The organism is Janthinobacterium lividum (assembly GCF_011601275.1).
Lineage (GTDB): Bacteria > Pseudomonadota > Gammaproteobacteria > Burkholderiales > Burkholderiaceae_D > Janthinobacterium > Janthinobacterium lividum_E.
On sequence record NZ_JAAOLY010000004.1, the window covers coordinates 112,989 to 334,764 of the forward strand.

Annotated in this window: 224 protein-coding genes, 1 tRNA gene and 2 pseudogenes (2 of these 227 only partly in view); 110 read left to right on the top strand and 117 right to left on the bottom strand. The window is 62.0% G+C overall.

Features of this window, described 5'->3' with window-relative positions; all coding sequences use genetic code 11:
- From GYK42_RS07705 to GYK42_RS07720, 4 genes are all read left to right on the top strand, one after another.
- Positions 1–437 carry the 3' portion of a response regulator transcription factor gene (locus GYK42_RS07705; protein WP_166447012.1) on the top strand. 193 nt of this gene lie to the left of the window's left edge, so the window shows 437 of its 630 coding nt (coding positions 194–630); the start codon falls outside the window, past its left edge; its stop codon occupies positions 435–437.
- Between the two features lie 264 nt (positions 438–701).
- Complete coding sequence (locus tag GYK42_RS07710) at positions 702–1,826, top strand: EAL and HDOD domain-containing protein (protein ID WP_346768070.1); 1,125 nt, start codon at positions 702–704, stop codon at positions 1,824–1,826.
- Between the two features lies 1 nt (position 1,827).
- Complete coding sequence (locus tag GYK42_RS07715) at positions 1,828–3,873, top strand: putative bifunctional diguanylate cyclase/phosphodiesterase (protein ID WP_166447014.1); 2,046 nt, start codon at positions 1,828–1,830, stop codon at positions 3,871–3,873.
- Between the two features lie 84 nt (positions 3,874–3,957).
- Positions 3,958–4,047, top strand: a tRNA-Ser gene (locus GYK42_RS07720).
- 130 nt (positions 4,048–4,177) lie between these two features.
- Here the strand turns inward: GYK42_RS07720 and GYK42_RS07725 are convergent.
- The 12 genes from GYK42_RS07725 to GYK42_RS07780 all read right to left on the bottom strand — a co-directional run bounded on the left by GYK42_RS07725 (position 4,178) and on the right by GYK42_RS07780 (position 10,054).
- On the bottom strand, positions 4,178–5,236 hold the full coding sequence (locus tag GYK42_RS07725; protein ID WP_166447015.1) for a tyrosine-type recombinase/integrase: 1,059 nt from the start codon (positions 5,234–5,236) through the stop codon (positions 4,178–4,180).
- A gap of 13 nt (positions 5,237–5,249) precedes the next feature.
- Positions 5,250–5,501 (bottom strand): DUF4224 domain-containing protein, encoded by a 252-nt coding sequence (locus GYK42_RS07730; RefSeq protein WP_166447016.1) that lies wholly within the window; start codon positions 5,499–5,501, stop codon positions 5,250–5,252.
- A 165-nt stretch (positions 5,502–5,666) separates the two neighbouring features.
- Positions 5,667–5,906, bottom strand: coding sequence for a hypothetical protein (locus tag GYK42_RS07735; protein ID WP_166447017.1), 240 nt, complete (start codon positions 5,904–5,906; stop codon positions 5,667–5,669).
- On the bottom strand, positions 5,900–6,202 hold the full coding sequence (locus GYK42_RS07740; RefSeq protein WP_166447018.1) for a hypothetical protein: 303 nt from the start codon (positions 6,200–6,202) through the stop codon (positions 5,900–5,902). The genes GYK42_RS07735 and GYK42_RS07740 overlap by 7 nt, the downstream gene beginning before the upstream one ends.
- On the bottom strand, positions 6,196–6,348 hold the full coding sequence (locus tag GYK42_RS07745; protein ID WP_166447019.1) for a hypothetical protein: 153 nt from the start codon (positions 6,346–6,348) through the stop codon (positions 6,196–6,198). The genes GYK42_RS07740 and GYK42_RS07745 overlap by 7 nt, the downstream gene beginning before the upstream one ends.
- The gene (locus GYK42_RS07750; protein WP_166447020.1) at positions 6,345–8,183 is read right to left on the bottom strand and encodes a replication endonuclease; all 1,839 of its coding nucleotides are present in this window, start codon (positions 8,181–8,183) and stop codon (positions 6,345–6,347) included. The genes GYK42_RS07745 and GYK42_RS07750 overlap by 4 nt, the downstream gene beginning before the upstream one ends.
- Complete coding sequence (locus GYK42_RS29220; protein ID WP_034745810.1) at positions 8,173–8,526, bottom strand: hypothetical protein; 354 nt, start codon at positions 8,524–8,526, stop codon at positions 8,173–8,175. The genes GYK42_RS07750 and GYK42_RS29220 overlap by 11 nt, the downstream gene beginning before the upstream one ends.
- A 101-nt stretch (positions 8,527–8,627) precedes the next feature.
- Entirely contained in the window at positions 8,628–9,029 is a 402-nt protein-coding gene (locus GYK42_RS07760; protein ID WP_166447021.1) for a hypothetical protein, read from the bottom strand.
- A 121-nt stretch (positions 9,030–9,150) separates the two neighbouring features.
- Positions 9,151–9,501 (bottom strand): ogr/Delta-like zinc finger family protein, encoded by a 351-nt coding sequence (locus GYK42_RS07765; protein WP_346768071.1) that lies wholly within the window; start codon positions 9,499–9,501, stop codon positions 9,151–9,153.
- Positions 9,411–9,599 (bottom strand): hypothetical protein, encoded by a 189-nt coding sequence (locus GYK42_RS07770; RefSeq protein ID WP_035825591.1) that lies wholly within the window; start codon positions 9,597–9,599, stop codon positions 9,411–9,413. Before GYK42_RS07770 ends, GYK42_RS07765 begins: the two co-directional genes overlap by 91 nt.
- Before the next feature lie 37 nt (positions 9,600–9,636).
- The gene (locus GYK42_RS07775; protein ID WP_035820909.1) at positions 9,637–9,840 is read right to left on the bottom strand and encodes a hypothetical protein; all 204 of its coding nucleotides are present in this window, start codon (positions 9,838–9,840) and stop codon (positions 9,637–9,639) included.
- Positions 9,841–9,850: 10 nt separating this feature from the next.
- On the bottom strand, positions 9,851–10,054 hold the full coding sequence (locus tag GYK42_RS07780; RefSeq protein ID WP_166447023.1) for a ribbon-helix-helix protein, CopG family: 204 nt from the start codon (positions 10,052–10,054) through the stop codon (positions 9,851–9,853).
- Positions 10,055–10,127: 73 nt separating this feature from the next.
- Here GYK42_RS07780 and GYK42_RS07785 point away from each other — a divergent pair, with 73 nt between their 5' ends.
- The 3 genes from GYK42_RS07785 to GYK42_RS07795 all read left to right on the top strand — a co-directional run bounded on the left by GYK42_RS07785 (position 10,128) and on the right by GYK42_RS07795 (position 12,696).
- Complete coding sequence (locus GYK42_RS07785) at positions 10,128–10,580, top strand: helix-turn-helix domain-containing protein (RefSeq protein ID WP_166447024.1); 453 nt, start codon at positions 10,128–10,130, stop codon at positions 10,578–10,580.
- Positions 10,581–11,238: 658 nt separating this feature from the next.
- On the top strand, positions 11,239–12,228 hold the full coding sequence (locus GYK42_RS07790; RefSeq protein ID WP_166447025.1) for an endonuclease/exonuclease/phosphatase family protein: 990 nt from the start codon (positions 11,239–11,241) through the stop codon (positions 12,226–12,228).
- 9 nt (positions 12,229–12,237) lie between these two features.
- On the top strand, positions 12,238–12,696 hold the full coding sequence (locus GYK42_RS07795) for a hypothetical protein (protein WP_166447026.1): 459 nt from the start codon (positions 12,238–12,240) through the stop codon (positions 12,694–12,696).
- Positions 12,697–13,047: 351 nt separating this feature from the next.
- Here the strand turns inward: GYK42_RS07795 and GYK42_RS07800 are convergent, their stop codons facing one another.
- The 24 genes from GYK42_RS07800 to GYK42_RS07915 form a co-directional block, all read right to left on the bottom strand.
- Positions 13,048–14,319 carry a phage late control D family protein gene (locus GYK42_RS07800; RefSeq protein WP_166447027.1) on the bottom strand — a complete coding sequence of 424 codons (1,272 nt, stop codon included), beginning with the start codon at positions 14,317–14,319 and terminating at the stop codon, positions 13,048–13,050.
- Complete coding sequence (locus GYK42_RS07805; protein WP_166447028.1) at positions 14,316–14,924, bottom strand: phage tail protein; 609 nt, start codon at positions 14,922–14,924, stop codon at positions 14,316–14,318. The genes GYK42_RS07800 and GYK42_RS07805 overlap by 4 nt, the downstream gene beginning before the upstream one ends.
- A 12-nt stretch (positions 14,925–14,936) precedes the next feature.
- The gene (locus tag GYK42_RS07810) at positions 14,937–18,023 is read right to left on the bottom strand and encodes a phage tail tape measure protein (RefSeq protein WP_431190156.1); all 3,087 of its coding nucleotides are present in this window, start codon (positions 18,021–18,023) and stop codon (positions 14,937–14,939) included.
- A complete protein-coding gene (locus GYK42_RS07815; protein WP_071650277.1) occupies positions 18,024–18,137 on the bottom strand; it encodes a GpE family phage tail protein in 114 nt (37 codons plus the stop codon). It lies immediately after the preceding gene.
- Positions 18,138–18,145: 8 nt separating this feature from the next.
- Positions 18,146–18,454: a phage tail assembly protein gene (locus GYK42_RS07820; RefSeq protein WP_133992904.1), complete on the bottom strand. Its 309-nt coding sequence runs from the start codon at positions 18,452–18,454 to the stop codon at positions 18,146–18,148.
- Positions 18,455–18,491: 37 nt separating this feature from the next.
- The gene (locus GYK42_RS07825) at positions 18,492–19,001 is read right to left on the bottom strand and encodes a phage major tail tube protein (protein ID WP_139090361.1); all 510 of its coding nucleotides are present in this window, start codon (positions 18,999–19,001) and stop codon (positions 18,492–18,494) included.
- Positions 19,002–19,057: 56 nt separating this feature from the next.
- On the bottom strand, positions 19,058–20,233 hold the full coding sequence (locus GYK42_RS07830) for a phage tail sheath protein (protein WP_166447030.1): 1,176 nt from the start codon (positions 20,231–20,233) through the stop codon (positions 19,058–19,060).
- A gap of 31 nt (positions 20,234–20,264) precedes the next feature.
- Positions 20,265–20,750 (bottom strand): hypothetical protein, encoded by a 486-nt coding sequence (locus GYK42_RS07835; protein WP_166447031.1) that lies wholly within the window; start codon positions 20,748–20,750, stop codon positions 20,265–20,267.
- A 1-nt stretch (position 20,751) separates the two neighbouring features.
- Positions 20,752–22,410, bottom strand: a complete 1,659-nt coding sequence (locus GYK42_RS07840; RefSeq protein ID WP_166447032.1) for a phage tail protein — start codon at positions 22,408–22,410, stop codon at positions 20,752–20,754.
- Positions 22,407–23,027, bottom strand: coding sequence for a phage tail protein I (locus GYK42_RS07845; protein WP_205711318.1), 621 nt, complete (start codon positions 23,025–23,027; stop codon positions 22,407–22,409). Before GYK42_RS07845 ends, GYK42_RS07840 begins: the two co-directional genes overlap by 4 nt.
- On the bottom strand, positions 23,020–23,931 hold the full coding sequence (locus GYK42_RS07850) for a baseplate assembly protein (RefSeq protein WP_166447033.1): 912 nt from the start codon (positions 23,929–23,931) through the stop codon (positions 23,020–23,022). Before GYK42_RS07850 ends, GYK42_RS07845 begins: the two co-directional genes overlap by 8 nt.
- Positions 23,928–24,269: a GPW/gp25 family protein gene (locus GYK42_RS07855; protein ID WP_166447034.1), complete on the bottom strand. Its 342-nt coding sequence runs from the start codon at positions 24,267–24,269 to the stop codon at positions 23,928–23,930. The genes GYK42_RS07850 and GYK42_RS07855 overlap by 4 nt, the downstream gene beginning before the upstream one ends.
- Positions 24,266–24,937 carry a phage baseplate assembly protein V gene (locus tag GYK42_RS07860; RefSeq protein ID WP_240943508.1) on the bottom strand — a complete coding sequence of 224 codons (672 nt, stop codon included), beginning with the start codon at positions 24,935–24,937 and terminating at the stop codon, positions 24,266–24,268. Before GYK42_RS07860 ends, GYK42_RS07855 begins: the two co-directional genes overlap by 4 nt.
- Positions 24,938–25,454: 517 nt before the next feature.
- Entirely contained in the window at positions 25,455–29,594 is a 4,140-nt protein-coding gene (locus GYK42_RS29665) for an RHS repeat-associated core domain-containing protein (RefSeq protein ID WP_166447035.1), read from the bottom strand.
- Between the two features lie 114 nt (positions 29,595–29,708).
- A complete protein-coding gene (locus GYK42_RS07870; RefSeq protein WP_166447036.1) occupies positions 29,709–30,176 on the bottom strand; it encodes a phage virion morphogenesis protein in 468 nt (155 codons plus the stop codon).
- A complete protein-coding gene (locus tag GYK42_RS07875) occupies positions 30,173–30,661 on the bottom strand; it encodes a phage tail protein (RefSeq protein ID WP_166447037.1) in 489 nt (162 codons plus the stop codon). The genes GYK42_RS07870 and GYK42_RS07875 overlap by 4 nt, the downstream gene beginning before the upstream one ends.
- Positions 30,645–31,169, bottom strand: coding sequence for a lysis system i-spanin subunit Rz (locus tag GYK42_RS07880; RefSeq protein WP_166447038.1), 525 nt, complete (start codon positions 31,167–31,169; stop codon positions 30,645–30,647). Before GYK42_RS07880 ends, GYK42_RS07875 begins: the two co-directional genes overlap by 17 nt.
- The gene (locus GYK42_RS07885) at positions 31,166–31,726 is read right to left on the bottom strand and encodes a glycoside hydrolase family 108 protein (RefSeq protein WP_166447039.1); all 561 of its coding nucleotides are present in this window, start codon (positions 31,724–31,726) and stop codon (positions 31,166–31,168) included. The genes GYK42_RS07880 and GYK42_RS07885 overlap by 4 nt, the downstream gene beginning before the upstream one ends.
- A complete protein-coding gene (locus tag GYK42_RS07890; RefSeq protein WP_086138193.1) occupies positions 31,726–32,097 on the bottom strand; it encodes a hypothetical protein in 372 nt (123 codons plus the stop codon). The genes GYK42_RS07885 and GYK42_RS07890 overlap by 1 nt, the downstream gene beginning before the upstream one ends.
- A 46-nt stretch (positions 32,098–32,143) precedes the next feature.
- A complete protein-coding gene (locus GYK42_RS07895) occupies positions 32,144–32,353 on the bottom strand; it encodes a tail protein X (protein ID WP_166447040.1) in 210 nt (69 codons plus the stop codon).
- Positions 32,353–32,859, bottom strand: a complete 507-nt coding sequence (locus GYK42_RS07900; protein WP_166447041.1) for a head completion/stabilization protein — start codon at positions 32,857–32,859, stop codon at positions 32,353–32,355. The genes GYK42_RS07895 and GYK42_RS07900 overlap by 1 nt, the downstream gene beginning before the upstream one ends.
- Positions 32,860–32,961: 102 nt before the next feature.
- A complete protein-coding gene (gene gpM / locus GYK42_RS07905; RefSeq protein ID WP_166447042.1) occupies positions 32,962–33,678 on the bottom strand; it encodes a phage terminase small subunit in 717 nt (238 codons plus the stop codon).
- Between the two features lie 3 nt (positions 33,679–33,681).
- Positions 33,682–34,698, bottom strand: coding sequence for a phage major capsid protein, P2 family (locus tag GYK42_RS07910; protein ID WP_166447043.1), 1,017 nt, complete (start codon positions 34,696–34,698; stop codon positions 33,682–33,684).
- Between the two features lie 48 nt (positions 34,699–34,746).
- On the bottom strand, positions 34,747–35,553 hold the full coding sequence (locus GYK42_RS07915; RefSeq protein WP_166447044.1) for a GPO family capsid scaffolding protein: 807 nt from the start codon (positions 35,551–35,553) through the stop codon (positions 34,747–34,749).
- A gap of 136 nt (positions 35,554–35,689) precedes the next feature.
- Here GYK42_RS07915 and GYK42_RS07920 point away from each other — a divergent pair, with 136 nt between their 5' ends.
- From GYK42_RS07920 to GYK42_RS07930, 3 genes are read left to right on the top strand one after another with little or no spacing between them, the layout of a single operon-like run.
- Positions 35,690–37,489, top strand: coding sequence for a terminase ATPase subunit family protein (locus GYK42_RS07920; RefSeq protein ID WP_166447195.1), 1,800 nt, complete (start codon positions 35,690–35,692; stop codon positions 37,487–37,489).
- A complete protein-coding gene (locus tag GYK42_RS07925) occupies positions 37,486–38,550 on the top strand; it encodes a phage portal protein (protein WP_240943509.1) in 1,065 nt (354 codons plus the stop codon). The genes GYK42_RS07920 and GYK42_RS07925 overlap by 4 nt, the downstream gene beginning before the upstream one ends.
- On the top strand, positions 38,547–38,762 hold the full coding sequence (locus GYK42_RS07930) for a hypothetical protein (protein WP_166447046.1): 216 nt from the start codon (positions 38,547–38,549) through the stop codon (positions 38,760–38,762). Before GYK42_RS07925 ends, GYK42_RS07930 begins: the two co-directional genes overlap by 4 nt.
- Before the next feature lie 367 nt (positions 38,763–39,129).
- Here GYK42_RS07930 and GYK42_RS07935 read toward each other — a convergent pair whose 3' ends face one another.
- Entirely contained in the window at positions 39,130–39,909 is a 780-nt protein-coding gene (locus tag GYK42_RS07935; RefSeq protein WP_166447047.1) for a hypothetical protein, read from the bottom strand.
- 541 nt (positions 39,910–40,450) lie between these two features.
- Between GYK42_RS07935 and GYK42_RS07940 the strand changes: the two genes are divergently transcribed.
- Positions 40,451–40,915, top strand: a complete 465-nt coding sequence (locus GYK42_RS07940) for an SOS response-associated peptidase (RefSeq protein WP_346768072.1) — start codon at positions 40,451–40,453, stop codon at positions 40,913–40,915.
- Positions 40,916–41,153: 238 nt separating this feature from the next.
- On the opposite strand, the gene GYK42_RS07945 is transcribed toward GYK42_RS07940, so the two are convergent.
- Together GYK42_RS07945 and GYK42_RS29235 are read right to left on the bottom strand one after the other, a co-directional pair.
- A complete protein-coding gene (locus GYK42_RS07945; protein ID WP_166447048.1) occupies positions 41,154–41,501 on the bottom strand; it encodes a hypothetical protein in 348 nt (115 codons plus the stop codon).
- A gap of 132 nt (positions 41,502–41,633) precedes the next feature.
- A pseudogene (locus GYK42_RS29235) lies at positions 41,634–41,765 on the bottom strand (integrase core domain-containing protein); the annotation flags it as partial.
- Between GYK42_RS29235 and GYK42_RS29725 the strand changes: the two are divergent.
- Positions 41,760–42,044: a hypothetical protein gene (locus GYK42_RS29725; RefSeq protein WP_431190157.1), complete on the top strand. Its 285-nt coding sequence runs from the start codon at positions 41,760–41,762 to the stop codon at positions 42,042–42,044. The pseudogene GYK42_RS29235 and the gene GYK42_RS29725 sit on opposite strands and share 6 nt — an antisense overlap.
- A gap of 14 nt (positions 42,045–42,058) precedes the next feature.
- Here GYK42_RS29725 and GYK42_RS07955 read toward each other — a convergent pair whose 3' ends face one another.
- A complete protein-coding gene (locus tag GYK42_RS07955) occupies positions 42,059–42,742 on the bottom strand; it encodes a hypothetical protein (protein WP_166447050.1) in 684 nt (227 codons plus the stop codon).
- A gap of 653 nt (positions 42,743–43,395) precedes the next feature.
- On the opposite strand from GYK42_RS07955, the gene GYK42_RS07960 reads away from it, so the two are divergent.
- From GYK42_RS07960 to GYK42_RS07970, 3 genes are all read left to right on the top strand, one after another.
- Positions 43,396–43,914, top strand: a complete 519-nt coding sequence (locus tag GYK42_RS07960; protein ID WP_166447051.1) for an Arm DNA-binding domain-containing protein — start codon at positions 43,396–43,398, stop codon at positions 43,912–43,914.
- Complete coding sequence (locus GYK42_RS07965; RefSeq protein ID WP_431190158.1) at positions 43,799–44,332, top strand: tyrosine-type recombinase/integrase; 534 nt, start codon at positions 43,799–43,801, stop codon at positions 44,330–44,332. Before GYK42_RS07960 ends, GYK42_RS07965 begins: the two co-directional genes overlap by 116 nt.
- A gap of 430 nt (positions 44,333–44,762) precedes the next feature.
- Positions 44,763–45,110, top strand: a complete 348-nt coding sequence (locus GYK42_RS07970) for a hypothetical protein (protein ID WP_166447053.1) — start codon at positions 44,763–44,765, stop codon at positions 45,108–45,110.
- Between the two features lie 185 nt (positions 45,111–45,295).
- Here the strand turns inward: GYK42_RS07970 and GYK42_RS07975 are convergent, their stop codons facing one another.
- Positions 45,296–45,484 carry a helix-turn-helix transcriptional regulator gene (locus tag GYK42_RS07975; protein WP_152254257.1) on the bottom strand — a complete coding sequence of 63 codons (189 nt, stop codon included), beginning with the start codon at positions 45,482–45,484 and terminating at the stop codon, positions 45,296–45,298.
- Positions 45,481–45,693 carry a hypothetical protein gene (locus GYK42_RS07980; RefSeq protein WP_166447054.1) on the bottom strand — a complete coding sequence of 71 codons (213 nt, stop codon included), beginning with the start codon at positions 45,691–45,693 and terminating at the stop codon, positions 45,481–45,483. The genes GYK42_RS07975 and GYK42_RS07980 overlap by 4 nt, the downstream gene beginning before the upstream one ends.
- Positions 45,694–45,821: 128 nt before the next feature.
- Between GYK42_RS07980 and GYK42_RS07985 the strand changes: the two are divergent.
- From GYK42_RS07985 to GYK42_RS08005, 5 genes and pseudogenes are all read left to right on the top strand, one after another.
- Positions 45,822–46,040, top strand: a pseudogene (locus GYK42_RS07985) (transposase); the annotation flags it as partial.
- 489 nt (positions 46,041–46,529) lie between these two features.
- Positions 46,530–46,886, top strand: coding sequence for a hypothetical protein (locus GYK42_RS07990; protein ID WP_166447055.1), 357 nt, complete (start codon positions 46,530–46,532; stop codon positions 46,884–46,886).
- Positions 46,887–47,076: 190 nt separating this feature from the next.
- Positions 47,077–48,225, top strand: a complete 1,149-nt coding sequence (locus GYK42_RS07995; protein WP_166447056.1) for an IS5 family transposase — start codon at positions 47,077–47,079, stop codon at positions 48,223–48,225.
- Between the two features lie 104 nt (positions 48,226–48,329).
- Positions 48,330–49,131 (top strand): IS5 family transposase gene (locus GYK42_RS08000; protein ID WP_431190159.1). Its coding sequence is split into 2 segments (ribosomal slippage): positions 48,330–48,668 and positions 48,670–49,131, totalling 801 coding nucleotides; the frame shifts between segments, so codons are not numbered across the junction.
- Between the two features lie 157 nt (positions 49,132–49,288).
- Positions 49,289–49,573: a hypothetical protein gene (locus GYK42_RS08005; RefSeq protein ID WP_166447058.1), complete on the top strand. Its 285-nt coding sequence runs from the start codon at positions 49,289–49,291 to the stop codon at positions 49,571–49,573.
- A 99-nt stretch (positions 49,574–49,672) separates the two neighbouring features.
- Here the strand turns inward: GYK42_RS08005 and GYK42_RS08010 are convergent, their stop codons facing one another.
- Complete coding sequence (locus GYK42_RS08010; RefSeq protein WP_166447059.1) at positions 49,673–50,833, bottom strand: IS30 family transposase; 1,161 nt, start codon at positions 50,831–50,833, stop codon at positions 49,673–49,675.
- Positions 50,834–51,025: 192 nt separating this feature from the next.
- Here GYK42_RS08010 and GYK42_RS08015 point away from each other — a divergent pair, with 192 nt between their 5' ends.
- The 3 genes from GYK42_RS08015 (at position 51,026) to GYK42_RS29055 (ending at position 52,080) form a co-directional block, all read left to right on the top strand.
- Complete coding sequence (locus tag GYK42_RS08015; protein WP_166447060.1) at positions 51,026–51,394, top strand: hypothetical protein; 369 nt, start codon at positions 51,026–51,028, stop codon at positions 51,392–51,394.
- Positions 51,395–51,519: 125 nt separating this feature from the next.
- On the top strand, positions 51,520–51,732 hold the full coding sequence (locus tag GYK42_RS08020) for a DUF6434 domain-containing protein (RefSeq protein ID WP_166447061.1): 213 nt from the start codon (positions 51,520–51,522) through the stop codon (positions 51,730–51,732).
- A 60-nt stretch (positions 51,733–51,792) separates the two neighbouring features.
- A complete protein-coding gene (locus GYK42_RS29055) occupies positions 51,793–52,080 on the top strand; it encodes a hypothetical protein (RefSeq protein WP_205711320.1) in 288 nt (95 codons plus the stop codon).
- A 204-nt stretch (positions 52,081–52,284) separates the two neighbouring features.
- Here GYK42_RS29055 and GYK42_RS08030 read toward each other — a convergent pair whose 3' ends face one another.
- Together GYK42_RS08030 and GYK42_RS08035 are read right to left on the bottom strand one after the other, a co-directional pair.
- Positions 52,285–52,665: a hypothetical protein gene (locus GYK42_RS08030; RefSeq protein WP_205711321.1), complete on the bottom strand. Its 381-nt coding sequence runs from the start codon at positions 52,663–52,665 to the stop codon at positions 52,285–52,287.
- 47 nt (positions 52,666–52,712) lie between these two features.
- Positions 52,713–53,450, bottom strand: a complete 738-nt coding sequence (locus GYK42_RS08035) for a hypothetical protein (protein WP_166447062.1) — start codon at positions 53,448–53,450, stop codon at positions 52,713–52,715.
- Positions 53,451–53,738: 288 nt separating this feature from the next.
- On the opposite strand from GYK42_RS08035, the gene GYK42_RS08040 reads away from it, so the two are divergent.
- From GYK42_RS08040 to GYK42_RS08055, 4 genes are all read left to right on the top strand, one after another.
- A complete protein-coding gene (locus GYK42_RS08040; RefSeq protein WP_166447063.1) occupies positions 53,739–54,146 on the top strand; it encodes a GNAT family N-acetyltransferase in 408 nt (135 codons plus the stop codon).
- A gap of 30 nt (positions 54,147–54,176) precedes the next feature.
- Complete coding sequence (locus GYK42_RS08045) at positions 54,177–54,647, top strand: hypothetical protein (protein ID WP_166447064.1); 471 nt, start codon at positions 54,177–54,179, stop codon at positions 54,645–54,647.
- 90 nt (positions 54,648–54,737) lie between these two features.
- The gene (locus GYK42_RS08050; RefSeq protein WP_034759072.1) at positions 54,738–54,941 is read left to right on the top strand and encodes a DUF3079 domain-containing protein; all 204 of its coding nucleotides are present in this window, start codon (positions 54,738–54,740) and stop codon (positions 54,939–54,941) included.
- A 65-nt stretch (positions 54,942–55,006) separates the two neighbouring features.
- On the top strand, positions 55,007–55,501 hold the full coding sequence (locus GYK42_RS08055; RefSeq protein ID WP_166447065.1) for a prolyl-tRNA synthetase associated domain-containing protein: 495 nt from the start codon (positions 55,007–55,009) through the stop codon (positions 55,499–55,501).
- Positions 55,502–55,511: 10 nt separating this feature from the next.
- Here the strand turns inward: GYK42_RS08055 and GYK42_RS08060 are convergent, their stop codons facing one another.
- Positions 55,512–56,657 carry an MFS transporter gene (locus GYK42_RS08060; protein ID WP_205711329.1) on the bottom strand — a complete coding sequence of 382 codons (1,146 nt, stop codon included), beginning with the start codon at positions 56,655–56,657 and terminating at the stop codon, positions 55,512–55,514.
- A 303-nt stretch (positions 56,658–56,960) separates the two neighbouring features.
- Here GYK42_RS08060 and GYK42_RS08065 point away from each other — a divergent pair, with 303 nt between their 5' ends.
- Entirely contained in the window at positions 56,961–57,521 is a 561-nt protein-coding gene (locus GYK42_RS08065) for a TetR/AcrR family transcriptional regulator (protein WP_240943510.1), read from the top strand.
- On the opposite strand, the gene GYK42_RS08070 is transcribed toward GYK42_RS08065, so the two are convergent.
- A complete protein-coding gene (locus GYK42_RS08070; protein WP_166447068.1) occupies positions 57,518–57,988 on the bottom strand; it encodes a GNAT family N-acetyltransferase in 471 nt (156 codons plus the stop codon). The two genes, GYK42_RS08065 and GYK42_RS08070, sit on opposite strands and share 4 nt — an antisense overlap.
- A 33-nt stretch (positions 57,989–58,021) precedes the next feature.
- Positions 58,022–58,681 carry an XAC2610-related protein gene (locus GYK42_RS08075; RefSeq protein WP_166447069.1) on the bottom strand — a complete coding sequence of 220 codons (660 nt, stop codon included), beginning with the start codon at positions 58,679–58,681 and terminating at the stop codon, positions 58,022–58,024.
- A 165-nt stretch (positions 58,682–58,846) separates the two neighbouring features.
- Here GYK42_RS08075 and GYK42_RS08080 point away from each other — a divergent pair, with 165 nt between their 5' ends.
- Positions 58,847–59,503 (top strand): tetratricopeptide repeat protein, encoded by a 657-nt coding sequence (locus GYK42_RS08080; protein WP_166447070.1) that lies wholly within the window; start codon positions 58,847–58,849, stop codon positions 59,501–59,503.
- On the opposite strand, the gene GYK42_RS08085 is transcribed toward GYK42_RS08080, so the two are convergent.
- The 6 genes from GYK42_RS08085 to GYK42_RS08110 are packed head-to-tail and all read right to left on the bottom strand — an operon-like array spanning position 59,490 to position 67,017.
- Positions 59,490–60,467, bottom strand: coding sequence for a ribonuclease Z (locus tag GYK42_RS08085; RefSeq protein WP_166447071.1), 978 nt, complete (start codon positions 60,465–60,467; stop codon positions 59,490–59,492). The genes GYK42_RS08080 and GYK42_RS08085 overlap by 14 nt on opposite strands.
- A 7-nt stretch (positions 60,468–60,474) precedes the next feature.
- Positions 60,475–61,338, bottom strand: a complete 864-nt coding sequence (gene fdhD, locus GYK42_RS08090; protein ID WP_431190160.1) for a formate dehydrogenase accessory sulfurtransferase FdhD — start codon at positions 61,336–61,338, stop codon at positions 60,475–60,477.
- Positions 61,339–61,352: 14 nt separating this feature from the next.
- Entirely contained in the window at positions 61,353–62,273 is a 921-nt protein-coding gene (locus tag GYK42_RS08095) for a bestrophin family protein (RefSeq protein ID WP_166447072.1), read from the bottom strand.
- Positions 62,274–62,300: 27 nt separating this feature from the next.
- Positions 62,301–63,281 carry a cytochrome d ubiquinol oxidase subunit II gene (locus GYK42_RS08100; protein WP_166447073.1) on the bottom strand — a complete coding sequence of 327 codons (981 nt, stop codon included), beginning with the start codon at positions 63,279–63,281 and terminating at the stop codon, positions 62,301–62,303.
- A gap of 30 nt (positions 63,282–63,311) precedes the next feature.
- Positions 63,312–64,691, bottom strand: coding sequence for a cytochrome ubiquinol oxidase subunit I (locus tag GYK42_RS08105; RefSeq protein WP_166447074.1), 1,380 nt, complete (start codon positions 64,689–64,691; stop codon positions 63,312–63,314).
- 13 nt (positions 64,692–64,704) lie between these two features.
- Positions 64,705–67,017: an FdhF/YdeP family oxidoreductase gene (locus GYK42_RS08110; protein WP_166447075.1), complete on the bottom strand. Its 2,313-nt coding sequence runs from the start codon at positions 67,015–67,017 to the stop codon at positions 64,705–64,707.
- Positions 67,018–67,128: 111 nt separating this feature from the next.
- Here GYK42_RS08110 and GYK42_RS08115 point away from each other — a divergent pair, with 111 nt between their 5' ends.
- Positions 67,129–67,464, top strand: a complete 336-nt coding sequence (locus GYK42_RS08115; protein ID WP_346768073.1) for a helix-turn-helix domain-containing protein — start codon at positions 67,129–67,131, stop codon at positions 67,462–67,464.
- A 103-nt stretch (positions 67,465–67,567) separates the two neighbouring features.
- A complete protein-coding gene (moaA, locus tag GYK42_RS08120; RefSeq protein ID WP_166447076.1) occupies positions 67,568–68,635 on the top strand; it encodes a GTP 3',8-cyclase MoaA in 1,068 nt (355 codons plus the stop codon).
- Positions 68,636–68,640: 5 nt separating this feature from the next.
- Here moaA and GYK42_RS08125 read toward each other — a convergent pair whose 3' ends face one another.
- Entirely contained in the window at positions 68,641–70,062 is a 1,422-nt protein-coding gene (locus tag GYK42_RS08125) for a PLP-dependent aminotransferase family protein (protein WP_166447077.1), read from the bottom strand.
- 160 nt (positions 70,063–70,222) lie between these two features.
- On the opposite strand from GYK42_RS08125, the gene GYK42_RS08130 reads away from it, so the two are divergent.
- The 5 genes from GYK42_RS08130 (at position 70,223) to GYK42_RS08150 (ending at position 75,425) form a co-directional block, all read left to right on the top strand.
- The gene (locus GYK42_RS08130; protein WP_166447078.1) at positions 70,223–71,185 is read left to right on the top strand and encodes a Dyp-type peroxidase; all 963 of its coding nucleotides are present in this window, start codon (positions 70,223–70,225) and stop codon (positions 71,183–71,185) included.
- Positions 71,186–71,231: 46 nt separating this feature from the next.
- Positions 71,232–71,615, top strand: coding sequence for a hypothetical protein (locus GYK42_RS08135; RefSeq protein ID WP_166447079.1), 384 nt, complete (start codon positions 71,232–71,234; stop codon positions 71,613–71,615).
- Between the two features lie 108 nt (positions 71,616–71,723).
- Complete coding sequence (gene msbA, locus GYK42_RS08140; RefSeq protein WP_166447080.1) at positions 71,724–73,559, top strand: lipid A export permease/ATP-binding protein MsbA; 1,836 nt, start codon at positions 71,724–71,726, stop codon at positions 73,557–73,559.
- 159 nt (positions 73,560–73,718) lie between these two features.
- A complete protein-coding gene (locus GYK42_RS08145; RefSeq protein WP_166447081.1) occupies positions 73,719–74,840 on the top strand; it encodes a toxin-antitoxin system YwqK family antitoxin in 1,122 nt (373 codons plus the stop codon).
- 135 nt (positions 74,841–74,975) lie between these two features.
- Positions 74,976–75,425 (top strand): MarR family winged helix-turn-helix transcriptional regulator, encoded by a 450-nt coding sequence (locus tag GYK42_RS08150; protein WP_240943511.1) that lies wholly within the window; start codon positions 74,976–74,978, stop codon positions 75,423–75,425.
- Here GYK42_RS08150 and GYK42_RS08155 read toward each other — a convergent pair.
- Together GYK42_RS08155 and nhaR are read right to left on the bottom strand one after the other, a co-directional pair.
- The gene (locus tag GYK42_RS08155; RefSeq protein WP_166447083.1) at positions 75,415–76,755 is read right to left on the bottom strand and encodes a chloride channel protein; all 1,341 of its coding nucleotides are present in this window, start codon (positions 76,753–76,755) and stop codon (positions 75,415–75,417) included. The genes GYK42_RS08150 and GYK42_RS08155 overlap by 11 nt on opposite strands.
- 112 nt (positions 76,756–76,867) lie before the next feature.
- Entirely contained in the window at positions 76,868–77,767 is a 900-nt protein-coding gene (nhaR, locus tag GYK42_RS08160) for a transcriptional activator NhaR (RefSeq protein ID WP_166447084.1), read from the bottom strand.
- Positions 77,768–77,926: 159 nt separating this feature from the next.
- Between nhaR and GYK42_RS08165 the strand changes: the two genes are divergently transcribed.
- Positions 77,927–78,889, top strand: coding sequence for a TerC family protein (locus GYK42_RS08165; RefSeq protein ID WP_166447085.1), 963 nt, complete (start codon positions 77,927–77,929; stop codon positions 78,887–78,889).
- Positions 78,890–78,952: 63 nt separating this feature from the next.
- Positions 78,953–79,354, top strand: coding sequence for a TerB family tellurite resistance protein (locus GYK42_RS08170; RefSeq protein WP_240943512.1), 402 nt, complete (start codon positions 78,953–78,955; stop codon positions 79,352–79,354).
- Here the strand turns inward: GYK42_RS08170 and GYK42_RS08175 are convergent, their stop codons facing one another.
- Both GYK42_RS08175 and GYK42_RS08180 read right to left on the bottom strand, forming a co-directional pair.
- Complete coding sequence (locus GYK42_RS08175) at positions 79,355–79,708, bottom strand: YnfA family protein (RefSeq protein ID WP_166447086.1); 354 nt, start codon at positions 79,706–79,708, stop codon at positions 79,355–79,357.
- A gap of 45 nt (positions 79,709–79,753) precedes the next feature.
- Positions 79,754–80,917, bottom strand: coding sequence for a sugar diacid recognition domain-containing protein (locus GYK42_RS08180; RefSeq protein ID WP_166447087.1), 1,164 nt, complete (start codon positions 80,915–80,917; stop codon positions 79,754–79,756).
- Between the two features lie 141 nt (positions 80,918–81,058).
- Here GYK42_RS08180 and GYK42_RS08185 point away from each other — a divergent pair, with 141 nt between their 5' ends.
- Entirely contained in the window at positions 81,059–82,390 is a 1,332-nt protein-coding gene (locus tag GYK42_RS08185; RefSeq protein ID WP_166447088.1) for an MFS transporter, read from the top strand.
- Positions 82,391–82,410: 20 nt separating this feature from the next.
- Entirely contained in the window at positions 82,411–83,688 is a 1,278-nt protein-coding gene (locus tag GYK42_RS08190) for a glycerate kinase type-2 family protein (protein WP_166447089.1), read from the top strand.
- Here GYK42_RS08190 and GYK42_RS08195 read toward each other — a convergent pair whose 3' ends face one another.
- A complete protein-coding gene (locus tag GYK42_RS08195) occupies positions 83,689–84,705 on the bottom strand; it encodes a zinc-binding alcohol dehydrogenase family protein (protein ID WP_166447090.1) in 1,017 nt (338 codons plus the stop codon).
- Positions 84,706–84,878: 173 nt separating this feature from the next.
- On the opposite strand from GYK42_RS08195, the gene GYK42_RS08200 reads away from it, so the two are divergent.
- The 4 genes from GYK42_RS08200 to GYK42_RS08215 all read left to right on the top strand — a co-directional run bounded on the left by GYK42_RS08200 (position 84,879) and on the right by GYK42_RS08215 (position 89,834).
- Complete coding sequence (locus GYK42_RS08200; protein WP_166447091.1) at positions 84,879–85,778, top strand: LysR family transcriptional regulator; 900 nt, start codon at positions 84,879–84,881, stop codon at positions 85,776–85,778.
- A 102-nt stretch (positions 85,779–85,880) separates the two neighbouring features.
- Positions 85,881–87,428 carry a DUF1800 domain-containing protein gene (locus tag GYK42_RS08205; RefSeq protein ID WP_166447092.1) on the top strand — a complete coding sequence of 516 codons (1,548 nt, stop codon included), beginning with the start codon at positions 85,881–85,883 and terminating at the stop codon, positions 87,426–87,428.
- A 21-nt stretch (positions 87,429–87,449) separates the two neighbouring features.
- Positions 87,450–88,640, top strand: a complete 1,191-nt coding sequence (locus GYK42_RS08210; protein ID WP_166447093.1) for a DUF1501 domain-containing protein — start codon at positions 87,450–87,452, stop codon at positions 88,638–88,640.
- Positions 88,641–88,733: 93 nt separating this feature from the next.
- Complete coding sequence (locus tag GYK42_RS08215; protein ID WP_166447094.1) at positions 88,734–89,834, top strand: AI-2E family transporter; 1,101 nt, start codon at positions 88,734–88,736, stop codon at positions 89,832–89,834.
- A gap of 107 nt (positions 89,835–89,941) precedes the next feature.
- On the opposite strand, the gene GYK42_RS08220 is transcribed toward GYK42_RS08215, so the two are convergent.
- Positions 89,942–90,166, bottom strand: coding sequence for a hypothetical protein (locus GYK42_RS08220; protein ID WP_010396348.1), 225 nt, complete (start codon positions 90,164–90,166; stop codon positions 89,942–89,944).
- A 146-nt stretch (positions 90,167–90,312) separates the two neighbouring features.
- On the opposite strand from GYK42_RS08220, the gene GYK42_RS08225 reads away from it, so the two are divergent.
- From GYK42_RS08225 to GYK42_RS08235, 3 genes are read left to right on the top strand one after another with little or no spacing between them, the layout of a single operon-like run.
- Positions 90,313–91,065, top strand: a complete 753-nt coding sequence (locus tag GYK42_RS08225) for a phosphatase PAP2 family protein (RefSeq protein WP_346768074.1) — start codon at positions 90,313–90,315, stop codon at positions 91,063–91,065.
- 12 nt (positions 91,066–91,077) lie between these two features.
- Complete coding sequence (locus GYK42_RS08230) at positions 91,078–91,986, top strand: diacylglycerol/lipid kinase family protein (protein WP_166447201.1); 909 nt, start codon at positions 91,078–91,080, stop codon at positions 91,984–91,986.
- A 4-nt stretch (positions 91,987–91,990) separates the two neighbouring features.
- Positions 91,991–92,809, top strand: a complete 819-nt coding sequence (locus GYK42_RS08235; protein ID WP_046682414.1) for a metallophosphoesterase family protein — start codon at positions 91,991–91,993, stop codon at positions 92,807–92,809.
- A 106-nt stretch (positions 92,810–92,915) separates the two neighbouring features.
- Here GYK42_RS08235 and cls read toward each other — a convergent pair whose 3' ends face one another.
- Together cls and GYK42_RS08245 are read right to left on the bottom strand one after the other, a co-directional pair.
- A complete protein-coding gene (gene cls, locus GYK42_RS08240; protein ID WP_431190161.1) occupies positions 92,916–94,292 on the bottom strand; it encodes a cardiolipin synthase in 1,377 nt (458 codons plus the stop codon).
- Positions 94,293–94,303: 11 nt separating this feature from the next.
- Positions 94,304–96,415, bottom strand: a complete 2,112-nt coding sequence (locus GYK42_RS08245) for a site-specific recombinase (protein WP_058048985.1) — start codon at positions 96,413–96,415, stop codon at positions 94,304–94,306.
- 319 nt (positions 96,416–96,734) lie between these two features.
- On the opposite strand from GYK42_RS08245, the gene GYK42_RS08250 reads away from it, so the two are divergent.
- The gene (locus tag GYK42_RS08250; RefSeq protein ID WP_166447096.1) at positions 96,735–97,844 is read left to right on the top strand and encodes a porin; all 1,110 of its coding nucleotides are present in this window, start codon (positions 96,735–96,737) and stop codon (positions 97,842–97,844) included.
- Here the strand turns inward: GYK42_RS08250 and GYK42_RS08255 are convergent.
- The 3 genes from GYK42_RS08255 to GYK42_RS08265 form a co-directional block, all read right to left on the bottom strand.
- Complete coding sequence (locus GYK42_RS08255) at positions 97,832–98,410, bottom strand: DUF3617 domain-containing protein (RefSeq protein ID WP_166447097.1); 579 nt, start codon at positions 98,408–98,410, stop codon at positions 97,832–97,834. The two genes, GYK42_RS08250 and GYK42_RS08255, sit on opposite strands and share 13 nt — an antisense overlap.
- A gap of 67 nt (positions 98,411–98,477) precedes the next feature.
- Positions 98,478–100,025, bottom strand: a complete 1,548-nt coding sequence (locus tag GYK42_RS08260) for a TerC family protein (protein WP_046682418.1) — start codon at positions 100,023–100,025, stop codon at positions 98,478–98,480.
- Positions 100,026–100,108: 83 nt separating this feature from the next.
- A complete protein-coding gene (locus GYK42_RS08265) occupies positions 100,109–100,378 on the bottom strand; it encodes a hypothetical protein (protein ID WP_166447098.1) in 270 nt (89 codons plus the stop codon).
- 294 nt (positions 100,379–100,672) lie between these two features.
- Between GYK42_RS08265 and GYK42_RS08270 the strand changes: the two genes are divergently transcribed.
- On the top strand, positions 100,673–103,519 hold the full coding sequence (locus GYK42_RS08270) for a M16 family metallopeptidase (protein ID WP_166447099.1): 2,847 nt from the start codon (positions 100,673–100,675) through the stop codon (positions 103,517–103,519).
- Between the two features lie 70 nt (positions 103,520–103,589).
- On the opposite strand, the gene GYK42_RS08275 is transcribed toward GYK42_RS08270, so the two are convergent.
- From GYK42_RS08275 to GYK42_RS08290, 4 genes are all read right to left on the bottom strand, one after another.
- The gene (locus GYK42_RS08275) at positions 103,590–104,225 is read right to left on the bottom strand and encodes an OmpA family protein (protein ID WP_166447203.1); all 636 of its coding nucleotides are present in this window, start codon (positions 104,223–104,225) and stop codon (positions 103,590–103,592) included.
- Positions 104,226–104,438: 213 nt separating this feature from the next.
- Positions 104,439–104,585 carry a lmo0937 family membrane protein gene (locus tag GYK42_RS08280; RefSeq protein ID WP_010396376.1) on the bottom strand — a complete coding sequence of 49 codons (147 nt, stop codon included), beginning with the start codon at positions 104,583–104,585 and terminating at the stop codon, positions 104,439–104,441.
- A gap of 194 nt (positions 104,586–104,779) precedes the next feature.
- Complete coding sequence (locus GYK42_RS08285; RefSeq protein ID WP_166447100.1) at positions 104,780–105,034, bottom strand: hypothetical protein; 255 nt, start codon at positions 105,032–105,034, stop codon at positions 104,780–104,782.
- A 165-nt stretch (positions 105,035–105,199) separates the two neighbouring features.
- Positions 105,200–105,868, bottom strand: a complete 669-nt coding sequence (locus GYK42_RS08290) for a glycine zipper 2TM domain-containing protein (protein WP_166447101.1) — start codon at positions 105,866–105,868, stop codon at positions 105,200–105,202.
- 177 nt (positions 105,869–106,045) lie between these two features.
- On the opposite strand from GYK42_RS08290, the gene GYK42_RS08295 reads away from it, so the two are divergent.
- On the top strand, positions 106,046–106,822 hold the full coding sequence (locus tag GYK42_RS08295) for a Crp/Fnr family transcriptional regulator (protein ID WP_166447102.1): 777 nt from the start codon (positions 106,046–106,048) through the stop codon (positions 106,820–106,822).
- Between the two features lie 103 nt (positions 106,823–106,925).
- On the opposite strand, the gene GYK42_RS08300 is transcribed toward GYK42_RS08295, so the two are convergent.
- Entirely contained in the window at positions 106,926–107,144 is a 219-nt protein-coding gene (locus GYK42_RS08300) for a glycine zipper 2TM domain-containing protein (protein ID WP_076570450.1), read from the bottom strand.
- A 169-nt stretch (positions 107,145–107,313) separates the two neighbouring features.
- On the bottom strand, positions 107,314–109,350 hold the full coding sequence (locus GYK42_RS08305; RefSeq protein WP_166447103.1) for an AsmA family protein: 2,037 nt from the start codon (positions 109,348–109,350) through the stop codon (positions 107,314–107,316).
- Positions 109,351–109,628: 278 nt separating this feature from the next.
- Here GYK42_RS08305 and GYK42_RS08310 point away from each other — a divergent pair, with 278 nt between their 5' ends.
- From GYK42_RS08310 to GYK42_RS08340, 7 genes are all read left to right on the top strand, one after another.
- The gene (locus tag GYK42_RS08310; RefSeq protein ID WP_034758948.1) at positions 109,629–110,012 is read left to right on the top strand and encodes a DUF4398 domain-containing protein; all 384 of its coding nucleotides are present in this window, start codon (positions 109,629–109,631) and stop codon (positions 110,010–110,012) included.
- 25 nt (positions 110,013–110,037) lie between these two features.
- Positions 110,038–110,937 carry an OmpA family protein gene (locus GYK42_RS08315; protein WP_046682425.1) on the top strand — a complete coding sequence of 300 codons (900 nt, stop codon included), beginning with the start codon at positions 110,038–110,040 and terminating at the stop codon, positions 110,935–110,937.
- A 60-nt stretch (positions 110,938–110,997) separates the two neighbouring features.
- Positions 110,998–111,558, top strand: a complete 561-nt coding sequence (locus tag GYK42_RS08320; protein ID WP_373917172.1) for a ferritin-like domain-containing protein — start codon at positions 110,998–111,000, stop codon at positions 111,556–111,558.
- Between the two features lie 58 nt (positions 111,559–111,616).
- On the top strand, positions 111,617–111,919 hold the full coding sequence (locus GYK42_RS08325) for a DUF883 family protein (protein WP_034758939.1): 303 nt from the start codon (positions 111,617–111,619) through the stop codon (positions 111,917–111,919).
- An 18-nt stretch (positions 111,920–111,937) separates the two neighbouring features.
- Positions 111,938–112,324, top strand: coding sequence for a phage holin family protein (locus GYK42_RS08330; RefSeq protein ID WP_070224915.1), 387 nt, complete (start codon positions 111,938–111,940; stop codon positions 112,322–112,324).
- 20 nt (positions 112,325–112,344) lie between these two features.
- A complete protein-coding gene (locus GYK42_RS08335; RefSeq protein ID WP_035826249.1) occupies positions 112,345–112,683 on the top strand; it encodes a hypothetical protein in 339 nt (112 codons plus the stop codon).
- 137 nt (positions 112,684–112,820) lie between these two features.
- Positions 112,821–113,975: a patatin-like phospholipase family protein gene (locus GYK42_RS08340; protein WP_166447204.1), complete on the top strand. Its 1,155-nt coding sequence runs from the start codon at positions 112,821–112,823 to the stop codon at positions 113,973–113,975.
- 171 nt (positions 113,976–114,146) lie between these two features.
- Here the strand turns inward: GYK42_RS08340 and GYK42_RS08345 are convergent, their stop codons facing one another.
- Genes GYK42_RS08345 through GYK42_RS08355 form a run of 3 tightly spaced genes read right to left on the bottom strand, consistent with a single transcriptional unit; the run spans position 114,147 to position 115,152 of the window.
- The gene (locus GYK42_RS08345) at positions 114,147–114,449 is read right to left on the bottom strand and encodes a hypothetical protein (protein ID WP_046682429.1); all 303 of its coding nucleotides are present in this window, start codon (positions 114,447–114,449) and stop codon (positions 114,147–114,149) included.
- Between the two features lie 44 nt (positions 114,450–114,493).
- Positions 114,494–114,646, bottom strand: a complete 153-nt coding sequence (locus tag GYK42_RS08350) for a DUF3309 family protein (RefSeq protein WP_010396415.1) — start codon at positions 114,644–114,646, stop codon at positions 114,494–114,496.
- 59 nt (positions 114,647–114,705) lie between these two features.
- Positions 114,706–115,152 (bottom strand): glycine zipper 2TM domain-containing protein, encoded by a 447-nt coding sequence (locus GYK42_RS08355; RefSeq protein ID WP_046682430.1) that lies wholly within the window; start codon positions 115,150–115,152, stop codon positions 114,706–114,708.
- 268 nt (positions 115,153–115,420) lie between these two features.
- On the opposite strand from GYK42_RS08355, the gene GYK42_RS08360 reads away from it, so the two are divergent.
- From GYK42_RS08360 to GYK42_RS08370, 3 genes are all read left to right on the top strand, one after another.
- A complete protein-coding gene (locus GYK42_RS08360; protein WP_034786326.1) occupies positions 115,421–115,975 on the top strand; it encodes a hypothetical protein in 555 nt (184 codons plus the stop codon).
- 82 nt (positions 115,976–116,057) lie between these two features.
- Entirely contained in the window at positions 116,058–116,369 is a 312-nt protein-coding gene (locus GYK42_RS08365; RefSeq protein WP_046682432.1) for a BON domain-containing protein, read from the top strand.
- A 71-nt stretch (positions 116,370–116,440) separates the two neighbouring features.
- On the top strand, positions 116,441–117,640 hold the full coding sequence (locus GYK42_RS08370; protein WP_431190162.1) for an AI-2E family transporter: 1,200 nt from the start codon (positions 116,441–116,443) through the stop codon (positions 117,638–117,640).
- A 57-nt stretch (positions 117,641–117,697) separates the two neighbouring features.
- Here GYK42_RS08370 and GYK42_RS08375 read toward each other — a convergent pair whose 3' ends face one another.
- A complete protein-coding gene (locus GYK42_RS08375) occupies positions 117,698–118,645 on the bottom strand; it encodes a YihY/virulence factor BrkB family protein (protein ID WP_046682434.1) in 948 nt (315 codons plus the stop codon).
- A 71-nt stretch (positions 118,646–118,716) separates the two neighbouring features.
- On the bottom strand, positions 118,717–119,691 hold the full coding sequence (locus tag GYK42_RS08380) for an OmpA family protein (protein WP_166447104.1): 975 nt from the start codon (positions 119,689–119,691) through the stop codon (positions 118,717–118,719).
- Positions 119,692–120,162: 471 nt separating this feature from the next.
- On the opposite strand from GYK42_RS08380, the gene GYK42_RS08385 reads away from it, so the two are divergent.
- Together GYK42_RS08385 and pbpC are read left to right on the top strand one after the other, a co-directional pair.
- On the top strand, positions 120,163–125,907 hold the full coding sequence (locus tag GYK42_RS08385) for an alpha-2-macroglobulin family protein (protein WP_346768075.1): 5,745 nt from the start codon (positions 120,163–120,165) through the stop codon (positions 125,905–125,907).
- Between the two features lie 17 nt (positions 125,908–125,924).
- Positions 125,925–128,015: a penicillin-binding protein 1C gene (gene pbpC, locus GYK42_RS08390; protein WP_166447207.1), complete on the top strand. Its 2,091-nt coding sequence runs from the start codon at positions 125,925–125,927 to the stop codon at positions 128,013–128,015.
- Positions 128,016–128,017: 2 nt separating this feature from the next.
- On the opposite strand, the gene GYK42_RS08395 is transcribed toward pbpC, so the two are convergent.
- From GYK42_RS08395 to GYK42_RS08450, 12 genes are all read right to left on the bottom strand, one after another.
- Positions 128,018–129,757, bottom strand: coding sequence for a type VI lipase adapter Tla3 domain-containing protein (locus GYK42_RS08395; RefSeq protein WP_166447105.1), 1,740 nt, complete (start codon positions 129,755–129,757; stop codon positions 128,018–128,020).
- Complete coding sequence (locus GYK42_RS08400) at positions 129,754–132,072, bottom strand: T6SS effector phospholipase Tle3 domain-containing protein (RefSeq protein WP_166447106.1); 2,319 nt, start codon at positions 132,070–132,072, stop codon at positions 129,754–129,756. Before GYK42_RS08400 ends, GYK42_RS08395 begins: the two co-directional genes overlap by 4 nt.
- Before the next feature lie 92 nt (positions 132,073–132,164).
- Entirely contained in the window at positions 132,165–132,845 is a 681-nt protein-coding gene (locus GYK42_RS08405) for a hypothetical protein (RefSeq protein WP_166447107.1), read from the bottom strand.
- Positions 132,846–132,914: 69 nt separating this feature from the next.
- On the bottom strand, positions 132,915–133,244 hold the full coding sequence (locus GYK42_RS08410) for a hypothetical protein (RefSeq protein ID WP_166447108.1): 330 nt from the start codon (positions 133,242–133,244) through the stop codon (positions 132,915–132,917).
- Positions 133,245–133,359: 115 nt separating this feature from the next.
- On the bottom strand, positions 133,360–133,872 hold the full coding sequence (locus tag GYK42_RS08415; RefSeq protein WP_166447109.1) for a hypothetical protein: 513 nt from the start codon (positions 133,870–133,872) through the stop codon (positions 133,360–133,362).
- Between the two features lie 27 nt (positions 133,873–133,899).
- Positions 133,900–134,409, bottom strand: a complete 510-nt coding sequence (locus GYK42_RS08420) for a hypothetical protein (RefSeq protein ID WP_166447110.1) — start codon at positions 134,407–134,409, stop codon at positions 133,900–133,902.
- A gap of 116 nt (positions 134,410–134,525) precedes the next feature.
- Entirely contained in the window at positions 134,526–135,872 is a 1,347-nt protein-coding gene (locus GYK42_RS08425) for a sigma-54-dependent transcriptional regulator (RefSeq protein WP_166447111.1), read from the bottom strand.
- 3 nt (positions 135,873–135,875) lie between these two features.
- The gene (locus GYK42_RS08430) at positions 135,876–137,765 is read right to left on the bottom strand and encodes a sensor histidine kinase (RefSeq protein WP_166447112.1); all 1,890 of its coding nucleotides are present in this window, start codon (positions 137,763–137,765) and stop codon (positions 135,876–135,878) included.
- A 101-nt stretch (positions 137,766–137,866) separates the two neighbouring features.
- Positions 137,867–138,658 (bottom strand): ABC transporter ATP-binding protein, encoded by a 792-nt coding sequence (locus tag GYK42_RS08435; RefSeq protein ID WP_034786306.1) that lies wholly within the window; start codon positions 138,656–138,658, stop codon positions 137,867–137,869.
- An 11-nt stretch (positions 138,659–138,669) separates the two neighbouring features.
- Positions 138,670–139,479 (bottom strand): ABC transporter permease, encoded by an 810-nt coding sequence (locus tag GYK42_RS08440; protein WP_370385376.1) that lies wholly within the window; start codon positions 139,477–139,479, stop codon positions 138,670–138,672.
- Positions 139,480–139,506: 27 nt separating this feature from the next.
- Positions 139,507–140,508 (bottom strand): ABC transporter substrate-binding protein, encoded by a 1,002-nt coding sequence (locus GYK42_RS08445; protein ID WP_046682445.1) that lies wholly within the window; start codon positions 140,506–140,508, stop codon positions 139,507–139,509.
- A gap of 399 nt (positions 140,509–140,907) precedes the next feature.
- Positions 140,908–141,144, bottom strand: a complete 237-nt coding sequence (locus GYK42_RS08450; protein WP_166447113.1) for a hypothetical protein — start codon at positions 141,142–141,144, stop codon at positions 140,908–140,910.
- 466 nt (positions 141,145–141,610) lie between these two features.
- Between GYK42_RS08450 and GYK42_RS08455 the strand changes: the two genes are divergently transcribed.
- The gene (locus tag GYK42_RS08455; protein WP_223278908.1) at positions 141,611–142,111 is read left to right on the top strand and encodes a winged helix-turn-helix domain-containing protein; all 501 of its coding nucleotides are present in this window, start codon (positions 141,611–141,613) and stop codon (positions 142,109–142,111) included.
- A gap of 265 nt (positions 142,112–142,376) precedes the next feature.
- Complete coding sequence (locus tag GYK42_RS08460; RefSeq protein ID WP_166447114.1) at positions 142,377–143,249, top strand: zinc-dependent peptidase; 873 nt, start codon at positions 142,377–142,379, stop codon at positions 143,247–143,249.
- A 4-nt stretch (positions 143,250–143,253) separates the two neighbouring features.
- Here GYK42_RS08460 and GYK42_RS08465 read toward each other — a convergent pair whose 3' ends face one another.
- Positions 143,254–143,943 (bottom strand): LytR/AlgR family response regulator transcription factor, encoded by a 690-nt coding sequence (locus tag GYK42_RS08465; RefSeq protein WP_166447115.1) that lies wholly within the window; start codon positions 143,941–143,943, stop codon positions 143,254–143,256.
- Positions 143,940–145,601, bottom strand: coding sequence for a histidine kinase (locus GYK42_RS08470; RefSeq protein ID WP_166447116.1), 1,662 nt, complete (start codon positions 145,599–145,601; stop codon positions 143,940–143,942). The genes GYK42_RS08465 and GYK42_RS08470 overlap by 4 nt, the downstream gene beginning before the upstream one ends.
- Before the next feature lie 175 nt (positions 145,602–145,776).
- On the opposite strand from GYK42_RS08470, the gene GYK42_RS08475 reads away from it, so the two are divergent.
- From GYK42_RS08475 to GYK42_RS08505, 7 genes are all read left to right on the top strand, one after another.
- Positions 145,777–147,891 (top strand): serine hydrolase domain-containing protein, encoded by a 2,115-nt coding sequence (locus GYK42_RS08475; RefSeq protein WP_166447117.1) that lies wholly within the window; start codon positions 145,777–145,779, stop codon positions 147,889–147,891.
- 231 nt (positions 147,892–148,122) lie between these two features.
- Positions 148,123–148,953, top strand: coding sequence for a transporter substrate-binding domain-containing protein (locus GYK42_RS08480; RefSeq protein WP_166447118.1), 831 nt, complete (start codon positions 148,123–148,125; stop codon positions 148,951–148,953).
- 20 nt (positions 148,954–148,973) lie between these two features.
- A complete protein-coding gene (locus GYK42_RS08485; RefSeq protein WP_166447119.1) occupies positions 148,974–149,651 on the top strand; it encodes an amino acid ABC transporter permease in 678 nt (225 codons plus the stop codon).
- Positions 149,651–150,343, top strand: coding sequence for an amino acid ABC transporter permease (locus GYK42_RS08490; RefSeq protein ID WP_166447120.1), 693 nt, complete (start codon positions 149,651–149,653; stop codon positions 150,341–150,343). The genes GYK42_RS08485 and GYK42_RS08490 overlap by 1 nt, the downstream gene beginning before the upstream one ends.
- Positions 150,340–151,083, top strand: a complete 744-nt coding sequence (locus tag GYK42_RS08495; RefSeq protein WP_166447121.1) for an amino acid ABC transporter ATP-binding protein — start codon at positions 150,340–150,342, stop codon at positions 151,081–151,083. The genes GYK42_RS08490 and GYK42_RS08495 overlap by 4 nt, the downstream gene beginning before the upstream one ends.
- Positions 151,084–151,188: 105 nt before the next feature.
- Entirely contained in the window at positions 151,189–151,755 is a 567-nt protein-coding gene (locus GYK42_RS08500; protein ID WP_166447122.1) for a glycine zipper domain-containing protein, read from the top strand.
- Positions 151,756–151,951: 196 nt separating this feature from the next.
- Positions 151,952–152,305 (top strand): hypothetical protein, encoded by a 354-nt coding sequence (locus GYK42_RS08505; RefSeq protein WP_046682456.1) that lies wholly within the window; start codon positions 151,952–151,954, stop codon positions 152,303–152,305.
- A 20-nt stretch (positions 152,306–152,325) separates the two neighbouring features.
- Here the strand turns inward: GYK42_RS08505 and GYK42_RS08510 are convergent, their stop codons facing one another.
- On the bottom strand, positions 152,326–153,192 hold the full coding sequence (locus GYK42_RS08510; RefSeq protein WP_166447123.1) for a universal stress protein: 867 nt from the start codon (positions 153,190–153,192) through the stop codon (positions 152,326–152,328).
- Between the two features lie 168 nt (positions 153,193–153,360).
- Between GYK42_RS08510 and phbB the strand changes: the two genes are divergently transcribed.
- On the top strand, positions 153,361–154,107 hold the full coding sequence (phbB, locus tag GYK42_RS08515; protein WP_166447124.1) for an acetoacetyl-CoA reductase: 747 nt from the start codon (positions 153,361–153,363) through the stop codon (positions 154,105–154,107).
- A 177-nt stretch (positions 154,108–154,284) separates the two neighbouring features.
- Here phbB and GYK42_RS08520 read toward each other — a convergent pair whose 3' ends face one another.
- The 6 genes from GYK42_RS08520 to GYK42_RS08545 form a co-directional block, all read right to left on the bottom strand.
- Positions 154,285–154,656: a TraR/DksA family transcriptional regulator gene (locus GYK42_RS08520; RefSeq protein ID WP_240943514.1), complete on the bottom strand. Its 372-nt coding sequence runs from the start codon at positions 154,654–154,656 to the stop codon at positions 154,285–154,287.
- Between the two features lie 110 nt (positions 154,657–154,766).
- On the bottom strand, positions 154,767–155,186 hold the full coding sequence (locus GYK42_RS08525) for a VOC family protein (protein ID WP_166447125.1): 420 nt from the start codon (positions 155,184–155,186) through the stop codon (positions 154,767–154,769).
- 83 nt (positions 155,187–155,269) lie between these two features.
- Complete coding sequence (locus GYK42_RS08530; protein ID WP_052755523.1) at positions 155,270–155,743, bottom strand: hypothetical protein; 474 nt, start codon at positions 155,741–155,743, stop codon at positions 155,270–155,272.
- Entirely contained in the window at positions 155,728–156,546 is an 819-nt protein-coding gene (locus tag GYK42_RS08535) for a hypothetical protein (protein ID WP_166447126.1), read from the bottom strand. Before GYK42_RS08535 ends, GYK42_RS08530 begins: the two co-directional genes overlap by 16 nt.
- An 88-nt stretch (positions 156,547–156,634) precedes the next feature.
- On the bottom strand, positions 156,635–157,417 hold the full coding sequence (gene otnI / locus GYK42_RS08540; protein WP_166447127.1) for a 2-oxo-tetronate isomerase: 783 nt from the start codon (positions 157,415–157,417) through the stop codon (positions 156,635–156,637).
- Between the two features lie 133 nt (positions 157,418–157,550).
- Positions 157,551–158,921 carry a DEAD/DEAH box helicase gene (locus GYK42_RS08545; RefSeq protein ID WP_046682460.1) on the bottom strand — a complete coding sequence of 457 codons (1,371 nt, stop codon included), beginning with the start codon at positions 158,919–158,921 and terminating at the stop codon, positions 157,551–157,553.
- Positions 158,922–159,208: 287 nt separating this feature from the next.
- Between GYK42_RS08545 and GYK42_RS08550 the strand changes: the two genes are divergently transcribed.
- Positions 159,209–160,930 carry a methyl-accepting chemotaxis protein gene (locus GYK42_RS08550; protein ID WP_166447128.1) on the top strand — a complete coding sequence of 574 codons (1,722 nt, stop codon included), beginning with the start codon at positions 159,209–159,211 and terminating at the stop codon, positions 160,928–160,930.
- Between the two features lie 16 nt (positions 160,931–160,946).
- Here the strand turns inward: GYK42_RS08550 and GYK42_RS08555 are convergent, their stop codons facing one another.
- Entirely contained in the window at positions 160,947–161,237 is a 291-nt protein-coding gene (locus GYK42_RS08555; RefSeq protein WP_166447129.1) for a hypothetical protein, read from the bottom strand.
- A gap of 171 nt (positions 161,238–161,408) precedes the next feature.
- On the opposite strand from GYK42_RS08555, the gene GYK42_RS08560 reads away from it, so the two are divergent.
- On the top strand, positions 161,409–162,062 hold the full coding sequence (locus GYK42_RS08560) for a hydrolase (protein WP_092718713.1): 654 nt from the start codon (positions 161,409–161,411) through the stop codon (positions 162,060–162,062).
- Between the two features lie 66 nt (positions 162,063–162,128).
- A complete protein-coding gene (locus tag GYK42_RS08565; protein ID WP_166447130.1) occupies positions 162,129–163,979 on the top strand; it encodes an amidohydrolase in 1,851 nt (616 codons plus the stop codon).
- Positions 163,980–163,992: 13 nt separating this feature from the next.
- Here GYK42_RS08565 and GYK42_RS08570 read toward each other — a convergent pair whose 3' ends face one another.
- Genes GYK42_RS08570 through GYK42_RS08580 form a run of 3 tightly spaced genes read right to left on the bottom strand, consistent with a single transcriptional unit; the run spans position 163,993 to position 166,426 of the window.
- Positions 163,993–165,333, bottom strand: a complete 1,341-nt coding sequence (locus GYK42_RS08570; protein ID WP_166447131.1) for a vWA domain-containing protein — start codon at positions 165,331–165,333, stop codon at positions 163,993–163,995.
- Positions 165,333–165,938 (bottom strand): TadE/TadG family type IV pilus assembly protein, encoded by a 606-nt coding sequence (locus GYK42_RS08575; RefSeq protein WP_166447132.1) that lies wholly within the window; start codon positions 165,936–165,938, stop codon positions 165,333–165,335. The genes GYK42_RS08570 and GYK42_RS08575 overlap by 1 nt, the downstream gene beginning before the upstream one ends.
- Positions 165,938–166,426: a TadE/TadG family type IV pilus assembly protein gene (locus GYK42_RS08580; protein ID WP_166447133.1), complete on the bottom strand. Its 489-nt coding sequence runs from the start codon at positions 166,424–166,426 to the stop codon at positions 165,938–165,940. The genes GYK42_RS08575 and GYK42_RS08580 overlap by 1 nt, the downstream gene beginning before the upstream one ends.
- A 559-nt stretch (positions 166,427–166,985) precedes the next feature.
- On the opposite strand from GYK42_RS08580, the gene GYK42_RS08585 reads away from it, so the two are divergent.
- From GYK42_RS08585 to GYK42_RS08630, 10 genes are all read left to right on the top strand, one after another.
- Positions 166,986–167,675 carry a LuxR C-terminal-related transcriptional regulator gene (locus GYK42_RS08585; RefSeq protein WP_240943515.1) on the top strand — a complete coding sequence of 230 codons (690 nt, stop codon included), beginning with the start codon at positions 166,986–166,988 and terminating at the stop codon, positions 167,673–167,675.
- A 205-nt stretch (positions 167,676–167,880) separates the two neighbouring features.
- Positions 167,881–168,054, top strand: a complete 174-nt coding sequence (locus GYK42_RS08590; protein WP_071650303.1) for a Flp family type IVb pilin — start codon at positions 167,881–167,883, stop codon at positions 168,052–168,054.
- A 117-nt stretch (positions 168,055–168,171) separates the two neighbouring features.
- Positions 168,172–168,732, top strand: coding sequence for an A24 family peptidase (locus GYK42_RS08595; protein ID WP_166447134.1), 561 nt, complete (start codon positions 168,172–168,174; stop codon positions 168,730–168,732).
- Positions 168,733–168,774: 42 nt separating this feature from the next.
- Entirely contained in the window at positions 168,775–169,608 is an 834-nt protein-coding gene (gene cpaB, locus GYK42_RS08600) for a Flp pilus assembly protein CpaB (protein ID WP_166447135.1), read from the top strand.
- Positions 169,609–169,635: 27 nt separating this feature from the next.
- Positions 169,636–171,129 (top strand): type II and III secretion system protein family protein, encoded by a 1,494-nt coding sequence (locus tag GYK42_RS08605; RefSeq protein ID WP_166447136.1) that lies wholly within the window; start codon positions 169,636–169,638, stop codon positions 171,127–171,129.
- A 9-nt stretch (positions 171,130–171,138) separates the two neighbouring features.
- Entirely contained in the window at positions 171,139–171,411 is a 273-nt protein-coding gene (locus tag GYK42_RS08610; protein ID WP_166447137.1) for a pilus assembly protein, read from the top strand.
- 37 nt (positions 171,412–171,448) lie between these two features.
- Positions 171,449–172,609: an AAA family ATPase gene (locus GYK42_RS08615; RefSeq protein ID WP_166447138.1), complete on the top strand. Its 1,161-nt coding sequence runs from the start codon at positions 171,449–171,451 to the stop codon at positions 172,607–172,609.
- A gap of 76 nt (positions 172,610–172,685) precedes the next feature.
- Positions 172,686–174,032 carry a CpaF family protein gene (locus GYK42_RS08620; protein ID WP_166447210.1) on the top strand — a complete coding sequence of 449 codons (1,347 nt, stop codon included), beginning with the start codon at positions 172,686–172,688 and terminating at the stop codon, positions 174,030–174,032.
- A gap of 5 nt (positions 174,033–174,037) precedes the next feature.
- Positions 174,038–175,006, top strand: a complete 969-nt coding sequence (locus GYK42_RS08625) for a type II secretion system F family protein (protein ID WP_166447139.1) — start codon at positions 174,038–174,040, stop codon at positions 175,004–175,006.
- 27 nt (positions 175,007–175,033) lie between these two features.
- Positions 175,034–175,966, top strand: coding sequence for a type II secretion system F family protein (locus GYK42_RS08630; RefSeq protein WP_205711333.1), 933 nt, complete (start codon positions 175,034–175,036; stop codon positions 175,964–175,966).
- A 76-nt stretch (positions 175,967–176,042) separates the two neighbouring features.
- Here the strand turns inward: GYK42_RS08630 and GYK42_RS08635 are convergent, their stop codons facing one another.
- Positions 176,043–176,825, bottom strand: coding sequence for an inositol monophosphatase family protein (locus GYK42_RS08635; protein WP_046682466.1), 783 nt, complete (start codon positions 176,823–176,825; stop codon positions 176,043–176,045).
- Between the two features lie 195 nt (positions 176,826–177,020).
- On the opposite strand from GYK42_RS08635, the gene GYK42_RS08640 reads away from it, so the two are divergent.
- The 12 genes from GYK42_RS08640 to GYK42_RS29240 all read left to right on the top strand — a co-directional run bounded on the left by GYK42_RS08640 (position 177,021) and on the right by GYK42_RS29240 (position 191,005).
- On the top strand, positions 177,021–177,794 hold the full coding sequence (locus tag GYK42_RS08640; RefSeq protein ID WP_166447141.1) for an RNA methyltransferase: 774 nt from the start codon (positions 177,021–177,023) through the stop codon (positions 177,792–177,794).
- Positions 177,791–178,693 (top strand): LysR substrate-binding domain-containing protein, encoded by a 903-nt coding sequence (locus GYK42_RS08645; RefSeq protein WP_166447142.1) that lies wholly within the window; start codon positions 177,791–177,793, stop codon positions 178,691–178,693. The genes GYK42_RS08640 and GYK42_RS08645 overlap by 4 nt, the downstream gene beginning before the upstream one ends.
- 91 nt (positions 178,694–178,784) lie before the next feature.
- Positions 178,785–179,981: an MFS transporter gene (locus tag GYK42_RS08650; protein ID WP_240943516.1), complete on the top strand. Its 1,197-nt coding sequence runs from the start codon at positions 178,785–178,787 to the stop codon at positions 179,979–179,981.
- Positions 179,982–180,053: 72 nt separating this feature from the next.
- A complete protein-coding gene (locus tag GYK42_RS08655; RefSeq protein WP_166447143.1) occupies positions 180,054–180,581 on the top strand; it encodes a hypothetical protein in 528 nt (175 codons plus the stop codon).
- Between the two features lie 7 nt (positions 180,582–180,588).
- Positions 180,589–182,229 (top strand): GMC family oxidoreductase, encoded by a 1,641-nt coding sequence (locus GYK42_RS08660; protein WP_166447144.1) that lies wholly within the window; start codon positions 180,589–180,591, stop codon positions 182,227–182,229.
- The gene (locus tag GYK42_RS08665; protein WP_166447145.1) at positions 182,226–183,182 is read left to right on the top strand and encodes an esterase/lipase family protein; all 957 of its coding nucleotides are present in this window, start codon (positions 182,226–182,228) and stop codon (positions 183,180–183,182) included. The genes GYK42_RS08660 and GYK42_RS08665 overlap by 4 nt, the downstream gene beginning before the upstream one ends.
- Before the next feature lie 301 nt (positions 183,183–183,483).
- Positions 183,484–187,122, top strand: coding sequence for an EAL domain-containing protein (locus GYK42_RS08670; protein ID WP_166447146.1), 3,639 nt, complete (start codon positions 183,484–183,486; stop codon positions 187,120–187,122).
- Between the two features lie 151 nt (positions 187,123–187,273).
- On the top strand, positions 187,274–187,879 hold the full coding sequence (locus GYK42_RS08675) for a phasin family protein (protein ID WP_166447147.1): 606 nt from the start codon (positions 187,274–187,276) through the stop codon (positions 187,877–187,879).
- A gap of 138 nt (positions 187,880–188,017) precedes the next feature.
- Positions 188,018–188,689 carry a TetR/AcrR family transcriptional regulator gene (locus GYK42_RS08680; RefSeq protein WP_034758777.1) on the top strand — a complete coding sequence of 224 codons (672 nt, stop codon included), beginning with the start codon at positions 188,018–188,020 and terminating at the stop codon, positions 188,687–188,689.
- A 41-nt stretch (positions 188,690–188,730) separates the two neighbouring features.
- On the top strand, positions 188,731–189,504 hold the full coding sequence (locus GYK42_RS08685; protein ID WP_166447148.1) for a hypothetical protein: 774 nt from the start codon (positions 188,731–188,733) through the stop codon (positions 189,502–189,504).
- 11 nt (positions 189,505–189,515) lie between these two features.
- Complete coding sequence (locus GYK42_RS08690) at positions 189,516–190,061, top strand: TIGR00730 family Rossman fold protein (protein ID WP_166447212.1); 546 nt, start codon at positions 189,516–189,518, stop codon at positions 190,059–190,061.
- A 347-nt stretch (positions 190,062–190,408) separates the two neighbouring features.
- Positions 190,409–191,005 carry a PEP-CTERM sorting domain-containing protein gene (locus tag GYK42_RS29240; RefSeq protein WP_052755526.1) on the top strand — a complete coding sequence of 199 codons (597 nt, stop codon included), beginning with the start codon at positions 190,409–190,411 and terminating at the stop codon, positions 191,003–191,005.
- Positions 191,006–191,204: 199 nt separating this feature from the next.
- Here GYK42_RS29240 and GYK42_RS08700 read toward each other — a convergent pair whose 3' ends face one another.
- From GYK42_RS08700 to GYK42_RS08710, 3 genes are all read right to left on the bottom strand, one after another.
- Entirely contained in the window at positions 191,205–191,717 is a 513-nt protein-coding gene (locus GYK42_RS08700; RefSeq protein ID WP_034758768.1) for a YgjP-like metallopeptidase domain-containing protein, read from the bottom strand.
- Positions 191,718–191,895: 178 nt separating this feature from the next.
- Complete coding sequence (locus tag GYK42_RS08705) at positions 191,896–192,276, bottom strand: KGG domain-containing protein (RefSeq protein ID WP_166447149.1); 381 nt, start codon at positions 192,274–192,276, stop codon at positions 191,896–191,898.
- 48 nt (positions 192,277–192,324) lie between these two features.
- A complete protein-coding gene (locus tag GYK42_RS08710) occupies positions 192,325–192,822 on the bottom strand; it encodes a phasin family protein (protein ID WP_240943517.1) in 498 nt (165 codons plus the stop codon).
- Positions 192,823–192,924: 102 nt separating this feature from the next.
- Here GYK42_RS08710 and GYK42_RS08715 point away from each other — a divergent pair, with 102 nt between their 5' ends.
- Genes GYK42_RS08715 through GYK42_RS08725 form a run of 3 tightly spaced genes read left to right on the top strand, consistent with a single transcriptional unit; the run spans position 192,925 to position 194,645 of the window.
- Positions 192,925–193,143 carry a hypothetical protein gene (locus GYK42_RS08715; RefSeq protein WP_166447151.1) on the top strand — a complete coding sequence of 73 codons (219 nt, stop codon included), beginning with the start codon at positions 192,925–192,927 and terminating at the stop codon, positions 193,141–193,143.
- Between the two features lie 38 nt (positions 193,144–193,181).
- Entirely contained in the window at positions 193,182–194,063 is an 882-nt protein-coding gene (gene purU / locus GYK42_RS08720) for a formyltetrahydrofolate deformylase (RefSeq protein WP_034786194.1), read from the top strand.
- Positions 194,064–194,102: 39 nt separating this feature from the next.
- Positions 194,103–194,645: a YaeQ family protein gene (locus GYK42_RS08725; protein ID WP_034786185.1), complete on the top strand. Its 543-nt coding sequence runs from the start codon at positions 194,103–194,105 to the stop codon at positions 194,643–194,645.
- A 59-nt stretch (positions 194,646–194,704) separates the two neighbouring features.
- On the opposite strand, the gene GYK42_RS08730 is transcribed toward GYK42_RS08725, so the two are convergent.
- Positions 194,705–195,499: a head GIN domain-containing protein gene (locus GYK42_RS08730; protein ID WP_166447152.1), complete on the bottom strand. Its 795-nt coding sequence runs from the start codon at positions 195,497–195,499 to the stop codon at positions 194,705–194,707.
- 188 nt (positions 195,500–195,687) lie between these two features.
- On the opposite strand from GYK42_RS08730, the gene GYK42_RS08735 reads away from it, so the two are divergent.
- Positions 195,688–196,323, top strand: a complete 636-nt coding sequence (locus GYK42_RS08735) for an SAM-dependent methyltransferase (protein ID WP_046682538.1) — start codon at positions 195,688–195,690, stop codon at positions 196,321–196,323.
- Between the two features lie 52 nt (positions 196,324–196,375).
- Here the strand turns inward: GYK42_RS08735 and GYK42_RS08740 are convergent, their stop codons facing one another.
- Both GYK42_RS08740 and GYK42_RS08745 read right to left on the bottom strand, forming a co-directional pair.
- On the bottom strand, positions 196,376–197,650 hold the full coding sequence (locus GYK42_RS08740) for a c-type cytochrome (RefSeq protein ID WP_166447153.1): 1,275 nt from the start codon (positions 197,648–197,650) through the stop codon (positions 196,376–196,378).
- Entirely contained in the window at positions 197,647–198,348 is a 702-nt protein-coding gene (locus GYK42_RS08745; protein WP_240943518.1) for a c-type cytochrome, read from the bottom strand. The genes GYK42_RS08740 and GYK42_RS08745 overlap by 4 nt, the downstream gene beginning before the upstream one ends.
- A 152-nt stretch (positions 198,349–198,500) precedes the next feature.
- Between GYK42_RS08745 and GYK42_RS08750 the strand changes: the two genes are divergently transcribed.
- A complete protein-coding gene (locus GYK42_RS08750; RefSeq protein WP_166447154.1) occupies positions 198,501–199,922 on the top strand; it encodes a PLP-dependent aminotransferase family protein in 1,422 nt (473 codons plus the stop codon).
- Between the two features lie 90 nt (positions 199,923–200,012).
- Positions 200,013–200,360: a DUF4870 domain-containing protein gene (locus GYK42_RS08755; protein WP_046682483.1), complete on the top strand. Its 348-nt coding sequence runs from the start codon at positions 200,013–200,015 to the stop codon at positions 200,358–200,360.
- A 21-nt stretch (positions 200,361–200,381) separates the two neighbouring features.
- On the opposite strand, the gene GYK42_RS08760 is transcribed toward GYK42_RS08755, so the two are convergent.
- Genes GYK42_RS08760 through GYK42_RS08770 form a run of 3 tightly spaced genes read right to left on the bottom strand, consistent with a single transcriptional unit; the run spans position 200,382 to position 201,994 of the window.
- Positions 200,382–200,807: an SMI1/KNR4 family protein gene (locus GYK42_RS08760; RefSeq protein WP_166447155.1), complete on the bottom strand. Its 426-nt coding sequence runs from the start codon at positions 200,805–200,807 to the stop codon at positions 200,382–200,384.
- A 20-nt stretch (positions 200,808–200,827) separates the two neighbouring features.
- Positions 200,828–201,475 carry a 3'-5' exonuclease gene (locus GYK42_RS08765; protein ID WP_046682485.1) on the bottom strand — a complete coding sequence of 216 codons (648 nt, stop codon included), beginning with the start codon at positions 201,473–201,475 and terminating at the stop codon, positions 200,828–200,830.
- A gap of 9 nt (positions 201,476–201,484) precedes the next feature.
- Complete coding sequence (locus GYK42_RS08770; RefSeq protein WP_166447156.1) at positions 201,485–201,994, bottom strand: ProQ/FINO family protein; 510 nt, start codon at positions 201,992–201,994, stop codon at positions 201,485–201,487.
- Positions 201,995–202,563: 569 nt separating this feature from the next.
- Here GYK42_RS08770 and rpoD point away from each other — a divergent pair.
- On the top strand, positions 202,564–205,122 hold the full coding sequence (gene rpoD / locus GYK42_RS08775; RefSeq protein ID WP_166447157.1) for an RNA polymerase sigma factor RpoD: 2,559 nt from the start codon (positions 202,564–202,566) through the stop codon (positions 205,120–205,122).
- 58 nt (positions 205,123–205,180) lie between these two features.
- Here the strand turns inward: rpoD and GYK42_RS08780 are convergent, their stop codons facing one another.
- From GYK42_RS08780 to ppc, 3 genes are all read right to left on the bottom strand, one after another.
- The gene (locus tag GYK42_RS08780) at positions 205,181–206,320 is read right to left on the bottom strand and encodes an HAF repeat-containing protein (RefSeq protein WP_166447158.1); all 1,140 of its coding nucleotides are present in this window, start codon (positions 206,318–206,320) and stop codon (positions 205,181–205,183) included.
- 54 nt (positions 206,321–206,374) lie between these two features.
- Positions 206,375–208,171: a PAS domain-containing sensor histidine kinase gene (locus GYK42_RS08785; protein ID WP_166447159.1), complete on the bottom strand. Its 1,797-nt coding sequence runs from the start codon at positions 208,169–208,171 to the stop codon at positions 206,375–206,377.
- 175 nt (positions 208,172–208,346) lie between these two features.
- Positions 208,347–211,196, bottom strand: coding sequence for a phosphoenolpyruvate carboxylase (ppc, locus tag GYK42_RS08790; protein WP_166447160.1), 2,850 nt, complete (start codon positions 211,194–211,196; stop codon positions 208,347–208,349).
- A gap of 243 nt (positions 211,197–211,439) precedes the next feature.
- Between ppc and hemC the strand changes: the two genes are divergently transcribed.
- Genes hemC through GYK42_RS08810 form a run of 4 tightly spaced genes read left to right on the top strand, consistent with a single transcriptional unit; the run spans position 211,440 to position 215,565 of the window.
- Positions 211,440–212,444 carry a hydroxymethylbilane synthase gene (gene hemC, locus GYK42_RS08795; protein ID WP_166447161.1) on the top strand — a complete coding sequence of 335 codons (1,005 nt, stop codon included), beginning with the start codon at positions 211,440–211,442 and terminating at the stop codon, positions 212,442–212,444.
- A complete protein-coding gene (locus tag GYK42_RS08800) occupies positions 212,437–213,219 on the top strand; it encodes a uroporphyrinogen-III synthase (RefSeq protein WP_166447162.1) in 783 nt (260 codons plus the stop codon). Before hemC ends, GYK42_RS08800 begins: the two co-directional genes overlap by 8 nt.
- Positions 213,216–214,364 carry a uroporphyrinogen-III C-methyltransferase gene (locus tag GYK42_RS08805; protein WP_166447163.1) on the top strand — a complete coding sequence of 383 codons (1,149 nt, stop codon included), beginning with the start codon at positions 213,216–213,218 and terminating at the stop codon, positions 214,362–214,364. The genes GYK42_RS08800 and GYK42_RS08805 overlap by 4 nt, the downstream gene beginning before the upstream one ends.
- Positions 214,365–214,368: 4 nt before the next feature.
- Entirely contained in the window at positions 214,369–215,565 is a 1,197-nt protein-coding gene (locus GYK42_RS08810; RefSeq protein WP_046682490.1) for a heme biosynthesis protein HemY, read from the top strand.
- Between the two features lie 89 nt (positions 215,566–215,654).
- Here GYK42_RS08810 and GYK42_RS08815 read toward each other — a convergent pair whose 3' ends face one another.
- The gene (locus tag GYK42_RS08815) at positions 215,655–218,081 is read right to left on the bottom strand and encodes a membrane-bound PQQ-dependent dehydrogenase, glucose/quinate/shikimate family (protein ID WP_166447164.1); all 2,427 of its coding nucleotides are present in this window, start codon (positions 218,079–218,081) and stop codon (positions 215,655–215,657) included.
- A gap of 612 nt (positions 218,082–218,693) precedes the next feature.
- Between GYK42_RS08815 and ppa the strand changes: the two genes are divergently transcribed.
- A complete protein-coding gene (gene ppa / locus GYK42_RS08820) occupies positions 218,694–219,236 on the top strand; it encodes an inorganic diphosphatase (protein WP_034786159.1) in 543 nt (180 codons plus the stop codon).
- A 52-nt stretch (positions 219,237–219,288) separates the two neighbouring features.
- On the opposite strand, the gene GYK42_RS08825 is transcribed toward ppa, so the two are convergent.
- Positions 219,289–220,422 carry a GNAT family N-acetyltransferase gene (locus GYK42_RS08825; protein ID WP_166447214.1) on the bottom strand — a complete coding sequence of 378 codons (1,134 nt, stop codon included), beginning with the start codon at positions 220,420–220,422 and terminating at the stop codon, positions 219,289–219,291.
- A gap of 91 nt (positions 220,423–220,513) precedes the next feature.
- On the opposite strand from GYK42_RS08825, the gene GYK42_RS08830 reads away from it, so the two are divergent.
- Positions 220,514–221,776: the 5' portion of an NAD+ synthase gene (locus GYK42_RS08830; RefSeq protein ID WP_166447165.1), read on the top strand. 354 nt of this gene lie beyond the right edge of the window; 1,263 of the gene's 1,617 nt are visible here — the first part of the coding sequence; its start codon is at positions 220,514–220,516; its stop codon lies beyond the right edge, outside the window.

The window sequence follows — 221,776 nt, forward strand, 5'->3', positions numbered from 1 at the left end:
GCATTGAAGCAACGGCGCTGTTCAAGCAGGCGTTTCCGCAGATTGCCGTGCTGATCCTGTCCATGCACGACAAGCTCGAATACGTGTCGCAAGCCATCGCCGCCGGGGCGCGCGGCTATGTGCTCAAAGATGCTCCTGGTAAAGATATTGTGTTTGCCATCGAGACGGTGATGTCCGGAGGCATTTATTACAGCGCGGCCCTGGCGCGGCAGCTATCTCGGCCGCAAGTGCACGATTCCTTCCTCACGACGCGCGAGCAGCAGGTGCTGCAGCACATCGCGGCGGGCCAGTCGAACAAGCAGATCGCCCGTGCGCTCGACCTGAGCGTGCGCACGGTGGAGACGCACCGGCTGAACATCAAGCGCAAGCTCGGTATCGAAGGGCAGGCCGAATTGATCAAATATGCGGTCGAGCACGCGCATGGCGGCAGCGCCTGAACGGCGCAGGTGTCGCGGCGGTTTTTGCCACACCCGCATGACAGGCGGGTCTCGCGGGGGAATGTTCTTTTTGAACATCTATTGCCAAAATTAAACTGTTTCATGGGTGAGATTCGGATAGAATGATTCTCGCTGTCGAGGGCATCCCTGTCGGGCCAGGGTTGCCAATGCCGGTCAGTTTATTTACTATGGCGCCCTACCCACACTGAGATACCGATGTCAGCGTCTGAATCAAACCTGTTTCCGTTGGTGGGATTACAAGCAGTGGCCAATGCTCATAATGAGTGGGTCGCTGTCACCCTGCATGGTCCGCAGGCCTGGACGGCGCCGCTGCTGGCGGCGCTGGCCGCTGCCGATGCGTATGCCTTCCTGGCGCCGCTCGACTGCATCATTCCCCTGGCCGACCCGCATGGCGTGGACGAGGCCGTGCTGGCGCAACTGGCGCCGCAACGCACCATCTTCCGTTTGCCGGCCCAGTTTGCCGGCGACAAGCAACTCCAGAAAAAATGCCGGCAATGGCGCGACGCCGGCTACCGCATCCTTCTCGATGGCGCTGATGCCAATCCCGTGGTGGCGGAGCAAGTCGACGCGCGCGCGCTGAGCTTTGACGCGGCCGGCGCACACCCGGCCCTGCATCAGCTGCTGCCCTTGCCGGGGCCGCACCTGGCCTACAACATCGCCGACGCGGGGCAGATTGCCGCATTGCAAGAACTTGGCGTCAGCTGGTTTGCCGGCGACTACGCCTTGCCGCATGCGCGCCAGCAAGGCGAGCCGGAAGACGCCACGTCGCGGCGCCGGCTGATGGCGCTGCTGGGCCTGCTGGCCCGCGATGCGGACGCGCACGAGCTGGAAGTGCCGCTCAAGCAAGACCCGTCGCTCAGCTATCATTTATTGAAGCTGGTTAATTCAGCCGCCTTCGGTTTCACGGCGCCGATTACCAGCTTCAGCCAGGCCATCACCCTGCTGGGCCGGCGCCAGCTGCAGCGCTGGCTGCAACTGCTGCTGTATGCGCGGCAACAGGACGACGGCAAGATCCACGCGCTGCTGCCGCTGGCGGCCGTGCGCGCGGCGCAGATGGAAGCGCTGTGCCAGCTGCGCGGCGGCGACCGCGACGCGCAGGACCTGGCCTTCATGGCAGGCGTGTTTTCGCTGCTCGACGTCTTGCTGGGCATGCCGATGCAAGAGATCATCGCCACCCTGAACCTGGCGCCCGAAGTGAGCGCCGCCTTGTTGGAACGCAATGGTGAGCTGGGCACCTTGCTGGCGCTGGTCGAAAGCGCCACGCCGCCGCCCGAGGGCTTGCGCCGCGCCGGCATCGATGGAGAAACCTATTGGCGCAGCCTGCTGCAGGCCTACCAATGGGCCATCCAGGTCAGCCGGAACCTCTAGCATGACCTTGTTTCCGGTGTCGGATTTCCTCGGTGACAGCGCCGCCCTGTGCGACGCCGTCGTGCGTTTGCGCGGCCCTGCGCTGGTAGCTGAGCTGGGGCGTATCGCCAGCACCGTGATGGCCAGCCCGCATGGCCAGTTCCTGCCCGCGGCCAGCACGGACGCCGCCGCGCCGGCCGCACCGTTTCCCCGCGATACGCCCGCCTTGCTGCAGGAAGTCAGTTTCGATGGCCACTGCTTCGGCCATTACAGCGTGGCCGGCCGCCCGCTGTATAACGACGCCGATCGCCGCCACCTGGCCAGCCTGGCATCGCTGACGGCCGGTGTCCTGCAAGTGCATTCGCTGGCGCAACGCTCGACCCATGCCTACGCGCAAGTCGAAGCCTTGCTGGCGCAGCAGACGCAAATCCTCGACCAGTTGCACGAATCCGTGCTGACGATGGACTTGACGGGCTACATCACCAGCTGGAACAAGGGCGCCGAGCGCCTGTTCGGCTACACCTCGGTGGAAGCCGTGGGCCGCAACATCCTGTTCCTGTACGACGAAGAAGACACGGGTTTCCACGACGCCTTCCTGGAGCAGGGAGGACGCCTGATGGAGGTGCGGCGCCGAAAGAAGTCGGGCGAGATCTTCTGGGCCAGCCTGTCCCTGTCGCCGCTGCAAGACCTGGACGACAAGCCCATCGGACTCATCGCCTACCTGACGGACATCACGGAACGCAAGCTGGCCGAAGAGCGGCTGCACCACCTGGCGTATTACGACCCGTTGACCAGCCTGCCCAACCGCACCTTGCTGGCCAAGCTGGTCGACCAGGCCCTGAGCGTGGCGCAGCGCAGCAAGATGCTCGGCTGCGTGCTGTTCATCGACCTGAACCGTTTTAAACTGATCAACGACACCCTGGGCCGGCGCATTGGCGACGAACTGCTGCGCCAGGTCTCCCTGCGTTTCCGCCAGGTATTGCGCGACCAGGATCTGGTGGCGCGCCTGGGCGGCGATGAGTTCGCCGTCGGCCTGTTCGACATCGGCCAGCATTTCGAGGCCAGCATGGTGGCGCAAAAACTGCTGTCCTCGCTGGTGGAGCCGTTCCTGATCGAAGGCCACGACCTGCGCGTGGGCGCCAGCATCGGCATCAGCGTCTATCCGCAAGACGGACAAGACGCGGAAACCCTGCTGCGCCTGGCCGACATCGCCATGTACCGCGCCAAGCAGGACAGCGGCGGCGAAGCGGAAAGCGTGGCCTTCTACAGCCAGGACATGAACCTGGGCATGCAGGCGCGCATGCGCCTGGAAACGGGCTTGCGCCAGGCCCTGTCGGAACAGCAACTGCTGCTGCACTATCAGCCGAAATACGCCTTGGCCAGTGGCCGCATCATCGGCGCCGAAGCGCTGGTGCGCTGGCACCATCCGCAGCACGGCATGATCCCGCCCGCCGAGTTTATTCCTTTGGCCGAATCGACGGGCCTGGTAGTGCAAGTGGGTGAATGGGTGCTGGAAGCGGCCTGCGCCCAGGCGCAAGCATGGAAACTGGCCGGCCTGCCGCCGATCCGCCTGGCCGTCAACGTCTCCGCCCGCGAATTCACGGCAGCCTTGCCCGCCAGGGTAGCGGCGACCCTGGTCCGCTACGGCCTGGAAGCGGCCTGGCTGGAACTGGAAATCACGGAAAGCACCCTGATGCACAACATCGACAGGGTCATTGGCATCATGGACCGCATCACGGCCTTGGGTGTGGCGCTGTCGCTGGACGACTTCGGCACCGGCTACTCAAGCCTGTCCTATTTGAAGCGCTTTCCCATTGATACCCTGAAAATCGACAGGTCTTTTACCACCGGCATCCCCACCGACGCCAGCGACTGCGCCATCGCCAGCACCATCATCAGCATCGCCCAGCAGCTGCACCATAAAGTGATCGCGGAAGGCGTGGAAACGGCCGAGCAACTGGCCTTCCTGAAGAGTTCCGGCTGCGACGAAGTGCAGGGCTATCTATTCTCGCGCCCATTGCCGGCAGGAGAGTTCGAACGGGCGCTGCGGGAAAACTGGGGCGTATAGTTCAAGCGTGCCCGCTCTTTCCTGTCAGGCAAACGGTGCTAGCCATTGGTAAGCCACCGACCTTTATGTATAATGCTGCCATCTGGAAGCGTGGCCGAGTGGTTGAAGGCACTAGTCTTGAAAACTAGCGACGGGTTACACTGTTCGTGAGTTCGAATCTCACCGCTTCCGCCAGAAATATTGAAATAAGCCCTTGATTATCAAGGGCTTATTTTTTTTGTGCGTCGTGTTGGCCATGCTGGCCCTTGGCGGCGCCAGACTCAACTTGGCGACTATTTGCGGAAACCATTTCCGCATCACCCCGTTATCGGGTGGGGCGCACGGCCTGGCCGATGCGCCGGTAGACCTTTTCCGTGATGACTTTTTCGCTATGGCCCAGCAGCGAGCTGGCGGCGCCCAGGTCGGCAATGTCGCTGGCCGAGCGCGCGCGGATGTCTCGGAACTGGAAGGCGCGCACGCGGCTGGCCAGCTCCTCGTCGCCAGCCTTCAGCGCCTGTTCGGCCGCCGCCTTGCGCGCGCTGTCGAAGCGCAGACGCAAATGCCACTTCTTGACCTGGCAACCGTTGGGCAGCGCGATGATGAAGCTGGTACGGGGCCGGTGCGGGCGCGCGTGAATGCGCTCGATGACCGTGGCCAGTTCCGACTTGATGCCGTCATGCTCCAGGACGATGCGCAACAGCTTGTTGCTCTTGCCCTGGCGAACCTGCAGGGCGCCGTCCTTCAAGTCGCTGTCGCGCATCTTGAGCACGTCCGCCGGCCGCTGCCCGGTCAGGTAGTTCAAGTCCATGGCGTCCTGCAGCTCTTCGCATCCCGCATTGCGTACCGCATCCCACACGGCCTTGTCGGCATAGAAGTCGCGCGGCACTTCCTTGTTCTTGCGCACGCCACGGCACGGGTTCTCGCGCTTCGTGTAACCCCATTCCCTTGCCATGTTGAACACGTGGGACAGCAGCGCGATTTCGCGGTTGGCGCGCACCTTGGCGCTGCGAGCGTCGCGGTAGCGGGCGATGTCCTGCGGCGTGATGGCGTCGATGGGCGCGCTGTCGAATACCGGGCGCAGCTGGCTCAACGAACTGGCGTTCTCGCGCTGCGTGCTGGGCGCCTTGCCTGGCAGGATGTCGCGGGCGTACTGCGCAAACACGTACTCCATCAGCGTGGCATCTGTTGGAACAGGCTTGCATTCATATTCGGCCCACAGGCGCTTGGCCTCGACCAAGTCCGTTCCCAGCGGGTATTCCTTCCGGTTGCCCGCGTCGTCCCGGCCGTTGTAGTAATAGCCGATCCACACATCGCCCGATTTCAGCTTGCGCACGCGGCGCAGCATGCGCGGCGGCAGTTTGTAGCCAGTGCTCTTAGGTCGCATTGTTTTCTTTCTTTTAACGTACTTTGGACAGGTCCGGCGCCCAGGCCGGCGTGCCCACCAGGCTGGCCGGATTAATACCGCTCAAGCGCAGCCTGGCGTACAGGCGCCCGATGATGGGCGCGCCGGCGCGGTTCTGGATGAAAGTCCAGCCGTTTTGCTGCAGCCATTTGATTTGGTCGACCTTGCGGCAGCAACCGGAAATGGTTTCGACTTCGTCCATGCTCAGGGTTTCGGACTGGATCGAATTGTCAAAAAGGTTATTCATTGGGTGGCGCTTTCGTTATGGCGGGTGGCCGTGCCTTGCATTTTCTTGTGGCCAGGGCAAACGCTTCGGCCTCCGTGTATTGCGGTACTTCGACGCCCGGCTTGCGGTAGTCACGCAGCCGGCAGAATTCTTTGTAATTGATGTCTGCGACTGGCCATTTCACTGTCATGGCTGGCATCCCAGGGCTACAGGCGTGCACTTCACCGCTTCGATGGCGCCCAGCGGCACTGCGCGGAACATGCCGGCCCACTGGTGATCCAGTTCGACCCAGGCATGCAGTTCGCCATTACCTACGTCCCGGCGCAAGTCGTTTACGGTGCCGGCCTGGTAGCCTTCATCGGTATCGAACGTCACGCGGTCGCCACGGACGACTTGCCGCGGCAAATTAGTCAGGGTGTTTAGCATTGCAGGCTTCCTTTCAGCTTTTGGGCGTACAGAGTGTTCAAAGTTAGGTCGATTTCATGGATGTCTGCATGTGCGGCAGATACATCAGCCTGAAACACACCAGTTTTTTGGATGCTGCACATTTGGGTAAGCATTTGCTCTATGAGTCCCTCCTTGTGCTCCTGCGCCATACGCCGCCTCTCGTGCAGAACCCGCAGCTTGTTAGCGATCTGTGCCTGGCAGGCCTCGTCGGTGTCGATCGTCACGCGGTCGCCCAGGGCGATTTGCCGCGGCGAATTGGTTGGGGTGGTCAGCATTGCGGATTTCCTTTCAGTTTGGCGGTAACGCCGCACACGCCGTAGCGGTCGATGGCAGCGTCGATCACGGCGCCGCTGGATGCGGCAACCTCAAAAAATTCAAAGCGTTCGGTTTGCGTGCGAACGATCACGGCATAGGTGCTCATGTGCCATTTCCTTCTTGGGGTGGGGTGTCGGGGACGATTAGCCGGGGCCACGGGCAGGCGCCTACCGCCGCCCAGGCGGCAATCACGGCTGTTTTTGCCTCGTTGGACAGGTCAGGCGCGGGCGCCGCCGGCGGCGTTGCCGGGGCAGGGCGGTCGGGGTGCGTACAGTTATTTACACGAGTCCGAGGAACGGCAACCCCAACAGCCAACCCGCGCCCGCCTGTGGCCTGTACCGGCGTCCACGTATGGCGCACGGACTTGAAGACCACGCCGATCAGGTCGCTGCAGCGCACGCCGTAGGGCGTGATGCGCTGGGTTTCGCCGTAGCGGCCGATGACGGTCTTTTCATTCTTGGCCAGGGTGATGACCAGTTCCTTGCGCGGCACCAGGGCACCGCCCTGGGCGCGCAGGTACTTTGCCCAGCAGGCGCGCTTTTCGCCTTCGATCTTTTGCACGGCGTCCCAGGCCAGCAGCATGGCCGCCGGCGCTTCGTTGAGCATGTTTTCTTCGATGCGGCGCAGTTCGCGCCACACGGTCACGGGTGCGCCGCCCCATTGCTGGAATTGACGTATGCCCCAGCGCGCGGCCCAGGCCTCGACGCGCGCCGAGGGCACCAGTTCGATATCGCCTTCTGTTTCCGGCGTGACCAGATAACCCTCTTTGGTCTTGTGCTCGGCCACGCCGTCGGTGTTCTTGGCCACATACTTGGCGATGTAGGCGGCGGCGCTGCCCTTAGCCCAGTCGATGCGCTGGACGTCCAGGCGGCGCTGGAAGGCGCCCGGCTCGCCACGATCCACGCGCCAGGCGTAGCGCTTCATGATGCGGATGGCGCGGCCGGCCACGTCCTGTAGGTATGGCGTCTTGTATTTTTCGGTGGGGCGCACGAACAGCAGCAGATGCCAGTGCGGGCATCCATCGTGATGCGGCTCAGCGATGCGAAAACCATACAGGCCGATGCCACGGCGCGCCAGCGCAGAGCGGCACAGGGCCGTCATCTTGCCCAGGTAGGCGTTTGCCTCGCGCGGCGTCGAACCATCGTATTTTTCGTTCGACTTACCGCTGTGGTGTGTCGAGTGAAAGCGCGACGGGCACGTCCAGGTGATGAAAATGCCTTGGTCACCGCACTCGCGGGCGATCTGTTCGAAGCCGTTCATACGCAGCATCAGCTCGCCGCGCCGGATAGCCTTGTTGGCCGTGGTTTTTTCCGCCAGCTCGGCGATGCTGAACTGCTGGCCGTGCTCGTTCTGCACCAGCGTGGCTTCCAGCGCCGCCGCGTTGCGGCGGTTCTGCGCAAGACGGGCCAGCACGGCCTCGGTGCTGGCGTAGGGTTCGCCGCGATAGTTGACGTAGCCCAGGCGGATGTTGCCAGCCTCAAAGGCACGGCCTACACGCTTGCGCAGTTGGCGGCGCCACCAGCGGGCGTCCACCAGGCGGGCGATGGTGTCGGCCGCCTCGTCAAATTCCGGCAGTTCGATTCCATACGAGGCACATTCGTCTTCCATGATCTGCAAGGCGTGGGTGTCGGAAATGGCACCCCACAGCATCTTGACGATGCCGGCCGCCGCGCGTTCGGCTGTGGCCACGATGTCATGATCGCTTTGCGACAAGTCCACGCCGGCGGGCACGTACTGTTCGGCGAACTCGCGCACAAAGCTGGTGGCAATGGACTCATAAATTTTGTACCAGGACGACCAGGCCATCTTGGCCAGGGCCGCCGTGATGACGCGGTTGCGCCACTTGAACGGGATGCGGGCCAGCTCGGGCGCGAATTGCGCGGATCGCAGGAAGGCTTCGTGACGCTGGGCGTCAGGCAGCAGGATTTGTTTAGATAGCATTCAACAGTCTTTCGTACACACGGATAGCGGCAGAGGTAGCGGCGCGCAGTTCGATGCGCTCTTCCTCGGTAAATGAGTGAATCGGCGATTCCCAGCGGTCGGCGTCCATGCCGGCGGCGATCAGCACGGAGCGGCGCGCGCCGCGCGGTGACAATCCCCAGGCCTGGGCCATGAAGGGCGCCAGGTTGCGCGGCTTGATGCTGCGTAGCTGGGCCTTTGCCTCGGCGATGGCGGCCAGTGCATGCCCGGCGCCTGGCGGTGTCGGCATATCCTTGTCGCGCGCGGCCAGAATTTCGGCGGCAGGCTGGAAGGACAGGTGATTGTCGATAAGGGACGCCGGCATGGTTTAGTCCTTGATAAAGCCAATGGCCCGCAGCACGCCGGGGGCAATGACGATCAGGAGCGACAGCAGCCAAGGGCCGCAGGCTTTGGCCAGGCGCAGCATCAGCGTGCCCCTGCCTTGGAATAATGTTCTGCCCAGTAGGGCAGCGTGTGCGATGCGCCGCTGCCGTGACGGGCACCCGCTTCGGAGGCAAAAATGTAGTTCACCTCGATGGGCAGCCTGCCGACCAGGGCGCGCTGCTTGGCCGGTGCGAAAAAGCCCGCACGTTCCAGTGCCTGCGCATCGCTGACGATGAAGGTCAGATTGGCAGCACCGTAGGCGTGATAGGTCTTGGCAATCTCATGGATTTGGACTGTCAGCGCGGCGATGTTGATGCCAGCGCCGGTTTGCAGCAGGAAGCACGTTGGCGCGACAGGAACAACATAATTTTGCGAGGCTGGGCGGGCCGTGATTGGTGCCGAAGATATGGCGGCTTGATTGGTAACATGCAGCGTGGTTTCCATCGGTTTTCCTTATTTCAGGTTGAACGAATCCCGCACGCTCAAAAGGGAGCGCTGCAGGGCACAGCAAAAGAGGGGGAGTTACGGCGGCCGGGCTACGGCGGCGCGAGGATCGGGATAGTCATCAGCAGCCCGCCGTCAGGTCCAGGGCCAGCTGGCTGGTGGCCGCCTTGCGCGCATGCTGGGACATCGGGATGCGGATATCCGGCTTGGGCATGGCGGACAGCGAGAGGGTGCGCAGCACTTCCAGGCCTGCCACGAAGGAGTGCCCGCAGTCGGGGTTCTGGCACATGTAGGTGATTTCCTTGAACATGGCTGACATCGTGCGGCTTTTGACTGCGCGGACGGTGTATTCGCAATGCGGGCAGGGCAGGCCGATGACTCTCATTTCAGCTTTCTTTCCACTTGGTACAGGGCGCGACCGCGACCTGTCATGTTTTTCGACTGTATGCGTAAGCGCGACTTGACGAGCCATTCCGCCGCCTGATCGATACTTGCCAGCCCCTGGCGCTGGCGCACGAGTTCCAGCACCGCGCGCTCTTCGTCATTCAGGTGAATTTGATGGTCTGGCATTTTCTGTAACTTTAGAGTTGCTCAAAAGTGACTCGGTTTAAACGCTGCGACGCTGTACGCTGTCGATGGTGGCGTCATCCAAGGCGATCACGGCCAGGGCTTCACGCATCACGATCTGGCGCACCAGCACCGCAAGCTCTTCGCCCTGGTAGTTGGCGATCGAGGAAACGAGCTGATGCTCATAGTCATCGAGGCGCAGCATGACGCGGTGGCTGCGGATACGTTTTGCATCGGGGTACATGACGTTGTCCTTAGTGAATGGGTTTGGAAGCGAGTTCGCGTTTGTAATCGGCGAGGCCGCGCAGGATCAGGAAACGTAGAAACCAGGCACGGGAGCGCTCAAGTTTCTCTGCGTAGCCTTCGACTTCGTCTACCTCGTCAGACGTCAGACGAACGCCAAGAGGCTTAGTCGTGACGCCCTTGGCAGTGCGCCTCGCTATGGATACGTTTTTCATAATGTTATGATGTGTAATCGCTACAGGATGGCGTAACTATAGTATGTAAAAACATACTTGTCAACGTAGATGTATGGATAAAAATATTTTTGGTGATAGATTAAGGCAGGAGCGAACACGCTTGGGTCTTACACAAGAAGCGTTCGCGGCAATTGGTGGCGTGAAGAAACTCGCACAGATTAACTATGAGCAAGGAAAGACCTTACCCGATGCCGGCTATATGGTCGCGCTGGCAGGTATTGGAGTCGACTTGTCGTATGTAATGCTTGGCGTACCGGCCAGTAACGCTTTGACTGACGATGAGAACGAGTTGTTAGCTGGGTATCGACGGCTAGATTTGCGAGGGAAGGCCCGCGTGCTTGGTGTTGTGGAAGGTATTGGAGAGCCGGTAGTTACTCCGCCCTCCAGAACAGTCGAACGCAACACACAAATGGTTTTCCATGGCAAAGTAGGTCAGCAAATTCATGGGGATATCACGGCTCCCCAAACGATCAACGTTGGGCGCAAAAAAAAATCACCTACGTAAAGCACGACGGAAAGATAGGCTATCGTTGATATGGTCAGCAGTTAGGTGGAAAGTTGCAGCTCTAGCCTCTTTGCTCTTTGCGTGTTGCTGGCCGCAATATAGATGTGAAACGATTACTTTCATGGGCAACAAGTCTGTCAAAAATTCATGTTATTTTGATGGTAAGGCATACACTGTCGGTGTTGTCATTGAGACAGCGCGAGGTATTAAATGCGAGTGTTCCTCAGCAACTTCTGATGGCCTGCCGACTTGGGTGAGTGGCCGATGGGGTTAGCTACTTGCTCGCCGATGGCAACGCCTGGCATCGGCCAGTATCAGACGTGTCGCACTGGCGTCTCTGTTACTTTGCCGCTATCAAAATATCCTTGTGACATTATGCGTATTTTTGTGTTGATCTGAATGTTATCCTCCGATTCGTAGCTTGCTGGACGTTTTGAGCCGGCAGGCGTTTTACGAAGATTGTCAAAAATTAACTTTAATATTTGCGGTAGGCTTGACGCTGTCAGTTCCTTTTCTATCAAATTCAGCGGCGAAAACTATACCTTTTTCATCTATTGAAAAGCGGCAGTGGATTAGCGTGGTGAAAGCGAATAAAGCTGCTGATGTAATGTTGTTTTTTAAAAAAAACTAGGTGCGAAGAATAAATATCGGGTTTGATGTGAATAAAAAAACACTAAATATAGTATGGTGGAATGCAAATAATTTATTTCATTTCGATTCAAAAAAAAAGGGAAAGAATCGATGGCCTGCTAACGAAGATTATTACAAAGCGAAATGTCAACGTGTTGATGATGCCATATCTGAAATAAGAAAGCAGTATCAAAAAATTGATATATTATGCCTTTGCGAGATAACAAAAAAAGCTGCTGAGGAATTGAGGGATAGATTATTTCCGGGTTTTGGTGTTATTTCATTGGATGTGAAGAGTGATGAGCCAACTTTGCAGGTTGCGATGATATTTCCACCTGACTCTGATTATGTGAAATATCAGGAGCAGTTGCCTATTGTTGTTCCTAATGTGCCCTCGGGAACTCGGCCTATGGCAGTCTTGGAAATTATGATTGGAAAACATCGTTTAAGAGTTATCGCCTGCCATTGGCAGGCGCGAATCGATGAGGACGGTTCTGATCGAGGACGCTTTCGTTCTGCCGATTTCTTGAGTACATATAGTTTTGATTTTATAAGTCAGGACCAAGATTTTCATGACATTGTGATTGTTGGGGATTTGAATGAGGAACCATATGAACCAAACTTAGGTGTTTTGAATGCTCATAGGCATCGAGGGCGCTCGCTTAAGAAATTTCATTGGACTGATCATAATGTAAAGCGCGTCCATCTATATAATTCTTCTTGGCGTCTTCTTGGAGAAAAGCATCCTATTACATCACCTGAAATTTTGCACGGTTCGGAACACTCTGCTGGCACTTATTATTGGGAAGCGAAGCATACTTGGCACCACTTTGATCACGCTATTGTGAGTGGTGGCTTATTAAGGGATAAAATTCCTTTTTTAGATGAGGGAGAGGCGTGCATTCTCTCTCTTCCTTCTTTGCTGACTGAAGGTTTTCCTATTAAATTTTCTTGTGAAAATGGGAAGTATAGTGGATTGTCGGATCACTTACCGATTTTTTTAAAAATTAATATTTGAGGAATTTTTATGATAAATTTTGATGAGCTGTTGAAGAGTAGTTTATCGGTAGTTAATGAGGGTTATCAAACAGCCTTTGATGATTTGGTTGATATTGTTGATCGGTTGAATAAGTCTATTAAATCAAATGCAGGGGATAACTTTGCTCTTGAATGGCAATGTATTAAGGATGAAGTTAAAGGATCTTTATTTAGAATTTATTTTGATACTGATGAAAATAATCCTAAGGCCGAAGCGATCACTATCTCGAGTATTTTCATTCCTTCCCTCGGCTATCCGGTGACGTACGGGGCATATTCTTTTAAGGCTAGGGTTTTCAGCGAAGGTGGTAAGTGTTCTAGTAAAGAGGAACTGGAAGAGTATTTTTCAGGTTTTTTGGCGTCTCCAGAATCACCTCTAATTCAAGCGATTGGTTTTGCAATGCGGAAAGCTGGTGACGACATTGAGGATGGCGTAGTGCCATTTTAATGTTGCGGAAAAGTATTGAAAATATGAGGTTTGCCAGATTTTAGTGATGTAATGTGTAACTTACACGTACCGCCTTACAGAGGAGGTAGAGCATATGTCTCATAATCCTTTGGTGCGCGGTTCGACTCCGCGGGGGCTTACCAATAAGGTCAAGGGCTTAGATGAAAATCTAAGTCCTTTTTTCTTGCTTTCTCGTGTAGGCACTGTATAAGTTTTTCTTTCTCACCTTCCAAGGCAAAGTGAGAATTTGTGATATTTGCGAGCAAGTTGCTATCGTAACTTGTGTGGAAGGGTTCGGCCGCTTGCAAACATTGCATGCCACAAGCCTGAGCGGACGTTAATTGCCCACGTTCATACCGATTGTGCGGCGGCTACGGCTTGCGTAGGCATCCAAGGTTTCTCGCTATTTTCACGTATGATCTCGCGCACCTCCTCAATATGCTTCCACGCATGCAGCGCCGCCCGCTTGGCGGCCTGCTTGCTCTTGTAAAGATGCTCCAGCGTCTTGAGCGTGCCAGCGGCGCCGGCTTGCTCCTGCCCCGATTTTTTCTTCTTCGCCGCCACATCCTTCCACTTGGCCACAACGCCCGTGACGCCTTCGTCCGGGTCTTTCTCTTCCTCGCGCTCGGCCTCGACCGCCTCCGTTTTCGTTTCAAACTCCACCCGTGTGGTAAAACCGTTGCCGCCCAGGCTGTGCGTGACCTTGACCGATAGCCATTCGGTGGCGTCGATCTCTGGTTTGAAGCCGCTCACCGTCACGGGCGATTGCGGGAACACGGCCGGGTTGCCCAGGGCCAGGCTCATTTCAAAGGTGGCCAGGCCACGCAAGATGCGCTGCCATTCGGCGACGGCCGCCGCGCGCGCGTCCGTTTCGTTGGCGAAGGTGGTGCGCAGGCGCTTGCTGTTGCCGGGGACGCCGGCCACGACGCTGCGGCGGCGCGCGTAGCGCTCGTCGTGCCAGAAGGCGCGCACGCCCGTGTAGGCGTCGCTTTCGGCGCTGTGGTAGCGGTGGCCGTCGCCCAGGGCACGCGTGATGGGGATGACGGGCAGCGCCTTGCCGCTGGCCGTGCGGCTGTCGTTGATGGGGATGAACAGCAGCTTGTCATTCTTGACGGTGGCCACCGCGTCGTATTTCCTGCCCAGCCGGCGCAGGAAGGCCGCATCGCTTTCGTGCGTCTGATCGATGTGCTCGATGGCGGTATCGCGCAGGCGCGCTGATACGCCTGACGCCAGCTCATTGCGAAAGGCGATGGCCTCGATGATGGCGCCCAGGGTTGTCTTGTGAAAGCTGTGTTCCTGCTGCTGCTTAAACGTGTCGATCAGGTTGGCCGACCTGGCGCGCAGGGTGATGGTGTCGGGCGCGCCGCTGTGCTCCACCTCGTCCACGGTGAACTTGCCCATGTTCACCAGGCCGGACGATTGCCAGCCCAACGCCAGTTCGATCTGCGCGCCACGCGGCGGCATGGCCAGCTTGCCGTCGCTGTCATCCAGGGCCAGGTCGAGCTGGTCGCTCTCGTCGCCGCGGCAAAGCGTCAAGGTCAGATTGATGAGGCGCGGCGAGACGATGGCGGTGATGTCCTTGTCCTCGATGGTGACGCGGAAGGCGGGGATATGCTCGCTCATTTGAACTTGTCCGCCGCGCTGCCGATGGCGCCGCTGATGCCGGCGCCGATCTTGTCTTTCATGTCGTTGACGACGCCGCCGTATTTCGACGTGATGCCGCCCACCACATTGCCCACCACGCTGCCCACGGCATTTTTGGCTGCGCCGGCCACGCTGCTGGTGATGCCGTCGATGCTGAGCATGTTTTTCAGGTCGCCGATGTCACCCAGGCCGACCATGGCCAGCACGCCGTCGTCGTCACGTTTCAGGGCAATTGAAAACTCCACGCGCTTGGCGCCGCCGCTGCCGTCCAGGATGGTGCGGCCCTCCGTCATGCTGGTGATGCGGTAGGAGCCGAGGATGCGGCCCGTGCCCTGGATCAGTATCCACGATTTGCCGGTATCGGCCATCATGCGCAGCGCATCGAGCGAATACAGGGAGCCGGTCAGTTCCGGCGCCACCCAGCCGGACAGGGTAATCGTGTCGTCGCCGGGCCCGACATACTGGTGCGCGTCGCGCAGGCCCACGCGCGCCGTGCTGGCGTGCTTCCATTCCGTTTGCCGCTGCAGCTCGTGATAGGCCAGCGTGGGCAGGCTGAAAACGAACATGCCTAAAATCATCATCATGGTGTGGTTCCTTTAATCGTGGTCGCGCAGGGAAGAGCGGATGCGCGCCGCCTTTTCGCGGTCGCGCTGTTCCATGGCCGCATACACGGCGCGCGCGATGGCCTGGGGATCGGAACCGGCTTGCGCTTGGATCGTGATTTCGATCTTGTCGCCTTGAATCGTCATGCCGGCGCCGAAGCCGCCTTGCGCCAGCGGCGCGCGCGTGTCGAAGGCGCTGGCGGGTAATGCCGTGGCCGTACCGATGGCAATGCCCGCGCCCAATTGCGTCAGGCGCTGCGCCAGGCTCGATACCTTGGCAATCGGCGCGCCCTCGCTGCGGTCCAGGCCCACGGCCAGGCCTTGCATGGTGTAGTCGCCGAGCTGGGCAAAGACGCGGCTCGGGCTGTGGATGCCCAGCTTTTCCTTGAACCAGGCAATGGTGCTGGAACCGGCATTGCTGATGGCGTCCTTGACGGCGCTCATGGAACCCGTGATGCCGTTGACCAGGCCGCGCAGGATGTTGGCACCGAACTCGGTGAACTTGGCCGGCAGCTCGATGCCGAACCATCCGAGCACACCAGCGAACGCCTGGTAAAACACGCCCAGCGGTGACCAGTTGATGACCAGGGCCGTGATGCTGCCCATGCCGCCAGCGCAGACGGTGCGCAGGCGCGCCCAGATATCGGCGAAGAAGGCGGCAATCGGCTGCCACGATGCGGTGATGCGCTGCAGGATGGTGGCGCCGAAGTCGGTGAACTTGGCCGGCAACGCGATGCCGAACCAGCCCAGCACGCCCGCAAAGGCGCGATAGAACAGAGCAAGCGGTGTCCAGTTGGCGATCAGGGCGCTGACGCCGCCAATGCCGCCGGCAAAGGCCATCTTGATCTGCGACCAGATGCCGGTAAAGAAGCCGGCCAGCGGCGCCAGGGCAGTGGCGATGCGCTCCCGGATGCCGGCAGCGAAGTCGGTGAACTTGGCCGGCAGCGCGATGCCGAACCAGCCCAGCACGCCCGCGAAGGCGCGGTAGAGCAGGCCCAGCGGCGACCAGTTGGCGATCAGGCCATTGACGCCGACGAAGCCGCTGGCAAAGGCCGCCTTGACGTCCGACCACAGGCCGGCAAAGAAAGCCTTGATCGGCTCCCAGTTTTTATAGATCAGGTAGGCGGCGCCGGCAATCAAGGTCACGGCAATGCCAATCGGGTTCATGAAGAAGGCGCGGCCCAGCCACAGCACGGCGCGGCCCATCCACATGAAGGCGCCGCCCAGGCCGCGCAGGATGGGCGTGAGTACGCCACCCGTCATGCCCATTTTGGCGAACATGACGTGCAGCATGGCGTACGGACCGATCAGGGCGGCAATGCCCAGCATCAGCGGGCCGAGCACCAGCAGGATGCCCGCCAGCACGGCAAACGCCGTAATCATGACCTTGGCCAAAGTAGGATTACGCTCCATGAAGCCGTTCAGACGCTGCACAGTACTGATGGCCAGTTCCAGCCCCTGCGCGTACAGCGGCAGGATTTTCTCGCCCATGGTGAGCTTGAGATTGGCCAGCTTGGATTGCGCTTCCAGTTCCTTGCCGGCGGCCGAGTCGCGGCCCAGCTTGTCCAGGGTGCCGATGTCGGCGGCGCCACGGTTGAGCTTTTCGTTCTTGTGGATTTGCACGCGCTGCAAGTACATCTGCGAGTACAGGTTCGACGCGGTGCGGTTGGAAAAGATGCTGCCGATGGCATCGAGCACGTGCTTTTTCTCCGTGATGCCCTTTTTGGCCAGTTGCGGCAACAGCACTTTTTCCATCCACTCGAACTGATTTTCGCGGAACAGCTCGGAACCCAGCAGGGCGCCGGGATCAAGGAAGGCAATTTGCCCCGCCTTATCGGGCGTGACTTTGCTTTTGTCGCCGATCAGGCCGAACTCATCCAGCTTTTTGACCGACCGTTTCGTCGTGCGGCCTTGGTACAAGTTCTGGTAGGCGCTCATCAGGGACGTGCCGACGCGGTTGCCGCTCATTTCCTGCACCAGCGGTTCCATCTGGTAATAAAACGCATCATCTTTCAAGCCCTTGGCGGCGATGCCGCCCGTCTTGATCATGTTCAGCCATTCATTCGGCCCGACGCGCCCGCCCGTGGCCGTGATGACCTGTTGCACGATGTTGGCCTGGGCTTCGAATTTTTCCTTGCTTTCCAGGCCGCCGCGCAGCTCGATGACCTTGAGCATGTCCATGAACTTGCGTTCGTTGTCGGCGCCTTCTTCCTCGCCAAAAAAAGCGTGGTTGGCAAACTTCATCTTGGCCAGGGTAGGGGCGACCATTTCCGCGTGGTGCACGTCGGCAAAGGCGCTCATGCCGTCGCGCATGAGCTGCAGGTTGTCGAGCTGGCTGGTGCCGTAAGTCTTCATGTTGCGCGCGAAGGCGACGGCCTCGGCCGATACCTTGTCGCCCAGGCCGAGCGCATTCACGCGGCCCACTTCCGTTTGATAGTGCTTGGCCTCGTTCAGCCCCTTCACGACGGGCGCACCCAGTACGGCGCCCGTGGCGGTGGCGCCAGCGCCGGCCATGGCCAGGTTGCCCGCCTTGTTGCGCAGTTTATCCGCATGCTGGGTGGCGTTGGTCACGCGCTGCTGCTTGCCGGCCGCGTTGGCCAGCTTCTGCTGCTGCAAGGTCATTGTTTTGTTGGTGGCCTCGATTTCCCGGCGCAAGGTGCGCTCGTGATTGGCCAGGTCTTTGGTGCCGATGCCGGCGCCGGCCAGGCGTTCGCGCATGACCTGCAGTTGCTGCGCCTGCTGCTGGCCAGCCGTTTTGAGGGCGCCGGCCGCTTTGACGGCGGCGTTAAATTCGCGCGTCATGGCGCGTGTGGGCGCCTCCGCCTGTTTCATTTTGGTGGCGAGGCTGGCCACCTTCTGCTGCGCCGCTTCCAGCTTGCTGCGTGTGGCGTCCAGGCCGCCGTGCAGCTCGCGGAATTTGCTGATGTTTTTTTGCTGTGCGTTCAGGTCGCGCAAGCGGTCGCTGGTGGCTTTCAAAGCCTTGGCCGTGTCGCTGGAGCCGCCCATGATCTTTTTCAGCGGGCCGGTGATTTTATCCAGCGCTGCAAACACTACCTGTAATTTCAAATCCCGGCCAGCCATCTATTCCGCTCCGCTTCGTTGCCGGGCGCGTTCGCGCCAGGCCATCAGTTCATCAATCGTAAAATCGTCCATCGCTGCCGGCGTCCAGTGGAAGACGCCGGCAATGTCGGCCATCGCGTCTTCTACTTCGCCGGGGATACCGAAAGGCGATCGGCTTTGCTCGCCAAAAAACCGGCAACCTCGGCGCCCACGGCCAGCAGGTCGGCCGGGTCCATGTTGGCGATGTCGTGCGCGGTCAGGGTCGGCTCCGTGATGCGCGGCAGCACGATCTGCAGGGCCGACACGTTCAGGTTGGCCAGCTCGATCAGGGAAATGCCGCGTAGGGCGCCCGCCTTGGGCTTGCGCACGGTCAGCGAGGTGATGAGGCTGTCGCCGCGCTTGATAGGTTCGTCCAGTTCGATGACGGCGCTGTTTTGGGTATCGTTGTTCATGGTGTGTTCCTTGTGGTGGTGTGATTAAAAAGTGGGATTACAGGCCGATGGCGCGGCGCACGGCGTCGTTGCGGCTGACGCCGCCCATGATTTCCGTGCCGCTCATGAAGTCCAGTTCGATGATGGTGGCGCCGTCGATCATCAGCTTGTAATAGCTGCAAGGCATGGTGTACTTGTGGGTAGTGTCGTCGCCCATCTTGGCCGTACCCATATCGACTTCCTTGTAACGGCCGCGCACGACGACCTCAACGGCGGCCACCGTACCGTCATCGTCTTCCTGGTAGGCGCCGGCAAAGCGCAGTTGTACGGCGCCGTGCGAACTGGCGCCGTAGTGCTGCAGGGCGCTGGCGATCAGGCCGCCCGCGCTCCATTCCAGCTGGATGGCTTCGTTGCCGAAGTCCACGGATACGGGGCCGCTCATGCCGCCGGCGCGGTACTCTTCCATCTTGCGGCTGAGCTTGGGCAAGGTCACTTCGGGCACCTGGCCCATGTAGGAAGTACCGTCTTGAAACAAAATAAAGTCTTTCAGCTTGCGGGGCAGGCCCATGGCGTTCTCCAATGTTCAGTTGCGCCCGCACGGGGCGGGCAGGGTGGTAAGGGCGCTTACGCCGCGATGCGGGCGGCGAAGTCGGCCAGGTAGCGGTCGGTGATGCGCTGCTGGAAACGCAGGTTTTCCAGCGGCGGCACGGGCGTGTAGTCGTAATCGATGGCCAGCTTGCCGTCTTTCAGCCCGTTCTTGTCGTTGTACTGCTCGTCATACCAGGCATGGCCATCGATGATGTAGCCCTGCCGTTTCAAATCGCGGAACTTGGCGTTGATGCTCTCCAGCAGATCGCGCACCAGGGACGGATGCAAGGGCACGTCGATGTAGGCGAAATGCGCCTCGGCGATGGTGTCGGCCAGTACCTGGGCCGTGCGCGTGTAGCTTTCAAAATAGAAGAAGCCGCCCGGTGCCTCGCAAGTGCGCGAACCCCAGAAGCGGTAGCCGCCCATGTTAATCAGGGTGGTGACTTCTTTGGCGTTGAGCACGCCGGCGTCGGTGGCCGGGTCTTGCAGGTCGAAAAACACATCCTTGGTGATGCCGGTCGGGCCGTTGATGACCACGTTGGACAGCGTCTTGTGCCAGCCCGTTTCCTCGTCGATCTTGGCGCGCAGGCCCATGGCGTAGGCGACGGCGGAAATGCTTGCCTCTGCGTCGGTGGCGGTATCCCAGTTCACAAAATCCGGCCAGATGACCATGACCTCACGCTGGCCGAACTGGCCGCGATAGGTAGTGGCCGCCGTGACGGTCGCGCAGCCATAGGCGGATGCATACACGAAGCCGCGCAGGCGCTGTGCGACGCTGGCCAGGGCGTTGGTGACGGCCTGGGTGTCCAGCCCCGGCGCGCCCAGGATGCGCGGCTTTACGCCGAGTTTACTTTGCGCGGCCAGCAGCGCCTGTGCGCCCAGGTACTTGCCGTCCGGCGACACGCCGCCCACGGCGTTGGTCGTGGTTTCCGCTTCCGTTTCGCCTTCGGCCACGCGCACCACGACGGTCAGCGGTTTGGTTTGCGCGGCGATGGCTTCCAGCGCGCGGCGCAGGGTGCCCGTCTTGCCGGCCTTGCCCATGGCGGCCAGCACGTTGGTGACGAGCACGGGCGTGTCCAGCGGGAACGCGATAGGGTCGGCATCGTCGGCCGTGGCGATCAGGCCCAGCACGGCGGTGGACACGGTGCGGATGGGGCGCGAACCCTCGTTAATTTCAATGACGCGCACGCCATGGTGGTAGTCGGTGGCCATGTGGCTCTCCTGGTGAGTGGTGAATGGGGCGTTATTGGGGGGCTGCTGTGTCGGCGTCATCGAAGGCGCGCCGCGCCTCTTCCTGTAGCGTGTCCGCGATGCGCTGGAACTCGGCGCTGACGGCCGCCTGCAGCTCGTCCAGATCGCGCGCGGCGGTGATGGTCGGGCAGACGGTGATATCCAGCAGGCAGGTGCGGGCGTTGAAGATCGCTTGCGCCGTGGCCGTGTCGCCGCTGGCCACGGCGGCAAAGCCGATGCCGGCCAGGCGGTTGAGGATGGCATCGCGTGTTTTTCTGACGCCGACCAGGAAGGTGTCGCACTGCACCAGCAGCGGCGTCGGCGTCGGCGCGATAATGACCAGCTGGCCGTTTTCAAATTGAAAGGAATGGCCAGCCGGCCGGCCCATTGCCGCCGCATAGTCTTCATCAGCCACCTCGATCAAGTCGTCAGGCAGGTGCGGGTACTCAATGTATTGGGGATAAAAATTGCCTGTCGAGTAAGAGTAGCGAATGGTCATGTCACTTGCCTATGGAAATAATGAAAACAGAAACGTTGCTGTTGACGTAGTTGTTCTGTGCCACGCCGCCATTGATAGACGTAGCCATGGCGGCGACAAACGCATTGGAATTAGATGCCGCACCGATGCCCAGAACGCTGGCGGTGCAGCCAAACACCGCTTCCTTGAACGCAACCGGAAAGGAAAAATTCTTCGTTGCCATGCCGGTGGTGGCGACGGGCACATCGACGGTTTGCCATTGCATAATGAAATCACCCGGCAGGCATTTATGGCCGCTACCCGCCAGTACGCCTGTGAAATCAGCATTGCGCCACATTTCGGCCGTCGAGTCGATGACTTGCCAAACGTTTGGGCTGGTCGCCATGAGGGTGAGAAATTGCCCAGGCTTGATCGTGATGCTCGACACACTGCCGCCATCAAATCCTATGTTTACGCCTGGCGCGGCAAGAATGGTGCCACTATTGACGAGCCCGAAGAATTTGACGCACTTGCCGGAATTGTGGGGGATGCCAAGCGATACCGGGTCGGGAATGGTGATAGCCTTGCCCGCATAAGGGAAGTACAGAGCGCAGCCAATATCGTCGGCGGTGAGCGTGCGGTTCTCGATGACGTCGGCATAGCGCACCATGTTTCCTTGCGCGCGCTGCACAAAATCAGCACTGGCCAGTTTGGTCGAGGCGTCGAACTTCGGCAGTGTGGCTACAGTCTTCATGCTGTATTGCTGGTGCGGATCGACAGCGGCCTGATGCTTGCCCAGTTGGGCGTCCGCGTAAGCCATGACAGCTGTGTCCTGTTGATCCATATGGCTGCGCTTGGCCAACAGTGGATGGGGATCGTCAGCGGCCAGATGCTTGTCCAGTAGCGCGTCTGCGTAGCCCATGACAGCCTTGTCCTGTTGATCCATATGGCTGCGCTTGGCCAACAGGGGGTGGGGATCGTCAGCGGCCAGATGCTTGTCCAGTAGCGCGTCTGCGTAGCCCATGACAGCCTTGTCCTGTTGATCCATATGGCTGCGCTTGGCCAACAGGGGGTGGGGGTCGTCAGCGGCCAGGTGCTTGGCCAGTTGCGCGTCTGCGTAGTCCATGACGGCCTTGTCCTGCAGATCCATATGGCTGCGCTTGGCCAACAATGGGTGTGGATCGTTGGCGGCCAGGTGCTTGGCCAGCTGCGCATCGCTGTAGGCGCGCACAATGATGTCCTGGTCATCGACATACTTGCGCGTGGCCAGGATGATGGACGGATCGATCTTCAGCTCGATGGCGGCCGTGCTGGCAACGATCAGCACGATGCGCACCACTTGCGTGCGGCCGCTGCCTTCGGCCATCAGGGGCTTGTAGCTGGGCGGGCAGTTGGCCACGGCGCACAGGTCGCCGGCCTCGTCGTAGATGCCGATTTCGCGTATCCACCAGCCGCCCACGTCCTCGGGCAAGACTTGCTCGACGATGATCTGGCTGGCGTTGGCCGGGTCGATGGACAGCTGGTTCAGGCCAGCGCGGCGCACCTCATGCACCAGCGCCTTTTGCGTGCGCACAGGCATGGGCAAGTTGCCGTTGCCGTCGCCCACGGCCAGGCTTTTCAGTTTCAGGGTTTGGCCCAGGGCGATGGCGTTGGCCAGCTTGGCCTCGCCCACTTCGGTCAGGATGGCAAAGTATGTGCTCATGGATAGATGGTGAGAGTGTCGATGGTATGGGATGCGCCGGCCTGCAACAGCGTGCCGCGCACTTCGATGGTTTCCGCGATCCAGGGATACACGGTCATGCTGTCGCCGTGGTAGGCGCAAGCGCTCGCATAGATGCTGCCCCGGCTTTCCAGATAAATCGCCAGGCCCGTCATGTGACGGCTGACGGGCTTGGCGTCGGCAATCAGGCGTTCCATTTCCTGAAACATGGCGTCGGTGATGCCCGAGTCCAGCACGCCGACATCGAGGCGGAAAGTGCCCGGCACGCCGGGCGGTGCGGTCTGCCACCATTCGGTAATGCGGATCAGATAGCCCAGGGACTCGACCACGCGGCGCACGGCGGCAATGGTGCCCTTGTGCTTGTGGATGAAATAGGACGCCTTGATCGTGCCGCGCTTGATCGATTCGGGCCAGGCATCGTCCCAGCGGTCCACGGAACAGGCCCAAGCCAGAAACGGCAGCAAGTTGACCGGGCAGTGGTCGGCGTTCCACAGATCGCGCAGTGGCACGGGCACGTTGACCAGCTCGGCGCAGGCTACGGCAATGGCGCGCTCCAGCGCCGTGCTGTTGGGCGGCAGTGTGGGGACAAGCTTATTCATCGAGCACCACGACGTTGAGCTGGATTGCTGTGCAGCGCGCGGCCTGGGTGGCGTTCAGTTCGATGTCCGCCGCCGGGCTGGTCAAGACGACCTTGCGCACGCCCTCGACGTGGACGGCGGCGCTGCAGGCGGAACGGTAGACGCTGTGGCCCAGCGGGCGGCGCGGTTGCGACATGCGCACGGCGTTGGCGCGCGCGGCATCGAGCAGAATCGGCACTTCCGGGCCGACGCCGATAAACAGGGTGGCCTCGATCTGGTAGTCGATGACCTGGGCGGCTTGCACCGTGAGGCGGTCGCCCAGGGGCCGCACTTCCTCGGCGTTGAGCGCGCGCGCCACGGTCCCCAAGAGTTCGGCGCCGGCAATGCCGGTGTCATTGTTGGCCAGCACCGTGACGGTGACGCTGGCCGGCGCGGGACTGGTGGCGCTTGCATCCTTGACGCGGCCGTCGCTGCTGCGGGCATGGAATTCATACGACGCTTTGGGGCCGGCCACGGACAGGCCATCCGGCGCTTCCTGGATGCGCAGCCGGTAGGCGTCATCGTCTTCCATGACAGCAGCCACGGGCGGCAGGGCGTTGGGATTGGCTGGCGTGATGGTCAGGCGCGCCACGTTGACGTTGGCGCCCAGCTGGTCCAGGTCGCCATTAAGGGCAAAGGCCAGCATGACCGCCTTGCCTGCCTCATTGACACGGTTGCGCAGGATGGTTTCCTGATACGCGTTTTCTTCCAGCAGCTTGGTGGCCGGTTCCGATTCCAGGGCCAACAGGGCCGTGACGGCCGCGCGCTGGGCTTCCGGCAGCAGGCTGACAAGGTGTTCCTTGCGCTTGGCCAGGATGGCCTCGAAGTCCAGCACTTCCACCACGCTGGGCGCCGGCAATTGGGTCAGGTCGATGGGCGTGCTCATACGGCGCCCCCTTTGACAGGCACGGCCAGGGTGATGCCCTGGCCATTCGCCGTGCCATCGAGCAGCACGGTGATGGCGCCGTCCGTGTCGCGCGTGAGCTGCACGCTGTCCAGCTGCAAACGCGGCTCCCAGCGGCGCAGGGAAAAGGCGGTGGCGGCATAGATGCGCAACTGCGTGGCGCTGTTCAGGGGCTGATCGATCAGCTCGGGCACTTCGGAACCGTAGCGGCGCCGCCGGATGCGCGTGCCCATCGGTGTGGTGAGAATATCGGCCACGGACTGGCGCAAGTGGTCCAGGCCCGTCAGGCTGCGCCCGGTGGCGGCGTGCATGCCCATCATGGCAATGGCCCATTCGATTGGTCGCCGCCAGCCTTGACGCCGCCGTGCGGATGCTTGAGCAAGCTGATGGTGCCGGCCAGCACATCCTCGCTGGCCTTGATGGTTCCTTGCACGGCCATGGCCACGCCGCCAGCGGCGCCGGCCTTGGCATTCACGCCGCCGTTCAGGGTGGTGGCGCCCTGCACGGTGGCGCTTTGCATGACGATCAGGTTTTTCATGACAGTCAGATCGCCCGTGCAGATGGTGCTGGGCGCGTCCGACGTCACCTTGTCGGCGGTGATGGTGGCGGTGCCGCCGGGGAGGGTGGCGGTGAGCGCATGGGCGTCGTGGTCGTACTGCACCACGGCACCGTCCGGGTAATGGGTGGTGTGGATGGCTTGGCTCAGTTCCGGCGCGCCAAACGCCTGCGAGAACAGGGCGGGCAGGATGGTGCCGCGCGTCAAGTCGCCGCCAGGGGAGAGCACGACGACCTGTTCGCCGACAGTCGGCGCCGACCAAGAGCGTGTGCTACCGGCGCGCGGCGTGATCCAGTTCAGCCATTCAGTGGTGAGTGTGGGGCCAAGCTGTACGCGCGCCTTGGCGCCGTCCACCTCGGCGATGGTGCCCAGGCGGATCAGGTTTTGCAGCAAGCGGAGGAGGTCGGACAGGTCGGCGTTCATGCAGTGCATGTTGCCGAAGTCCGCGTGCGGATGCACGCGGGGGCGGGTTGATATCAGACTTAATATCCACGAGCTCACTATAAGCTCACCTTGTAAGCTTATAGTGAGCTCGTGGAAAATCTGGTTAGTTACTGGTCGCTACTTACTGGTATCACTAATCTGGATTCTAATACCGTAGGTCCGGCAGTGAATAAGATAGCTCCATATACCCAGCCCAACAGTAGAGTAGGGAAAAAATAAAAGTTGCTAATTGGGTATTCTCGAATCAGAATAGATGTTCCCCTGAGCGAAAGTTCCGCAGCAAACGCTGCTGCAATCCCTCCGAGAAATCCTACAATTGCACCTAAAAGTGCTCGGTTGTACCATGGATAAGTAAAAATATATCGGTTCAATATGTATATTGATAGGGAAATAAATGTGAGTAATGTGCACGTAATTACAAAAACGTTATAGTGTCGAGCAATCAAGCAGGTCCATAAAACCTGTAAGATGGTACTTAATGCTATAAAGAAAATATTTAATTTCATTATTTTTTACCTGCGTCACGAAAAAGATTTCCTGGGAGTAGAGTTCCGCTCGTTACGTGCGGAAAATATGGCGACTGATTTAATACGTTTGAAACATTTACGGCGCATTGAGCGATACCCGGGCTTTGCATCCCTTCAATTTTTTGCAATAAACGTTGTTCCTCTTTTTTGCTTGTATCTTTGCAATTTTTCTCAATTTTCGAGTCGGCGTGGTATTTTGAAAATTTACCTATACTCGCTGTGCTTCCCTCTACGACATCACCTGTGCCGCCGCCGTTGCTTTGTGCGTACGAACCGCTAGGATCAAATAAAATCGGTTGTCCTTTTTCGCCCGCCTGTGACATGTAAAGTGCCGCATGATCTCGAAATCCCCATGAATTGGTTGTTACCAGCACGCACGTTTCGAGTCCGTTAGAATCAATAGACGAAATGGGATTTCCCCCAACATATGCATAGGTATTGATACCTCCGGCTAGTCCAATTGCATCACTTTGTAAATATCGTCCCAGCGAGGCATCATAGTAACGATTCCAGTTGTACCACAGACCTGATTCGGTATCGTAATACTGGCCTGGGAAACCGACATGCATGCCGCCGATATTGTCGACAATGACCTTGCGGTCGAATGCCGCGTTGGCTGCGCGCCAGGCGACGCCCCCGGTACTGTTGGTTAGCACTTCTGGCCGGCCCAGTTTGTCGTTGTGGCTGGCGTAGAACCAGCCGCCGCGCAAGACTCCAAGCAATTCACTACCCAGCCAGACATAGCTGGTGTTCAACATGCCTTCTTCGAGCAGTAATTGGCCGTCGGGGCCAAAGATGCTCACCACGCCGCCTGATTGGGTGTTTTTATACAGCCGCTGATTCAGCGCATTGTAGTAATAGTAGCCTATGAACGCGCCATTGGCGCTGACAGTCTCCATCCGGTTCATGGCATCATAGGTGTATGTTCGCGTGCCGTCATGACGCGTCTCGCTCGCCACATTGCCAACCGCATCGTAGCCGAAGTTGCGCCACTGGCCATTGCCGCTCCAGGACAACAGGCGGTTGCTTTGCACATCATTTACATAATTATAAATATAGCCATGCCGTCCCTGCCATGTCCGGTTACCCGCCTGATCCCATTCAAATGCTTGTAAATCACTACTACGGGTTGCTCCGGCTATGCGGTCCGACAAATCATAGTCTACAGTCTGGGACATTGCTGGATTAGCATGATCGGTCATGGCATTCATCTGACCGGTCGTGTTATAGGCATAGACGGTATTTTGGCTTCCTCCAGCGACCTGCGTAACTTGTCCATCGGCATCTAATTTGATGGTCCGTGGAACATTATTGCCGAAGCGCCAGGCATACAGGGCGCCGCCCGCCGGCTGATACAGTAGGGTGTCGGCCAAGGTGTTCCACGGGGCGCCAAGATTACTCGTCACGTTGGAGAGGCGGCCGATGCCGTCGTACTGATAATAGAGCGTCAAGCCTCTGGGGTACGCCATGCTGGTCAAGCGGCCGGCCGCATCGTAGCTCCAGTTCGTCGTGTACAAATTGCCCCACATATTATTGAACTGGCTCAGCAAATCGCCACTGGCATTGTAGGTATACCTGGTTTCACCAGTCCCATCTGTAAAGCTGGTCAGCCGGCCTATACCATACGGCCCCTCATCATAGTTAAAAGTTTCATTGATGACTCCACTGATACGTGCCCGCTTGCGGCCCAAACTATCCCAGTGATACGAAATAGTCTTGCCATCCGCCTTGACTTCAGAGCTGAGCCAGCCCGCACTATCGTAGCCAAACGTGCTTGTCCCTGTATCCGGACTGGTGATGCTGGTGACCTGGCCAAAGCCATTATAGGTATACCGTGTTTGCAGCGGGCGCGGATCGGTTACCGATGTCAGGTTGCCTTGGGCATCATAAGTCATGCTCGTCGTACCGCCGTCAGCAGCTCTGCTGCTCACAAGACGGTTCGCCGCGTCATATTGATAAGTTGTAGCGCGGCCTTGCGCATCCGTGCTGCTCGTCAAATTGCCATTGTTATCGTAGCGTTTTTCGACACGTTGGCCGTTATTGCCTAGTTGAGTATAGGGGCGGCCCAAAGAATCAAGGACGGTGGTGGCGCTAAATTCCGTCGTGCCGACGGCGACCGGCACTGTGCCATTGATGTCGGCATATTTGCGGGGCGAACTGGCGCGCACGCTATTGCCTGGTACGTCGACAGCCAAGTTTGCGAATTCACTGAGCGCGTTGCCGACAGATTCCAGCCGGCCTGCTGCATTGTATTTGTAACGCACTACGCTTCCGTCCGGCCTGCTGATCGTACTGATCTGGCGATCATGGGTGTACGAATAAACAGTGGTGCGGCCATTCGTGGTGGCTGATAGCAGATTGCCCCGTGGATCGTAGGTGTAACTGGTGGTGACGCCATTTAGATCGACATAGGTCATCGGCAAGCCGAGCCCGTTGTAATTTGCCCAGCTTTCTATTTGGTTTAGGGGGTTAGTGCGAGAAGTCAGGTTCCCCGACAAATCGTAAATTGAAGTATAGGTTGCTGCGCCGGCGGGCATCGACACGCTGACTGTGCTGCTGGCAATTGCTTCATTGCCATGGAAAGTATAAGCATATTGCGTTACACGCTGGCTACCACTGAGGACATCCGAGAACGTCGTACTTTCAAGCTTGCCTGTGGCGAGTCCAGAGTTAACGTAGCTATATTGAATGCGTGCATAGACCTGGTTGCCTGAATCGACAAACTCAGTTTGGCTTATATTGTCGCCAATCCAGCTATTGCGAGTGGTCGACGCAGCGGAGGTGCCAGTGGCTGTCGTTTTTTGTAACAGCTTTCCGTCAACACTGTAGCTAAATGATGTCACTACACCATTCCAGTCCGTTGTGGTACTTAAATATCCGTTGGTGTCATAGCTGCTGGCGGCAGCTGCGGCGCTGCAGGTAGTGCTTCCTGCCCGGGAAATGCTGGTATTTTTGAGTTCACCGTTTATGTTGGAAAAAGCATGGCGTGTCACGTCACCTTTGGCGGTAGTGATCGTGGTTCCCGATGCATCGTAAACGAATGTATCGACTTCCTCGCCACCGGACAAACCGCTTTGCTGGACCCGTTTGTCAGCGTAGTAGCTATAAGTGCTATAACGAATTCCATTGATCGAAATGCCAGTGAGCAAGGCTGGATCGGCATTTTCATAGTGGTACTGTCGAATGTCCGGCGAATTTCCTGGCGATGTTACTTTTGCCAGGAGGCCCGAAGCATTATATTCGTAGCTCCATAGGCTGCCTGCCGAGTCGCGCACCGTCGCAACCAGGCCATTACTTCCATAGGTAAATTGAATGTTTTGACCTATGTGATTGGATATCTTGCTGACGCGATTAACGCCGTTGTACTCATAAAAAATACCTACACCGACGAAATTGAAAATGCTAAGAATGCGCCCTCCCGTATCGTAGGAGTAAATGAGTTTTCCTTTAAACAGAGTCCAGCCATCCGATGTATATTGCAATTCCCCGACCGTATCGGTGCCACCTGGCGTGTAGATGTAGGTACCTTCCTCTCCGACATCACGCTTGTAACGATGCGTAAACTGTTTTCCGCTCGAGTCAATGACCGTCGCTGACTGCGGAATGCACATCGAATCCATCCTGATGCAACCCGCAGTGCTGGCTATAATCCTCGGGACATCATATTTAGACAGCCAATTTTTCCCGAAAAATGTACCGGTTGCTTGGCGGCTGCGATAGGTCCGTGCCAAGCTAAGCCCGTACTCGCCATGGGAAAAAAAATCCGTTTCTGTCTTGTGCTTTTCCCCTGTAGCTATCACAACTGGATTGTTAGTCGATTGTGGGGCGCCGGATAGGCAGTCTTTATCTATATTCGAGTTACTCTCATATGTAGGAGCTGCTTTCGGCGAGCCACCTTGACCACCGTCGCCGGGCGTGGCCCCACCAAATCCATAGTCAATTGGACTAGGCGTATATTCAGTCTTGCAAAATTGCGTGCCATCCTCTCGATAAGCCCATTTTTTTCCAGGACCACACTCATGTATCTCTACAGTGCTGTCGGCGTTGGCAGGTGAAGGTGCTATCGAGAGGAAACTGGCTATGAAAATGAGGAGACTGCTTACGGAATAATATTTCACTATTTCTCCTGAGAAATTTATATAAAATATATCATTAAAAATAATATTACCATTTTGAATTGTTTCTTGGTAACAAATTTTCTGATGTCGACTTGCACCTATTCATAGCTTTTTTCACCCTGACCTGATGTAATGTAATAGCGATTCGAGTACTAACGTCCGATCCTGTTCACTCAAGCCGAGCAGGGGGCGCTTCCGGTACTTGTAGACTGCCCCGTTCTTGGTAACCCGCTCTTGCTGACCAAACTGATGCACGCGCGCCACGCGCGCCACCCAGCCAAAGAAGCCGACCTCGATCTGGTCGCCGGTCGCCTTCACTTTCAGATGCTTAGCGGTGCGGATCTTGGCAAACATCGCTGCCTTCTGCCGCTTGATGCGTCCATTCTTCCCCTTGAATTCCTTGCGCCGCTTGCGCGCCGGATAGGCCGCGCCATCCGGCCCCTGCTGGGCCTTGATACGCTGCGCCTGGCTGCGGCGCAAGTCGATGGCCACCTTGTGATTGATGGCTCGGCGCTGGGTTGGCTGCAGCTTGGCCAGCAGGGCGCCGGCCCAGGCTTCCAGCGCGTGCAGGTCGTCACTCATGCTGTCGCCTCGGGCGTGCGCCATTCGGCCAGTAGGGTGTCGCCGTCGTACAGCTTCCAGAACTCGTCCGCGTAGGCCGGCATGTGCTGTATCTCGGCCAGGTGCTGGATATTCAGGCGGCCAGCTTCGCCGGTCTTGACGGCCACGCGCTCGGTCAGGTCCAGTTTGATGGAGATATCGACCGTTTCATGGTTATTAAAGTCCACCTCGAAGGCGATCCCGTGCTTGCGCGTTTCCTCATTGGCCATCAGGTCGAGCTGATGCACTTTCAGCCAGGCGATCAGGGCCACCATGATCGCGTCCGCGTCGCCCGCGTAATCGGTCACGATCAGGTGGAGCTTGAAGCGGTATTCGAAGGAGAAGGAGGCGGTCGCGGTGGCCACCACATTGCCTTCGTCGACAAAGACGACGAGGCGGTCAGGATCGCGCTGCAGCTCGGGGATGGCGGCGGCTAGGTGCTGGCGCAGGCTATTCGGTTTGTACATGGTAGGTGTCTCGCATTAGGTTGTAGGCGTCGATGCAGGCGTTGAGCTGGCGGGTGGCGGCGTCGCCGTCGCTGGCGATGGTGTCAAGAGCTGCCGCAGCCGCGCCGTCAAGTTCGGCACGCGCTTGGTGGCGATCGCCGCCGGCAGCGGCGGAATCTGTGGTACCGGCGCCAGTGCCGGGGCAATGGCCGGCGACGGGGATTGACAGGCGGATAGCGCCGCTGCGCACGTCAGCCATAAAGCGGTCGCGGTCAGTTTGTGCATGGTGGTTGTCCTGGTTGAGTTGATCGGTGCGTGCGGCGAGCTGGCCGGTGGCCGCGCGTTCCAGTTGCAGCACGCGGCCGGTGGCCTGGACCAGCGCGGTGGCGGCCGTTTCCTGGGCGGTGGCCGCCATGCGGCGCATGTCGCCCAGGGCCGCGTCCTTGCGCCAGCCCTGCACGCTCCAGCCCAACATGGCGCCGGCCAGCAGGCCCACGGCCAGCGCGCGCCAGGGCGGCGCCGCGATCACGGCGCCACCCGCGTGCGCAGCCAGCCGAACAGAAAGCGGCGCTGTGTCTTGTTCGCTTCCGTGATGTCCAGGTAGCGCGCCGCCTGCAAGCCGTTCAGGGCGTGCAGCATGACGGCGGCGCCTTCCTGGCCGCGCCACGCGAGGAAGGCGGCCAGCGCGCCCAGCGACTGCTTGCCCAGGTGGCCATCGATGGTGAGCACGGGATAGCGCGCGCCCGTGTCGTTGAAACCGTTCAGCCAGCGCTGCAGGAATTCGGCCGCCACGCGCGGCCCCATGTTCACGCCCGTGTCGATCAGTTCCGCGCCAATGCCGGCGTGGATGGCCAGCACCTGGTCGAATTTCGGCGCCGTGATGTAGCGGGCCGTGTAGATGGCGCGCGCCAGGGCCACGGGCAAGTCGCGCATGGCGCCCTGGTAGCCGTTGGCGCGGGCCACGGCCACGGTGATGCCGTAGTTGGTTTCGCCGCCTTTGTCGTGCGGGTCGTTCACATAGCCGCCTTCGGCGCGCAGGATTGCGTCGATGGTGCGTGCGATCAACGGGTTTTCCGTGGTGGCCATCAATGCTCCTTCGCGTCGTTGACCAGCTCGGCGATGTCCTTGTCGCTGCGGCGCTGGAACCACAGGGCCACGGCGCGCGATACCCACCAGCCGGGCGCGCCCACGATCAGATCGACGGCGGAAGCGTTGACCATGGCGCCGATGGCGGGCAGTTGCGCGCACAGCAGCTGATACGCGGTGCCGCCCAGCAGGCACGAGAACACGCCGGCGCAGGCCAGGCGGGCGACGAATTCGCCCTTGTTGAATGTGCCGTCGCTGTTCAAGGGCGGCAGCACGATGTACAGCATGGCGGCGCCGATCATGCCCAGCGCGGCCTTGAAGCCGTACAGTTTGACCAGGGCGGCAAAGCCACCAAACGATTCTGCGGACATAGCTTGTTTCTCCATGATGAGTATAAGTAGAGGTGTTGTTAAAAATTCAGTCCCATAGCTGCACGATGTTGGCCACGCTGGCCGTGCTGGCAACAGGTTCCGGCAAGGTGACGAGCAAGCCGGCCGGCAGCACGGCGCCGTGGCGCGCCAGGGCCGGATTCATTTCCAGGGTTTGCTCGACATAGCCGGCGCCGTCGCCCAGGTAGCGCCAGACCAGCGCGTCTACCGTGTCGTGCTGCTGCGTGCGCACCTGCATCAGATCAATTCCACCGTCAGGTGCGTGCGCCCGACCATATCGGCGATGGCCCATTGCGCATTCCTGCGCTGCGCGCCGGGCGCCTCGTCCAGCCATTCCATGCTTTTCTTATCGCTGGCCGACGACGCCGTGGTGTCGTAGTCGCGGTAACGCTCGATCAAGTCCGCCTTGGCCGTGCTGTAGACGGCGCGCCGGTATTGCGCCAGCAAGCGGCTTTCGCGGTTGATTTTCGATGCCGGCACGTCCGCCAGCGCGGCGATACCAGCGCCGGCATGCACGCTTTGCCAGGCGGCCAGCTCGCGGTTCACCTGCAGGATCGCGTCAACCACGGCTTGCACCAGGCGCGCGTCGGTGACAGTGCCGTCCAGGCGCATGGCGTCGCGGATTTCGGCAAGAACAACGTCGGGGAACCAGCCATCGTTTTCCACGATGCCGGGCGTTGGCGCCGGTGCTGGCGGCGTGCCGCCGGCGCTTGGTGCGCGGGGAGGAAGGGCGATAAAGGACATGGTGTTTGCTGTGGAGTGAAGGGGGAGGCGGTGGACGGGGTTCATCAGGTCGCTGTTTTGGCCAGAATCCCCCCGTGCCGCCTGTGCGCCGGGGGCTGCTCTTTAGCTGGAATCGGCCGCGCGCTTGATGCGCCGCTCCAGCCGTTCCATGTCTTTCTTGACGCCGACGGACTCGGACAAGGCCCGCGCACGCTGCAACTGGGCCATGGCGATGCCAGCTTGTTCCAGCAGGGCCGGGGCGATGTCCGTCGCGTCCTGCTGGTCCAGCACGGCCACCATGGCCAGGCCGATGGCCTTGTGCAGCTTGGCGCGTGCCTGGTCGGGCGCGTCGCTGGCGGCCGTCATCGCTTCGACGGCACCCAGCACGGCCACGGCATGCTGCGGATCGTCACCCAGCTTGCCCTGCAGGTAGGCGGCCGCGAATTCGTCCAGCATCATGGTGGGAATGTCGCGGCTGTAGCCATCCGGCAGGGTGAACTTGTGTTCCATGCAGTAGGCGGCAATCACCAGGGCGCGGTCATACTCGCCCGTGTCGATGTGCCATACCAGCAGGGTGGCCACCACGTCGTCTTGCGCACCCTTGCCGCCGGCCAGCACGCCGTCGATCCATTGCGCATAGGTCGCCAGCATGGTGGCCTTGACCTCGATCTTGCGTTCCACCGACTGGATGGATTTCAGGCGGCGCCGGTCGTCGGACAGTTTATAAAGCATCAGCTCATAGGCGCTGCCGGTGGTCACGCCCAGCGGCTCGGCGGCGCCGGCCGTGCGCTCGGCCAGCATGCGCGCGCGGTGGCGCAGGGCAGGGGAAAGGTGATGCATCGCTTACGCTTTCAGCTCGATGTGCTCGACCAGCGCGGCCAGGCCCAGGTCTTCGATGACATACGCGTCATTCGACGACTCGTAGTTCTCGATGCGGTCGCGCGATGGCTTGTCCTCGACGCGGCGGCGGCGCGCACCGTCCTGGAAGTAGATCGACAGATTGTCGAAACGGGTAATCAGGATGGCGTTGTCCGGGAAGTAGGGCACGCGCACAGCCGGCAGGCCGCCAATGCGTTTCTGGCTGATGATGATGTCGGCCGCCAGGGTTTCCGTGGGCGCCTGCTTGGTATTTACCAGCGGGAAGTATTTGTCGCTCAAGAGCTTGCGCCCGACAATGGCGACCAGGCCCGTGTCTTCCTGATACCACGGGTCCAGCAGGTTGACGGCATCGACCACGGCCGCGTCCAGGTTGGCATAGTCGGCATCCGCACCCTCGCCGATGATGACCTTGCCCGGCAAGCCTGCGCCGACGAGGCCCAGCACGCGCTCGGGTGCCTGTTCGCGCAAGTGCTGAAGCCAGCCCTTGTTCACGTCCTGCAGCAACGGATTGGCGGCCAGGTCGGTGGTGGCCATGACCTTGACGCCATTAAAACCGATGACGATGCGGTCCAGCGCCTGGCGAATGATGATGGCATTGGCCACGCGCGATTGAAAATCGGGGAACTTGGCCCAGGCGTCCAGCTTGGCATACGTCAGGTGCGTGTCGAAGTTGGTTTGTTCGCAGCGGTACTTGGTGCTGTCCAGGGTGGACAGGTCGCGCGTCTCGCGTTCCTTGTCCTTGGTGTTGGTGCGGCCGGCAATCGGGCCGGAGACGCCCAGGCCCAGCTTTTCGCCTTCCTGTTCGGCCACGCCCATGATGTTAATTTTCGACAGGAACTCGCTCGATTCCTGCATCTTCGTTTCCAGCTTCTGCTGGATGCTGGGCGCCACGCTGAAGGTTTTGGCGACGCTTTCCGTGTCGTTCAGTTGACCCAGGCGGGTTTCGTACTGGCTGTAGACCTGGCGGGTTTGCTTTTTCATCTATTTTTGCTCCGTGATTGATATGGGTAGTGGGGATGGCGTGGCCGCTTAAAACTCGGTCTGCACGGCGGCGCCGTTGCCGTTGCCGTTGCCGTTGCCGGTGGCGGACGGGCGGCGCGGCGCGTTGCCGGGCGCCTCGTCCATTTGCGTCTTGAAGGCGGCCAGCTCTTGCTGCGTCGCCGCCAGGGCCGTTTCCGCTTTGTCCAGGCGCGCCAGCGTGCTGGCGTAGTTGTCGTTGACCGTGACGACGTGGCCGGCCAGGGTTTCCACGGCTTCGCTGATGTCGGCGAACTGCGCGGCGTCGGTGCCGGATTTATTGGAGAAGCGCGACAACAGGTTTTTGACGGCATCGGCCAGCTTCACGCCTGCCGGTTCATCGAATACCAGTTCGACCTCGACGGCAGTGCTAAACAGGTTGGTGCTTTGCTGCTTGCGGTTGGCCGAGAATTTCAGGGCATCGGTGCCCAGGCTGGCGGGGCTGTCGGTGACGCCCAGGCCGACCAGGTAGGGTTGCGCCGTGTCGGCGAAGTCAGGTTGAATTTCCAGGCTGGTGTACAGCTTCTGTTTGGCCTTGTTGATGGCGACCAGTTCCGGAGTGGGTTCGATCTGCGCGAACAGCGCCAGTTTCTTGCCGTTGTCGGTGTCCACTTCTTCCGCCTTGACGGCGATCACGTCGCCGTAGGCTTTGAACTGGCTGTCGGGCAGGATGCCCCGGATGTGTTCGAGCCAGATGCGCGCGCCGTAGGTTTTCGGGTTGTAGCTGGCGGCGAGTTGCTCGATGGTGGCGCGGTCGATGTTGCGGCCGTCCGTGGTGGCGCCTTCGGTAGCGACGCGGAAAAACTGGGATTTAGGCATGGCGTTGGGTCTCGGTTGATCGGATAACGCCATGGTCAACGTCTTGGGCTGGGGATTCAATGCGGGGCGGGTTGCTATGGCCAATAGCGACTTTTGCCTTTCCCCGTTCCGCGCGCGCGCGGCCTACGCTGGCGGCATGTTAGGAATCCATCCCACCCCTGAAGAAAAAATCGCCGAACTGGCCGTGCCCGAATCCGAGCCGCGCCGTGCCGCGCGCGCCCTGTACTGGAAGGGCTGGCGCATTTCGTCCATCGCCCGACACTTAGGGATCAAGCGCAGCACGATCAACAGCTGGAAGGCGCGCGACGAGTGGGACAAGGCGCAGGCCATCGAGCACGTCGAGGCGTCGGCCGAGCTGCGCCTGGTGAAGCTGATCGAAAAAGAGGTCAAGAGCGGCAGCGACTACAAGGAAATTGATTTACTCGCCCGCACCATCGTGCAGATGGCGCGCGTGCGCAGGTACGAGCAACCCGGAGGGAATGAAGTCGATCTCAATCCCAAGCTGGCGAACCGGAATGCTGGCCCAAAGAAGAAGCCGACGCGCAACGATTTCAGCGACGAACAGCGCATCCAGCTGCTGGACGCCTTCCAGGACTCGCTCTTCGATTACCAGAAGGTCTGGTATCGCAACGGCGACCAGCGCACGCGCGCCATCCTCAAGAGCCGCCAGATTGGCGCCACTTGGTACTTCGCCCGCGAGGCGCTGGCCGACGCCATGGCCACGGGCCGCAATCAGATTTTCCTGTCCGCGTCGAAGTCGCAGGCGCACGTCTTCAAGCAATACATCGTGCAATTCGCTCGCGAGGCAGCCGGCATCGACCTGACGGGGGATCCCATCGTGCTGCCGAACGGCGCGCACCTGTACTTCCTGGGCACGAACGCGCGCACGGCGCAGGGCTACCACGGCAATTTCTACTTCGATGAATTTTTCTGGACGCAGAATTTCCAGGAGTTGAACAAGGTGGCCTCGGGCATGGCCATTCATAAGAAATGGCGCAAGACGTATTTTTCCACGCCATCCTCGACCACGCACCAGGCCTATCCATTCTGGACGGGCGAGCTGTTCAACAAGCGCCGCGCCAAGGCCGAGCAGTTCAACATCGACGTGAGCCACCAGCGCCTGGCGTCTGGTTTTACGGGCGAAGACAAGATATGGCGCCAGATCGTCACGATCCTGGATGCCGAGCGGGGCGGCTGCAACCTGTTCGACATCGATGAACTGCGCAATTTCGAATACAGCCCGGACCAGTTCGAAAACCTGTTGATGTGCAATTTCATCGACGATTCGGCCTCGGTCTTCCCCTTGAACGAGCTGCAGCGCTGCATGGTCGATTCCTGGGTGGAATGGGACGACTACAAGCCACTGCTGGGCCTGCGCCCCTTCGGCAACCGCGCCGTGTGGATCGGCTACGACCCGGCCTTGAACGGCGACAGCGCCGGCTGCGTGGTGCTGGCCCCGCCGATGACGGCCGGTGGCAAGTTCCGCGTGCTCGAGCGCCACCAGTGGCGCGGCCAGAGCTTTGAGGACCACGCCGAAGCCATCCGTCAGATGACGCAGCGCTACAACGTCGAATACATCGGCATCGACACCACGGGCATGGGCATCGGCGTGCTGCCCATCGTCAAGGGCTTCTTCCCGGCCGTCACGGCCCTGAACTACTCGCCGGAAGTCAAAACCCGCATGGTGCTCAAAGCCAAAAACATCATCAGCAAGGGCCGGCTGGAATTTGACGCCGGCTGGATCGACATCGCGCAATCGTTCATGGCGATCCGCAAGACCCTCACGCCCAGCGGGCGGCACGTCACCTACGTGGCCGGGCGCAGCGACGAAACCGGCCACGCCGACCTGGCTTGGGCCTGCATGCACGCGCTCGACCACGAACCCTTCGAAGGCAGTACCGACAACCACCAATCCATCATGGAGATTTATTCTTGAGCAAAGCACATCAGCGCGCCCGCCCGCGCTCCGCACCTGGCGCGGACACGGCCGCGTCCTCGGCGCCACAGCCCGCCACCGCCGGCATCCAGGCCTTTTCCTTCGGCGACCCCACGCCCGTATTGGAGCACGGCGATATCCTCGACTGCTTCGAATGCTGGAAGAATGGCCAGTGGTACGAGCCGCCCATCAACCTGGCTGGCCTGGCCAAGTCCTTCAATGCCGGCGTGCACCATTCCAGCGCGATCCACTTCAAGGCCAACGTGCTGGCGTCCACCTTGATGCCCAGCAAATACCTGTCGCGCGACGCCTTCAAACGCCTGGCGCTCGACTTCCTGACGTTCGGCAACTGCTATCTGGAAGACCGGCCCAGCCGCAGCGGGCGCCCGTTGACGTTCGCGCATGCGCTGGCCAAGTACATGCGGCGCGGCATCGACTGGGATACCTATTTTTTTGTCACCAATCACGGCACGGCGCACCAGTTCGAAACGGGCCGCGTGTTCCACCTGATGGAACCGGACGTGAACCAGGAGCTATACGGCGTGCCGCAGTACCTGAGCGCGCTGCAATCGGCCTGGCTCAATGAGGCGGCAACCCTGTTCCGCCGCAAGTATTACAAGAACGGATCCCATGCAGGTTTCGTGTTCTACATGACGGACGCTGCCGCTAACACCCAGGACGTGGACAACCTGCGCCAGGCCATGCGCGACAGCAAGGGGCCGGGCAATTTCAGGAACCTGTTCATGTACGCGCCGAACGGCAAGAAGGACGGCATCCAGATTTTGCCTGTGTCGGACGTGGCCGCCAAGGACGAGTTTTTCAATATCAAGAGCGTGACGCGCGATGACCAGCTGGCCGCCCACCGCGTGCCGCCGCAACTGATGGGCATCCTGCCGAACAATGCCGGCGGCTTCGGCGCCGTCGAACCGGCCGCGCGCGTCTTCGCGCGTAACGAGCTGGTACCGCTGCAGTCGCAGTTCATGGCGATTAACGAGTGGGCCGGCGTCGAAGTGGTGCAGTTCGCCCCGTATGAGCTGGCCGCACCGGAGGGAGCAGCATGAGCGACCACGTCGACAACACCGACAAGATCATCTTCGCCGAGGTGGCGCGCGGCTTGGCCGCTGTCCGCGGACGGCCCGCCCTGGTGGCGCACGGCGCCTGCCACTACTGCGACGAGGCGCTGGCGCCTGGCCTGCCGTTCTGCAACGTTGATTGCCGCGACGACTATGAGAAGGAGCAGGCGGCGAAGGCCCGTGCCGGTCGCTCAGGATAACCGCCACGCCGCGATGGCCGGCAGGGCAGGGCGTTGACAGCCCAGCCGCGCCGCAGCGCCCCAGCCACAGCACAAGCCGCCCATGAGGCGGCTTTTTCACGTCCTGACGATTGGCATTGCCATGGATGCAAGAAAAAGCCCCATTTCGGCCCGGCGCGCGCAGTTGTCCCCCCTCCACACCTGCCCGCTACATAGGGCTGTTTTGACTCAAATTTGCGCCATGGCCGAAGGGGCATGTGGACTGGCGCGGCCGGGCGAAAGGGGAACATGCGGGTTGACGCATTTTGACGCATTCTGAGTAGTTTTTCGCGCGCGCGATATTAAGGCGTGGGAAGGGTATGTAAGTAGGAAATTTTGTCAGCGCAATTCACTCCATTGGCGCATAGCGAGGGCCGCCATGCCACTCAAACGAATCATAGACCTCATAAAGAGTCGAGCGCAACCGCTCCATGGATTCGACAGAGACATCCACTTCTGCAAAATCACCATCTCCAGTAGTGCCGCCATATTTTGAACCATCTAAATTGTCAACAATAAAGAAACTACCATCCTGATTTTTAAACGGGCCGTCTGAAATTGGTTTGGTATCAATTGGTTTAAAATTTTTGTTTAATTGTCGTTCGCGCATTTCGGGATGGTGTGCTGAATCTCGAATCCCTTTCAATCCTGGAAACCTCTTGGAGAAATTATAATGTGCGGACGCCAATTTATCAGGGACTCCTTTTTCATTATTAAGGAGTTTTAAAGAGTTATTAAAGTTGTCTAAAGCATACAAAAACGCACGGGCGTGGATTCTCGGGATTGTGGAAGACATCTCTCTCGGTAATATGCCGGCATTCCATCTCTCACGTTTGTAAGTACGCTCCACATCAAAGAAGTCGGGCTTTATTTTTCCAATTTGCGGATTTTCGTAAAAGTCTCTTTCAAGTTTTTCTTTTATTTCATTCTTGCGAGCGACCTGTCGATCGATATCTTCAAGAGTCGGACGAGCGCGGATGGGGTGCGGTAGAAGAAATAAATTAAGAGCCATGTTGGCTTCAAAAAATATAGATTCTAGCGACGTTAGCCTGTCTTGCATCGCACGATTCCAGTGTATATCATCAGATTTAATCCAATGTCCAGGTACGGTAATTTCGAAAATATGCATATTATTTATCCTTTAAAATTCGCGTAAGGAAGCAGCCTAAAGTGATAGTACTCTGATTTTTAACCAAAAATGTTGTGTATTTATACATTATTCAGTGATATTGTGGTGAGAGTTTGCATTTTAATGAGGTGCGAGCGTGGCGCGTATCCGCTGATACTGTTCTCAATGTGATTTTTGGAATGCAGAGTTCAGGGACGAAAATTTTTGATGTAGGTATGGAAGTAGGTACAGGATGGAGATGTCGCCATGAAGGCCTCATGAATAATAGGTATTTGCATTACACCGCTTCCGCCAGGCAATAAAGAAACCGCCTTCGGGCGGTTTTTTATTGCCTGGCGGAAGCGAGCAGGGCGCTTGCGCGCCCTGCGTGTGAGATTCGAAGGGCTGGGCCTACCGGCCCAGCCCGCCCCGAATCCTCCAACCGCTACCGCTGCGCGGCAGCCCCGCGCGCGCCAGGCGCGCGTTCGTGGTTCTAATCAGCTTTTCGACTGAGCCAGCTTTCACAGCATCCGACGCATCAGTCCGTGTTCGAATAGCGGACGTGACCCTCGCGCCCGATATGAAGCTGGCGTGCCAGACCTACAACGCCCGCACCGAAACCGTGGCGCAGAAGCCATCCTTCTGCAATGCGTGGAAGCGCAAACAGTTCTGCATTATTCCTGCGGATAATTTCTTTGAACCTTGCTATGGGACTGAAAAGCCGGTGCGCTGGCGCATCGAGCGCGCCGATGGCATGCCGGCCGCCATCGCCGGGATATGGGAATTCCGGCCGCAAGATTTGCTGCTGTCGTTCTCGATGCTGACGATAAACGCGGATGGCCACCCGCTCATGCAGCGTTTCCACAAGCCAGATGATGAAAAACGGATGGTGATGATTCTCGACCCGGAGCAGTATCACGGCTGGCTTGATGGTTCCCTTGTGAGCGAAGAGGATTTGTTTCAGCAGTATTCAGCAGAACGCCTTGTAGCTGTAGCTGATCCGCTTCCGCCGCGTATGAAAAAATAAGCACGAACTGGCGGTTTGCGAGCGAGGGGCAGGCCTCACAATCGAACAAAAAATCAATAGCTTTGTGTTTCAAAGCAAGGTGAGTTTTACTACGCCGCTTCGATAAAGGCTGAGGCCGTGTCCAGATGTCAGACCTGACCCCTAGCCCTGTTCAACCTGACCCCGCCCCGATGCGGATAGAACCAGGGTTCACCATTTCGACATAACCTCACCATGCCGATGGGAATTCAGCTATAAGTCATCGCAACGAACCTTCTCTAAATGCATCCTCCTCATAACCCAGTTCCATAGAGAATTTACTGGTTTCAACATTTACCGTAAATTCGAAACGTGTCCATGCAGGCTGATTATTAGCAGCCATAAATTTCTGATGTGCTGCAGCCAAGTAATGGAGTTTCATCGTATCTGAATCACTGATGGAAAACTCGCTCTCATTGACTCCGTTGTTCGAATAAAATTCAAACTGACTGACATCGCCCTCCGGAGAGAACGCGGCAATCATCAAAATTATTTTTGTATCCTCTGGTGCAATGCCATACAAACATTGTCCAATCTCCTTGGATATTTCAATATCCTTCGATTCCATTTTTCATTCCTTTACATAGTTTTTAAAAAAACGCTTAAACACCTTATTTCCAACGCTATACTCCAGCATAAACGAAGTAGGTATAAATAACCCCGACAATCCCTCCATTTTAGATCGTGCTAAAAATAGAGGTTATGCGGCCATGGCAGGCTTCTGTTTTGGCGTAATACCGCCAAGTGCCATGTTGGGCCGGTCGTGATTGTAAGTTCACAACCAGCGGGTTGCAAAATCCTGAATCTCATCGAGCGTTTCAAACAGATGATGGGCCATCCGTGGGTACCGGCCAGTTCCGATCCTGGCAATAACTGGGGCGCCATCCAGCGCAACGGGCTTCAGTATGAGCATATACGCGACGTGTATCCCATCAATATTTTCAGCCTGTCTAGGCTCGACACGCTACAGCCGGAGCGTCAACAGGCATTGCGCAAGGCGATGCAGGCATATGGCAGCAGTAATACGCAAGACGGCAGGACGCACTGGATTTTAAGCGGCGAGGAACAGGCGACGGCCCGTAAGCTGGCTATCATTCGGGCTGAACCATGAGCGTACAAATCCCGCTATGGGGAAACCTCCGGTAAAGCAGAAAACAGGTCGGCTTTAACAATCTCAGCACAGCCATTCACAAACTCTTCTTTGGCAGAAGGATTATCCATGTGCACGTTCTTGAACGCATCAGACATGACTTTGATATAGTTTGTCCTACCCAAGCGGCGCGCGGAAATAAATTTGAAACATTCATTTTCGAACTGGCCAATCGACATTACGCTGATCATGCCTTGAACTTTTGGCAGGGGACAGCACAGATTACTGCCGTCGGTGCCAGTGTCCAGATTCGAGAACACTACGCTCCTGGTAACGCCGTCGGGAAAAGGGCACTGCACAGTCAACCTGCCAAATAGGTGTGCATGCGAGTGAACTTCTGCAAAGGCAAGTCCGTGCTTCATGATGTTCTGGCCGTTTTTTGGAGGGTCATACTTGAACAGATCGCTGTGGGACCAGAGGTGGTTGGCTAATTCCAAGGCGCGATAGTCTTCCGGCAGCAGCGCCTTCAATGCAAATCTCAACAGATCGATTTTTTCGGGACTTGCAACGTAAAAATTTCCCTGAACTATATCGAAGAGCAACTTTGCACGCTGTACTCCTAAAGATTTTTCCATCATTCCCGCGATGAATTCCTGTTCGTTAAGCGCCGATAACTGCAACAGTATCTCTTCGGGGGGCACGCCAGTATTAAAATCCATATTCGCCTCGCCAATCTATTCTTCAAGGAATTAAACATTTCCAATTTAACATATTGTGGCTTGGCTGTCCTGCGCGGGGCACGGGGGCAGCCTCCCCCTAGAGGCGGTGGCCAAGGGCGAGCTGCGGCCTTTGCGCAAGCCAGCCAGCGACGAGTAGGCCGGCGAACGCGGCCTTGCCCGGCCGTTCTTGTTTTTGAAATGCATCGCCACCCTGTTTGTCAGCAACCTTCTTGGCGCCGCGTCCCCGTATTCTGGATACTCATTGCTCCAGTAGTAAAAATCATTTCCGTATCAAATTTATCTTGTGGCGGAATTCAAGCGTTACAGGGTGGCCTAGGAGTTCTCGTTGCGGAATGAAGTCGAGTGTAAGTTTTTGAAATAAAAGAATTATTTTGAAGACTTGAAAACTAGCGACGGGTTAAACTGTTCGTGAGTTCGAATCTCACCGCTTCCGCCAATCATATTAAAGGTTGCCATAACGTATCGCACGGTATGATGCATAAAATTCTTGGAAATCAACGAGTTAAGTGAATTTTAGCCCATCTGAATCGCAGATTCGGCTACCTTCAAACTCACTGTCGCACATTTTCACGTAGGTTAATTTGTAGGTATGATGCGGTTTTCTCATCTACCGTACCTACAGGAACCGCGCCATGGCGATCAATACCCTTACCGACAACGATTGCCGCAAGGCGCTCCCCAACAATGGGAAGCTGCGCAAGCTGTTTGACGGTCATGGTTTATTCCTGGCTGTTTTGCCTATTGGGGGCAAGGTCTGGCGCGTGGCGTATCGCAATGCTGACGGCAAGCAGCAAACTGCGGTGATCGGCCCGTATCCACTCATTGGCTTGAAAGAGGCGCGCGACCGACGCGATGCGATCCGCTTGAAGCTACTCGACGGGGAAGATATCAAGTCAAAGCTCAAGGTGAAACCATCGATCACGCTTGATGTTGCGATCGCTGAATACTGGGCCGGCCGCACCGACATCAGCGAGGGTTACAAAGCCAATGCACTCAGGGGGCCTGGCAATGCATTTGTCGCCGAAGCTGGGAAGCATGCTGCTGCGCGATATCACACGCGAAAGCCTGATGGATGCTTTGAGGCCCATGGATGCGGCGGGCCTATCCGTGTATGTTCGACGCGTCCGCATGTGGGCCAGCCAAGTGCTTGATTGGGGCGTTCAGCACGGACACTGCGACGAGAACCCTGCATCATCGATCAATGCGAAGGTCGCGTTTTCCAGAAAGCCTCGAGAGGGGTTTGCGGCGCTGGCCATATCCGAAGTGTATCCATTTCTGGAGCGCCTCGCGCTGGAGGATGAAATTCAGTCGGTGCTTGCCTGCAAGCTGCTAGCACTCACCTGGACCCGTACCGACGAGCTGCGCCGCATGACGTGGGCAGAAGTCGAGGGCGATATCTGGCGCATACCTGGCAAGCGGATGAAGAAGAACCGCGAGCATCTTGTACCGCTATCGACGCAAGCCCAAGCGCTGTTAAAAGAAATGAAATTGCGCTCGCGCGGGAGCGTCTACGTGTTTCCGAATGATCGAACAGGCAATCGGCCCATGAGTGAAAATTCGATCCTGTAGCTCATCCACCGGATCGGGTACAAAGGCCGCATGACGGGACACGGTTGGCGCAAGGTGGGGTCAACTTGGGCGAACGAACACGAATTCAATACCGACCATATCGAGATGCAGCTCGCGCACAAGGACGGCGGAGTGCGTGATGTCTATAATTCTGCGGAGTACCTGAAGCAGCGAAGGGCGATGCTCCAGGCATTTGCGGACTGGCTTCTTAAATGTGAGGGCTCGTACTTGACCTGACATATTGGGTCCGATTTACGAATGGCCGCATCGGCCCCGAAGGGGAATCGTCTTAACGAAACTGCTATGCCACAAATACTAGGCTGTCCGTGCAGTTAGGGGAAGGTCAGCCTTTATTCTGCTAACATAGAAGTGGCAAAATCAACTACCACCACTGACCAATTGGCCGAATTCAACATGAAAGGGGCAGATAATGTCTAGACAAGATGATATCGAAAATATGGTGTACCAACAAGAGCAAGAGGCAATCGCCAACGCAAATAACAATGAATGGGAGTATGTGCGGCAGCGTTACGTTGAGCTTCACGCCCGTAATCGCTATCCCGTAAGGATCAAGGCTGGAGCTAACGTTACCCTGACTGGTCCTTTTTTCCCAGTTACTCATCGTAACAACGTGAATATCCAACCCGGTCCGAACGGCAAGGGTATCGAAGTGAAGCTTGAAGATAGTTGCAGTGGGCAAATTGGGGATTACCGCGTCGAAAGCAATGGCCTCAATGGCGTAGAAGTCACCCGCTACCACGGTCCGACACGGACATAATGATTGACGCGCATTCAACGTCGTATGAACGTTGAGTGCTTTGAATCCGCTAGCCTGCCTTTTAGGGTAATGCTTTCATGGGTTTAATTGGGTAGGCATCAATGGTGCGCTTCTGGCAGATATCGGCTCTCAGAACTCTAACTCATCTGGCAGTTCGTGTCAGGTCGAGTTAGAGTTCGCATTGTTTAAAGCAGCTTGATACCTGCTGCGTGTAGCGTTGACAGGCGCCATCCGACCGTGCGGCGGCTGATGGCGATGTCGGCCGCCGGAATCTTGCCTTCTTTGAGCCAGCGCCGTAGCGTTTCCGAGGTAACGCCGATTAGCTTGTACAGGTCCTGGCGATAGATAATGCGGTCAGTGTCGGTAGTGCTCAATTATTACTCCAAGTTGTTGTTTTATCGTCATTTTGGTTGGCCTCTGGCCGTGCTGCAGTCGGTAATGCGTACAGCATCTGGTGCATTGGACGCCTGTCGAGCATGTGGGCTGTCGCCAGGGCAAACGCTTCGGCTTCGGTGTGTTGGCAAATTTCAGCACCAGGCTTGCGGTAGTCGCGCAGCCGGAAAAATTCTTTGTATTCGTTCATTGTTGCTATGCTCCTTCTAATCCGTGCATCCACAATCGGTTAAGAGCGCCTAACAAAACGTCGTCCAGGGAAACGACCGGCCCCGATGCTGGTCGAAGCCACCTGGCATTGTTTTCGGGAGCCGCGCCATGGCCAAAGCCCTTCTTCCTGATGACCTGTGGGCGCTGATTCAGCCTTTGCTGCCAGCACATCGTCCCTCTTCCAAAGGCGGACGTCCTCGCATTGACGACCGCGCCGTCTTGAACGGCATCCTGTTCGTCCTCAAGATCGGCTTGCCTTGGGAATATCTTCCTCGTGAACTCGGTTGCGGCAGCGGCATGAGTTGCTGGTGGCGCCTACATACCTGGCCCGCTACGAACGCCGTGCCGACATCCATCAAGCATTTCTCTCGCTTGCCTGCATACTCATCTGCCGGAGATACATTCAACGGTTTTGTTAGGCGTTCTAGGCTAGGTAAATTCTAATTTGAAATTTTATTTGTTGGATGAAATAATGCTAAAATTGCGCCGGTAAAATTTCATGTCGCTAAAGGGGAAATTGAAGATTTTTTAATTTTGCTCCATGCCTTAATGGCGGAGTCTTGATTTTCATGTATTTTTTCAAATGAAAATTAATTGCGTTGAGGTTTAATTTTTTATTTGCATGGTATTTTGTTGTGGGGTTTTATTATTATTTAATTTGAGATGTCTTTTGTGGCGTTAGAGGAACATTTTTTATTTGCTTCAAAAATTTTTCATCTAATGAGCCGTGACAACGGGTGATGTCTAAGGAATGAAGTCTACGCCGTTAAGCAGGAGAGATTGTTGAATTTATGTACTTTTGAGGAGGATTGTTTCATGTTGAAAAATATTGGATTTTTTAGTGGACATGGTGTTGTATTTTTGAAATTGGCTTTATTTTTTTCACTATGCGTGGTGGCATTTTCTGCGTTTTCTCAGGCATTGTCGTTTGAGACGGCAAATAAAACTATAACCACCATAGGTGTGCACGGAGATAACTATTATTTCAGGGTGTTGGAGCCATTGGAGGCGCAATGTGCATATTCGATTATCTATATTCCTGCGAGTAAAAAGCCGCTATATGTGCAGGCTCTCGCTGCTAAATTGGCTGGAAAAAAATTAAGTAGGATTAATTACACTTTGACAAATGGGCCAAATTCCGAGTGCCATGCTTATATTGTTGAAATGGAATAGAGTCCCCGTGCCTGATTACACCGCTGCTGGAGATCAATGTGCTTCGCCCAATGACACGCTCTGAATGTGCATGCCGCGTGTTGGCCAAGAATTTTCTTGCCTGTCCGACCGTCTAACATTGGTTTAGAGGGTGTAGACAAAATCAACAACGAAGTTGTGGCATGCTATCTCGATGTGGAGGGAGCATGTCATGGCAACCAAACATTCACTCGGCAGCACTGCGCCGTCAAGCAGTGCCGGTGGCAGACCACCAGAGTTGAAGCCTGAGCATATCGCAGTTTTGCACGAGATCGTGCAGGAGCGCGCCCAGGCCAGCTTGCAGGAAATTGCCGACGAGCTGTATCACCGCTGCGCTCTGCGCGTGTGCACAGCAACGATTCGTCGTGCCCTACGCGCGTTAGGCCTCGTACGGCTCAAGCCACTGCGCCGTAAGGTCACGGTGCGAGCCGAGGGCGCCAAACGGTATGGCTATACGGCAGCTCACCGGCGCGAGGCCATCTCGCCATACAGCACGAACCTGACAGATGCCGAATGGGAGCTGGTTGCTGATTTGTTCGAGCGTACGCCGGGACAGCGAGGCACGCCCGTGCATTACAGCCGCCGCGATCTCGTCAATGCGTGCTCTTACGTGCTGCGTACAGGCTGCGCATGGCGGCTGCTACCCGAGACGTTTCCCCCCTGGCAGGCAGTCTACAAAGCGTTTTCGCGCTGGGTCGGCGCAGGTGTATTCGAACAGATGCAAGACCGGCTGCGCGAACAATGGCGGGTACGCATGGGACGCGCAAGTACGCCAAGCGCGGCAATCATTGATGCACAGTCCACCCGTATCTCGCCGCAAGGTGGCGAAAGCGGATTTGATGCAGGCAAGAAGGTTAAAGGGCGCAAGCGTCATCTCGTGGTCGATACCATGGGGCTGATCATCGCCGTGTCCGTCACCGCCGCGAGCGTACAAGACCGGGATGCGGCAGCAACCGTGGTGACGCAAGCGTGCAGTAAGAGCCCTCGCCTCGAAAGGCTCTATACCGACGGCGCCTATGGCGGGAAATGTGCGCAGGCCATCGAGCAAGCGCAGCATATCCGCGTTGAAGTGGTTCGTCATCCAGCCAATGGCACGACCGGCACGCTGCACGATCCCAAGACGCCCCCTGAAGATGCTGCGGCTGTATATGCCGGGTTCAGGGTCCTGCCGATGCGCTGGGTTGTCGAACGGACGCACGCGTGGATGGAACGCTGGCGCCGCACGGTGATGCATCACGACCGCAAACTCACTGTTTCGGCAGCCTGGGTGTGGTTGGCTGAAGCACGTATGCTACTCAACAGACTCGCTTTTAAGCGTTGATTTCGTCTACACCCTGTAAGAGCGCCTAACAAAACGTCGTCCAGGGAAACGACCGGCCCCGATGCTGGTCAAAGCCACCTGGCATTGTTTTCGGGAGCCGCGCCATGGCTAAAGCGCTTCTTCCTGACGACCTGTGGGCGCTGATTCAGCCATTGCTACCAGCATATCGTCCTTCCCCCAAAGGCGGACGCCCTCGCATTGACGACCGCGCCGCTTTGACCGGCATCCTGTTCGTCCTCAAGACAGGCTTGCCTTGGGAATATCTTCCCCGTGAACTGGGCTGCGGCAGCGGCATGAGTTGCTGGTGGCGCCTGCATGCATGGCAACAGGCCGGTGTGTGGCAACGCATCCATGACGCCATGCTGCAGCACTTGCGGGAATACGACCAGATTCAATGGGAACGCGCCAGTGTCGACTCCGCCAGCGTGCTATCCCCCCCTCGGCGGACAGCATACCGGCCCCAATCCCACCGACCGCGGCAAGCTCGGTTGCAAGCACCATCTGCTCGTCGATCAACGCGGTCTGTCTCTGGTGGCGAGCATATCAGGGGCTCAGGTACATGATTCCCGCATGCTGGTTCTGCTTGAGGCCGTTCCTTCAGTAGCAGGGCTTACCGGCCGTCCACGCAAACGTCCTGCCAAACTGCATGCCGACAAGGCCTATGCTTCGCGCGCCCATCGGGCCTGGTTGCGCAGCCGTGGCATCACTCCACGCATAGCCCGCTATGGCATCGAGTCGCGCGAACGCCTGGGTAAATGGCGCTGGGTGGTCGAACGCACGCTAGGCTGGCTGCACCGCTTTCGCCGATTACGCATCCGCTACGAGCGCCGTGCCGATATCCATCAGGCATTCCTCTCGCTTGCCTGCATACTCATCTGCTGGAGATACATTCAGCGGTTTTGTTAAGCGTTCTTATTCATTTATCGATTAACCTGCCTAGTCAATCATTAGGACGGTCCGGTTGGCAAGGTGTCGCCGGTTTTGGTAGATCCGCGAAGCATAATACTATTCGATTCCTTACGGAAAATTGCGTGTTGCTTGACGCACACTTTGAAAATAACGCATGAACGAAAAACGACTGACTTATATTGCCGTGATGAGCGCCACGCTACATGGCCTTCTTGTTGCCTTCGTGCTGGCCTATCCGAGCGTCGCGATGATGCGCTTCTTTCAGGGTTTCGATCCGCAACGTTCAAGTTACCAGGACCACACCGCTTGGTGGGTTGTCTGGATCATATTGCCGGCCGTCTTTGCACTTTTCGGCGGCATCATGACAGCGCTATCCTGCTTAGCGTACAACCTGTCCGCCAAGCTGCTTGGCGGCGTTCGTTACAAGGATCAAACATGAAACACGCGTACCTAGTTGTGAGAGCTATCATTGGATTGTAGTATAGCCATTTTCACAAATGATCCGCCCGTTTTGAGGTGGCAGCAAACGGCTGCGGATTCAATCGGTCAACGCAACACACTGTTCAAATCGTTGAGCCGGTGTTTGGTAGTGTAGCGTCTTCCTGGGGCGCTCGTTTAGTCTTCTGGCTACCGCATCGAGTTGCTCTTGCGAGTAAGTGGAAATATCCAGCCCTTTGGGGAAATACTGCCGCAACAGGCCGTTGGTATTTTCATTTGAACCGCGCTGCCACGGATTCTGTGGATCACAGAAGTAGACCTGGATGTCAGTGGCCATAGTAAAACGCTTGTGGCCAGCCATCTCTTTGCCTCTGTCCCAGGTCAGTGATTTATACAGTTCGTGGGGCAGCCTGCGGGCATTGTCGATCAGCGCATTGACAACCGTCTCGGTGTCCTTGGCGGCAACTTTCACTAGCATGACGTACCGCGTCTGGCGCTCGACCAACGTCACGATCTGGCTGTTGTGGCTACCGCATAGCAGGTCGCCCTCCCAATGCCCGGGCACCGCTCGATCCGCTGCCGTCGCGGGACGCTCGCTGATCGGCACCGCGTCGACAATTCTTCCATGGTTGTCCGTTTTTTGGGTGTGATGACGGGAGCGGCGCATGGCGCGCGTCCGGCGCAAGTGTTCCAGCAGCTCCTTCTTTAGGGCGCCTCGGGCCTGGATATAAAGGCTGCGGTAAATGGTTTCGTGCGACACGTGATACTCCTCGTGGCTCGTGAACAGTTGCTTGAGCCAGCCAGCAATCTGCTCTGGTGACCATTGCAATTGGAGCTTGCTGGCAACCATGTTGGCCAACATGCGGCTCTCCGTCAGCTTACAAGGTTTGGGGCGGCGCGCCTGATCCCAAGCATGCTGATCTGCTTGAGCGGCACGATATGCTGCGCGACCACCATTGCGCTTGAGCTCCCTGCTGATGGTCGATGGTGCTCGGCCAAGGCGCCTGGCAAGTGCGCGGAGGGATACGCCGGTAACGATTGCACGCGATACCTCCTCGCGCTCGGCCAGCGTCAGTGCCAGTCTGGAGCGGCATCGCGGCGCTGGCCGTATGCCACCAGATTCAGCCAGAATCCGCTGTATCGACGAGTGATTCCGATCAAATAGTTGGGCTATCATCTGCAGGGAGTCGCCTTGCTTCCAGCGTTCCCACATCAAGGCCTTCTGGCTCTCGGTGTAATAAATGCGTGGTTTCTGTTTCATCTTCAACACTCCTGTAACCTAGGCGTTTAGGTTAGAGTGTTGCGACCACCGATTGAATCCGCAGCCACAAGCGGTCATTCGCGACAGCGTGACAATTTGTGAGTTTTTCTGCTTAGCAATCCGCTATGCTCTGGTACCGCTACCGGCCACTACCGGACGTTCGGGACACACAAACAAGTAAACTTAGACTAAATGCAAATTCAACCGTTCCCTTGGAAGTCGCTTTTCTTGGCTCCTTTCGCTAGCGTTCCTGTCTTGACGCTTGCTGGCTTGGGAAGTTCTGATGCGGGTGCAGCATCCGACTTTGGTTGGGGAATTTTCTTTGGGCTCCTGCTGGCGGTTCCAGCTTCCTTTGTGGCTATGCTGCTTATCGGCGTCCCGGTTTTCTTGATTTTGCGGCCTCACAAGTACGCGCTGATGCTGACCACTTGTGCAGCTGGCTTTGCTATACCATTTCTCATGTTTTTCGGAGATGCTCCTTCAAGAACAACTTTGGGTGCAGTTGCTTCAGGCGTCGCAGTGGCTGCAGCAGCATATTTTTTACGGCCACGTAATGCCTAACCACTTAATCAACCGGATGGCTTACGCGCTGCGCGCTTCAGACGCCGGTTATCGCGAACGTTAAAATGTTGGCAGAACCGGCCAGGAGCAGCCGCACACGTCCTCAATATTAGGATGGATTGGACATGAATTTCGATTGGCATGGTGGAAAAATTTCGCGTATGACGGAAATCGATTCTGATTACAAGAACACGCAAAACGTTCGGCGTTTTCTTTCCCACGAGTGTGGGCCAGATTTCAAGTTCGACCGTGAACTCATGGCGTGGGTGCGCAACGGCATTGCGAAGAACATGAGCGACGTGGCGGACGAATGGATTCGTCGTGTAAAGCGCGGCTGAGTTCGGCCAGTAGCAGACATTCGGCAGAACTAAGCTTCAGCCACTATAAGATAAAGCAGAATGCGATTAGCAGCACATTACTATGTAGAGTTCGAGACCTTAGGGAAAAAGCCAACTCAATTGGAGTTCAGGTCCCTTAGCGAGGATGATGTTCTGACGTTCTCGATTGTCAATCTGAAGCCTGAATCGGGCCTTTTTGTCGCGTGCATCGGCGACGTCATCGACTATGGCGATTCATACATCGCTGCAAATGAAGCGCTCGTTCGCGAACATGCCCAGCAAGGCGGTTTCCCTGCAAACCGCGTGTCGGAAGTCATTTCAGTCATTGACCCGACTACGGCAGAGTAGTGCTGCCCAACAAAGTACGGTAGCTTCTTCCCTGGCCGAGCTTCGCTCTGATAATGCTGAACGTGGCCAGGCCGTTGCCGCCGCGCGGCAGTTCCGCGCGCCGTGGGCGCGCGTTCGTGATACTAATTGGCTTGTCAACTGAGCCAGCTTTCACAGCACCCAACGCCTCAGTCCGTCCCTTCGATTCCGACCTGATCATTTACGCTAGACCGACCCCTTATCAACCGGCACAAACACTTCCCATTGATGTTGTATCGTGGGTTTTACAGTCCTGTCGCAACTTACCGCAACATTCGGTCCAGACAGGCCATGGCTCTTCGGAACCCATTTCACCCGCAAAGGTACCAAGCATTTTGTCACCAGAATCTTCCGGTTCGGCTCCAATACCTGCCACTTTGTTCCATTTTTGGAATTCTCTGCTGCAATGAACTTGACAGCAGCATCCTTGATCTCGAACAAGCCATGTATGTCACCGCGTGTCCGATCCTCGTCAAGTGTGGCAGCGAGTGCCGATGCGGCACCGGCGACAAGAAAGCCGACAAGGGCGGTGCACACGCGTTTATTCCATCGTAACGGTTGCAACATATTTACAATCCAAATCGGCATTTCCCACCCTTACAAAATCAAGCCACTTAACCCCGTCGATACACAAATTCCTGACGGCCAATACCTTGCGTAACAAAGTCCGCATCCGGCGGTATCGTTTCCCAGAAAAACACATGTTTAAAAATGGGAATCTTGTTGAATTTTTTCGAACGGAATATCCATCTGTTTTTCGTGAAATCGCTGTAGCGGTCGCCTTTGAACTGTTTGTGAACAGATGTGAAAGGAAGCAGCTTTTCCGCGATATCAGGGAAAGAAAGACTGGGATTGTCGTCCTTGAATTTCTCAAAAATGGCGAATTGATCCCTGCAGATAACTTGAATGGCGGTTTCCGGCATGCGATAGCGCGGCGACCACAGGACGTTCCAGCCTGATTCTATTTCATTGATGAATTTCACCAGGCGCGGCGTCATGATATAGGCGTCCGACTCGATATGGATGATTTTATCCACGCCTAATTCATTTGCCACCTTGACGGAGTGGAGAAAGCTGCGCCACCAGCCAGGGTAGTCGGCCCCGCTTTGCCGTCCCAGATTATTATCAAAACGAATGATGAGGTTTTTATCGTCACTCGACGCCAACGGAGCATTATGGGAAACTGTCTTGATGATGTCGGAAGGTGGAAGAAATGGCGATCCATCATCGATCATTATTTTCTTTACAGCATTGATTGGAATATCTTCGTAGTAATCAAGCCACCGCTGATACCGGCTTTCCCATGACAGGGCATCTTTTATAAAGCTGGTGCAGAATATAATGGCTTTCATTTGTTACGCACATTCCTTGTATTTGAGAAATCCAGGTGATACATGATCTGATTATTAAAATTGTCCACTATTTTAACAGACAGGAGACGCCTAAAGAACTGAAAGCGCATACCGGCGATGTGCCCGCTGGCCTGATGGCGCCTCCCGCTCGCGACGCCAGCAGTCAAGCATCGGCGCAAGGAGCACGTTTCACTGATGCCGTATCGTCCTCATGCCTCGATCATCGCTGGTGATACTATGCCCATAGCAGAGGTTTCCCATGCGCAATCTTCTTACACCTGTGAACGAATGAAAAACACCAGCGTCGAATATCGTCATAACCTTCCCCTTGATCCGCTGGACGTTGTTCGCGTGTTCGATCACTCCGGCATCAAGCGGCCCACCAGCAACCTTCCGAGAATCGCGCGCATGTTTGCCGCGCCTTGCCTGGTGCTGTCGGCATGGGTGGATGGCGAACTTGTGGGGCTGGCCAGGTCGCTCACCGACCATGCGTATTGCTGCTATCTCTCGGACCTGGCGGTAGACAAGCAATACCAGGGCTTGGGTATCGGCAAGGAGCTAGTCAAGCGCACCCAGGCCATCATCGGCGAGGAGGTGTCCCTGATATTGCTGTCCGCCCCCGATGCCATGTCCTACTATCCGACGCTTGGTTTTGAGCCTGCCGGCAATGCTTTCGTTATTCGCCGCAACCATTGAGTGAGCGCTTCAAGCCATTCTTGCACCCCGATGAAACCCATCTACACCCTCGCCGAAGCCCTGGCAAAAGACCTCAGCCGGGTCATCAAAACCCAGTCCCTCACCCTCGACAGCACCAGGCCCCACATGGGCTTGAAAGGCAGCCACGGCCTGTTCGCCTCTGACGAGTGGTGGGAAAGCATCAAGGCCGGCCGCATCCAGACGCAAACCGTGACGGGCAGGATCGAGCGCACGTATTTCGCGGGCCAGGATAGCCGGCGCGGCGATCAAGTCAACAGTTTTACCTTGCGCCTGGACGATGGCTCGACAGTCGACGAGAGCATCTACACGCACAGCAAGCACGATATCAAGCTGTTCGTGCCTGGCGCCATGGTGACGATGGTGTATGCGCTGGACGAACTCAAGGCGCAGCCAGCCGCGGATGGCAAGGCCAATGTGGCGCGTATCGTGCTGGAAGGGTACTGCGTCTTGCCGCCACACCCGCTATCTGCACAGAGTTGACCTCGGACAAATTCTGCACTGGAATTCGTTTGACCTCCCCCCGCACCAGGCCTAGAGTCAACAAGGAGACTTCAACCGACTGCGTCCCCCATGGCCAAGCCCTTTCCCCTGAATCCCAAGAACCCCGAACGCATCTGCTGGGGTTGCGACAAATATTGCCCGCCGGATGCCATGCGCTGCGGTAATGGTTCCGAGCGCACGCAGCATCCGATCGAACTGTTTGGGGAGGGCTGGAATGACTGGGGGCTGGCGGCCGCCGACAAGGCCGACAAGGAGCAGGAGAATAAGCCGTGATGGCAACCCCCGCCACGCATTGACCCGCTACAATTTCCCATCGCATCCGCGCCGAGGAAATACTCATGCAAGAGATACTGTCCCGCTGGCTGGAAAGCAGCGCTGGCGATTGCCCATTCGTCGAACATCCCGCCGTGCACACGATCGCCGAAGCGCTCATCCATGTGGCGGCCATGCCTGGCCTGATGGTGAAGAATCTGTTCGTGCGCGACGAGAGGGGGCGCCGGCATTTTCTCGTCATCGTGCCTTTCGACAAGCGCGTTGACCTGGCGGCGCTGGGGTGCTTGTTGCCTGCCAGAAAACTGAGCATGGCTTCGTCCGAACGCCTGCTGCGGCACCTGGGCATCACGCCAGGGGCCGTCAGCCTGTTTGCGCTGATCCACGACAGCGCGCAGGCGGTGGAACTGGTGCTGGACCAGGCCGTGTGGGACGCTGATTCAGTGCAAGCCCACCCGCTGCGCAACACGGCCACGGTGGCGCTGTCGCATGCCACTTTGGTCCGTTTCCTCGCGCATACGGGCCACGTACCCCGCATTCTGGACGTGCCGGCAGCTATTTAAATAGCGTCTTTCAATGCCCGCTCACGGGCGCGCCGCCGCTGCGCCGTCCCGGCCGGAAACCGTGTTCGCGGGCAGACCAGGCGACGAGGAACCCCAGCAGCAGCAAGCTCACCATCGCCCACGGGAAAGCGTCCGCGCCCCAGGTTTCCAGCAGGGCGCCGCCCACCACGCCCGCGGCCGCAATCGCGCCATTCCACGCCACGACATTCATCGACAAGGCCACGTCGGCGCCGCTGCCGGCCGTGTCGGCCAGCGCCGTCTGCAGCAGGGTGGCCGCGCCGCCGAAGCTCAGGCCCCAGACGGCCATGCCCAGGTAGATCACGGTGGGGATGTGCGACGCGATACCCAGCACGAGGGCCGTCGCGGCGAACACGGCCAGGCTGGCCAGCACGGTGGCGCGCAGGTGGCGCTCGACCAGCTTGCCCGTGAGCCAGATGCCGGCCATGGCGGCGGTGCCGAACACGAGCAGCACCAGGTCGACTCGCTGTGTCAATCCGGCCGGCGCGACGAACGGAGCGATGTAGGTGTAGAGAATGTTGTGCGTCAGCATCCAGGCGATGACGACGGCCAGCACGGGGCGCACGCCCGGCGTCGTGAAGACGCGGCGCAGGGGCAGGCGTTCATGGACGGACTGGCCCGGGTAGTCGGGCACCTTCGCCAGCACCCAGGCAATCAGGATCAATGTCAGTGCAGAAATGATCCAGAACGCGGCGCGCCAGCCGACGAGCGAGCCGAGCAGGGTACCCAGCGGCACGCCCAGGGACAGGGCGACGGGGGCGCCCACCATGGCCAGCGCCAAGGCGCGGCCTTGCTGATGCGGCGCCACCATGCGTCGCGCGTAGCCTGCGAGCAAGCTCCACGCCAGCCCGGCCGCCATGCCGGCAAAGAAGCGGGCCGCAAGGGTCAGCCAGTAGTGCGACGACAGGGCCGTAACGGTATTGAACACGAGAAAGCCGATGATGGTCAGCAGCAGCACGTTGCGGCGGCGCCAGCCGCGCGTGGCGATGGTGAGCGGAATGGCCGCCAGCAGGGAGCCGAGCGCGTAGGCCGTGACCATTTGCCCGGCCAGCGCGGCGCTGACGCCGAGGCCCGCGCTGATCTGCGGCAGCAGGCCGGCGGGCAAGGTTTCCGTGACAATGCAGATAAAACCCGTCATGGCCAGGGCCAGCAGGCCGGCAACGGGGAGGCGGTCGGCCAGCACTGGGCTCGCTCCGGTAGTGATAGTGGCGTGATTCACGGCAAACTTCCTTGTAAAGTAATCGGGCGCAGGAAACCCACGACCGTTGTAGCGGTATATATGTATCGATCGGTATAAATATAGGCGATGGCGCGTCGCGTTGTCAACGACTTCTGTATCGAGTAGTATGTAAGTAGCGTGTAAGCAGATGAGAAGGAGCGATGGATGGCGCAAATGGGACGGCCGCGCACGTTCGACCGGCAGGCAGCGGTGGAACAGGCCATGTTTTTATTCTGGCAGCAAGGGTATGAATCGACGTCCTTGAGCCAGCTCAAGGCGAGCCTGGGCGGCGGCATTTCCGCGCCCAGCTTTTATGCGGCGTTCGGTTCGAAGGAAGCGTTGTTCCGCGAGGCGGCGCGATGCTATCTGGACACGTTTGCCCGCGTGACGGAATGCCTGTGGGACGATGGCCTGGCGCCGCGCGCGGCCATTGAGCAGGCCTTGCGCCAGTCGGCCCGCATGCAGTCCGATGCGGGACATCCGCCTGGCTGCATGGTGGCGCTCGGCTGCATGAGTGCGCCGACGGCCGAGCATGCGGCCGTGGCCGCGCCCCTCACGGCTTCGCGCGCCCGCACGCGCGCCGGCTTTGTGTACTGCGTCAAGCGGGGCATGGCCAGCGGCGAATTGCCAGCAGATACGGATGCAGTGGCGCTGGCGTCCGTCTTCGACAGCTTTTTATCGGGCGTGGCGATCCAGGCCCGCGATGGGGTAGGCTACGCCGTGTTTGACTCTGCAATTACGCAGGTGATGCGCGTGTGGGATGCCAACCGCTTGACCGCCTAGGCGGTAAAGTGAAACTCCAGCACGTCGTCGCCATACTTGTCCGTCTCGCCCGTCGCCGTCCAGCCCAGGTAGCGGTAAAAGCCGTAGGAGCGCGAGGCGGGGTCGCAGGAGCAGCCGAGGAACAGCCGTTGGTGGCCTTGTGCGCGCAACTCCGTCATCACCAGTTCCAGCAAGGTCTTGCCGATGCCTAAGCCTTCGAATTCCGGTAGCAGGGCCAGGACGATGATTTCGCCCGTGTCGCGCTCGCCAAAGCAGTAGCCGACCAGCTGGCCGTCGTGATGGCAGACTTGGCCAGGCAGGCTGCCTGAACGCATCATTTCCGCCCAGGTGTCGGCCGTGATACCCACTTCCGCCAGGCGTTCCTCGGGGATGGCGTTTTGCCGCGTCTTGCCGCGCAATGCGATGAAGGCCGGGGTATCTTCCGCCTTGGCTGCATGGAAAGTAATCGATGCTGGGTGTGTCGTCATGTGTTGTTCGATGGTGTCGGATAGTGGATAAGATTATTCCCAGGATTTGCGCATGGTTTGCGCTTGGCGCTGCCAGTCAACTACATTTTTCTTTTCGATGGCCTGCTGGCCGGGATTGCCGCTATCGATGATTTCATCCTTGACGATGATCAAATCGTTTTTTTCATTCAAGCGATATTCCCGATAGCGCTCGCAATCCTGTTCGCGCCGGGCGACGGTGATTAACTTGTTCGCCTGCCATTGATAGCTGTCTTCATAAAAACATTGCGCCGCGCAGCCGCAATTGGGGATGCCGCCTTCGATTCCTTGACCGGTGATGCTGATATCCAGATTCGGAATGGCAGATAATGGCTTGTTGAAACGGTATTGCTTCGCCGGCGCATCCCACAGCCACACATCGGAGCATCGGATGCGCCCCTGGCTATCCGTGTAGCCGGTCACCCACAGGTCGGCGTGGCCGTCGAAATTCATGTCGACCAGCAGCGCGTGCAAATTGCCCGTGCCGCTGCTGCTGCAACTGCCATGGATCCACTGCTTGCCGGCTTTCAGCTGGTAGGTCTGTTTTTCATCGTGATTCACATAACGGATATCGGCCGCTTGCCGTACTTTGCCTGTCGCGGCTTTCTCCAGATGCAAGGTGCCGCCATAAACCGTGGTGGAAATCAGGGATAAAAGCAGAGCAATCAGTTTCATGGCGATATTCTTGGGCGGGTATTGGGGAGCAATGCCCCGATTGCATCAGGCGGAGAGTGATCATACTGCATGATTTCGTTAATGCGCCACACCGTTTCCTATCGTGCATTCTGCGCGGAACAGTGCTGTGTACAATGCCAAAAAATCTCCGAACAAGGAATTCTGATGACATCCTCTCCCGAATCGTTGAATGAAGCGGGCATCCTCGCTTATAACGATAATAATCATGCCGAGGCGTTCAGGCAATTCGACGCGGCCGCGCGCACCGGCGATCCGGCCGGCCAGCATTTATTGGCCAGCCTGTATTACCAGGGCCATGGCGTGACGCAAGACTTGCCAAAAGCGGTGGAATTGTTCACGGCCGCCGCGCAAGCGGGTTTTCCGCCGTCGCTGGCCAACCTGGCCCTGATGTATGCGAGCGGCGATGGCGTCGCGCAAGATACGGCGCAAGCGCTCGCGTATGGCCGCCAGGCGGCCGAGGCGGGCGATGGCCAGTCGCAATTCAATCTGGCTCAGGCTTACCGCAAGGGCGACGGCGTGCCGCAAGACTATGCCGAGGCGGCGTTCTGGTACAAGCAGGCGGCCGAGGCCGGCTCCCTGTCGGCGCAGAATGAATACGGCTTGCTGTACGCGCAAGGGCAGGGCGTGGAACTCGATTACGTGCAGGCGTATGCGTGGATCGCCATGCCGGCCGAGGCGGGCAGTACGCAATCGATCAAGAACCGCGACCAGTTGCTGGAAATCCTTACGCCCTCACAGCAGCAGGCGGCGCGTGCGCTGGCGGCCGAGTATGCGGCGCAGTATGGCGTCAATCCCCACTAGATTTCTTTGCCGGCAGCTTGCTGAGCTCGCCGGTCGCATCGAGCTCGTAGCTGTCGAAATCGCGCGCCAGGAACAGTTTGCCTGAGTAATGCAGCCGGGCTTCCGCTTCCAGTTCGGCCATGCCGTCCGCATTGTGATAGCGGGCGCTGAAGTGGGTGAGGATCAGGTTCGGCAAGCGCGCCGTTTCGGCGAACTGCGCCACGCGCTGCACGGAACTGTGCGTGGGACCGGGGCCCACTTTCTGCAGCATTGCTTCCGTGTAGGTGGCTTCATGCACGAGCAGTTGCGCACCGGCACAGGCGTCCGCCAGCAACGACGGCGTGTCGTTGTCGCCGCCGATCACTACCGTGGCGCGCTGCGTTTCCGTCTGGCGGAAAGCGCCGGCCGCTAGTACCGTGCCATCGTCCAGGATCGCATCCTGGCCCGCCTGCAACAGTCCCCAGGCGGGGCCAGGGGGCACGCCGGCGGCCAGCAGGGCCGGTTTGTCCAGCTTCCATCTGCTCGTTTCCAGCGCAAAACGGTAGCCCACGCTTGGCGCCCGGTGCGACAGCGCATGGCGTGAAATGGTCAAGTCCGCTGCCGCATGCACGACCGGCGCGCTGTCCACATCGATGTGGATCAGCGGGTACGTCAGGAACAGTTCCGTGTGCAGCAAGGTTGCGTCGATCCATGCCTTGATGGCGGCCGGGGCGATCAGCAGCAAGGGCTTCTTGCGCCCCGTCATCGAGGCGCTGGCCAGCAAGCCCGGCAGCCCATAGCTGTGGTCGCCATGCACGTGGGTGATGCAGATGCCCACCAGGTCGTGCACGGACAGGGGAATACGCTGCAGCCGGTGCTGCGTCGCTTCGCCGCAATCGATCATCCACCAGTCGCGGTTGTGCGTCGTTTGCAGGGCCAGCGACGTGACGTTGCGGTGGCGCGTGGGCACGCCGGAAGACGTGCCGAGAAAAGTCAGTTTGAACATGGGCGCATTATGCGGCAGGGCGGCGGATTTGTGCAGTATCAAGGCAACTTGCCTGCGTCGTGTAGTCGACAAAGCCGTCGCGGCGGCAAAAGCTGGCCAGCTGCATGCCGGCCTGGCGCGCGATGCGGATGGCCAGCGAGGTGGGCGCCGAGATGGTGGCGACGAGCCCGATATGCATGCGCGCCGACTTGCGCACCAGTTCATAGCTGGCGCGGCTGGACAGGAAGACGAAGCCGTCGTGCATGGCGATGCGGTGCAGCGCCAGGTAGCCGATCAGTTTATCGAGGCCGTTATGCCGGCCCACGTCCTCGAATACTTTCACGATGGCGCCCTCGGCCGTGCACCAGGCGGCCGCGTGCACGCCGCCCGTCTTGTGCATCAGCTCCTGGTACGGCAGCAGTTCGCGCGCGGCGCGCCCGAGGATGGCGCTGCTGGTGACCAGCGGCGGCAACGGCTGCGTGATCTTTTCCGGCACCAGGTCCAGCAGGGCCAGGCTTTCGATGCCGCACACGCCGCAGCCCGTGCGTCCGGTCAGCGCGCGGCGACGGGTCTTGAGCTTGATCAAATCCGGCTGCGCGATGGTCAGCCGCACTTCCGCGCTGTCCTCGCCGCAGCACACATCGAGGTCGTAGATGTCGCGCACGCTGCCGACGATGCCTTCGGTCAAGGTAAAGCCGACGGCGAATTCCTCGAGGTCGCGCGGCGTGGCCATCATTACCGCGTGGGCGATGCCGTTGTAGACGAGGGCCACGGGGTATTCCTCGGCCACCAGGTCGTGGCCCGCCGTGGCCACGCCGGCCTGATGGCGCACCATGGGAACTTCCAGGTAACCATCGCGTTCGATGGTGGTGATGCCAATATCGCATTCCATGATTTTTCCTCCGGTTAATCGATCTGATAGCGCGGGCAGGGCCGTATCGAGGGCGGCAGCGGGTCGCCGTTCAATTCCAGCAGCGAGCGTTCCGTTTCGCGCGTCATGGCGTTCAGTGCCAGGCAGTTGGGCGCCAGGCCGAACGGTTCGGCGATCTGCTGCGCGATGGCTTCCAGCGCAAACAGGGTGTAGGCAACAAAGACGGAAATGAGGGGCGTGGCCACGCCGATGGCGTCCACCAGGCCCAACGGCAGCAAGAAACAGTACATATAGACGGTGCGGTGCACCAGCACGCCGTACGGATACGGGATCGGCGTGTTCTTGATGCGCTCGCAGCCGGCCACGGTGGCGGCCAGGTCGTTGAGCTGGGTGTCGAGCATCCACAGCAGCTGCGTCTGGGCCGGCTGGCGCTGCACGGCGTCGTACAGCATGGCGCGTACGGAATGGAGAAGGGCGACGGGCTTGAAGGCGATGCCCTGCAGGCGTTGCATTTCCTCGGCCGGCAGGTAGCGCGCCAGGTCTTGCTGCGCATCCGTCTGGCGCAGCTGGTGCTTGAGCGCATAAACGAAGGCGATCAGGCGGCGCAGCAGCAACTCGCGGTCCAGGTCGCTCGTTTCCTGCGGCAGATACGTGAGCGCCTGCGAAGCCAGGGCTCGCGCGGCGATCAGCAATTGCCCCCAGATATGCCGCGCCTCGACAAAGCGCGCATAGCTGGCGTTGTTGCGAAAGCCGAGGAAGATTGCCAGGCTGATGCCGACCATGGGAAACGGCGCCGTATCGAGCGGGATCTTGACGCCGAAGATACGGCCATCCGTCAGCAAGGCCAGCGAACTGACGACCAGCATCAGCAGCAATTGCGGAATGATGGCTTGCAGCACCGAGCCATCCCAGACGAACAGCATGCGGAACCAGTTGGTGGTGGGGCGAATGATCATGATGGAAGACGCATGCCGTGATGCCGGTTAATGTTTCCGGGGCACGACTTTGCCCTCGAAGACGTAGTATTGGAACAGGTTGTAGCCGACCATGATCGGCAACATGGAACCCATGCCGATGAGCATGAAGATCAGGGTCGGTTCATCCGAGGCGGCCGCCGCGATGCTCAGCTTGCCCGGCACGAGGTCGGGGAAAAAGCTGATGGCCAGGCCCGCGAACGAGGCCAGGAACAGCACGATGGCGCCGCGGAACGGGCCGCGCACGCCGTTCACATGCACGGCCCACAGGATGTAAATAAAAGCGCTGGCGGCGATGGCGGCCAGGGCCAGCAGCACGCCGAACACGCCCGGCTGCGCCCAGCGGTCGTGGCCGATGGCGCTGAAGACCATGGTGCCGGCCGACAGCACGATGGCGGCCGCGACCGTCGCCAGCACGCTGGCCGTCGCATAGCGGCGCGCCGCCGCTTCCAGCTGGCCGCCCGTTTTCTTGATCAGATAAGTGCTGCCCAGCAGGCAATAGCCTGCCACCACGCCCAGCGCCGTGCACGCCGTGAAGATGCCGCTCAGCCAGCCCGGCTGCAAACCCGTGATGACTTCGCCCAGCACCACGCCTTGCGCCACGGCCGCCAGCAGGCTGCCCACGCCGAAGACCAGGTCCCACTGGCGCTTCTTGCCGGCTGCATGGCGGAACTCGATCGAGGCGCCGCGCATGATCAGGCTGGCGATCAGCAGCATGATGGGGATGTACAGCTGTTCCAGCAAGGTGGCGTAGGCGCTGGGGAAGGCGCCGAACAGGGCGCCTCCCACCACCACCAGCCAGGTTTCGTTGGCGTCCCACACGTGCTCGATGGACTGGAAGATCAGGTTGCGTTCCTGCTCGCGGCGGGTAAACAGGCTGAGGATGCCCACGCCCAGGTCGAAACCGTCCGTGACCACGTAAAAGATCAGCATCAGGCCGATCAGGCCGAACCAGGCATTGCCCAGCATGGCGTGCGAATTCATCTCCATTACAAACTCCTTGATTGGTAGCGGCGCATTTCAATACCCCACGGCGTGGGCGGCGTCCGGCAGCGGCAGCGCCACGTCCGGGCCTTGTTGCAGCCATTTCTTGGCAAATACAAAGAAAGTGAGGAACAGCACGATGTAAAACACGCAGAACATCAGCATGCTGCCGGCCACGGCGTGGGCCGCCACGTCGGAGACGGCGTCGCGCGTGCGTAGCAAGCCGTACACGACCCAGGGCTGGCGGCCCACTTCGCGCACGATCCAGCCGCACTCGACGGCGATGTAGGGCAGCGGTATCGTCAGCACCCAGGCCAGCAGCAGCTTTCGGTTGCGTACGAACTCCTGCACCCGTCCGCCCGCCTTGCGCCAGGCCACGAAGGTCCAGAACGACAGCAGCACGAACCACATGCCGATGCCGGCCATGGCGCGAAACGCGTAGTACAGCAGCGGCAGCATGGGCGGCTGGTCTTCGCGGGCAATGTCGGCCAGGCCCGTGATCTTGCCCGTCGCGCTATGCGTGGCGATCACGCTGAGCATGCCGGGCACTTCGATGGACCAGTCATTCTTTTGTTCAAGCTGGTTGGGCCAGGCCAGCAGGGACCAGGCCGCGCCTTCGCCATCGCGGTTCGTGTGCCAGTGGCCTTCGATGGCCGCGCCCTTGGCGGGCTGGGTCTTGAAGACGTCGACGCCGCTCGAATCGCCGAGCCACACTTGCAACGGTGCGATGACCAGCAGCAGCATCAGCGCCAGCTTGAACGAGCGGGCGAAGAAGGCCGGTTCGCGGCGCTTGAACATATACCAGGCGGAAATGCCGGCGATGACGAACAAGCCCGTTTCCACTGCTGCCACCCACATGTGGCCCACGGCCCAGGCCATGTCGGGATTGAAGATGGCGGCCACGTAATCGGTGACAATGATCTTGCCGTCGACCACGCGTACGCCGGCCGGCGTCTGCATCCACGAATTGGCGACCATGATCCAGAACGAGGAAATGCTCGATCCCAGCGCTACCATGCCTGTGGCAAACAGGTGCACGCCTTTCGGTACGCGGCCCCAGCCGAACATCATGACGCCGATGAAGCCCGCTTCCAGCATGAAGGCCATGGCGCCTTCGAAGCCGAGGATGTTGCCGATGAACTGGCCCGAATGGTGCGAGAACGGCGCCCAGTTGGTGCCGAACTGGAATTCCAGGGGAATCCCGCTGACGACGCCGACGGCAAAGTTCAGCACCAGCAGCTTGCTCCAGAAGCGCGCGTGGCGGTAGTAGACGGGGGCGCTGGTGCGCAGCCACAGTGCCTCGACAACAAACAGGAACAGCGACAGACTGATCGTCAATATGGGCCACAGGATATGGAAGATGGCCGTCATCGCAAATTGCGCGCGCGACAGGTCCAGGGTGTCGAAACCGAACATGGCGTTCTCCTGATCAGCTGAGGGCTGCCGAAGGCGACAGCAGCACGGGGATGGATTTGAAGGTCGGCGTGCGCGAGCCTTCGCCCACGCTGTCGAGCGGCACCAGCGGATTGGTTTCCGGGTAGTAGGCGCCGATGCAGCCGCGCGGGATGTCGTACTCGACCAGCAGGAAGCGGTCGGCTCGGCGTGCTATGCCGTCATGCCAGACGCCGACCAGGTCGACCCAGTCGCCGGCCGCAAAGCCCAGCATGGCCAGGTCGTCCTTGTTGATGAAGACGACGCGGCGCTGGCCGAATACGCCGCGGTAGCGGTCGTCCATGGCGTAGATCGTCGTGTTGTACTGGTCGTGCGAACGCGTGGTCATCAGCACCATCAGGCGCTCGCCATATTGCTGGCGCGCGCGGTGGATCGGGGTGTCCAGTTCGATGGCGTTGACGAGGAATTGCGCCTTGCCGCTGTCCGTTTTCCACACCCGCTCGCGCGAGGCGATTTTCAGGTGGAAACCGCCTGGCTTGGCTATGCGCAAGTTGTAGTCGAAAAAGTCGTCGAAGACTTGCTCGATGGAGTCGCGCAGCAGCGCATAGTTGCCGGAATAGCGCAGCCAGTCGATCTTCTCGCTGCCCACGGTCGCTTGCGCCATGCCGGCCACGATGGCGATTTCCGAACGCAGGTTGGGCGAGGCGGGCTGGTTCATGCCGAACGAGATATGCACCATGCTCATCGAGTCTTCCACCGTCACGCCTTGCGCCACGCCCTGCTGCACGTCGATTTCCGTACGTCCCAGGGTAGGTAAAATCAGCGCATCCTTGCCGTGCACCAGATGGCTGCGGTTGAGCTTGGTGGCGATATGCACGGTCAGGTCGCACGAACGCAGTGCATCCCAGGTGCGCGGCGTGTCCGGCGTGGCCATCGAGAAATTGCCACCGAGCGCGACAAACACTTTGACTTTTTTCTCCAGCATGGCCGCGATGGTGCCGACGGCGTCGTAGCCGTGGTGGCGCGGCGGCTCGAAGTTGAACACCAGGCCCAGGCGGTCGAGGAATTCCTTGGTCGGCTGTTCCTCGATGCCCATGGTGCGGTCGCCCTGTACGTTCGAATGGCCGCGCACGGGACACAGGCCCGCGCCGCGCTTGCCGATATTGCCGCGCATCATCATCAAGTTCGACAGGATCTGCACGGTGGCCAGCGAATTCTTGTGCTGCGTCACGCCCATGCCCCAGGTGGCGATGACGGCCTTGCCCTTCACGTAGATCTGCGTGAGCTCTTCGATCTTGTCGCGTGCCACGCCCGATTCGGCCAGCAGCAAGTCCCAGCTTTCCGCGCGCAGGTCGGCCGCGAAGGCGTCGAAGCCCGTCGTGTGTTCGGCGATGAAATCGCAGTCGAGCACGCGCTCCTGGCCGTGGGCGACGGCCGCGTCATCGAGTTCGACGACGCGCTTGGCCATGGCCTTGATCAGCGCGAAGTCGCCGCCCAGGGTGGGACAGATGAACAGCGAGCAGATATTCGTGCTGCCGCCCGTCAGCATTTCCAGCGGATGCTGCGGGCTGGTGAAGCGTTCCAGGCCCCGTTCGTGCAGCGGGTTGATGGAAACGATGACGGCGCCGCGGCGCGACGCTTCGCGCAATTCGCCCAGCATGCGCGGGTGGTTGGTGGCCGGATTCTGGCCGAACAGCAGCAGGGTATCCGCATGCTCGAAGTCGTCGAGCAGCACCGTGCCCTTGCCGATGCCCACCGTTTCCGGCAAGCCGCGGCTGGTGGCTTCATGGCACAGGTTGGAGCAATCGGGAAAATTGTTGGTGCCGTAGGCGCGCACGAACAGTTGGTACAAAAAGGCCGCTTCGTTGCTGGCGCGGCCTGACGTGTAGAAGGCGGCCTGGTTCGGGTCGTCCAGCGCGTGCAGGTGGTGCGCCACGAGGGCGAAGGCGTCGTCCCAGGAAATGGCCTGGTATTTGTCGCTGGCGGCGTCGTACACCATGGGGTCCGTCAAGCGGCCATGTTGCTCCAGGTCATAGTCCGACTGCTCCATCAATTCCGTGACCGTGTGCTCCTGGAAAAACTCCGGACGCACGCGCTTGCTCGTCGATTCGGCGGCCACGGCCTTGACGCCGTTTTCGCAGAATTCAAACGTCGACGCGTGTTCGCGGTCGGGCCAGGCGCAGCCGGGACAGTCGAAACCGTCGGGCTGGTTTTGCTCGAACAGCGAACGGTAATTGCCCGCGCTGACTTTTTCCTTGAACAGATTGATGGCCACGTACTTGAGGGCACCCCAACCGGCCGCGGCATGGGTGTAGGGCGCAATGCGCGCGTCGGACTTTGGCTTGCTCATGATGACTCTCCTGGTGATGTGCGATGGGACAATCACATGGTAGGGGCGGCGGACTGCCCCGTAGGCGCACAGTTCCGGCTAAAAAAACAGAGTACAGATGGCAGGATGACGATGCCGGTCGCGCCGGCGCCGGCCGTGATTTATGATGTGGACAAGGAGAAGAACATGCACAAGGAAGACAAGGAAGTGGGAATCGACGCGGCGCTGATCGCGCTGCTGGCGCTGCTGTGGGAAGCACGACAGGAGGCGCCGGAGAAACCGTGGTCGCTGGCCAAGCTGGCCAAGCGGGCGGAAGTACAGATGAGCACCTTGCTGCGCCAGCTCAATGCGCTGTCCAGCGCGGGACTGGTGACAGTGGCCACGTCGGAGAGCGGCGGCGGCAGCGCTTCGCTGAGTACGGCGGGCGCCGAGCTGTGCGCCAGCGTGTTCGCGCCGCCAGGAGAGTAAAGCCGAATCTGTACTCTATCGCCTGGCGCCGGACTGTACCTCCTTGAGTGCCTGCTTTCGTCCTATGCTACATCCAGACGAACGCACATCAAGGGGAAGCACAATGAACACCATCAGGTATCCGCAGCCAGACCATAGTGAACCGTGCGTGGACATGCTGGGCCGCCCCCTGACGGACTTGCGCATTTCAGTCATCGACCAGTGCAACTTCCGCTGCACCTATTGCATGCCGGCCGAGCTGTACCCGAGCGATTATCCGTTTCTTCCCTCCAGCGAGCGCCTGTCCTTCGAGCAGATCGAGACGATGGCGCGCGCCTTCGTGCGCCTCGGCGTGGATAAAATCCGCATCACGGGCGGCGAGCCGCTGCTGCGCAAGAACCTGGAGCAGCTGATCGAGACGCTGGCGCGGCTCACCACGCCGGACGGGCGCGCCGTGAGCATCGCGCTGACGACGAATGGCAGCTTGCTGGCAGCCAAGGCGCGCTCGCTGAAGGACGCGGGCCTGGACCGGGTCACGGTCAGCCTCGACAGTCTCGACAACGGCATTTTCCAGCGCATGAATGGCGTCGACTTTCCCGTCGAGAAAGTGCTGCACGGGATTGAGGTAGCGCAAGCCGTGGGCTTGAACCCCGTGAAGGTCAACATGGTCGTGCAGAAAGGTGTCAACGACAGCCAGATCGTGCCGCTGGCGCGCCGCTTCCGCCATACGGGCGTGATCCTGCGCCTGATCGAATTCATGGACGTGGGCGGCATCGGCGCCTGGTCGCGCACGCATGTCGTCACCTCCGAGGCGGCGCGCGCGCTGATCGCCGCCGAATTTCCCCTCGTGCCGCTGGCCGAAGGCAAGCCTGTCTTGCACGAGACGGCCAGCCGCTATCGTTATCTTGATGGCGGTGGTGAAGTGGGTTTCATTTCCAGCGTGTCGCAGCCGTTCTGCGGCGACTGCAGCAGGGTGCGCGTGTCGTCGGACGGCAAGCTGTTTACCTGCCTGTTCGCTCACGAGGGCCTCGACCTGCGGCCCCAGCTGGACTCGGCGCAAGGCCTGGAAGCCCTGCTGCGCCAGCACTGGCAGCGCCGTGGCGACCGTTACTCGGAAGTGCGCGGCGCACTGGCCCAGCTTGGCGGGCGCAAGCAATATCCCACCGTGCGCATGTCGCTGGTCGGCGGGTGAGCGGTCTAGAGAAATTCGGTGATGAGTTTGCCGAGGAGGATAACGGCTTGCTCCACTTCCACGCTCCACGGATAACTGTAGTTGAGGCGGATGCAATGCCTGTAGGCCTGGCTGACGGAAAACATGCGCCCCGGACCCACCGTGATCTTGCATTCCAGCGCGCGCCGGTACAGCTCCATGGAGTCTATGTCGCCGGGCAATTCCACCCACAGCACGTAGCCGCCCTGCGGGTGCGAGATTTTTGTGCCCGCAGGGAAGAAACGCAGCACGGCGGCGGCCATGATGCGCGCCTGCTGGGCATAGGCCTTGCGGGTGCGGCGCAGATGCTGTTCGTAGCCATCGTTTTGCAGGTATTCGGCAATCGCCAGCTGCGGAAACGAGGATGTGGCCAGGGTGTTGAGGAATTTGAGTTCCTCCACCTTGCCCCGGTAGCGCCCGGCCAGGGTCCAGCCCACGCGCTGCGCGGAACTGAGACTCTTGGAAAACGAGGAGCAGTGCAGCACCATGCCCTCGCGGTCGTAGGACTTGAGCGACGATGGATGGGCGTCGCCATAATACAGTTCGTTGTAGACGCCGTTTTCGATGGCGGGCACGTCGTGCTGCTCCAGCAGCTGGACCAGGGCCCGCTTGCGCTGGTCGGACATCTGGAAGCCCAGCGGATTCTGGAAGTTCGGCATCACCATGACGGCGGCGATCGGTTGCCTGGCCATGATGTCGGCCAGCGCTTCGATGCTGATGCCGTCGTACGGATCGGTGGACACTTCCACCACCTTCATGCCCAGCCGTTCGACAGCCATCAGCATGGCATAGAAGGTGGGCGATTCGACGGCGATGGTGTCGCCCGGCTTGGCCACGGCTTGCAGGCACAGATTGATGGCTTCCGTGGCGCCCACGGTGACGATGATTTCATCGGGATCGACGGCCAGGCCGTTTTCCATGTGGCGGCGGGCGATTTCGCGGATCAGTTGCGGATTGCCCGGCGGCAGGTCGTCCGTCACGTTCCACGCGCGGTTGCGGCGCGCCACGGCACCCGCATACTGGTTGATGCGTTCCCAGGGAAACAGCGACGGATCGGGGTAGGGCGAGCCCAGCGGGATGGCGTCGTGCAAGCCGATCGAGCGCAAGGTCGACAGCACCAGGCGGCTGACGTGCACTTCCGCAGGCACGGGGCTGGGCTGGGAGGCCTGCATGCACAGGTCTGCGGTCTGCGCATCGCCGGCGCGGGCGCGCACGAAGTAGCCGGACTGGGGCCGGCTTTCGATCACGCCCATGCTTTCCAGTTTGACGTAGGCGCGCAGCACCGTGGTGATGCTCAGCTTGTGCTGCTGGCTGGTCTGGCGCACGGAGGGTATCCGTTCGCCGGGCAGGAGCACGCCCTTGGCCACCAGTTGCTCGATGTCGCCGACGAGCTTTTCATACAGTTTCATGCAATGGTATCCATTCTTTGATTCTTGCTCTACGTCATTGCATTATCGTCCAATTCATGACTACCTATAGTTACAGTTATCGCATGTTGTCTAAATGAAACTGCTCTCCGGTACTTCTGGTTTAAGATCCACCTTGAAAACGAAAAAAGGAACATTGGTCATGGCAATTCCACAAAGCATGCTGTCTGTCGTCGCGCGCGACGAAGTGCATTTGCAGTTCAATGTGAAGGCCGGCGTCGATATGCGGCAATTGTTCAAGCTGCTGGGCAAGCTGTGGGAGTCCGAAGTCACGGGCATCCTCGACCCCACCTTGAACCGCCACCATCAGTTGACGGGCGGCACGGCCAATGTGGTGCTGGGATTCAAGCCCGAGCTGTGGCGCGCCGCTTGCCCCGGCTGCGTGCCGGACAACATGGCCTCGTTCACGCAGGATCTGGTGGGCGCCAACGGCAAGACGGCGCCGGCCACCCAGCACGATTTCTGGGTCTGGATCACGCAGTCGAACGCGGCTACCTTATATGACAGCATGCGCACGACGCTCACCTTGCTGAGCCCGTTCGCCGAGCTGGCCAGCGAGCAGGTATGTTTTCCGTATCACAATAACGTGACCTTCGACGGCTTTGCCGACGGCGTCGCCAACCCGAATCCGTTCCGCGCCAATGGCGTGGCCATCATTCCGGACGGCGAGGCGGGCGCGGGCGGCTCGACCGTGCTGCTGCAGAAATGGCGCATGGACGTCGAGCGCCTGCGCGCCTTGCCCGTGCACGCGGCCGAGCAGGTATGGGGCCGTACCAAGGCCGGCAGCCATGAATTGGCGCCGCTGCCCGTCGATTCCCACGTGGGTCGTAACCAATTCATCCGTGATGGCGAGGAAGTCGACATCGTGCGCCGCAATGCCAATTACGCCAGTGCCGGCGAGGCGGGCGTCATGTTTGTCGGTTTCTGCAAGGACATCACGGTGACCATGGGCATGCTGCGGCAAATGTACGGCGTAGGCTATGATGGCGTCACCAAGACGGACAGGCTGCTGGATTTTTCCACGGCGCTGTCGTCGGCGATCTATTTCGTGCCCGGCATCGATGCCTTGCTGGCCGTGGGCATTTCGCCGGCGGATCCCGGCTAAGGGCCGCGCCAGCGGTTCCGTTTTTTACTTTTACTAGGAGTTTTCCATGCGTATTCGTCCCGCCACCTTGCTGTCCGCCCTGATCTTCGGCAGCGTCGTCTTCAGCGCTTCCGCTTCCGCCGTCGGTCTGGGTTTCCTGGCCGATACGCCGATGGCTTACCTGAACAAGAACGACAAGCCCGTCTTCGTCAAGGCCGTCACTGACGTGCTCAATGACAAGAAGGATGGCGAAGCCGTGCAATGGAGCAATGAAGGCTTGCGCAATTCCGTACGCATCGCCGCTGAAATCACGGCCAGCGACACGGAAAAGACGGATGCGCAAACGTGCCGCAAAGTGCAGGTAGCCTTGAGCGCCAAGGGCCAGGAACAGACCCTCAAGCTGAAGGTCTGCAAGGCCGGCACGGCCGCGTGGAAAGTGGCAAAGAGCTGATCGTCCGTGCATTTCCCTTGCCGGTTCCGCACCGGCAAGGTGCGACTTTCTCATAAGTAAGTGTTGCAGCGGTTAGAATCACGCTTTACCCTCACTTTTCTCACCTGCATGCAGCAAAGTCGCCTCCTGTTCTTCCGCCTGGCCGGCCAGTTTCGCCGCTATGGCGCCATCGTTGCCGTCACCTTGCTGGCTGTCGGCGTGGCGTCCGCCACCGATGTGCTGTTAATCCGTCAGTTGCAAAACGTCGTCGACGCCATGCGCGAGACGGCCAGCACGCAGGTGGCGCCCGCGTCCGGCGTGATGGGCATGTTGCAGGGCTGGGTCGACCGTTTCTTGCCGGCACAGGCGGGGCAGGTGGACTTGTGGGTGATTCCCGCCACCATCCTGGGCCTGGCCGTGCTGCGCATGGTGTCGAGCTTTGCCGGCGATTACGGTTCCGTATGGCTATCGAGCCGCGTGCAGGCCGATCTGCGCGAAAAGATGTTCGCCACCATCATGCGCCTGCCCAGCCGCTTCTTCGATACCACCACCACCAGTTTGACGCAGTCGCGCGTGGCCTTCGACGCCAGCCAGGTGTCGCAAGCGGGCTTGAACGTGCTCAACGTGATGGTGCGCGATTCCGTCGCCACCATCGGTTATTTGATCCTGCTGTTCAGCATCGACGTGAAACTGGCCCTGTTCTGCATGGCGTCGATGCCCATCGTGGCCATCGTCGTGACCCTGGCGGGCCGCCGCATGCGCCACCTGAGCAAGAGTTCGCAGCAAGCCGTGGGCGAGCTGACGTCCGTGCTCGACGAAAGCATCGCCGGCCAGCGCGTCGTGAAAATCTTCGGCGGGCAGGATTACGAGCAGGCGCGCTTCGTCGACGTGGTCAAGCGTAACCGCCAGCTGGCCGTCAAGCACGCGGCCACGTCGGCCATGAATTCCGGCTTCATCATGATGCTCGTCGGCATCACTTTGTCGTCCGTGATCTATTTCGCCATGCTGCGCGCGCAAAGCGGCGCCATCACACCGGGCGCCTTCGTCGCCTTCATGGGCGCGCTGATGGCCATGCAGTCGCCGATCAAAAATCTGACGAAGATCAATGAACCACTGCAGCGTGGCCTGGCGGCGGCCGAGTCCGTCTTCGGCCTGATCGACACGCCGCTGGAACCGGACCCGGGCGCCATCGCCCCGGCGGCAGTGCAGGGCAATCTGTCGCTGCAAAACGTCCAATTCCGCTATAACAGCGACGATCCCGATGCGCCCACGGCCTTGAGCGACATCACGCTCGACATCCGCGCCGGCGAAACGGTGGCCCTCGTGGGTGGCTCCGGCGGCGGCAAGACAACCTTGCTGGGCTTGCTGCCACGCTTCTACGACGTCAGCGGCGGCCGGATTCTGCTCGACGGCGTCGACGTGCGCGACTACGCCTTGCTGGCCCTGCGGCGCCAGTTCGCCCTCGTCAGCCAGGATGTGATTTTGTTCAACGACACGATGGCGGCGAATATCGCGTATGGTGACCCGGCGCCGGACCAGGCCCGTATCGAAGCGTCGGCGCGCGCGGCCTACGCCCACGACTTCATCATGCAACTGCCGCAAGGCTACGCCACCCAGGCGGGGCAGAACGGTTCGCGCCTGTCGGGCGGGCAGCGCCAGCGCCTGGCCATCGCCCGCGCCCTGTACAAGGACGCGCCGATTCTCTTGCTCGACGAAGCGACCAGTGCGCTGGACACGGAGTCGGAGCGCTCGGTGCAGGCGGCGCTGGAAGTGCTGATGCGCAACCGCACCACCATCGTCATCGCCCACAGGCTGTCGACCATCGAAAGCGCCGACCGCATCGTCGTCATGCAGGGCGGCCGCCTGGTGGAATCGGGCAGCCACACGGACTTGCTGCGGCAGCGCGGCGCTTACGCGCGCCTGCATGCGAGCCAGTTGTCGCCCGTCAAGGACAGCGTGGGCTGAGGTGTGGCGCGCCAGCCGCGCCAGCGCATGTCCCCGCACCGGGGCCGGACCAGCAGGTCCGGTCCCGGTTTTTTATTGCACGAGGCGCAATCGTACCCATAGCGCACGGCGCTTGCCTTTATGATGCTGGTCGCAAAGCAACATGAACAATGGAACAATATGACAAATCAACAGACGAAGCGCTGGCTGCTGGCCGCCGCCCTGGGCATGAGCGCGGCCTTGCCGCTGGCGGCACAGGAACAGCCGGCGGCGCAGGCGCCAACCTTGCAGGAGGAAGACCAGACTATGTATTTGGATCAAAATTTCATGCCAAGCAACCAGCGCCGCGCCGTGTATGCGCTGCGTACGCCGCCTGAGCGCGACGAGGCGCTGGGCGCCTGGCACGTGCGGCTGGAATTTCCCGACACGCCGGGCGTGCTGGCCTTTGAAACCTATGCCACGGACCTGGACCTGAGCGAGGTCAGGTTTGTGCGTTTTCGCAAGTCCTACTACGAAAATGGCCAGCTGCAGCGTGAAACCTACTTCAATGCCCAGGGCGAGGAGCTGCTCGGCGGCTGCGTATACTTTGAAAATGGTCAGGTCAAGCAGCGGGTGACGGCCATGCCGAACGGGCGCGACAGCATCTCGGAAACGTATCACGAGAATGGCCAGCTGATGAGCCGCATTGTGTATCACGACGACGAGATGGCCGATGGCGAGCATGTGTCGTATGGCGCGAACGGGGCCGTCAGCAGCCGCTCGTATCAACGCAATGGCAAGATGGATGGCGTGCAGGAATCTTTTTATGACGATGGCAAGCTGTTCCAACGCGGACAGTTCGTCGATGGCAAGCGCGAGGGCGAGTTTGTCACGTATGCGCAGGATGGCAAGGTGCTGGGCAAAACCGTCTGGGTGCACGACCAGCCCGACGGCTGGTCGTTTGAAAGCCATGGCAATGGCGTCGTGTCGAACAAAACGCTGTACCGGAAAGGCGCCGTGCTCAGCTTGCAAACGTGGGGGCCGAGTGGCCGGCCAGTGTTTGCCTGGCAGAAAGACGCGCAGGGGCGCGACCATGGCGACACGACGGATTGGCATGCCAACGGCGTGCGCGCCAGCGTGACCCCGTTCGTCAAAGGCCAGCGCCACGGCTTGCTGCAAACCTGGCATAGCGATGGCAGCCTGCGGCAGATCGTGCCGTATGAACATGGCAAGAAGCACGGTATCGAGCGCCAGTGGGACAAGACCGGCAAGCTGGTGCTGGAACAGGCTTGGCGTGATGGCCAGCCAGTGACAGGCAGTTAGTTCCGCGCCGCCATTGCAGGTATCATGTATGTATTCCGGCCCGCCAGCAGGCGCAGAGCCGGCAGGATCGCGGCACGATAACTGGAGGCAATGGTGGCGGAAGCGGAAGTATCGGCGATAGCCAGGGCGCAGGGCATGGCCTTGCAAAACATGCGCGTCGTCATGCGCGCGGCGCAGCGGCACTCGGCGCAGATCGAGAAGCAGTGCGGCGTATCGGGTGCGCAACTGTGGGTGATGCAGGAATTGCTGGAGCGGCCGGGCCTGCGCATGGGCGAGCTGGCCGGCAAGATGTCGATCCACCAGACGACGGCCAGCAACCTGGTCGAGGCGCTGGTGAAAAAATCCTATGTACGCAAGGCGCGCGACCAGCCCGACCAGCGCGTGGTGACCCTGACCCTGACGCTGGAAGGCCAGGCCGTGATCGCCGGCGCGCCGCAGCCGGCGCGCGGCTTGCTGCCCAGCGCGCTGAGCCAGCTCGATGCCGACAGCCTGGCGCACCTGAACCAGGGCTTGGACGCCTTGCTGGCCGTCGTCGCCCCTGATGACAGACAGGCGGGCATGCTGCCGTTTCCGTTTACGATGTAGTTTCTCTGCCCGTCGGCTGTAGCGGCAGCCGCTGCAACTGCAGCTGCGCCAGCGCGCCATACAGCGGTTCGCTGAGCACGCGCGAGACCGTGCTGGCGACGACGGCGCAGGCCATCAGGCTCAGCACCATGCCGTGGCCGTCGACCATTTCCATGACAATGATAAACGCCGTCAGCGGCGCCTGCGTGGCGGCGGCCAGGAAACCGACCATGCCCAGCGCGATCAGGGCTGGTGCGTGCGGGTAGTGCAGCAGCACGGCGACGTCGTGGCCGATACCGGCGCCGATGGCCAGGGACGGCGCGAAAATGCCGGCCGGCACGCCCGACCAGACGGTCAGCCACGTCGCCACATATTTGAAGGCAACAAAGGCGGGCGCCACATCGGACGAGCCTTCCAGCATGGCGCGCGTGGCCACGGTACCGCTGCCGAACGTGGCCCCATGGCTGGCGATGCCGATGGCCGCCACCAGCAGGCCACACACGGCGGCGAACAGCACGGGCCGGCCTTTCCGCCAGGCAGACAATTTCCCCAGCGGATTGCCCCGGGCGGAGGCCAGCAGCAGCCGCGCAAACAAGCCTCCCGCCACGCCCGCGACCAGGGTCACGAGCAAGCCCGGCAAGGCAAGGGCCAGGCCGATAGGGCCAGGATGGATGATGCCGAAGTGGGTGGCGTTGCCGTGGATCGACACGGCCATCATGCCGGCCAGCACGATGCCTGCGACGATGAGGCCGCTGTTGCGCTGCTCCGGCGAGCGCGACAGTTCCTCGATGGCAAACATGACGCCGGCCAGCGGCGTGTTGAAGGCGGCCGCGATGCCGGCCGCGCCGCCGGCCACGAGCAGGGAATGGGCGCTGACCTGCGAGTGGCGGGGCAGCCAGCGGCGCGCGGACAGCATCACGCCGGCGGCGATCTGCACGGACGGCCCTTCGCGCCCCAGCGACAGCCCGCCCAGCAAGCCGCCCGCCGTCAGGACTATCTTCGCTGCACTGAGTTTCAGCGAGACAAACAGCGAGCGCTGTTCCGGCGCCACGGCCGGGTCCAGGGTGGCCATCACTTGCGGGATGCCGGAACCGGCCGCGCCCATCGCATAGCGGCGTGTCAGCCAGACCAGCAGGGCGGCGCAGGCGGGCGTCCACAGCAGGGCAAACCACCAGGCCTTGCCATTCAAAAACAGGAACAGATCCAGTGCTTCCTCGGCCAGCCACGTAAAGCCCACGACGACGAGCCCCGCAATGGCGGCCATGCCGACGACGACGGCGCGCGACCACCACAGGCGCGGGTTGGCAAATTCATGCTTGAAGGCAGAGGGGATGTCGTGCAAATGCTTCATTGCGGCAAGTCCAGGAAGGGGCGCGCAGGGCGTCGGGGAGACTTGCCATTATATAGATGTATTTGCTCGAATGTATTTGCCTGCCCAGTTGTGGCGCTTCCATTGCGGACTTTTACACGAACAGCTCGCGCCGCGCGCTCTGGCTGATGGCCACGGTGGCCGGGTGGCGCAAGCGCCGTTCCGTGGTGATCGCGTAGACTTGCTCGACGAGGCTGTCGACCCGGCCCAGCGCCACCACGGCGTATTGCTCGCACACCTGGGGCGCGATGACGGTGGGGGCAAAGAACAGGCCGGCGCCGGACTGGCCGAACGCTTTCATCATGGCGCTGTCGTCGAACTCGCCGACGATGCGCGGGTGCAGGTTGTTATCGCCCAGCCACTGCAGCAAGCGCCCGTAGATGGCGAAGTCTTCGCCGGGCAGCAGCAGCGGCGCGCCGTCCAGGCACTGCGGGAAGCCGCCCGTCAGGGTGGCGGCCAGGGCTGGTGTGCCGAACAGGGTCATGCCGCTTTCGCCCAGCAAATGGTTAAAGCCGCGCACGCTCAAGTGGGCCGGCATGGGACGGTCCGCCATGATCAGGTCGAGCCGGTGCACGGCCAGGTCCGCCAGCAGGCTGGCCAGCCGGCCTTCGCGGCAAATGATGCGCAGCGGTTCGGCCAGTCCCAGCGCCGGCGCGACGAGGCGGCAGGCGATCAGTTTCGACACGGAATCGGCGCAGCCCACGCGAAACGTTGTCGTCGTCGTGCGCGACTGGTCACGCACGATTTCCAGCAATTCATCACCCGTGCTGAAAATGCTTTCGGCATGGCTGAGGATGCGCCTGCCCGTGTCCGTCAATTCCAGCTGGCGCCCGCTGCGGCGGAACAGTTCCACGCCCAAGGTGTCGGCAAACTCGCTGAGCTGGCCGGAGATCGATTGCGGCGTCAGATGCAGCTGCTCGGCCGCGCGGGCGATGCTGCCCGTCTTGGCCACCATCCAGAAATAGCGCAAGTGCTTGAAGTTGAGTGTCGACATGGTTTTTCCTGGCCTGTAAATGCATCGAGTTTTTCGATGTATTATTAAATTATATTCGATTTGTTCGATGTTTATATGCAGGCTATGATGGCTGCTCAATTCATGCAAGGAGAGTGTCATGGACTTCAGAATACAGACAGACAGTTGCGGAGGCCGCCGATGAACGGCCTGGAAAGCATTGCCACGGCACCCATGTGGGCCGGCTTCATCGTGTTCGTCCTGTTCATGCTGGCGCTCGACCTGTTCGTCTTCGGCGGCAACAAGGCGCACAAGGTGGGCGTCAAGGAAGCGGCGACCTGGTCGCTTGTGTGGGTCAGCCTGGCCCTGCTGTTCAACGGTGGCCTGTGGTGGTATCTGAACGGCACGGCCGGACCCGAGATCGCCAACCAGAAGGCGCTGGAGTTTTTCTCCGGCTACCTGATCGAGAAAGCCCTGTCGGTCGATAACGTGTTCGTCTTCCTGCTGATCTTCAGCGCCTTCCAGGTGCCGGTCCAGTACCAGCGCCGCGTGTTGATCTACGGCGTGCTGGGCGCGATCGTCATGCGCGCCGTGATGATCATGGCCGGCGCGTGGGTGGTGAGCGAGTTCAGCTGGGTGCTGTATCTGTTCGGCGCTTTCCTGTTGATTACCGGCATGCGCATGCTGGTGGCGGCCGATGCGGAACCGGACGTGGCGAACAACCCCGTGCTGCGCTTTGCCCGCCGCCACTTGCGGGTGGCAGACGGCGACCATGGCGAACGTTTCTTCGTGGCAAAGGGTGGCTTGCGCTATGTCACGCCCTTGTTCCTCGTGCTGATCCTGATCGAGGTGACGGATCTGGTCTTTGCGGTCGATTCGATCCCGGCGATTTTCGCCATCACGACGGACCCGTTCATCGTCTTCACGTCGAACCTGTTCGCCATCATGGGATTGCGGGCCCTGTACTTCCTGCTGGTGGATGTGGCCGACCGCTTCCACATGCTCAAGTATGGCCTGGCGATGGTGCTGGTGTTCATCGGCGCAAAGATGCTGATCATGCCGTGGTATCACGTGCCCGTCGAAGCCTCGTTGCTGGTGGTGGCGGTCCTGATCGTGTCGAGCTGCGTGGCCAGCGTGTTCATCACCCGCAGCGACAAGAAGTAAATGCCGTACCGCGCGCCCTGCAATGGCGGGGCGCGCTTTTTAACCAACAATGGAAAGTGAACTATGCGTACCTATGCAATGAACAGTCCCCAGGCAGCGGGACGTATTCTGGCCCTGATGATGGTAGTCGACGGCAACCTGGCCAGCGCCGAGCTGCAAGCCATGCACCGCAGCAAGATCCTCGAGCATATCGACCTGGCGCCGGCCGCCTTCCAGCAATTGCTGCAAGACCTGTGCGACGACATGCTGACCTCGACCGTGCATGGCGCCGTGCAGCTGGCCAATGGCATGATCGACAGCCTGCTCGATGAAATCAGCGACCCGGACCTTCGCCGCAAGCTGCTGCAAGCCATGTGGAAGATCGCCGATGCGGACGACTGGCTGGCCGATGGCGAAGCCGTGTTGCTGGCCCGCGCCAGCGCGGTGTGGTCGGCGGAAACGAACTTCCGCCGGCATGCGGCGTAATCACTGCGCCTTGTGCCCCATGGCAATGACGGCGGCGCCGGCCAGGGCCAGGCCCGCGCCCGTCACGTCCGTCCAGGCCGGTGTGACGCCGTCCACCAGCCACAGCCATCCCAACGCCGTGGCGATATAGATGGCGCCGTAGGTGGCATACACCCGGCCGCTGGCGGCCGGATGCAAGGTCAGCAGCCACACGAAGATCAACAGGCTGAGGGCGGCCGGCAACAGCAGCCAGGCGCTGCCCTTGTTGCTCAGCCACAGCATGGGCAGGTAGCAGCCCAGCAGTTCGGCCACGGCCGTGACGGTAAACAGCCCGAAAGTGCGGGCAAGGCTGGTCCATTCGATGGCGTCGTTCATGCTGTTCCTGTTGTGCGGTCAGTCGTCATTGTAGATGGGTGCGTGTCAATTCAGCTGCAGGGCGACATACAGCAGCAGGCGGTCATCCGTGTCGTCCAGGTCCAGCCCCGTCAGTTCGGCGATTTTCTGCAGCCGGTAATCGAGCGTGTTGCGGTGGATGTGCAAGGCCCTGGCCGTGGCCATCGGGTGGCTGTGGTGGCGGAACCAGGCGGCCAGCGTGCGCATCAGCGTGCCGGACTTGCGGTCGTGTGCCTGCAGGCGCGCCAGGGTCTGGCGCAACTGCTCCGCCTGCCAACCGGCTTGCAGGCCGGACAGCAGCACGGGCAGGCTCAGTTCCAGATAGGAAAAAGTGGTTTGTTCGCCATCGCGGGCGCGGCCCACGCGCGCCGTCTGCTTCGCCGATTCATACGAAGCCGTTGCGCCATCGAGGCCGGGCAAGGCCACGCCCATGGCCAGGGTGGCGCTCGGCGTGAGCGCCTGCTGCGCCACCTGGTGCAGTTCGAGCAGGCGCTGCCTGGCTTGCGCCGCGCGCGCCTGCTGCGGGCCGCTGGCGGGAAAGGCGTCGAGCAGCACCAGTTCGCCCGGCGAGACGACGGCCATCAGCAGGGATGGCCAGCGGGTGGACAGGTCGGACTGTACTTGCTGCAGCTGTGTCAGCACCTGGTCGAGCCGCTCGCCCGGACCTTCCCCCGCATCGGGTATTTCCAGCACGAACATGGCGCGTGGCACGCGCAAGTCGAGCGCCAGGCGCGCCGCCCACGCTTGCATGCTGGCGTCCGAAATGCCCGTGCGGTAGACGAGCTGGAACACGAATTCCTCGCGGTAGCGTTTTTCGTGCTGCAACTCGCTGACCAGCCGCGCCTGCTCCAGCATCATTTCCGCCATGGCCCGCACCAGTTCACCGAACTGGCGCACGGCGTCCGGCTCGCCCGTCAGGCCCAGCACGCCGCAAATCTCGCCGCGCACCGTCAGGGGCAGGTTGATGCCGGCCCGCGTGCCCGGCAGCCGGGCCATGTCGGCCGCGCCGATTTCCACGCTGGCGCGCCGGGCCAGCGCCAGTTGCGCACCCGGATGCAGGTCGCCCACGCGCTGCGGGTCTCCACTGGCCAGGATCACGCCACGCGCATCGATGACGTTCACGCTGAAGGGAATGATGTGCATGGTGCGCTGGACGATGTCCTGCGCCAGGGGGAGGTCAATGTTCGGCATGTGGTGGTCCGTCTTGTGCATATGCATGGAATCATCGTATTGGGCGCTCAATTTCTTCATGCATCCGCACGATGACTGTTTGTCTGGACGATTGTACGATGGGCTGGCCGTATCCCATAAAAAAATAGTCAGGAGACACCCATGACCACCCATCCAGGCGCCGGCCTGTCCGCCGGCGCGTCCGCGCAGGACCGCGTGCGCGAAGGCGCCTACCGCAAGGTGACCTTGCATCTGATCCCCTTTATCTTCATTTGCTACCTGTTCAATTACCTGGACCGCGTGAATGTCGGCTTTGCCAAGCTGCAAATGCTCGATGCGCTGCAATGGAGCGAAAGCGTGTACGGCCTGGGCGCCGGCATTTTCTTCATCGGCTACGTGGCCAGTGGCGTGCCCAGCAATCTGCTGCTGCACCGCCTGGGCGCGCGCAAGGTCATCGGCACCCTGATGATCGCCTGGGGCATCGCCTCGGCCTGCCTGATGTTCGTCACCACCCCGGCCGCGTTCTATTCGCTGCGCTTCATCACGGGCGTGTTCGAGGCGGGCTTCTTCCCCGGCATCGTGCTGTACTTTACGAACTGGTATCCCGCCTCGCGGCGGGGCCGCATCATGGGCCTGTTCATGTCGGCCATCCCCATTTCCGGCTTGCTGGGCAGCCCCTTGTCGGGCTGGATGATGCAGTCGTTCGCGGGCCATGGCGGCCTGGCCGGCTGGCAATGGATGTTCCTGCTGCAGGGCATCCCTACCGTGCTGCTGGGCTTTCTCGTCTATGTGCTGCTGAACGACGGCATCGCCCAGGCGAAGTGGCTGAATGCGGAAGAAAAGCAGTTGCTGCGCGCCGACCTCGACGAGGACGAACGCCAGCGCCGCAACAGCGCGAATACGGCCGACACCTTCGCCAGTGTGCTGCGCAACAAGCATGTGTGGATGCTGGGCCTCGTGTATTTCTGTATCCAGATGGGCGTGTACGCGATCAACTTCTGGCTGCCCACCATCGTCAAGTCGCTGGGTTTCGCCAGCCCCGTTGCCGTGGGCTGGGTCAGCGCCATTCCCTACCTGTGCGCCAGCATCTTCATGATCTGGGTGGGCCGTTCGGCCGACAAACACAAGGAACGCCGCTGGCATTTGAGCGGCCCCCTGCTGATGGCGCTGTGCGGCTTGCTGCTGGCGACCCAGGCGCACGGCAACGTGGTCGTCGCCCTCGTCGGCCTGTCGCTGGCGACCATGGGCGCGCTGTCCGGCCTGCCCATGTTCTGGCCTTTGCCGACGGCGTTTCTCGGCAGCGCGGCGGCCGCCGGCGGCCTGGCGCTGATCAATTCGCTGGGCCAGGTGGCGGGCTTCGTCAGCCCCTTCCTCGTCGGTTGGATCAAGGATGCGACGGGCGGCACCGACGTGGCCCTGTATATTCTTTCCGCAGTGATGCTGCTGGGCGCCATACTGGTGCTGCGCGTTCCCGCGCGCATTGTGAATCGCTGATCGAACCGGAGGAATTGAGAATGACGACCACCCCGGCGCCGCGCGCCTTGCTGCAAGCCATGTTCCAGGCCGCCATCGCCGCGGCCCAGCCGTCGCACTGCATCCCGCCCCATCTGCCGCCCGCGCCCAAGGGCCGGCTGATCGTCATCGGCGCTGGCAAGGCTTCGGCCGCCATGGCGCAAGCCGTGGAACAGCACTGGCCGGGGCCGCTGTCTGGATTGGTGGTGACGCGCTACGGCTATGCCGTGCCGTGCGAACGCATCGAAATCGTGGAAGCGTCGCATCCCGTGCCCGATGCTGCCGGCATGCAGGCGGCGCGGCGCATGCTCGAGCTGGTCGGCAACCTGCAGGCCGAAGATACGGTGCTGTGTCTGATTTCGGGCGGAGGCTCGTCCCTGCTGGCCTTGCCACTTGACGGCATCAGCCTGGAAGACAAGCAGGCCCTGAACCGCGCGCTGCTGGCGTCGGGCGCCACCATCGGTGAAATGAATTGCGTGCGCCGCCATTTGTCCGCCATCAAGGGCGGCAGGCTGGCGGCCGCCTGCCATCCGGCGCAAGTGGTGACCCTGGCGATTTCCGACGTGCCTGGCGACAAGCTGGGCGATATCGCGTCCGGCCCCACGGTGGGCGACGCGACGACGTGCGACGATGCGCTGGCCATCGTGCGCCGCTATGGCATGGACTTGCCGGACAGTATACGAAAGACCCTGGAAAGCGGGCGCGGCGAATCCGTGAAACCCGATGACCCGCGCCTGGCGCGCACGCGCACGACCCTGATCGCCACGCCGCAGATGGCGCTGGAAGCGGCCGCAGAGGTGGCGCGTGCGGCCGGCGTCACGGCGTATATCCTGGGCGACAGCCTGGAAGGCGAGGCGCGCGACGTGGGGAAAGTCATGGCCGGCATTGCGCTGCAAACGGCCGTACGGGGCCAGCCGTTTGCAGCATTTTCCGCTCCGTGCGTGCTGCTGTCGGGCGGCGAAACGACGGTCACCGTGCGCGGCAAAGGCCGCGGCGGGCGCAACGTGGAATTCCTGCTGGCGCTGGGCATTGCGCTCGATGGACACGAGGGCATCCACGCGCTGGCCGGCGACACGGATGGCGTCGACGGCCAGGAAGACATCGCCGGTGCTTATCTCGCTCCCGACACCTTGCAACGGGCCTGGACACAAGGTATCAAGCCCCGCGACAGCCTGGACAACAACGATGGCCACGGCTTCTTCCAGGCGCTGGGAGATAGTGTGGTGACTGGCCCGACCTTGACCAACGTCAATGATTTCCGGGCCATGCTGATTACGTAATTACTGGAAATTTTCCAGCACGATCTTGCCCTTGGCGGTATTGCTTTCCAGCAGGGCATGCGCGCGTTTCAGGTTTGCTGCGTTGATCGTGCCGAAGCGCTCGGCCAGGGTCGTCTTGATGACACCCGCGTCGACCAGCTGCGCCAGCTCTTCGAGCAGTTCATGCTGCTTGACCATGTCGGCTGTCTGGAACAGCGAGCGGGTAAACATCAGTTCCCAGTGCAGCGACACGCTCTTGCCCTTGAACTTGCGCACGTCGATGTGCTCGGGGTCATCGATCAGGGCGAACTTGCCTTGCGGCGCGATCAGTTCAACGATCTGTTCGAAATGCTGGTCCGTCTGGTTCAGGCTGATCACATAATCGACGGGCGGTAGACCGAGGCGCGTAATTTCCTGCGCCAGCGGCAGGCTGTGGTCGATCACGTGGTGGGCGCCCAGTTCCCTGACCCAGTCCGCCGTTTCCGCGCGCGACGCCGTGCCGATGATGGTGACACCCGTCAATTGCCGCGCCAGTTGCACCAGCACGGAACCGACGCCGCCGGCCGCGCCGATCACCAGTAGCGACTTGCCGCTGAGACTTTTGTCGCGGCTGATCTGCAGGCGGTCGAACAGCAATTCCCAGGCCGTAATGGCCGTCAAGGGCAGGGCGGCGGCCGGAGCAAAGTCCAGGCTGGCCGGCATGTGGCCGACGATGCGCTCGTCGACCAGCTGGAATTCGCTGTTGCTGCCGGGGCGGTTGATGGCGCCCGCGTACCAGACCTTGTCTCCCACGTGGAACAGGCTCACGTCGGGGCCGACGGCCGTGACGACGCCGGCCGCATCCCAGCCCAGCACTTCCGGCTGGCCGTCTTTCGGCGCGCGGTTCTTGCGCACCTTGGTGTCGACGGGGTTGACGGAAATGGCCTTGACGGCGACGAGCAGGTCGCGTCCCGTGGCGACGGGCACGGGCAGCTCGATGTCGAGCAGGGCGTTGTCATCCGTGATGGGCAGGCTGTGGTGGTAGGCGATGGCTTTCATGGGTGTTCCTTCGGTAAACAGTGATGGCGCGGCCGATGGCGGTGTCGGATTACACGGGGCTGTGCCCCGCTAATCCGACCTACGCTATACAGGCTTGATGACGTATCATGAACATTTTCTCGCCCTGGAAACAGGGGGCGCGTACCGAAACACTTTCAAAGGAATGCTGAAAATTGCTGCGACTCGATGACTTGCAGGTATTTGTGCGCACGGCCGACCGGGGCAGTTTGTCGGCGGCCGCGCGCGAGATCGGCATTTCGCCCGCGCTGGCCAGCGCCGCCGTCAAGCGCCTGGAAGGGGAATTGGGCTTGCGCCTGCTGGCCCGCACGACCCGTTCGCTAAGCTTGACGGCGGAAGGCACGCAATACCTGGAACATGCGCGCGAAGCCTTGCGCCTGCTGCGCGCAGGCCACGATGCGCTGCTGGCCGGCAAGGACAGTTTCGGCGGAACCTTGAAAATTGCCATGCCCTCGGACCTGGGCCGCAACCTGATGCTGGGCTGGCTCGACGAGTTCCAGCTGCGCCATCCGAAACTGCACTACCAGCTCAGCGCCAGTGACCGGGTGGCCGACATGGTGCGCCAGCAAGTCGACGTGGCCATCCGCTATGGGCAGCAGGACGATTCGAGCATGGTTGCCATGCCGGTCGCGCCCGCCAACGACCGGGTGCTGGTGGCATCGCCCGCCTACCTGCGCGAATACGGCCCCCTGCTGGCGCTGGAAGACTTGGCGCAGCGCAATTGCCTGTGCTTTGCGCTGGAAGACGGCTTGCATGACCGCTGGACCTTTTACCGCCTGCCTCAGCGCGAGCAAGTAACGGTGTCGGTGAGCGGCAACCGCAGCGCCGACGACGCCGACCTGGTGCGCCGCTGGGCCGTGGCGGGCTTGGGCATCGCCTACAAATCGCGGCTTGATGTGGCTGGCGACCTGGCCGCCGGCCGCCTGCAAGCACTGTTGCCCCAGGTGGCGGGCGAGGCTACGCCCTTGCACCTGGTCTGCACGCACCGGGCGCAAGTGACGCCGCTGGTGCTGCAGCTGCGCGATTTCCTGCGCGACAAGTGTGCTGAATTATAAAAATAGCATTATTGATTACAACTCGTTGCAAATGGCAATCATGCGCAGGTCAACCAGGGCGTACCCTCAGGCATTCTGGTTGAAACCGCTTGAAGGACTGCCATGACCCCTCACCGAATATTGCCGACGACCTTGATTTCCCTGCTGTTGCTGGCTGGCTGCGCCGCGACGGCGCCGCCGGCCGCGCAGCATGCCATCGTCGCGCCCGACAATGCCGCGCAAGCCATCGCGATGCTCGAGCGTGTCAGCTGGGGCGTGAACGGGGGCAGCGCGCGCCAGTTACAAAAGGAAGGCTGGAGCGCTTACCTGCAGGCGCAATTGCATCCAGGTAAAGCCAGCCTGCCGCCCGCCGTGCAGGCGCAGATCGACGCCATGACCATCAGCCAGGTACCGCTCGATCAACTCGTCATGTCCGTGGAGCAAAAGCGCAAGGAGTCAGCGGCCGTCATGGACGACATGGCCAAGCAGCAGGCGCAAAAGGATTACCAGCAAGAACTCAATCGCCTGGCGCGCGAAGCGGCCACGCGTTCGCTGTTGCTGGACGTGTATTCGCCGAACCAGCTGCAACAGCAGCTGAGCTGGTTCTGGCTCAACCATTTCAGCGTGCACCAGGGCAAGCACAACTTGCGCGCCATGGTCGGCGATTACGAGGCGAACGCCATCGCCCCGCACGCGCTGGGGAAATTCCGCGACTTGCTGGGCGCGACCGTCCACCATCCGGCCATGCTGCGCTACCTGGACAATGAAGCCAACGCCGTCAAGCGCATCAATGAAAACTATGCGCGCGAGCTCATGGAACTGCACACCCTGGGCGTGAACGGCGGCTACAGCCAGACGGACGTGCAGGAGCTGGCGCGCATCCTGACGGGCGTGGGCGTCAACCTGGGCGCGGACACGCCGAAGGTGAAACCGGCGCTGCAGTCGCAATACGTGCGCCGGGGCTTGTTCGAGTTCAACCCGAACCGCCACGATTATGGCGATAAGCAATTCCTCGGGCAAACGGTGAAGGGCAGGGGCCTGGCCGAGCTCGATGAAGCGCTGGACCGCCTGAGCCGCAGTCCCGCTACCGCGCACTTTATCAGCGGCAAGCTGGCCCAGTATTTCGTTGGCGACAATCCGCCCGCGCCGCTGGTGGCGCGCATGGCGGCCACCTTCCAGCAGAGCGACGGCATGATCGCCGACGTGCTGCAGACCATGTTCAACAGCCCGGAGTTCAAGCAGTCGCTGGGCAAGAAATTCAAGGACCCCATGCATTATGTGGTGTCGGCCGTGCGCCTCAGCTATGACGACAAGCCCATCCTGAACGCGGGACCCATGCTGAGCTGGCTCTCGCGCATGGGCCAGCCTTTGTACGGACGCCAGACGCCGGACGGCTATCCTTTGACGGACGCTTCCTGGGCCAGCCCCGGCCAGATGACGACGCGTTTCGATATCGCCCGCACCATCGGTTCGGGCAGCGCCGGCCTGTTCAAGACGGATGGCCCGCAGCCGCAGGAAAAGGTGGCGTTTCCCCAGCTGGCCAGCGCCTTGTACTTCCAGTCCTTGCAGCCAACCTTGAGTCCGGCGACGCGCCAGGCCCTGGAACAGGCCGCCTCGCCGCAGGAGTGGAATACCTTTTTGCTGTCATCCCCTGAAATGATGCACCGCTAAGTTGAAACTGAAGGAATCGCCATGAATCGTCGTGATTTGTTGAAAGCCCTGGCCGCCGCGCCCCTGTTGTCGCATGCGGGCAGCTTGCTGGCCGCGCCCGCCACGAATGCGAAGCTGCTGTTCGTCTTTTTGCGCGGCGGCTATGACGCGAACAACTTGCTGGTGCCCGTCGGCAGCGATTTTTACTATGCATCGCGGCCGAATATCGCCATCGCGAAGCCAGGCGAGGAAAACGGCGCGCTGGCCTTGAACGCCGACTGGGCCCTGCATCCGGCTTTGCGCGAGACCATCTATCCCATGTTTACGGGCGGCGAGGCGGCCTTCATCCCGTTTGCGGGCACGACGGATTTGACGCGCAGCCATTTCGAGACGCAGGACAGCATCGAACTGGGGCAGGAACTGGGCGGGCGCCGCGATTTCCGCTCGGGCTTTTTGAACCGGCTGGCGCAAAGCCTCAATAAGCAGCAAGGCAATCACGCCATTTCCTTCACGGACCAGCTGCCGCTGATCTTCCAGGGCGGCGTGCAGGTGCCGAACATGGGGCTGCGCTCCGTGGGCAAGTCGGGCATTGATGCGCGTCAAAGCCAGGTCATCGCGGCCATGTACAAGGGTACGCCCCTGCAGCAACCGGTCAGCGCGGGCTTTGCCGTGCGCGACGATGTGACGAAGGAATTGACGGGAGAGATGCAGGCGGCCAACCGCAACGCCATCAGTACCAAGGGCTTTGAACTGGAAGCGCAGCGCATCGCCCGCTTGATGAAGGACAAATACAACCTGGGCTTTGTCGACGTGGGCGGCTGGGATACGCACGTGGGGCAGGGCGGCGCCAACGGCTACCTGGCGGGGCGTTTCGATGAGCTGGGGCGTGGCTTGTCCGCGTTTTCGCAGGAAATGGGTAGCGAGTGGCGCAATACCGTCGTGGTGGTGGTCAGCGAATTTGGCCGCACCTTCCGCGAAAATGGCAACCGCGGCACGGACCATGGCCACGGCAGCGTGTTCTGGGTGCTCGGTGGCGGCATCAAGGGCAAACAGGTGGCGGGCGAGCAGGTGGCGATTTCGCAGGCGACGCTGTTCCAGAACCGCGACATGCCCGTGCTCAATGAATACCGGGCCGTGCTGGGCGGCTTGCTGCGCCGCACCTTCGGTTTGACGTCGGCGCAACTCGATCACGTGTTTGCCGGCGTCAAGCCGGTGGAGCTGGGGCTCGTCTAAATCACCATGCCGCCGTGTTACGCTATGCCTGCGCAACTGGCGCGTAGCTAAGCCTCCGTCACGCTTCCCGGTGCGGGGCACGAATGGAGTGGCATGAACGATACCCAGCGCGATATTGTCAGCGCAGGCTTTTCCCTGGCCCTGATCGCCGTGACGGCCTTCGTCATGCAGCGTTTCTTCTTGCCGCTCGTGTGGGCCGGCATCCTGTGCGTAGCCACTTGGCCACTGTACCTGCGCGTGCGCGCGGCGCTGGGGCAGCGCACCATCATCGCGGCGGCCGTATTGACCCTGGCGTTCGCCTGCATCTTCATCATACCCGTGCTGTTCGGCGTGGCGCAGGCGGCGCGCGAAGTGCCCGCGCTGGCCAATTTCGTCGTGCATGCGAATACCGACGGCTTGCCCGTGCCGGAATGGGTGGCGCACATTCCGCTGGCCGGCAGCGCCATCGGCGACTGGTGGCAAGCCACCCTGAGCCAGCCCCACGGCCTCGGCCACTTCTTTGCGGGCAGCGCCGTGGGCGGCTTTCATTCCGCGCGCGACATGCTCAAGGTGCTGGGCGCGGACGTGTTCCATCGCCTGGTCGACTTTGGCCTGGCGTTTTTATGTCTGTTTTTCTTCTACAAGGATGGCGAAGCGCTGACGCGCCAGATCACGGCCGTCGGCAGCCATTTCCTGCGTCCTGAACGGTGGGGCCGTTATGCGCAAAAGATTCCCACCGCCATCCGCGCGACCGTCAACGGCCTGGTGCTGGTGGGCCTGGCCGAAGGCGTGCTGATCGGCATCGCCTACGCCATCGCCGGCTTGCCGTCGCCAGCCTTGTGGGCGTTCGCCACGGGCATCCTGGCCATCATCCCGTTTGGCGCGCCGCTCGCTTACCTGTGCGCGGCCGCCTTGCTGGTCTTCCAGGGTAATGTGGGGGCCGCCATCGGCGTGGCCGCGTGGGGCACCGTGGTGCTGTTCGTTGCCGACCATTTCGTGCGCCCCGGCATGATCGGCAACGCCACCCGCTTGCCTTTCCTGGCCGTGCTGTTCGGCATTCTGGGCGGCGTGGAAACCCTGGGCCTCGTGGGCCTGTTCATCGGCCCCGTCGTGATGGTGCTGTTCGTCACGCTTTGGTACGAAGCGAACGTGTCCGACAAGGCGCTGCCAGTGCAAACACCTGCCAGCCCGGCCGCGCCGGAACGCACACAGTAATGAGGGGTCGGCCAGCGTTGCCGCTGGCCGGTACTGGCGCGCTCCCGGCGTGGCCGGACGGAGCTGACTTTACAACAGGGTGCGAGCACCTTGTTTTAAAGTCATTCTTAATGTGCCTTGGATAGAATGAGCAACCAACGGCGCATCAGCAGCACTTCAACATAGCCCGGCTCGATGCCCGTACCGCACTCGATCAGGGGATTGACGGTGTAGTAGCGCTTGCGGAAGTCGCGGCAAACGAGGATTTCGCGCTTGCCCATGCGGACGAGGAAAGAGCTTGGGGCGTATTCCAGGCCGAACCGTGAGCCAAAACCGCTATTCAATGTTGCCATGACAATTCCTTTGAGGGAGATGTGTTGAACGAGTCATCAGAATAGCATAACTACTGTATGAATACACAGCTACTGTATGAATAAACAGTATTTTTTTACTGGTGTGGTTTTTTTGATCACCACGCTTAATTTGAGGAGTAAGTAGTTTGCAAGAGAAAAATGACCTGGGCATGACCACGGGCTGGACCACGAAACTGCGCCGCTTCGTCGAGGCGCGTCTGTCGCCCGAAGGGGAACTGGGCTTGCATATGACGGTGGGCGTGGCGCTGATGCTGGTGGCCATTGTCGTCTTCCACGAGATCGCCGAAGCCGTGATGGGCATGCAGCAAATCACCGTGATCGACTTGCAGGTGGCGCACTGGTTCAACCAGCATGCCGTGCCGTGGATCACCAGTTGCCTGCTGGTCGTCACGCACATGCATGGCGTGATCGGCGCCATCACCCTGGCTGTCTTGCTGGGCTGGTATCTGCACCGCAAGGGCGCCGATTATTGGCTGTTTACCCTGGTCATCACCATGCCGGGCGTCATGTTTTTGAACCTGCTGCTAAAGTACATTTTTGTCCGCGCACGGCCCAGTTTTGACGAGCCCATCCTGCAGACGGCCTTGAGTACGTACAGCTTTCCGAGTGGCCATACTGCCACCTCGACTGCCCTGTACGGCTTGCTGGCCGCCTACCTGATTTGCCAGACGGCGCCGGGTGCCTGGGGCAAGCGCATCGCCATCGCGCTGGGTGCTTTCCTGATGGCGTCACTCGTGGGTTTCAGCCGCATCTACCTGGGCGCGCATTACCTGAGCGATGTGCTGGCGGCCATGGCGGAAAGCTATGGCTGGCTGGCCATCTGTATCGCCGGCGTGTCGACCCTGCGCCGGCGCCGGCACATCCGGCAAACCAAATAAGGGGAAACGATCCTGAGCAAGATTGCAGTCATCATTAACGGGGGCGCCGGCTGCGGCTATGCGCCCGACTGGGCGCAGCAGCTCGAAGCGAAATTCGCCGCCGTGGGGCTCGACGCCGACATTACCCTGGCGCAAAGCGGCGCCGAGATGATTGCCACGGCCGAGCAAGCCCTGCGCGATGGCGCGCCCATCGTCGTGGCCGGGGGAGGCGACGGCACCATCAATGCCGTCGCCTCCGTCGTTGTCGGCAGCGGCACGCCGTTCGGCGTCTTGCCGCTGGGTACCTTGAACCATTTCGCCAAGGACTTGAATATCCCGCTCGAGCTCGATGCGGCGATTGCCAACGTGGCGCAGGGCGTGCCGCACCAGGTCGACGTGGGCGAAGTCAATGGCCGCATCTTCCTGAACAATTCCAGCTTGGGCCTGTATCCGGACATCGTGCGCGACCGCGAAAAGCAGCAGCGCCGGCTGGGGCGGGGCAAGTGGCTGGCCTTCAGCTGGGCCCTGCTGGCCGCCTTGCGCCGCTACCCGTTTCTCAGCGTGCAATTGACACTCAACGACGCCGTGCATGCGCGGCGCACGCCTTTCGTCTTCATCGGCAATAATGAATATCTGATGGAAGGCTTGAATATCGGCGAGCGCGAGCGGCTTGATGGCGGCCAGCTGAGCCTGTACGTGGCGCAGCGTCCGGGCCGCTTGGGCTTGCTGAAGCTGGCCTTGCACGCGCTGTTCGGCAAGTTGTCGCAGGCCAAGGATTTTGATGTGCTGACGGCCAGCGACCTGGAAATCGCCACGCATCACCGCCGCCTGCGCGTGGCCACCGATGGCGAAGTGACCATCATGAATACGCCGCTGCAGTACCGCATCCGCACGGCCGCGCTGGCCGTGCTCGTGCCGGCGCCGGCACTTTCTGGGGAGTAAGGCCATGCGTACCATCGTGCATTTGTCCGACTTGCATTTTGGCAGGGTCGATGCGGACCTGCTGGCGCCCTTGCGCGCACTGGTCGAGCGCCTGGAACCGGATGTGGTGGTGGTCTCGGGCGACCTCACGCAGCGGGCCCGCAGCGCCCAGTTCCAGCAGGCGCGGCACTTTCTCGACAGTTTGCCGGGGCCGCAGATCGTGGTGCCGGGCAACCATGACGTGCCGCTGTACAACGTCTTTTCCCGCTTCCTGACGCCGCTGGTGAAGTACCGGCGCCATGTGACGGACGATTTGTCGCCTGAATATGTGGACGAGGAAATCGCCGTGCTGGGCATCAACACGGCCCGTTCCCTGACGTTCAAGGATGGGCGCATCAGCCACGAGCAGATCGATTTCCTGCGTGAACGCCTGGGCAGTTTGCCGCCCGGCTTGACGCGCATCATCGTCACGCATCACCCGTTCGACTTGCCGGAAAACTTCGACAAGGATGACCTGGTCGACCGCGCGCCGCAGGCGCTGCAAATGTTTTCCGAATGCGGCGTGGATTTATTGCTGGCGGGTCATTTGCATGCGAGCGTGGCGGGCAATACGGCCGAGCGCTACAAGATCGCCGGCTATGCGGCCCTGATGGTGCAGGCGGGCACGGCCACGTCCACGCGGGGCAGGGGCGAGTCGAACTCCTTCAATGTGCTGCGCGTGGAAAACAGCTGCATCCGGGTCGAGCGCTACAGCTGGAATGAGGACAGCGCTGACTTTGAAAAAGTCAGCACGGAAGCGTTCGAGCGCCAGGGCGGCGTGTGGGCCAGCTTGCGGCCGCTGTAGGTTTCCCGTAGGTCGGATTAGCTCGGCGAAGCCGGGCGTAATCCGACAATATTGTTGGCTTTGGTAATGGCTGTGGAAATGTCGGATTACGCTCCGCTAATCCGACCTACAGCCAGTAGTTCAAGAAACGCGCCGCCCACTCCTTCATGCGGTCGGAGAGTGGCCGCGTTTCCCATTTCGCCTTGGTGATTTCTTCCGAGTCGCGCAAGTCTTCCTGGAAGGCGTTTTCCATTTCACGGCCGAAACTGTCACCGAGGACGATTACGTTCAGTTCGCTGTTGTGCAGGAAGCTGCGCATGTCGATGTTGGTCGAGCCCACGGTCGACCAGGCGCCGTCGATGACGGCCGTCTTGGCGTGCAGCACGGCCAGTTTCAAATGAAAGATGCGGATGCCGCCGGCCAGCAGCTGGTCGTACAGCGCGTGTCCCGCATGGAATACGAGGCCGCTGTCGGACACGCCGGGCAGCACCACGGTGACATCCACGCCCCGCTTGGCGGCGGCCACCAGCGCGTCGACCGTCTGCTGGTCGGGCACGAAATAGGCGGACGTGATGTGGATCGATTTTTTTGCTTCCTGGATGGCCAGGATGTACGCCTTGTAGATCTCGAAGCCACCCTCCGGCTCGCTGGCCACCACGCGTACCAGCTTGTCGCCCACTTCCGGCAGGGTCGGGAAGTAATTGGCGTCAGGCAAGTCGGCCTGGTCTTGCTGGGCCCAGGTGCGGATGAACAGCCACTGGAAGGCGGCCACGGCAGGGCCTTCCACTTTTACGTGGGTATCGCGCCAGCCCACGTCCTTCTTGTCCGTGGGTTTCGATTTCGAGCGGAACAGCGAGCTTTTCGCATAGGTATCGCTGATATTGATGCCGCCCGTAAACGCCATCTTGCCGTCGACGATCAGCACCTTGCGGTGGTCGCGGTTGTTGATTTTCCAATCGTCGCCCTTGAGCTTGGCGGGATTGACGGGGTTGAACGCCACCAGGTGGATGCCGGCCGCGCGCATGCGGTCGAAGAACGCCTGCGGCACGCCAATGGTGCCCACGCTGTCGTAGATGACGTTGACCGTCACGCCCGCCTGCTGCTTTTCGATGAGCATGTCGGCAAATTTCAGGCCCAGCGGATCCTGGTCGAAGATATACGTTTCCAGGTTGATGCTGGTCTTCGCTTCGCTGATGGCCTGGAACATGGCGGCCATGGTTTGCGGGCCGTCAAACAGCAGGGTCACCTTGTTGCCCTTGATCAAAGGCACGCCCGTGGCCGCCTCTTCCAGCGCGGCCTGGGTCTTCAAGTCCATGTCGGACTTGGCCCAGCGCTTGTTGAGCAGGGCGGCGCGGCTGTTGACGTTGAGCACGGCGCCCTTGCCCGTGATCACTTTGGGCTTGGCAACCGGCTCCAGGGTGGTATTGAGATTCTTGACATTGGGCAGCGAGGCGCATGCAGCCAGGGTCCAGCACAGCAGTAGGGCGGTGAGACAGGGTTGCATGCGACTAGCGGTCATTTTTGAGCCTTGTTCGTCAGTGACAGGGTTGCCGACTCGTCAAGCAGTGCCAGGGGTGGCGGGTTTTTCGAGCCGAAGAAGAAGACGATGGGCGAGCGCAGGAAGCGCTTGCCCAGAATCTTCAATAATTGCATGCCGTGCTTGAAGCGCACCTGGCGTGAACGCAGGGCCACCCACAGGGCCAGGCCGAAGCTGACCAGCAGGTTGGCCGTGCCGATGGCGAAGATGCCCGACAGCGACTTGACGGCCAGTTGCCAGCTCATGTTGTGGTCGAGGCCCACGAGGGCTGTCGCAAAGTTGGCGGCAGAGAAGGTGATGTGGCGGATATCGATCGGCAAGCCGATCAAAAAGCCCAGGGTGCCGATGGAGCCCAGCAAGATACCAAAATAGAAGTTACCCATCAGCCCGCCCAGGTTGTTTTCCAGGTACAGGCCCAGTCGTTGCAAGCGTTCCTGGCCGATCACCCGGCCGAGGCCGCGCAATTGCGCGATGCGCTGCGCCCAGCGCGTGTACAGGGCCTGGTTGTCATAGTAGCCGGAAATCAGGCCGGCCACGAACAGGCACACGCCGGCGATCATGGCGTAGAAGATGGCGGGGCTACCGATGGGGTCGATATCGTGCAGCAAGTGCATGGCTTTTTCGGGCGTCACCAGATTGTGCCCCGTGATCGCCTTGTAGCCGAGCGCGATCAGCCAGGCCGTGGGAATGGCGGTTGCCAGGTTGCCCAGCACTGCCATGTTTTGCGTGCGGAAAACCTTGTTGATCAGTTCGGCCATGCTGTCGAGGTCGATGTTCCGGCCATCCTTGCTGTGCAGGCCTGCGGCGATGCGCGAGGCCGTCATGGCCGGCTGCTTGGTGGCCACCGTGAAGTGCAGCAGGTGGATGAACATGAAGCCGATCGAGTAATTCATGCTGAACATGAACGCTTCGACCAGCGGCGCCGAGCGCAGGTAGGACATCAATATCTTGAACAGCGCCATGAAACCGATGATCACGCCCGCGCCCGCGGACGAGAGGAACATGGCGCCCATTTCGCGGCGGTTTTCCGCGATGTAGTGTTCGCCCGTACGGCTGGCGTTTTCCGTCACATTGCGCGCCAGCAAGTTGATATTGTCGGAAAACAGGTCGCTGACCTTGTACTTGTGGTTATGCGCGCGTATCAGTTCCAGCGCCAATCCGACGGCGCCCGCGCGGCGGCGGCTGACGGGCTGCGGGTGCAGCAAGTCTTGCGTGGCGTCGACCGTGATGGCGGCGATGTCTACGTTGTTCGATGCGGGCAGTTCGCCGCTCGTGTCGACGAGGAACAGCAGCTTGCGCAGGCGTTCGATGCTTTGCGCCAGCGCCACCAATAAATACGTGAGAGGAATGCTGGTGCCCTGGTACAGCGCTTTCTTGCGGATCTTGGCGATGACGGCGTCGCACTGGTCCAGCATCACCAGCAAATGGCGCGCGTCTTCGATGTGTTCGATATCGCCTTGCAGCAGGCTCGTGTAGGCGTCCAGGTAGGCGTTTACTTCCGTGTTCTGCACCATGAACGGCGACTGGAACACTTCGATTTCATTGTGGAAACGCGTCAATTCCGGTTCCAGACCCATGGCGCAGACGCGGTAGGACAGGGTGCGGATGGCGTCGAGCATGCCTGGTAGCATGATGTTGCCATCGCCGACGGCCAGTTCGATCTCGTCGCTGGTCAGCACGTCGAACAGTTCCAGCCAGTCCGTGGCGGGCACGTTGCTGATCCATAAATAATCGGTCTTCAGGTACAGCACCTGATCGAGCGCGTCGTTCAGGTATTCGTCGCCCAAGGCGGGCGGCAGCATGCGGTAGGCGATGCGGCGTTTCAATTCCGTGAAAAAACCGCTGTTCGACAGCACGCCGATATCGGTGTAAAGGCTGGCGTGGCGGCGCGCGGCCAGCACGCGCAGCACGTATTCGTGCAGGGCGCGCGCTTGGGCGGGGTTACCTTTGAGAAGCTGGCGCAGGGTGCGCACGTTGGCAATCGCGGTAGCGCTGTCGTGGGAGCGCTTGGGACGCAGTGAGTTGAATAATTCCACCAGCAAGTCGATATTGCTGGAGTTGGGGTCAATGCGTTCGAGGATAGCTAGCATGCAGAAAAAACGGGCGAGCCGCTGTCGGTAAAACCAGTAGTGTACCGCCTGCGTCAGATCGCGCAACGTTCGCCACCGAACATTGCTTTACGGCAGGGCCTGCAATTACCGCCATTTTGCCGCAAATTGCCACAATCATGGTCAATCTTGCGTGTTGTCAGTGTACGACGCATTTCCCGGGACTAAGCTGAAGTTTCTGTTGTACAACGCACGGATGGCTGGACAAAAAGCGGGGATAAGGTAACACTGAGATCAGACACACAGCGCATGTCCTGATCAATACCGGGAAGTTTCAATTCACGTTACCGAGATATTTATCATGAAGACCTCGTATTTTGCGCTTGCTGTGATAGGGATGGGGCCTTTCGCGCTGGGCGCGACGGCCCAGGCTGCCGATGGCGCAGGCAGTGCCGCATCCAGTAACGTTGCCGTGTACGGCGTGCTCGACGCGGGCCTCGTGGCCGAACGGGGCTGCGCGGCCAATTGCGCCGGCGCCAAGGTGTCCGGCGGCGTCGCGTCCGGTTCGCGCCTGGGCGTGCAGGGCCGCGAAGCGCTGGGCAATGACGTGTCGGCCGTATTCACCCTGGAAGCGGGCATCCAGAACGACACGGGCCAGTCGGAAGAGGGCCGCTTGTTCGGCCGCCAGGCCTACGTGGGCCTCGACAGCCGCCTGGGCGCGCTGACCCTGGGGCGCCAGTACAACCTGCAATACCTGACCCTGACCGACGTGGCCGACCCGTTCAAGGGCGGTATGGCCGGCAGCGCCAGCAACCTGGCCGGCTACAGCGTGAAACGCTACGACAATACCGTCAAATACGTGACACCGGCCTTGCGCGGCGTGACCGCCAGCGCCATCTACAGCTTTGGCGAGTCGCCGTACAGCAGCGCCAACAACCGCGCGTATGGCGCCACCCTCGGCTATTCATCCGGCGCCGTGAATGTCAGCGTGTCGCACCAGCGCAAGAACAACTTCATCCTCGCCTCTGGCACCTTGCCCGCCATCGACATGTCGGCCCGCAACACCCTGATCGCGGCGAACATCGACCTGAAAGTGGCCACCGCCTTTGCCGCCGTGGGCGTGAACAAGGGCTATGGCAGTTCCCCGTGGGACCCGAACAATGCCTACAGCTCACTGGCCCTGTCGATGTCGTCGTCGGACAGCCGCGACACCTTGCTGGGCGTGTCCGTGCCCGTGGGCGGCTTCAAGCTGCTGGCCTCGTACGTGCGCAAGGACGACCGCGACCTGGCCGACCGCGACGCCAAGCAGGTTGCCGTCGGCCTCACGTATTCCCTGTCAAAGCGCAGCGATTTCTACGCGTCCTACGCGAAGATCCACAACAAGAATGGCGCCCGCTACACGGTGGGCAATGCCAGCGACGCGGGCCGTGGCGACGCCGCGTTCAACATGGGCTTCCGTCACGGCTTCTGAGCCGCCGCGGCGGAGGGCGCAGGGCAGCTTGCCCCCAGCCACTTGCCGTTGCTCGTTACATTCACCTGTTCCGGCGCGCCGCGCGCGCTGGTTGTCACGGCCAGCTGCATGGAAAATGCCTGGTCGCCGCTGAATATCACCTTGCCTTCGCCGCTCGATTTCGGGTTCGCGCACGTAAACGACACCTGCATGCCGCCTGCGATGTCGGTGTTCCTGGACTTGCAATCGCCGGGCTGGCCCGTGGGAATCTGCTTGCGCGCGGCCATTTCCGGCGTCACGCACGCCGTCACGCGCACGGCGCCGTTGGCGTCCACGGTGGGCATGGCCATGCCGCGGCTGGCCGCCATGCTTTCCAGCTGCTTGCGTTGATCGGGAGGAAGGTTGCCCAGCTGCTGCAGCACCATGGACATGGCGTTGTCGGTGGCGGCATCCGGCGACGCCATTTTGCTGTCGACTTGCCACAGGCCCGGCTTGATGGTGGGGGACGACGAGGCGGCCTGGGCGCTGGCTTGGCTGCCCAAGGCGGCGCAAGCCAGTAAACTGAGGCGTAGCAAAGAATGTTTCATGTTGGCGTCTCCAGAAAAGGCAGACCCCAGCATACGGCATGGCAAGCGGGGCACGCTTGCCATTGTGTTACAAACTGTGATCGGGCTCGATGCGGCGCACGTCCACGCAGGCGATGCGGCGCTCGTCCGCCTCGACGATTTCATAGCGCAAATCGTCGAGCTCCAGCACTTCGCCCACGGCCGGCATGTTTTCGAAATGCGCCAGCAGGAAGCCGGCCAGCGAGTTGTACTCGCCGTCTTCGCTGACCAGGGTTTCCGTTTCAAACACTTGCTCCAGGTAATGCAGGTCCGTCGCGCCGTCGATGCGCCAGTGGCCGGGGCCCAGCACTTCCACGTCGGGCTGCTCGTCCTCGTCGGGGAATTCGCCGGCGATGGCTTCCAGGATGTCGATGGGCGTGAGCACGCCTTGCACGGTGCCGAACTCGTCGACCACCAGCACCAGCTGGCCGCGCGAGCGCTTCAGCGTTTCCATGGCTTTCAGCACGCCGGCCGCTTCCGGCACGACGACGGCTTCGCGCATGCTGGCCGGGTCGATCTTGCCGTGCGATACCAGATCCTCGATCAGGTCCTTGCTGCGCGCAATGCCGACCACATTGTCGAGGTCGTCATTGCAGACGGGAATCATGCTGTGCGGCGTTTCACGCAGCAGTTGCAGCATCTTGTCGCTGCTGTCGTTCAGGTTGACCCACGACACGTCGCCGCGCGGCGTCATCACGGAGCGGATCGAGCGTTCGGCCAGGGTCAGCACGCCGCTGACCATGTTGCGCTCTTCCACGCCGAAGGCGGAGACGTCGGGCAATTCCTTGACTTCGTGTTCTTCCACGGTTTCGCGGCCCTTGCGCCCGCCCAGCAGGCTCAGGACGGCTTGCGCCGTGCGGTCGCGCAGCGGGGCGTTCGATTGCAGCTTGAGGAAGTTGCGGCGCGCCAGCTGGTTGAAGAACTCGATGACGATGGAGAAACCGATGGCGGCGTACAGATAGCCTTTCGGAATGTGGAAGCCCAGGCCTTCAGCCACCAGGGACAGGCCGATCATCAGCAAAAAGCTCAGGCACAGCACGACAACGGTGGGGTGGGCGTTGACGAAGCGCGTCAGCACCTTCGAGGCCAGCATCATGACGACGATGGAAATGACGACAGCCGCCATCATCACGTACAGGTTTTCCACCATGCCGACGGCCGTGATGACGGCGTCGAGCGAAAAGACGGCGTCGAGCACGACGATCTGCGCTACCACGAGGCCAAAGCCGGCGTAGACTTTCGGGCCAGTCTGGGCGTGTGTGACGCCTTCGAGACGCTCGTGCAGCTCGCTGGTGGCCTTGAACAGCAGGAACAGGCCGCCGACGAGCAGGATCAGGTCGCGCCCCGAAAACGAGAATGTCAGTATGGAAAACAATGGCGTCGTCAGGGTGACCAGCCAGGAAATCAGCGAGAGCAGGCCCAGGCGCATGACGAGGGCCAGGGTCAGGCCCAGCACGCGTGCCTTGTCGCGCTGGTGCGGCGGCAGCTTTTCGGCCAGGATGGCGATGAAGATCAGGTTGTCGATACCCAGTACGATTTCCAGTACGACCAGCGTCAGCAGGCCGACCCAGATTGTCGGGTCAAATAACCATTCCATGTGTGTAACCTTGTAAAGTCAGTAAGTATCAAGCTTGCCTGGCGGCTAGTGCCCCGGGCGTGATGGGTGCTGCTGTGTTCGTCTCAGTGGCGGACGCGCGGCGGCCGGGTGGCCAGCCGCACGTCCGCTTCGGAAAGTGCGCCCGGTCCCGCTTGCCAAATGATGGCGTAAAACGGCACGGCCTGGCGCGAGGTCGGGTACAGCGTGATGGGGTCGTTGTCGCATTCGTCGGCGGCGCAGCTGTCGCCGGGCAATCCGGCATGGGCGCTGGGGTCAATGCAATCTGCGGCAGGCGTGGCGGTAACGCCGGCCACATCAAGGTGCTGGAATGGGGAAGGGCTGGCGTAGGCCATGCTGGCGAACGCCTGGGGTAACGCGATGAAAACAAAAAGGCAGAGCAGGACGAGAGCTCGTCTCATATACAGGCAGATAGTTCTGGAACCGTGGAGTATAGCACGCGCACATAACAGCTTGATGACAGGGGCTTGCGTAACTGACAAGCATGACGTAAATTATGAAATAGCAATAATTTCACGTGGCGGCGAAGACGCAGCGCAAGCTCCGTGATCATTCTTGCACTCAGTATGTATTCCATGGCGCTTGCCGTTGCGCCTTGCCTAATCACGTAGTGTTACCAGGACTCTGACTTGAAACCAATTACCGCCCTCCTGCTTGCCGCCGGCATCCTGTCGCCGTCGTTCATCCTGGCCGCCACCCCGGTGGAAGCCGCGCCGCCCCAGAAAACCGGCAAGGCTGCGCCGAACCGCGCCGCCGCTGTCAAGGTCACGTCCGTCGAAGGCATTACCGAATACCGGCTGGCCAATGGCTTGCGCGTGCTGCTGTTCCCGGACGCCAGCAAGCCGACCCTGACCACCAACATCGTCTACCTGGTCGGTTCGCGCCATGAAAACTATGGCGAAACGGGCATGGCCCACTTGCTCGAGCACTTGCTGTTCAAGCCCAGCGCCAACTTCGGCATCAAGAAGGGCACGAAAACCCCGGTCGAGATCCTGAACTCGACGGGCGCGCAGTTCAATGGCACCACCTGGTATGACCGCACCAACTACTACGCCACCTTCCCCGCCAACGACGACAACCTGCGCCAGATGCTGGCCATGGAAGCGGACCGCATGGTCAACGCGGCCATCGACCAGAACGACCTGTGGAATCCAAAGACGCAGAAGGGCGAAATGACCGTCGTGCGCAACGAGTTCGAGATGGGCGAGAGCGATCCCATCGGCGTGACGAGCGAGCGCATCCAGGCCATCGCCTACGACTGGCACAACTACGGCAAGTCGACCATCGGCGCCCGTTCCGACATCGAGCAGGTGAACATTCCCCGCCTGCGCGCGTTCTATCATAAATATTATCAGCCGGATAACGCCGTGCTGATGGTGGCGGGCCGCTTCGATGAAGCCAAGGTCTTGAAGCAGATCAATGAGCTGTTCGGCAAGATCCCGAAACCGACGCGCGTGATCGAGCCGACCTACACGGCTGAACCCGTGCAGGATGGCGAGCGCGCCGTGACGGTGCGCCGCAGCGGCGGCACGCAGTTCGTCGGCGCCGGCTACCACGTGGCGCCGTCCGGCAACCCTGACGCCGTCGCCATCGAGGTGCTGGGCCACGTGCTGACGGACGCGCCCGCCGGCCGTTTGCACAAGGCGCTGGTGGAAACCAAGCTGGCCAGCAAGATCGAATACAACGCGGTAAGCAATTTGGAACCGGGCTATAACCTGTTCGGCGCGCTGGTGCCCGTCGATGGCAACCTCGACGCGGCGCAAGCGGCCATGCTGAAAGTGCTGGAAGAATTGAAATCGCAACCGGTCACGGACGCGGAAGTGGCGCGCGTGAAACAGCAGCTGAACAAACAGGTCGAACTGATCACGTCGAACACGTCGCGCATGACGATCGCCCTGACGGAATCGCTGGCGGCCGGCGACTGGCGCTTGTTCTTCCTGCAGCGCGACCAGCTCGACAAGCTGACGACGGCGCAGGTGCAGGCGGCGGCCGAGAAATACCTGAAGAGCTCGAACCGCACCTTGGGCCGCTTCATTCCCACCGATGCACCGGACCGCACCGTCGTGCCGGCCTACGCCGACGTGGCGCCGCAACTGGCCGGCTACACGGGCCGTGCCGTCGTGGCGCAGGGCGAAGCATTCGATCCGAGCCCCGACAATATCGAAGCGCGCACCAAGCGCTTCACCTTGCCCAACGGCTTGAAGGGGGCCTTGCTGCCGAAGAAAACCAAGGGCAATACTGTCAGCGTCGTGTTGAAATTGCAGATCGGCAGCGAAGAGAGCTTGCGCGGCAAGGCGCAAGTGGGCAGCTACACGGCCAATCTGTTGTCGCGCGGTACGGATAAGCTGTCGCGCCAGGAAGTGAAGGACAAGTTCGACCAGCTGGGCACGCAAGTGGCCATCACGGGCGGCGCCGAGGGCGTCACCGCAATGCTGACGGGCAAGCGCGAGAACTTGCCTGCCGCCATGGACTTGCTGGCGCAAGTGCTGCAAAAGCCGGCCTTGAACGAAACGGAATTCCTGGAGTTGCAGCGCGAGCGCGTTGGCCGCGCGGAGCAGGAATTGCCTGAGCCCCAGCCGCTGGCCGTGAACGCCTTCCGCCGCCTGCTCGACGCGACGCCGGAAGGCCATGTGCGCCACGTGGCCACCTTGCCAGCCGAACTGGCGCAATGGAAAGCCATCAAGGTTACCGATGTGAAAGCCTTCCATGGCGCTTACTATGGCGCGTCGAACGCCACCTTTGCCGCCGTGGGCGACTTCGACCCGGCCGCGCTGAAGGCGCAAGTGGCCAGCCTGTATGGCGGCTGGAAGGCGCAGCAGCCGTACGTGCGCATTCTCGATGCCGTCAAGCCTGTCAGCGGCGAGAAAGTCACACTGGAAACGCCGGACAAGGCCAACAGCGTGCTGTTCGCCATCCAGCCGATTCCCCTCAAGGATGACGCCGCCAGCTATCCGGCCTTGCTGATCGCCAACCACATGCTCGGTGGCGGCGCCTTGCGCAGCCGCCTGGCCGACCGCATCCGCCAGAAGGAAGGCCTGTCGTACGGCGTCGGTTCGCAAGTGAGTATCCCGTCGCGCGAGCCGGCGGGCTACTGGATGGCCTACGCCATCAGCGCGCCGCAAAACACGGTCAAGGTGGAAGCTGCCCTGCGCGAGGAAATCGCCAAGGTGCTGGCCGATGGCTTCACGGAAGCCGAACTGGCCGAAGCGAAGAAAGGCTGGCTGCAATCGGAAGAAGTGGGCCGCACGCAAGACGCGGGCCTGGCGCGCGAACTGGCCGGCTACCTGGCACAGGACCGCACCATGGCGTACGACAAGGACCTGGAAACGAAAGTGGCTGCCTTGACCCTGGCGCAAGTGAACCAGGGCCTGCGCGAATACCTGAAGCCAACGGCCGTCTCGGTGGTGGTGGCAGGCGACTTTGCCAAGGTGGCGAAAGAGGGCGAAAGCGGCGCCAAGGCAACGACGTCGAAATAAGCTGTTTCAACTAAAAAAACCCGCCGGCAAGTTACCTTGCCGGCGGGTTTTTTTATTGATGCGTGTCAGCTTAGCGCGGAGCTAATTCCGCGACGTAAATCTCCACGCGGCGGTTGCGTGCGCGTCCCGATGCATCCGCATTCGAGGCGATCGGCTCGCGGGCGCCGCGGCCTTCCGTGACGACGCGGGTCGGCGAGACGCCGCGCATGGACAGGTAGTCGCGCGTGTGGGCCGCGCGTTCCACCGACAGCGGCTCATTGATGGAATCGCTGCCCGTGCTGTCCGTATGGCCGATGATGCTGACCGTGGTGTTTGGATTTTCATTCAGGGTGGCGGCAAAGCGGTCGAGGATGGGGCGGAAGTTGCCCTTGATGTCGGCGCGGTTGGTGTCGAAGGAAATGTCGCTCGGGATTTCCATTTTCAGGCGGTTATCGGCCGTTTGCGAGACTTGCACACCAGTACCCTGTGTGGCTTGTTCCATCGCGCGCTTCTGGTTTTCCATGCGGTTCGACCAGATATTGCCGACCACGGCGCCAGCTGCCGCACCCAGCAGGGCGCCGCCAGCCGTGCGGCCGCTGCTGCCGCCACCGGTGGTGCCGCCGATCAAGGCGCCCAGGCCCGCGCCGATGCCGGCGCCCGTGGCCGTGCCACGCTGCGTCGAGGACATGTCCGCGCAGCCGCTGGCGGCCAGTGCGATCACCAGCATGCCGATCAGGGATTTGGCGCCAGGACCTTTTTTGAATGTTTCTTTCATGGATTTTCTCCTTGTTTTGTTATTGGGACATACCCAGGAATTACCTGCACACGTTACTGCAAAATGCCGCGACGTGCCAGTGCGCGCGCACTGCATGCAAAAGGCGGCAAAAGGGCGGCGCCCGTTTGCACGCGCGCCGCCCCTGTCTGGCCAGTCAATTGGCCTCTATAAACCGCGCCCGCTGATCAAACGCAGCAGCACCATGATCACGGCGACCACCAGCAGAATATGAATGAAGCCGCCAATGGTATAGGAAGTTACCAGGCCCAGCAGCCAAAGAATAATGAGTACGACGGCGATTGTATACAGCATGATGTGTCCTCCGAGAGTAATGTGTGGATGACGGCGGCTGCCTTGGCCTTGCGCTGTCATCGGTTTTTGTCATTGCGCGGCGACTGGGTCGCTGAACGCTGATGCCATGACTTATTGTCTACTTTGTTTCTGAAATTTTCTGTACGGTGCCGTACACAAGCCTTATTTACCTACCTTCTTTACCCAACTTGTTTTTATTTCGCCAAATTCCGCTCGCGCAGCGGCGGCCGTTCCTGTTCGCCATCCATGCCCGGTATCCAGGCCAGCATGCCGGCCATGCCGACGGCGCCAGCCAAGCAGCTGACCATGCCGCCCGTCAGCAGCAGCATGACGCCAAACACGGGCGCGGGCGCCAGGTCCAGCGCGCAGAAGCCCAGCGCGGTGGCCAATATGCCGCCGCCGATAAAGCCGAGCCAGATCCGGTGACTGCCTGTCTTGTCGTTTTCCATCGCATCTCCTTGAAGACATCCGTTGAACTTTCTTGAATGCATCATCTCGCGGGACGGCAAGCTCATCTGTACGCCAACGAACATTGTTAAAAAGAAAACGCCCGGACAGGCCGGGCGTGTGTTGAATTTGCTACTAATCGCGGCAGCGGCGCCGCCGCGGTTTGCTTAGCCCATGGCGCGCAAGCCGCCGTTGACGACGCGCACGCGGTCGCCCTGGCGCCAGTTCGGCGCGGCGCTCTGGTGCACGGTGCGCGTCTTGCCGTTATCGAGGCGCACGACGATGTTGTAGCTGCGCGTGGCGCGCACGCTGCCTTCGATCTGGTTGCCGGCCACGGCGCCGCCGACGGCGCCCAGCACGGTGGCCAGCTGCTTGCCGTGGCCGCCGCCTACCTGGTTGCCCAGCAAGCCGCCGACGACGGCGCCGCCGGCCGCGCCCACGCCGCTGCCTTCAGCGCGCGTATTGACTTCATGGATGGCTTCGATCACGCCGCAATTGCCGCACACTTGCGGCGCCGGGGCTGCCGCGTACTGTTGCTGTGGCTGCTGTTGCGGCTGGCGCACGGGTTGTTGCTGTGGTTGCTGCTGCTGCTGCTGCTGCTGCTGCGGCAGGGCGGCCAGCGGCTGCGCGCCGGCAGGCTGCAAGTTCGCTGACGGCTGGTTCGCCTGCAGGTTGGCCATCTGCTCGGCCGACGTGCTGGCCGCCAGCGGCTGGCTATCGCCCTGGGACGAAGGCAGCCAGCCCATCAGGGCCGCCGTGCCCACGCCGCAAAACAGCAGGACGGCGACGGCGGCGGCAAGTACCAGCGGATGGAGGGATTTGGTGGTGGTAGTCATGGAGAGCTCCTTGGTTTTTTTAAAATAATGAAATGGGTAGTGCGTGTTATCCGTGCATGCAGCCAGTGTGCTGTACCGCTTGCCCCGCTTCCGTGCGTCACCGTACATACAGGGACGGTACTGCACCGTAGGCTAGGTAAAAATTATGTCGAGTTGTAACGACACCAAGGAAAAGCAATGCCACCAACGAACGCCAGCATGACCCTGTCCCGCGATACAGGCCGATCCGGCCTGGTGTCGCCCGTGGGCGCGCCTGACGCCGGCAACCGCTTGCTGGCCAGCCTGCCCGAGCACGATTTGCGGCACCTGACGGCGCTGTTCGATACCGTCACGGTCGAGGTAGGCGAGGTGCTGTACGAACCTGGCCAGCCGATCGGCCACATCTACTTTCCCGGCGACTGCCTGATCTCGCTGCTGGCCGTGGCGGAAGGCCGCATGACGCTGGAAGTGGGCTCCGTCGGCCGCGAAGGCGTCCTGGGCGCTTCCGTCGCGCTCGGCCATGACCTGGCGCAAGTGCGTGCCGTAGTGCAGCGTTCCGGTACGGCCAGCCGCATCGCGCGGGCCGATTTCTGCGCCGAGTTCGCCCAGCTCGAGTCCCTGCAGCGCTTGCTGTACCGCTACACGGACACCCTGCTGGCGCAAGCCATCCAGATTGCCGTGTGCAGCCGTTTCCACGTGCTCGAAGCGCGCCTGGCCCGTTCGCTGCTGATCACGCGCGACCGCCTGCAGTCCGAAAAATTTCACCTCACGCATGAATTCCTCGCCCATACCCTGGGCGTGCGGCGGGTCGGCGTGACCAAGGCGGCCAGCGCGCTGCAGCAGCAAAAACTCATCACTTACAGCCGCGGCAATATCGAAATCCTCGATTCGGCCGGCCTTGAAGCCGTTTCCTGCCGCTGCTATGAGCTGGTCAAGGACAGCGGCACCATCGGCATGGCCAACGTTTTCGTCTGATTTTCCTCGCTGGCTTTCATCCTGCTTGTTGTTAACCTTATGCAGCAGACGCAAAAAAGCGGGGCGGGCGCCTTGGCACCCACCCCGCTTTCTTGATCAACGATTACTTCGGCTTGACCTGGTTACCGATCACGCCGCCGACAGCGGCGCCGCCGACTGCGCCGACAGCGCTGCCGCCCGTCAGCACGGAACCGGCAACGGCGCCGACGCCAGCGCCGATGGCCGTATTTTTATCCTGGTTGGACATGTTGGCGCAAGCCGTCAGGCTCAACAGCAGGGCGGCAACGGAAGTGGTAGCGGCGATTTTTTTAATGATTTGCATGATAGTTCTCCTATGAATTCGGACCTCGTGGCGCCGGCATGGTATGGGCCGGATGACTTCGTGACGCCGTGTGTTTCAGGCACGTTCACAGGATAGGATTGCGACAAGGCAGGGTCTGTTCGGCAACGCACATAGGTGTGTAACAATTGTAAAGGCGCCCACGCCGCGTTCAGCGCACCTTGCGTACGGCTTTTCCCGGCTTGGGGGCCACCGGCTTGACGCGCGCCTGGGCCAGCAGTGCCGCGCATTCGCTATCCTCGACGGGGCCGGTATTGACCAGAGGCAGCAGCGCCGCCACGGGCGCCACCACGGCCAGCGCCAGGGCGCCGCCGGCGCGCAGGGCCAGCACGCCCTTGTCCACGCTCACGTCGGGCTTGCTGAAAGTGCCATGCACATACAGGGGCGAGCGCAGCGAAAAGACGCGCAAGCCCTTGCTGTCCGGCCGCAAGGTCAGGTCCAGCCGTTCATCGGCCAGGTTCACCGTGCCATCGATATTCAGGACGGCGTCATCCGTGTCGACGATGAACTGGCGTGTGCGCATCAGCCCCTTGGTGACGGCGAAATCGGCGGCCATGCAGTTCAGCTTGACCTGCTTGTCGCCAGACAGTTTGGCCAGCACGACACTGCCGATATTCAAGCCCATTTCTTCCAGCAACAGCTTGCTGATGCTGCCCCGGTTGATCAGCGCGCGCACTTCGCCATTCGAGCTGCCCAGCAGGGTGGCGACGGAATTGCCCGTGGCCGACAGCGAAGCGTCGCCATTGATTTCGCCCACGCTGGCCTGCAAGGCGGGCAGGCGGGGAAACAGCTGCTGGATGTGCAGATGGCGGGCGCTGGCCTTGAGTTCGGCGGCGATGCCGTTGGCGATGACCTTGCCACTACCGTCGAGCTTGATTTGCGACGTCAGGGTGCCGCCCGCCACGTTGAAGTTGAGCGGCGTCAATGACAGCACGCCGTCCGTCAGCACCACATGCGTGTCGAGCTTGCTGATCGGCAGCTCGGCGTCGCGCGTGATCTTGTCGGCCGTGTAGCGCACGTCGGCGTCCAGGCTGGTCCAGCGTTCCGTCTTGAACGTTTCCACCGGCAGCACGCGGCCGGCCGGCTGCGTCGACGCCACGCCCCGTTCCTTCTTGCTGGCGCTGGAATCGGCGCCCACCAGCGGACCCAGATCGGAAAACTGCAGCAGGCGCGAGTGGACTTCGCCCGTCAGGCGCTTGCGCGGCGTGCTGGCGGAAAAAGCCAGCTTGCCACTGATGTCGCTCGAACCTACCTTGCCGCTGAACTTGTCGTACACCCACTCGCCGCCGCGCGGCGCCAGGGTGCCCGTCAAATGGCCTTCCGTGCTGAAGTGCGGCGTTTCCGGCAGCAGCACCCCTGTCAATGGATACAGGCGCGCCATGCTGGGCCCGGATAGCTTCAGGCGCACGTCGAGCGCCGCCAGGTTGGCCGGGCGCGTCAATGTGCCTTCGATGGCCATGTTGTTGCCGCCCGCGCGCATGTCGGCCTGGATGGGGAAGGGCGTGCCTTGTTGCTGCAGCGACAGCACGCCGCCCGCCTTGCCCCCGCCCTTGACGGTTTCGCCATGGTATTTGCCCGACAGCGTCCAGGCGATGCCGTAGCGCGCATCGCCCGCGATGGTGTCGACATCGGCGCGCATGGCCGTTTTGGTGACGCCATCGTCCAGGGTCACGGTGCCCTTGCTGAAGACCACGCTCTGCAATTCCAGCTGCCACGGCGACGGTTGGTCCTGCTTGTCGAAGGTCCAGTTGTTCTTGCCATCCTTGTTGCGCAGCAAGCGCACTTGCGGCGTGTCGAAACGCAATTGCGGGATGATGATTTTCTTGTCCAGCAGGGCCAGCGGATTGAGCGAGAACGCCAGCTGGCTGACGCTGGCCAGCTGTGCTTCGTCATCCGTTCCTGCCATGGCGCTCGGGTTGCCCAGGCGCACGTCCTTGGCCTGCAAATGCGGCCACGGCAAATAGTCGCGCCAGCCTTGTTGCCCCCCAGCCGTTGGCTGCTGCCACGTCAGCGCCAGGTCGCCCTCGATGGCAAACGGCCGACCCAGCGCTTCGCTGGCGCGCGCATTGAGCCAGGGCTTGGCGCGGTTCCAGTCCATGTTCATGAGGATGATGGAAGCGGTGACGGGTACGGCGATCAACACGGCGGTGCTGGCGAGGGCGATTTTCTGGCGACGGGAGAGCGGCATAAGCAGGTTCTTTCTGGACAAGTAGTCATGATGCTACAGGAATCATCCTGAGGCCGGGGCCGTTTCAAGTTTTGCTGGCCGACATGTGCGCTAGCGCACGTTGCCCATGCAAGTATTGTCGATTTCCTACTCTATGTGCGGCACCGAACGGATATGCGGGGAGCCGGAGCCTATAACGTCTACATCAAACGCCGTTCCTGATTCCAGAGGCACCGACGTATGAACCCTAACGCTTAACATTCTCCAGGAGAAGAAAAATGACAAACCGAGATTTCAAAATGTCCCCATTGGCAGCCTTGGCCGCTTGCGCCACCGCCGTTGTCCTGATGACGGGCTGTTCCAGCCTGAAAACGCCAGCCACGGCTGACGTTGCCGTGTCGCGCGCCGCCGTCGATAACGCCGCCAGTGCCGGCGCCGCCGACCTGGCCCCCGATGAAATGCGTTCGGCCCGCGAAAAAATGCGCATGGCCAACCAAGCCCTGAAAGACCGCGATTACAAGACGGCGCGCGACCTGGCCGATCAGGCGCAAGCCGATGCCAAGCTGGCGCAAAGCAAGGCCAATTCGGCCAAGGCCACCAGCGCCGCCGATGAAATCAACGAGAACATCCGCGTCATGCGCGAAGAGCTCGACCGCGCCAATCAGCAAGCCCCAAAACAATAAGCAACAATAAGAACAGGATTCCATCATGAAAAAAGCTACCTACACCACCATTCCCGGCCTGCTGGCCATGGCCGCTTTGGTTGCCGCCTGCAGCTCCGCACCGACCACCACCAGCCTGCTCGACCAGACCCGCGGCGACTACATGGCGGCGCAATCGAACCCGATGGTGTCGACCTATGCGCCACGCGAATTCCGCGAAGCGAGCGCTGCGCTGGAAGCGGCAAACGCGGCCGCCACGCGCCAGGAAGATAGCGAAAAAGTCGACAAGCTGGCTTACCTGGCCAAGCAAAAGATAGCCACGGCGCAAGAAGTCGCCAAGCAGAAGGCCGCGGAAGCCGATATCGCCAACGCCGGCAAGCAGCGCGATCAATTGCGTCTCGATGCGCGCACGCAGCAGGCTGACCAGGCCACGGCCCGCGCCCAGTCGGCGCAAGCGGATGCGGAAGCGGCCAAGGCCCAGGCGCAAGCTGCAGAAGCGTCGGCCCGCGATGCGCAAGCCCGCGCTGCCGGACTCGAGGCGCAGCTGGCCGACCTGGCCGCCAAGAAAACCGAGCGCGGCATGGTCATTACCTTGGGCGACGTGCTGTTTGGCACGGACAAGGCGAACCTGACGGCCGATGGCGCGAATACGGCGCGCAAGCTGGCCGACGTACTGAAAAACAACCCGCAGCGCACCGTGCTGATCGAAGGCTTTACGGATAGCACGGGCGGTTCCGCGCATAACCTGGAATTGTCGCAACGCCGCGCCGAATCCGTGCGCAATGCGCTGCTCGAGCAAGGCATCAGCCGTGACCGCATCGCCACGAAAGGCTATGGCGCCGCCTATCCCGCCGCCGGCAACGATACGGCGGCAAACCGGCAGCTGAATCGCCGGGTGGAAATCGTGCTGTCGGAAGATAACACCGCGATTCCCGCCCGCCGTTAAACGCCTTGGGGCGTTGTAAGCCAAAGGCAGCACCGGCCGAACCTTGGCCGGTGGATACCCATGCAAGACTTGAAAGGAAACATCATGACACCAACATCTGTTGAGATTCCAGCTGGCATCGATACGGCGGCCATCCGTGCTGCCGCGAAAAATCTGGACGACGGCGCCGTGACGGCCGGTTACCAGGCTGACCGCGAGGAGTTAATTACCTTGTTGAATGGCGCGCTGGCCACCGAGCTGGTGTGTATCGCGCGCTATAAACGCCATTACTACACCGTGAGCGGACGCGACAATGGCAGCATCAAGGCCGAGTTCCTCGAGCATGCGCAGCAGGAGCAGGAGCACGCCGACTGGCTGGCCGAACGCATCGTGCAATTGAATGGCAAGCCAGATTTTAATCCTGCAACATTGCTTGCGCGTAGCCATGCCGAGTATGATGACTCCGAAGACGTGCAGAGCATGGTGCGTGCCAATCTGATCGCGGAACGGGTAGCGATCGAGTCGTATCGCCAGATGATCGTGAAAATCGGCGACAAAGACCCGACCACACGCCATTTGTTGATCAAAATCATGGCTGTTGAAGAAGAGCACGCCGATGATATGCGCGATCTAATGGAATAGTGTTTTTGAGTAAAGTAGGTATAGTAACTACATTCATCCACAGCTAAGGAGCTAAACCATGTTGGAAAACAATATCACCACCGTTAATAACGATGTCAAAACCCTCGTCAAGGATGCGCAAGCCCTGTTCAGCGCCGCTGCCGCCCTGACCGGCGAAAAAGCCGATGAAGTGCGCATCAAGGGCATGAAAACCCTGGATGCCGCCCTGGCCAAGGCGCATGAAGCGCAGGCATCGGCCATCGTTGCCACCAAGCAGATGGCTGCCCAGGCAGACGGCTATGTCAAGGAAAACCCATGGCGTACGGTGGCCGTCGCCGCTGGCGTCGGCGTGCTGGTTGGCTTCATCCTGGGCCGCAAGTAATCCACTGTCAGGAGCGATATGGACAAGTCTGCTTCGTCTCACCAGGGGCCGGGATTGATCGGCTCGGTCGCCGGCCTGGCCAAAAACGCCGTCGGACTGATGTTGTCGCGGCTGGAACTGGCCACCATCGAACTGTCGGAAGTGCGCAATCACATGCTGCAGCTGGTTGTCATTTTCGCGCTGGCGACGGTGGCGGGCTTGTTTGCCATCGCTTACGGCAGCGTGCTGATCGTTTTCCTGGCCTGGGATAGCCTGGGCTGGAAGATCCTGGCGATCATGACGGTCGTGTTCGTACTGCTGGCCATCGCGCTGGTCATGTATGCGCGCGCCATGCTGCGTCAAGGAAAGCTGTCCATGCCCGCCACCATGGCGGAATTGAAGGCCGACCGCGACATGCTGATGTAAGTGCCTTACGAGGAGAATTCATGTCGGAAAACGACAAACTGGCGGCGCAAGCCGCCCGCAAGCGCCTGCTGATCGCCCAGGGCGAAATGTACCGCGTGGGCATCGTGCATGCGCGCGCCAACGTGGGCTATGCATTGCGTCCCGAGTCCATGCTGCAGGGCGTGGTCGAGACGGCGGTCGGCTTTGCCGGCCACCGCGTCGAGTCCCTGCTGGCGCCGGGCGGCATGCGTTTGCAAGGCGCCATGCCGTATGTGCTGACGGCGCTATCGTTTATCGGACGCAAGAAGCTCGTCAAGCCGGCGCTGGTCCTCGTGGCCGTGGCCGCCGTAGCCGCCAGCTGGCTGCGCCGCAAGCGCTGAACGCCAGCGGTGTTGCACAGGAACGCCGTCATCGACGGCGTTTTTTTTTGCCCGCACCCAAGGTCCGGCGCGTACTGACGCAATCCCTTACAATGATTCACGCCGTATTTCGCGCGGCGGACAGAGGGGCCATCTTGATGACGAATTCAAAGACACCGATCAATCAGTTAAATCCCTCGCGCCTGCGCATCGTGCTGGTGCTGCAGGGCGGCGGCGCACTGGGAGCCTACCAGGCTGGCGTCTACCATGCGCTGCACGAACATGGCCTGGCGCCCGACTGGGTGGTGGGTACCTCGATCGGCGCCATCAATGCCGCCATTCTGGCTGGCAACAAGCACGAAGACCGGCTCGTGCGTTTGAAAGAGTTCTGGCAGCGCGTGGCGCACCGCGACAGCATCGACATGAACCTGGTATCGGACCAGCAGCGCCGCTCGAACATCTGGCTGGCCACGCTCGATACGGTGCTGCGCGGCGTGCCCGGCTTCTTCAAGCCGCGCACTTTCAGCCTGTTTCCCGCTGGAATCGCCGTCAAGCCGGAAGAGGCGAGTTTTTATGACACCAGCGAACTGGCCAGCACGCTCGATGAACTGGTCGATTTCGATTACCTCAACGAGCCCGGCGGCATGCGCCTGACGGTCAACGCCTTGCGCGTCAAATGCGGCAGCCTCACCAGTTTCGACAGCCAGCAGCAGCCCCTGACGGCCGATCACATCCGCGCCAGCGGCGCCTTGCCGCCCGGCTTTGCCGGCGTGCGCGTCGATGGCGATTTATATTGGGATGGCGGCCTGTACTCGAACACGCCGCTGGAAACCGTGCTCGACGACACGCCCCACGTCGACACTCTGGTCTTCATGGTGGACCTGTGGAGTTCGGAAGGGCCGGAACCGACCACCCTGGACGAAGTGCAGACGCGGCAAAAGGACGTCACCTTCGCGTCGCGCTCGAAGCGGCATATTGCCGATTATGTCAATACGCACACCTTGCAGCGCAAATTGCGCGAACTGTACGCCGGCCTGCCCGACACAAAGCACAACCGCCAGCAGACGCAAGAGCTGGTGGCGCTCGGCTGCGACAGCACCATGCACATCGTGCGCCTGCCGTATGCGGGGCGCGACTGGCACATGGCGGCCAAGGATATCAATTTCTCCAAGGGCTCGATCGAATGGCGCTGGGAGCAGGGCTACCAGGATGGCTTGCGCGCGATCAAGGCGGCCGGTTGGCTGGCCTTTGTCACGGAAGACACGCCGCTCGTGGTGCACGAATTGCCGCCTTACGAGCGCGACGCCGCTTAGTGACGCCTGTCAAAACCTGCTGCGCGTCGGTATAGGCGGCCTGCGATGCTCACCGGCTCGGCGCCCCCGTACAAAGTACGGTTGCGTTTCTTGGCGACCTCTCCCTTCCGCTCGCGACGGTTTTGCCAGGCGTTGCAAGAGTAAAGAGCAAGAGTACGGCGTATCGCTGCATCACTGCGGATGGGCCGCTACACGCAGTTTTTCCGCATTCGCCATATCTTGCCGGTACGTGTCTTGCGCATCTTTCAGGCAGGTGGCGCGCGCGGCTGACGGTTCGAGGCGGCAAGCTTTCTTGGCCTCGGCCAGGGCGGCGGCGATTTCCTTGCGCAGGGTGCGCAACTGGGCTTGCGCCGTGCTGTCTTCCTGGTACCAGCGTTGCGGGTCGCCCGGTTGCGGCGTGGTTGTCTGCGCCAATGCCAGCGGCGCCAGGCTGCAGGCGAACAGGGTTGCCAAGAGTGTGTTGTGGATAGTCATGATATTTCCTCCTTGAAATAAAAAAGGCGCCGTAGCGCCTTTTTTTACAACCTGCCCGTCAGTAATAGCAGGATCAGTATCACTACAACCAGGCCGGCGATGCCGCTGGGGCCGTAACCCCAGTTGCGGCTATGCGGCCAGGTGGGCAGGACGCCGACCAGGGCCAGGATCAAGATGATCAGAATGATGGTGCCCATGGTATCTCCTTGTTGGTACATGGTCCGGCGCAGGCTTGCTGGCAAGCCCGGCCAGGGGATTAATAGCGGTAGACGCGGCCGTCAACGACGCGCACGCGGTTGCCCGGGCGCAAATCATTGGCGTTGTCCTGCACCACGGTACGGTATTCGCCGTTGTCGAGACGCACGCTGATCTGGTAAGCCTGTGCCTGCTGTTTGCGGCCCTCGACCTGGTTGCCCACGACGCCGCCGGCAACGGCGCCCGCCACGGTGGCGGCCGTGCGTCCGCTGCCCGAACCGATGGTGTTGCCCAGCAGGGCGCCGGCGATGCCGCCGACCACGGCGCCGGCGCCGCTCGTTTGGCCGCTACCTTGCACGATCTGGATGGAGTCGACAGTGCCGTACATGGCGGACTCAGGCTGGTTGGCCGGGTAATATTGTTGTGACTGGGAAGGGCCGGTGGCGCAACCGCTGAGTACGGCGGTTGCGGCGAGCATCAGTGCAGCCAAAGTGGCGTTGGTTTTCATTTTATTCTCCTGACGAGGTGAGGGTGTAGTGCCATCTTAGTCATGCCCCCGTTCCCGGTCTGTACGCTGCCGCACGTACTTATTTGCGGTCGAAAATGCTATTGTTGGCCGGGATGATCCATTCAAACGTTGTTATTTCTCCCTGTCCGCCTTCCGCTTTCAAAATAACCACTTGTGTACGGCAGCGTACAGAAGAGAGGCGGCGATCCACGTAAAACGGTAGTCATGCCAAGCAGACATGCTTGGTACCACCAGGGAGAAATACAATATGAACAAGAATAAGCTTTTCACCGCCATCGTCGTCAGCCTGGCGTGCGCCGCCTGGGGCGGCCAGGCAGTGGCCGCCACGCCGGAAGCGAAAGCAGCCTACAAGGCGGCCAATGAACAGGCGGGCCTGAATTACAAGCTGGCGCATGCCGAGTGCGAAAAAATCACGGGCAACCCGAAGGATGTCTGCATCGCCGAAGCGAAGGCCGTGCGTACCTACGATGAAGCCGTGGCCCAGGCGCAATACACGAATACCCTGCGCGCCTACACGAAGGCGCGCATCAAGATTGCCGATGCGAACTACGACGTCGACCTGACACGCTGCAATGCGCTGACGGGCAACGACAAGGATGTCTGCGTCAAGCTGGCCAAGTCCACCAAGGTGGCGGCCCTGGCCGACGCCAAGGCGGACAAGAAAGTCATCGAAGCGCGCAGCGATGCGCGTGAAGCAAAAAGAAAAGCCGAGTACAAGGTCGCGACAGAAAAATGCGATGCATTAGCCGGCGCAGCCAAGGATGACTGTATCAAGGCTGCAAAAACCCAGTTTGGCTACTGAGCGCCCCAGGGCGCAATGTAATCAAGTTGGTATAAGAAGCTCATTGTGAGCACATTGATTGACCACTCCTAAGGAAAAAACCATGAAATTCACTAAATCTATCGCTACTGGCCTTTTCGTCGCTTCCCTGTTCGCCGTTGCAGGCTGCGCTTCGACCCCAACCAAGGAAGGCACGGGCGAGTACATCGACGACGCTGCGATCACCACCAAAGTGAAAGCCAGCATCTTCAATGAGCCTACCCTGAAATCGACGGAAATCAACGTTGAAACCTTCAAGGGCGTGGTTCAGCTGAGCGGTTTCGTGGCCCAGCCATCGGATGCCGCCAAAGCGGGCGAAGTTGCCCGTGGCGTAAAGGGCGTGAAGTCGGTGAAAAACGACATCCGCGTCAAGTAATGGCCTGACCTGCCGCAGCGGCCAGCCCACGGCTGGCGCTGCGGCCCACCACCGACCGTCGCGGGAATCGCATGCATATCCAGCCTTCAGATACCCCGCCCGAGCCGGTGGCGGCTGCCTCCACCGAGCCTGCCGGGCCACCTCCCGGCACGCCCGTGGAGCACTTGGACGCCTCCTTGCGTTTGCCGCTGCATGTCAATGCGCGTGGCATGGCGCTGGGCATCATCGCCACCGTCAGCTTCATTTATGCGCTGCAGTGGGCACAGAAATTCCTCATTCCCGTCATCTTCGGCATTTTCATTGCCTATACCCTCAATCCCGTCGTTGCCTGGCTGGAAAAGCTGCGCCTGCCGCGCGCCATCGGCGCCACGGCCGTCACGGCCCTGATCCTGTTCGGCTCCATCGTCGTGGTCGAGCGCGTGCAGGGCGAATTCGAATCCATCGTTGAAGAGCTGCCTGCCGCCACGCATAAACTGTCGCGGCTGATCGCCGCCAATACGGGCGGCAAGAACAGCACCTTCCAGAAGATGCAGGCCGTGGCCAATGAAATCGAGCAAGTGGCCGCCGGCGCCGAGGCGCGCCGCAACACGCGCCGCGCCGCGGCAGCGTCCGAAGGTCCCAACTTCAAGATCATGGACTGGGTATGGGCAGGCTCGCTGGGCCTGGTGGGTTTCATCAGCCAGGCCACCATGGTCATCTTCCTCGTGTTTTTCCTGTTGCTGTCGGGCGACACCTTCAAGCGCAAGCTCGTCAAGCTGACGGGACCGTCGCTGAGCCGCAAGAAGGTCACCGTGCACATCCTGGAAGACATCAATACGTCGATCCAGAACTATATGTTCATGCTGCTCGTCACGAATGTCTTGCTGGCCGTTTTGATGTGGATCGCCCTGCGCGTGATCGGCCTGGAAAACGCGGGCGCCTGGGCCATCGTGGCCGGCTTGCTGCACATCATGCCGTATTTTGGCCCCTTGCTCATCACCATCGCCACGGGCCTTGTCGCCTTCCTGCAATTCGAATCGCTGGAAATGGTCTTGCTGGTGACGGGTACGTCGATGGCCATCGCCACCCTGGTCGGCACCTTTGTCACCACCTGGATGACGGGGCGCATCGCCCGCATGAATCCCACGGCCGTGTTCATCAGCCTGCTGTTCTGGGGCTGGCTGTGGGGTGTCTGGGGCTTGCTGCTGGGTGTGCCCATCATCGTCATCGTGAAGGTTGTGGCCGAACGCGTGCAGGGCATGGAAGTGGTAGCCGAGCTGCTGGGCGAGTAAGTTGAAGTTCAATAAGAACAACGGCGCCCGCGGGCGCCGTTGTTGCGTGCAGACTGTTTACGACTGGTGGCGTTTGAGTATCTTGACTTGCACATCGCCATCTTCCGTCTTCGGCATATCCTTCATGCTGCCCAGCTGCAGGGCGAACTGGCGCGTGAATTCGGCGCCCAGGAAGAAGATTTGCGCCGAGTAATACACCCACAACAGCAGGGCCACCAGTGAACCGGCCGCGCCATAGCTGCTGGCCACGCCGCTATTGCCGATATACACGCCAATCGCATATTTTCCCAGTGAAAACATGAAAGCCGTGCCGATGGCGCCGATCAGCACGTCGCGCCAGGACAGGCGCACGCGCGGCAGCATTTTATAGATGACGGCAAACAGGCTGGCGATGACGGCAAAGCCGATCAGGTTCGACAGGATGGTAAACAGCACGGCCGTGTCCTTCCACACGCCTTCCCAGAAGTTGGCGAGGATGGCCATGGCAGCGTTGACCACCAACGACACCATCAGCAGGAAAGCCAGCACCAGCACCAGGCCGAAGGACAGCAGGCGCGTGCGCAGCATGTCCCAGGCGCCCGCCTCCTTCAGCGGCGGCACTTGCCAGATTTCATCGAGACTCGCTTTCAGTTCGGCAAACACGCTGGTGGCGCCAAACAGCAGCAGGGCGCTGGCGATGAGGGTGGCGATGCGCCCCTGCTCATGGTTCTTCGCGCCGGCCAGTACGAGCTGGATGGCTTCGGCGCCCTGCGTGCCCAGCAAGCCCTGCAATTGCCCCATCAGCTCGCCGCGCGCGGCGGCCGGGCCATAGAAAAAGCCGGCGATGGCGATCACCAGCACGAGGATGGGGGCGATGGAAAACAGGGTGTAATAGGCGAGGGCGGCGCCCTTGCTCGAGGCGCGGTGTTCCAGCCATTCGGTGACGGAACAGACGATGACACTGCGCATCTGCTTGCTGAACGGGGCCAGGCCGGCCAGTTTGGGATAGCGGGTAGAGAAATTCATGGTGGCTTTCAATGCAAAAAAGGGGCGCGAGCCCCTTTTTTTTATTCACAAGTGGCGTACCACTGTTCAGCTTATTGCACGCGGCGTTCGATGGTGATTTGTTCCACTTCAACGCGGCGGTTTGGTTCCAGGCACTTGATCAGGTCGGCACGTTTCTTGTTGTCGCAGGTGACGACAGGATTCGTGGAGCCCTTGCCTTCGGCCGTCAGGCGGTTGGCGGCGACACCGTGGGCGACCAGGTATTCCTTGACTGCATCAGCGCGCTGCTGCGACAGTTTCAGATTGTACTTGGGCGAACCGATGCGGTCGGCATAACCACTGATGACGACGTTGTTGACGTCTGGCGCTGCGGTCAGCACGCGGGCGATTTCGTCGAGCTTGGTCTGTGTCGGACCCAGCTTGGCGCTGTCGAACGCGAACAGTTCCGTTGCCGACATCGTCACTTTTTCAAAACGTGCAGGCGGCGGTGGCGGTGGTGGCGGCGGTGCAGGCGGTTTGTCGAACGCGTAGTTCAGGCCCACGGTGACGTAGTAGTTATTGGACTTGCTGCTCGGGTCGAAGGTATTGCCGCGCAGGAAACCGTGCACGTTGCGCACGTCAGCCTGGAGGGACAGTTGCTCGGTGATGCTGGACTGGAAACCCAGGCCGACGCTGGCGTATGGCGAGCTCTTGCTGCGTTCACCGAAGGCGAAGCTGGTGTCCTTGTCGCGCTGCATGCCGGCACCGACCAGCAGGAAAGGACGGAAGGCTTTACGCGAGAACATGTACAAGCCATCTACGCCCAGCGTATTTTGCTGGTAGCGCTGACCGCCATCCTTGGAACGGGCATACGTGGTGCCCAGCTGGATATCCCAATCCTGGGAAACAGGCTTACCGAAACGCAAGCCTGCGCCATAACCGGTTTTATCCGTGGCGAAGTCGGAATCTGGCTTGAGTGCGTTGATGCTAGGTTGAATATACCAGGAGGGATTGATTTCCTGGGCCTGTGCGCCGAGGGCAGAGCACAGGACTGCGGCGGCAACGGCGATTTTTTTTAGATTATTCACAAGTAACTCCCAACGTTGATAAGAGATTTTCTCTACGGCATCAAAACACTTCTTGCTACACATGCTATTGCTAGAGATAGACCACACTTCCAGGTGCGTTTTCTTGCGATAAATGCACTGCTGTTGGACTAGAGAATACGGATGCAGGTTCACCTGGTCGGTGCGCTGGCGCACAAAGCATTGTGGTATATCAATGGTGTTGCGGATTCACGACAAAGACTTTGATGTTGAAAAAAACTAATTTGCTAGGTGAAACTTTTCCACGCGCGGCCACTTCCGGGCACCGCGGCAAGAGGCAATCGTACGACTTGTCACCTGCATGCCACTGTATATTAGCAACAATGATGAGCTTGATAACTAATATTACATTGATGTTGTATTCCTGCCGCGTTCTGTTGCTTTTCCGGGCTTCTGCCAGGCAACTTTTGCGCGTCGCAGCCAGCTCCGCCACTTTTCATCAAGGAGTCACTCGTGCCTGACCTGCCCCGTGTTTTTTCTTTCCCGCCGTCTGGCAAACTGGGCACCTTGTGCCTGCTGCTGTCGCTGGGCCTGGCAATGCCGGCCTGGGCCGATAGCGGCGTGTCCCTGTTTTCACCGAGCGGTACGGTCAAGGCCGTGCGTCAGGTGCGGGTCCAGTTCGCCACGCCGATGGTGCCGTTCGGCGACATGGGCTTGCCCGCGCCGTTCGCCATCGATTGCGGCAAGGCCGAACCGGCCATGGTGGCGGGCGCGGGGCGCTGGGCCGACGAGCGCAACTGGAATTTCGATTTCGAGCGCGATTTGCTGGCTGGCGTGGCCTGCAGCTTCACCTTGAAGCCTGGCCTGAAGGATCAGGCGGGCCAGGCCTTGCAGGGGACAGCCTCGTACCGCTTTTCCACGGGCGGCCCGGCCATCGTCGAGGCCGTACCGTATGACGGCCAGCCCTACATCGATGAAAACCAGATCTTCGTGCTGGGCCTGGATGCCGCACCGAACGAGGCCAGCGTGGCCGCGAACGCGTATTGCCGCGCCGACGGCATCAATGAAAAGATTCCCGTGCGCCTGCTCAAAGGCAAGGAACTGGAGCAGGTATTGACCCTGCGCAAGAGCTTTCTCGACCGCTACCTGAGCGTGTATTTCAAGAAGCGGGGCGTCGTGTGGAAAGTGGGCATGCCGGTCGCCAGCAAGGGCGCGCCGCCGCTGCCTGTCACCGTGCTGCAATGCAAGCGCAGCTTCCCCGCCAATGCCAAGGTGTCGCTTGTGTGGGGCGAGGGCATCGCCAGCGCCAGCGGCATCGCTACGGAGAAGGCGCAGACCCTGCAGTTCAAGACGCGTCCGGATTTCACGGCCAAGTTCAGCTGCGAGCGCAGCAATCCGAAGGAGCAATGCATTCCCTTTCTGCCCATGCGCGTGCAGTTTTCCGCGCCCGTGAGCGCCGCGCAGGTGCGCGCCATGACCTTGAAGGGGGGCGGCAAGACGTATGCGCCGACGATTTCAAAAGAGGAGGAAAAGGCCGAATTCCTGTATAGCGCCGCCTTCAACGGCCCCTTTCCCGTGCAATCGAGTTTTGTCTTGAGCCTGCCGCCGAAACTGACGGATGACGCGGGCCGCGCCTTGCTCAACCGCGCGCGCTTCCCCATGACGGTGCGCACGGGCGAACAGCCGCCGCTGCTGAAGTTCCCGGCCCCGTTCGGCATCATCGAAGCGAAGGGCGACGGCTTGCTGCCCGTCACAGTGCGCAATATCGAACCCGTGCTGTCGGGCAAGGAAGTCGCCCAGCCATCCGCTGCCGCCACGGGCGCCACCTTGCGCGTGCCCGACAATGACGACAAGTTCATCATCGACTGGATGCAGCGCCTGGCCGGCAACGGTGATGGCGGCGAATACTGGCAGCCCTATGCCCAATATGCGGGCAACATGAGCAAATCCGTGCTGGCGGGCGCTTCCGGCACGCGCCCCATCAGCCTGCCGCGCCCCGAGGGCAAGAAAACCTTTGAAGTGATCGGCATCCCGCTGCAGAAACCGGGCTTTTATGTGGTCGAACTGGCCAGCCCCATCCTTGGCAAGGTGCTGCTGGGCAAACCGACGACGGCCTACATCCGCACGGCCGCGCTGGTGACGAATTTGGCGGCCCACTTCAAGCATGGCGCGCAATCGTCGCTCGTGTGGGTGACGTCGCTCGACAAGGGCGCGCCTGTTGCGAAAGCGCAAGTGGCCGTGCGCGACTGCGCCGGCAAGCTGTTGTGGCAAGGCGCCACGGGGGCGGACGGCGTGGCGCACATCCCCGGCGAGCTGGCCAATTCCAGCTGCAAGAACAATGGCCGCTACTTTATCAGTGCGCGCAGCGGCGGCGACATGACGTTTACCTTGTCGGACTGGGTGGGCGGCATCGAAGCGTGGCGCTTCAACTTGCCCACGGACGACACGCGCGCCGACAACACCCTGCTGGCTACGGTATTCGACCGCACCTTGCTGCGTGCCGGCGAAACCGTGCACATGAAGCATTTCATCCGCAAGCACACGGGCGAGGGCATGAGCCTGGTCGACAAGAACAACGGCCCCGGCAGCGCCACCTCCGTCGTCATCACGCACCAGGGCAGCGACCAGAACTACCAGCTGCCGCTGCGCTGGTCCGCCAGCGGCACGGCGGAAAGCGACTGGGTCATCCCCGCCGACGCCAAGCAGGGCGAATACAGTGTGACGATGGCGGGTCGCCCATCCGGTAGTTTCCGGGTGGAAGCGTTCCGCGTGCCGACCATGAAAGCCGTGCTGCAGGGGCCGAAAGCGCCCGCCGTGCAAGCGAAACAAGTGGCCCTCGATGCGCAAATCACGTACCTGGCCGGCGGCGCGGCCACGAATGCGCCCGTCAAGCTGCGCACGGTGCTGCAAGACAAGAGCGTGACGTTTGCCGATTATCCCGATGTCAGCTTCAGCAATGGCGACGTGAAGGAAGGGCTTGTGAAACAGGGCACCGGCTACGACGACGATGAAGGGGAATGGCAGGACGAAGGCAATGGCGGACGTGCTGGCGGCGGCGCGACTGCCGCGCGCACGCAAAGCTTGACCCTGGACAAGGCGGGCGGCGCGCGCATCGTCATCGACCAGCTGCCGCAGCTGTCCACGCCGCGCGACCTGGTGGCGGAAATGGCGTTCCAGGATGCGAATGGCGAGACGGCTTCCGTTGCCACGCGGGTGCCGCTGTGGCCATCGAACTATGTGATTGGCATCAAGCCAGACGCCTGGGCCTTGAGCAAGGATGCTTTCAAGTTCACCGTGGCCGTGCTGGGCACCAATGGCAAGCCCGTGGCGAATGCCTCGGTCGCCGTCGACTTCTTCCAGCGCAACAGCTATTCGCACCGCCGGCGCCTGATCGGCGGCTTCTATGCGTATGAAAACAGCAGCGAAGTGGTCAAGCTGGGCCCGGCGTGCTCGGGCAAGACGGACAACAAGGGCCTGTTGATTTGCGACGTCAAGGCGCCCGCCAGCGGCAATCTGATTTTGCGCGCCAGCACGCAGGATGCATCCGGCAACGCGGCCGTCGCCAACCGCGAAACCTGGGTGGCCGGCAGCGGCGACTGGTGGTTCAATGCCAGCGACAATGACCGCATCGACGTGCTGCCGGAAAAGAAACGCTATGAACCGGGCCAGGAAGCGAGCTTGCAGGTGCGCATGCCGTTCCGCTCGGGCACGGCGCTGATCACGGTCGAGCGCGAAGGCATCCTCGACACCTATGTGCGCCAGCTCAATGGCCGGGAACCGGTGGTGAATATCCCGGTCAAACCGAATTACGCGCCGAATGTGTATGTGTCCGTGTTTGTCGTGCGGGGCAGGGTCGATGGCGTGCAGCCGACGGCCCTGGTCGACTTGGGCAAGCCGGCTTACAAGATGGGCATCGCGCCGCTGAACGTGGGGTGGCAGGCGCATGAGCTGAACGTCATGGTGGTGTCGGACAAGGAGGTGTACAAGACGCGTGACAAGGCGGAGGTGTCCGTGCGCGTGCGCCGCGCCGATGGCAAGCCGTTGCCGGCCGGCGCCGAAGTGGCGCTGGCGGCCGTCGACACGGGACTGCTGGAACTGATGCCCAACGATAGCTGGAAATTGCTCGATGCCATGATGGCGCAGCGCAGCCTGCAGGTGGAAACGGCGACGGCGCAGATGCAGGTGATCGGCAAGCGCCACTTCGGCCGCAAGGCCTTCCCGGCCGGTGGTGGCGGCGGCAAGGGCGCCAGCCGCGAACTGTTCGACACTTTGCTGTTCTGGAAGGGTACCGTCAAGCTCGACGCCAAGGGCGAGGCGACAGTCCAGGTGCCGCTCAACGATTCGCTGACGGCGTTCCGCATCGTCGCCATCGCCAGCGCCGGCAAGAAATTGTTCGGCACGGGCAGCACGGACATCCGCAGCTCGCAAGACTTGATACTGATGTCGGGCTTGCCGACTCTCGTGCGCGAAGGCGACCAGCTGCGCGCCGGATTTACGGTGCGCAACACCTCGGCCGCCTCCTTGAGCGTGGACCTGAACGCCAGCGCGGCCGGCAAGGCCTTGCCGCGCCAGAGTTTAACGTTGGCGGCGGGCGAAGCGCGCGAAGTGGGATGGGATTACCAGGTGCCGCTCGGCGCGCAGCAGATTGTGTGGGAGATCGGCGCCAAGGCGGGTAGCCATACCGATAAACTGAAAATCACGCAAAAGGTGGGCCAGGCCACGCCCGTGCGCACCTACCAGGCTACCTTGCAGCAGGTCGACAAACCCATCAATATGTCCGTGCAGATGCCGGCCGGCGCCTTGCCGGGCCGGGGCGGCATCCAGACCAGCTTTGTCGCCAAGCTCGGTGGCGAGCTGCCTGGCGTGCGCGAGTACATGGCCGCCTATCCGTACACCTGCTTCGAGCAAAACACGTCGAAAGCCATCGCCCTGCAAGACGAGGAGGCGTGGAACAAGCTGGCCGCCAGCCTGCCCGCCTACCTGGACAGCGACGGCATGCTGAAATACTTTCCCATCATGGAGCAGGGCAGCGACAGCCTGACGGCGTATGTGCTGTCGGCAACCCGGGAAGCTGGCTATGCAATTCCGGAACAGACGAAGAACCGCATGGAAGCAGCCTTGACGGCCTTCGTGCAGGGCCGCATCGTGCGCCGTTCCGCACTGGACACGACCGACTTGGCCGTGCGCAAGCTCGCCGCCCTGGAAGCGCTGTCGCGTTCGAACAAGGTTCCGCCCGATGCGCTGGAAAGCATCAGCATCAACCCGAACCTGTGGCCCACCTCGGCCGTCATCGACTGGAGCTTGTTGCTGCAACGCACGCCAGGCCTGGCGCGCCGCGATGCGCTGCTGGCCGAGGCGCAGCAGATTTTGCGCAGCCGTTTGAACTTCCAGGGCACGACCATGGGCTTTTCCACCGAGCGCAAAGATAACTGGTGGTGGCTGATGGTGTCCGGCGACGTCAACGCCAACCGCCTGTTGCTGGCCGTGATGGACAACCCGGCGTGGAAGGATGACATCGGCCGCCTCGTGCGCGGCAGCATGGGCCGCCAGAAGAAGGGCCGCTGGGATACGACGGTAGCCAACGCCTGGGGCACCCTGGCCATCAATAAATTCTCGGCCAAGTTCGAAGCCACGCCAGTGACGGGCGCCAGCGCCGTCAAGCTGGGCGGCGATACGCAAGCGCTTGTGTGGAATGGCGCGGCGAAAGTGGGACCCGTGCTGCAAGCATGGCCGAAAGGCACGGATACCCTGGGCCTGGCGCACAGCGGCACGGGCAAGCCTTGGGCCACCGTGCAAAGCCTGGCGGCCATCCCGCTCAAGGCACCCTTGTCCAGCGGCTACACGATCAAGAAAACTATTACGCCGGTGGAACAGAAGACGGCGGGTGCATGGTCGCGCGGCGACGTCTACCGCGTGCGCCTGGACTTGTCCGCCCAGGCGGACATGAGCTGGGTGGTGGTCGACGATCCGATTCCCGCCAGCGCCACCGTGCTGGGCAATGGCCTGGGCCGCGATTCGCAGCTGATGACGGCCGGCGAAAAGTCCACTGGCTGGGTCTGGCCGACGTTCGAGGAGCGGGCCTTCGACGCCTTCCGTGCCTATTACGCGTTCGTGCCGAAGGGTAACTGGAGCGTGGAATACACGGTGCGCTTGAACAATGCCGGGGATTTCAGCCTGCCAGCCACGCGCATCGAAGCCATGTATTCGCCCGAGATGTTTGGCGAGTCGCCGAACGCGAACGTTAAGGTGGCGCAGTGAAAGCTAAGGTTTTACTGATGGGCTGCCTGCTGGCCAGCCCGGTCTTTGCCGAGGCGCTCCTGACGCCGTCCCAGGTGCAGGCCGCCTATCGCAGTTCGGAAGCGCAGTTGCTGGACCGCAGCGGCGCGCCGCTGCAATCGTTGCGCGTGGACATGAAGGTGCGGCGCTTGCCGTGGGTGCCGCTGGCCGACATCTCGCCCGCCGTGCAGCAGGCCGTGCTGTTGGCGGAAGACCAGCGCTTCATGCGTCATGGCGGCGTGGACGTGTCCGCGCTGGCCACGGCCGCCTGGGACAATCTGTTTTCAAAAAAGCCCCGGGGCGCTTCGACCATCACCATGCAGCTGGCGGGCCAATTGGATGCGGACTTGCAGGCGTCCTCGGGCGGGCGCAGCCTGCGCCAGAAATGGGACCAGATGCGTGCCGCCCAGGCTATCGAGGATAGCTGGAGCAAGGCGCAGATTTTTGAAGCCTATTTGAACCTCGTATCGTTCCGCGGCGAACTGCAAGGCATCGCGTCCGCCTCGTACAGCCTGTTCGGCAAGGCGCCTTCCGGCCTGAACCAGACGGACGCCATCATCCTGGCCAGTCTCGTGCGTGCGCCGAACGCGCCGCCGGCCGCCGTCACGCGGCGCGCCTGCGCGCTGGCGAAAGAGTGGCGCATGGACAGCAGCTGCCAGCTGATCGGCCAGCGCGTGCAAACGGCCCTGCAGCGCAACGCGTTGTATGCGGAACTGGCGCCGGCGCCGCAAGTGGCGCAGCAACTGCTGAAGCAGCCGGGTGAGCAGGTCGCCAGCACGCTCGATGGTCCCTTGCAGCGTTTCGCGCAGGAAAACCTGCGCCAGCAACTGGCGTCCTTGCGCGAGCGCAATGTCAACGATGGCGCCATCATCGTGCTCGACAACCGCAGCGGCGAGATTCTCGCGTATGTCGGCAATGCGGGCGGCAGCCACGTCGATGGCGTGACGGCCCTGCGCCAGGCGGGATCGACATTAAAACCGTTCTTGTATGAACTGGCCATCGAGCGTCGGCTGATGACGGCCGCGTCCGTCATGGACGACTCGCCGCTCGATGTCGCCACGGCGTCCGGCATGTATGCGCCGCAAAACTACGACCGCAACTTCAAGGGTTACGTCAGCGCCCGCACCAGCCTGGCCAGCTCCCTGAACATTCCCGCCGTGCGCACGGTGCTGCTGACGGGGCAGGACGGCTTTTATAACCGCCTCAAGGAAGTGGGCCTGTCCAGCCTGACGGAACCGGCCGAGTACTACGGCCCCTCGCTGGCGCTGGGCTCGTCCGAAGTGACCTTGCTGGAACTGGCCAACGCCTACCGCGCGCTGGCCAATGGCGGGCTGTACAGCACGGCCAGCCTGCAGCCTGGCCAGGCTGGCAAGGACCGGCGCCGTGTGATGGAGCCGGGCGCCGCCTTCATCGTCGGCGATATCCTGGCCGACCGCGCCGCGCGCAGCATGACGTTTGGCTTGCGCAACGAGCTGGGGACGAATTTCTGGAGCGCCGTCAAGACGGGCACGAGCAAGGACATGCGCGACAACTGGTGCATGGGCTACTCTGCGCGCTACACGGTGGGTGTATGGGTGGGCAATTTCGACGGCAAGCCCATGTGGGACGTGTCGGGCGTGACGGGCGCCGCGCCCGTGTGGCGCGACGTCATGGATTACCTGCACAAGAACGTGCCCAGCCACGCCCCGAAAGCGCCATCAGGCGTGTTGCAGCAGATGGTGGCGTACCAGCCCGCACTGGAAGCGCCGCGCCGCGAATGGTTTATCGCCGGCACGGAAAGCCCCGTCATCGCCGTCTTGGGCGACACCGTGAAGCCGCCCGCCATCGTGTATCCGGCCGAGGACAGCATCCTCGCCATCGACCCCGACATCCCGCCCGCCCTGCAGCGCGTCTTCTTCCAGGCCCAGGGCAGCCGCGACTTGCGCTGGGTGCTCGACGGCAAGGACCTGGGCGCGGCCCTTGACAGCATCAGCTGGCGCCCCATGCCGGGCAAGCATGCGCTGGCCCTCGTCGACGATGCTGGCAAGACGGTGGCGAAGGTTACGTTCCAGGTGCGGGGGAATGCGCTGGCATCGCTTGCCGCACACTGAGATCAGTTCGACGGATAATTTGCCGGGTCGATGGCTGGCGTGGCGTAATGCCGCAGCACATCTCCGCCGTGCGGATGCTTTTGCGTGCGGCGTTTTTCGTCCGATGGCGGGCTGACCAGCACGATGCTTGCTTCGTCCGGATTGCGCAGGTTCACCACGGCGCTGACGCCGCCATCGCGGTAGCTGCCCATCACGGCTATGGCCATCTGCACGAACAGCGTGGCTGCCCCAGTGTTGCCCAGGCGTTGATCCGTGTCTATCCATTGCGCCGTGTTGCCGCTGTCGAGTTCCGTGCCGCCATCTTCCGCATGTTTCAGCAAGGTCTTGTGCAATGCAAGCAGCTGCGCCTGATTGCCACCGGTGGCGGCGACCAGGCGCGCCGGCGCGGCGGGACGCTCGGCTTCCGGCAAGCTGTGCAAGGCTTGCCGCCAGCCTGCCTGCAAGGCTTGTTCGCGCTGGTCGCGCCGCACGAGCGGTTTGCCGTGCTCATCTGTCATCTTGACGAAGGTAGGCCGGTGGATGAAGCCGAAGGTGGGCAGGCGGTCCAGCTGGGCCAACTGCTCCTTGTTGAAGGGCAAGGGAAACCAGGGCGTGGGTTGCCAGTCTTTTGGCGGGTGATACGTTTTGTGCTTGAGCCTGTCGACCATGCTGAAACTGCCCGTATCACGGATGTCGGGGCGCTGCGCGAATTGCGCGGCGACGGGCAGCCATTCTGCGATTGAGGGCTGGCGCTGGGTGAAGGCCGTCGGGTCTTCCTTCTTGCGCGGGTGCGGCACGGCCCGCATCAATTCGTCATACGCCAGATACAGGCGCCGCGCCACACCGTAGGTATTCAAGTCATCGACGCTGTCTTCGGGCGGCGCGTCATCGTAGGCGAACTTCCGTACGGCCTCAATGCGCTCGCGCCGCGCCAGCACGAAGAGGGCGGAGGCGTCAGGCATTTCGGGGATGTAGCGGCCGTCCTTTATGAGTCGGGGAGATCCGTCGGGCCGATACAAATTGCGCGTGGGCATGCTGTCTTCGGAATTGAGCACGATGTAGGGCACGTCGGGATGGGCATCGAAAAAGGCGAATACATCTCCCAAGATACGGTCCGGGTTTTCGCTGAAGCGACGAGGGCCGGCGACAAACAGATGCCAGTGCAGACCAGAAGGTGCGGCACCTGCGGCCAAGCCTATTGTCGGCGAGTCGGGCCTGTCCAGCATGCGTGAGTTGTAGATCTGTGACTCAGCATTAAACACGGGTACACCGAAATACATAGGAATGTACTTCGCGCCATTTTCCAGCGCATCGCCCCCACGGCTGCCCGATATTCCAGATCTTTCTCTCGAATTCCAAGGATATTTTTGACTATCCTGCTCGCGGATACTGGCATATGCATTTCCCTTTTGCAGTGCGTCCCATAAATTGCCCTGTCGGTATTTGTCCAGCGTGACGCCGAGGCCGATCACTTCCAAGACATACTCGCGTTTGTCCTGCTCGTTGGGTGTCGCCTGCTGTACTTGCAGCTTTGCGACGGCCACAGGCTTGGACGAATGCAGCCAGCGAGAACCGAGCAATGTGGCAGCTACAATGGGTGGGATGAGCAAGAGCCATTGCAGGTGCTGCCATATTTTGCTGCTCATCGTGCGCTCCAGTAAGGAATGTGATTGGATGATCAATAAAGACCCAAGCAGTAGCAGTGCCAGTGCACCAAGGCCAGCGCCAAGTGGATACTTGAAGCGTAGAAGCAAGTTTTTCATTTTGGGATGTCATCGCTGGCTTTATGAACGACCGGCGTGACGACAGACGTGGTGCGTCTGCCGTTGACTAGTTCACACACGACGGTGGAGGGCAGGCCGGCTTGCAGGGCTGGGACGCAGGCTGGTAGCTGCCCCGAACTGTAATAGTTTGCGTTTCCTTCTATGAGTTGCTTACGTGCTACTGGCTCGGCGGCCCAATAGATGGAAAAGTCCTCCATGAAAGCATCCCATCGCAATATCGATGAGCGTTCAGGTATTTTCATGTCGTTTTGCAACCGCCAATCCGCCACCGCACACAAATACCGGTAAAACTGCGGGTCGCTGCTCGCCTTGCCGCCACCGATGGCCACGTCATATGCCGTCACGTTGCGGTGGTTTTCCGCGTTGCCGATGATGGCGCCATGGAAGGATTTGGGGCTGACCTCGTTCTGCCAGCGCTTGCGCGCCTCGTTCGGGGTTTCTTCGCGGTTGACAAGCAGCTTGTCGCCGCCACCCGGATGGCGGGAGACGCGGTCGATTTTGCATTGGTCGCCCGCTTCCTTGCCCAGGTTCAAGGCCTTTTCCACCTGATCGCGCTGGCCCGAGCCGAACATGCCGGCGGCGTATTCGGGGATGCGGTGCTGCAAGGGGCGTGGGTCGGCGATGATTTCCTGCTTGCGCATCCGCAAACCTTTCTTGCTGGTCACCGCGATGGCCGCGTCGATCGGATCGACTTCTTCGCACGGTCCCTGCTGGCCGCGCGGCAGCTTGGCCTGGTCGGAATCCCTCGGAAACTGCCCGGGTTTGACTTCGCCGCCGTCCAGTACGGCTTTCATGGGCACGCGCAGCGCTTCGCCATTGATCGTGCGCAAGCCTTCGCGCTGACCCGCTTCCGTGGAAAAGATATTCCATTTGCCGGGTTTGACGGGCGGCCATTGTGCCTCGTCATGGTTGCCACGGTGGCCCCGGTTGGCACCGGCCACGTGGGCATGGTCGTCCTCGCTTTCCAGGCGCAGGGCGAAGTCGTGCGGCGGCAAGCCCACCAGCACCGGGCCGTTGTTCTTGCCAGCCGCGTCAAGGCGCTGTTTGATCGTAAACACTCGCTGGTAAAACCCTTTGCCCAGTTCCACCAGCGGCTGGCGGTGCTGGGATTCCTTGTCCCAGCAGGTGGGGCCATCACCCCAGATGCTTTTGTCCGTCTTGCCCTTGGTTTTGGACAGGCCATGACCGTCGATGTGGTCGGGTATGCCCTGCCAGCCGATGCCCTGCATATTATCCAGTGCCACCGTCATATCTTCGGGGCAAAAGTACAGGTAGACCTTGCCCCGGTTGTCGCGGTCCGCTTCCGCGCGCCATGCCGCCCCCGCCATGCCATGGCAGACGGCGTGATCCTTGATGTGCGCAAAGGCGGGTGTGGCGTGCTTTTTTGCCACTACGCCCTGCACGATCTGCGCCAGGGTTTGCAGGCGTGCATGCAGGGTCTGGCGGTTGTCGATGGCGTCGTACTGGCTTTCCATTGCCGCGTCCCTGCCGCCGCCGAAGATGCGGCTCGATTCCGCCGCACCAAAAAACATGGTCGTGTCTTCCACCAGGCTGTAGGGGGGATGCGTGAGAATCAGCGTGTCGGCGGGCCGCTTGCCTTCGTCAAGCAGGAAGGCTTGTGCCAGCAGCGAGATCAAGCAGCCCTGGCTGTGCGCGACGATGGAGACCACGTCGTTGCTGTCGTAGTCGCGGATCATGGCAATCAGCGCTGCCAGGCGCTTGGCCGCCAGCACCATGTACATGCGGCCCGGCGCCGTCATCAGCGGGCGCACGGCGTCGCCGCCCACATCGTAGGGCGAGAATAATCCCTTGTTCCACATGTCGGGCAGGGTATTGGTGGCATTGCCGAAGGGGCCGCCGTTCTTCGACATATCCTTGTCCAGGCGGTTGCCGTAGCGGTCAGTGTTCTGGCCGTTGACCACTTTGCTGGAGTTGCTGCGTTCGCGAAAGCCCCAGTAAAACGGGATAACCGGGCTGTACGTCGTTTCATCAGGCTGGCGCTTGAAATACACATCGTCCGGATCGGCTATGATTTCACGCTTGTCGACCTCCTGCGGCAGGCGGTAGGTGGCCGGGGTGAACACGTGGCCGCCGCCATACATGCGCGCATCGAGTCCCTGGCAGAGTCCTTTTTCCACGGCGCCAAAGCTGGTACCGACGTCGTTAACGCCATGAATGATGATGACGTTGCCGGGCAGTTCAGGGCGGATGCGCACGATGGCGTCGTTGAGGCGGCCGCAATGGAGCAGGGCGGTACTCTTGCCGCTGGTGTAGGGAAGTTTGGGATACGCCATCGCCGCTCCATGCTGACCAGACAGTTCAGTGTAGAGGAGCGGGACTGCGGATTAATTGCGTTTACGCAAGCATTGCTGGAAAGAAGGCCGTCTTATGGCGCGCTGAGGATCTTCGTCAGCGCGATGCGATACGCGGGCTGCACGTCGCCATGCTGGTCCAGCTTGTCCGTCATGATCACGCCGAAACCTTGCGCGTACCACACGTATTCGCCGCTTTTGCCTTTGCTTTTGCCGCCGACGTCATGCAGTTCGAACTTGCAGGCGTCGGGGAAGCGGCGCCCGCCCAGTTCCAGGCGTTCCCAGCCCAGGAAGGTGATCGAGAAATTGCGCTCGTCCGTGCGCGTCGAGGTGGTGATCTTGTCGGACAGGCCCGCCAGCGGGTAGTGGGTGCTCGTTTGCGTGTCCGAAAATTGCACGCGCACTTCCTGGCCGGGGCGCATGTTGGCGGGGATGGCGGACTGCGGCGTGTAGACGTTCTTGCTGCGCACGCTGCCGTCTTCATTGTAATGGACGTTGCCTGTCAAGAATACCTGGCCATCGCGGATGTCCTGGTAGGACGTGGCCAGCAGCACGCCGCCATCGAGGATCAGCTGCGTGCCCTTTTGTTTCTTGCCCTCGAAGGTTTCCTCGACGTTGACTTGCGCGTCGCCATTGTTCTTGCTGAACTTGATGCCCGTCGTCAGTTCCATGCACTCGCCCACCGTGGGCGCCGCCTGTACGCTCGCTGCCGTCAAAACGCTTGCCGCCACCATCCCGAACCATGCTGCTTTCATTGTCTTCCTGGCTATCTTGTAAAGGCGTGATGATAGCGTGTCTGGAAGCAACGTGGCGCAGCGCTGATGCTATTTCACGGGGGCGATGGGGATGCTGGGCACCGCAGGTGTGGACGCTGGCGGCTCGGTGGGTTTGCCGCTGCGCGGTTTGTCCCCATGATTGGCCGTCGGTTTGCCGCGCCGCGTGCGCTTGTCCATGCGGGTTTTGCTGGTCTTGCCGTCGTGGACCAGCTTGCCTTTGTTATCGAGCTTGTCGGAGGCATCCGACTGCTGGCCGGGGTCCTTGGCGTTGTTGGTGTGGTTGCCCGTTTGGTTCAGATTCGTCGTCGACTGGGCTTGCACCCAGGCGCCGCCAACGGTCATCAGGGTGGCGGCCAGCAAGAGAGCGGGAGTTTTCATGGTGCGTGTCCTGTATGGAAAGTAGGGAGTTGCTGTCGAGACTGGATTGTCACATGCGTGCCGTCGTATCCAAGTAGGAATATGCCGCATGCGCGTGTGAGTATATTGCCAGTGTTCACGCTTGTTGGGCCGCACGCAAGCGCAGGCGCCGGGCGCTCAGGCCATCGCGCACGGACCATGCCAGCGAGACGGCGCCCATGGCGGCCAGCCACTGGCCGGGTCCGCCGGGCGGCAGGGCTTGCATGGCCGTCGGCAGGACCAGCCAGCTGGGCAGTGCTTGCAGCAGCAAGGTGGCGATCACGCCCAGGTTGATGAAGAGCAGGACGTGCAAGATACGTTCGGGCACGGGCAAGCGGCGCGTGTCGCCTTCGACCACGGTGTCGCGCAGCGAGACCAGTATCTCCGCAAGCAGCAATGCCACGGGCCACCACGCCAGCCAGCCATGCCAGCTGAACAGGCCCAGCGAGGGAAACAGCAGGCCGAAGATGACTTCGCGGGCGCTGTGCAGGCGCTGCTCGGCGGCCGCGCCTGGGCGCGACGGCAGCCGCGCGAGCAGCTCGTGGTTGAGGATGACGTCTGTCCCGCCCAGCAGGCCGTGCAGCAGCAACGCGGCCTGCAGCGCCGTCATGGCTATCCCGTGCCGCGTTGCCGGGGCTTAGCGGCCGGGCTGGCGCGGCGGCACCACGCCCGTGTTGCCCGTGGTGCCGGAGTTACCAGTGTTGCCAGTGTTACCCGACGTGCCAGAGGTGCTGGTATTGCCGGAAGTCCCCGATGTCCCTGACGTGCCCGAAGTTCCCGACGTGCCTGTACCGCCCGTATTGCCATTCATGTTTTGCGTACCGCTGCGCGCGGCGTTGCCTGCGGACTGGCCGGCGCTGCCCGGGGCGCCGCCGCCCGAGTTGCTGCCGCTGGTGGACTGTCCCGCGCTGGTCGATTGTCCCGTATCGTGATTGCGCGACTTGCCGGATTTCTGCTTCTGCTTCTTGTCATGCTTGCGCGGCGTGGTGTCGTCCTGTCGCGTATTTTGCTGCGTATCTTGCTGTGTCGCCGTGCCCGTGTTGCCGGTGTTGCCTGTGGTATTGCCAGTGCCCGTCGATTGCGCCTGTGCCAGGGCGCTTGCACTACCGAACAGCAGGATGGCCAGCATCAATGCGGATGGTTTCATGGGAACTCCTTCTCGTGGCATGAAGTGGAGTACCGATTCTGGCACGCGCGGGCAGGGCTGCAAGTAGGAGCGCGCCGCCTGCTGCTGTGGGTGCATGGCTGGCCGTGGCGCAGGCGTCAGCGGAACTGCTCGGTTGAAATGTCGAAACGCTTGAGCTTGTCGTACAGGGTTTTCTTGGGAATATTCAAGCTGGCGGCCGCCTCGATGACGTTGCCGTTGTGGCGGCGCAAGGCTTCCTCGATGATGGAAATTTCGAACGTGTCGACTTGCTCGGCCAGCGACGCTTCGCGGCAGCCGGCCGGGCTCAGGGTGTCGTCGAGCAGGCCCAGCACGAAGCGGTCGGCCACGTTGTGCAGCTCGCGCACATTGCCGGCCCAGCGCTGCGCCATCAGGGATGCGATCAGCTCGCCGCTGACGAGGGCGGCCGGCTGGCCGTAGCGCAGGGCTGCCTGCAGCACGAAGAACTCGAACAGCAGGGGGATATCCTCGCGCCGGTTGCGCAGGGCGGGCAGGGTCAGGCTGGCCACGTTCAGGCGGTAATACAGGTCGGGCCGGAATTTCCCCTGTTCCGCCAGCACATTCAAATCTTCCTTGGCGGCGGCGATGACGCGGAAATTCACGGATATCAATTTGTTCGAGCCTAGGCGCTCGACCTGCCGCTCCTGCAGCACCCGCAGCAGTTTCACTTGCAGGGCCAGCGGCATGCTTTCGATTTCATCGAGGAACAGGGTGCCGCCGTTCGCGTACTCGATCTTGCCGATGCGCTGGCGCTGCGCGCCCGTAAACGCGCCTTCCTCGTGGCCGAACAGTTCCGATTCGAAGATCGATTCGGGCAGGGCGCCGCAATTGATCGCGACGAACGGGTGGTCGCGCCGCTCGCTGAAGTCGTGCAGGCAGCGGGCGATCAGTTCTTTGCCTGTCCCCGTTTCGCCGAGGATGATGATGTCGGCCGATTTCGGCGCCAGGTTCAGCACCAGCTGGCGTACCTTGGCCATGGCCGCGCTGCGGCCCACGATGCGCGCTTCGATGCCGACCCGCTGCTCGAGCTGGCGGCGCAAGTTCATGTTTTCCAGCACCAGGTGGCGCTTGTCGAGCGCGCGGCGGCACACTTCCACCAGCAAGTCGGCGGAAAACGGTTTTTCGATGAAATCGTAGGCGCCACGGCGCATGGCGCCCACGGCCATCGACACGTCGCCGTGTCCCGTGACGAGGATGACGGGCAGGCTGGCGTCCTGCGCCACGGCGATATCGAGCAGTTTCAAGCCATCCATGCCGGGCAGCTTGATGTCGCTCAATAAAATGCCCGCAAATTCGGGCACCAGATAGGGCAGCGCTTCCTCGGCCGTGGCGACGGCCGTCACTTGCAAGCCCGCCAGTTCCAGCGATTGCCGGGCGCCCTTGCGCACGACGGCATCGTCTTCCACCAGCAGCACTTGCATGCCTTCAAAATTATTCTCGTGCATACCCTATTCCTTCGTCTCTATCTTATTCTCCCCCGAGGCGCAGCTCAGGGTGATGGTAAATTGCGCGCCGCCCCCTTCCTGCGCGCTGCGGTTGCGCACGGCCAGGGCGCTGCCGGCCGCCCGCAGTATGCCTGCGCTGATCGACAATCCCAAGCCCAGCCCGTGTTCCTTGGTTGTATAGAAGGGGTCGAAGATCTTGTCGAGCGAAGCCAGCGGGATGCCGGGGCCATTATCGGTGATATGCAGCACGGCGAGCTCGCCTTCGCGGCGCACCTGGAACCAGATTTGCACGGGCTCGTTTTCCGGCACGGCATCCATGGCGTTCGTGATCAGATTGGTAAACACCTGTTCCAGGCCGATGGCGTTGCACAGCACGATGATGTCTTCCTCCAGCCAGCTTTCATGCAGGGTCAAACGCTGCGAGTTCTTGCGCGTGCGGATTTGCAGCATGGTTTGCGCAAACGCCTGGCGCACGCTGACGGGTTTGCGCGCATCGTCGCTGCGCCGCGCAAAGCCTTTCAGTTGCGAGGTCACATAGCCGAGGCGCTTGACGAGGTCGGAAATGGTCGACAGGTTGTCGAGCGCATCGTCGATCTGGCCCCGCGCCAGAAACACCTTGGCATTGTCGGAAAACGTTTGCAGGGCGGCCAGCGGCTGGTTCAGCTCGTGCGTGACGCCGGCCGCCATCTGGCCGATGGCCGCCAGCTTGCCGCTTTGCACCAGTTCCGCCTGGGCATAGCGCAAGGTTTGCTCGGCCCGTTCGCGCTCGGCCACCTCGGCTTGCAGGCGGCCATTCGCGTGGACCAGGTCGGCCGTGCGCTGCTCGACCTTGATTTCCAGCTGTTCATACGCGCGCGCCAGGGTTTGTTGCGCGTTGAGCTTGTCGGCGATGCGGCGCCGGCGCTGGCGCGCATACATCAGGGCCAGCAGCAGCAAGGCCCAGCCCAGCGCGGCGGCGATGGCCGCGTTGCGCGCCGCCTCATTCACCTGGTCGAGCTCGGCCAGCACCGTGATCTGCCATTGCAGCGGGCCCAGCGCACGGTTCACGGCCAAGTAGTCGGCGCTGCCGGACAGGGCGGGGGTGTCACTCGTCTGCGGACGTTCCAGTGTCATCACGCTGGCGCCGTCGGCGAACTGGCGGCTGACGCGGTGCGGCAGGATGGGCAGATTCTCTTGCAGGAACTGGCGCTGTTCGCTGATGTCTTTCTTGGCGTCCACCGACAGCGGGGCCAGGGTCTTGAATTTGAAGGCGGGGGCGGTGGCCAGGATGATCACGCCATTCGCATCCTTGACCCAGATCTGTTCGCCCGCGCCGGGCGTGCGCCACGATTGCTCGATCCAGTCCAGGTTGACCTTGGCGGCGACGATGCCGATGATGCGCCCGTCGCGCTGCACGGGCTGCGAAATGAAATAGCCGGCCTCGAAGGTGGAAAAGCCGATGCCGTAGAAGCGGCCGATGCCGCCTGCGATCGCGTTCTTGAAATAGGGACGGAAGCCGTAGTTGACGCCCACGTACGAGCTGCGGTCTTGCCAGTTGCTCGACGCCAGGGTCGTGCCCTTGTCGTCGAGCACGTAGACGGCAAAGGCGCCCGCGCGGCGGTTCATGTCGACCAGGTAGGCGTTGATCTGCGTGACTTTAACTGCGCTGGGCTGCTCCAGCAATTGCGCCACCGCATCGCTCTGGGCCACGGCCAGTGGCAGGAATTCGTACTTGTTAAGGGCGCCGCCGATGGACGCCGCATACAGTTCCGCGCGCGAATCCAAGGTGCGGTGCAATTCGTCGAGCTGGCGCTGCTTGACCCAGGCATACGACGCCCACGTCAGCACGGCCAGCGACCCCACGGCCAGCAGGGGGGCGAGTAGCTGTCTCAGGGGCCATTTGCCGGATGCCATGGTGCTCCGTGTGTTTGTTTGTGGCAATCTGGGGTCAGACCCGGCGGGGGGATGCGCCCCAATGGGGCACGTCCCGATCGCGAAACGACTGACCCCATTATTTAATCAGCCGTGCTCGCCATCGTTTCCGCATTATGGTGCCTTTGCTGCTCTTCCATCACCATCTCGCCCAGCATGCGCTTGAGGCGGTTGAACTCGGGGTCGCTCGGGTCGCGCGGGCGGGGCAGGTCGATGGCCACGTCGCGCTTGATGGTGCCGGGACGGTAGGTCATGACGATGGTGCGGTCGGCCAGGTAGATCGATTCCTCGATCGAGTGCGTGACGAACACGATGGTGGTGCCGAAGACTTTCCAGATTTTCAGCAACTCATCTTGCAGGTTGCGCCGCGTCAAGGCGTCCAGCGCGCCGAACGGTTCATCCATCAGCATGATCGGCGAATCGAGGGCCAGCACGCGGGCGATTGCCACGCGCTGGCGCATGCCGCCAGACAAGTCTTTCGGGTAGCGGGCACGGAATTCCGTCAAACCCAGCATGCTCAGCAGCATGTCGACCCGTTCCTTGATCTCGGCAGGCGTCTTGCCGGCGATTTCCAGGCCGAAGGCGATATTGCTCTCGATGGTCATCCAGGGAAACAGCGCGTATTCCTGGAACACCATGCCGCGGTCGGGACCGGGCTCGGTGATCAGCTTGCCGCCAGCCAGGATCTGGCCGGACGTTGGCTGCGAGAAGCCGGCGATGGCGTTCAGCAGGGTCGACTTGCCGCAGCCGGATGGTCCCAGCAGGCAGATGAACTCGCCGCTGGCGATTTCCAGGTTGATGTCTTTCAGGGCGATGACGTCCGCGCCGCCCGTGGTGAAGATTTTATTGACTGCATTGATATTGATCGTGGTCATGGCCGTTCCTCTCAGTGTTCCAGGCCGCGGTGCCACTGCAGCAAATGATTATTCAGGGCATTCATGGCGATATCGATGGCCAGGCCGAACAGGCCGATGGTAAACATGCCGGCGATAATCTTGTCGGACCAGAAGTACTCGCGCGCTTCCAGGATGCGGAAGCCGAGACCGCTGTTGACGGCGATCATCTCCGCCACGATCACGACGATGAAGGCCGTGCCCATGCCGATGCGCGCGCCGGCCAAAATATACGGCGTGGCGGCCGGCAGGATGACGCGGCGGAACATCGTCATCTGGCTGGCGCCCAGGTTGCGCGCGGCGCGGATGTAGATGCCGTCGACCTGGCGCACGCCGGCGATGGTATTCATCAGCACGGGGAAGAAGGAGCCGATGCTGATCAGGAAGAAGGCGGGCGGGTTGCCCAGGCCGAACCACAGGATCGCCAGCGGAATGTAGGCGATCGGCGGAATCGGGCGCAGCACCTGCACCAGCGGGTCGAACAGTTTGTAGATGGTCTTGTTGGTGCCCATCAGCAAGCCCAGCGGCAAGGCCAGGCCGGCGCCGATGGCAAAGCCGCCCAGCACGCGCGACAGGCTGGCCCAGGCGTCGTGCGGCAATTCGCCGGAGAACATCCACACCAGGTAATTGCCCGCTTCGGGCGTGTACGCTTCCATGGGGATCAGGTATTCATACCATTTCACGACCACGGCGACGGGCGAGGGCAGGATCTGTGGGTTGATCCAGCCGAACGTCGACATGGCTTGCCACAACAGCAGCACGGCGACGGGCACGGCGGCGCCGTGCGCGAAGCGTTTCATCATTTGAATATTCATCGTGACACTTTCAGATTAGCGAGGCGCGTAGGATTTCTTGGCTTTTTCCAGCAGATCGAGCTTGACCCAATCCTGGGCGGCAGGCGCTTTGGCCATGCGGCCCACGCCGAATTTCACCATGTAGTCGGTGGTCAGCTGCACGTGGCTTTGCGTGATGTCTTCCGTGAAGATGGCGTTGTCGATGGCGTCGCGGTAATCGTCGGAGGTGATCTGGTTCTTGAACATCGATTCGCGCACGTATTTTTCCGCCAGTTTCGGGTCGGCCAAAAATGCCCGCGTGGCGGCGACGAAGCAATCCATGAAGCGCTGGGCCACGGCCGGCTTTTCCTTGTACATTTTTTCCGTCATCACGAGCGCGCGCACGGGCTCGCCCAGCGGCGTGTCGTAGGGCTTGATGATGGCCGCGCCGTATTTCTTGTGGATGGCCTGGGTCGAGTACGGCTCGGACTGGCTCATGACGTCGATATCCTTGGTCAGCAGCGCCTGGTTCAAGTCGGGGTAGCCCATGTACAGGATCTGCACGTCCTTGCCCGGCTTGTCGGACCAGGTCAGCTTGGCCTTGGTCAGCTCGGCAAACAGCAGGATTTCCTGCGGGCCGCCGCGCGTGACGCCGACTTTCTTGCCTTTCAGGTCGGCGATGCCCTTGATGTTCAGGTCGGGACGTCCGACGATCTGCACGCCGCCCTTGGCAAAGCCGCCCACCAGGTACACGGGCAAGCCCGTGGCGCGGCCCGTGATGGCCGCTTCCAGCGCGCTGGCGGACACGTCGATTTCGCCGGCGATCATGGCTGGCACGATGTCGAGGCCCTTGGCGAAGATGCGCTCTTCGATCTTCAGATCGTATTTCGGGGCGATTTCCTTCATGTAGGCGACGGCGCCGTAATGGGCGAATTTCAGGTTGCCCAGGCGTACGGTATCGGCCGCGTGGACGGCCAGCGGAAATTGCGCGGCCAGGGCGACGGCGACGGCCAGTGCCTTGGTGTTGAGGAAGGACGAGATGCGGAAGGTGCGTGCCATGCTGTTGTCTCCAAAAGGTAGATGGTTTTTATATTGGGTGAGGCCGCCGCTCTGATGACGGCTATGAAAATATAAAAGCATCTTCCGTGCCAGTGGAGCGCATTTTGACGTTTATTGCAAGTGATTGTTTATAAAGGTTTAATTTGAATCTATTGAAAATGGGAAATGGCGAGATTCCGCCTTTCCGCACGGCGAGGGGAAAGATTGTGCGGATTGCCGCATTTTGGCGGGCGGGTTCGGCATCGGCTTGCGCGCTTACATGCCGTTGAACCTTCATGGCGTGGCCGACTCCAATCGTAAAAAAACGCGTTGCAAACAGGCTGGCAACGCGTAACTCCCCCGTGGAGTAGGGGCGGCGCCGCGCGGGCGCCTGATGGATCGGCTCGACGTCTGCCAGGCTTACTTTGGCGTCGTGGCGGGTGGCAAGGCCGGTGCGGTGGCCGGATCGGTCAGAGGCGCAGGCGGCGTCGTGCTGCCGGGCACCGTTTCCGGCGTGGCTGGCGCGACGGGCGGCGGCATTACTTGTGGCGCGGAAGCGGGGTTGGGCGCCGTTTCGGGCAGCGGGGCTTCGGCCGGTTTTTTGCAGGCTGACAAGGTGATCAGGGCGGCGGCGGCCAGCAGACTAGGCATGTTCATGATGGTTCCTTTGCAAAGTATCAAGAAGTGGCGCGATGCGGGCGGCGGGTGCCGCGCGCGAAGCTTGAATTTATTGCAAGAATGCCGACGCTTCTGTTCGCTATTTCACTTTGTGCGCGAATGGGGCACAGCGTTGTAGATGCCTTTTATGGATGTCGCCAGAGAAATAATTCAGCAAGGCAATATTTTTCACTTTCTTGCTTCTAATGTTCGTTAACGCACAGACCAGTGAGGAGCAGGATGGCATTCTGTGTCCAGACGCTCAGGATTCGTGGCGTTCTGGTATAAAAATTGCCAAGAACTTAACAATCCGGGCTACCGGCAATCGTTTAAAAGGAGTATTCAAATGCATGCAATGACTCAGTCTCACGTGAAGAGCGAATTAAAGGCAGCGCACCAGGAACTTCGTAGCCCCGAAAAAGGCTCGCAAATGGTAGAACGCGCAGCACCGATCCCCCCGGAACGCATGAATCCCATTTCCATGGCACCGATCGAGCGCGTGCGTTCGACGTCGGCCACCCTGCGCCGCATCGAAAACATGCAAAAGCTGATCGGCGAATTGTCGCTGCACGAGATGCTGGCCGACGAAATCGCCTGGTTCCTCAAGTTTTCGCCATCGGGCGCCCGCAAATATATCCGCGACCTGCGCGAAGCGGGCGTGATCGAACTGGCCCGCTACATCGAAGGCACCGCCACTTACCTGGGCAAGGCAGTGTACCAGCTGACGCCAGATCCTGAGCGCGTGCGCGCTTTCCTGGCCGCCATCGTCCAGCCGAAACGCGAAGGCGCGCCACCGCGCAAGGACCGTCCAGGCTTGCGCGAGCAAAGCATGGCAGGCAGCGGCCGCCACTTCCACATCCTGGCCGATGACACGCATTACGCCATCCGCGTCAACCGCGGTCCCGTGACGCGCGATCCGCTCGTCGCCGCGCTGTTTGGTGCGCCACAGCAAAAGTCGGCCGAGTAAAAACTGCGTCTGAGCGGCCGCCTGGCGGCTGGCGGGCGGAATGCTTGTGGTTTTGATTCTCAGATGCATGTCGAAAGCCGGGTTGCAACCCGGCTTTTGGCGTTGGGGCATGCCGTTTCATGTAGCCTGATTGAAAAGACTGCAAGCATCCCCATGTGGGCTGGACCGCTGCCCGCGACGCGCGGGTTCACTTGAAGGAGCTGTCCTTGTCTGCCTACGCCGTGTTTTCCTGCCCCATTGCCCTCATCCTGAAGCGGGCCGCCGCATGAATCCGCTTCTGTGGATTGCCCTCGTCACGGCCGCCATCGTGTTTTCGCTGTGGTTTCCCCGCTGGCGCTTGAAGCGGGCCTTGGCGAAACCCTTGCCGGCTGAAGGCCTGGCCGTGCTGGAAAAGAATATTCCCGTGTATCCGCGCATGCCGGCCCCGCTGCAGGAGCAGTTGCGCCGTCTCGTCGTGCAATTTCTGTACCAGAAGAAATTCGTCGGTTGCGGCGGCCTGGAGATCACGGACGAGATGCGCTACACGATCGCCGGCCAGGCTTGCTTGCTGCTGCTGAACCGCCAGACGCAGGTGTATCCGGAACTCGACACCATCCTCGTGTATCCCACGGAATTCATCGTTACGCGCAATGAAGTGGGACCGGGCGGCGTGGTCACGCCATCGGCCAATGGTTTATTGGGCGAATCCTGGGGCGATGGCAGAGTGGTGCTGGCCTGGGACCACGTGCAGCGCGGTGCGGCCGACTGGACCGATGGCCACAATGTCGTGCTGCATGAATTTGCCCACCAGCTCGACAGCGAATCGGGCGCCGCGAATGGCGCGCCATATTTGCCTAACGTGTCGAGCTACCGCAGCTGGGCCACGGTGCTGTCGCGCGACTTCGACAACCTGCGCCACGACGCCATCTACCAGCAGCACAGCGTGATGGACCATTACGGCGCCACGAATCCCGCCGAATTCTTTGCCGTGGCCACGGAAACCTTCTTTGAAAAGCCATATCAGATGGCCGAGCACCACGAGGAACTGTACGCGCAATTCTTGCAGTACTACAAGGTCGACCCGCGCGACTGGATGGCGCCGCCCGTGGAGCCCGAACACATGGCCTCGCCGTTTCCCAACTACGCAGCGCACTGGTAAGCGTTCAGCCCAGCAGCCGTCGTTTCAGCGCGGGATAGCTGCTGCGCGACACGGGTATGCCCGCGCTGGTCTGCGTGTCGAGCGCGTATTTGCCTCCCGCCGCGATCTGCAGCCTTTTGAAACCCAGGCTGTTGACGATGTAGGAGCGGTGCACGCGCAGGAAGTGGGGCGGCAGCAGGGCCATGAGCTTGTCGATAGGCAAGTCATGAAAACACTGTTCGCCGCTGCGCAGCACGATATTGCTGTAGTGGCCATCGGCTTGCACATGGTCGATGTCGGCCATGGCGATCCATTCCAGCGCACCGCGTTTCTTGACGGCCAGCGAGGCCGCTTCCGTGTGCCGCCCCGTATAGCGTTGCAGCGCCTTGTGCAGCCGTTCGTGGCTGAAAGGCTTGGCAACGAAGTCGAGCACGCCAAACTCGAACGCGGTGATCGAGCGTTCCGCATGGGCCGAGACGATGATGGTCTGGAACGGGGCTGTCTGGGCCAGGCGCAGCAAGTCATAGCCGTCCGCGCCATGCAGGTTCAGATCGAGCAGCAGCAAGTCGACCTGTTCCTGGGCCAGGGCGGCCAGCGCTTGCGGGACATTGTCATGCAGCGCCAGCGCTGTCAGGCGCGCGCCGAAATGCGCGCGCACCTCGCGTTCGAGGCCTTGCGCGATCAGCGGTTCATCTTCCAGTATCAACACATTCATGGCGCCGCCGGCAAGGTAAAGGTGAGGCGCCAGCCCGCCTGCTGCTGTTCGCTGGCATATTCACGCTGATAGCGGGCCGCATCGCCGAACACGGCGTGCAGGCTGGCGCGGATGTACTGTTCGCCCACGCCGCCGCCCGCATGCGGGCGTGTCTCGCCTTCGGGCAGGATCAGGGTGAGTACGTGCGTTTGCGCATGTTGTGCGATGCGCAGGATAAAGGGGGCGCCGTGGCGGTAGCGGTTGTGGCTGAACGCATTTTCCAGCGCCGTCAGCAAGGTGGCGGGCGGCACGGTGATGCCCGCCGCCTCGCCATCGAGCTGCAGGCTGCACGGCTGCTGCAGCCGCGTGCCCATGATGCTCAGGTAATTCTCGCACAGGGCCAGTTCCTGCGTCAGGGCGATGCTGGGCTGCTGGGCGAATTCGTTGAGCATGCGCAATTCGGCGCCCAGTGCCTCGATGAAGGTTTCGGCCGCCTGCGGCGATTGCGCGTTGAGTTCGCTGATCAGGCTCAGGGAATTCATCAGGAAATGCGGCTGCATGCTTTTGCGCAAGAGCTGGTTTTCCAGCTGCTGGGCGCGTGCCGCTTTGCTGCGCTCGCCCAGCAGCTGGGCCAGCAATTGCGCGCACAGGGGCAGCAGCAAGAAGCACACGACGAGGGCGAAGCCGCCTTCGGCAAACTGGCTGCCCGTCAGCAGGAACAGGGCGCACGAGGCCAGCGCGATCAAGGCGCCGCCGAGACTGCCCGGCAAGCGGCGCCAGAGGGCGCCCAGATTGAGCGCCAGGCTCGCTGCCAGGCCCGTCAAAAACATCCACCAGCAGCGCGAGTCGAAATGCGCGGGCAGTGCGCCGGCCAGTGCGCTGGCCGCCAGCAGCACGGCCGCCGCCAGCGGCCAGCGGGGCAGCCGGTATGCCGTATAAAAATACAGGGGCAGCAGGGCGGAAAACAGCCAGGTCAGGGCGCTGACGGCGTACAGGCGCGGCAAATGCATGGGATAGGTATAGCCGGCAACGCTGCGCCAGAGTTCCACCACCAGCAGCAGCGCCGCCACCAGGCATAGCGCGGCAAACATGGCCCAGTGCCGCTGCCGCTGGTACAGCGCCGTCAAGGCGAGAAACAGCAGGGCGACGGCGCCCAAGGCCCCGGCCAGGAGCAGTGGCGGCAGCCTGTACCAGGCCAGCGCCGCGCGGTAGTCTTGCCGGTCGACCAGGTACAGCGCATACAATGGCGACGCCAGGCGGACCTGCGCCTGCTGCGTCGACAGCAGCAGGCGCAGGTGGTGCGTGCCCATGGCCAACTGCTGCGGCCTCAGGTGGATGGCGAAATCGATGTCGCCCGCGCGCTCACCGCTGGCCTGGCGGGCCGGCTGGCCATTGTTGCCGATCAATATGCCATCGAGCCAGACTTCGCTGGAAGCCAGCGCCGACAGCACCAGCAGCTGCGTCGACGAGGGCGTGGCGGCCAGGGTGACATCGCGCTCGACGCACAGCAGCTGGCCCGGCTTGAGCAGCTGGTACAGCGAGGCGGCGGGCGTGGCGCGCGTTGCGCCGCAGGCGCGCCAGCCTTCGGCCAGCGATAGCCTGTCCATGCCCATGGCGAAAGAGGGCAAGGCCAGGCAGCACAGCAGCAGGTAGCGGAAGACGGAGGGCATGGCGGGCATTGTAGCTGCTCATTTGCTACCCTGTTGCTACCCCTTTGCAACATTTTCATCCACTTCGGTGCCATTCATGCGGGCCACGTGCAGTTCGTGCACGGCTCGCCAACGGTGTGTAAAAGACACTTACCATGCATCAGCGCCGTGCTGTGGACACGGCCCTCACCATGGAATATTAATTATGCAAAGCAGCAAATACTACGGTTTCGCCGGCGCGCTGGCGCTGTTCTGCGGCGCGGCGCCAGCCGCTCCTGCTCCCTCATCCGCTCCTTCCGCTGCGCTGGCCGCGCGCCTGGCCGATTTCGACGGCTGGGTCGCGCAACGCATGGACAAGGCCCGTATCCCGGGCGTTACCGTCGGTTTCAGCCAGGGGGACGTGGAATGGGTCAAAGGCTATGGCTATGCGGACCTGGAAAACCGCGTGCCGGCCACGGCCCGGTCCAGCTACCGGCTGGCGTCCGTCACCAAGCCCATGACGGCGGTGGCCATCCTGCAACTGGTCGAACGGGGCAAGATCGACCTGGATGCACCCGTGCAAACCTATGTGCCGTACTTCCCCGTCAAACCGTTTCCCGTGACCGTGCGCCAGTTGCTGGGCCACCTGGGCGGTATCGACGCCTACCGCAACAGCAAGGCGGAAAAGCACTTCAAGGAGCACAAGGATACGCGCCAGTCCATCGCCGTCTTCGAGCAATTCGACCTGATCGCCGAACCGGGCACGCGCTTCCGCTACACCAGCTATGGCTACAACTTGCTGGGCGCCGTCATCGAGAGTGCCTCGGGCGAAAGCTATGGCGGCTACATGCGGCGCCACGTGTGGGGGCCGCTGGGCATGGACACCATCGTGATGGATGACCCCGACGCCGTGATCGCCCATCGCGTGCGTGGCTACCGGCTGGCCGGCAAGGAGTGGAAAAATGCGGAATTCGTCGACATCAGCAGCCGCTTTTCCGCCGGCGGCACGCGCGCCAGCGTGCCCGACATGCTGGCGTTCGGCAGGGGCGTGCATGAAGGCAAAATCCTGTCGGCGGCCAGCGTGGCCGCCATGGTGCAGCCGATGGCCACGCGCGCCGGCCGCTTGACGGACTATGGCATGGGCTGGGAAGTCGTCCCGACGGGCGGGCGCTACGCCATCGCCCACAGCGGCCAGCAGCCGGAAACCGTCACCTATCTGTACAGTTTTCCATCGCGCAAGCTCACCATTGCCGTCGCCGCCAACCTCGAGCGAGCCAATCCCGAGGTGTTCGTGCAGCGCCTGTTCGAGGTGGTCACGGGCGAACCGTGGCAGCTGAACACGTATATCGCCGATGCGGGCGCGCAGCGCGCGTACCAGGTGGCGCAAGGCCTGTTCGAGGAAGGCAGGTCATACGTCGAGCGCACGGATCAGCCGTATGCCGATGCGGCCGCCACGCGCGAAGCCTTTATGCAAATCAACCGGCAAGCGCTGGCGCCCGATGCCAGGGCGGCGCGCGCCTACATCGACGCGGCCCGCCATCCCGCAGGCGGCCGCGTGTTTCTCACGGCCGGCGCCAGCATGGCCAGGCAGCTGCGCGAGGCAGGCGTCGACCTGAATCAATACGCGCGCGGCGGCGCGCTGGCGTTTGCACGCGACTATGTCCTGTTGTCGCAAGGCACAAAGGCGGGTGCCTTGCCTCGCTTCGATCCCGTTTTCGAGCAAGCCATCGTGACCCTGGCTGGCAGCTGGGACCGCACGGCCGCCATCGCCTGGCCGGCCGCGCTCGCCTCCATCGCCGCACTCGATGGCCAGCTGCGCGCGGCCTTCCGCGGCCAGCGCGCCTATCCCGATTTCGTGCCCGAGCTGCAGGAATTGGCGCAAGCGTCGGACGCGCGCGGCGAGGCGGAGGCTGCGCTGGCGGCCAGCCGTTTGGCCGTGGAACTGTATCCGCTCAGCGACCGCGCACACGCGCTGCAAGGCTTGACCCTGCTGCGCGCCGGCAAGACGGAAGCTGCCCTCGCTGCCCTGCGCCTGGCGCTGGAGCGCGATCCGCTCGGTGCGGCCAGTCCGGCGGCGCTGAACCTGGAAGCCTATCGGTTGAAAGGCAGCGGCGCCGTGGCGCAAGGCATGGCGGTGCTGCAGGCGGCCGTCAGCCTGCATCCGCGCGACGCGAATCTGCACGACAGCCTGGCCGATTTTTATGTGGAGCAAGGCTTGCGCCCGCAGGCTGTCGCGGCGTACCGCCAGGCGCTGCAGCTTGATCCCCGCTATCCGGGCGCCGTGGGGGCCAAAGCGGCGATCATCCGCCTCGGTGGAGAGGCGAGGGCGCTGGCGCCATAGGTGATGCCTTACAACACCTAACAAAACCGTAGCGAGCGGAAGGAAGTTGCGGTTGAAAAGCGCAACTGTACGAAGGTACAGTGAGCATCGCAGACCGCAAATTACGACGCGCAGTAGGTTTGATAGGTGTTCTTAGATGAAATCTGCATAAATATGGGTGAAAAGATTCCTTTTTGGAAATAAGGGCGCCGCGGTCTAATGGCGGCATTCGTTATCCACCAGAGGAATCCCATGCAGACCCGTCTTCACTTCGCCGCGCTTCTTTTCACCACCATCGCCTTCACCCAGGTGGCGCAAGCGGACCAGCTGGCCAGCATCAAGGCGAAGGGCGAGCTGGTCTGCGGCACCCTGGGCACGGACGAGCCGAACAGTTTCATCGACGCCAGGTCGCGCCAGCTGGTCGGCTATGAAGTGGACTTGTGCCGCGCCATCGCCCAGGGCCTTGGCGTCAAACCCGTGATCAAGCAGCTGGCCGTGGCCGCCCGCATTCCCGAATTGCAGCAGGGCCGCATCGACATCCTGACGGCGTCCCTGACGCACAACAAGGAGCGTGAAGCGCTGATCGATTTTTCCCTGTCCACGTTTTACACGGGCCAGCGCGTGCTGGTCAAAAAAAGCAGCAATATCACGACGGTCGCTGGCCTGGCCGGCAAGAAAGTGCTGACCGTCAAGGGGGGCACGCAGGAGCCGAATATCCGCAAGGCCGTGCCCGGCGTGGATGTGGTGACGTTCGAGACAGCGGGCCAGGCGTACCTGGGTTTGCAGCAGGGAAAAGGCGCCGGCTATGTCGACGATGAAGTCTCGCTGCTCAACAACTACGCCAAGCTGGGCGCCGCGCAAAAAGACTATATTGTGCTGCCGCAAAACATCAGCCAGGAAGTGTTTGCCTTCGGCATCCGCAAGGGCGAAACGGGCGTGAAAACAGCCGTCGATCAGGTGCTGCGCGGGCTCGAGAAATCGGGCGAGGCGGAAAAGCTGTTCTTCAAATGGTATGGCCCGACGAGCAATGTGAAATTCCAGAAACGCACATTTAGGATTGAATCGGACAAGGTCGACGCCTGAACCTTGCCTGGCTCTTCCGCATGTTTGATCTGAACTTCTTGCTGGCCGGCGACTACCGCGACTGGCTGCTGTCCGGCCTGCTGCTCTCCCTGCAACTGATGGGCATCACCTTGCTCTTGGCCCTGCCGCTCGCGTGCGGCGTGGCCATGCTGCGCCTGGCGCCGTCGCGCCTGCTCAACGGGCTGGGCGCCGCGTATGTCGAGCTGATCCGCAACGTGCCCTTGCTGGCCCACTTCCTGTTCTGGTATTTCGGCGCGCCAGAATTGCTGCCCGATACGTGGAAGGAGCGCTTGTATGCCGGCAATATCGAAGCCGCCAGCGCCATCGCGGCCCTGACTTTGTACACGGCCGCCTACATGGCGGAAGACATCCGCAGCGGTATCCGCGCCATACCAGCCCAGCAATTCGAAGCGGGCCGGGCGCTGGGTTTCGGTTTTCTTGCCACCATGCGCCTGTGCATCGTGCCACAGGCACTGCGCCTGGCCGCGCCACCGCTGCTGTCGCAAACGCTGAACCTGTGGCAAAACACCAGCATCGCCACCGTCATCGGCGTGGCCGAGCTGATGTACCAGACGCAGCGCGTGGAAGCGGCCTCGTTCCGCAGCATGGACGCGTTCGTCTTCGCCAGCGTGGCGTATCTGGCTGTTTCGCTGCTCATCGCGGGCCTGGCGGCCTTGCTGCAAAAGAAGGTGTCCTGATGCTGGAACTCATACACGATTACTGGCTGTATTTCCTCGTCGGCCGCTATCCCGAGGGGCCGCTGGGCGGCCTCGCATTGACGGTGCTGCTGGCCGGCCTGGCGCTGGTGCTCAGTCTGCCGTTCGGCTTGCTGCTGGGGCTGGCGCGCCTCAGTCCCTGGCGGCTGCTGCGCTGGCCCGTCGCCGCGCTGATCCACGTGGTACGGGGCATCCCCTTGCTGCTCGTCATCTTCTGGGCCTATTTCTTCCTGCCCAGCATTACCGGTCATGAAAGCGGGCAGTTCGGCACCATGCTGGCCGCCCTCGTCATTTTCGACGGCATTTATCTGGCGGAAATCGTGCGGGCCGGTGTGCAAGCCGTGCCCAGGGGACAGGCCGAGGCGGCCCGTTCCCTGGGCTTGACTTATCTGGACAGCATGCGCCAGGTCGTGCTGCCGCAGGCGCTGCGCCACATGCTGCCTTCGCTGGTCAACCAGTTCGTCTCGACCATCAAGGAAACCTCGCTGGGAACCATCATCGGCCTGGCTGAAGTGTCGTTCATCGCTACGCAAGTCAATGGCCTGGTGCTGACGAAACCCGTGCAAGTGTATTTCCTGCTGAGCATGACGTATTTTGTTTTATGTTTCAGCCTGTCGCGCGCCGCCTTCTGGCTTGAGCGGCGCCAGGCGCGTCTCTTGAAAGCGGCAGCATGATCAACTTTGACAACGTCAACAAATACTATGGCGATTATCACGCCTTGAATGGCATCAACGAGCATGTGGCCAAGGGTGAGGTGCTGGTCGTGTGCGGGCCGTCCGGCTCCGGCAAGTCGACCCTGATCCGCACCATCAACCGCCTCGAAGCGATTGCTTCGGGCCGTATCACGGTGGCGGGCCAGGATATATACGCGCCGGGACTGGATGTGAATGCCTTCCGCTCGCACATCGGTTTTGTGTTCCAGCAATTCAACCTGTTCCCGCATTTGTCCGTGCTGGACAATTGCACGCTGGCGCCGCAGCGCTTGCGCGGCCTGACCCGGCGCGCGGCGGAAGAGCGGGCGCTGGCCTTGCTGGAGCGGGTGGGCCTCGCGCACAAGGCGCGCGCCATGCCGGCGGCCCTGTCGGGCGGCCAGCAGCAGCGCGTGGCCATCGCCCGCGCGCTGGCCATGCAGCCGCCGCTGATGCTGTTCGACGAACCGACCAGCGCCTTGGACCCGGAAATGGTGGGCGAGGTGCTGCAAGTGATGCGCGACCTGGCGCAGGGCGGCATGACGATGGTGTGCGTGACGCATGAGATGGGCTTTGCGCGCGACGTGGCGGACCGGGTCTGGTTCATGGACCATGGGCAAGTGCTGGAACGGGCCACGCCCGAGGATTTCTTTGTGCGGCCGCAACATGCGCGCGCACAACAATTCCTGTCCGATATCCGCAGCCCGTTCGGTGTGGCCGCATGATTGGCGGCTGTGTGCGCAAGCGAACGGTATTTCGCCGGCGGCAAGCGCACGCTAGCCAGGCAAGCGGCGCACGGTGCGCCAGCAGCCGACCAGGAGGGCCGTACCATGTCACGCATCATCGCAGGTCATTTTCAGTTGCAGGAACAGATAGACGCCGCGCGCGCGGCCCTGAACCAGGCGGGCTTTCCCGATAGCCGCATCAGTTCCTTCTTTGTCAACCAGCCGGGTCAGCACGACTTGCACGCGCTCGGCGGCGACCGCGACATGTCGCCGGGCGCGAAAGAGACGCCGGAGGGCGTTGCCGAAGGCGTGGCCGTCGGGGCTGCCGTCGGTGCGGGCATCGGCGCGGCCACCACTCTGGCGACAGGGCCGCTGGGCCCGGTGGTGGGAGCGCTGGTGGGCGCCCACGTGGGTTCGCTCTACAGTTTCAACAAGATGAAGGATGCGGGCGAGCCCGAAGAAAATGGTGAGGGGAATGGCGAAAACCGCCGCCAGCCCCGTCATCCGGGCATGCTGATCGCCGTCGCGCTGGGCGGTCCCGACGAGCGCGAACGGGCGCTCGAAGCGCTGCACCGGCTGGGCGCCGAGCATATCGAGGAAGCGGAAGGCACGATCGCCAATGGCGACTGGCATGATTTCGACCCGCTCAGCATACCCGTGCTGGTGGCGTGAACCGGCGCGCCAGCCGTGGAATATGCATAAGTTCCGCGCTGCATGAAATTTAGGTATGATCCTTGTTAGTATTCGTAATTATTGGTAAACAATGCCGACAGGGATAGTTTCCGCGCGCCCCAAGTGACACCGGACCAAGGTGACTGCCTGTAGTACTTGCCTCGCATGCTAACGAGTATGAATAGGAGGTCGCGTCATGACACAGGCATGGTTCATTCTGACACGGGCCGATGGGCGCGACATCTGCGCGCCCTCGCCGGCACAGCTGGCCGATGCGCTGGCCGAGGTCTACCGTGGTGGCGCGCCGGACGGCAGCCCGGCCGCCGTCCTGTTGCGCTTCGGCTACGACGATGGCTTGATGTATCAGGTCGAGGTCGCTAGCGGAGGCGAAGTCACTTTCGAGGAATGGTCGGACCGCGATTGTGAAATCGCCCTGGCCACGCCGCGCCATATGTCGGCCCTGCCGCAGGACGACGCCCTGCAGCTGTGGCAGTGGCTGGCGCAGCGCCAGGTGGCGAAGATCCGCAGCCAGCCCTGGCAGGGCGGCTAGCCCTCCACTTTGAATAATCCCTAGTGCGCCATCAGCACGGGGATCGTCATGCTTTGCAGAATCGTGCGCGTGACGCCACCGAGGATGGTTTCGCGCAGGCGCGAATGGCCATACGCTCCCATCACCAGCAAGTCGGCCGACAGGTCGGCAGCCTGCGACAGCAGCGCTTCGCCGATATCGCCGCGCCGCACGCCACCGCCATCGAGCAAATGCAGCCGCGCTTCCACGCCGTGGCGCGCCAGGTATTGCGTCAGTTCCGCGCCCGGCTGTTCGCCGTGCTCGGCGGCATGCACCTGGGCGTCAAAGATAGCCACGTGGACTTGCCCGGCGCGCTGCAGCAGGGGCAGGGCGGCGCTCACGGCACGGCTCGCTTCCTTGCTGGCATTCCAGGATATGAGCACATTGCGGGCGGCTGCCGGCGGCGCCAGCAGGGGCAGCGGCGGCGCATACGGCACGATCAGCACGGGACGGCCCGAATGCAGCAGCACATAGGCGGGAAAGTCGCGCATCACGGACGGAGATTTATCCTTGGCATTGTATTGGCTGATCACGACCAGGTCCGCATAGCGGGCCAGCAGGCTGATGCCGCCCGCCGCTTCGTCGTCGAGCACGCGTTGCTCGAACGAAGCGACGCCGGCCGCGCGCACTTGCGCTTCAAAACCGTCGAGGGCGCGCGTGGCCCGGTCGCGCAGGAAATTCAGATGCAAGCTCAGGTTCGGGTCCGCATCGAGGTCGGGCTGGTTCTGGTACAGCAGGCGCGACACGCCCGTCAGCGCCACGCCCGTCAGGTGGCCGCCGCAAGCCTGAGCGATGCTGGCTGCCGCTTCGATGCGGGCGGAGCGCCCGGCGCTGTCGTCGATGTGGAGCAATACGGTCTTGTATGTCATGGCCTGTCCTCTCGCTGTGCGGTAGCGGCCATTCTGGCACAGTCCGGGGTGCCGGCCGCGCACGACTGCATCAGACTGAGCACTTGATCTGGCGCAAGGCTGGCTATAAAAACTGCTCCTACACTTGATGCCACGCAGAACAACCATAACAAGCGGGGAGAGACAGTCATGAAGGAGCAAAAAGTAGCGCTGGTCACGGGCGGCATGGGCGGCCTGGGGACGGCCTTGTGCCGCCGCCTGCATGCGGCGGGCTTTGCCGTTGTGGCCGCGCATACGCCGGGCAATGCGCGGGTGGCAAGCTGGCTCGACGAGCAGCAGGCGCAGCAGTATTATTTCCATCCGCTGTCCCTCGACGTGACGGATTTCGCTGCCTGCAGCGAGGCCGTGTCCAGCGTGCTGGCGCAGTTCGGCCGCATCGACGTGCTGGTCAACAACGCCGGCATCACGCGCGACCAGAGCATGCGCAAGATGGAATTGCCGCATTGGTCCGAGGTCATGCGTACCAATCTCGACAGTCTGTTCAACATGAGCAAGCAGGTGCTCGAACCGATGCTCGAACATAAATGGGGCCGCATCATCAATATCTCGTCCGTCAACGGCCAGAAGGGCGCATTTGGCCAGTGCAACTACGCGGCCGCCAAAGCAGGCGTGCATGGCTTCAGCAAGGCGCTGGCGCTGGAAGTGGCGCGCCACGGCATCACCGTCAACACGGTCTCGCCCGGCTACCTGCGTACGCAGATGGTGATGGCCGTGCCGGCCGATATCATGGAAACGAAGATCCTGCCGCAAATTCCCCTGGGCCGCCTGGGCGAGCCGAACGAGGTCGCGGCCCTGGTCGCTTACCTGGCGTCGGACGAGGCCGCGTTCGTCACGGGCGCGAACATCGCCATCAATGGCGGACAGCACATGAGTTAAGCAAGCGAACAGCTTGCACAGAGGCAATGGCAGTAGAGGAGACCCGTCCACCCAGCCGGCGCACAGACGCTGGCGGCGGACGTCAGGCAGATGGCAGTCACGCTGGAAAACACGGGGCAGGGCAGCGATGCCTTGCCCTTTGTTGTTGCGCCGTCGTCTTGGTGCTCAGCATGCTAGTCAGCGCTGGCTTTTTTCCAGCCGCGTCTGGCAATCGATGCACAGCCGTGCTTCGGGGCGGGCGTTCAGGCGCGACAGGCCGATGGCTTCGCCGCAGTTGTCGCACAGGCCGTAGCTGCCATCGGCAAACTTGGCCAGCGCGTGCTTGATGATGGCCAGCTGCGCCTGATTGTGCTCGGCCGCTTCGCTGACGAGGGCGTTCAAGGTGCGCACGCTGGCATTGTCGGCCGGCGAGGCTTCGACTTCATTGAGCAGCGAGGCGCGCGCGTCCGCTTCGGCCGCTTCGTTCCCGATCTGTTCCAGCAACGCCAGCTTGCGTTGCTCCAGCACGCCCTGCAGGCGCTGCAGCTGGTCTTGCGGCAATCCATTCATGGCCATCACCCGGTAGAGGTTACTTCCATCATGGTAGTCCAAGATTGGCGGCTCTGCTTGCGCTACCACCCGCGCCGCGTTTGACGCGGCGCAGGCTGGCAGCGGCTGTTCTATGCTGGCTCTTTCAGGCAGTTGACCATCCAGGCGACGCCGAACTGGTCTTTCAGCATGCCGAAGCGCTTGGCCCAGAACGTTTCTTCCATGGGCATCTGGATGGTGCCGTCACGCGCCAGCGCGGCGAAGACACGCTCCGCCTCTTCCGGTGTATCGACGGTCAGGCAGACCGAGCAGCCGCTCATGCCCTTGGCGCCATCCTCGGTACAGCCGCCGTCCGAGCCCATCAGCATGGTGGGGCCCAGCTGCACGGAGCCGTGCATGATCTTGTCATACCAGTCTTCCTTGACTTGCTCCTGGCCCGGCGTGCCCCGAAATGGCATCAGGCACAAGTCGGTGCCATGCAGGTGCTGGCGGTAGTATTCGAGCGCCTGCGCGCAGTTTCCATTGAATTGCAAATACGGTTCGATACGCATCTTGGTCTCCTCTGGTCATCGCCCCGCAAGCACGATTGCCAGGCGGGGAGGTCCCAGTATAGGCGCTCGCCGGCCGATTTCAATCACTCCGGCGCCATCTCTTGCAGCCGCTCACGCACCTTGCCCAGGGTGCTGAGGATGCGTTCGGGATTGCCGGCAAGCACGGCGCTGCCCAGGTGCAACAAGCTCGTCGCCAGGCTGATCCAGTGCCGCACGTCGTCGTTGCGGGCGATGCGCAGGCGCACCGTGTCGAGCAGGCCGCTGAGCTGGCGCTGCGCCGTTTCCAGGCCCGCCACCGTGTGCCCGGCCGCATCGGCATACAGCTGGTTGGCTTGCTGGCGCAAGGCCACTTCCAGGGCAAAGACGGCTTGCGCCTGGCTGTGGCTGATGCCGTCGGCGCCCTGGCTGGCGCGCTTGCGGATGGCGCGCATGACGGCGCCGTGCAGGGTGACGGCCGCCTGCGACAGGCTGTCGGCCAGTTGCTCGACGCGCATGGCGCTGCTGAGGGCCGCTTCGCGGCGTTCGCTGTTGTTGCTCCTGCCTACCGATCCGTCCATCTTGCCTCCGTGGTGGTGAGGGTCGCGGCGAGCCGGGCGTGTTCCCGCCCCAGTGCCGCCAGTTGCCGGCGCGCCAAGGTATGGCGCAAGCCAGCCAGGCGGTATTCCTCGGTTTTGCTTTGCTGCATGTTTTTCGCCAGCACGGCCAGCAGGCGCTGCTGCGGCGCGTCCGCATAGGCGATTTCCACGTCGAGCAAACCGAGCACCATGTCGCGCTCGTTATCGCCGTTTTTGTCGTACAGCGCCAGCAAGCTGTCGAGCGCGGCCAGCAGGGCTTGCAGCGGCGCGTCGCCATCGTGCAGCACTTGCGCCAGCTGCGCCTGCTGGCTGGCGCCGCCGCCCAGGCGTGACAATTGCTGCAGCAGCAAAGTGTAGGCGCTCACATGGCGGTCGTCGATGCCGCTGCCCGGCCAGGCGCGGAGGGCGGCGCCGGCGCCGGCCAGTTCCAGCCGTACGTCATACGCGTCGGCATCGGCCAGCCGGCCCAGCGCCTGCAGGTACAGGCGCACGGCCTGCACCACGCGCGCGACGTCCGCCTGCGCGGCGCGGCGCTGCGCATCGAGCAGGCGTTCGCGCGCGTCTTCGGCGGGCGACAGATAGGGGCGGGCGCGCTGGTAGCTGTCCACGTGGCGCTGCGACAGTTCGCTGAACGCGGTCAGGGCATCGGTGCCGGCGGCCAGGGCGCGTACTTGCGCCAGTTCGGGGCGTGCGGTGGCGCAACCGCACAGCAGGACGGCCAGGAAGAGGCCCAGGTACAGGTTCAGGCAAACGGTGCGGCGATGGCGGGCGGGCAGGGCGGACACGTCACCTCTCGACAGGAAATACTGTATGGAAAGGTATTGTCGTGCTGGCCTGCGCTACCCGCCTTGTGCGGGCGCAAGCAGGCTGCGATCAGGCGCTCGTCAATTGCTCGCGCCAGCCCAGTCCGGCAACGGTGTCGCTGGCGGGACGGTATTCGCAGCCGACCCAGCCTGCGTAGCCGACCTGGTCCAGCAGCTTGAACACGTGGCGGTAGTTGATCTCGCCCGTGCCCGGTTCGTGGCGGCCCGGCGTGTCGGCGATCTGGATGTGGCGGATCAGGGGCAGCATGGCGCGGATGGTGTTGCTCAGTTCGCCCTCCATGCGCTGCATGTGATAAATGTCGTACTGCAAAAAGATATTGCTGCGCTGGCAGTCGGCGATGATGTCGGCCGCCTGCTGGCTATGGTTCAGAAAGTAACCGGGCATGTCGTGGTGGTTGATCGGCTCGATCAGCACATTGATGCCATGCGGACGGCAGGCGTCGGCCGCAAATTGCAGGTTGCCGATCAGGCTTTGCCGCGCCCGCTCCAGGCTCATGCCGGGCGGCACGATGCCGGACATGCAGTGCAGCTGCTTCGCCCCCAGCGCCAACGCATAGTTGAGCGCCAGTTGCACGTTGCTGCGAAATTCCTCGCCCCGGCGCGGGTCGCAGGAAATGCCCCGCTCGCCGTGTTCCCAGTCGCCGGGCGGAAAGTTGAAGACGGCCAGCTGCAGCTGGTGGCGTTCCAGCCGCATGGCAATCTGCCGCGCCTCGACGGCATAGGGGAACAGGAATTCGACGGCATCGAAGCCCGCTTCCCTGGCGCAAGCAAAGCGGTCGAGGAAGGGCAGTTCGGTAAACATCATGCTGAGGTTGGCAGCGAAGTTCGGCATGGCGGCACGCAGGTGAGGGCAATGAACACTATCCTAGCCCAAATCGGCAATTGGTGGCGTGCATGAAAAAACCGTTCCAGAAGCGAGTCCTGGAACGGTTTTGATTGCTGCGATACGCGCTTACAAGCGGGTATTATCGGCCGCGGCCACCAGATCTGTGATTCGCTGCCGAACGCGGCGCATTGCCGCTGCGGTTGCCGCCGCCACCGCCGCCCGATGGGCCGGCGCTGCGTGGTTTGGCGCCGCTGCCGCCGGTTTTCACGCGCACGACGGCGCCGGCTGGCGCGCGGCTGTTGTTGCGGTGACCGCCGGTGCCGCTGCGCAATTGCACAGGCTGGGCGCGGGCGTTCAGGTCGGGCTCGAAGCCTTCGATGACTTCGCGCGGCAGGGTTTGCTTGATCAGCTTTTCGATGTCTTTCAACATTTCGTGCTCATCCACGCAGACCAGCGACACGGCTTCGCCCTTGGCGCCGGCACGGCCCGTACGGCCGATACGGTGCACATAGTCTTCCGGAATGTTTGGCAAGTCGTAGTTGACGACGTGCGGCAACTGGTCGATATCGATACCGCGCGCGGCGATGTCGGTGGCGACCAGCACTTGCAGGGTGCCATCCTTGAACTCGGACAGCGCGCGCGTGCGGGCCGACTGGCTCTTGTTGCCGTGGATGGCCAGGGCGCCGATGCCGTCCGCGCCCAGCTGTTCGACCAGTTTATTCGCGCCATGCTTGGTGCGCGTAAATACCAGCACTTGCGTCCAGTTGTTCGACTTGATCAGGTAGGACAGCATCGGATGCTTCTTGTCGCGGTCGACGGGATGGATCTTTTGCTTGATCACTTCCACTGTCGAATTGCGGCGCGCCACTTCGATCATGGCTGGCTTGTTCAGCAAGCCGTCGGCCAGGGCCTTGATCTCTTCCGAGAACGTGGCCGAGAACAGCAGGTTCTGGCGTTTTGGCGGCAGTACTGCCAGCACTTTCTTGATGTCGCGGATGAACCCCATGTCCAGCATGCGGTCGGCTTCATCGAGAATCAGGATTTCCACTTTCGACAAATCAACCGTGCCCTGGCCCATGTGGTCCAGCAGGCGGCCCGGCGTGGCGACGAGGATGTCGACGCCATGCTTGAGCTGCTTGATTTGCGGGTTGATGCCGACGCCGCCAAAGATCACGGTCGAGTTCAGCTTGGTGTACTTGCTGTAGGCGCGCACGCTTTCCTCGACCTGCGCGGCGAGTTCGCGCGTCGGGGCCAGGATCAGGGCGCGGATCGGGCGCGTCGAGGTGTTGCTGGTGATGGATGCGCCATTGGCATCCGTCGACAGGCGGTGCAGCACGGGCAGGGTGAAGCCGGCCGTCTTGCCGGTACCGGTTTGTGCACCGGCCAGCAAGTCGCCGCCAGCCAGCACGGCGGGAATCGCCTGCGACTGGATCGGGGTCGGCACGGTGTAGCCGTGTTCGGTAACGGCACGTACGATAGCGTCGGACAATCCGAGGGAGGAAAAGGACATGGTAACTTTATTGTGAGATCGGCCTGTCGCCATCGTGGGGCGCCAGTCGCAGGCAATCAGATTAGGGGTCGAAAGACAGCGGCAAGGGGACTGGTCATATGTGCCGCACACGCGAAGTATAACAGCCTGGCAAAAACGCGCCTGTTTTGTTTCAGGTTTGCAATGTCGCAAGTAAAGAAAAGTGCGCCAATGGCGCGCTGCGCCCTAGTTATTTTGGGTAGAATTTCCGCCTGCACCCCTTGCGCGGGGATCGCTGCGCAAGGGGTTCTTGTTCCTGGAGGAATACCATGCGCATTGCCGATCTTCGCATCGCCACCCGCCTGTACGGCGGCTTCGGCGCCATTGTCCTGCTGCTGGCCGTCCTGGTCGCAGTCGCCACCGTGAATTTTGCCAAACTGGCCGACGCCAACGCCATCAATACCCATACTTACCAGGTGCTCGGTGAAAACGACGCCATCCTGGAAAGCCTGATCAATATGGAAACGGGGCAGCGCGGCTACGTCATCACGGGCGCCGAGGCCTCGCTGGAACCGTATGCAGCGGGCAAGCAGGCATTCCGCAAGCATGTGGACAAGGCGCGCGCCCTGACCAGCGACAATCCGTCCCAGCAGGAGCGCCTGGCGAAACTCGATGCCGCCCAGCAAGCCTGGCTGGCCGGCGCGCTCGATCCCGTGATCGCCCTGCGGCGTGCCGTGGCGCAGGGCACGGCCGCCATCGAGCCGGTGCTGGCGCTGGAAAAAGAGGGCAGGGGCAAGCAGGGCATGGACGCCATGCGCGTGCTGCTCAAGGAGGTGGGCGAGGCGGAAACGGCGCTGCTGGCGCAGCGTTCGCAGGCGCTGGCCAGCCTGCAGACGCAGACGCGCTGGGTCTTGCTGGGCGGCGGCGCGGTAGCCGTGCTGCTGGCCGGCCTCGTGGCGATGTGGCTGGCCGGGAATATCAGCCGGCCCTTGCGTTCGGCCATCGAGGTGGCCAGGCAGGTGGCGCAAGGCGACTTGACGGTACGCGTGGAGGTACGCTCGCAGGATGAGACGGGCGAACTGATGCAGGCCTTACAAGACATGACGGCCAGCCTGCTGCGCATCGTCACCGAGGTGCGCAGCGGCATGGAAACCATCGCCACGGCCTCGCGCCAGATCGCCTCTGGCAACCTCGACCTGTCGGCGCGCACGGAGCAGCAGGCCAGTTCGCTGGAAGAGACGGCCTCGTCGATGGAAGAACTGACGGGCACGGTGCAACAGAATGCGCAGAATGCCCATGAAGCCAATGGACTGGCCGCATCCGCATCGGCGGTGGCGGGCAAGGGCGGCGCCGTGGTGGCGCAAGTGGTCGATACCATGGGCTCGATCAACGATTCCTCGCGCAAGATCGTCGACATCATCGGCGTGATCGACGGCATCGCCTTCCAGACGAATATTTTGGCCCTGAACGCGGCCGTGGAGGCGGCCAGGGCGGGCGAGCAGGGGCGCGGCTTTGCCGTCGTGGCGACGGAGGTGCGCAATCTGGCGCAACGGTCGGCCGGCGCCGCGCGGGAAATCAAGGCCCTCATCAATGACTCGGTGGCGCAGGTGGAGAGCGGCGCGCGCCTGGTCAACGAGGCGGGCCATACCATGCACGAAATCGTCGACAGCGTGCACAAGGTCAGCAGCATCGTCGGGCATATCTCGGCCGCCAGCGACGAGCAGCGCTCCGGCATCGAGCAAGTCAATCAAGCCATTACCGAAATGGATCATGTGACCCAGCAAAACGCGTCACTGGTGGAAGAGGCCGCCGCGGCTGCGGAAGCCATGCAGGAGCAGGCGGCGCGGCTGGCCGATGCGGTGAGCGTGTTCAGGACGGCGCAGGTGGACGCCATCGCGGCGTCGGCACCCCGGCCCGCCGTGCGCCGTCCCGTGCCGCTCAAGGCGGCGCCTGCGGCCGCCCGTCTGAGCGGCAAGCCGGTGGTGCGCCACGCGCCGCCAGTCCCGGCCGGCAAACCGCGTTCGGGGGACGACGAGTGGGACGAGTTTTAGAGCGAGCGCCGCAAGCCTAGTCGTCGATCTCGTCGACGGTGTAGCTGACGCCCTGCGCCTCGAGGTAGCCGCGCACGGCGTCCAGGCCGTGCCACGGGTCGGGGCGCAGGTGCTGGCATATATACAGGCCGGCATCCGTCAGCCTGGCGTCCGTGTCGGGCATGGTCCCGCACGCCTGCGGCCGTGCCGCCAGCAGCTGCGTGATGTGCTGGCGCTGTTCCTGCGCCAGGCTGGCCGTGACCCTGAATTCAAATCCCATGTTTTCTCCCTTGATGGTCAGGTCGCTGCCGCGGTTATTTTGCATCATCGAAAAAATTGAACATAGCTTGGCATTCTTTCCGTTTTTGTTTTCAAAGTATCTCGTCCATACTGCATAGCACTGGCCCGGCACACACAGCGTGACGCAAGGGACGGAGCAGAAGCACCGTATAACGACACCCATTTTTCATATTCAATTATTTTCACTAAGGAAAACATCATGCCTATCGCCACCGCCCAAGCCGCCCAAAAACTGCTGACCCCGAACGATCATACCCTGATCATGATCGACCACCAGTCGCAGATGGCCTTCGCCACCCGCTCCATCGACCTGGCCCTGCTGCGCAACAATGCGGCCCTGGTGGCCAAGGCGGCGGCGGAATTCAAGGTGCCGACGATTTTGACGACGGTGGCCGCAAAATCGTTCTCCGGCCCGATCTTCGACGAAATCCAGTCCGTCTTCCCGGAACAGGCGCCGATCGACCGCACCAGCATGAACACCTGGGAAGATGCGCGCATCGCCGACAAGGTGAATGGCTACGGCAAGGGCAAGATCGTGCTGGCCGGCCTGTGGACCTCCGTCTGCATCGTGGGCCCCGCGCTGTCGGCGCTGGAGCAGGGCTTCGAGGTGTACGTGATCGCCGACGCCAGCGGCGACGTCTCCGACGAAGCCCATGCGATGGCCATGCAGCGCATGATACAGGCGGGTGCGCAGCCGATGACGTCCGTGCAATACTTGCTGGAACTGCAGCGCGACTGGGCCCGCGGCGAGACCTACAATGAAACGGTGGCGACGGCCGTGGCGCACGGCGGCGGTTATGGCCTGGGCCTGATCTACGCCAAATCGATGTTCAACGCCAGCGAAGGCCATTGATTTTCACTGACTCCGGCTTCGCCGCCCGCCGGCGGGGCCGTGTTTTCATTTGATTCGGGAGTTCCCATGCACGCAAACACCATCTTGCTCAACGGCCGTTTCCACACGGTCGACAGGACGCAGCCGCTGGCGTCCGCCGTTGCCATCGCCGATGGCAAATTCCTCGCCGTGGGCGACGTGGAAGACGTGATGCGTCATCGCGGCCCGGCCACGCAGGTGATCGACCTGGCTGGCCGCACGGTGATTCCCGGCCTGAACGACTCACATCTGCACCTGATCCGCGGCGGCTTGAACTACAACCTGGAATTGCGCTGGGAAGGCGTGCCCTCGCTGGCCGACGCCTTGCGCATGCTGAAGGAACAGGCCTTGCGCACGCCGAACCCGCAATGGGTGCGCGTCGTGGGCGGCTGGACGGAATTCCAGTTCGCGGAAAAACGCATGCCCACCCTCGATGAAATCAATGCGGCCGCGCCCGACACGCCCGTCTTCATCCTTCATTTGTACGACCGCGCCCTGCTCAACCGCGCCGCCCTGCGCGCCGTCGGCTACGACAAGAACACGCCGAACCCGCCCGGCGGCGAAATCGTGCGCGACGCGGCCGGCAATCCGACCGGCTTGCTGATCGCCCGCCCGAACGCCATGATCCTGTATGCCACGCTGGCGAAAGGCCCGACCCTGCCGCGCGAACTGCAGGTGAACTCCACGCGCCAGTTCATGCGCGAATTGAACCGCCTTGGCATCACCAGCGCCATCGACGCGGGCGGCGGCTTCCAGAATTATCCCGAGGATTACGCCGTCGTCGATGAACTGGCGCAGAAAGATCAGCTGACCATCCGCATCGCCTACAACCTGTTCACGCAAAACAAGGGCGCGGAGCTGCAGGACTTCCAGAAGTGGACGGGCATGATCAAGCCCGGCGACGGCACGGACTTTTACCGGCATAACGGCGCAGGCGAAATGCTCGTGTTTTCCGCCGCCGACTTCGAGGATTTCCTCGAGCCGCGCCCGGAGCTGGCGGCCGGCATGGAAGACGAGCTGGAAAAGGTCGTGCGCCACCTGGTCGAGCAGCGCTGGCCGTTCCGCCTGCACGCCACCTATGACGAATCGATCAGCCGCATGCTCGACGTGTTTGAAAAGGTCAACCGCGACACGCCGTTCGGCGGCTTGCACTGGCTGTTCGACCATGCTGAAACCATCAGCCCGCGCAATATCGACCGGGTCAAGGCGCTGGGCGGCGGCCTGGCCATCCAGCACCGCATGGCCTTCCAGGGCGAGTATTTTGTCGAGCGTTACGGTGCGGACGCGGCGAAAGCCACGCCGCCCGTGCAGCGCATGCTGGACGCGGGCGTGCCCGTCGGCGGCGGCACGGATGCGACCCGGGTCGCCAGCTATAACCCGTGGACGGCGCTGTACTGGCTTGTTTCGGGGCGCACCGTGGGCGGCCTGGCGCTGACGGATGCGGCGGGCAGATTGTCGCGCGACACGGCGCTGGAACTGTGGACGGCGGGCAGCGCCTGGTTCTCTAGCGAGCAAGGCAAGAAGGGGCGTATCCGCGAGGGCATGCTGGCCGACCTGTCCGTGCTGTCGGCCGATTATTTCACGGTGCCGGAAGAGGCGATCAAGTCCATCGAATCCGTGCTGACCATGGTGGGTGGAAAAATCGTCTACGGTCAGGCGGAGTTCACCGATCTGTCGCCGCCGCCAATTCCCGTGCTGCCCGAGTGGTCGCCCGTGCGCACGGTGCCCGGCCATTACCGGCCCGTGGCGAAGCAGGCGCAAGCGGCCATGCCGCACCAGTGCGCGGGCGCCTGCGGCGTGCATGCCCACGCCCACGACCGGGCGCGCAAGTCGGCCGTGCCGATTTCCGACTTTTCCGGCTTCTGGGGCACCCTGGGCTGCAGCTGCTTCGCCTTCTAGGAGCGGGCTGGCCTTATTTTGAAATGCGCAAAATGGCCGAGGCAAGCCGCGTGAAACACGGGCTCAGGTCGCTGTCCGTGGCCGCATAGCAGTACAGGCCCACGGGTTCGGCCGGCTTGCGGCAAGCCGCTTTCGCATCGGTGGTATTGGCCAGGCAGCGCAGCAAGTCTTCGCCCAGTTCGTTGTCCGGTCCTTCCTTGCTTTTCAGCGAGGCGCCCATGCCCAGGGTAAAGACGTAAATGCCTTCCTGGCGCGCTTTGGCCGCCATCGCTTCGACCAGGTTGCGCGAGGCGCGGTGCACATTCGTCCATTGCACCTGCGCCGATGAGAGGGACGAGGTCACGGTGCGCGGTGTGTTGGTGACGATGGGAAATTCGCGCAGCGCCGCGTCATTATTCGCGTTATACCATGCGGGAAGCGCGGTGATCTGATTGGCGGCGCAATCGCCGTATTGGAGCGAGTCGCTCACTTTCATCCTGTACAGGCCCGCCAATGCCGGGTTTTGCAGTTTCGGAAAGGTGGCGAGGCCGCCTGCGTCCTTGCATTTGTTGTCCTTGTTGGGAAAGTACGCGGAAAACGCCGCCGGCGAGCCATCGGAAAAAAACACGATGACGCGCAGGCTGGAGCGGTCGACCTGTCCGATGTCATTGAGCTGCTTGCGCGCCTGGTACATGCCCGCGGAAGAATTGGTGCCGCCGACAAAGGTGAACTGATCGATCATTCCGCCTTTCATGGTCATGCTGGCGCGGTCAAAACCGCGCTCGACCTGCCTGATCGGGACGTCGATTTGCGCTTCCGAGGCGAAGTGCAGCAAGCCGACCCGGTCGACCGTGGAGTTGAATTTGTTCAGGAAGGACTTGCCCGCCGCCCGCACGGCGTCGGCATTGTTTTCCAGTGAGCGCGACGTATCCATCACCAGCACCATGTCCAGGTCCTTGCGGATGGTTTGGGCACTGGCGGCCACGTTCAGGGTCTTGAAGCCGAGTACGCCCATCAGCGAGACGGGCAGCGAGGCGGTGGCAGAGACGTCGATGGTGACGGAGCCCTTGTCGAACGTGACGCCGACCGGATGCAGGGTCGGCGTCGAGAGCAGGAACTGGTCCGGATAATTGATGTCAAAAAACTCCTTTGCCGACTGGCGCGCATTGGCCCGCTGTTCCTCTTCCGAGCTGCCCGCCGTGACGCCGCGCGCCGCCGCCAGGCTGGCCGAATCGACGGCCGCATTGAGTTTGGCCTTGACGAAGTAGCCGAGGGCCGAATCGACGGCGAGACCCACCGAGGCGACCAGGACGACGGCCGACAGCGCCACCATGATCAGCACTTGCCCGCCTTGTCGCTTGTGTGGAATGCGCATCAGAATATCGTCATCGAAGTGAGGTTGGGACCCAGCACGGACGTCGTGCTGTTGCCAAATTTCAAGGTGCCGAACAGCATGTCGAAATTGTAGAAAGTTTCCACGGCGTAGATCAGTTCGCCGTCGGCCAACTGGTTCTGCATCAACGGCACCGTGGGAGCGTAGTCGTCCTTGGTGATGCCGGTGCACGCGCCATTGCTCCAGCTGCCGCATCGCCACACCTGGCTGGCGGGAAGGTAGCCGCTGGCGTTCGCGCCGGCCTCCCATCGGTACTGTTCCAGCACGATATTGCGCATGCCGCTCTTCGCCGTGTAGCCCATGATCTTGGTGATGTAGATCATGCCGCGCTGGTTCATGTCCAGTGGCGGCGTACTGGCGGCCAGCGCATTCATGATGGTCTGGCTCGAGCCGCTCAGGTCGGACGTGGAGCGCGAGGCCAGGTTGGCGCCTTCGCGGCTGATGTTGAGCAGGATGGTCTTGGCCTGGATGGCGCGCGACAGGTCGACCACCATGAACAGCAGCAGCGCCAGCAGCGGCAGCACGATGGCAAATTCCACGGCGGCGATGCCGCGCGCGGGGCGCGGAGCAGAAGGGCGGATGCGCATCACAGGCCGCCAAAGCTTTCATTGCGCATGGTGGCAGCCACGACGAAATGCGCCTGCCCATCGCGGAACAGGGCGCGGATCATCGGCGTGGCAAACGCCCAGCGGCAATCGACCGAAATGACGACGATATCGCCGGCCTGGCCGAACATGGCGGCGCCGACGGCATCGCTGCCGTTGACGGAAATGGCGGGGCTGACCTTGTCATACATGCCCATGGAACTGTCCCTTATCTTTTGCATCACGGCCTGGTAGCGCTGCTGGTTGGCGCTGTCGGGGTCGAGGTCGCTGGCCCCCGTGACGGCATAGCGCGCGCCTTCGCGCACGGCGTGCTGCATGGTCATATTGGCAAAATAAGCCATGCTCAATTCGATGATGCCGATTATCAGCGTGAGAAAGACGGGTGTTATCAGGGCCAATTCAAGCAAGGTGGCGCCGCCTTGTCCGCCGTGCTTGCGCAATATGCGGGAATCGGTCTGTTTTAAACGCATGGGAATAATCCGGTTAAGTTCCGCAATGAGGAATGTCGGGCGGATGGCATTGCGCCATTTGACTGGCAATTATTCTATATCGATTTTCAAGGGCGTGGTATCCATTTAAATTATTACAGGTCAAGATAATCGTAATTAACTGCCTTATTTCAAGTGTTCCGGCCCCGTCCTGATAGGGCCGGGAGTAATATGCGCGGGTATGAAAACAGGCCTGGTGTCAGGATTGTCCTGCGTGCAGGCAAGGACTTGTTTTGCAAGGTGATGCAACAAAATGCTGCAATGTAAGCAACAGCAGCGGTGGCAGCCGCGATGGCCCACCCGCGCCGCGCGCGCCCTGGCAACGCTGCCCATCCATCGGCACACGCCCGCCATGCGGCGCCCGCTGGCCTGGGTCACGCACCGCGTTTGCGCGTGCCGGCCCAATGCCTCTTCCTTCGTGCCTCCATGACTTCTTTCCCCTGCGCGCGGCCGCAGAAGGCGCGCTCGGGCGAGGCAGGCAAGCCGATTCGGATCAACAACATTCCCCGAGGGGAGTGGGCTTCAAGGAAAGAGGTAAAGCATGTCAACAAAAAATGTCATCCGCGTCATGCTGGTGTCGGATCACAAGACCTGGCTGTGGGGCCTGGAGCAGTTGCTTGCCGGCGCCCAGCCGGCGATGCAGGTGGTGGCCAGTTCCACCGAGATCGACAGCGCGCTGTTGCTGGCCCGGACCCTGTGTCCCGACGTCATCGTGCTCGACGCCGATCTGGGCTGCGGCGGCGCCAGCGCCATCGATTACCTGCCGCAGTTGCTCGGCAATGGCGTGTCGCGCGCATTGCTGTTCAGCGGCACGCAGGACCAGGCCGCCTGCGGGCGCGCCGTGCGTAGCGGAGCGCGCGCCGTGGTGGGCAAGGAAACGCCCGTCAAGCAGATGGTCGAGGCGATTGCTCGACTGTATCAAGGCGAGTTGTGCCTGGATCCGGCGCTGCTCGACAGCATGCTGGGCGTGCTGAACAAGCCGGAAGCGGCGCCCGATCCGGAAGAGCAGCGGATCGCCAGGCTGACGCTGAAGGAGCGCAAGATCGTCGCCATGATGGTGGAGGGAAATGGCGCGCTGAACCGTGCGATAGCCCAGCGCGCTTTTATCTCGGAGCAAACCTTGCGTAATCATCTGACATCGATCTACAGCAAGCTCGATGTCACCAACCGCCTGGAATTATATGTGTACGCGACCCGCAACCGGCTGGCCGAGCCCATTCATGCGGAATGACGGTACATATGTACTGGATGTGAATAAAAAATTAAGATGGTTTGTACTGCGCATAAAATGACTTTTCTCTGATTCGATTTAATATTTGTTTATATAAAATACACGCATCAGAAAATGGCAAATAAAAACAAGGGTTATGTTTTTATTTTCAGACTGTATTTTCAGTTTTTTATCATGTTTAAAACTTGACCTGAAAGGGAATAATATGAATTTCATTAAAAATTTTATCGCCGAAGAAGATGGCGTGACTGCCATCGAATATGCGTTGATCGCGGCGCTGGTGGCTGCGGCGCTGGTAACGGCCGTCGGCTATTTCACCACCGGCCTCGACGGCGCCTTCAAGGCGATCGGCACCAAGCTGACGGGCGCGGCAATCTAAAACGCCTGCCCTTCGCGCTGCACTTTGACAGGCCGGCTTGCCCATGCGCACCGGCCTGTCGACTTCCCGCCCAACGATGCGCATGCTGTCCTGCGCTCGGCTTGCATCAGGTACACGATGGACCCTCATTCTTTCTGGACGTTCAGCCCCGCCATAGTCTTGTGGGGGCTGCTTGCCGCAGCTGTCTGGCATGACGTGCGCCGCCGGCGCATTCCCAACCGGCTCGTGTTTTCCGGCGCCGTGCTTGGCGTGCTGCTCAACAGCCTGGCCTTGCCCGGGGTAACGCCGGCCGGACCGTGGCTGGCGCTGGGCGGGCTGGCCGTCGGCCTGGGCTTGCTGCTGCCCATGCATGCGATGAAAGCGCTGGGTGCGGGCGACGTCAAGCTGATGGCGATGGTGGGAGCTTTTCTGGGGCCGCGCGCCGCCGTGTTTGCCGTGCTGTGCAGCCTGCTCGCCGGCGGCGTGCTGGCGCTGGCCGTCGCCGTGTGTCAGGGCACGCTGCGCCAGTCGCTGGCGAATGCCCGGCAATTGCTGCTGCAAGGCTGGCTGCGCGCCGCGGCGGGCGAGGCGCCGCAGCTTGATGCGCCCGCCGCGCCGGGCGGCAACTTGCCGTACGCGATCGCCATTGCCGCCGGCACCGCCATCTGGCTGGCCCTGGCGGCCGGCGGGTATGCATGACGCGCCCGTCCGGAAACCCACGCTTGATCAAGAGGAAAAATAATGAGAAATAGCCGCGTTGCGATCGTGCTGCTGCTGGCGTTGCTGATGGCGGGGGGCGCCGTGCTGGCGGCCGCGCGCTGGATGTCGGGGCAGGGCGCGCCGGCCAGCCAGACGGTGATGGTTGCGCTGGTCGATATCGGCGTGGGCGCGAAGGTGACGCCGGCCATGCTGCGCGGCATGGACTGGCCGGCCGGCACCATGCCGCCGGGGGCGTTCGGCGAGGCCGGCGCAATCGATGGGCGCATCACGCGCAGCGCCGTCAGCAGGGGCGAGCCTGTGCTGGAAAGCAAACTTGCGCCGCCCGGCGCCACCGGCGGCCTGTCGGCCATCGTGGCGGCAGGCAAGCGCGCCATGACCGTGCGCGTCAATGACGTGGTGGGCGTGGCCGGCTTCGCCCTGCCGGGCAATTTCGTCGACATTCTCGTGCATACGCAGGATGACCGCGCCAGGCCGGCGGGCGGCGGGCCGCTGGCCATTTCCAAGATCGTGCTTGAACGCATCCTCGTGCTGGCCGTGGCGCAGGAGTCGGGCCGCGACGACAACAAGCCCAAGGTGGTCAACGCCGTGACCTTGGAGCTGACGCCGGAACAGGTGGAAAAGCTGGACCTGGCGCGCAGCGTGGGCAGCCTGTCGCTGGTGCTGCGCAACCAGGTCGATCCGGACCCCGTCAACACGGGCGGCGCCACCAAGGAGTCGCTGCTGGAACTGAAGGCGCTGGCACCCGCACCCGCGCCGGTGCGCGCGGCGCGGCGCCAGGCGGTCCCGGCACGCGCCGCCGTGCGCGACAGCGTCACCGTTATCAAGGGCATGGATACGAGCGTCCAGCAATTTTAACAATCAGCAGGCAAGCAAGGATGATCGATGAATACATTTCGTAAGCACGCCGCGAGTGCGGGCATGCGCCTGGCTCTGGCCGCAGGACTGGCCTGGCCGGCCGGCGCCAGCGCGGCGGCGCCGGCCAGGCTGGCCGTTATGACGCCCATCGCGACGCCGGCCATGTCGCTGGGTGCCGATATCGCCCGCCTGGGCGAGCCCGTGCGCATCGCCGTGGGCAAGTCCACCTTGCGCAGCCTGAGCCTGCCGGTGTCGCAGATCGCCGTCAACGACCCGAGGGTGGCCGGCGCCAGGATGCTGGGCTCGTCCAGCCAGCTGTTCGTCTGGGGCCTGGCCCCGGGCAGCACCAACCTGATCCTGTGGGACCGGCAGCAGCGCCCCGTGATCGTCGATATTGAAGTCGAGATCGATGTCGAGGGCTTGCAGGCGCAGCTGGCCTATGTCTTCCCCGGCGAGCGCGCCTTGAAAGTTGGCGCGGCCGGCGGCAGCATCGTGCTGTCGGGACAGGTGAGCGACAGCGTCAAGGCCAGCCAGATCCTCGAGATGGCGCAAGCCTATGCGCAGCGCGGCGCCGGCGAAGCTGCCGTGCCGGCCGAGGGCGCCGCCAGTGCGGGCAGCGTCAAGGTCATCAATATGCTGTCGATCGCGGCGCCGCAACAGGTGATGCTGGAAGTGAAAATCGCCGAAGTGTCGAAGACTCTTGTCGACCAGCTGGGCGCCAGCGTGGGCATCAGCGGCACGCGCGGCAACTGGAGCTACGGCTTGCTGTCGAACCTGCTCAGCGGCAACCCCAGCCAGCTGGGCGCCGTCAACGGCAAGAATGGCAACGGGCTGACGCTCGATGCGCAAAAGCGCGACGGCCTCGTCAAGGTGCTGGCCGAACCGAACATCATGGCCATCAGCGGCCAGGAAGCCAGTTTCCTGGCGGGCGGCAAGATTTTCATTCCGGTCGCGCAAGACAGCACGACCAACAAGATCACGCTGGAAGAAAAGGAATTCGGCATCGCCGTCAAGTTCACGCCCACCGTGCTGGAAGGCGGGCGCATCAATCTGAAGGTGGCGCCGGAAGTGTCGGAGCTGAACCGCGAAGGCATCGGCATCACCACGGGCGGGGGCGCCGCCGCCAATGCCGTGCTGCCGGCCTTTACCACGCGGCGCACCACCACCACGGTGCAGCTGTTCGATGGCCAGAGTTTTGCCGTTGGCGGCTTGATCAAGAACAATGTGACGACCAATATCAAGGCCTTGCCCTTCCTGGGCGAGATTCCCGTGCTGGGCGCGCTGTTCCGCAGCAGCGATTTCCAGACCGACCGCACCGAGCTGGTATTCATCATTACGCCGCACCTCGTCAAGCCGCTCGATACCGCCGATGGCGCCGATATCGTGCTGCCGACCGACGCCTACGTGGCGCCGAGCCGCGGCGAGTTCTTCTTGCAAGGAAAAATGGAAGGCGCCGCCGCGCCACGGCCACGGCAGGAAGCGGCCACGCAGACAGCGCCGGCCAGCCCGGACATTCAATAGGAGCACACCATGCAGCATTCCCTTTCCCTCCCCACGCTGCTGGCCGCCCTGGCCGCCAGCGGTTGCGCCGCCACGCCGAACCTGGACCGCCAGTTCGGCCACAGCGTCGAGCAGCTGCGCGCGCGGCAAGTGCTGGCGCCGCAGGCGGGCGCGAACCGCGACCCCGTGGCCGGCATCGACGGCAAGGCCGCCCAGGCGGCCCACGCGGCGTACCAGAAAAGCTTTGCCGCGCCCGCGCCGCAAGGGACCGCCCTGACCATCGGCGTCGGGGGGCGCCCGTGAGCCTGGCACCGTCACCACAGAATCAGCAAGGCATATCGTGAAAATCGCCATCAATTCCAGGGATGAAAAAACGCTGTCCGAACTGGGGCGGCTGCTGCGCAGCCGCAACCGGCTCGACGAGATCAGCGCGGGGGGCGAATGGCTCGAACCGCCGCAGGCGGCGCAATCGCTGCCCGACGTGCTGATCTTCGACCGCCCGTCGAACGACGGCGCCGACCTGGCCGCCATCGAGCGCCTCAGCAACCTGCATCCGCGCATGGCCTTCATCGTGCTGTGCCACCAGCAGGCGCCCGAGTTCCTGCTGCAGGCCATGCGCGCGGGCGTGCGCGACGTGCTGCCGTTTCCTGCCGCGCCGGCCAGCCTGCATGCGGCGCTCGAACGCATCGAGGAAAAACTGGAGCGGCGCGAGCATGGCAGCGGCAAGGTGCTGGCCTTCATTTCATGCAAGGGCGGCAGCGGCGCCACCTTCATTGCCAGCAACCTCGGTTATGCGCTGGCCGCCGGCGGCCAGCAGCGCGTTGCCCTGATCGACATGAACCTGCATTTTGGCGACGCCTCGCTTTTCGTTTCCGAGAACAAGCCGCTGGCCACCCTGTCCGACGTCACGCGCGACATCCACCGGCTCGACTCGTCTTTCCTGGGATCGAGCATGCTGCACATCCTGCCCAACTACAGCGTGCTGGCCGCGCCCGAGGATCCGGCCCACGCCAGCGAAGTGGCGCCCGAACACATCGACGCCATCATCCGGCAAGCCAGGCGCCAGTACGATTTCATCGTGCTCGACGTGGGCCGCAACCTCGACGCCGTCAGCGTGCGTGCGCTCGACCACGCGGACATGATCTTTCCCGTCCTGCAGGCGACCTTGCCGTACATCCGCGACGGCAAGCGCCTGCTGGGCATGTTCCGCTCGCTCGAATACGCGAAGGAAAAAGTGCACATCATCGTCAACCGCCACGACAAGGGCGGCGAAATCCGCCTGCGCGACCTGGAAGCGGCGTATGGCACGGCTGTCTACCGCACCGTGCCCAATCACTACGCCTCGGCCGCCGCCTCCGTCAACCAGGGCATGCCGATTTTGCAGCTCGACAAAGCCAGTCCGATCACCCGCTCGCTGCAGGAGTTCGCCGCCAGCCTGGCCGGCGGCGCGGCCAGCACGGCGCGCCAGGGCTGGCTGGGCCGCGTCCTGCGGCGTGCTTGATTCACAAGTTTGACCCACACGCTTGATTCACACCCTATAACAGGAGCATTGCATGGCTAGTTCCCCCACCGCCGCCTTGTCTATCCGCGAACGGCTCGGCAGCGCCAAGATCGCCACGCTCGCGCCGCAACGCGCGGCGGCCATCGACAACCACGGCTACCGCGCCCTCAAGCTGCGCATCCATGGGCTGTTGCTCGAACGGGTCGATCTGGAAAGCATGCAGCGCCTGTCGCAGGAGCGCATCCGCGAGGAATTGCGCGGCCTCGTCGAGCGCCTGCTGGACGAAGAGGCGGTGGTCATCAACGACGCCGAGCGCCGGAGCCTCACGCGCGACATCCAGCATGAGATGCTGGGCTTCGGGCCGCTCGAAACCCTGCTGTCGGACGCCAGCGTGTCGGACATCCTCGTCAACGGCCACCAGCAGGTGTATGTGGAGCGCGGCGGCCGCCTGGAGCTGACCGACATCTGCTTCGACGATGACGCCCACCTGATGAAGATCATCGACAAGATCGTCTCGCGCGTGGGCCGGCGCATCGACGAGTCGAGCCCGATGGTCGATGCGCGCCTGCCCGACGGTTCGCGCGTGAACGCCATCATTCCGCCGCTGGCCATCGACGGCCCGGTGATGTCGATCCGGCGTTTCTCCGTCGATCCGCTGCGCCTGGCCGACCTGGTCGCCTACCGCAGCATGACGGCCGAGATGGCCGAAGTGCTGCAGGGCCTGGGCAAGGCGAAGATGAACATCCTCATTTCCGGCGGAACGGGCAGCGGCAAGACGACCATGCTCAACGTGATTTCCGGCTTCATCGGCAATACGGAACGCATCGTCACGGTGGAAGACGCGGCCGAGCTGCAATTGCAGCAGCCGCACGTGGTACGGCTGGAAACGCGGCCCGCGAACATCGAAGGCAAGGGGGAGGTGAGCCAGCGCGCGCTGGTGCGCAATGCGCTGCGCATGCGCCCCGACCGCATCATCCTGGGCGAAGTGCGCGGCGCCGAGGCGCTCGACATGCTGGGCGCCATGAACACGGGCCACGAAGGCTCGATGGCCACCATCCACGCCAATACGCCGCGCGACGCGCTGACGCGGCTGGAAAACATGATCAGCATGGCGGCGGCGAATTTGCCCAGCAAGGCCATCCGGCAGCAGATCAGTTCGGCCGTGTCGGTGGTGGTGCAAGTGTCGCGCCTGATCGACGGCAAGCGCAAGGTGACGTCGATCCAGGAAATCACGGGCATGGAAGGGGAGGTCATCACGATGCAGGAAATCTTCAGTTTCAAACAGACGGGCGTGGCCGAGGGCGGCGCCGTGGTCGGGCAGTTCTCGGCCAGCGGCATCCGCCCCCGTTTCCTCGAGCGCCTGAACAGCTTTGGCATCGGCGTCTCGGCCGCCCTGTTCGAACCTGCCGCGGCGGGGCGCTGACCGCCATGCTTTCCTACCTTGTCTATGTGTTCCTTTTCCTGGCCGTCCTGCTGCTGGTGGCGGGCGCCTGGCTGGCGTGGCAGGCGGCGCGGGGGCCGGGCGCGGCGCGGGTGGCGCGGCGCCTGCAGTCCATGTACACGGCCAGCGATGGAGAACAGGCGCTGTCGATCACCAAGCAGCGCCCGCTGAGCAGCTATCCCTTCCTGCAGGGCGTGCTGGAAGGCGTGCCCGGCGCGCGGCGCGTCGAGCAACTGCTGCTGCAGGCGGGCATGCGCTGGCTCGTGGCCGGCTTCCTCGGCTATTGCGCGCTTGGGGCGACGGCCGGCCTGCTGGCGGCCAGCGCGCTGCCCCTGCCATGGTATGTGCGCCTGGGCCTGGGCGCGGGCGGCGCCGCACTGCCGTATCTGCTGGCGCGCCGCGCCAGGAGCCGGCGGCTGGTGCGCATCGAGCAGCAATTGCCGGACGCGCTCGATCTGATGGGTCGCGCCATGCGTGCCGGCCATGCCTTTCCCACCGCGCTGAAAATGGTGGGCGAGGAGATGACGGGGCCGCTGGCCGACGAGTTCCGCGCCGTGTTCGACGAAGTCAGCTTCGGCGTGGCGATGGCCGATGCGCTGGGCAACCTGGCCGCGCGCGTGCCCAGCACGGACTTGCGCTATGTCGTCATCGCCGTGCTGATCCAGCGCGAAACGGGCGGCAACCTGACTGAATTGCTGGGCAGCATCAGCGCCATCATCCGCGACCGCTTGAAATTGCTGGGGCAGGTGCGCGTGCTGTCGGCCGAAGGGCGCATGTCGGCCTGGGTGCTGGGCTTGCTGCCGTTCGGCGCGGCGCTGATGATGCACGTGATGAATCCGCAGTTTCTTGCCGTGCTGTACACGGATGCGGGCGGGCGCAAGATGGTCGGCGTGGCGCTGGGCTTGCTGATGGTCGGCGTGCTCGGCATACGAAAAATTATCGATATCCGGGTATGACATGAAAGAGCAAACACGATGAGTGGCATGAATGCGGCGCAGCTGGCTTTGCTGGGCCTGCTGTTCCTGATTGTTTTCGCGCTGGCCGTGCTGGTGCTGCGCCTGTTTTCCGGCAGTGCCGTGCAGGAGCGGCTGCAATCGCTCGGTGATGCCGGCGCCGCCGGCGACCGGGAGCGCCATGCCAGGGGGCGCTGGGTGGCGCGCGCCGTCAGCTTGACCGGCCCGCTGGCCAGGCTGTCGCTGCCCGACGAGGGCTGGGAACGTTCGCCCATCCGCAGCCGCTTCGTCCATGCCGGCTGGCGCAGCCAGGCCGCGCCGGCCCTGTTTTATGCGGCCAAGACGGGCCTGTTCGCGGGCTTGCCGTTGCTCGTGTATTTCCTGCTGCGCCACGGCGGGCAGAATATGCTGTTGTGGCTGGTCGCGGCCGCCGCCCTCGGCTATTACCTGCCCAACGTCTGGCTGTCGCATTGTTTGAAGCAGCGCCAGCGCGAAGTGTTCGAGACCTTTCCCGATGCGCTCGACCTGATGACGGTGTGCGTCGAAGCGGGGCTGGCGATGGATGCGGCCCTGGCGCGCGTGGCGCAGGAAATCGGCTTGAAAAGCGCGGTGCTGGCCGAAGAGCTGCAACTGGTGACGCTGGAACTGCGCGCCGGCAGCGCCAAGGACAAGGCCTTGCGCAACCTGGCCCTGCGCACGGGCGTGGAAGATGTCGATGCGCTGGTGACCTTGCTGATCCAGGCCGAGCGCTTCGGCACGAGCATCGCCGCGTCGCTGCGCGTGCAGTCCGACCAGCTGCGCACCAAGCGGCGCCAGCGCGCCGAAGAAACGGCGGCCAGGATCGCCCTCAAGCTGCTGTTTCCGCTGATCTTTTTTATTTTCCCGTCGCTGATGGTCGTGCTGATGGGCCCGGCATTCCTGCAGATTTACCGCGTGCTGCTGCCGGCCATGCGGGGCAGCTGAGGGGTAGCCGAGCGGGCAAAAAAAAGCTGCCGGAGTTTCCTCCGGCAGCTTCTTTACGTCAGCCCTTGCCTGGCAATCAGGCGAATGGCGTCAGCAGGGTGATCATCTGGCCAAAGATCTTCGGGCTGGCGGCGATGACGTCGCCCTTGTACAGGTATTCCGATTCGCCGGAAAATTCACCGACGATGCCGCCCGATTCCGTGATCATCAGGGCGCCGGCGGCGATATCCCAAGGCTTCAAGCCTTTTTCGTAGAAGCCGTCCAGGCGGCCGCAAGCGACGTAGGCCAGGTCCAGCGCGGCCGAGCCGGCGCGGCGCACGCCCTGGCTGCGTTCGCCCATGATCGCGTACATCTTCAGGTATTCGTCCAGCGCGCGGGCGCTGCCGGCCACGTAGCCGGTGCCCAGCAGGGCGTTCGAAATGCGGTCGAGCTTGGTGACGCGGATGCGTTTTTCGTTCAGGTAGGCGCCGGCGCCCTTGGTGGCCGTGAACAGGTCGTTGCGTACCGGGTCGTAGATGACGGCTTGCGTGACGACGCCGCGATGCGCGAGGGCGATCGAGATGCAGTATTGCGGGAAACCGTGGATAAAGTTGGTGGTGCCGTCCAGCGGATCGATGATCCACTGATATTCATTCTCGTCGTGCGAGTTGGCGGAAGCTCCCGATTCCTCAGCCAGGAACGCGTGGTCCGGGTAGGCTTTGGACAGCACCTCGATGATGGCTTGTTCGGCCGCCTGGTCGACGTCGGTGACGAAATCGTTATGTTGTTTTTCCGTGACGACGACGCGGTCGAGGTCAAAAGAGGCGCGATTGATGACGGCGGCGCCGCGGCGGGCGGCTTTGATCGCCGTGTTGAGCATTGGGTGCATGTGAGCTTCCGTTAAAAGCACGCGACCGCCCATGGCCGCCTTGCGGCGCCGGTACGATAGAGTGCAAGAATGAATTAAAGAGCGGAGCGGTGCCGAAGTGGTTAAAATCCCGGCCTGGCGTCAGCGTTTTGTGACTCCGTTTCCCGAAATTTCCTGTATCGATACCGCGCAATAGCGCTATTTTAAATGAATCTGCCCGAAATCAACACGTCTCTTTTCAAACGCCTGCGATTTATTCTTGTCGAAACTAGTCGTCCTGGCAACATTGGCGGCGTCGCGCGCGCCATGAAAACGATGGGTTTTTCCGATCTGGTGCTGGTCAATCCCCGGTTTCCCGATGCCTTGACGGATGTGGAAGCGGTGGCCTTCGCCAGCGGCGCGCAGGATATTTTGTCTGGCGCGCGCATCGTCGGCTCGATCGCCGAGGCGCTCGAAGGCTGCAATTACGCGGCCGCCGTGTCGGCCAGATTGCGCGAATTCTCGCCGCCCGTCACGGCCCCGCGCGCCATCGCGGCCCAATTGGCGGCTGGCGCGGACCTGCACGCGGCCGTCATCTTCGGCAACGAACGCTTCGGCTTGCCCAACGAGATCGTCGAGCAGTGCAACGTGCTGATCAACATTCCCGCCAATCCCGAGTATTCCTCGCTGAACCTGTCGCAGGCGGCGCAGGTCGTCGCCTATGAATGCCGCGTGGCGGCCCTCGATGCGTCGGACGATGCCCAGGCGGCCAGCCCCGTCGGTTTCCATGGCGACGCGGCCAGCCTGGCGCAGGTCGACGGCATGTATGCGCATCTGGAGCAGGCCCTGGTCGCCATCGATTTCCTCGACGCCGACAACCCGAAAAAACTCATGCCCCGTTTGAAACGCCTGTTCTCGCGCACGGGGCTGGAAACGGAAGAAGTCAACATCCTGCGCGGCATCGCCCGGCATATCCTGGCGGTAGCCAAAAAAGGCCCATGATAGAGACCCGGCTGCTGCGCCAGTTCATCGCCGTCGCCGAGGAACTGAACTTTCGCCGCGCGGCAGAACGGCTGCACATGGCGCAGCCGCCCTTGTCGCAGGCCATCCTGCGCCTGGAAGACTTGCTCGGCTACCCTGTTTTCGAGCGCACCAACCGCAAGGTCAGTTTGACGCCGGCCGGCATGGCTTTCCTGGCCACGGCGCGCCAGGTGCTGGCCAGCCTGGAAGAGGGCGTGGCCGCCACGCGCCGCGTGGCGCAGGGCGTCGAGGGTCACTTGCGCCTCAGCTTCATCCATATCACGCCGTATGCCCGCGTGCTCGACGCCTTGCGCGCGTTCCGCGCCGCCTCGCCCGCCGTGCAATTCACCTTGCGCGAAGCGTCGACGCAGCAGCAGGTCGAGTGGCTGGAGCGGGGCGAGGTCGATATCGCCCTGCTGCGCGCACCGGGCCGCAGCACGCCGGGCTTGCGCTTCGAGCGCCTGTCCGGCGAAGACATCGTGATCGCGCTGCCCTTGGACCACCGCTGCGCTGGGCTGACGCGGGTGGACCTGGCGGACCTGGCCGGTGACGATTTCGTCGCTTCCCCGCGCGACCTGGGCCAGGGTTTCCACGACCAGCTGGCCAGCCTGTGCCTGCATGCGGGCTACCTGCCGCGCGTGGTGCAGCAGGCGCGCCGCTTGCAAACGGTGCTGGGCCTGGTGGCGGCCGGCTTTGGCGTGGCCCTGCTGCCGGCCAGCCTCGTCGCCTGCGCGCCAGCGGGCGTGGTCATGCTGCCGCTGGCAAGCAGCGCGCCCGAAGCGCTGCGCCAGCTGGACCTGTACATGGCGTGGGACCCGCAGCGTGCGTCTCCCGTGCGCGAGCGGCTGCTGGAGCAGTTGCGGCTGTCTGCCTCGCATTGAGACTTGCAAGGTCTCATTTCAAGATAAATAAGATATTTTACAGATGGCGATCCAGGGACCAGCATGGCGTTTTGCCTGTACTGGAACCTCCATGTCCCCTGTTTCTGTCCGCGCCGCGGCTTCGCTGCCGCCCGCCATTTATCTTCTTTCCCTGTGCAGCTTCGCCTTCGGCTTGTCCGAATTCATCGCCGCCGGCCTGTTGTCCCCCATGGCGCGAGACTTGCACGCCAGCGTGGCGGCGGCCGGGGGCGCCATCGCCGCGTATGCGCTGGGGGCGGCCATCGGTGCGCCGATCCTGACGGCCATGCTGGCGCGCCAGCCCACGCGCCAGGTGCTGGTGGGCACCATGCTGGTGCTGGCGTTCGGCAGCGTGGCCATGGCGCCGGCGCCGGCACTGGGCGCGCTGCTCGGTGTGCGCTTTGCCGTCGGCCTCGCGCATGGCGTGTTCATGGCCGTCGCCTCGCATGCGGCCACCAGCCTGGTCGACCCGTCCCGTGCGGGACGGGCACTGTCCATCGTCTGGCTGGGCCTGACCCTGGCGCTGGCCGGCGGCGTGCCGCTGGGGACGTGGCTGGGCGCCGTCTCGTCGTGGCGCTGGGTATTTGCGGCCATCGGCGTGCTGGCCTTGTGCGGCGGCGCCGGCCTGCGCTTCGCCATGCCCGCCGCGCGTCAGCAGCTTGCCGCCGTATCGGCGCTGGCCAGCCTGCGCGCCATCTTGCAGCCGCCCCTGCTACTGGCGGCCGGCGTGGCGGCGCTGGTCAGCGTGGCCACCTTCAGTTTTTTCACGTATATCTCGCCATTCCTGCTGCAGCTGGGCGGACTCGATGCGGGCTGGCTGGGCGCCGCCATGCTGTGCTTTGGCGCGTGCGCCATCGGCGGTAACCTGCTGGGCGGCTGGTGCGCCGATCGTCCCCACGCGCTGCGTTCCACCGTGCTGGCCCTGGCCGCGCTGGCGCTCAATTTGTTGGGGTTTTATGTGTCGCGAGCCCAGCCCCTGGCCATGCTGGCCCTGTGCGGCACTCTGGGCTTGCTGTTCTTTGCCCTCGTGACCCTGTCGACCATGCGGTTGCTGCGCCTGGCGCAGCGGCATTGTCCGGGCAGCGACGCCGTGGCGGCGGGCCTGAATATCGCCGCCTTCAATGCGGGCACGGCCGCCGGTGGCATGCTTGGCGGCGCGCTGATCGTCGCCTTTGGCTTGCCCAGCATCGCCATCGGCGGCGCGCTGGCGGCGCTGCTGGCCATGCTGCTGCTGTGGTTCCCGTCGCGCGAACTAGACGAGTCGCTCTAGTTTTTGCGCGCGGAGCGCAGCTGCCTTTGGCGTACACTGGCCTGCAAAAGGCCGTACAAAACAAGGGGAGACATGGGGATGCGACGCAGATCGTTTCTGAAACTGGGCGTGCTCGGCGCCGCTGTGCTGGCGGCCGGCGGCGCCGCGTACCGGCTCGTGCGCGGACCGGCGCCGCCTGGCCGCTTCGTCCTCGATGGCGAGGCGCGCGCGGCGTTGGCGGCCATCGTGCCGGCCATGCTGGGCAGCGCACTGACTCGGGACGCTACCGCGCGGGCCACGGCGCTCGATGGCGCCATCGCCGGCGTGGACACGGCCATCCGCGGCTTGCCCCTGGCGGCGCAGCAGGAAGTGCAGGATCTGTTTGGCCTGCTGGCGCTGGCGCCCGCGCGGCGCTTCGTCGCCGGCGTTGAGAAAGGCTGGCTTGACGCCGATCCGGCCCAGGTGGCCGCCTTTCTGCAGTCGTGGCGCACGCACCGCCTGGCCACCTTGCAGACGGCTTACCTGGCCCTGCACGACCTGATCCTCGGCGCCTGGTATGCCGATGCCGCCCGCTGGGCCGCCATCGGCTATCCGGGACCGCTGCCCGAACTGAGCGCATAAGGCATCCATGAGCACATCCCCCATACCCGACCCGATTGCCGCCGGCCTGGCCGCAGGCTGGAACGTCACCGACGCCAGCACCCTGGCGGCCGACCGCACTTTCGAGGCGGACGTCGTCGTCATCGGCAGCGGCGCCGGCGGCGGCGTGACGGCGGAAATCCTCGCGCTGGCCGGCTTGAAGGTCTTGATTGTCGAGGAGGGCGGCTTGAAGTCCTCGCAAGACTTCAAGATGCGCGAAGCGCAGGCCTATCCCGCGCTGTACCAGGAATCGGCCGCGCGCAAGACGCGCGACAAGGCGATCAATATCCTGCAGGGGCGCACCGTCGGCGGCTCGACCACCGTCAACTGGACCTCGAGCTTTCGTACGCCGTCCGGCACCCTCGAATACTGGCGCAAGCATTTTGGCTTGTCCGGCTATGGCGTCGATGCCATGGTGCCGTGGTTCGCCATGATGGAAAAACGCCTGCACGTGAGCGACTGGGCCGCGCCGCCCAATGAAAACAACGACTTGTTGCGGCGTGGCGCGCAGGCGCTGGGCATTCCCACGGCCGCCATCCGGCGCAACGTGAACGGTTGTTGGAATCTCGGCTACTGCGGCATGGGTTGCCCGACCAACGCCAAGCAGTCGATGCTGGTGACGACGATCCCGTCGGCGCTGGCGCTGGGCGCAGGCCTGCTCGTGCATGCGCGCGCCGAACGTTTCATTTTCAAGGGCGAGCGCGTCGACAGCCTGCAAGTCACCGCGCTGGACGCTGCCGGGCAAGTTCCCACGGGCGTGCGCCTGACGCTGCGCGCCAAACACTTTGTGCTGGCCGGCGGCGCCATCAACTCGCCCGCGCTGCTGCTGCGCTCGCAGGCGCCCGACCCGCACGGCTTGCTGGGCCGGCGCACCTTTTTGCATCCGACCGTGGTGTCGGCGGGCCTGTTCGCGCAGCGAGTCGACGCCTATGCGGGCGCGCCGCAGACGATTTATTCCGACCATTTCCTGCATACGGCGCCCATCGATGGCCCCATCGGCTACAAGCTCGAAGCGCCGCCCTTGCACCCGCTGCTGATGGCCACCACCATGGGCGGCTTCGGCGATGAGCACGCGCGCACCATGCGTGAATTTCCCCATGCGCACGCCTTGCTGGCGCTGCTGCGCGACGGCTTTCATCACGATGCGGCAGGCGGCACGGTGTCCATCGACGGTTTCGGCGCGCCCGTGCTCGACTATCCCTTGACGCCGTTTATCTGGGATGGCGTGCGGCGCGCGCTGCTGTCGATGGCGGAAATCCAGTTCGCGGCCGGCGCGCGGAGCGTCTATCCCGTGCATGAAATGGCCAGCCACTACACGAGCTGGGCTCAGGCGAAGCAGGCCATCGGCGACTTGCCGATGAAGGTGCTGCTGGCGCGCGTGGTGTCGGCTCACGTGATGGGCGGCTGCGCCATGTCGGACGATGCGCGCCTGGGCGTGACGGGCGCCGATGGCCGCTACCACGGCGTGCGCAACCTGTCCGTGCACGACGGCTCGCTGTTTCCCACGTCGATAGGCGCCAATCCGCAATTGACGATCTATGCGCTGACCGCGCGCCTGGCCAGCGGCCTGGCGCAAGCGCTGACGGGCAAGCCCGCGCCCGTTCCCGTCTCTGCTGCGGCGACGGCATGATCGCACGCATCCTCAAGTGGCTGATGCTGCTGCAAGTACTGGCCGTGCTGGGAGTGGCGTACCTAGCCATGCACGCGTGGGGCGTCGCTTCGCCGATGCTGGCCGTGCTGCTGGCGCTGGCCACGCTGCTGGCCGTGCGCGCGCTGATCGTCGTGCGCAATTTCCTGGAGAGCCGGCGCCTGGGCAGCCCCGTGCCGCCTGAATATCAGCTGGGCGCCATGGGCGCGGTGCGCCTGTTTTTTGGCGAATTGCGCGCCACCCTGTGGACTTCTTCATGGGGCATGCTGCGTCCGCGCCTGCATGCGGCCGACACCATCACTGGCCAAGCCCTGCCGGTGCTGCTGGTGCACGGCTATGTGTGCAACGGCGGCTACTGGACAAAGCTGAGCCTGCAGCTGGCACGGGCCGGTATCGTGCACAAGGCGATCGATCTGGAACCGATCAACGGCGACATCGAGGCGTTCGTGCCGCAGGTCGAGCAAGCCATCACCGAGCTGCGCACCCGCACGGGCAGCGACCGCGTGATTCTCGTCGCCCACAGCATGGGTGGCCTGGTGGCGCGCGCCTGGCTGCGCCATTACGGTGCGACCCGCGTGGCGCGCATCGTCACCATCGGCACGCCGCACCACGGCACGGCGTTGGCTAACCTGGCGGCGGGCGCCAATGCGCGGCAGATGAGCCGCGTCGATGGCGCACCGAGCGGCTGGCTGGCGCAGCTGGCCGCCAGCGAGACGCCGGAGACGCGTGCGCTGATTACCTCGATGTATTCGCATCACGACAATATCGTCGCGCCGCAAGCGTCCGCGCAGCTGCCCGGCGCGCGCAATATCGCCTTCGGCGGCATCGGCCACGTGGCGCTGGCCAGCGATGCGCGCGTGCTGCGCCAGCTGCTGGAAGAAATCACTATCAAGAACGAAGTCGTCCAGCCCCCTTCCGCTCCCCATTTCGCCTGAGTCCTGTTGTGTTTTGTCTGCATGGCAAGACTGTCTCTTTTGACTCTGCTGTTGCTCGTGTTTAACAGAGCAAGGGGCAGAAAATGCTGTTTTCCACTGGCGTACTGTATTAAGCTAACGTCGGAAGACAGTCAGAAAAAATTTGTTCTTGAGGCCGCTTGCGCCGTTCCGCAGGCATCGTGCGGCCAGATATTTCTCTGAATGTATGGCAAGATGTTATAGGATTGTTATGTTGGCCGCGCATGCGGAAAGATGAACGCAGGCGGAAAATGATTCATGCAGTTTTTATTGGGGGCGCTAATTGTCCGCACGTATCCTGATTATCGAAGATAACGCCACCAATATGGAATTGATGGTGTACTTGCTGCGTGCCTTCGGGTACACGCCGCTGGCGGCCTATGACGGCGAAGAGGGCGTGCGCATGGCGCGCAGCGAATTGCCGGACTTGATCATTTGCGACGTGCATTTGCCCAAGCTTGACGGCTATGGCGTGGTGGCTGAATTGAAGAAAGACCCGCAGCTGCGCAAGATCCCGGCCCTGGCCGTGACGGCGCTGGCCATGGTGGGCGACCGCGAACGCCTGCTCGAAGCGGGCTTCAATGGTTACATCGGCAAGCCGATCGAGCCCGATCTGTTCGTCGCGGAGCTGGAGTCTTTTTTACCCGGGGCGCCGTCGACGCCAGTTAAAAACGACATAGCCACCATCCTGATCGTCGATGATCATGTGCTGAACCGCGAGTTCCTGACTGCGCTGCTCGGCTACGGCGGCCACCGCCTGCTGGAAGCGGCCAATGGCGCCGACGCGCTGGAAATCCTGCGCACCGAGCGGCCGGACCTGATCATCTCCGACATCCTCATGCCGAACATGGACGGCTACGAATTCGTCACGCGCGTGCATGCCGACCCCGCGCTGACCGAAGTGCCCATCATCTTTTATACGGCCACCTACCGCGAGCAGGAAGCGATCTTGCTGGCGCAGGCGTGCGGCGTGCGCTGGGTGCTGCCCAAGCCTTCCGACCCTGAGGTTATCGTGCGCACCGTCAACGAGGCGCTGGGACTGATGCCGGCGACGGCCCAGGTGCCTGCGGCGCCGGGTGCGGGCGGCGGTGCGGCGCTTCCTGGCACGGGCCAGCTGGCCGGCATCGAGCACCAGGTCAGCGGTTACCTCGACGAACTCGAATCGAGCAGCCAGCAGATTTCGCAGCTGGCCAGCCAGCGCGAAGGCCAGGCCGCCATTCCCGAAGACCTCGGTGTCATGACGGAGCGCTTGTCGCGCTCATTGTCAAGCCTGCAGGCGGTAAGCCTGCGCCTGACGGCCCTGATCGAACTGGGCATCGAGCTGGGCGCCGAACGCGATCCGCGCGCCCTGATCGAGGCGGGCTGCAAGGTGGCGCAGAATATCTGCGTCTCGAAGTACGCCTGCATCGGCGTGCTGGAAGAGGGCGCCGAAAAACTCAGTTATTTTTCCTCGTGCGGCGCCGAGAAAAACCTCGAGCGCATCGCCAGCACGCCGCGCATGGGCATCCTGAACCGCTTGCTGGAGCAGCGCCAGCCCTACCGGGTCAACGGCTTGAAGGGCGACCCCGCTGCGCTGGGCCTGCCCGACACGCACCCGCCCGTGCACTCCTTCCTGGGCGTGGCCATCGCCTCGCGCGAGCGCAGCCACGGCTGGCTGTACCTGGTCGACAAACTGGGCGCGAATGAATTTTCCGAAGTCGACGAACGGGTCGCCGCCACGGTGGCGGCGCAGATCGCCGTCGCCTACGACAACCTGCTGCTGTACGACGAAATCAAGCGCCACCACGAGCAGCTGACCCTGGACATGGCGGCGCGCATCCGCCTCGATGAAGACCTGCGCCGCTTCCGTCTGGCGATGGACGCCACGGCCGACGCGATTTTCCTCGTCGACCGCGCCGGCATGTGCTTCGTCGACGTCAACCAGACGGCTTGCCGCATGCTCGGTTTCGAGCGCGAGGATTTCCTGCGCGTGGGCCCGGGCCGCGCGCACGAGGGCGAATCCCAGCTGGAAGAGCTGTACAACAAGCTGCTGGCCGGCGACCAGGGCGGCCCGATGACGGAATTGCAGCTGCAGCGCAAGGACGGCTCGCCCCTGTCGGTGGAAGTGCAGCGGCGTACCTTGCGCTCGGGGCAGAGCTGGATCCTGGTGGCCGTGGCGCGCGACATCACGGAGCGCAAGGATGCCGAACAGCGCCTGATGAAACTGGCCCATTTCGACACCTTGACGGGTTTGCCGAACCGCAGCCAGTTCTACGCCTCGCTGACCCATTCGCTGGCCCAGGCTGCCGAGCACCAGTGGGCCGTGGCCGTGCTGTTCATGGATGTCGACCGCTTCAAGAATATCAACGATACCCTGGGCCACACCATCGGCGACGACCTGCTGCGCCAGTTTTCCAGCCGCCTCGTCGATTGCCTGCGCGTGCGCGACACCATCGGCCGCTTTGGCGGCGATGAATTTGCCACCATCCTGCTGCTGCCCGAAGGCGCGCAGCATGCCGTGGGCGTGGTCGACAAGATCCGCGAGGCGATGCGCAAGCCCTTCGACTTGCAGGGCCACGAGGTGACGGTGACGGTCAGCATCGGCATTTCCGTGTTCCCCGATGACGCGGCCGATGCGGACACCCTGATTCAATATGCCGACACGGCCATGTACCGCGCCAAGGAAGCGGGTCGCGACGCCTTCCGTTTCTTCACGGCGGAAATGAACGCGCAGTCGATGGCGCGGCTGGACATGGAAAATGCCTTGCGGCGCGCCATCGACAACGAGGAATTCGTGCTGTTCTTCCAGCCCAAGGTGAATATCATCTCCGGGCGCATCAGCGGCGCCGAGGCGCTGATACGCTGGCGCCGTCCCGGTCACGGCATGGTCTCGCCGGCCCTGTTCATCCCCCTGCTGGAAGAAACGGGTCTCATCGTGCGCGTCGGTAACTGGGTGCTCGACGAGGCCTGCAAGAAGATCAGCGAGTGGGGCGCCAGCAGCATCGGCCCCGTGCACCTGTCGGTGAACGTGTCGGGCATCCAGTTCTTCGTCGGCGGCCTGGAAGAAGAGGTGCTCAAGGCGATCCGCAAGCACGATATCGCGCCCGACCTGCTGGAGCTGGAGCTGACGGAAAGCTCGCTGATGTCGAATGCCGAGGAAACCATCGCCGTGCTGCGCAACCTGAAGGCACTGGGCATCCAGATTTCCATCGACGATTTCGGCACCGGCTATTCCAGCCTGGCCTACCTGAAACGCTTCCCCATCGACAAGCTGAAGATCGACATCGCCTTCGTGCGCGAAGTGACGAGTAACCCGGACGACGCGGCCATCGTGCTGGCCATCATCAGCATGGCGCACAGCATGAAGCTGGAAGTGATCGCCGAAGGTGTGGAAAACGATGCGCAGCTGGCCTACCTGCGGCGCCACGGCTGCGACGAGATGCAGGGCTATTATTTCAGCCGTCCCGTGCCGCAGGAAGAATTCGAGCAGATGCTGATGGGCGGCAAGCTGCTGCAGGCGCCGCAGGATGCCGGCAGCGAAGAGCAGCAAACCTTGCTGATCGTCGACGACGATGTCTTCATGCTCGACGTGCTCAGCGACTTCCTGGCGCAGGACGGCTACCGCATCCTGACGGCGCAGACGGCCGCCGAGGGCTTCGACATTCTGGCGCGCCACAAGGTGCAGGTGATCCTGTGCGACCAGTGCATGCCGCTCATGAGCGGCACCGAATTCATGGAGCGGGTCAAGCACCTGTGCCCCGACACCTTCCGCATCATGCTGTCCGCCTTTGCCGACCTGACGCCCATCATGGCGGCCATCAACCGCGGCGCCGTCGACCGCTTCTATACCAAGCCGTGGAAAGGCGCCGTGCTGCGCGAGAATATCCGCGAAGGCTTCCGCCTGCACAAGCTGCTGCATGGCCAGGTGAAAGCGGCAGCCTAGGCGCTTGCCACACAGGCAATTGGCCCCCGCGTGCGCTGGCGCACGTTGGGGAGCAGCTTTCCATCGAATTAGACTCCCGTCTCTAGTTTTGCTCTCTAGAATAAAACGCATCCATGAAGTGGCATGGCCTTTCACATGACGGGAGCTGGCGATGGTGAAGAAATTGAAGGAGCTGACGGAAGACACTGAATTGGCGAGCGCCGCGCGCTCGTCCGCGCAGCAGATATGGCAAGCGGGCCTCGGCGCTTTTGCGAAGGCGCAGGAAGAGGGGGGACGCGTGTTTTCCCGGCTGGTGAAGGAAGGCACGGAATTCCAGAAACGGGCCGAAGACAAGGTGGCCAACGTCAGCGACAGCGTCGGCAAACTGGCCGATGGCGTGGGCAAGCAGGCCAGCGGTTCCTGGGACAAGCTGGAACAGGTGTTTGAAGAGCGCGTCGCGCGCGCGCTGGCCACCATCGGCGTGCCCACGCAGCAGGACATCGCCGCGTTGCACGCGCAGATCGATGCCTTGAGCCGGCAAGTGGCGGCGCTGTCGGTCAAGGCCGCGCCGGCGCCCAAGCCGAAGGCTGCCGCCAAGCCCGCCGTGAAGGCGGCGCCGAAAGCCGCACCGAAAGTTGCGCCGAAAGCAGCTGCCGCCAAGCCGGCGGCCAAGGCCGCGCCGCGCGCCGCAAGCAAGCCAGTGAGCAAGCCCGCGAGCAAAGCGGTGAGCAAACCCGCCGCGAGACCGGCGGCGAAGAAAAAAGCGCCGGCCGCCTGAGCTGGCGCCGCATTCCTCCGGCCTGCTCGCGCAGGCTTTTTTTTGCCCGCGGTTTTCGCCGGCGCCAGCGGGCGGAGTGTTTCATTACGGCTATCTTAGGTGGTATGCTTGAGGCAGAACACAGAGAGATTGCCCGCCATGCTACAAAAAGCACCACGCCGTACCCGCGAACGCATCCTGGAGTTGTCGCTGCGCCTGTTCAATGAGTTTGGTGAGCCGAATATCACGACGACCGTGATTGCGGAAGAGATGAACATTTCGCCGGGGAACCTGTATTACCACTTCCGTAACAAGGACGACATCGTCAACTCGATCTTCGTCCAGTTTGAGGCGGAAATCGAACGCATCCTGACCGTGCCCGACGGGCGCCGTTCGAATATCGAGGACGTCTGGCTGTATCTGCACCTGATGTTCGAACTGATCTGGCGCTACCGCTTTTTCTATCGCGACCTCAACGATTTGCTGTCGCGCAACCGCAAGCTGGAACTGCACTTCAAGCTGATCCTGGCGCACAAGATCAAGGTGGCCACGCAGCTGTGCGAAGACTTGCGCAGCGAACAGTCGCTTGAAGCGTCGGACATGGAAGTGGCTGCCATGGCGACGAATATGGTCGTCGTCGCCACCTACTGGCTGTCGTACGAGTATGTGCGCAATCCGCGCAAGTACAGCGAGCAGCAATCGATGTCCGATGCGCTGGCGCGCGGCTGCTACCAGGTGCTGTCGCTGATCGGACCGTACCTGCGCAATGAAACGCATTTGCTGTTTCGCAAACTGTCGGAAGAGTATGTGACCAAACTCAAGAACGACTGACGCGGCTGCTGGCGCCACGTCGTCAATTACAGGAGAGAGAGATGGCTTGGAAACAATTCCCCTATCCGGACGAAGCATATAGTTACACGCCGCAAACCCTGGAAGCGGCCTGGGCGCGCCTGCATGCGGGCGATGTGGAACCGTTTCCCACGCATCCTGCGCTGGTACAAGCCTGGCTGGCTTTCCATGCGGGCGACTTCGAGCGCGCCGTGAAGCTGGGCCTGGCCGTCGGCGTGCCCGGCTATGCGGTGGCGCACAAGGCGACCTGCATCTATGCCACGCACCTGGAAGTGGATGACAGTCAGAAACTCGACATGTATGAGGAAGTGGCCGAGCGCTGCGAGCGCCAGCAGAGCGAGCAGCCGGACAATCCGGCCGGCTACTACTGGCATGCCTACAGCCTGGGCCGCTATGCCTTGGGCACGTCCGTCGTCAAGGCCCTGGCGCAGGGCATGGGTGCGCGCGTGCGCAACAGCCTGGACCGCACGATGACGATAGCGCCCATGCATGCGGAAGCGCATATCGCATTTGGGATTTATCATACGGAAATTATCGACAAGGTCGGCACCATGATAGGCGGCCTGACCTACGGCGCCAACAAGGAAGACGGCTATCAGCACTTCAAGACGGCGCTGGCCCTGACGCCGTATTCGGCGCTGGCGCACAGCGAATATGCGCGTGCTTTGAACATGCTCGATGGAAAGAAAAAGCTGGCGGAAGCGCTGGCACTGTATGCAAAGGCGGCCGAGTGCGTGGCACTGGACGCCAAGGAACGCCTCGAGGTCGAGGCGGCGATCGACGAATTGAAAGGGTAGGGATTACTGTGATCAAGGCTTTATGTGTGTACTGTGGCGCCAATGCGGGCGTCTCGCCGGACTATGCCGTGGCGGCGCGCGAACTGGCGCGCGTGCTGGTGGAGGAAAATATTTCGCTCGTGTATGGCGGCGGCAAGGTGGGCCTGATGGGCGTGATCGCCGATGAAGTGCTGCGCCTGGGCGGCGAGGTGACGGGCGTGATTCCCACCCAACTGGTCGAGCGCGAAGTGGGCCACATGGGCTTGACGCGCCAGTTCATCGTGAAGGACATGCATGAGCGCAAGGCGATGATGGCCAGCCTGTCCGACGCCTTCATCGCCATGCCTGGCGGCTATGGCACCCTGGAAGAGCTGTTCGAGATGCTCACGTGGGCCCAGCTGGGCTTGCACGCCAAGCCCATCGGCTTGCTCAATGTCGACCGTTTTTATGACGGTTTGATCGCTTTCGTGCAAAACGGCAAGGAACAGGGCTTCATCCGTCCACAGCACGCGGCCTTTCTGAATGCCGACGCCGATCCTGCAGCGCTGGTGCAGCGCCTGAAGGAGTGCGCGCCGTAGCTCCATGTCTGGCTGGCCGCCGCGCCGCCCGCCAGTCAGCTGTTTCCTGTCGCTTGAAAAGCCATGCAGTGCGCACTGCATGGCTTTTTTATTTCCACACAGGAAAATTGATCGGGCTGGTTGACTTAATTAATAAAAATATGGCCATAAAATTGCCGTGATAGCATGTTTTTTTGAAAATGAAGATGCTTTTTAAGCATTGATGTGGTCTACTGTCATGGTTCAAAAGTTAGGAATATCGGACACCGACGAGCGTTGTACAGACTCCCCCAAAAAGGTGCCGACCCGTTTCAAGTTGCCCCAACCACGCTACTTCATCATCTCGAAAGGATGCTATTTTGAAACCTATGACCTTCATGCGAGCGGCCGCCGTCGCCGCCATTCTGGCTGCCGCTGGCGGCGCCCAAGCACAAACCACCACGATCGGCTTCGATTCGCTGGAACAACCTGGCTACTTCGGTTCCGTGTTCAATTCCTACTCCGAAGGCGGCTACAACTTCGACAGCAGCTTCCTCGGGTTGCTGAGCTCGGCACACCAGGATAGCTTCGCCTATGCCGGCTCGGCCGGTCTCGGTGCGACACCGCTGTCGACGACCACCCTGAGCCGTGCCGATGGCGCCGCTTTCTCGCTGAGCTCGATCAGCCTGGCCGACTTCGTGAGCTTGCCCGGTTCCTTTGACGTGACGTTCGTCGGCCACCAGGTGGGCGGCGGCACGGTGAGCCAGACCTTCACCCTCGGTGGCGGCCACACCTTTGCCGATTACACGTTTACGGGTTTCAGCAATCTGCTGTCGGCAACGTGGAAGGAGGGCGCCTTGCACACCTTCCAGGTCGACAATATCGCCGCCACTGTCAGCGCCGTGCCGGAACCGGCCACCTACGGCATGCTGCTGGGCGGTTTGGGCCTGCTGGGCTTCATGCTTCGCCGCAAGAACGCCGCCTGAGCCTGAACATGGTGCCGGCCATGCCGGCACGCATGTAAAAAAGCCGCCCGTTTTACGGGGCGGCGATGCTGACAAGCCAGCGCACACGAACAATGCCGCCCAGTGGATGCCCGGGCGGCATTGTTACGTGGACTTCATGACCTGACTTCCCCTGACTTCATAACCCTGACTGCATGACCAGGACGTTACGATCAGGACGTTACGACCACAGGCGCTGGCCTGACAGGTCGAGCTGGGTCAGGTACAGGCGCACGTCGAATTCGTACTGGTGGTACTGCGGTTCCATATACGTGCACAGCTTGTAGAAGGCCTTGTCGTGCTGCTTTTCCTTGACGTGCGCCAGTTCGTGCACGGCGATCATGCGCAGGAATTCCAGCGGCACTTCCTTGAACATGGTGGCCACGCGGATTTCATGCTTGGCCTTCAGCTTGCCGCCTTGCACGCGCGAGATCGAGGTATGCAAGCCCAGCGCATGCTGGATCACGTGGATCTTGCTGTCGAACGCCACCTTGTTGATGGGCTCGGCATTGCGCAGGAATTCATTCTTCAAATCCTGCACATACTGGTATAAAGCCTTGTCGTTGCGCACATCGTGTGCGTTCGGATAGCGTTTCAACAGGACGTCGCCCAGCTTGTCCTGCGCGATCAGTTGCTGTACTTGCGCTTGCGTTTGTTCGGAATAGGCGCTCAGGTATTTCAGGGATGGCTGCATGCGGGGAAGGGCGGGACGGGGCGCGGAGGTGTCGGTAAGGCGAGAATGTACCATACCGCCGCCCCCGGCGCTGCGCCAGGCCTTGCACGGGGCCGCCAGGGCCGCCCCGTGCCTTCCTGCGTCAAGCCGCGCGCGGCCGGGGCAACTCGCTCAGCCCGGCCGGTCCCGCCAGCCCCGGTCAGCCCTTGTCGTCTTCCTCCTTGCCGCCCTGCCGGCCAGTGCTGCTGCGCGCCGTCGTGCTGCCGCGGTTTTCATTGGCGCGCTGGGCCGATTGCCGGCTTTCGCCGCCTTTCCTGCCGATTTCCGCCATGTGTTCGCGGTTGCGGCTGACGGCTTCGCCGCCTTTCTGTCCGGCACGGCGTGCTTCTTCCGAGTCGAATTCATGCGCCGTGCCCTTTTGATGGGCTGCCTGGCCGCCCTTGCTGGCAATTTCGCGCTGCTGCTCTTCATTCATGGCGGCGAAACCGCGCTTGCTCGTGCCTTTGGCGCTGCCCGATTCGCTGGCTTTCTGGCTGCTGCCAGCGCCTTTGCCCTGTTCATTACCTTGATTGCTAGCCATGTCGCTCTCCTTGCTGTCGAGTGGGGGTCAAGTGGTCGATACAGGCGCTCAATGCGCCTGATCGGATTGCCTGCTGGTATCGCGGTTGCTGCCCGCGCCGTCGCGGTGGCCCGTGGCGTGCATTTTTTCAATCATTTCACGCTGGCGCTGCGTGGCTTTTTCCGTTTCTTCGGCCGTCTTGCGCACCACTTCGTCAGCGAAGGCCACGGCCGTGCGGCTCGCTTCGGGCAAGTGGTTCTCTGCCGTGCGGTTCATTTCGACATTGGCGCTGGCGACGAGATTGCCTAGTTGCTGCTGGTACTGGCGCAGTGTGTTGCCGCTTGGCTGCAACTGGCCGGCGGCCAGCGACATGAGCTCACCCGTGTCGCGCGCGCACAGCAGTTGCTGGCTGGCGCTGCTCCACTCCTGCAACAAGTCTTGCGCCAGCCGCAGATGCAGCTCGCTTAACTGCTGCACCGTATCGAACATCTTGCGCGATAGTTCCGTGGCGAAATTGCACTGGGCCTCGAGATGGGACTTCAGGGCGGGGCTGAGACTGGGGGACATACTGTTTGGGAACATGTTCTACCTCAATGAAAAGCGGATCCAGAAAACACCCGGTGCACCGGATGCGGCGTATGGTGAAACAAGCAAAGGGATAGACGCCCAATGGCGCGCCAGGTTCCATGGCAGATGCCGGTTTGGCGCGAGAATGGGGGCTGGCAGGTGGAAAAACGCGATCACTTTGTGCTGGATCAAATGAACGTCAATCAGGCCGACGCAGTGGGCAGCCATGTCGCTTGTGTGGAAAATGCATGTTTACAGGCCCGGCCGTGCGACAATAGCCGGCTCGCGGCAGCGCAGCCGATGGCCGGCGCGCGTGGCTGAGCCGAGCATCGCCTTACTTTTTACCTGATTCCGCGACCATGACGCATCCCGAATACATCCTGACCCTGTCCTGCCTGGACCAGCGCGGCATCGTGCACCGCGTCTCCGGCTTCCTGGCCGAGCGCGGCTGCAACATCCTCGATTCCGCCCAGTTCGGCGACCAGGAATCCCAGCTGTTCTTCATGCGCGTGCATTTCGCGCTGGAAGACGGCGCCGTCAGCGACGCCCAGTTGCGCAGCGACTTCGCCGACCTGTCGCAAGCCATGCAGTTGAATGGCCCCTTCCACGGCCAGTTGCACGATGCGCGCGTCAAGCCGCGCGTCATGCTGATGGTGTCGAAGATCGGCCATTGCCTGAACGACTTGCTGTTCCGCTACAAGAGCGGCTTGCTGAACGTGGAAATTCCCGCCATCGTGTCGAACCACATGGAGTTCTACCAGCTGGCGGCCAGCTACAATATTCCCTTCCACCACCTGCCGCTGGCGGCCGGCGCGCCGGAAGCGGCCAAGCTGGCGCAGGAAGCGAAGATCATCGACTTGATGGACACGCACAAGATCGACCTGGTGGTGCTGGCGCGCTACATGCAAATCCTGTCGCCCGGCCTGTGCCAGGCGCTCGACGGCCGCGCCATCAATATCCACCATTCCTTCCTGCCCAGCTTCAAGGGCGCCAAGCCGTATGCGCAGGCGCATCACCGCGGCGTCAAGCTGATCGGCGCGACGGCCCATTTCGTCACGGGCGACCTGGACGAAGGCCCGATCATCGAGCAGGACGTCGAGCGCGTCGACCATGCGATGGATGCGGAAACCCTGACGGCCATCGGCCGCGACGTCGAGTGCGTGGTGCTGGCGCGCGCCGTGAAATGGTTCGTCGAGCACCGCATTTTGAAAAATGGCGACAAGACGGTGGTTTTCCGCTGATACCGACTTCACTATTCACTTTACCGAGACAGAAACACGATGGCCCTTAAAGCAACAATTTTCAAAGCCGATCTGCAGATCGCCGACATGGACCGCAATTACTACCAGGATCACGCGCTGACCCTGGCGCGCCACCCGTCCGAGACGGACGAGCGCATGATGGTGCGCCTGCTGGCGTTCGCCATCCACGCCGACGAGGCGCTGACCTTCACCAAGGGCCTGTTCGACACGGAAGAGCCCGACCTGTGGCAGAAAGACCTGACGGGCGCCATCCAGCTGTGGATCGAAGTGGGCCAGCCCGACGAAAAGCGCATCCTGAAGGCGTGCGGCCGTTCGGAGCAGGTCATCGTCTACAGCTATGGCGCAACGAGCCACATCTGGTGGAAGCAGATCGCCAACAAACTGGAACGGGCGAAAAACCTGACCGTGATCAACCTGCCGTCCGAAGCGGCGCAAGACATGAGCAAGCTGGCGCAGCGCAGCATGCAGCTGCAATGCACGATCCAGGATGGCCAGATCTGGCTGACGGACAGCGTCAACACGGTCCTGATCGACCGCGAACCGGTGAAGCCGGCCCGCTGATTTGACTGTAGGAAACGCAAAAAGCCCGGAGCGATCCGGGCTTTTTTCGTTGTGAACGATCAATTCGGTGCTGCGCCCAGGCGCTTGATGCTGCTCGAACGCTGCATGCTGCGGCTGATGCGCGGGTCGCCGTAGTAGCTCACTTCGCCCGAACCGCCGATGCTGATGGTCAAGTCGTCCTTGGCCCATACTTGCGCTTCGCCCGAGCCGCCGATGCTTACCTGCACCTCGCGCGCCGCCAGCTTGCCGGCCTGGATATTGCCCGAGCCGCCGATCGACGCCGTCAGCTGCTCCGTCTTGCCGCTGGCCTTGAAGCTGCCGCTGCCGCCGATGGCAATGGAAACTTGGCGGCTGTCGAGGTCGCGCGCATGGATGGAGCCGGAACCGCCCACGTCGAAGCGCAGGTTCTCGGCGCGCAAGCCCGTCGCCGTGATGTTGCCCGAGCCACCCACGCTGACGCGCTCCACCTGGCGCGCCTGGATGACGATGGTCAGGCTGCTCTGGCGGAAATTGGCGTTGCGCTTGGCGGGGCGGATGCGCAGGGTGCCGTTTTCCACGGCCGTGTCGATCAGCGGCAGGATATTGTCGTCCGCTTCGATGGTGACGCTGTCCGTGTTGCCGATGCGCAGTTCGACCGTGCCCGGCACGTTCAGCGCCACGGCATGGAAACTGCCCACGTCGCGCGTCTGCTTTTGCAGCTTGCCGCTGCCCTGGATGCTGTTGCCGGAAATCCAGTCGAGCGGCGATGCCAGCGCCGGCGCGGCCGGGCTGGCCAGCGCGCAGGCGGCCAGCAGCAGGGCGGTCGCGGCGCTGGCGTGGCGGCGGTGGCGCGGGTGGAAAAGTGGCTGTGTCATTCTTGCTCCCTGTTTTGAATTGGTATACTTGCATGGTATGCCAGCCGGCCGCGCCTGCGTACCGCCCTGCGACAGACTGCGCCAGCGGCGGCATGGAATGCAGGAGGATGCGACAGGATGGCATGAGGTATCATGCCGGTATTGGACATACGACGACCGGCACGCGCCGCTCACACTACTGGAATTACATGCTGATCATCACCATCAAACAGGGCAAGGAAAAGAGCTTGCTGGGCCAATCGTGGATTTACGCGTCCGCGATTGAAAAAGTCGAAGGCAAGCCGCAGGAAAAAATGAAGCCTGGCTCGACGGCCATCGTGCAAAGCTCGGCTAAGCAATTCATCGCCCGCGCCGCCTACAATTCGAAGTCGCAGATCCGCGCGCGCATCTGGAGCTTCAAGGAAGACGAACCCGTCGACCACGCGCTGATCAAACGCCGGGTCAAGGCCGCCATCGAGAAAAAACTGCCAGCCATCAAGAAGGCCGGTGAAAACCAGCTGCTGACGCTGATCAAGGGCGAGGACGAGGGCTTGCCGGGCCTGGTGGTGCAGCTGTTCGGCGGCGTGCAAGGCTATCTGATCTGCGAATTCAACGCCGGCGGCGTCGACGCGTGGAAAGTGGCCATCGTGCAATCGCTGATGGCCTCCACCGGCTGCGTCAACGTGTACGAGCGCTGCGACGATCTGATGCGCAAGGGTGAAGGCTTGCCCCTGATCGACGGCGCCCTGGCCGGCGAGGAACCGCCCGATGAAGTCATGCTGACGGACAATGGCGTGCGTTATGCGCTGGATTTGAAGACGGGGCACAAGAGCAAGTTCCGTTGAGGATTGCTGTGGTTCGTGAAAAAGCCGGCGCTTGCCGGCTTTTTCACGTCCGCTACTCCAGCGGCACGCTACGGTATTTATTTACCTCCAGGGCCGACACGGCCGGCGCATCATTGCCCCACGACACGCGCAGGTACGTCACCACGGCCGCCACTTCCGCGTCATCCATGACGGGGCCGAACGGCGGCATGCCGTAGGGACGCGGGTTGCCGCGGGTGCCGGGCGCGAAGCCGCCGTTGAGCACGAGGCGGATGGCGTTGACGGCCGACTGCGTCGTCAGCGCGCGGTTGCCGGCCAGCGGCGGATAGCCGGGCGGCAAGCCCTTGCCATCGGCCTGGTGGCAGCTCGCGCATTGCGCCTCATACAGTTTCGCGCCCAGCGCCAGTTGCTGCCTGGCTTGCTCCGACGTGTCGCGCGGCGCCCGTTGTGCGGGCTGCGCGGGGCCGGGCAGGCTCTTCAGGTAGACGGCCATCGCCTGCACGTCGGCCGTGCTCATGTGCTGCAAGCTTTGCCGTACGACTTCCGCCATGGGGCCGAACACGGTGGCGCGCGGCGACACGCCCGTTTGCAGCAATTCCACGATATGCGCCGTATCCCAGTCCCCAAGGCCCGCTTCCGCGTCCGACGTCAGCGAGGGCGCGTACCAGCCCAGCACGGGGATCAGGCCGCCCGACAGGCCGTCGTCGCTGCCGCCCAGGGTGGTGCGGCTGCTATGGCAGGCGCTGCAGTGGCCCAGGCCCTGCACCAGATAGGCGCCGCGGTTCCATTCCATGCTTTTGTTTGTGAGCGGCTGGTACACGCCGGGCTTGAAATACAGGGCGCGCCAGGCGGCCAGCGCGATCTGCTGGTTGTAGGGGAAGCGCAGCGCGTGCGGCGCGTTCGTTTGTTTGTGCGGCGGCACGCTCTGGAAATACGCGTACAGGGCGTCGCTGTCTTCGCGCTGCACCTTGGTATAGCTGGTGTAGGGAAAGGCGGGATACAGCAGCCGGCCATCTTTTGATTTGCCATTGTGGATGGCGCGCCAGAAATCGTCGGCCGTCCAGCTGCCGATGCCCGTTTCCTTGTCGGCCGTGATGTTGGGCGAGAGCACCTTGCCGAACGGCGTCTGCAAGGCCCGGCCACCCGCATACGGCACGCCGCCGCGCGTCGTGTGGCAGGCCATGCAGTCGCCCGCCTTGGCCAGGTAGGCGCCGCGCGCGACCAGCTGTTCCTGGCTCAGGGTGCTGGCCACGGCGGGCGGTCCCAGATCGTCCGCCGGCCACAGGATGAATTTGGCGCCGGCCGCAACGATGGCGACGCCGGCAATCGCGATCATCCATTTTTTCATGGCGCCACCTGCGCGCTGGAGCCGGGTACGCCGCCGCAATGCAGCGGTAGGGGCAGGGCGATGCTGCTGGCGGGCCGCGCGTCGGCGTTGGCGACCTGCGTGCCCAGCCAGGCCGAGACGGCGCCCACGTCGGCATCCGACAGGCGCTGCGCCACTTGCGCCATGCAGTCGGGAGCGTGGGCGCGGCGGATGCCGTTCTTCCATGCGCCCAGCTGGGCGTTGATATAGTCGCGCGGCAAGCCCAGCAAGCCGGGGATGGCGGGCGCCACGCCGGCCAGCTGCTGGCCGTGGCAGGCGATACAGGCGGGTATCTTTTTGCCGGCATCACCGCGCAGCACCAGCTGCTGTCCGCGCGCCAGGGCCGTCGTGCCGGCGCCGCTGGGCTGGGCCGGCGGCGGGGCAGGGTGCTGTGCCGCAAAATACTCGGCGATTTCGCGCAGGTAATCGTCAGGCAAGTGCTCGACCATATAGTTCATCATCGGATACTGGCGCCGTCCCTCGCGAAAATTCAGCAGCTGGTTGTACAGGTAGCCGGCAGGCTTGCCGGCGATGCGGGGAAAGAAGGCATCGTGCTTTTCCTGTTGCGCATGACAAGACGTGCACGCCTTGATGCGCTGCTCCAGGCTGTCGTGGCTGGCGGAGATGGCAGCGGGCGCGGCTATGGCCAGCATCAGCACGAGGGGAGAATGCAGTAGCATGGAAAGTCGCATGGGGAAATCACCTGTCTCGTCGGTCTGTGTCGCGTGCCGGTGTTGCTGCCCGGATGTTGTTACCCTAGCATATACCGGGTACTGTCACTGTGACAGGATCAGTTGTGCAATAAAACCACGGATCAGTTTGAGGAGCAGGGTTGAAACGATATGAGGAATTGGCGGAAGAAGTCGGCGCCATGATCAGCACGCAGCTGTTGCTGCCAGGCGATAAATTGCCGTCCGTGCGCCAGCAGCATGCGCGCAGGGGCGTGAGTCCGTCGACGGTATTCCAGGCGTATTACTTGCTCGAGGCGCGCGGCATGATCGTCTCGCGTCCCCGCTCCGGCTACTACGTGGCGCCGCAGCGCGCCGCGCTGGCGCCCGAGCCGGACAGTTCGCATCCGCTGGCCGCCAGCACCACGGTCGACGTCAGCGACCTCGTGTTCGAGGTGCTGGGCGCCGTGGGCGCGCGCGATATCGTGCCGTTCGGCTCGGCGTTTCCCAGCCCGCTTCTGTTTCCGATGGAACGGCTGGCGCGGGCCGTGTCGGCCAGCATGCGCCGCCTCGATCCGTGGAGCACCGTCACGGATTTGTCCTTGGGTAATGCCGAGCTGCGTCGTCAGATCGCCCTGCGCTACCAGCTCGACGGCGTGCCCGTTTCCAGCGAGGACATCGTCATCACGAATGGCGCGCTGGAAGCGCTGAACCTGTGCCTGCAAGCCGTCACGCGGCCAGGCGATACGGTGCTGATCGAGTCGCCCAGCTTCTATGCCTGTCTGCAGGCGCTGCAGCGGCTGGAATTGAAGGCCGTGGAAATTGCCACCAGCCCGCGCGACGGCGTCGACCTGGCCGCGCTGGAAGAGTTGCTGCAGCGCCACCAGCCCAAGGCGTGCTGGCTGATGACGAGTTTCCAGAATCCGCTGGGCAGCCTGATGCCGCCGGAAAAGAAGCGCGCGCTGGTCGAACTGCTGGCGCGCCATGGCGTGCCGCTGATCGAGGATGATGTGTATGGCGAGCTGTACTTTGGCAAGCAGCGCCCCGGCCTGACGAAAAGCCACGACAGCGCGGGTTTGGTGATGCATTGCAGCTCGTTTTCCAAGACCCTGGCGCCCGGCTTTCGCCTGGGCTGGGCCGTGGCGGGCCGCCATGCGCGCCAGGTCGAGCGCCTGAAGCTGACGACCAGCCTGTCGGCACCGATACCGCTGCAGATGGCGCTGGCCGATTACCTGGCGCAGGGCGGCTACGACCGCCATTTGCGCCAGCTGCGGCTGACCCTGGCGGCGCAGCAAAACACCATGCTGCAAGCCATCGCCGTGCATTTTCCGCCCGGCACGCGGGTAACGCGGCCGCAGGGCGGTTATTTCGTCTGGGTGGAGATGCCTGCCGGTATCGATGCGCTGGCCTTGCACCGCAGCGCGCTGGCGGCCGGCATCAGCATCGCGCCCGGCCCCATCTTTTCCGCCACGCGCGCGTTTCGCCACTGCATCCGCCTCAATTACGGCCACCCGTGGAGTCCGCAACTGGAAGAGGCGATTGCCACGCTGGGGCGGCTGGCGCAGGCGGCAACAAGCGGTACATGAAAAAAAATCCCTTGCGGTAGCAAGTGTTTCATTCCAAAAAGAAATATTGCTGTTATATTGAAGTATCTATAACTAATGATGGGAATGATAATGGATAACACGCAGCCGGAAGTGGGTCGTACGCAAGATACGACGATCGCCATCCTGTCCCACGTTGGCGGCCTGTTCACCAGCTGGGTGGCGCCGCTGATCATTTACTTGATCAAGAAAGATGACGCGGATAAATTCTCGGCCGAGAATGCCCGCGAAGCGCTCAATTTCCAGATCACCCTGATCATCTGGTATTTCGTCTGCTTCATCCTGTCGTTCGTGCTGATCGGCCTGTTCCTGTTCTGGATCGTGGCGCTGGCCAACCTGGTATGCTCGATCGTGGCGGCCGTCAAGGCCAGCAATGGCATCACTTACCGTTATCCGCTGACTTTGCGCCTCGTCAAATAAGGCTGCGCCGGCCGCCGGGTTTCAGCCCGGGCGGCCGGGTAGTATGAGGAATGACGCAAAGTCGGGCGTCACCGCGCTGGTGACGCCTGTTTCATGCGACCACAACACGACCACCGGCTCGCCCGATGGCCCCGCGTGCGCATAGTCAAAACAATAGTAATCGCCTGTGCCGAACTGGGCGAAGGGCAGCAGGCTGGCGGCATCGTTGCCGCCATCTACGTTTTCCAGCCATTCCTGCCAGCCCGTGTTGTAGTGGCGCTCGATTGATTCCCACGTCTTGCGCGCATTGGCCGCGTCGTACACGGGAAATACGTTCAAGGCGCCCAGCGCGCGGCCATTGTTCTCCAATAACCATTTCACATAGGACGCGGGCAGCGCTCGCCCCAGCGCCTGTTCGGCGGCGGCGATTGCGTCAAGCGTGGTGCCGATGGACTTGCTCTTGCTCATCTTGCGGGAGGGCGCCAGTTTCAGGCGGGTGCGGACGGCGCGGCCGGCGGCGTGCTGGCGCGCGGGGCTTTTTGCGGCGTGACTTTACCGCCTTCGGCGATCCAGCGGCGGTACACGCGCAGGGCCACTTGCGCATCGTCGGCCGCGTACAGTATCTGCTTTTCCGTCAGGCGCGAGGTGGCCCAGTTGGTGGTCGAGATCTTTTTCGATTTCTGCAGGTGCAGGCCGAAGAACTTGGCCACGGCCGTCTTCGCGCCCAGGTCGTTGCGCTGGCCGCCGCGCAGGGCGACGGACAGGTCGAGCACCTGGGCCGGCGCGATGCCCAGCTTGTTGCGCAGGCGCTTGACGTCGTCGGACAGGCCAAAGCCCACCTTCAGGGTGGTGGTCGATTCGAGGATGGCTTTGAGTTCGGCCAGGGCCGGCGCCGGCGTACTGCCCACCTGGAACAGGTAGGCGATGTCGTCGGTGGCCAGCTGGATCAAATGCGGTCCCGTGGAAGACTCGCCCTTGACGAACGTCGGCTTCGATTCCGTATCGAAGCCGATGGCGTCCGCTGCCAGCAGGGCGGCCATGGCCGCTTTTGCATCATCGCTGGTGCGTACCAGCTTGACGTGCTCGAGGGCGATGCCTTGATACGGGGGCAGTGGCGGTGCGGCAGCTGTGTCCATGAAACCGGATCAGCCTTTGCGCGAGAATTTCGCGGTCAGCTGATTCAGTTTTTCCAGGCGCAAGCGGTTCGCTTCTTCGGCGGCGGCCGCGTCGCGCTCGGCTTTCTTGCGCTCGGCTTCCTTCTTGAAGCGCTGCTGCAATACTTGCGTGGCGTGGTCGCGGTGGGTTTGCGTCACTTCCGCGCCGGCTGTACCGTCGAGGTCGTAGCGTACCTTGGCTTTTTCCATCACGCGCAGGTAGCGCAGCGAACCCGTGTGGATGCCCAGCGCCGTGCGCATCAGCTTGCGGTCCAGGTCCGGCAGGCGCGCCAGGATCTGCTTGTCGATACCGATCGACAAGGGCAGGCAATCGCGGAATGGCGGGAATTGCTCCTGGAACTGCTTCAGCAGCGCGCGCGCGGTCAGGCCGGCCGGCGCCGGCGTGGTCGCTGCGGCCGGTGCCGCCGCTGGGGCTGCATCGATTGGCGTGTCAGGAGTGGTGGCTTGCTGGTCTGGCGTGGAGCTGGTCATCGACATCATTGGTTGGGCTATAAAAGGGGAGCATAGCACGCGCCACAGGCAAGTGCATTGTCTTTTTTGGCAACTTGACCTGCGATAAGCGGCTTCGCACTGCAGCGGATGCAGCGCGAAATACGGGAAATGTGTATAATGTCGGCTTGCGCTGATGACTGGACCCCGTTTTTGACGGTCTGGCTCAGGTGTGCAGGGGATAGGAGCAGTGCGGTACAGGACCCCAATTATTAGTATTTTTGATATCGGATATTCCTCTTATCAATTATCCAGATAACTGGCCTTCGTGCATAATCTTGCTCTCCGCTGTGTCTTCACTGAACAACAATAGATTCAAGCCCGTTCTGGTACGGGCTTTTTTTCATTCCGCAATGTACATCGCTTATTTATCTGACCCGGCTTCGGCCCCGCCGCTCCGCATGACGGATGCGCGGGCTTTGAACGTCCCGATAGACAGGCGCCGCTGCCGTTAACACGGCAGCCGCAACAATACGCTCCATCGAGTCCGGTTTCGCAGGCTTAGGTGGAATCATTCACTTCGCGCCGACACCATCTGGTCTCGCATTAAGAGATATCTCATGAAGAATACGCCAAAAACTTTAACGTTGTCCGCCAAGGCGCCACGCCCAGCCGCGGCACCACTTGCCGTACCCAAAACGACTTTATCTTACTTCATCGATAATGCGCAAGCGAATCCGGAAGCCACCGTCACGACGGCGCCGACCGTCGTCACCGTGGTGAAGAAAAGCCGCTCGCGCCTGGCCGCCGTGCCACCGGCCGATGCGGCAGCGGAAGCGGCCGTCAGCGCGCCGGCCGCCGAGGCCGTTGCCGACGTGGCAGAGGTGGCCGATGCCGCGCCGGCCAAGACGCCAAGCGTGAAGATCGCCCCTGGCGCCAAGGCTCCGGCCGCGCCGCGCAAGGTCAGCGAAAGCGCCGCCACGAATAAGGTGGTGACGGCAGCCCGTTCGAAAGTCGTGCGCGCCAAGCCTGAAGCGGCGCCCGTGACCATCATCACCGGTGCGCAAGTGGTCAGCAAGACCACGGACGCCGATGCCCTGGCCGCCATCGATACGTCGAATTACTTCCTGCCAACCGTCAAGGTGCCGGGCCGCCGTGGCCGCAAGCCAAGCGAATTCACGCCGGAAAACGATGAAGTGGCAGCACTGAACGCCGTCGAACGCGCCGAACTGAAGGCTGTATCGAAAGCGCGCGACCGCAAGGCCAAGGGCGGCCTGGCCGATGCACTGGGCGATCCGGAAGCATCGGCAGCGGACCTGGAACGCCGCCGCAAGCAGATCACGGGTTTGATCAACATGGGCAAGGAACGCGGTTTCCTCACCTATGCCGAGATCAATGACCAATTGCCGGAAAACATCATCGATCCGGAAGCGATCGAAGGCATCATCGCCACCTTCAACGACATGGGTATCGCCGTCTACGAGCGTGCCCCTGACGCGGAAAGCCTGTTGTTGACTGACAACGTCGCCACCGTCACCAGCGACGATGAAGTGGAAGCGGCCGCCGCGACCGCCTTGTCGACCGTCGACTCCGACTTCGGCCGCACCACCGACCCCGTGCGCATGTACATGCGTGAAATGGGCGCCGTGGCGCTGCTGACGCGCGAAGGCGAGATCGAGATCGCCAAGCGCATCGAAGGCGGCCTGAAAGACATGATCCAGGCCATTTCCGCCTGCCCGACCACCATCGGCGAAATCGTTGCACTGTCGCAAAAAATCGCACGCGACGAAATCAAGGTCGATGAAGTGGTCGACGGCTTTGTCGATTTGAACGAAAGCAATGCCCCGGCGCCAGCCGCTGCCGCCGCGCCCGCCGCCGCCAGCGGTGACGACGAGGAAGAGGAAGAAGAAGCCGAGGAAGAAGACGGCGACGCCAATGGCGGCGCGGCCGGTTTCTCGAGCGAGCAATTGGCCCAGCTGAAAAAGAATGCGTTGGAGAAATTCAACGTCATTTCGACGCAGTACGACAAGATGCGCAAGGCGCCAGAGGGTTACAACTCGAAAGCCTACGTCAAGGCGCAGGAAGCCATTTCGCAGGAATTGCTGGGCATCCGCTTCACGGCCAAGGTCGTGGAAAAGCTGTGCGACACGCTGCGCGGCCAGATGGAAGAAGTGCGCCACATCGAGCGCGCCGTGCTGGAACTGTGCGTGAACAAATGCGGCATGCCGCGCGCCCACTTCATCAAGGTATTCCCAGGCAATGAATGCGACCTGGAATGGGTCGACCGCGAAGTCGATTGCAAGTATCCGTACAGCGCCATCCTCAGCCGCAACGTGCCTGCCGTCAAGGAACTGCAAAAGAAGATGATCGACCTGCAAGCGCGCGTGGCCCTGCCGCTGGCTGACTTGCGCAAGATCAACAAGCAGATGGCTGCAGGCGAAAAGCGTGCCCGTCACGCGAAACGCGAAATGACGGTCGCCAACTTGCGCCTGGTCATTTCGATCGCCAAGAAATACATCAACCGCGGCTTGCAATTCCTCGATCTGATCCAGGAAGGCAACATCGGCTTGCTGAAGGCCGTCGACAAGTTCGAATACCGCCGCGGCTACAAGTTCTCGACCTACGCCACCTGGTGGATCCGCCAGGCCATCACGCGTTCGATCGCCGACATGGCCCGCACCATCCGCGTGCCGGTGCACATGATCGAAACGATCAACAAGATGAACCGCATCTCGCGCCAGATCATGCAGGAAACGGGCAGCGAGCCGGACCTGGCGACCCTGGCCGTCAAGATGGAAATGCCGGAAAACAAGGTGCGCGAAATCATGAAGATCGCGAAAGAGCCGATTTCCATGGAAACGCCGATGGGCGAAGATGGCGATTCGCAACTGGGCGACTTCATCGAAGACAACACGACGTTGGCGCCGCTGGATGCCGCGCTGCACGCATCGATGCGCAACGTGATCAAGGAAGTGCTCGACTCCCTGACGCCGCGCGAAGCGAAAGTGCTGCGCATGCGTTACGGCGTGGAAATGTCGAACGACCACACCTTGGAAGAAGTGGGCAAGCAGTTCGACGTGACGCGCGAGCGCATCCGCCAGATCGAAGCGAAAGCCATGAGCAAGCTGCGCCAGCCTTCGCGTTCGGACAAACTGAAAACGTTCTTGACGCAAAACTAGGCAGTCATAAAAAAAAGAGGCGCAAGCCTCTTTTTTTTCGTCCATCCCCAGCGTTGGCTTACATGAAATACGTGCGCTGGCCTTGCAGGCCGGTGCGGAAGTGGCGCCGCGCGCGGTACAGCGCCGCGCCGCAGGCGGCGGCGATGACGGTCATGAAGAACCAGTCCAGCGGGTTGCGGCGCGGGGGCGCCGGCGACGCTTGCGACGGCACGGCGAAGGCCTGGAATTTATGCCCCGTGTAGACGGCGCCCACCACCAGGCCGGCGTCCGTGATCTTGTTGGTCAGGTACAGGCCATCGTCGCGGCGGCGCACCGTCATCACGCCTTCCTTGTAGACAAAGGTCATCGGTTCATAGCCGTTGATGTTGACGCTGCCGACGACGTGTCCGGCAGCGTTGACCGCCGTGGCGTAGCTGTCGCCCTGGCCGATCATGGCGCCCAGGTCGAGCATGCGCTTGCCGTCCCAGGCAAAGGCGTGCCAGCGGCGCTTTTCCGTTTCCGAGGCGCCCACGATCAGGCCCGCGTCATTGATGGCGGTGGCTGAACTGATGCGTCCGCCGGGCAGGGTGTCGATTTCCTGCATGCCCGCGCCGGGGCGGTAGACGAAGGCGCGGCGGTAGCCGTCGCCGCGCTGGGCCGTGCCCACCACCACGCCATGGTTGTTCAGGCCGCTGGCATAGCTGCTGGCGCCGCCCAGGGTGCCCAGGTCTTGCAGGCTGTGGTCGGCGTGCGTCACAAAGGCGTGAAAATCGCCGCCGCTCGTATCGGCATAGCCGGCCACCTGGCCGCCGCGCGCGATGGCCGTGGCATAGCTGCTGGTGCCGCCCAGGGTGCCCAGGTCGCGCATGCCGCCCGCCGCGTCGTAGCGGAAGGCGTGCCAGGCGCCGCTGGCCGTCTGCGCCGAACCGACCACCACGCCATGGATATTGATGGCTTTGGTAAAACCTTCATCGCCGCCCAGGGTGCCCAGCTCGCGGATACGGCCATGCTGGTACGTCACGGCGCGGCGCCGTCCTTCTTCTTCCATGATGATGCCGGCCACCAGGCCGGCCGGGTTCAGGTCGGACGCGATGCTGCCATTGCCATCTCTTTCACCAAAGCCCCGTTCGGCATAGATGGTGGCGCTGGCGGTGGAGACGGCGGCCAGCAGGCACACGCCGAGCAGTGGAGCGGGGAAGCGGGAGAACCGTGGCAGCATGATAGTTTCCTCAAGAAAAAACTTACTATACTTTTCAATGCTAAAAATGCATACTTAATTCGCTACTGTTTTTGCTAATTTTTGCATTTCGTCATTCTCGGCCGGCGCGCCTTTCCTGGGTTGCGGCAAGTGGATGGCCAGCACCGTGCCCTGGCCGGCCTGGCTGTCGATGCGCAGTTCGCCGCCCAGCGCGTGGACACGTTCGCGTATGCTTTTCAGGCCGAAGGCGGCCCGCTTGCCGTGGTCGCCCGGCTGCATGCCGATGCCGTTGTCGCTGATGCGCAGCACGATGGCGTCCGTATCCTGCGCCAGCGCCACTTCCACTTCGCTGGCCTGGGCGTGGCGCACGATGTTCGACAGCGATTCCTGCAGCACGCGGAAGATGGCTGACGTCTGGCGCTGGTCCAGGCCCAGGTCGGGCGCCTCGCTGTCGAGCGTGAGCCGGTAGCGGATGGCGCCGCGGCCCTCCATCTGGCGGATCAGCCATTCTGCCGCCGGGCCCAGTCCCAGTTCAAGGGTACTGGGATGCAAGTCATTGATGATGGTGCGCACGGAGCGGATGGTGGTATCGATGGTGTCGAGCACGCGCTGGGCGTGGCGGTGCAGGCGCGGGTGGGCTTTGGCCGTGCGCGCGTGCAGCAGCGACACATCGATGCGCAGCACCATCAGGTTCTGGCCCAGGTCGTCATGAATGTCGAGCGAGATGCGCCGCCGCTCCTCTTCCTTGATGGTTTGCTGGTGGTCGGTCAGTTCGCGCAGCTGGGCCAGGGTGCGCTGCAGGTTTTCCTCGTTGCGCTTGCTGTCGGTGATGTCGATGGCCATGGCGATGATCATCTGCGGCTGGCCGTCGTCGTCAAACACGGGTTTCTTGTGCGTCTGCACCAGGCGGTTTTCCTGCAACTGCGCGTTCCATACCAATTCTTCGCGGATCACCACCTTGCGGCTGGCAAACGCTTCCTGGTCCGCCGCGTGGAAGCCCATGTTCTGTTCCGTGGGGAAATGCTGCAGGTCGCGTCCCTCGGCGATGTCCTGCTGGCGCACGCCCCATTGCTGTTCGCAGGCCTGGTTCATCAGCACGATGCGCGAATCGGCATCCTTGAGGAACAGCGACAGGGGCATCATGGAAATGATGTCCTGCAGCCGCTCTTCGCTGCGCGCCAGGGCGGCTTCCGTTTGCGCGCGCATGGCGATTTCCGCGGACAGCTGGAGATTCACGTCGAGCAACTGGGCCGTGCGCAGGGCCACGCGGCTTTCCAGCTCCGCATGGGCCACGCTTAACGCGTGTTCGGCCCGCTTTTGTTCGGTGATGTCGCTGGCCAGCACGAGCGCGCCCGTCAAGGTGCCCAGCTGGTCGTACAGGCAGCGGCCGCTGATCATGGCCCAGCGTTCCGAGCCGTCGCTGTGCCAATACTGCAGTTCGCCCATGCAGCTGTGTTCCTGCGTGCGCCTCAGCGGGCACAGGCGCAACAAGGTCGCTTCATCGTGGAATTCGCTCATCGTGTGGCCCAGCAGCTTTTCCGCCGGGATGCCCAGCATGTCGCACAGGCGCTGGTTGATATGCAATATCGTGCCTTGCGCATCCGTTTGCCACATGCCGTCCTGCGCCGTCTCGCTCAGGTCGCGGTAGCGCATGACGCTGGCGTCGAGCTGCAGTCGCGTGTTGGCCACGTGGGCGCGCAGCTTGCGCATCAGCCACATGGCTGTGCTGGCGGACGTCGCCAGCAGCAGCGACAGCCAGACATGTTCCCAGAAGTCGAGCTCCTGCCAGGCCGCGCCCGCCAGCCAGCCCAGCATGATCAGGATGAGGGCGGCGCATGCCGCACTCAGCGTTTCAATCGACCATTTGCTCATCCGCGTTCCTGGCGTCATGGTTGGCCGCTGCCGTGCGCTTGGCGCCGGAGAGGGGGAGTGTCAGCCGCCAGTGTAATACCAAATGTTGTTTTCTTGAGAATATTTTTCCATTGGGAAAGCAAAAGGCCGGCCCTTGCGGTGCCGGCCCCTGCCTGCCGATGGCAGTTTGACGCGATCAGCCCGTGTTGCGCAGACCTGCCGCGACGCCGTTGATCGACAGCTGGATACCGCGGTGCACCCGTTCATCCACTTTACTGGCGCTGGACAGCGCGCGGTTGCGCTTGATCAATTCCACCTGCAAATGGTTCAGCGGGTCGAGATAGGCGAAGCGGTTCTGGATCGAGCGGGCCAGCAGCGGATTGCCCGCCAGGCGTTCCGTATTGCCGGTGATCAGCTCCAGGCAGCGCAAGGTGTTGCCATGCTCGTCCGTAATGCGCTTGTAGATGCGTTCGCGCAAGTCCTGGTCCGCCACCAGTTCCGCATAGCGCGAGGCGATCGCCAGGTCCGTCTTGGCCAGCACCATGTCCATGTTCGACAGCAAGGTGGCAAAGAATGGCCATTCGGCATACATGGCGCGCAGGGTGGCGATCTTGTCATCCTTTGCGGCGCCGTCGGCCTGGTTGATCCAGGCCTCGATGGCGCTGCCGAAGCCGAACCAGCCCGGCAGCAGCAAGCGGCACTGGCCCCAGGAAAAGCCCCAGGGAATGGCGCGCAAGTCTTCGATGCGCTGGTTGGCCTTGCGCGAGGCGGGACGGGAACCGAGGTTCAGTTCGGCGATTTCCGCAATCGGCGTGGCCGAGAAGAAATACTCCGTAAAGCCCGGCGTTTCATACACGAGGTGGCGGTAGGCGTGATAGGCGAGGTCCGACAGTTCCGCCATCACGGCTTCGAACTGCGCCAGCTGGCTGTTGCGGGCCGGATTGGCTTCCTGCGGCGCCAGGCTCGCTTCCAGGGTGGCGGCGACCAGCAATTCCAGGTTGCGCCGGCCGATTTCCGCGTTGGAAAACTTCGAGGCGATGATCTCGCCTTGCTCCGTCAAACGGATCTGGCCGTTGACGGTGCCCGGCGGCTGGGCCAGGATGGCTTCGTAGCTGGGTCCGCCGCCACGGCCCACCGTGCCGCCGCGGCCATGGAACAGGCGCAGCTTGACGCCGGCCTTGCGGAAATCGGACACGAGCGCCAGTTCCGCCTTGTACAGTTCCCAGTTCGACGTAAGGAAACCGCCATCCTTGTTCGAGTCGGAATAGCCGAGCATGACTTCCTGCAACTGCCCCTGCTTGGCGATCAGCTGCTTGACTAGCGGCAAGGCCATGACCTGGCTCATGATGCCGGCCGCGCGCTGCAGGTCGGGGATCGTCTCGAACAGGGGGATGACCATCAGTTCGCACGTGCTGTCGCCGTCGCCTCCGGCCTTCCAGTCGGTGCGCAGCAAGCCCGTTTCCTTTTGCAGCAGCAATACTTCCAGCAGGTCGGACACGGTTTCCGTGTGCGAAATGATGTAGTTGCGAATGGCCCGCGCCCCGTAGCGCTGACGGATGTCGCGCGCCGCGCGCAGGATCGCCAGCTCGGAATCCGTTTCGGTGGCGTAGGCGATATAGGGCGAATACAGCAAACGCGGCTGGGCCAGTTCGTTCAGCAGCAGCGCCTGCTTGTCTTCCTCGGACAGGGCCGTGTAGTCGGCGGCCACGCCGCTTTTCGCGAACAGGTCGGCCAGCACGCGCTCGTGCACGTCCGAGGTCTGGCGCATGTCGAGCGACGCCAGGTGGAAACCGAAGATGTCGGCCGCGCGCGCCAGGGTGGCCAGGCGGGGGCGCACGAGGGCCGCGCCGTGGTGCGATTCGAGCGAGGCGACGATGGTGCGCAAGTCGGCGACAAAGGCGGCCGCGTCCGGGTAGGCCGCTGCCGCGCCCACTTCCTTGCGCAGGATGTTGGTGGCGCCCAGGGCGCGGGCCGTGGCGGCCAGACGCGCATAGATGCCGATCAGGGCGCGGCGGTACGGTTCGTCGCTGCGGTGCGGCGAAGCGTCCGGCGACTGGTCCGCCAGCGCCTGCAGTTCGGCACTCACGCCCACCATCAGGGTCGAGACGGACAATTCCGCGCCCAGCGCGTGCACTTCGTCGAGGTAAAAGTCGAGGATGGTGGTGGCGTGGCGCGCCAGCGCGTGCTGCATGGTGCCCGCGTTGACGTTCGGGTTGCCGTCGCGGTCGCCGCCGATCCAGCTGCCCATCTGCACGTAGGCGGCGTTGATCGGCTCGATGGTGCCGTCGCCGTTCGGATACTCGGCGGCGATGTCTTCCTCGATGTCGTCATACAGGCCCGGCAGTTCGCGCAGGAAGGTGATGCGGTAGTAGGACAGGGCGTTTTCGATCTCGTCGGCCACCGTCAGCTTCGAATAGCGCAGCATGCGCGTCTGCCACAGGGTGGCCACGCGCGAGCGCAGTAGCTGCATGTTGGCTTGCCGTTCTTTCGGCGTCTGCGGCAGGTCGCGCTCGGCCAGCAGGCGGGCGATGTCGTGCTCTGCGTCAAGGATGCTCTTGCGCTGCACTTCCGTCGGGTGGGCCGTCAGCACGGGCGCGATCAGGGCGTCCTGGAAGAAGGTATCGACGGTCTTGCGCGGCACGCCGGCCATGCGCAGTTTTTTCAGCGCGAAGCTGACGCTGCCCTTTTGCGCAGGGGAACCAGCCAGCAGGTGGGCGCGGCGGCGGCGGATGTGGTGCTGGTCTTCCGCGATGTTGGCCAGGTGCGAGAAATAAGAAAAGGCGCGCACGACGGAAATCGTCTGTTCGCGGCTCAGTTCCTTGAGCATGGCGTCCAGTTCCAGGGCCGCGTCCGCGTCCGCTTCGCGGCGGAAGCGCACGGAAGTCTGGCGTATGGTTTCCACCACATTGAAGACGGCGTCGCCTTCCTGTTCCCGCAGCACGTCGCCCAGCAGGCGGCCCAGCAGGCGGATGTCTTCTTTCAGCGGCGCGTCCTTGTCGGAGCCGGCCGCTGGAACTATTTCTGGTGCTACTGCGTCATTGAGCATAATAAAGAACCAAAGTAAGTGTAAAAGCAAGGGAATGTGGATCGCACCGGGCGTTTGGCCGCAGAGGGGAGGGGGCGCATGATAAAATTTGTGGTCTTCAACATGGACGCTAGCCTGACTTGGCCTTCTAGGCCAAGGGATAACGATTATAGCGACGCCGGGCACCATTCCGATACAAATTGATATCGGACGGGCGAATTGGCAACGATAATGACAACGACAGCCACAGCGAAAGAACTTGTTTTGAAAGCATCCGAATTGACCCCGAACGAATTGAATATTCCTGCCCGCCTGGTGATCGCCACGCGCGAGAGCCGTCTTGCCATGTGGCAAGCTGAACACGTGCGTGCGCGTCTGGCCGCCCTGTATCCGCAGTGTAGCGTTGAAATTCTCGGCATGACCACACGCGGCGACCAGATTCTGGACCGCGCCTTGTCCAAGGTAGGCGGCAAGGGCCTGTTCGTCAAGGAGCTGGAAGTGGCGATGGAAGAAGGCCGCGCCGACCTGGCCGTGCATTCGCTCAAGGATGTGCCGATGGAGTTGCCGCAAGGCTTTGCCCTGGCCGCCATCCTCGAGCGCGAAGACCCGCGCGACGCGTTCGTGTCGAACGATTACGCCAGCCTGGCCGATCTGCCGCATGGCGCCGTCGTCGGCACCAGCAGCCTGCGCCGCCAGTCGCTGATCGCCGCCCGTTATCCACACCTGACAATCCTGCCCTTGCGCGGCAACCTCGATACGCGTTTGGGCAAGCTCGACCGTGGCGATTACGCCGCCATCATCCTGGCCGCCGCCGGCCTGAAACGCCTGGGCCTGGCGTCGCGCATCCGCGCCGTGCTGGCGCCGGAAGACAGCCTGCCGGCCGCAGGCCAGGGCGCCATGGCGATCGAGATCCGCAGCGGCCGCGCGGACGGTGCCGACCTCGTGCGTCTGCTGGCGCCGCTGAACCACGCGGCCACGGCGCAAGCCGTCACGGCCGAGCGCAAGGTATCGAAGATTTTCGGCGGCAGCTGCCAGATCCCGCTGGCCGCGTTCGCCACCGTCGAGGGCGAACAGATGCGCTTGCGCGCCATGGTCGCCACGCCGGATGGCGCGCGCATGGCCAGTGCCGACGTCAGTGGCCCGGCGGCCGCGCCCGAACTGCTGGGCGAGCAAGTGGCCGAACTGTTGCGCGGGCAAGACGCCGCCGGCATCCTCGCCTCGTGCGCCGTCACGCCCGACAACCATGAAGGCCTGGCGCCGCATGCCTGACACCGTGGTGATCACGCGGCCCGCGGCGCAAGCGGGGCCGCTGGCCGCCCACATCGCGGCGCTGGGCTTGCCCGTGCAACTGCTGCCGCTGCTGGAAATCCACGCGCTTGACGGCGCGGACGAATGCGCGCACTTGCAGGCCGTGCTGGCGCGCCTGCGCAAGTTTGACCTGGTGGCCTTCGTTTCGCCCAACGCCATCGACTGCGTCTTTGCGCATTTGTCCGCCTGGCCGCCAGGTGTGCCGCTGGCCGTGGTGGGCGAGGGCAGCCGGATGGCCCTGGCCGCGCATGGCGTCACGGACGCCAACGCTACCATCACCAGTCCGTTTGACACGGCGCGCAGCGATTCCGAACATTTATTGCTGGCGCTGGACTTGCCGGCCTTGCGCGGCAAGCGCGTGCTGATCGTGCGCGGTGATGGTGGACGCGATTACCTGGCCGACGGCTTGCGCGCGGCCGGCGCCGAAGTCGAGTTCGTCACTGCCTACCGCCGCAAGGTGCCAACGCTGACGCCGGCCTTGCGGGCGACCCTGGAAAACCTGTTGCAGCATAATAATGACTGGATCATTACCAGCTCGGAAGCGCTGCGCGGTTTGCTGGCGCTGCTGGGCGAAATGGATGCTGAAAAGACGGCTGTTGTGAAAATGCAACAGCAGCATCTGATCGTGCCGCACGCCCGCATTGCGCAAACGGCGGCGGCCCTGGGTTTTGCCCGTGTCACCCTGACAGGATCAGGCGACGCAGGAGTGCTCGCCGCGTTACAATCACGACCATGAACGAAATGCCTACACTCTCCGAACCGAATGCAACGCCTGGCAGCGCCGTGAAGACGGCGCCGCAGGCGGCCGACCAACCTGCCGGCCGCGCGCCGACCTTGCTGGAACAGCTGCAAAAGCCCATGAGCATCGCCGTCATCGTGCTGGCCGTGCTGCTGGCTGCGCAAAGCTGGTCGTCCAGCAAGCAGATCCGCAACCTGCGCGAAGAAGTCGCCAAGCGCCTGCAAAAGGGCGATGTCAGCAACGCCGAAACGGGCGTGCTGGCGCGCAACGTGCAAGAAGGCACGAAAGAGCTGGAAATCAAGGTGGGCGCGCTGGAAAACCGCCAGAGCGAAACGCAAAGCCAGCAGCTGGCCCTGGAACAACTGTATAACGACTTGTCGAAGAATCGCGACGAGTGGGCGCTGACGGAAATCGAGCAAGTGCTGTCGACGGCCAGCCAGCAGCTGCAACTGGCCGGCAACGTGCCCGGCGCGCTGATCGCCCTGCAAAACGCGGACCGCAGCCTGTCGCGTTCCGACAAGCCGCAATTCATCACCATCCGCCGCGCCATCGGGCGCGACATGGAAAAACTCAAGGCCCTGCCCAGTGTCGATTCGACGGGCGTGGCCCTACGCCTCGACGCCGTGATCGCCCAGATCGACTCCCTGCCGATGCTGTCCGACGAAACGCCGGCCTTGCCGGCCGCGCCGGAAAAACCGGGCAAGGCTAAGGCCGTGCGCGATGCCGCCGGCAAGCTGGTGGGCCCGCCTGCGCCGGAACCGATGCTGCAAAAAGTGCGCGACGGCTTCAATACCTGGAGCGGCGACATGTGGGCCGACGTGCGCCAGTTGATACGCATCCGCCGCGTCGATACGCCGGAAGCGCTGATGCTGTCGCCGACGCAATCGTATTTCTTGCGCGAAAACGTCAAGCTGCGCCTGCTCAATGCCCGCATGGCCTTGTTGTCGCGCAATGAAACGGCTTTCCGCAACGACTTGATCGCTGCGCAGGATGCGCTGGCCAAGTATTTCGACACCCGCGCCAAGAGCACGCAGACGGCGCAAGCGCTGCTGCGCCAGGTGCAGGGCAGCAACCTGGCCATCGAAATGCCAACCTTGTCCGACAGCCTGACGGCTGTGCGCAACTACAAAGCGAAGTCCTGAGCCCATGCGTCTATTTCTCTGGTTACTCGCCCTGATGGCCGCGGCGATCGGTATCGCCGTGACGGCCCGTTTCAATCCCGGCAACGTGGTGCTGTTCTATCCGCCTTATCGCATCGATTTGTCGCTGAACTTCTTCCTGCTGCTGCAGGTCGTGCTGTTCGTGCTGCTGTACCTGCTGGTGCGCGCCGTGCGCGCCACCGTGCGCATGCCGGCGCAAGTGGCGGCCTATCGCCAGCGCAAGCGTGAACGCGACGGCAACAAGGGTTTGCGCGAAGCCTTGAAAGCCCTGTTCGAAGGCCGTTTCGGCCATGCCGAGAAGGCCGCCCTGCGCGCTGCCGAGCTGGAAGAAAACGCCGGCCTGGCCGCGCTGATCGGCGCGCGCGCCGCGCACCGCATGCGCCAGTCCGAACGCCGCGACAGCTGGCTGTCCCGCGTCGAAGGCGACGCCAGCCTGAAGACGGCCCGTTTGATGACGGTGACGGAATTGCTGGTCGACGACCACCAGCCGGAGGCGGCTCTGGCCGCCGTGCGCGAACTCAATGCCAGCGGTACGCGCCATATCCACGCGCTGCAATGGTCGCTCAAGGCCGAGCAGCAGGCGAAGAACTGGCCGGAAGTGCTGCGCCTCGTGCGTTCGCTCGACAAGCACCGCGCCCTGCATCCGGCCCTGTCGTCGCGCCTGCGCGAACTGGCCTACGACCATTTGCTGTCCGACCAATCGCATGACGCGGAATCGTTGATGCGCGTGTGGTCCACCGTGCCGAGCAGCGATCGGGTCAAGCCGTATATCGCCTGCCGCGCCGCCACGGCCCTGAATGCGCGCGGCCTGCACGATGAAGCGCGCCTCGTGTGCGAAGAGTCGCTGGCCGCCGACTGGGACGAGAGAGTCGTGCGCGCCTACCGCGAAGCGGCGGCGCCGAGCGGCACGCCGGCCCTGCTGCTGCAGATCGAGCATTGCGAGCAATGGATGAAACAGCGTCCACTGGACGCGGAACTGGCGCTGACCCTGGGCACCTTGTGCCTGAAGCAAAAACTGTGGGGCAAGGCCCAGCGTCACCTGGAACAGGCCTTGTCGGACGCGAACGAGCCGCAGATGGTGCGCGACGCCCACCTGAAGCTGGCGCAGATGCACGACGCCTTGCAGCAGACGGAACAGGCCGCCGCGCATTACCGGCAGTGCGCTTTGGCGACCATCCTGTAAGCTGTTTCTCCAGACGTAAAAAAGCCGTTCAGTGCAGACTGAACGGCTTTTTTTTGCGCTGCTAGCTTGCTACTTTACTTCTTCGAGCTTTACTTCTTCGCTGCGGCAGTGCCTTCCGGCAAGGCATATGCGACCAGGGTGTCGCTCATCTTCGTGCCCAGCGAACCGTGGCCGCCGGCCATGACGACGACGAACTGGCGTCCAGACTTGTTCGACACATAGCTCATCGGCGTAGCCTGGCCGCCAGCTGGCAGGCGGGCTTTCCAGATCACTTTACCGTTGCTGACATCGTAGCCACGGATGTAGTAGTCGAGCGTGCTGCTGAGGAAGGTCACGCCGCCACCCGTGGTGACCATGCCGCCCAAGCTAGGGACGCCCAGTGGCAAGGCAATCGGCACGGGGCCGCTGTCGCGCGTGGTGCCGTTCTTGTGCATCCACACTTTTTTCATCGTGCGCAGGTCGACGGCGGCCACATAGCCCCACGGCGGTGCCTGGCATGGGAAGCCCAGCGGCGACAGGAATGCCTTGATTTCCACGGCGAACGGGACGCCCGTCTGCGGCTGCAAGCCCATTTCGCCGCCCGTGCCGCCCTTGGCCGTCGTTTCCGCGCGCGGCACGAGTTTTTCCAGGAAGCCCATGTAGTCGGGGTTGACGATCAACAACTGGCGCACAGGATCGATGGCCGCGCCGCCCCATTCGAAGATACCCAATGGGCCCGGGGAAATGACGGCGCCCTTGCCGGCCGTTTGCGGCGTGAACGGGCCTTCGTAGCGGCGTTCCTTGAAGATGATGCGGCAAGCGAGCTGGTCGAACGGCGTCGTGCCCCACATGTCCGCTTCGCTGATATTGCGCTCAGGCAGGAAGGTCAGGGCCGAGAACGGCTGCGTGGGCGACAGGGTATCGCCCGCGGCAGGATTGCTCGTCGGTACGGGTTTTTCCGGCGCCGGCACGACCAGGGTGCCGTCGCGGCGGTCGATCACATAGATGTCGCCGCGTTTCGTTGTGGCGACCACGGACGGCACTTTGCCTTTCGGCGTATCGATGTCGACGAGGCTCGGCTGGCCGCCGATATCCATGTCCCAGATATCGTGGTGCACGGTCTGGTAGACCCAGCGCACTTTACCTGTTGCCAGGTCCAGCGCGACGATGGCGCTGTTGAATTTCTCGCCATTCTTGTTGCGGTTGCCGCCCCAGGTGTCGGGAGTTTCATTGCCCATCGGGATGTACACCATGCCCAGCTTTTCATCGATGCTGGCCACGCCCCAGGAATTGGGCGAGTTGTTGGTGTAGTTCTTGCCTTCAGGGAAGGGCTGCGTGTCTTCCGGCGTGGCCGGGTCCCAGTTCCACATCAGCTTGCCGGTGACGGGATCGTAGCCGCGGACCACGCCCGACGGCTCTTCCGTCGAATGGTTGTCCGTCACGCTGGCGGCGATCACGGCCATTTTCTGCGATACGGCCGGCGGCGAGGTCGGCATCAAAAAGCCCCGCTTGATCATGGCCATGTTTTTATACAGATTGACGACGCCGTTGTTGCCAAAGCTCTTGCACGACTCGCCCGTATCGGCATTGACGGCGATCATGGTGCCGTCCATGGTCGGCGCGAGGATGCGGCGCGGGCATTCCATGCCGGCAGCTTCGGGGGCCGGGTTGTTCTTCGCGCGGCCCGCGTTGACGTCCCAGTACGCCACGCCGCGGCAGATCATGTGCTGATAGCTGGCTGCGTCGCGGTTGATCTTCGGATCGTGGCGCCAGATTTCCTTGCCCGTATCCGGGTTCAGGGCGATGACGATATTGTGCGGCGTGCACAAATACAGCATGTCATTGACCTTCAGCGGCGTCACTTCGTTGGCGATCTCGCCCGGGTCGTTCGGTCCCTTGAAGTCGCCCGTATGATACGTCCAGGCTTCTTTCAGGCCAGAAATATTGGCTGGCGTGATCTGCGCGGCAGGGGCATAGCGGTCGCCATAGCCGGAGCGGCCATACGCGGACCAGTCATTGTGCTCGACGCCGGGCGCCAGGTCGCCGGTGGCGGTGGCGGCCATGTTTTCGGCCGGCACGTCGCCATGCAGGTCATGGTAGTCCTGGAACAGGGCGATGACGCCGGCGATGACGGTCAGGGCCACGGCGGCGGAGAGCGCCGTCTTGCCCGCTTGTCCCTGTTTCGCCGCGGCGGCTGGCGCCAGGCGGCGGCTGACGAAGGGCAGCAGCAGCCAGACGGCGGCGGCAAACCAGATGTCGAGGCGCGGCAGCAATTGCCACCAGTCGAATTTGACTTCAATGACGGACCAGATGAGGGTGGCGAGCAGCAGCAGCGCCATGAACGGTTGCGCGCTGCGCTTGCCCTGGAACACCAGCGCGCCGGCAACGAGCATGCCGATACCGGCCAACAGGTAGTACCAGGATCCGCCAAGCGTGGCCAGCCAGATGCCGCCGCCCAGCAGGGCGAGGCCAAACAGAATGAAAATAACGCCGGTGACCTTTAATAAAGGCCCGGACCGGAAAGAGGGAATCATCATATTCCTTTTTGCAAGGATTTATCGGTGGCGCGTGGAAGCGCCATATTGAATCTAGCGAAGGCTTTGTTTGCAGAGTATGCGAAGTTTTGGAAACACCAGAATGTGACAGTTTATCAGAATTGATGATTGTCTTCTGGTCGTGCCATTTTTTGGAAGGTTCGCCATTTGAATAAATAAATGTTTCAAATAAGCGCAAATATTATGCTGGAAGAGGGCGTTCCAGGGCTGGAATGAGGTATTGAAGCGGCTGCGTCTTCATGTACCCGTATCGTGGGGATAATGAAATTAAAATCGTTGTTATAAGTGGCTGCATAAAATGCAATATAAAATATAATAACCATGTTTACCGCATGGTGATATTGAAATGAAAATAGGTTGATATTGACGGTATTAACTCGGGACTGACCGTAGTAATGCTTAAGTGTTTCTACTTATTATTTTTGGTAGCCTGTTTAAACTCCCGGTGGCAGGCTCTGGGGTTCGGCGGACGGGGCGCGCCACTGTTGCTGGCAGGACGCGCAAAACGCCGGCGGGCTGCTGCTGCATCGCACAAGCGGCCTGTACTTCGCTATAATTGCGCGGTTAAAACACCACCCGCTAATGAGGAACCCCATGAGTTTGAATAACGTCTCTTCCGGCCGCGACCTGCCGAACGATTTCAACGTCGTCATCGAAATCCCGATGAATGCCGATCCGATCAAGTACGAAGTCGACAAGGAAAGCGGCGCGATCTTCGTCGATCGCTTCATGGGTACCGCCATGCATTACCCGTGCAACTACGGCTACGTGCCGAACACCCTGTCGCCGGACGGCGACCCGGTTGACGTGCTGGTCATCACCCCGTTCCCGCTGATCCCTGGCGTGGTCGTGCGCTGCCGTCCTATCGGCGTGCTGAAAATGACCGACGAGTCGGGCGAAGACGCGAAAGTGCTGGCCGTGCCAGTCGACAAGGTCCTGTCGATCTACAGCCACTGGCAAAAGCCGGAAGACTTGAACGAACTGCGCTTGCGCCAGATCCAGCATTTCTTCGAGCACTACAAAGATCTGGAAAAAGGCAAATGGGTCAAGATCGACGGCTGGTATGGCCCGGAAGTGGCCAAGGAAGAAATCCTGAACGGCGTTGCCGCCTTCAAGACCGACGCTGCCAAAGCCTAAGAACACCGAGTAAGAAAAACGCTCCCCGCCAGTCATGGCCGGGAGCGTTTTTTTATGCGCGAAACGGACTGTGTTCGTTCAATTCATCGAGATAGGCGTCGATGCCGCCCCGTTCTCGTTCGAGGAAGCGCTGCACGGCGTCCGCAAAGGCCGGGTGCGCCAGCCAGTGGGCGGACCACGTCTTTTGCGGCAGGAAGCCGCGCGCCATCTTGTGCTCGCCCTGGGCGCCCCCTTCGAAGGTGGCGATGCTATTGGCGATGCAAAATTCCAGCGGCTGGTAGTACGCCGTCTCGAAATGCAGACAGGGCACGTGTTCGAGCGCGCCCCAGTAGCGGCCATATAAAGTCTCAGCCGTGTGGATCACCAGCGACGTGGCAATGGCCCGGCCTTCACGTTCGGCGATTACCAGGAGAATGTTCTGCGGCATGCTGGCGGCTATGCGCCGGAAGAAGTCCAGCGACAGATAGGGCGAGGAGCGGTGTTCCGCATAGGTATTGCTGTAGCAGCGGTGGAACAGTTTCCAGTCCGCGTCCGTGGCCTCCGTTCCGCGTACCTGGCGCATGGTGACGCCCGCTTCCCGCACCTTGCGCCGCTCGGCGCGGATATTCTTGCGCTTCTTGTGTTCCAGGGTGGCGAGGAATTGTTCGAAATCCGAGTAGCCGGGATTGAGCCAGTGAAACTGCACGCCACTACGCATCAGATAGCCAGCTTCCTCCAGCTGGCGCGCCTCGCTTTCCGGCGGGAAAAGGATGTGGCAGGACGACACGTCGGCCCCTTGCTGCTGGGCTTGAAGAAAGGCCAGCAGGGCGGCGCGCGCCTCGCCATCGCGGGCCAGCAGGCGCGCGCCGCTCACAGGCGTGAATGGAATCGCGGACAGCAGTTTCGGGTAGTATTCCAGGCCATGCTGCCGATAGGCGTCGGCCCAGGCCCAGTCGAACACGTATTCGCCATACGAGTGCATTTTGAGGTACAGGGGCAGGGCGGCGGCCAGCACATCGCCTTGCCACAGCACCAGGTAATTCGGCTGCCAGCCCGTGTCCGCGCTGGCGCAGCCGGACTCGTGCAGCGCGTGCAAAAAGGCGTAGGAAAGGAAGGGATTGGCGTCCGCCTGGCTGGCCAGCAGTTCAGACCAGGCCGCTTCGCCAATTTCAGCCAGGGTAGTGACGATAGCCGTGCGATAATTCATTGTTGTAGTGTGCATTCATCACTCTCGGGGCGCCGCCACCGGCCTGCGCGCCCCTGTCTTGTTTAATAGAACGAAAATATCCATCATCATCATGACAGTCAAAGTCGCAATTGCTCAAATGAATAGTACGGTCGGCGATCTGGCCGGCAACCGTGCCAAGATCTTCGACCTTTCCCGCCGCGCCTTTAAAGCGGGCGCCGATATCGTGCTCACGCCGGAACTGTCGCTGGTCGGCTATCCACCCGAGGACTTATTACTGCGCAATGCATTCTACGCAAAAACGCAGGAAGCGTTTGCGGGACTGGCTGCCGACCTGGCCCAGTTCAAGGATTTGCACGTGGTGGTGGGCTTGCCCCTGCAAGACGAGAAGGGTGTGCGCCACAACGCCGCTTCCGTGTTGCTCAATGGCGAAGTGCTGGGCACCTACCGCAAGCATGATTTGCCGAACACCACCGTGTTCGATGAAAAGCGTTACTTTACGTCGTCGGACCAGGCTTTCGTGTTTGGCGTGAAGGGCGTGCGTTTCGGCATCAATATCTGCGAAGACACGTGGTTCGAGCATGCGCCGGCGCGCGCCCGCGCGGCCGGCGCGCAAGTGCTGCTGGTGCCGAACGGCTCGCCCTACCACATGAACAAGCAGCATCTGCGCTATGAAACCATGCGCAGGAATGTCAGTGCGCAAGGCATGGCCCTGGTCTACGCCAACCTGGTCGGCGGCCAGGATGAGCTGATTTTCGATGGCGATTCCTTCGTCATGGATGCGGCCGGCACGATTTGCGCCCAGTTGCGCCACTTCGAGGAAGACTTGCAGCTGGTCGACTTCGACGGCGCCACGCCCGTGCCGCAGCCGCTGGCCGCGCCATTGACGACGGAAGCGCAGGTGTATCAGGCGCTGGTGCTGGGCGTGCGCGACTATATAGTCAAGAACGGTTTCCCTGGCGTGCTGATCGGCATGTCGGGCGGCGTCGATTCCGCCCTGACCCTGGCGATTGCCGTCGATGCGCTGGGCGCCGACCAGGTGCGCGCCGTCATGATGCCGTCGCAATTTACGGCCGATATCTCGTGGATCGATTCGCGCGACATGGTAAAACGTCTCAATGTGCGCTACGATGAAATTCCGATCAAGCAAACCTTCGATGCCTTCCGCGCCACCCTGGCTGACGAGTTCGCCGGACTGGCGGAAGACGCGACGGAAGAGAACATTCAGGCGCGCATCCGCGGCACCTTGCTGATGGCCCTGTCGAACAAGCATGGCAGCATCGTGCTGACGACGGGCAACAAGAGCGAGATGGCGGTTGGTTATTGCACCCTGTACGGCGACATGGCGGGTGGCTTTGCCGTGATCAAGGATATC

Coding starts and splice junctions, on each gene's coding strand:
- GYK42_RS08735 (WP_046682538.1), top strand. CDS start 195,688: ATGCTGATCATCACCATCAAACAGGGCAAGGAAAAGAGCTTGCTGGGC.
- GYK42_RS08100 (WP_166447073.1), bottom strand. CDS start 63,281: ATGGAGATGAATTCGCACGCCATGCTGGGCAATGCCTGGTTCGGCCTG.
- GYK42_RS08685 (WP_166447148.1), top strand. CDS start 188,731: ATGGCTTGGAAACAATTCCCCTATCCGGACGAAGCATATAGTTACACG.
- GYK42_RS08070 (WP_166447068.1), bottom strand. CDS start 57,988: ATGACGACACACCCAGCATCGATTACTTTCCATGCAGCCAAGGCGGAA.
- GYK42_RS08075 (WP_166447069.1), bottom strand. CDS start 58,681: ATGAAACTGATTGCTCTGCTTTTATCCCTGATTTCCACCACGGTTTAT.
- GYK42_RS07855 (WP_166447034.1), bottom strand. CDS start 24,269: ATGATGGGCATGCACGCCGCCACCGGGCGCAGCCTGACGGGCCTGGAC.
- GYK42_RS08340 (WP_166447204.1), top strand. CDS start 112,821: ATGACGAATTCAAAGACACCGATCAATCAGTTAAATCCCTCGCGCCTG.
- GYK42_RS08180 (WP_166447087.1), bottom strand. CDS start 80,917: ATGCCGAACATTGACCTCCCCCTGGCGCAGGACATCGTCCAGCGCACC.
- ppc (WP_166447160.1), bottom strand. CDS start 211,196: ATGCTCAATGACGCAGTAGCACCAGAAATAGTTCCAGCGGCCGGCTCC.
- GYK42_RS08640 (WP_166447141.1), top strand. CDS start 177,021: ATGAATCTGCCCGAAATCAACACGTCTCTTTTCAAACGCCTGCGATTT.
- GYK42_RS08480 (WP_166447118.1), top strand. CDS start 148,123: ATGCAGACCCGTCTTCACTTCGCCGCGCTTCTTTTCACCACCATCGCC.
- GYK42_RS08035 (WP_166447062.1), bottom strand. CDS start 53,450: ATGAAAGCCATTATATTCTGCACCAGCTTTATAAAAGATGCCCTGTCA.
- GYK42_RS07805 (WP_166447028.1), bottom strand. CDS start 14,924: ATGATGATGATTTTAGGCATGTTCGTTTTCAGCCTGCCCACGCTGGCC.
- GYK42_RS07825 (WP_139090361.1), bottom strand. CDS start 19,001: ATGGGCCTGCCCCGCAAGCTGAAAGACTTTATTTTGTTTCAAGACGGT.
- GYK42_RS08275 (WP_166447203.1), bottom strand. CDS start 104,225: ATGCTGGTGATCGCACTGGCCGCCAGCGGCTGCGCGGACATGTCCTCG.
- GYK42_RS08770 (WP_166447156.1), bottom strand. CDS start 201,994: ATGATGTCGATGACCAGCTCCACGCCAGACCAGCAAGCCACCACTCCT.
- GYK42_RS07895 (WP_166447040.1), bottom strand. CDS start 32,353: ATGCAGGTGCGCACGCAGCAGCACGACACGGTAGACGCGCTGGTCTGG.
- GYK42_RS08305 (WP_166447103.1), bottom strand. CDS start 109,350: ATGCCGCTCTCCCGTCGCCAGAAAATCGCCCTCGCCAGCACCGCCGTG.
- GYK42_RS07760 (WP_166447021.1), bottom strand. CDS start 9,029: ATGGAAACCACGCTGCATGTTACCAATCAAGCCGCCATATCTTCGGCA.
- phbB (WP_166447124.1), top strand. CDS start 153,361: ATGAAGGAGCAAAAAGTAGCGCTGGTCACGGGCGGCATGGGCGGCCTG.
- GYK42_RS08450 (WP_166447113.1), bottom strand. CDS start 141,144: ATGAACATGCCTAGTCTGCTGGCCGCCGCCGCCCTGATCACCTTGTCA.
- GYK42_RS29240 (WP_052755526.1), top strand. CDS start 190,409: ATGACCTTCATGCGAGCGGCCGCCGTCGCCGCCATTCTGGCTGCCGCT.
- rpoD (WP_166447157.1), top strand. CDS start 202,564: ATGAAGAATACGCCAAAAACTTTAACGTTGTCCGCCAAGGCGCCACGC.
- GYK42_RS08055 (WP_166447065.1), top strand. CDS start 55,007: ATGCAAGAGATACTGTCCCGCTGGCTGGAAAGCAGCGCTGGCGATTGC.
- GYK42_RS08410 (WP_166447108.1), bottom strand. CDS start 133,244: ATGAAAACTCCCGCTCTCTTGCTGGCCGCCACCCTGATGACCGTTGGC.
- GYK42_RS08280 (WP_010396376.1), bottom strand. CDS start 104,585: ATGCTGTATACAATCGCCGTCGTACTCATTATTCTTTGGCTGCTGGGC.
- GYK42_RS08170 (WP_240943512.1), top strand. CDS start 78,953: ATGCGTACCTATGCAATGAACAGTCCCCAGGCAGCGGGACGTATTCTG.
- GYK42_RS08020 (WP_166447061.1), top strand. CDS start 51,520: ATGAATTTCGATTGGCATGGTGGAAAAATTTCGCGTATGACGGAAATC.
- GYK42_RS08825 (WP_166447214.1), bottom strand. CDS start 220,422: ATGAATTATCGCACGGCTATCGTCACTACCCTGGCTGAAATTGGCGAA.
- GYK42_RS07870 (WP_166447036.1), bottom strand. CDS start 30,176: ATGAGTGACGACCTGCACGCGCTGGAAGCCTGGGCCGGCGCCCTGCTG.
- GYK42_RS08015 (WP_166447060.1), top strand. CDS start 51,026: ATGCAAATTCAACCGTTCCCTTGGAAGTCGCTTTTCTTGGCTCCTTTC.
- GYK42_RS08420 (WP_166447110.1), bottom strand. CDS start 134,409: ATGAAACCATCCGCATTGATGCTGGCCATCCTGCTGTTCGGTAGTGCA.
- GYK42_RS07765 (WP_346768071.1), bottom strand. CDS start 9,501: ATGGCTCGTCAAGTCGCGCTTACGCATACAGTCGAAAAACATGACAGG.
- GYK42_RS08655 (WP_166447143.1), top strand. CDS start 180,054: ATGGGGATGCGACGCAGATCGTTTCTGAAACTGGGCGTGCTCGGCGCC.
- GYK42_RS07770 (WP_035825591.1), bottom strand. CDS start 9,599: ATGCCAGACCATCAAATTCACCTGAATGACGAAGAGCGCGCGGTGCTG.
- GYK42_RS08625 (WP_166447139.1), top strand. CDS start 174,038: ATGCTTTCCTACCTTGTCTATGTGTTCCTTTTCCTGGCCGTCCTGCTG.
- GYK42_RS08245 (WP_058048985.1), bottom strand. CDS start 96,415: ATGCTAGCTATCCTCGAACGCATTGACCCCAACTCCAGCAATATCGAC.
- GYK42_RS08580 (WP_166447133.1), bottom strand. CDS start 166,426: ATGCGTTTAAAACAGACCGATTCCCGCATATTGCGCAAGCACGGCGGA.
- GYK42_RS08645 (WP_166447142.1), top strand. CDS start 177,791: ATGATAGAGACCCGGCTGCTGCGCCAGTTCATCGCCGTCGCCGAGGAA.
- GYK42_RS08330 (WP_070224915.1), top strand. CDS start 111,938: ATGGACAAGTCTGCTTCGTCTCACCAGGGGCCGGGATTGATCGGCTCG.
- GYK42_RS08590 (WP_071650303.1), top strand. CDS start 167,881: ATGAATTTCATTAAAAATTTTATCGCCGAAGAAGATGGCGTGACTGCC.
- GYK42_RS07730 (WP_166447016.1), bottom strand. CDS start 5,501: ATGAATAACCTTTTTGACAATTCGATCCAGTCCGAAACCCTGAGCATG.
- GYK42_RS07745 (WP_166447019.1), bottom strand. CDS start 6,348: ATGAGCACCTATGCCGTGATCGTTCGCACGCAAACCGAACGCTTTGAA.
- GYK42_RS08680 (WP_034758777.1), top strand. CDS start 188,018: ATGCTACAAAAAGCACCACGCCGTACCCGCGAACGCATCCTGGAGTTG.
- GYK42_RS07980 (WP_166447054.1), bottom strand. CDS start 45,693: ATGAACGAATACAAAGAATTTTTCCGGCTGCGCGACTACCGCAAGCCT.
- GYK42_RS08715 (WP_166447151.1), top strand. CDS start 192,925: ATGGCGCGCCAGGTTCCATGGCAGATGCCGGTTTGGCGCGAGAATGGG.
- GYK42_RS08045 (WP_166447064.1), top strand. CDS start 54,177: ATGAAACCCATCTACACCCTCGCCGAAGCCCTGGCAAAAGACCTCAGC.
- GYK42_RS07850 (WP_166447033.1), bottom strand. CDS start 23,931: ATGAGCACGCCCATCGACCTGACCCAATTGCCGGCGCCCAGCGTGGTG.
- GYK42_RS08635 (WP_046682466.1), bottom strand. CDS start 176,825: ATGCTCAACACGGCGATCAAAGCCGCCCGCCGCGGCGCCGCCGTCATC.
- GYK42_RS08405 (WP_166447107.1), bottom strand. CDS start 132,845: ATGAAAGCAGCATGGTTCGGGATGGTGGCGGCAAGCGTTTTGACGGCA.
- GYK42_RS08190 (WP_166447089.1), top strand. CDS start 82,411: ATGACGACCACCCCGGCGCCGCGCGCCTTGCTGCAAGCCATGTTCCAG.
- GYK42_RS08110 (WP_166447075.1), bottom strand. CDS start 67,017: ATGAGCAAGCCAAAGTCCGACGCGCGCATTGCGCCCTACACCCATGCC.
- GYK42_RS08440 (WP_370385376.1), bottom strand. CDS start 139,479: ATGATGAAACGCTTCGCGCACGGCGCCGCCGTGCCCGTCGCCGTGCTG.
- GYK42_RS08125 (WP_166447077.1), bottom strand. CDS start 70,062: ATGAAACTGTATGAAAAGCTCGTCGGCGACATCGAGCAACTGGTGGCC.
- GYK42_RS07965 (WP_431190158.1), top strand. CDS start 43,799: ATGCTGCTGCGCGATATCACACGCGAAAGCCTGATGGATGCTTTGAGG.
- GYK42_RS08675 (WP_166447147.1), top strand. CDS start 187,274: ATGGTGAAGAAATTGAAGGAGCTGACGGAAGACACTGAATTGGCGAGC.
- GYK42_RS08320 (WP_373917172.1), top strand. CDS start 110,998: ATGCAAGACTTGAAAGGAAACATCATGACACCAACATCTGTTGAGATT.
- fdhD (WP_431190160.1), bottom strand. CDS start 61,338: ATGGAATGCGATATTGGCATCACCACCATCGAACGCGATGGTTACCTG.
- purU (WP_034786194.1), top strand. CDS start 193,182: ATGACGCATCCCGAATACATCCTGACCCTGTCCTGCCTGGACCAGCGC.
- GYK42_RS08130 (WP_166447078.1), top strand. CDS start 70,223: ATGGCAATTCCACAAAGCATGCTGTCTGTCGTCGCGCGCGACGAAGTG.
- GYK42_RS08040 (WP_166447063.1), top strand. CDS start 53,739: ATGAAAAACACCAGCGTCGAATATCGTCATAACCTTCCCCTTGATCCG.
- moaA (WP_166447076.1), top strand. CDS start 67,568: ATGAACACCATCAGGTATCCGCAGCCAGACCATAGTGAACCGTGCGTG.
- GYK42_RS07915 (WP_166447044.1), bottom strand. CDS start 35,553: ATGCCTAAATCCCAGTTTTTCCGCGTCGCTACCGAAGGCGCCACCACG.
- GYK42_RS08570 (WP_166447131.1), bottom strand. CDS start 165,333: ATGCGCATTCCACACAAGCGACAAGGCGGGCAAGTGCTGATCATGGTG.
- GYK42_RS08265 (WP_166447098.1), bottom strand. CDS start 100,378: ATGGCCTACGCCAGCCCTTCCCCATTCCAGCACCTTGATGTGGCCGGC.
- GYK42_RS08660 (WP_166447144.1), top strand. CDS start 180,589: ATGAGCACATCCCCCATACCCGACCCGATTGCCGCCGGCCTGGCCGCA.
- GYK42_RS08585 (WP_240943515.1), top strand. CDS start 166,986: ATGTCAACAAAAAATGTCATCCGCGTCATGCTGGTGTCGGATCACAAG.
- GYK42_RS08175 (WP_166447086.1), bottom strand. CDS start 79,708: ATGAACGACGCCATCGAATGGACCAGCCTTGCCCGCACTTTCGGGCTG.
- GYK42_RS08650 (WP_240943516.1), top strand. CDS start 178,785: ATGTCCCCTGTTTCTGTCCGCGCCGCGGCTTCGCTGCCGCCCGCCATT.
- GYK42_RS08745 (WP_240943518.1), bottom strand. CDS start 198,348: ATGCTACTGCATTCTCCCCTCGTGCTGATGCTGGCCATAGCCGCGCCC.
- GYK42_RS08095 (WP_166447072.1), bottom strand. CDS start 62,273: ATGATCATTCGCCCCACCACCAACTGGTTCCGCATGCTGTTCGTCTGG.
- GYK42_RS08755 (WP_046682483.1), top strand. CDS start 200,013: ATGGATAACACGCAGCCGGAAGTGGGTCGTACGCAAGATACGACGATC.
- GYK42_RS08815 (WP_166447164.1), bottom strand. CDS start 218,081: ATGATGATTCCCTCTTTCCGGTCCGGGCCTTTATTAAAGGTCACCGGC.
- GYK42_RS08005 (WP_166447058.1), top strand. CDS start 49,289: ATGAACGAAAAACGACTGACTTATATTGCCGTGATGAGCGCCACGCTA.
- GYK42_RS07860 (WP_240943508.1), bottom strand. CDS start 24,937: ATGCACTGCATGAACGCCGACCTGTCCGACCTCCTCCGCTTGCTGCAA.
- GYK42_RS08810 (WP_046682490.1), top strand. CDS start 214,369: ATGCGTCTATTTCTCTGGTTACTCGCCCTGATGGCCGCGGCGATCGGT.
- GYK42_RS08365 (WP_046682432.1), top strand. CDS start 116,058: ATGAAATTCACTAAATCTATCGCTACTGGCCTTTTCGTCGCTTCCCTG.
- GYK42_RS07970 (WP_166447053.1), top strand. CDS start 44,763: ATGTCTAGACAAGATGATATCGAAAATATGGTGTACCAACAAGAGCAA.
- GYK42_RS07785 (WP_166447024.1), top strand. CDS start 10,128: ATGGATAAAAATATTTTTGGTGATAGATTAAGGCAGGAGCGAACACGC.
- GYK42_RS07750 (WP_166447020.1), bottom strand. CDS start 8,183: ATGCTATCTAAACAAATCCTGCTGCCTGACGCCCAGCGTCACGAAGCC.
- GYK42_RS07840 (WP_166447032.1), bottom strand. CDS start 22,410: ATGAGCACATACTTTGCCATCCTGACCGAAGTGGGCGAGGCCAAGCTG.
- GYK42_RS08415 (WP_166447109.1), bottom strand. CDS start 133,872: ATGACGGCGCTGCAGGCCGCGTTGCTGCTGCACGGCCTGCTGGGCGGG.
- GYK42_RS08345 (WP_046682429.1), bottom strand. CDS start 114,449: ATGACTATCCACAACACACTCTTGGCAACCCTGTTCGCCTGCAGCCTG.
- GYK42_RS08470 (WP_166447116.1), bottom strand. CDS start 145,601: ATGCCCGCCATGCCCTCCGTCTTCCGCTACCTGCTGCTGTGCTGCCTG.
- GYK42_RS08050 (WP_034759072.1), top strand. CDS start 54,738: ATGGCCAAGCCCTTTCCCCTGAATCCCAAGAACCCCGAACGCATCTGC.
- GYK42_RS08495 (WP_166447121.1), top strand. CDS start 150,340: ATGATCAACTTTGACAACGTCAACAAATACTATGGCGATTATCACGCC.
- GYK42_RS08085 (WP_166447071.1), bottom strand. CDS start 60,467: ATGTTCAAACTGACTTTTCTCGGCACGTCTTCCGGCGTGCCCACGCGC.
- cpaB (WP_166447135.1), top strand. CDS start 168,775: ATGAGAAATAGCCGCGTTGCGATCGTGCTGCTGCTGGCGTTGCTGATG.
- GYK42_RS08780 (WP_166447158.1), bottom strand. CDS start 206,320: ATGCTGCCACGGTTCTCCCGCTTCCCCGCTCCACTGCTCGGCGTGTGC.
- GYK42_RS07910 (WP_166447043.1), bottom strand. CDS start 34,698: ATGAAAAAGCAAACCCGCCAGGTCTACAGCCAGTACGAAACCCGCCTG.
- GYK42_RS07885 (WP_166447039.1), bottom strand. CDS start 31,726: ATGGCCACCACGGAAAACCCGTTGATCGCACGCACCATCGACGCAATC.
- msbA (WP_166447080.1), top strand. CDS start 71,724: ATGCAGCAAAGTCGCCTCCTGTTCTTCCGCCTGGCCGGCCAGTTTCGC.
- nhaR (WP_166447084.1), bottom strand. CDS start 77,767: ATGTCGACACTCAACTTCAAGCACTTGCGCTATTTCTGGATGGTGGCC.
- GYK42_RS07830 (WP_166447030.1), bottom strand. CDS start 20,233: ATGGCCACCGACTACCACCATGGCGTGCGCGTCATTGAAATTAACGAG.
- GYK42_RS08485 (WP_166447119.1), top strand. CDS start 148,974: ATGTTTGATCTGAACTTCTTGCTGGCCGGCGACTACCGCGACTGGCTG.
- gpM (WP_166447042.1), bottom strand. CDS start 33,678: ATGCATCACCTTTCCCCTGCCCTGCGCCACCGCGCGCGCATGCTGGCC.
- GYK42_RS08145 (WP_166447081.1), top strand. CDS start 73,719: ATGACAAATCAACAGACGAAGCGCTGGCTGCTGGCCGCCGCCCTGGGC.
- GYK42_RS08760 (WP_166447155.1), bottom strand. CDS start 200,807: ATGAGCAAGAGCAAGTCCATCGGCACCACGCTTGACGCAATCGCCGCC.
- GYK42_RS07960 (WP_166447051.1), top strand. CDS start 43,396: ATGGCGATCAATACCCTTACCGACAACGATTGCCGCAAGGCGCTCCCC.
- GYK42_RS08400 (WP_166447106.1), bottom strand. CDS start 132,072: ATGGCGTATCCCAAACTTCCCTACACCAGCGGCAAGAGTACCGCCCTG.
- GYK42_RS08325 (WP_034758939.1), top strand. CDS start 111,617: ATGTTGGAAAACAATATCACCACCGTTAATAACGATGTCAAAACCCTC.
- GYK42_RS29725 (WP_431190157.1), top strand. CDS start 41,760: ATGATGGGCCATCCGTGGGTACCGGCCAGTTCCGATCCTGGCAATAAC.
- GYK42_RS08235 (WP_046682414.1), top strand. CDS start 91,991: ATGCGTACCATCGTGCATTTGTCCGACTTGCATTTTGGCAGGGTCGAT.
- GYK42_RS07775 (WP_035820909.1), bottom strand. CDS start 9,840: ATGTACCCCGATGCAAAACGTATCCGCAGCCACCGCGTCATGCTGCGC.
- GYK42_RS08725 (WP_034786185.1), top strand. CDS start 194,103: ATGGCCCTTAAAGCAACAATTTTCAAAGCCGATCTGCAGATCGCCGAC.
- GYK42_RS08260 (WP_046682418.1), bottom strand. CDS start 100,025: ATGGAATGGTTATTTGACCCGACAATCTGGGTCGGCCTGCTGACGCTG.
- GYK42_RS07990 (WP_166447055.1), top strand. CDS start 46,530: ATGTTGAAAAATATTGGATTTTTTAGTGGACATGGTGTTGTATTTTTG.
- GYK42_RS08295 (WP_166447102.1), top strand. CDS start 106,046: ATGCCACCAACGAACGCCAGCATGACCCTGTCCCGCGATACAGGCCGA.
- GYK42_RS08520 (WP_240943514.1), bottom strand. CDS start 154,656: ATGAATGGATTGCCGCAAGACCAGCTGCAGCGCCTGCAGGGCGTGCTG.
- GYK42_RS08060 (WP_205711329.1), bottom strand. CDS start 56,657: ATGACGGGTTTTATCTGCATTGTCACGGAAACCTTGCCCGCCGGCCTG.
- GYK42_RS08350 (WP_010396415.1), bottom strand. CDS start 114,646: ATGGGCACCATCATTCTGATCATCTTGATCCTGGCCCTGGTCGGCGTC.
- GYK42_RS08360 (WP_034786326.1), top strand. CDS start 115,421: ATGAACAAGAATAAGCTTTTCACCGCCATCGTCGTCAGCCTGGCGTGC.
- GYK42_RS08185 (WP_166447088.1), top strand. CDS start 81,059: ATGACCACCCATCCAGGCGCCGGCCTGTCCGCCGGCGCGTCCGCGCAG.
- GYK42_RS08555 (WP_166447129.1), bottom strand. CDS start 161,237: ATGATGCAAAATAACCGCGGCAGCGACCTGACCATCAAGGGAGAAAAC.
- GYK42_RS08250 (WP_166447096.1), top strand. CDS start 96,735: ATGAAGACCTCGTATTTTGCGCTTGCTGTGATAGGGATGGGGCCTTTC.
- GYK42_RS08605 (WP_166447136.1), top strand. CDS start 169,636: ATGAATACATTTCGTAAGCACGCCGCGAGTGCGGGCATGCGCCTGGCT.
- GYK42_RS08030 (WP_205711321.1), bottom strand. CDS start 52,665: ATGTTGCAACCGTTACGATGGAATAAACGCGTGTGCACCGCCCTTGTC.
- GYK42_RS08165 (WP_166447085.1), top strand. CDS start 77,927: ATGAACGGCCTGGAAAGCATTGCCACGGCACCCATGTGGGCCGGCTTC.
- GYK42_RS08800 (WP_166447162.1), top strand. CDS start 212,437: ATGCCTGACACCGTGGTGATCACGCGGCCCGCGGCGCAAGCGGGGCCG.
- GYK42_RS08065 (WP_240943510.1), top strand. CDS start 56,961: ATGTTTTTATTCTGGCAGCAAGGGTATGAATCGACGTCCTTGAGCCAG.
- GYK42_RS08115 (WP_346768073.1), top strand. CDS start 67,129: ATGCCGGTCGCGCCGGCGCCGGCCGTGATTTATGATGTGGACAAGGAG.
- GYK42_RS08290 (WP_166447101.1), bottom strand. CDS start 105,868: ATGACTACCACCACCAAATCCCTCCATCCGCTGGTACTTGCCGCCGCC.
- GYK42_RS08105 (WP_166447074.1), bottom strand. CDS start 64,691: ATGTTCGGTTTCGACACCCTGGACCTGTCGCGCGCGCAATTTGCGATG.
- GYK42_RS08475 (WP_166447117.1), top strand. CDS start 145,777: ATGCAAAGCAGCAAATACTACGGTTTCGCCGGCGCGCTGGCGCTGTTC.
- GYK42_RS07920 (WP_166447195.1), top strand. CDS start 35,690: ATGTTAGGAATCCATCCCACCCCTGAAGAAAAAATCGCCGAACTGGCC.
- GYK42_RS08530 (WP_052755523.1), bottom strand. CDS start 155,743: ATGGACGGATCGGTAGGCAGGAGCAACAACAGCGAACGCCGCGAAGCG.
- GYK42_RS08445 (WP_046682445.1), bottom strand. CDS start 140,508: ATGGCACGCACCTTCCGCATCTCGTCCTTCCTCAACACCAAGGCACTG.
- GYK42_RS07735 (WP_166447017.1), bottom strand. CDS start 5,906: ATGCTAAACACCCTGACTAATTTGCCGCGGCAAGTCGTCCGTGGCGAC.
- GYK42_RS08550 (WP_166447128.1), top strand. CDS start 159,209: ATGCGCATTGCCGATCTTCGCATCGCCACCCGCCTGTACGGCGGCTTC.
- GYK42_RS08560 (WP_092718713.1), top strand. CDS start 161,409: ATGCCTATCGCCACCGCCCAAGCCGCCCAAAAACTGCTGACCCCGAAC.
- GYK42_RS08135 (WP_166447079.1), top strand. CDS start 71,232: ATGCGTATTCGTCCCGCCACCTTGCTGTCCGCCCTGATCTTCGGCAGC.
- GYK42_RS07900 (WP_166447041.1), bottom strand. CDS start 32,859: ATGTCCTTTATCGCCCTTCCTCCCCGCGCACCAAGCGCCGGCGGCACG.
- GYK42_RS08080 (WP_166447070.1), top strand. CDS start 58,847: ATGACATCCTCTCCCGAATCGTTGAATGAAGCGGGCATCCTCGCTTAT.
- GYK42_RS08575 (WP_166447132.1), bottom strand. CDS start 165,938: ATGCGCATCCGCCCTTCTGCTCCGCGCCCCGCGCGCGGCATCGCCGCC.
- GYK42_RS08370 (WP_431190162.1), top strand. CDS start 116,441: ATGCATATCCAGCCTTCAGATACCCCGCCCGAGCCGGTGGCGGCTGCC.
- GYK42_RS08705 (WP_166447149.1), bottom strand. CDS start 192,276: ATGGCTAGCAATCAAGGTAATGAACAGGGCAAAGGCGCTGGCAGCAGC.
- GYK42_RS08205 (WP_166447092.1), top strand. CDS start 85,881: ATGACCCCTCACCGAATATTGCCGACGACCTTGATTTCCCTGCTGTTG.
- GYK42_RS07715 (WP_166447014.1), top strand. CDS start 1,828: ATGACCTTGTTTCCGGTGTCGGATTTCCTCGGTGACAGCGCCGCCCTG.
- GYK42_RS08525 (WP_166447125.1), bottom strand. CDS start 155,186: ATGCGTATCGAACCGTATTTGCAATTCAATGGAAACTGCGCGCAGGCG.
- GYK42_RS08545 (WP_046682460.1), bottom strand. CDS start 158,921: ATGTCCTTTTCCTCCCTCGGATTGTCCGACGCTATCGTACGTGCCGTT.
- GYK42_RS08455 (WP_223278908.1), top strand. CDS start 141,611: ATGAATCCCATTTCCATGGCACCGATCGAGCGCGTGCGTTCGACGTCG.
- cls (WP_431190161.1), bottom strand. CDS start 94,292: ATGCAACCCTGTCTCACCGCCCTACTGCTGTGCTGGACCCTGGCTGCA.
- GYK42_RS08255 (WP_166447097.1), bottom strand. CDS start 98,410: ATGAAACATTCTTTGCTACGCCTCAGTTTACTGGCTTGCGCCGCCTTG.
- GYK42_RS08490 (WP_166447120.1), top strand. CDS start 149,651: ATGCTGGAACTCATACACGATTACTGGCTGTATTTCCTCGTCGGCCGC.
- ppa (WP_034786159.1), top strand. CDS start 218,694: ATGAGTTTGAATAACGTCTCTTCCGGCCGCGACCTGCCGAACGATTTC.
- GYK42_RS08435 (WP_034786306.1), bottom strand. CDS start 138,658: ATGACCACGATCAATATCAATGCAGTCAATAAAATCTTCACCACGGGC.
- GYK42_RS07795 (WP_166447026.1), top strand. CDS start 12,238: ATGATAAATTTTGATGAGCTGTTGAAGAGTAGTTTATCGGTAGTTAAT.
- GYK42_RS07725 (WP_166447015.1), bottom strand. CDS start 5,236: ATGCGACCTAAGAGCACTGGCTACAAACTGCCGCCGCGCATGCTGCGC.
- GYK42_RS08010 (WP_166447059.1), bottom strand. CDS start 50,833: ATGAAACAGAAACCACGCATTTATTACACCGAGAGCCAGAAGGCCTTG.
- GYK42_RS07890 (WP_086138193.1), bottom strand. CDS start 32,097: ATGTCCGCAGAATCGTTTGGTGGCTTTGCCGCCCTGGTCAAACTGTAC.
- GYK42_RS08610 (WP_166447137.1), top strand. CDS start 171,139: ATGCAGCATTCCCTTTCCCTCCCCACGCTGCTGGCCGCCCTGGCCGCC.
- GYK42_RS08355 (WP_046682430.1), bottom strand. CDS start 115,152: ATGAAAACCAACGCCACTTTGGCTGCACTGATGCTCGCCGCAACCGCC.
- GYK42_RS08710 (WP_240943517.1), bottom strand. CDS start 192,822: ATGTCCCCCAGTCTCAGCCCCGCCCTGAAGTCCCATCTCGAGGCCCAG.
- GYK42_RS08195 (WP_166447090.1), bottom strand. CDS start 84,705: ATGAAAGCCATCGCCTACCACCACAGCCTGCCCATCACGGATGACAAC.
- pbpC (WP_166447207.1), top strand. CDS start 125,925: ATGGGCTGCCTGCTGGCCAGCCCGGTCTTTGCCGAGGCGCTCCTGACG.
- GYK42_RS08425 (WP_166447111.1), bottom strand. CDS start 135,872: ATGCACGAGAATAATTTTGAAGGCATGCAAGTGCTGCTGGTGGAAGAC.
- GYK42_RS07815 (WP_071650277.1), bottom strand. CDS start 18,137: ATGGCCGACATTGCCGGCGTCTTCCACTGGACGCCGGCAGCGATGGAC.
- GYK42_RS08700 (WP_034758768.1), bottom strand. CDS start 191,717: ATGCAGCCATCCCTGAAATACCTGAGCGCCTATTCCGAACAAACGCAA.
- GYK42_RS07845 (WP_205711318.1), bottom strand. CDS start 23,027: ATGAATAAGCTTGTCCCCACACTGCCGCCCAACAGCACGGCGCTGGAG.
- GYK42_RS08300 (WP_076570450.1), bottom strand. CDS start 107,144: ATGCAAATCATTAAAAAAATCGCCGCTACCACTTCCGTTGCCGCCCTG.
- GYK42_RS08335 (WP_035826249.1), top strand. CDS start 112,345: ATGTCGGAAAACGACAAACTGGCGGCGCAAGCCGCCCGCAAGCGCCTG.
- GYK42_RS08210 (WP_166447093.1), top strand. CDS start 87,450: ATGAATCGTCGTGATTTGTTGAAAGCCCTGGCCGCCGCGCCCCTGTTG.
- GYK42_RS07740 (WP_166447018.1), bottom strand. CDS start 6,202: ATGCTGACCACCCCAACCAATTCGCCGCGGCAAATCGCCCTGGGCGAC.
- GYK42_RS08730 (WP_166447152.1), bottom strand. CDS start 195,499: ATGACACAGCCACTTTTCCACCCGCGCCACCGCCGCCACGCCAGCGCC.
- GYK42_RS08665 (WP_166447145.1), top strand. CDS start 182,226: ATGATCGCACGCATCCTCAAGTGGCTGATGCTGCTGCAAGTACTGGCC.
- GYK42_RS08315 (WP_046682425.1), top strand. CDS start 110,038: ATGAAAAAAGCTACCTACACCACCATTCCCGGCCTGCTGGCCATGGCC.
- GYK42_RS08465 (WP_166447115.1), bottom strand. CDS start 143,943: ATGAATGTGTTGATACTGGAAGATGAACCGCTGATCGCGCAAGGCCTC.
- GYK42_RS07945 (WP_166447048.1), bottom strand. CDS start 41,501: ATGGAATCGAAGGATATTGAAATATCCAAGGAGATTGGACAATGTTTG.
- GYK42_RS08565 (WP_166447130.1), top strand. CDS start 162,129: ATGCACGCAAACACCATCTTGCTCAACGGCCGTTTCCACACGGTCGAC.
- GYK42_RS08510 (WP_166447123.1), bottom strand. CDS start 153,192: ATGACATACAAGACCGTATTGCTCCACATCGACGACAGCGCCGGGCGC.
- GYK42_RS08630 (WP_205711333.1), top strand. CDS start 175,034: ATGAATGCGGCGCAGCTGGCTTTGCTGGGCCTGCTGTTCCTGATTGTT.
- GYK42_RS07935 (WP_166447047.1), bottom strand. CDS start 39,909: ATGCATATTTTCGAAATTACCGTACCTGGACATTGGATTAAATCTGAT.
- GYK42_RS07820 (WP_133992904.1), bottom strand. CDS start 18,454: ATGAACAACGATACCCAAAACAGCGCCGTCATCGAACTGGACGAACCT.
- GYK42_RS08460 (WP_166447114.1), top strand. CDS start 142,377: ATGAATCCGCTTCTGTGGATTGCCCTCGTCACGGCCGCCATCGTGTTT.
- GYK42_RS07810 (WP_431190156.1), bottom strand. CDS start 18,023: ATGGCTGGCCGGGATTTGAAATTACAGGTAGTGTTTGCAGCGCTGGAT.
- GYK42_RS08595 (WP_166447134.1), top strand. CDS start 168,172: ATGGACCCTCATTCTTTCTGGACGTTCAGCCCCGCCATAGTCTTGTGG.
- GYK42_RS07875 (WP_166447037.1), bottom strand. CDS start 30,661: ATGTACAAACCGAATAGCCTGCGCCAGCACCTAGCCGCCGCCATCCCC.
- GYK42_RS08765 (WP_046682485.1), bottom strand. CDS start 201,475: ATGGACACAGCTGCCGCACCGCCACTGCCCCCGTATCAAGGCATCGCC.
- GYK42_RS08220 (WP_010396348.1), bottom strand. CDS start 90,166: ATGGCAACATTGAATAGCGGTTTTGGCTCACGGTTCGGCCTGGAATAC.
- GYK42_RS08155 (WP_166447083.1), bottom strand. CDS start 76,755: ATGAAGCATTTGCACGACATCCCCTCTGCCTTCAAGCATGAATTTGCC.
- GYK42_RS07955 (WP_166447050.1), bottom strand. CDS start 42,742: ATGGATTTTAATACTGGCGTGCCCCCCGAAGAGATACTGTTGCAGTTA.
- GYK42_RS07800 (WP_166447027.1), bottom strand. CDS start 14,319: ATGAGCGAGCATATCCCCGCCTTCCGCGTCACCATCGAGGACAAGGAC.
- GYK42_RS07995 (WP_166447056.1), top strand. CDS start 47,077: ATGGCAACCAAACATTCACTCGGCAGCACTGCGCCGTCAAGCAGTGCC.
- GYK42_RS08805 (WP_166447163.1), top strand. CDS start 213,216: ATGAACGAAATGCCTACACTCTCCGAACCGAATGCAACGCCTGGCAGC.
- GYK42_RS08395 (WP_166447105.1), bottom strand. CDS start 129,757: ATGAAAAACTTGCTTCTACGCTTCAAGTATCCACTTGGCGCTGGCCTT.
- GYK42_RS08740 (WP_166447153.1), bottom strand. CDS start 197,650: ATGAAAAAATGGATGATCGCGATTGCCGGCGTCGCCATCGTTGCGGCC.
- GYK42_RS08310 (WP_034758948.1), top strand. CDS start 109,629: ATGTCCCCATTGGCAGCCTTGGCCGCTTGCGCCACCGCCGTTGTCCTG.
- GYK42_RS07930 (WP_166447046.1), top strand. CDS start 38,547: ATGAGCGACCACGTCGACAACACCGACAAGATCATCTTCGCCGAGGTG.
- GYK42_RS08500 (WP_166447122.1), top strand. CDS start 151,189: ATGTCACGCATCATCGCAGGTCATTTTCAGTTGCAGGAACAGATAGAC.
- otnI (WP_166447127.1), bottom strand. CDS start 157,417: ATGCCGAACTTCGCTGCCAACCTCAGCATGATGTTTACCGAACTGCCC.
- GYK42_RS07780 (WP_166447023.1), bottom strand. CDS start 10,054: ATGAAAAACGTATCCATAGCGAGGCGCACTGCCAAGGGCGTCACGACT.
- GYK42_RS08150 (WP_240943511.1), top strand. CDS start 74,976: ATGGCCTTGCAAAACATGCGCGTCGTCATGCGCGCGGCGCAGCGGCAC.
- GYK42_RS08430 (WP_166447112.1), bottom strand. CDS start 137,765: ATGGCATCCGGCAAATGGCCCCTGAGACAGCTACTCGCCCCCCTGCTG.
- GYK42_RS29220 (WP_034745810.1), bottom strand. CDS start 8,526: ATGCCGGCGTCCCTTATCGACAATCACCTGTCCTTCCAGCCTGCCGCC.
- GYK42_RS08785 (WP_166447159.1), bottom strand. CDS start 208,171: ATGAGCAAATGGTCGATTGAAACGCTGAGTGCGGCATGCGCCGCCCTC.
- GYK42_RS08505 (WP_046682456.1), top strand. CDS start 151,952: ATGACACAGGCATGGTTCATTCTGACACGGGCCGATGGGCGCGACATC.
- GYK42_RS07835 (WP_166447031.1), bottom strand. CDS start 20,750: ATGACCATTCGCTACTCTTACTCGACAGGCAATTTTTATCCCCAATAC.
- GYK42_RS08375 (WP_046682434.1), bottom strand. CDS start 118,645: ATGAATTTCTCTACCCGCTATCCCAAACTGGCCGGCCTGGCCCCGTTC.
- GYK42_RS08285 (WP_166447100.1), bottom strand. CDS start 105,034: ATGGAAAACGACAAGACAGGCAGTCACCGGATCTGGCTCGGCTTTATC.
- GYK42_RS29055 (WP_205711320.1), top strand. CDS start 51,793: ATGCGATTAGCAGCACATTACTATGTAGAGTTCGAGACCTTAGGGAAA.
- GYK42_RS08215 (WP_166447094.1), top strand. CDS start 88,734: ATGAACGATACCCAGCGCGATATTGTCAGCGCAGGCTTTTCCCTGGCC.